This window comes from Citrobacter sp. Cf132, from assembly GCF_030333885.1.
Classification (GTDB): domain Bacteria; phylum Pseudomonadota; class Gammaproteobacteria; order Enterobacterales; family Enterobacteriaceae; genus Citrobacter; species Citrobacter freundii.
In genome coordinates this window covers 575,792-806,477 of the sequence record NZ_JAOWFA010000071.1, presented here as the reverse complement: position 1 = coordinate 806,477, position 230,686 = coordinate 575,792, and the positions used below count along the sequence as shown (strand labels likewise).

211 protein-coding genes, 2 tRNA genes, 1 other RNA gene and 4 pseudogenes (1 of these 218 only partly in view) are annotated in these 230,686 nt (G+C 51.8%); 122 read left to right on the top strand and 96 right to left on the bottom strand.

The window, feature by feature from the left end; all coding sequences use genetic code 11:
• Positions 1–164: the 3' portion of a class I SAM-dependent methyltransferase gene (locus OGV85_RS24355; protein ID WP_061548399.1), read on the top strand. It extends 607 nt beyond the left edge of the window; only the last 164 of its 771 coding nucleotides appear in the window; its start codon lies beyond the left edge, outside the window; it ends in the stop codon at positions 162–164.
• A gap of 49 nt (positions 165–213) precedes the next feature.
• On the opposite strand, the gene mltD is transcribed toward OGV85_RS24355, so the two are convergent.
• Both mltD and gloB read right to left on the bottom strand, forming a co-directional pair.
• A complete protein-coding gene (mltD, locus tag OGV85_RS24350; RefSeq protein WP_003031421.1) occupies positions 214–1,572 on the bottom strand; it encodes a murein transglycosylase D in 1,359 nt (452 codons plus the stop codon).
• 71 nt (positions 1,573–1,643) lie between these two features.
• A complete protein-coding gene (gene gloB / locus OGV85_RS24345) occupies positions 1,644–2,399 on the bottom strand; it encodes a hydroxyacylglutathione hydrolase (protein ID WP_049016140.1) in 756 nt (251 codons plus the stop codon).
• Positions 2,400–2,432: 33 nt separating this feature from the next.
• On the opposite strand from gloB, the gene OGV85_RS24340 reads away from it, so the two are divergent.
• Complete coding sequence (locus OGV85_RS24340; protein WP_060855489.1) at positions 2,433–3,155, top strand: class I SAM-dependent methyltransferase; 723 nt, start codon at positions 2,433–2,435, stop codon at positions 3,153–3,155.
• On the opposite strand, the gene rnhA is transcribed toward OGV85_RS24340, so the two are convergent.
• Complete coding sequence (rnhA, locus tag OGV85_RS24335) at positions 3,152–3,619, bottom strand: ribonuclease HI (RefSeq protein WP_003838896.1); 468 nt, start codon at positions 3,617–3,619, stop codon at positions 3,152–3,154. The two genes, OGV85_RS24340 and rnhA, sit on opposite strands and share 4 nt — an antisense overlap.
• Before the next feature lie 64 nt (positions 3,620–3,683).
• On the opposite strand from rnhA, the gene dnaQ reads away from it, so the two are divergent.
• Both dnaQ and OGV85_RS24325 read left to right on the top strand, forming a co-directional pair.
• Positions 3,684–4,412 (top strand): DNA polymerase III subunit epsilon, encoded by a 729-nt coding sequence (gene dnaQ, locus OGV85_RS24330; RefSeq protein WP_003031410.1) that lies wholly within the window; start codon positions 3,684–3,686, stop codon positions 4,410–4,412.
• A gap of 134 nt (positions 4,413–4,546) precedes the next feature.
• Positions 4,547–4,623, top strand: a tRNA-Asp gene (locus tag OGV85_RS24325).
• 49 nt (positions 4,624–4,672) lie between these two features.
• Here the strand turns inward: OGV85_RS24325 and OGV85_RS24320 are convergent.
• The 9 genes and pseudogenes from OGV85_RS24320 to fadE all read right to left on the bottom strand — a co-directional run bounded on the left by OGV85_RS24320 (position 4,673) and on the right by fadE (position 14,113).
• On the bottom strand, positions 4,673–5,623 hold the full coding sequence (locus tag OGV85_RS24320) for a phosphoglycerate dehydrogenase (RefSeq protein ID WP_057064478.1): 951 nt from the start codon (positions 5,621–5,623) through the stop codon (positions 4,673–4,675).
• 73 nt (positions 5,624–5,696) lie between these two features.
• The gene (locus OGV85_RS24315) at positions 5,697–6,293 is read right to left on the bottom strand and encodes a KpsF/GutQ family sugar-phosphate isomerase (protein ID WP_032937066.1); all 597 of its coding nucleotides are present in this window, start codon (positions 6,291–6,293) and stop codon (positions 5,697–5,699) included.
• On the bottom strand, positions 6,286–7,470 hold the full coding sequence (locus OGV85_RS24310; protein ID WP_181522652.1) for a MalY/PatB family protein: 1,185 nt from the start codon (positions 7,468–7,470) through the stop codon (positions 6,286–6,288). The genes OGV85_RS24315 and OGV85_RS24310 overlap by 8 nt, the downstream gene beginning before the upstream one ends.
• The gene (locus OGV85_RS24620) at positions 7,470–7,784 is read right to left on the bottom strand and encodes a PTS sugar transporter subunit IIB (protein WP_369702075.1); all 315 of its coding nucleotides are present in this window, start codon (positions 7,782–7,784) and stop codon (positions 7,470–7,472) included. Before OGV85_RS24620 ends, OGV85_RS24310 begins: the two co-directional genes overlap by 1 nt.
• Positions 7,784–9,056, bottom strand: a pseudogene (locus OGV85_RS24305) (PTS transporter subunit EIIC); the annotation flags it as partial. The gene OGV85_RS24620 and the pseudogene OGV85_RS24305, both read right to left, overlap by 1 nt.
• A gap of 31 nt (positions 9,057–9,087) precedes the next feature.
• Complete coding sequence (locus OGV85_RS24300) at positions 9,088–9,912, bottom strand: PRD domain-containing protein (RefSeq protein WP_134216162.1); 825 nt, start codon at positions 9,910–9,912, stop codon at positions 9,088–9,090.
• Between the two features lie 288 nt (positions 9,913–10,200).
• Entirely contained in the window at positions 10,201–10,611 is a 411-nt protein-coding gene (locus OGV85_RS24295) for a Spy/CpxP family protein refolding chaperone (protein WP_003838871.1), read from the bottom strand.
• 179 nt (positions 10,612–10,790) lie between these two features.
• Positions 10,791–11,558 (bottom strand): amidohydrolase, encoded by a 768-nt coding sequence (locus OGV85_RS24290; protein WP_032948587.1) that lies wholly within the window; start codon positions 11,556–11,558, stop codon positions 10,791–10,793.
• Positions 11,559–11,668: 110 nt separating this feature from the next.
• Positions 11,669–14,113 (bottom strand): acyl-CoA dehydrogenase FadE, encoded by a 2,445-nt coding sequence (gene fadE / locus OGV85_RS24285; protein WP_003031392.1) that lies wholly within the window; start codon positions 14,111–14,113, stop codon positions 11,669–11,671.
• A 239-nt stretch (positions 14,114–14,352) separates the two neighbouring features.
• Here fadE and lpcA point away from each other — a divergent pair, with 239 nt between their 5' ends.
• Positions 14,353–14,934 carry a D-sedoheptulose 7-phosphate isomerase gene (lpcA, locus tag OGV85_RS24280; RefSeq protein ID WP_003031390.1) on the top strand — a complete coding sequence of 194 codons (582 nt, stop codon included), beginning with the start codon at positions 14,353–14,355 and terminating at the stop codon, positions 14,932–14,934.
• Between the two features lie 111 nt (positions 14,935–15,045).
• Positions 15,046–15,813: a class II glutamine amidotransferase gene (locus tag OGV85_RS24275; RefSeq protein ID WP_003031388.1), complete on the top strand. Its 768-nt coding sequence runs from the start codon at positions 15,046–15,048 to the stop codon at positions 15,811–15,813.
• On the opposite strand, the gene dpaA is transcribed toward OGV85_RS24275, so the two are convergent.
• On the bottom strand, positions 15,784–16,524 hold the full coding sequence (gene dpaA, locus OGV85_RS24270; RefSeq protein ID WP_003843847.1) for a peptidoglycan meso-diaminopimelic acid protein amidase: 741 nt from the start codon (positions 16,522–16,524) through the stop codon (positions 15,784–15,786). The genes OGV85_RS24275 and dpaA overlap by 30 nt on opposite strands.
• Positions 16,525–16,872: 348 nt before the next feature.
• Between dpaA and OGV85_RS24265 the strand changes: the two genes are divergently transcribed.
• Positions 16,873–17,634 carry a C40 family peptidase gene (locus tag OGV85_RS24265; protein WP_048219657.1) on the top strand — a complete coding sequence of 254 codons (762 nt, stop codon included), beginning with the start codon at positions 16,873–16,875 and terminating at the stop codon, positions 17,632–17,634.
• Positions 17,635–17,671: 37 nt separating this feature from the next.
• On the opposite strand, the pseudogene OGV85_RS24260 reads toward OGV85_RS24265, so the two are convergent.
• Positions 17,672–19,390 (bottom strand): annotated as a pseudogene (locus tag OGV85_RS24260) (flagellar biosynthesis protein FlhA); the annotation flags it as partial.
• Here OGV85_RS24260 and lafU point away from each other — a divergent pair.
• The 3 genes from lafU to dinB all read left to right on the top strand — a co-directional run bounded on the left by lafU (position 19,302) and on the right by dinB (position 22,036).
• Complete coding sequence (lafU, locus tag OGV85_RS24255; RefSeq protein WP_197472658.1) at positions 19,302–20,216, top strand: putative lateral flagellar export/assembly protein LafU; 915 nt, start codon at positions 19,302–19,304, stop codon at positions 20,214–20,216. The pseudogene OGV85_RS24260 and the gene lafU overlap by 89 nt on opposite strands.
• A 56-nt stretch (positions 20,217–20,272) precedes the next feature.
• Entirely contained in the window at positions 20,273–20,914 is a 642-nt protein-coding gene (locus OGV85_RS24250; RefSeq protein WP_061548227.1) for a hypothetical protein, read from the top strand.
• Positions 20,915–20,980: 66 nt separating this feature from the next.
• Complete coding sequence (gene dinB, locus OGV85_RS24245) at positions 20,981–22,036, top strand: DNA polymerase IV (RefSeq protein WP_286554133.1); 1,056 nt, start codon at positions 20,981–20,983, stop codon at positions 22,034–22,036.
• Between the two features lie 100 nt (positions 22,037–22,136).
• Here the strand turns inward: dinB and pepD are convergent, their stop codons facing one another.
• On the bottom strand, positions 22,137–23,594 hold the full coding sequence (gene pepD, locus OGV85_RS24240) for a cytosol nonspecific dipeptidase (protein WP_003031381.1): 1,458 nt from the start codon (positions 23,592–23,594) through the stop codon (positions 22,137–22,139).
• 261 nt (positions 23,595–23,855) lie between these two features.
• Here pepD and gpt point away from each other — a divergent pair, with 261 nt between their 5' ends.
• The 3 genes from gpt (at position 23,856) to crl (ending at position 26,118) form a co-directional block, all read left to right on the top strand.
• A complete protein-coding gene (gpt, locus tag OGV85_RS24235; RefSeq protein WP_003031380.1) occupies positions 23,856–24,314 on the top strand; it encodes a xanthine phosphoribosyltransferase in 459 nt (152 codons plus the stop codon).
• A gap of 100 nt (positions 24,315–24,414) precedes the next feature.
• The gene (gene frsA / locus OGV85_RS24230) at positions 24,415–25,659 is read left to right on the top strand and encodes an esterase FrsA (RefSeq protein WP_057064473.1); all 1,245 of its coding nucleotides are present in this window, start codon (positions 24,415–24,417) and stop codon (positions 25,657–25,659) included.
• 57 nt (positions 25,660–25,716) lie between these two features.
• A complete protein-coding gene (gene crl, locus OGV85_RS24225) occupies positions 25,717–26,118 on the top strand; it encodes a sigma factor-binding protein Crl (protein WP_003031376.1) in 402 nt (133 codons plus the stop codon).
• A gap of 55 nt (positions 26,119–26,173) precedes the next feature.
• Here the strand turns inward: crl and phoE are convergent, their stop codons facing one another.
• Positions 26,174–27,229, bottom strand: coding sequence for a phosphoporin PhoE (gene phoE / locus OGV85_RS24220; RefSeq protein ID WP_003031375.1), 1,056 nt, complete (start codon positions 27,227–27,229; stop codon positions 26,174–26,176).
• Positions 27,230–27,519: 290 nt separating this feature from the next.
• Between phoE and proB the strand changes: the two genes are divergently transcribed.
• The 4 genes from proB (at position 27,520) to OGV85_RS24200 (ending at position 31,934) form a co-directional block, all read left to right on the top strand.
• Positions 27,520–28,623 (top strand): glutamate 5-kinase, encoded by a 1,104-nt coding sequence (gene proB / locus OGV85_RS24215; RefSeq protein ID WP_003031373.1) that lies wholly within the window; start codon positions 27,520–27,522, stop codon positions 28,621–28,623.
• Between the two features lie 11 nt (positions 28,624–28,634).
• Positions 28,635–29,888 carry a glutamate-5-semialdehyde dehydrogenase gene (gene proA, locus OGV85_RS24210; RefSeq protein ID WP_061548226.1) on the top strand — a complete coding sequence of 418 codons (1,254 nt, stop codon included), beginning with the start codon at positions 28,635–28,637 and terminating at the stop codon, positions 29,886–29,888.
• 114 nt (positions 29,889–30,002) lie between these two features.
• Positions 30,003–30,078: transfer RNA gene (locus tag OGV85_RS24205), tRNA-Thr, on the top strand.
• Between the two features lie 377 nt (positions 30,079–30,455).
• Positions 30,456–31,934 carry a hypothetical protein gene (locus OGV85_RS24200; protein ID WP_181522627.1) on the top strand — a complete coding sequence of 493 codons (1,479 nt, stop codon included), beginning with the start codon at positions 30,456–30,458 and terminating at the stop codon, positions 31,932–31,934.
• Positions 31,935–32,099: 165 nt separating this feature from the next.
• Here the strand turns inward: OGV85_RS24200 and OGV85_RS24195 are convergent, their stop codons facing one another.
• The 4 genes from OGV85_RS24195 to OGV85_RS24180 form a co-directional block, all read right to left on the bottom strand.
• Positions 32,100–33,281 carry a MalY/PatB family protein gene (locus OGV85_RS24195; protein WP_106901987.1) on the bottom strand — a complete coding sequence of 394 codons (1,182 nt, stop codon included), beginning with the start codon at positions 33,279–33,281 and terminating at the stop codon, positions 32,100–32,102.
• Positions 33,282–33,293: 12 nt separating this feature from the next.
• Positions 33,294–34,745, bottom strand: coding sequence for a Na+/H+ antiporter NhaC (nhaC, locus tag OGV85_RS24190; RefSeq protein ID WP_003838742.1), 1,452 nt, complete (start codon positions 34,743–34,745; stop codon positions 33,294–33,296).
• A 153-nt stretch (positions 34,746–34,898) separates the two neighbouring features.
• Positions 34,899–35,903: a LacI family DNA-binding transcriptional regulator gene (locus OGV85_RS24185; protein ID WP_003838740.1), complete on the bottom strand. Its 1,005-nt coding sequence runs from the start codon at positions 35,901–35,903 to the stop codon at positions 34,899–34,901.
• A 167-nt stretch (positions 35,904–36,070) separates the two neighbouring features.
• Positions 36,071–36,520 (bottom strand): GNAT family N-acetyltransferase, encoded by a 450-nt coding sequence (locus tag OGV85_RS24180; protein ID WP_003838738.1) that lies wholly within the window; start codon positions 36,518–36,520, stop codon positions 36,071–36,073.
• Positions 36,521–36,643: 123 nt separating this feature from the next.
• On the opposite strand from OGV85_RS24180, the gene pdxR reads away from it, so the two are divergent.
• Together pdxR and OGV85_RS24170 are read left to right on the top strand one after the other, a co-directional pair.
• The gene (gene pdxR / locus OGV85_RS24175) at positions 36,644–38,113 is read left to right on the top strand and encodes a MocR-like pyridoxine biosynthesis transcription factor PdxR (RefSeq protein WP_057063216.1); all 1,470 of its coding nucleotides are present in this window, start codon (positions 36,644–36,646) and stop codon (positions 38,111–38,113) included.
• A gap of 192 nt (positions 38,114–38,305) precedes the next feature.
• Entirely contained in the window at positions 38,306–39,019 is a 714-nt protein-coding gene (locus OGV85_RS24170) for a GNAT family N-acetyltransferase (RefSeq protein WP_181522626.1), read from the top strand.
• Between the two features lie 52 nt (positions 39,020–39,071).
• On the opposite strand, the gene cbdX is transcribed toward OGV85_RS24170, so the two are convergent.
• From cbdX to puuD, 13 genes are all read right to left on the bottom strand, one after another.
• A complete protein-coding gene (cbdX, locus tag OGV85_RS24165) occupies positions 39,072–39,161 on the bottom strand; it encodes a cytochrome bd-II oxidase subunit CbdX (protein WP_003838732.1) in 90 nt (29 codons plus the stop codon).
• A 13-nt stretch (positions 39,162–39,174) separates the two neighbouring features.
• Entirely contained in the window at positions 39,175–40,311 is a 1,137-nt protein-coding gene (appB, locus tag OGV85_RS24160) for a cytochrome d ubiquinol oxidase subunit II (protein ID WP_003838730.1), read from the bottom strand.
• An 11-nt stretch (positions 40,312–40,322) separates the two neighbouring features.
• The gene (gene appC, locus OGV85_RS24155) at positions 40,323–41,867 is read right to left on the bottom strand and encodes a cytochrome bd-II oxidase subunit 1 (protein ID WP_008321019.1); all 1,545 of its coding nucleotides are present in this window, start codon (positions 41,865–41,867) and stop codon (positions 40,323–40,325) included.
• A gap of 88 nt (positions 41,868–41,955) precedes the next feature.
• The gene (locus OGV85_RS24150) at positions 41,956–42,813 is read right to left on the bottom strand and encodes a hydrogenase expression/formation protein (protein WP_032948609.1); all 858 of its coding nucleotides are present in this window, start codon (positions 42,811–42,813) and stop codon (positions 41,956–41,958) included.
• The gene (gene hyaE / locus OGV85_RS24145) at positions 42,810–43,214 is read right to left on the bottom strand and encodes a hydrogenase-1 operon protein HyaE (protein WP_016149647.1); all 405 of its coding nucleotides are present in this window, start codon (positions 43,212–43,214) and stop codon (positions 42,810–42,812) included. Before hyaE ends, OGV85_RS24150 begins: the two co-directional genes overlap by 4 nt.
• 5 nt (positions 43,215–43,219) lie before the next feature.
• A complete protein-coding gene (gene hyaD, locus OGV85_RS24140; protein ID WP_048219577.1) occupies positions 43,220–43,801 on the bottom strand; it encodes a hydrogenase 1 maturation protease in 582 nt (193 codons plus the stop codon).
• On the bottom strand, positions 43,798–44,532 hold the full coding sequence (gene hyaC, locus OGV85_RS24135; RefSeq protein ID WP_003838720.1) for a Ni/Fe-hydrogenase b-type cytochrome subunit: 735 nt from the start codon (positions 44,530–44,532) through the stop codon (positions 43,798–43,800). Before hyaC ends, hyaD begins: the two co-directional genes overlap by 4 nt.
• A gap of 18 nt (positions 44,533–44,550) precedes the next feature.
• Entirely contained in the window at positions 44,551–46,344 is a 1,794-nt protein-coding gene (gene hyaB / locus OGV85_RS24130; protein WP_181522623.1) for a Ni/Fe-hydrogenase large subunit, read from the bottom strand.
• Positions 46,341–47,468: a hydrogenase 1 small subunit gene (gene hyaA, locus OGV85_RS24125; RefSeq protein WP_181522622.1), complete on the bottom strand. Its 1,128-nt coding sequence runs from the start codon at positions 47,466–47,468 to the stop codon at positions 46,341–46,343. The genes hyaB and hyaA overlap by 4 nt, the downstream gene beginning before the upstream one ends.
• Before the next feature lie 210 nt (positions 47,469–47,678).
• On the bottom strand, positions 47,679–48,959 hold the full coding sequence (locus OGV85_RS24120) for an NAD(P)/FAD-dependent oxidoreductase (RefSeq protein ID WP_046669776.1): 1,281 nt from the start codon (positions 48,957–48,959) through the stop codon (positions 47,679–47,681).
• Between the two features lie 2 nt (positions 48,960–48,961).
• A complete protein-coding gene (gene puuC, locus OGV85_RS24115; RefSeq protein ID WP_071687697.1) occupies positions 48,962–50,449 on the bottom strand; it encodes an aldehyde dehydrogenase PuuC in 1,488 nt (495 codons plus the stop codon).
• A gap of 138 nt (positions 50,450–50,587) precedes the next feature.
• Positions 50,588–51,145 carry an HTH-type transcriptional regulator PuuR gene (gene puuR, locus OGV85_RS24110; protein ID WP_003830877.1) on the bottom strand — a complete coding sequence of 186 codons (558 nt, stop codon included), beginning with the start codon at positions 51,143–51,145 and terminating at the stop codon, positions 50,588–50,590.
• Between the two features lie 25 nt (positions 51,146–51,170).
• Complete coding sequence (puuD, locus tag OGV85_RS24105) at positions 51,171–51,935, bottom strand: gamma-glutamyl-gamma-aminobutyrate hydrolase (RefSeq protein ID WP_181522621.1); 765 nt, start codon at positions 51,933–51,935, stop codon at positions 51,171–51,173.
• A gap of 212 nt (positions 51,936–52,147) precedes the next feature.
• On the opposite strand from puuD, the gene OGV85_RS24100 reads away from it, so the two are divergent.
• Positions 52,148–53,566, top strand: a complete 1,419-nt coding sequence (locus OGV85_RS24100; protein ID WP_032937032.1) for a glutamine synthetase family protein — start codon at positions 52,148–52,150, stop codon at positions 53,564–53,566.
• Between the two features lie 343 nt (positions 53,567–53,909).
• A complete protein-coding gene (locus OGV85_RS24095) occupies positions 53,910–55,298 on the top strand; it encodes an APC family permease (RefSeq protein WP_003838705.1) in 1,389 nt (462 codons plus the stop codon).
• Between the two features lie 172 nt (positions 55,299–55,470).
• Here OGV85_RS24095 and OGV85_RS24090 read toward each other — a convergent pair whose 3' ends face one another.
• Together OGV85_RS24090 and OGV85_RS24085 are read right to left on the bottom strand one after the other, a co-directional pair.
• Positions 55,471–57,693 (bottom strand): EAL domain-containing protein, encoded by a 2,223-nt coding sequence (locus OGV85_RS24090; RefSeq protein ID WP_286554120.1) that lies wholly within the window; start codon positions 57,691–57,693, stop codon positions 55,471–55,473.
• 504 nt (positions 57,694–58,197) lie between these two features.
• On the bottom strand, positions 58,198–59,310 hold the full coding sequence (locus OGV85_RS24085; protein WP_032948622.1) for an agmatine deiminase family protein: 1,113 nt from the start codon (positions 59,308–59,310) through the stop codon (positions 58,198–58,200).
• 403 nt (positions 59,311–59,713) lie between these two features.
• On the opposite strand from OGV85_RS24085, the gene OGV85_RS24080 reads away from it, so the two are divergent.
• Positions 59,714–60,277 carry a DJ-1/PfpI family protein gene (locus tag OGV85_RS24080; RefSeq protein WP_008320993.1) on the top strand — a complete coding sequence of 188 codons (564 nt, stop codon included), beginning with the start codon at positions 59,714–59,716 and terminating at the stop codon, positions 60,275–60,277.
• Positions 60,278–60,333: 56 nt separating this feature from the next.
• Here the strand turns inward: OGV85_RS24080 and OGV85_RS24075 are convergent, their stop codons facing one another.
• Positions 60,334–61,080 carry an SAM-dependent methyltransferase gene (locus OGV85_RS24075; protein ID WP_181522620.1) on the bottom strand — a complete coding sequence of 249 codons (747 nt, stop codon included), beginning with the start codon at positions 61,078–61,080 and terminating at the stop codon, positions 60,334–60,336.
• A gap of 10 nt (positions 61,081–61,090) precedes the next feature.
• Positions 61,091–61,348 carry a YjhX family toxin gene (locus OGV85_RS24070; protein WP_003021255.1) on the bottom strand — a complete coding sequence of 86 codons (258 nt, stop codon included), beginning with the start codon at positions 61,346–61,348 and terminating at the stop codon, positions 61,091–61,093.
• A gap of 1,317 nt (positions 61,349–62,665) precedes the next feature.
• Between OGV85_RS24070 and pepT the strand changes: the two genes are divergently transcribed.
• From pepT to OGV85_RS24050, 4 genes are all read left to right on the top strand, one after another.
• The gene (gene pepT / locus OGV85_RS24065; RefSeq protein ID WP_003021259.1) at positions 62,666–63,922 is read left to right on the top strand and encodes a peptidase T; all 1,257 of its coding nucleotides are present in this window, start codon (positions 62,666–62,668) and stop codon (positions 63,920–63,922) included.
• Positions 63,919–65,280, top strand: a complete 1,362-nt coding sequence (gene dcuC / locus OGV85_RS24060) for a C4-dicarboxylate transporter DcuC (protein ID WP_003830889.1) — start codon at positions 63,919–63,921, stop codon at positions 65,278–65,280. Before pepT ends, dcuC begins: the two co-directional genes overlap by 4 nt.
• Before the next feature lie 322 nt (positions 65,281–65,602).
• Complete coding sequence (locus OGV85_RS24055) at positions 65,603–66,232, top strand: DUF2913 family protein (RefSeq protein WP_032937024.1); 630 nt, start codon at positions 65,603–65,605, stop codon at positions 66,230–66,232.
• 96 nt (positions 66,233–66,328) lie between these two features.
• Positions 66,329–66,565: a hypothetical protein gene (locus OGV85_RS24050; RefSeq protein WP_086503740.1), complete on the top strand. Its 237-nt coding sequence runs from the start codon at positions 66,329–66,331 to the stop codon at positions 66,563–66,565.
• Between the two features lie 101 nt (positions 66,566–66,666).
• On the opposite strand, the gene OGV85_RS24045 is transcribed toward OGV85_RS24050, so the two are convergent.
• Positions 66,667–67,296 (bottom strand): LysE family translocator, encoded by a 630-nt coding sequence (locus tag OGV85_RS24045; protein ID WP_032948625.1) that lies wholly within the window; start codon positions 67,294–67,296, stop codon positions 66,667–66,669.
• Positions 67,297–67,405: 109 nt separating this feature from the next.
• On the opposite strand from OGV85_RS24045, the gene OGV85_RS24040 reads away from it, so the two are divergent.
• The 3 genes from OGV85_RS24040 (at position 67,406) to foxA (ending at position 71,649) form a co-directional block, all read left to right on the top strand.
• A complete protein-coding gene (locus tag OGV85_RS24040) occupies positions 67,406–68,311 on the top strand; it encodes a LysR substrate-binding domain-containing protein (protein WP_049002688.1) in 906 nt (301 codons plus the stop codon).
• A 124-nt stretch (positions 68,312–68,435) separates the two neighbouring features.
• Positions 68,436–69,419: a helix-turn-helix transcriptional regulator gene (locus OGV85_RS24035; protein ID WP_048219564.1), complete on the top strand. Its 984-nt coding sequence runs from the start codon at positions 68,436–68,438 to the stop codon at positions 69,417–69,419.
• Between the two features lie 121 nt (positions 69,420–69,540).
• A complete protein-coding gene (gene foxA, locus OGV85_RS24030) occupies positions 69,541–71,649 on the top strand; it encodes a ferrioxamine B receptor FoxA (protein WP_085952509.1) in 2,109 nt (702 codons plus the stop codon).
• Between the two features lie 99 nt (positions 71,650–71,748).
• Here foxA and OGV85_RS24025 read toward each other — a convergent pair whose 3' ends face one another.
• Together OGV85_RS24025 and OGV85_RS24020 are read right to left on the bottom strand one after the other, a co-directional pair.
• Positions 71,749–72,258: a hypothetical protein gene (locus tag OGV85_RS24025; RefSeq protein ID WP_003021281.1), complete on the bottom strand. Its 510-nt coding sequence runs from the start codon at positions 72,256–72,258 to the stop codon at positions 71,749–71,751.
• Between the two features lie 177 nt (positions 72,259–72,435).
• The gene (locus OGV85_RS24020) at positions 72,436–74,598 is read right to left on the bottom strand and encodes a TonB-dependent siderophore receptor (RefSeq protein WP_061548310.1); all 2,163 of its coding nucleotides are present in this window, start codon (positions 74,596–74,598) and stop codon (positions 72,436–72,438) included.
• Positions 74,599–75,044: 446 nt separating this feature from the next.
• On the opposite strand from OGV85_RS24020, the gene OGV85_RS24015 reads away from it, so the two are divergent.
• From OGV85_RS24015 to OGV85_RS23995, 5 genes are read left to right on the top strand one after another with little or no spacing between them, the layout of a single operon-like run.
• Positions 75,045–75,872: an ABC transporter ATP-binding protein gene (locus tag OGV85_RS24015; RefSeq protein WP_003021286.1), complete on the top strand. Its 828-nt coding sequence runs from the start codon at positions 75,045–75,047 to the stop codon at positions 75,870–75,872.
• Complete coding sequence (locus OGV85_RS24010; protein ID WP_061548309.1) at positions 75,869–76,882, top strand: FecCD family ABC transporter permease; 1,014 nt, start codon at positions 75,869–75,871, stop codon at positions 76,880–76,882. Before OGV85_RS24015 ends, OGV85_RS24010 begins: the two co-directional genes overlap by 4 nt.
• On the top strand, positions 76,879–77,931 hold the full coding sequence (locus OGV85_RS24005) for a FecCD family ABC transporter permease (RefSeq protein WP_032948629.1): 1,053 nt from the start codon (positions 76,879–76,881) through the stop codon (positions 77,929–77,931). Before OGV85_RS24010 ends, OGV85_RS24005 begins: the two co-directional genes overlap by 4 nt.
• 15 nt (positions 77,932–77,946) lie before the next feature.
• Positions 77,947–78,894 carry an ABC transporter substrate-binding protein gene (locus OGV85_RS24000; RefSeq protein ID WP_003021295.1) on the top strand — a complete coding sequence of 316 codons (948 nt, stop codon included), beginning with the start codon at positions 77,947–77,949 and terminating at the stop codon, positions 78,892–78,894.
• A gap of 2 nt (positions 78,895–78,896) precedes the next feature.
• Positions 78,897–79,790 carry a MurR/RpiR family transcriptional regulator gene (locus tag OGV85_RS23995; protein ID WP_003021298.1) on the top strand — a complete coding sequence of 298 codons (894 nt, stop codon included), beginning with the start codon at positions 78,897–78,899 and terminating at the stop codon, positions 79,788–79,790.
• 73 nt (positions 79,791–79,863) lie between these two features.
• Here the strand turns inward: OGV85_RS23995 and OGV85_RS23990 are convergent, their stop codons facing one another.
• The 3 genes from OGV85_RS23990 to OGV85_RS23980 all read right to left on the bottom strand — a co-directional run bounded on the left by OGV85_RS23990 (position 79,864) and on the right by OGV85_RS23980 (position 83,281).
• Positions 79,864–80,961 carry a 4Fe-4S binding protein gene (locus OGV85_RS23990; protein ID WP_061548308.1) on the bottom strand — a complete coding sequence of 366 codons (1,098 nt, stop codon included), beginning with the start codon at positions 80,959–80,961 and terminating at the stop codon, positions 79,864–79,866.
• Positions 80,962–81,180: 219 nt separating this feature from the next.
• Positions 81,181–82,569 carry a diguanylate cyclase gene (locus OGV85_RS23985; protein WP_003021304.1) on the bottom strand — a complete coding sequence of 463 codons (1,389 nt, stop codon included), beginning with the start codon at positions 82,567–82,569 and terminating at the stop codon, positions 81,181–81,183.
• Positions 82,570–82,648: 79 nt separating this feature from the next.
• On the bottom strand, positions 82,649–83,281 hold the full coding sequence (locus tag OGV85_RS23980) for a LysE family transporter (protein WP_049015752.1): 633 nt from the start codon (positions 83,279–83,281) through the stop codon (positions 82,649–82,651).
• 272 nt (positions 83,282–83,553) lie between these two features.
• Between OGV85_RS23980 and yahO the strand changes: the two genes are divergently transcribed.
• Complete coding sequence (yahO, locus tag OGV85_RS23975; protein WP_003021310.1) at positions 83,554–83,829, top strand: DUF1471 family periplasmic protein YahO; 276 nt, start codon at positions 83,554–83,556, stop codon at positions 83,827–83,829.
• 32 nt (positions 83,830–83,861) lie between these two features.
• Here the strand turns inward: yahO and prpR are convergent, their stop codons facing one another.
• Positions 83,862–85,472 carry a propionate catabolism operon regulatory protein PrpR gene (prpR, locus tag OGV85_RS23970; protein ID WP_057064069.1) on the bottom strand — a complete coding sequence of 537 codons (1,611 nt, stop codon included), beginning with the start codon at positions 85,470–85,472 and terminating at the stop codon, positions 83,862–83,864.
• Between the two features lie 252 nt (positions 85,473–85,724).
• Here prpR and prpB point away from each other — a divergent pair, with 252 nt between their 5' ends.
• From prpB to prpE, 4 genes are all read left to right on the top strand, one after another.
• Positions 85,725–86,606 carry a methylisocitrate lyase gene (prpB, locus tag OGV85_RS23965; RefSeq protein ID WP_003021316.1) on the top strand — a complete coding sequence of 294 codons (882 nt, stop codon included), beginning with the start codon at positions 85,725–85,727 and terminating at the stop codon, positions 86,604–86,606.
• Between the two features lie 80 nt (positions 86,607–86,686).
• Positions 86,687–87,856 carry a bifunctional 2-methylcitrate synthase/citrate synthase gene (prpC, locus tag OGV85_RS23960; RefSeq protein WP_003838667.1) on the top strand — a complete coding sequence of 390 codons (1,170 nt, stop codon included), beginning with the start codon at positions 86,687–86,689 and terminating at the stop codon, positions 87,854–87,856.
• Between the two features lie 40 nt (positions 87,857–87,896).
• Positions 87,897–89,348: a bifunctional 2-methylcitrate dehydratase/aconitate hydratase gene (locus OGV85_RS23955; protein ID WP_060855528.1), complete on the top strand. Its 1,452-nt coding sequence runs from the start codon at positions 87,897–87,899 to the stop codon at positions 89,346–89,348.
• A gap of 40 nt (positions 89,349–89,388) precedes the next feature.
• Complete coding sequence (prpE, locus tag OGV85_RS23950) at positions 89,389–91,275, top strand: propionate--CoA ligase (protein ID WP_061548307.1); 1,887 nt, start codon at positions 89,389–89,391, stop codon at positions 91,273–91,275.
• Between the two features lie 90 nt (positions 91,276–91,365).
• Here the strand turns inward: prpE and lacA are convergent, their stop codons facing one another.
• The 4 genes from lacA to OGV85_RS23930 form a co-directional block, all read right to left on the bottom strand.
• Positions 91,366–91,977, bottom strand: a complete 612-nt coding sequence (gene lacA, locus OGV85_RS23945) for a galactoside O-acetyltransferase (protein ID WP_181522619.1) — start codon at positions 91,975–91,977, stop codon at positions 91,366–91,368.
• Between the two features lie 28 nt (positions 91,978–92,005).
• Complete coding sequence (locus OGV85_RS23940) at positions 92,006–93,259, bottom strand: MFS transporter (RefSeq protein ID WP_003021333.1); 1,254 nt, start codon at positions 93,257–93,259, stop codon at positions 92,006–92,008.
• Between the two features lie 51 nt (positions 93,260–93,310).
• Complete coding sequence (locus OGV85_RS23935) at positions 93,311–96,394, bottom strand: beta-galactosidase (protein WP_181522618.1); 3,084 nt, start codon at positions 96,392–96,394, stop codon at positions 93,311–93,313.
• Positions 96,395–96,515: 121 nt separating this feature from the next.
• Positions 96,516–97,598: a LacI family DNA-binding transcriptional regulator gene (locus OGV85_RS23930; protein WP_181522617.1), complete on the bottom strand. Its 1,083-nt coding sequence runs from the start codon at positions 97,596–97,598 to the stop codon at positions 96,516–96,518.
• A 110-nt stretch (positions 97,599–97,708) separates the two neighbouring features.
• On the opposite strand from OGV85_RS23930, the gene OGV85_RS23925 reads away from it, so the two are divergent.
• Positions 97,709–98,371 carry a class I SAM-dependent DNA methyltransferase gene (locus OGV85_RS23925; RefSeq protein WP_003847664.1) on the top strand — a complete coding sequence of 221 codons (663 nt, stop codon included), beginning with the start codon at positions 97,709–97,711 and terminating at the stop codon, positions 98,369–98,371.
• Here the strand turns inward: OGV85_RS23925 and OGV85_RS23920 are convergent.
• Together OGV85_RS23920 and OGV85_RS23915 are read right to left on the bottom strand one after the other, a co-directional pair.
• The gene (locus OGV85_RS23920) at positions 98,368–99,318 is read right to left on the bottom strand and encodes a GlxA family transcriptional regulator (RefSeq protein WP_003021344.1); all 951 of its coding nucleotides are present in this window, start codon (positions 99,316–99,318) and stop codon (positions 98,368–98,370) included. The two genes, OGV85_RS23925 and OGV85_RS23920, sit on opposite strands and share 4 nt — an antisense overlap.
• Before the next feature lie 18 nt (positions 99,319–99,336).
• Complete coding sequence (locus OGV85_RS23915) at positions 99,337–100,113, bottom strand: MBL fold metallo-hydrolase (RefSeq protein ID WP_181522616.1); 777 nt, start codon at positions 100,111–100,113, stop codon at positions 99,337–99,339.
• Positions 100,114–100,490: 377 nt separating this feature from the next.
• Between OGV85_RS23915 and OGV85_RS23910 the strand changes: the two genes are divergently transcribed.
• Together OGV85_RS23910 and OGV85_RS23905 are read left to right on the top strand one after the other, a co-directional pair.
• Positions 100,491–100,736 carry a YmjA family protein gene (locus OGV85_RS23910; protein ID WP_003021350.1) on the top strand — a complete coding sequence of 82 codons (246 nt, stop codon included), beginning with the start codon at positions 100,491–100,493 and terminating at the stop codon, positions 100,734–100,736.
• Between the two features lie 86 nt (positions 100,737–100,822).
• Positions 100,823–101,299: a cold-shock protein gene (locus OGV85_RS23905; protein ID WP_003021353.1), complete on the top strand. Its 477-nt coding sequence runs from the start codon at positions 100,823–100,825 to the stop codon at positions 101,297–101,299.
• A gap of 136 nt (positions 101,300–101,435) precedes the next feature.
• Here OGV85_RS23905 and OGV85_RS23900 read toward each other — a convergent pair whose 3' ends face one another.
• A complete protein-coding gene (locus OGV85_RS23900; protein WP_054528128.1) occupies positions 101,436–101,777 on the bottom strand; it encodes a hypothetical protein in 342 nt (113 codons plus the stop codon).
• Positions 101,778–102,195: 418 nt separating this feature from the next.
• Between OGV85_RS23900 and OGV85_RS23895 the strand changes: the two genes are divergently transcribed.
• Together OGV85_RS23895 and OGV85_RS23890 are read left to right on the top strand one after the other, a co-directional pair.
• Positions 102,196–102,918: a hypothetical protein gene (locus OGV85_RS23895; RefSeq protein WP_086503752.1), complete on the top strand. Its 723-nt coding sequence runs from the start codon at positions 102,196–102,198 to the stop codon at positions 102,916–102,918.
• Between the two features lie 77 nt (positions 102,919–102,995).
• Positions 102,996–104,012, top strand: a complete 1,017-nt coding sequence (locus OGV85_RS23890; RefSeq protein ID WP_071684509.1) for a hypothetical protein — start codon at positions 102,996–102,998, stop codon at positions 104,010–104,012.
• 165 nt (positions 104,013–104,177) lie between these two features.
• Here the strand turns inward: OGV85_RS23890 and OGV85_RS23885 are convergent, their stop codons facing one another.
• Entirely contained in the window at positions 104,178–104,990 is an 813-nt protein-coding gene (locus OGV85_RS23885) for a DNA-binding transcriptional regulator (protein WP_061548199.1), read from the bottom strand.
• Positions 104,991–105,181: 191 nt separating this feature from the next.
• Between OGV85_RS23885 and OGV85_RS23880 the strand changes: the two genes are divergently transcribed.
• The 9 genes from OGV85_RS23880 (at position 105,182) to mmuM (ending at position 115,343) form a co-directional block, all read left to right on the top strand.
• Positions 105,182–106,846, top strand: a complete 1,665-nt coding sequence (locus tag OGV85_RS23880; RefSeq protein WP_061548196.1) for a bifunctional 3-(3-hydroxy-phenyl)propionate/3-hydroxycinnamic acid hydroxylase — start codon at positions 105,182–105,184, stop codon at positions 106,844–106,846.
• A gap of 1 nt (position 106,847) precedes the next feature.
• Complete coding sequence (gene mhpB, locus OGV85_RS23875; RefSeq protein WP_061548195.1) at positions 106,848–107,792, top strand: 2,3-dihydroxyphenylpropionate/2,3-dihydroxicinnamic acid 1,2-dioxygenase; 945 nt, start codon at positions 106,848–106,850, stop codon at positions 107,790–107,792.
• Between the two features lie 28 nt (positions 107,793–107,820).
• On the top strand, positions 107,821–108,687 hold the full coding sequence (gene mhpC / locus OGV85_RS23870; RefSeq protein ID WP_032948657.1) for a 2-hydroxy-6-oxonona-2,4-dienedioate hydrolase: 867 nt from the start codon (positions 107,821–107,823) through the stop codon (positions 108,685–108,687).
• Between the two features lie 9 nt (positions 108,688–108,696).
• The gene (gene mhpD / locus OGV85_RS23865) at positions 108,697–109,506 is read left to right on the top strand and encodes a 2-keto-4-pentenoate hydratase (protein ID WP_061548194.1); all 810 of its coding nucleotides are present in this window, start codon (positions 108,697–108,699) and stop codon (positions 109,504–109,506) included.
• A complete protein-coding gene (gene mhpF / locus OGV85_RS23860; protein WP_003021377.1) occupies positions 109,503–110,453 on the top strand; it encodes an acetaldehyde dehydrogenase in 951 nt (316 codons plus the stop codon). Before mhpD ends, mhpF begins: the two co-directional genes overlap by 4 nt.
• Entirely contained in the window at positions 110,450–111,463 is a 1,014-nt protein-coding gene (mhpE, locus tag OGV85_RS23855) for a 4-hydroxy-2-oxovalerate aldolase (RefSeq protein WP_003021379.1), read from the top strand. The genes mhpF and mhpE overlap by 4 nt, the downstream gene beginning before the upstream one ends.
• Positions 111,464–111,531: 68 nt before the next feature.
• The gene (mhpT, locus tag OGV85_RS23850) at positions 111,532–112,746 is read left to right on the top strand and encodes a 3-(3-hydroxy-phenyl)propionate transporter MhpT (RefSeq protein WP_008320943.1); all 1,215 of its coding nucleotides are present in this window, start codon (positions 111,532–111,534) and stop codon (positions 112,744–112,746) included.
• Positions 112,747–113,020: 274 nt separating this feature from the next.
• Positions 113,021–114,424 (top strand): S-methylmethionine permease, encoded by a 1,404-nt coding sequence (mmuP, locus tag OGV85_RS23845; RefSeq protein WP_044714461.1) that lies wholly within the window; start codon positions 113,021–113,023, stop codon positions 114,422–114,424.
• Positions 114,411–115,343 (top strand): homocysteine S-methyltransferase, encoded by a 933-nt coding sequence (gene mmuM / locus OGV85_RS23840; RefSeq protein WP_061548193.1) that lies wholly within the window; start codon positions 114,411–114,413, stop codon positions 115,341–115,343. Before mmuP ends, mmuM begins: the two co-directional genes overlap by 14 nt.
• A gap of 108 nt (positions 115,344–115,451) precedes the next feature.
• On the opposite strand, the gene fbpC is transcribed toward mmuM, so the two are convergent.
• From fbpC to OGV85_RS23810, 6 genes are all read right to left on the bottom strand, one after another.
• Positions 115,452–116,498 (bottom strand): ferric ABC transporter ATP-binding protein, encoded by a 1,047-nt coding sequence (fbpC, locus tag OGV85_RS23835; protein WP_003847645.1) that lies wholly within the window; start codon positions 116,496–116,498, stop codon positions 115,452–115,454.
• An 11-nt stretch (positions 116,499–116,509) separates the two neighbouring features.
• On the bottom strand, positions 116,510–118,588 hold the full coding sequence (locus tag OGV85_RS23830) for an ABC transporter permease (RefSeq protein ID WP_061548192.1): 2,079 nt from the start codon (positions 118,586–118,588) through the stop codon (positions 116,510–116,512).
• 69 nt (positions 118,589–118,657) lie between these two features.
• The gene (locus tag OGV85_RS23825) at positions 118,658–119,689 is read right to left on the bottom strand and encodes an ABC transporter substrate-binding protein (protein ID WP_003021397.1); all 1,032 of its coding nucleotides are present in this window, start codon (positions 119,687–119,689) and stop codon (positions 118,658–118,660) included.
• On the bottom strand, positions 119,686–120,990 hold the full coding sequence (uhpC, locus tag OGV85_RS23820; RefSeq protein ID WP_003021400.1) for an MFS transporter family glucose-6-phosphate receptor UhpC: 1,305 nt from the start codon (positions 120,988–120,990) through the stop codon (positions 119,686–119,688). The genes OGV85_RS23825 and uhpC overlap by 4 nt, the downstream gene beginning before the upstream one ends.
• 85 nt (positions 120,991–121,075) lie before the next feature.
• Positions 121,076–122,617, bottom strand: a complete 1,542-nt coding sequence (locus OGV85_RS23815) for an MASE1 domain-containing sensor histidine kinase (protein WP_061548191.1) — start codon at positions 122,615–122,617, stop codon at positions 121,076–121,078.
• Positions 122,617–123,246 carry a response regulator transcription factor gene (locus OGV85_RS23810; protein WP_003021406.1) on the bottom strand — a complete coding sequence of 210 codons (630 nt, stop codon included), beginning with the start codon at positions 123,244–123,246 and terminating at the stop codon, positions 122,617–122,619. Before OGV85_RS23810 ends, OGV85_RS23815 begins: the two co-directional genes overlap by 1 nt.
• A 335-nt stretch (positions 123,247–123,581) precedes the next feature.
• Here OGV85_RS23810 and tauA point away from each other — a divergent pair, with 335 nt between their 5' ends.
• Genes tauA through tauD form a run of 4 tightly spaced genes read left to right on the top strand, consistent with a single transcriptional unit; the run spans position 123,582 to position 126,998 of the window.
• Positions 123,582–124,544 carry a taurine ABC transporter substrate-binding protein gene (gene tauA, locus OGV85_RS23805; RefSeq protein WP_061548190.1) on the top strand — a complete coding sequence of 321 codons (963 nt, stop codon included), beginning with the start codon at positions 123,582–123,584 and terminating at the stop codon, positions 124,542–124,544.
• Between the two features lie 14 nt (positions 124,545–124,558).
• A complete protein-coding gene (gene tauB / locus OGV85_RS23800; RefSeq protein WP_003838608.1) occupies positions 124,559–125,326 on the top strand; it encodes a taurine ABC transporter ATP-binding subunit in 768 nt (255 codons plus the stop codon).
• Complete coding sequence (gene tauC / locus OGV85_RS23795; RefSeq protein ID WP_061548189.1) at positions 125,323–126,153, top strand: taurine ABC transporter permease TauC; 831 nt, start codon at positions 125,323–125,325, stop codon at positions 126,151–126,153. The genes tauB and tauC overlap by 4 nt, the downstream gene beginning before the upstream one ends.
• Entirely contained in the window at positions 126,150–126,998 is an 849-nt protein-coding gene (gene tauD, locus OGV85_RS23790; RefSeq protein WP_003021417.1) for a taurine dioxygenase, read from the top strand. Before tauC ends, tauD begins: the two co-directional genes overlap by 4 nt.
• Positions 126,999–127,057: 59 nt before the next feature.
• Here the strand turns inward: tauD and hemB are convergent, their stop codons facing one another.
• Complete coding sequence (hemB, locus tag OGV85_RS23785; protein ID WP_003021420.1) at positions 127,058–128,032, bottom strand: porphobilinogen synthase; 975 nt, start codon at positions 128,030–128,032, stop codon at positions 127,058–127,060.
• 508 nt (positions 128,033–128,540) lie between these two features.
• Here hemB and ehaB point away from each other — a divergent pair.
• Positions 128,541–131,465, top strand: a complete 2,925-nt coding sequence (ehaB, locus tag OGV85_RS23780) for an autotransporter adhesin EhaB (RefSeq protein WP_061548188.1) — start codon at positions 128,541–128,543, stop codon at positions 131,463–131,465.
• An 89-nt stretch (positions 131,466–131,554) separates the two neighbouring features.
• Positions 131,555–132,178: a hydrogen peroxide resistance inhibitor IprA gene (gene iprA, locus OGV85_RS23775; protein WP_061548187.1), complete on the top strand. Its 624-nt coding sequence runs from the start codon at positions 131,555–131,557 to the stop codon at positions 132,176–132,178.
• A gap of 1 nt (position 132,179) precedes the next feature.
• Here iprA and ampH read toward each other — a convergent pair whose 3' ends face one another.
• Positions 132,180–133,337 (bottom strand): D-alanyl-D-alanine-carboxypeptidase/endopeptidase AmpH, encoded by a 1,158-nt coding sequence (gene ampH, locus OGV85_RS23770; protein ID WP_003021428.1) that lies wholly within the window; start codon positions 133,335–133,337, stop codon positions 132,180–132,182.
• 384 nt (positions 133,338–133,721) lie between these two features.
• Between ampH and sbmA the strand changes: the two genes are divergently transcribed.
• Complete coding sequence (sbmA, locus tag OGV85_RS23765; protein WP_003021430.1) at positions 133,722–134,942, top strand: peptide antibiotic transporter SbmA; 1,221 nt, start codon at positions 133,722–133,724, stop codon at positions 134,940–134,942.
• Between the two features lie 15 nt (positions 134,943–134,957).
• Entirely contained in the window at positions 134,958–136,061 is a 1,104-nt protein-coding gene (locus OGV85_RS23760) for a DUF1615 domain-containing protein (protein ID WP_061548185.1), read from the top strand.
• On the opposite strand, the gene OGV85_RS23755 is transcribed toward OGV85_RS23760, so the two are convergent.
• The gene (locus OGV85_RS23755; protein WP_003021437.1) at positions 136,046–136,369 is read right to left on the bottom strand and encodes a DUF2755 family protein; all 324 of its coding nucleotides are present in this window, start codon (positions 136,367–136,369) and stop codon (positions 136,046–136,048) included. The genes OGV85_RS23760 and OGV85_RS23755 overlap by 16 nt on opposite strands.
• 264 nt (positions 136,370–136,633) lie before the next feature.
• On the opposite strand from OGV85_RS23755, the gene OGV85_RS23750 reads away from it, so the two are divergent.
• Positions 136,634–136,852, top strand: a complete 219-nt coding sequence (locus tag OGV85_RS23750) for a DUF2754 domain-containing protein (RefSeq protein WP_003021440.1) — start codon at positions 136,634–136,636, stop codon at positions 136,850–136,852.
• Positions 136,853–136,875: 23 nt separating this feature from the next.
• Here OGV85_RS23750 and ddlA read toward each other — a convergent pair whose 3' ends face one another.
• Entirely contained in the window at positions 136,876–137,970 is a 1,095-nt protein-coding gene (gene ddlA, locus OGV85_RS23745; RefSeq protein WP_061548198.1) for a D-alanine--D-alanine ligase, read from the bottom strand.
• A gap of 301 nt (positions 137,971–138,271) precedes the next feature.
• On the opposite strand from ddlA, the gene OGV85_RS23740 reads away from it, so the two are divergent.
• From OGV85_RS23740 to adrA, 5 genes are all read left to right on the top strand, one after another.
• Entirely contained in the window at positions 138,272–139,468 is a 1,197-nt protein-coding gene (locus OGV85_RS23740) for a multidrug efflux MFS transporter (protein WP_003021445.1), read from the top strand.
• 248 nt (positions 139,469–139,716) lie between these two features.
• Positions 139,717–139,959 carry a sigma-S stabilization anti-adapter protein IraP gene (locus OGV85_RS23735; protein WP_003021448.1) on the top strand — a complete coding sequence of 81 codons (243 nt, stop codon included), beginning with the start codon at positions 139,717–139,719 and terminating at the stop codon, positions 139,957–139,959.
• Between the two features lie 104 nt (positions 139,960–140,063).
• Entirely contained in the window at positions 140,064–141,479 is a 1,416-nt protein-coding gene (gene phoA, locus OGV85_RS23730; RefSeq protein ID WP_061547917.1) for an alkaline phosphatase, read from the top strand.
• 97 nt (positions 141,480–141,576) lie between these two features.
• Positions 141,577–141,897: a phosphate starvation-inducible protein PsiF gene (gene psiF / locus OGV85_RS23725; RefSeq protein WP_003021454.1), complete on the top strand. Its 321-nt coding sequence runs from the start codon at positions 141,577–141,579 to the stop codon at positions 141,895–141,897.
• A 91-nt stretch (positions 141,898–141,988) separates the two neighbouring features.
• Positions 141,989–143,104, top strand: a complete 1,116-nt coding sequence (gene adrA, locus OGV85_RS23720; RefSeq protein WP_086538773.1) for a diguanylate cyclase AdrA — start codon at positions 141,989–141,991, stop codon at positions 143,102–143,104.
• Positions 143,105–143,121: 17 nt separating this feature from the next.
• Here the strand turns inward: adrA and proC are convergent, their stop codons facing one another.
• Positions 143,122–143,931 (bottom strand): pyrroline-5-carboxylate reductase, encoded by an 810-nt coding sequence (gene proC / locus OGV85_RS23715; protein WP_003021462.1) that lies wholly within the window; start codon positions 143,929–143,931, stop codon positions 143,122–143,124.
• 189 nt (positions 143,932–144,120) lie between these two features.
• On the opposite strand from proC, the gene OGV85_RS23710 reads away from it, so the two are divergent.
• From OGV85_RS23710 to ppnP, 5 genes are all read left to right on the top strand, one after another.
• On the top strand, positions 144,121–144,576 hold the full coding sequence (locus tag OGV85_RS23710) for a YaiI/YqxD family protein (protein ID WP_003021467.1): 456 nt from the start codon (positions 144,121–144,123) through the stop codon (positions 144,574–144,576).
• A gap of 186 nt (positions 144,577–144,762) precedes the next feature.
• A complete protein-coding gene (aroL, locus tag OGV85_RS23705; protein ID WP_003836009.1) occupies positions 144,763–145,308 on the top strand; it encodes a shikimate kinase AroL in 546 nt (181 codons plus the stop codon).
• Positions 145,309–145,334: 26 nt separating this feature from the next.
• Positions 145,335–145,526, top strand: coding sequence for a protein YaiA (gene yaiA, locus OGV85_RS23700; RefSeq protein WP_061547918.1), 192 nt, complete (start codon positions 145,335–145,337; stop codon positions 145,524–145,526).
• Positions 145,527–145,772: 246 nt separating this feature from the next.
• Entirely contained in the window at positions 145,773–146,450 is a 678-nt protein-coding gene (locus OGV85_RS23695; RefSeq protein WP_003021474.1) for an AroM family protein, read from the top strand.
• Positions 146,451–146,521: 71 nt separating this feature from the next.
• On the top strand, positions 146,522–146,806 hold the full coding sequence (gene ppnP / locus OGV85_RS23690) for a pyrimidine/purine nucleoside phosphorylase (protein WP_003021477.1): 285 nt from the start codon (positions 146,522–146,524) through the stop codon (positions 146,804–146,806).
• A gap of 49 nt (positions 146,807–146,855) precedes the next feature.
• Here the strand turns inward: ppnP and rdgC are convergent, their stop codons facing one another.
• Complete coding sequence (gene rdgC, locus OGV85_RS23685) at positions 146,856–147,767, bottom strand: recombination-associated protein RdgC (protein ID WP_003021479.1); 912 nt, start codon at positions 147,765–147,767, stop codon at positions 146,856–146,858.
• A 91-nt stretch (positions 147,768–147,858) separates the two neighbouring features.
• Here rdgC and mak point away from each other — a divergent pair, with 91 nt between their 5' ends.
• The gene (gene mak / locus OGV85_RS23680) at positions 147,859–148,767 is read left to right on the top strand and encodes a fructokinase (protein ID WP_044712870.1); all 909 of its coding nucleotides are present in this window, start codon (positions 147,859–147,861) and stop codon (positions 148,765–148,767) included.
• A 7-nt stretch (positions 148,768–148,774) separates the two neighbouring features.
• Here the strand turns inward: mak and araJ are convergent, their stop codons facing one another.
• The 3 genes from araJ to sbcD all read right to left on the bottom strand — a co-directional run bounded on the left by araJ (position 148,775) and on the right by sbcD (position 154,482).
• Complete coding sequence (araJ, locus tag OGV85_RS23675; protein WP_032950792.1) at positions 148,775–149,947, bottom strand: MFS transporter AraJ; 1,173 nt, start codon at positions 149,945–149,947, stop codon at positions 148,775–148,777.
• 192 nt (positions 149,948–150,139) lie between these two features.
• The gene (gene sbcC, locus OGV85_RS23670; protein WP_061547919.1) at positions 150,140–153,283 is read right to left on the bottom strand and encodes an exonuclease subunit SbcC; all 3,144 of its coding nucleotides are present in this window, start codon (positions 153,281–153,283) and stop codon (positions 150,140–150,142) included.
• A complete protein-coding gene (gene sbcD / locus OGV85_RS23665; protein WP_061547920.1) occupies positions 153,280–154,482 on the bottom strand; it encodes an exonuclease subunit SbcD in 1,203 nt (400 codons plus the stop codon). Before sbcD ends, sbcC begins: the two co-directional genes overlap by 4 nt.
• Positions 154,483–154,672: 190 nt before the next feature.
• On the opposite strand from sbcD, the gene phoB reads away from it, so the two are divergent.
• The 5 genes from phoB (at position 154,673) to malZ (ending at position 161,844) form a co-directional block, all read left to right on the top strand.
• Positions 154,673–155,362 (top strand): phosphate response regulator transcription factor PhoB, encoded by a 690-nt coding sequence (gene phoB, locus OGV85_RS23660; RefSeq protein WP_003021496.1) that lies wholly within the window; start codon positions 154,673–154,675, stop codon positions 155,360–155,362.
• 50 nt (positions 155,363–155,412) lie between these two features.
• Positions 155,413–156,708: a phosphate regulon sensor histidine kinase PhoR gene (gene phoR, locus OGV85_RS23655; RefSeq protein WP_003021498.1), complete on the top strand. Its 1,296-nt coding sequence runs from the start codon at positions 155,413–155,415 to the stop codon at positions 156,706–156,708.
• 405 nt (positions 156,709–157,113) lie between these two features.
• Positions 157,114–158,433 carry a branched-chain amino acid transporter carrier protein BrnQ gene (gene brnQ, locus OGV85_RS23650; RefSeq protein ID WP_003021501.1) on the top strand — a complete coding sequence of 440 codons (1,320 nt, stop codon included), beginning with the start codon at positions 157,114–157,116 and terminating at the stop codon, positions 158,431–158,433.
• Positions 158,434–158,514: 81 nt separating this feature from the next.
• Positions 158,515–159,888, top strand: coding sequence for a proline-specific permease ProY (gene proY, locus OGV85_RS23645; RefSeq protein ID WP_003021504.1), 1,374 nt, complete (start codon positions 158,515–158,517; stop codon positions 159,886–159,888).
• 138 nt (positions 159,889–160,026) lie between these two features.
• Positions 160,027–161,844 (top strand): maltodextrin glucosidase, encoded by a 1,818-nt coding sequence (gene malZ, locus OGV85_RS23640; RefSeq protein WP_061547921.1) that lies wholly within the window; start codon positions 160,027–160,029, stop codon positions 161,842–161,844.
• Here malZ and OGV85_RS23635 read toward each other — a convergent pair.
• Positions 161,838–162,740 carry a LysR family transcriptional regulator gene (locus OGV85_RS23635; RefSeq protein WP_003835993.1) on the bottom strand — a complete coding sequence of 301 codons (903 nt, stop codon included), beginning with the start codon at positions 162,738–162,740 and terminating at the stop codon, positions 161,838–161,840. The two genes, malZ and OGV85_RS23635, sit on opposite strands and share 7 nt — an antisense overlap.
• 273 nt (positions 162,741–163,013) lie before the next feature.
• On the opposite strand from OGV85_RS23635, the gene OGV85_RS23630 reads away from it, so the two are divergent.
• The 3 genes from OGV85_RS23630 to OGV85_RS23620 all read left to right on the top strand — a co-directional run bounded on the left by OGV85_RS23630 (position 163,014) and on the right by OGV85_RS23620 (position 166,264).
• Entirely contained in the window at positions 163,014–163,655 is a 642-nt protein-coding gene (locus OGV85_RS23630; protein ID WP_286554084.1) for a hydrolase, read from the top strand.
• Positions 163,656–163,828: 173 nt separating this feature from the next.
• Positions 163,829–164,374 (top strand): antibiotic biosynthesis monooxygenase, encoded by a 546-nt coding sequence (locus OGV85_RS23625; protein WP_003021516.1) that lies wholly within the window; start codon positions 163,829–163,831, stop codon positions 164,372–164,374.
• 21 nt (positions 164,375–164,395) lie between these two features.
• On the top strand, positions 164,396–166,264 hold the full coding sequence (locus OGV85_RS23620) for an amidohydrolase (protein WP_003021520.1): 1,869 nt from the start codon (positions 164,396–164,398) through the stop codon (positions 166,262–166,264).
• A gap of 121 nt (positions 166,265–166,385) precedes the next feature.
• Here the strand turns inward: OGV85_RS23620 and OGV85_RS23615 are convergent, their stop codons facing one another.
• On the bottom strand, positions 166,386–166,988 hold the full coding sequence (locus OGV85_RS23615) for a peroxiredoxin (RefSeq protein WP_003021524.1): 603 nt from the start codon (positions 166,986–166,988) through the stop codon (positions 166,386–166,388).
• Between the two features lie 168 nt (positions 166,989–167,156).
• Positions 167,157–167,738: an ACP phosphodiesterase gene (gene acpH / locus OGV85_RS23610; RefSeq protein WP_003021527.1), complete on the bottom strand. Its 582-nt coding sequence runs from the start codon at positions 167,736–167,738 to the stop codon at positions 167,157–167,159.
• A gap of 90 nt (positions 167,739–167,828) precedes the next feature.
• On the opposite strand from acpH, the gene queA reads away from it, so the two are divergent.
• The 7 genes from queA (at position 167,829) to OGV85_RS23575 (ending at position 174,545) form a co-directional block, all read left to right on the top strand.
• Positions 167,829–168,899 carry a tRNA preQ1(34) S-adenosylmethionine ribosyltransferase-isomerase QueA gene (gene queA / locus OGV85_RS23605; RefSeq protein WP_003021529.1) on the top strand — a complete coding sequence of 357 codons (1,071 nt, stop codon included), beginning with the start codon at positions 167,829–167,831 and terminating at the stop codon, positions 168,897–168,899.
• 55 nt (positions 168,900–168,954) lie between these two features.
• Entirely contained in the window at positions 168,955–170,082 is a 1,128-nt protein-coding gene (gene tgt, locus OGV85_RS23600; protein WP_003021535.1) for a tRNA guanosine(34) transglycosylase Tgt, read from the top strand.
• 22 nt (positions 170,083–170,104) lie between these two features.
• The gene (yajC, locus tag OGV85_RS23595; protein ID WP_003021544.1) at positions 170,105–170,437 is read left to right on the top strand and encodes a preprotein translocase subunit YajC; all 333 of its coding nucleotides are present in this window, start codon (positions 170,105–170,107) and stop codon (positions 170,435–170,437) included.
• Positions 170,438–170,464: 27 nt separating this feature from the next.
• Positions 170,465–172,312, top strand: a complete 1,848-nt coding sequence (gene secD, locus OGV85_RS23590) for a protein translocase subunit SecD (RefSeq protein ID WP_003021547.1) — start codon at positions 170,465–170,467, stop codon at positions 172,310–172,312.
• Between the two features lie 10 nt (positions 172,313–172,322).
• Entirely contained in the window at positions 172,323–173,294 is a 972-nt protein-coding gene (gene secF, locus OGV85_RS23585; RefSeq protein ID WP_003021550.1) for a protein translocase subunit SecF, read from the top strand.
• 169 nt (positions 173,295–173,463) lie between these two features.
• Entirely contained in the window at positions 173,464–173,829 is a 366-nt protein-coding gene (locus OGV85_RS23580; RefSeq protein ID WP_003021554.1) for a VOC family protein, read from the top strand.
• Between the two features lie 23 nt (positions 173,830–173,852).
• Positions 173,853–174,545, top strand: a complete 693-nt coding sequence (locus OGV85_RS23575) for a helix-turn-helix transcriptional regulator (RefSeq protein WP_003021558.1) — start codon at positions 173,853–173,855, stop codon at positions 174,543–174,545.
• Between the two features lie 45 nt (positions 174,546–174,590).
• On the opposite strand, the gene OGV85_RS23570 is transcribed toward OGV85_RS23575, so the two are convergent.
• Both OGV85_RS23570 and OGV85_RS23565 read right to left on the bottom strand, forming a co-directional pair.
• A complete protein-coding gene (locus OGV85_RS23570; protein ID WP_003021561.1) occupies positions 174,591–175,454 on the bottom strand; it encodes a nucleoside-specific channel-forming protein Tsx in 864 nt (287 codons plus the stop codon).
• Between the two features lie 298 nt (positions 175,455–175,752).
• Positions 175,753–176,292, bottom strand: coding sequence for a SadB/YajI family lipoprotein (locus OGV85_RS23565; RefSeq protein ID WP_061547930.1), 540 nt, complete (start codon positions 176,290–176,292; stop codon positions 175,753–175,755).
• 153 nt (positions 176,293–176,445) lie between these two features.
• Between OGV85_RS23565 and nrdR the strand changes: the two genes are divergently transcribed.
• From nrdR to pgpA, 6 genes are all read left to right on the top strand, one after another.
• Positions 176,446–176,895 carry a transcriptional regulator NrdR gene (gene nrdR, locus OGV85_RS23560; RefSeq protein ID WP_003021571.1) on the top strand — a complete coding sequence of 150 codons (450 nt, stop codon included), beginning with the start codon at positions 176,446–176,448 and terminating at the stop codon, positions 176,893–176,895.
• 3 nt (positions 176,896–176,898) lie between these two features.
• Positions 176,899–178,002, top strand: a complete 1,104-nt coding sequence (gene ribD / locus OGV85_RS23555; protein WP_061547923.1) for a bifunctional diaminohydroxyphosphoribosylaminopyrimidine deaminase/5-amino-6-(5-phosphoribosylamino)uracil reductase RibD — start codon at positions 176,899–176,901, stop codon at positions 178,000–178,002.
• 90 nt (positions 178,003–178,092) lie between these two features.
• Positions 178,093–178,563, top strand: a complete 471-nt coding sequence (ribH, locus tag OGV85_RS23550) for a 6,7-dimethyl-8-ribityllumazine synthase (RefSeq protein WP_003021575.1) — start codon at positions 178,093–178,095, stop codon at positions 178,561–178,563.
• Positions 178,564–178,582: 19 nt separating this feature from the next.
• Complete coding sequence (gene nusB, locus OGV85_RS23545; RefSeq protein ID WP_000801129.1) at positions 178,583–179,002, top strand: transcription antitermination factor NusB; 420 nt, start codon at positions 178,583–178,585, stop codon at positions 179,000–179,002.
• A 77-nt stretch (positions 179,003–179,079) separates the two neighbouring features.
• Positions 179,080–180,057 (top strand): thiamine-phosphate kinase, encoded by a 978-nt coding sequence (thiL, locus tag OGV85_RS23540; RefSeq protein ID WP_061547924.1) that lies wholly within the window; start codon positions 179,080–179,082, stop codon positions 180,055–180,057.
• The gene (gene pgpA, locus OGV85_RS23535) at positions 180,035–180,553 is read left to right on the top strand and encodes a phosphatidylglycerophosphatase A (RefSeq protein ID WP_003021578.1); all 519 of its coding nucleotides are present in this window, start codon (positions 180,035–180,037) and stop codon (positions 180,551–180,553) included. The genes thiL and pgpA overlap by 23 nt, the downstream gene beginning before the upstream one ends.
• 102 nt (positions 180,554–180,655) lie before the next feature.
• On the opposite strand, the gene yajO is transcribed toward pgpA, so the two are convergent.
• The 4 genes from yajO to xseB are packed head-to-tail and all read right to left on the bottom strand — an operon-like array spanning position 180,656 to position 184,716.
• Positions 180,656–181,630 carry a 1-deoxyxylulose-5-phosphate synthase YajO gene (gene yajO, locus OGV85_RS23530; protein ID WP_003835964.1) on the bottom strand — a complete coding sequence of 325 codons (975 nt, stop codon included), beginning with the start codon at positions 181,628–181,630 and terminating at the stop codon, positions 180,656–180,658.
• 56 nt (positions 181,631–181,686) lie between these two features.
• Entirely contained in the window at positions 181,687–183,549 is a 1,863-nt protein-coding gene (dxs, locus tag OGV85_RS23525) for a 1-deoxy-D-xylulose-5-phosphate synthase (protein ID WP_003021581.1), read from the bottom strand.
• 24 nt (positions 183,550–183,573) lie between these two features.
• Positions 183,574–184,473: a (2E,6E)-farnesyl diphosphate synthase gene (gene ispA / locus OGV85_RS23520; RefSeq protein WP_003021584.1), complete on the bottom strand. Its 900-nt coding sequence runs from the start codon at positions 184,471–184,473 to the stop codon at positions 183,574–183,576.
• A complete protein-coding gene (xseB, locus tag OGV85_RS23515) occupies positions 184,474–184,716 on the bottom strand; it encodes an exodeoxyribonuclease VII small subunit (RefSeq protein ID WP_003021586.1) in 243 nt (80 codons plus the stop codon). It abuts the gene before it with no gap.
• 196 nt (positions 184,717–184,912) lie between these two features.
• On the opposite strand from xseB, the gene thiI reads away from it, so the two are divergent.
• Positions 184,913–186,361, top strand: coding sequence for a tRNA uracil 4-sulfurtransferase ThiI (gene thiI, locus OGV85_RS23510; RefSeq protein WP_286554080.1), 1,449 nt, complete (start codon positions 184,913–184,915; stop codon positions 186,359–186,361).
• A gap of 65 nt (positions 186,362–186,426) precedes the next feature.
• Here the strand turns inward: thiI and OGV85_RS23505 are convergent, their stop codons facing one another.
• From OGV85_RS23505 to panE, 3 genes are read right to left on the bottom strand one after another with little or no spacing between them, the layout of a single operon-like run.
• Positions 186,427–187,509, bottom strand: a complete 1,083-nt coding sequence (locus OGV85_RS23505; protein ID WP_061547925.1) for a hypothetical protein — start codon at positions 187,507–187,509, stop codon at positions 186,427–186,429.
• Positions 187,510–187,541: 32 nt separating this feature from the next.
• Positions 187,542–188,132 carry a protein deglycase YajL gene (yajL, locus tag OGV85_RS23500; protein ID WP_057063754.1) on the bottom strand — a complete coding sequence of 197 codons (591 nt, stop codon included), beginning with the start codon at positions 188,130–188,132 and terminating at the stop codon, positions 187,542–187,544.
• Complete coding sequence (gene panE / locus OGV85_RS23495) at positions 188,095–189,006, bottom strand: 2-dehydropantoate 2-reductase (RefSeq protein WP_003021593.1); 912 nt, start codon at positions 189,004–189,006, stop codon at positions 188,095–188,097. Before panE ends, yajL begins: the two co-directional genes overlap by 38 nt.
• A 174-nt stretch (positions 189,007–189,180) precedes the next feature.
• Between panE and OGV85_RS23490 the strand changes: the two genes are divergently transcribed.
• Entirely contained in the window at positions 189,181–189,672 is a 492-nt protein-coding gene (locus OGV85_RS23490) for a YajQ family cyclic di-GMP-binding protein (RefSeq protein ID WP_003831002.1), read from the top strand.
• Between the two features lie 80 nt (positions 189,673–189,752).
• Here OGV85_RS23490 and OGV85_RS23485 read toward each other — a convergent pair whose 3' ends face one another.
• Positions 189,753–191,117: an MFS transporter gene (locus OGV85_RS23485; RefSeq protein ID WP_048219489.1), complete on the bottom strand. Its 1,365-nt coding sequence runs from the start codon at positions 191,115–191,117 to the stop codon at positions 189,753–189,755.
• 182 nt (positions 191,118–191,299) lie between these two features.
• Here OGV85_RS23485 and OGV85_RS23480 point away from each other — a divergent pair, with 182 nt between their 5' ends.
• The 3 genes from OGV85_RS23480 to OGV85_RS23470 are packed head-to-tail and all read left to right on the top strand — an operon-like array spanning position 191,300 to position 192,584.
• Positions 191,300–191,782, top strand: a complete 483-nt coding sequence (locus tag OGV85_RS23480; RefSeq protein WP_003021598.1) for an Hcp family type VI secretion system effector — start codon at positions 191,300–191,302, stop codon at positions 191,780–191,782.
• Between the two features lie 11 nt (positions 191,783–191,793).
• Positions 191,794–192,261, top strand: coding sequence for an STM2901 family protein (locus OGV85_RS23475; RefSeq protein ID WP_286554075.1), 468 nt, complete (start codon positions 191,794–191,796; stop codon positions 192,259–192,261).
• Positions 192,261–192,584 (top strand): DUF1493 family protein, encoded by a 324-nt coding sequence (locus OGV85_RS23470; RefSeq protein ID WP_005125159.1) that lies wholly within the window; start codon positions 192,261–192,263, stop codon positions 192,582–192,584. Before OGV85_RS23475 ends, OGV85_RS23470 begins: the two co-directional genes overlap by 1 nt.
• A 56-nt stretch (positions 192,585–192,640) precedes the next feature.
• On the opposite strand, the gene cyoE is transcribed toward OGV85_RS23470, so the two are convergent.
• The 7 genes from cyoE to OGV85_RS23435 form a co-directional block, all read right to left on the bottom strand.
• Entirely contained in the window at positions 192,641–193,531 is an 891-nt protein-coding gene (gene cyoE / locus OGV85_RS23465) for a heme o synthase (protein ID WP_003835956.1), read from the bottom strand.
• Between the two features lie 11 nt (positions 193,532–193,542).
• On the bottom strand, positions 193,543–193,872 hold the full coding sequence (locus OGV85_RS23460) for a cytochrome o ubiquinol oxidase subunit IV (RefSeq protein WP_003021607.1): 330 nt from the start codon (positions 193,870–193,872) through the stop codon (positions 193,543–193,545).
• Positions 193,872–194,486, bottom strand: a complete 615-nt coding sequence (locus tag OGV85_RS23455; protein ID WP_003021608.1) for a cytochrome o ubiquinol oxidase subunit III — start codon at positions 194,484–194,486, stop codon at positions 193,872–193,874. The genes OGV85_RS23460 and OGV85_RS23455 overlap by 1 nt, the downstream gene beginning before the upstream one ends.
• Positions 194,476–196,467 (bottom strand): cytochrome o ubiquinol oxidase subunit I, encoded by a 1,992-nt coding sequence (gene cyoB, locus OGV85_RS23450; RefSeq protein WP_003021610.1) that lies wholly within the window; start codon positions 196,465–196,467, stop codon positions 194,476–194,478. Before cyoB ends, OGV85_RS23455 begins: the two co-directional genes overlap by 11 nt.
• Positions 196,468–196,486: 19 nt before the next feature.
• Positions 196,487–197,434 (bottom strand): cytochrome o ubiquinol oxidase subunit II, encoded by a 948-nt coding sequence (cyoA, locus tag OGV85_RS23445; protein WP_003847580.1) that lies wholly within the window; start codon positions 197,432–197,434, stop codon positions 196,487–196,489.
• 458 nt (positions 197,435–197,892) lie between these two features.
• Complete coding sequence (gene ampG, locus OGV85_RS23440) at positions 197,893–199,368, bottom strand: muropeptide MFS transporter AmpG (protein ID WP_003847579.1); 1,476 nt, start codon at positions 199,366–199,368, stop codon at positions 197,893–197,895.
• Positions 199,369–199,412: 44 nt separating this feature from the next.
• Positions 199,413–199,991 carry a lipoprotein gene (locus tag OGV85_RS23435; RefSeq protein WP_003021617.1) on the bottom strand — a complete coding sequence of 193 codons (579 nt, stop codon included), beginning with the start codon at positions 199,989–199,991 and terminating at the stop codon, positions 199,413–199,415.
• Positions 199,992–200,296: 305 nt separating this feature from the next.
• Between OGV85_RS23435 and bolA the strand changes: the two genes are divergently transcribed.
• From bolA to fadM, 9 genes are all read left to right on the top strand, one after another.
• Positions 200,297–200,614, top strand: a complete 318-nt coding sequence (gene bolA / locus OGV85_RS23430) for a transcriptional regulator BolA (RefSeq protein WP_003021619.1) — start codon at positions 200,297–200,299, stop codon at positions 200,612–200,614.
• Between the two features lie 343 nt (positions 200,615–200,957).
• Complete coding sequence (tig, locus tag OGV85_RS23425; protein ID WP_003021622.1) at positions 200,958–202,256, top strand: trigger factor; 1,299 nt, start codon at positions 200,958–200,960, stop codon at positions 202,254–202,256.
• A gap of 247 nt (positions 202,257–202,503) precedes the next feature.
• Positions 202,504–203,127: an ATP-dependent Clp endopeptidase proteolytic subunit ClpP gene (gene clpP, locus OGV85_RS23420; protein ID WP_003021624.1), complete on the top strand. Its 624-nt coding sequence runs from the start codon at positions 202,504–202,506 to the stop codon at positions 203,125–203,127.
• Positions 203,128–203,253: 126 nt separating this feature from the next.
• Positions 203,254–204,528: an ATP-dependent protease ATP-binding subunit ClpX gene (gene clpX, locus OGV85_RS23415; RefSeq protein ID WP_003831013.1), complete on the top strand. Its 1,275-nt coding sequence runs from the start codon at positions 203,254–203,256 to the stop codon at positions 204,526–204,528.
• 184 nt (positions 204,529–204,712) lie between these two features.
• On the top strand, positions 204,713–207,067 hold the full coding sequence (gene lon / locus OGV85_RS23410; protein WP_003021627.1) for an endopeptidase La: 2,355 nt from the start codon (positions 204,713–204,715) through the stop codon (positions 207,065–207,067).
• Positions 207,068–207,257: 190 nt separating this feature from the next.
• On the top strand, positions 207,258–207,548 hold the full coding sequence (gene hupB / locus OGV85_RS23405) for a nucleoid-associated protein HU-beta (protein ID WP_219352570.1): 291 nt from the start codon (positions 207,258–207,260) through the stop codon (positions 207,546–207,548).
• Between the two features lie 267 nt (positions 207,549–207,815).
• On the top strand, positions 207,816–209,690 hold the full coding sequence (gene ppiD / locus OGV85_RS23400) for a peptidylprolyl isomerase (protein ID WP_016149702.1): 1,875 nt from the start codon (positions 207,816–207,818) through the stop codon (positions 209,688–209,690).
• A 146-nt stretch (positions 209,691–209,836) separates the two neighbouring features.
• Positions 209,837–210,211 carry a helix-hairpin-helix domain-containing protein gene (locus OGV85_RS23395; protein WP_003021633.1) on the top strand — a complete coding sequence of 125 codons (375 nt, stop codon included), beginning with the start codon at positions 209,837–209,839 and terminating at the stop codon, positions 210,209–210,211.
• 102 nt (positions 210,212–210,313) lie between these two features.
• On the top strand, positions 210,314–210,712 hold the full coding sequence (fadM, locus tag OGV85_RS23390) for a long-chain acyl-CoA thioesterase FadM (RefSeq protein WP_003021636.1): 399 nt from the start codon (positions 210,314–210,316) through the stop codon (positions 210,710–210,712).
• Between the two features lie 117 nt (positions 210,713–210,829).
• Here fadM and queC read toward each other — a convergent pair whose 3' ends face one another.
• Positions 210,830–211,525: a 7-cyano-7-deazaguanine synthase QueC gene (queC, locus tag OGV85_RS23385; RefSeq protein ID WP_061547926.1), complete on the bottom strand. Its 696-nt coding sequence runs from the start codon at positions 211,523–211,525 to the stop codon at positions 210,830–210,832.
• Positions 211,526–211,590: 65 nt separating this feature from the next.
• Positions 211,591–213,291: an SgrR family transcriptional regulator gene (locus OGV85_RS23380; protein ID WP_061547931.1), complete on the bottom strand. Its 1,701-nt coding sequence runs from the start codon at positions 213,289–213,291 to the stop codon at positions 211,591–211,593.
• A gap of 226 nt (positions 213,292–213,517) precedes the next feature.
• On the opposite strand from OGV85_RS23380, the gene cof reads away from it, so the two are divergent.
• Positions 213,518–214,336, top strand: a complete 819-nt coding sequence (gene cof / locus OGV85_RS23375) for an HMP-PP phosphatase (protein WP_054528151.1) — start codon at positions 213,518–213,520, stop codon at positions 214,334–214,336.
• A gap of 50 nt (positions 214,337–214,386) precedes the next feature.
• Here cof and OGV85_RS23370 read toward each other — a convergent pair whose 3' ends face one another.
• Positions 214,387–215,442 (bottom strand): PLP-dependent cysteine synthase family protein, encoded by a 1,056-nt coding sequence (locus OGV85_RS23370; protein ID WP_220132166.1) that lies wholly within the window; start codon positions 215,440–215,442, stop codon positions 214,387–214,389.
• A gap of 116 nt (positions 215,443–215,558) precedes the next feature.
• On the opposite strand from OGV85_RS23370, the gene OGV85_RS23365 reads away from it, so the two are divergent.
• From OGV85_RS23365 to amtB, 5 genes are all read left to right on the top strand, one after another.
• A complete protein-coding gene (locus OGV85_RS23365) occupies positions 215,559–216,017 on the top strand; it encodes an Lrp/AsnC family transcriptional regulator (RefSeq protein WP_003021649.1) in 459 nt (152 codons plus the stop codon).
• 44 nt (positions 216,018–216,061) lie between these two features.
• Positions 216,062–217,834 carry a SmdA family multidrug ABC transporter permease/ATP-binding protein gene (locus OGV85_RS23360; RefSeq protein ID WP_003021651.1) on the top strand — a complete coding sequence of 591 codons (1,773 nt, stop codon included), beginning with the start codon at positions 216,062–216,064 and terminating at the stop codon, positions 217,832–217,834.
• Entirely contained in the window at positions 217,827–219,605 is a 1,779-nt protein-coding gene (locus tag OGV85_RS23355) for a SmdB family multidrug efflux ABC transporter permease/ATP-binding protein (RefSeq protein WP_061547927.1), read from the top strand. Before OGV85_RS23360 ends, OGV85_RS23355 begins: the two co-directional genes overlap by 8 nt.
• Before the next feature lie 256 nt (positions 219,606–219,861).
• A complete protein-coding gene (gene glnK, locus OGV85_RS23350; RefSeq protein WP_003021657.1) occupies positions 219,862–220,200 on the top strand; it encodes a P-II family nitrogen regulator in 339 nt (112 codons plus the stop codon).
• Between the two features lie 31 nt (positions 220,201–220,231).
• Positions 220,232–221,518, top strand: coding sequence for an ammonium transporter AmtB (amtB, locus tag OGV85_RS23345; RefSeq protein WP_061547928.1), 1,287 nt, complete (start codon positions 220,232–220,234; stop codon positions 221,516–221,518).
• Between the two features lie 50 nt (positions 221,519–221,568).
• Here amtB and tesB read toward each other — a convergent pair whose 3' ends face one another.
• Positions 221,569–222,429 (bottom strand): acyl-CoA thioesterase II, encoded by an 861-nt coding sequence (tesB, locus tag OGV85_RS23340; protein WP_003021663.1) that lies wholly within the window; start codon positions 222,427–222,429, stop codon positions 221,569–221,571.
• A 212-nt stretch (positions 222,430–222,641) separates the two neighbouring features.
• Between tesB and OGV85_RS23335 the strand changes: the two genes are divergently transcribed.
• On the top strand, positions 222,642–223,211 hold the full coding sequence (locus OGV85_RS23335; RefSeq protein WP_003021666.1) for a YbaY family lipoprotein: 570 nt from the start codon (positions 222,642–222,644) through the stop codon (positions 223,209–223,211).
• Positions 223,212–223,242: 31 nt separating this feature from the next.
• On the opposite strand, the pseudogene OGV85_RS23330 reads toward OGV85_RS23335, so the two are convergent.
• Positions 223,243–223,632: pseudogene (locus tag OGV85_RS23330) on the bottom strand (MGMT family protein).
• Positions 223,633–223,716: 84 nt separating this feature from the next.
• Between OGV85_RS23330 and ffs the strand changes: the two are divergent.
• The 3 genes from ffs to OGV85_RS23315 all read left to right on the top strand — a co-directional run bounded on the left by ffs (position 223,717) and on the right by OGV85_RS23315 (position 224,478).
• Positions 223,717–223,813, top strand: an RNA gene (ffs, locus tag OGV85_RS23325) — signal recognition particle sRNA small type.
• 198 nt (positions 223,814–224,011) lie between these two features.
• Positions 224,012–224,263: a hypothetical protein gene (locus OGV85_RS23320; protein WP_003021699.1), complete on the top strand. Its 252-nt coding sequence runs from the start codon at positions 224,012–224,014 to the stop codon at positions 224,261–224,263.
• Entirely contained in the window at positions 224,260–224,478 is a 219-nt protein-coding gene (locus OGV85_RS23315; RefSeq protein WP_003021701.1) for a hypothetical protein, read from the top strand. Before OGV85_RS23320 ends, OGV85_RS23315 begins: the two co-directional genes overlap by 4 nt.
• Before the next feature lie 59 nt (positions 224,479–224,537).
• Here the strand turns inward: OGV85_RS23315 and yczR are convergent, their stop codons facing one another.
• Positions 224,538–225,965, bottom strand: a complete 1,428-nt coding sequence (gene yczR, locus OGV85_RS23310) for a MocR-like transcription factor YczR (RefSeq protein WP_032936970.1) — start codon at positions 225,963–225,965, stop codon at positions 224,538–224,540.
• Between the two features lie 87 nt (positions 225,966–226,052).
• Here yczR and yczE point away from each other — a divergent pair, with 87 nt between their 5' ends.
• Complete coding sequence (gene yczE, locus OGV85_RS23305; RefSeq protein WP_003021707.1) at positions 226,053–226,682, top strand: membrane protein YczE; 630 nt, start codon at positions 226,053–226,055, stop codon at positions 226,680–226,682.
• Between the two features lie 64 nt (positions 226,683–226,746).
• Positions 226,747–227,100 carry a DUF1428 domain-containing protein gene (locus tag OGV85_RS23300; protein ID WP_003831033.1) on the top strand — a complete coding sequence of 118 codons (354 nt, stop codon included), beginning with the start codon at positions 226,747–226,749 and terminating at the stop codon, positions 227,098–227,100.
• Positions 227,101–227,151: 51 nt separating this feature from the next.
• On the opposite strand, the pseudogene pdeB reads toward OGV85_RS23300, so the two are convergent.
• Positions 227,152–228,705: pseudogene (gene pdeB / locus OGV85_RS23295) on the bottom strand (cyclic di-3',5'-guanosine monophosphate phosphodiesterase PdeB).
• Positions 228,706–228,893: 188 nt separating this feature from the next.
• Between pdeB and OGV85_RS23290 the strand changes: the two are divergent.
• Positions 228,894–229,154 (top strand): type B 50S ribosomal protein L31, encoded by a 261-nt coding sequence (locus OGV85_RS23290; protein WP_003021719.1) that lies wholly within the window; start codon positions 228,894–228,896, stop codon positions 229,152–229,154.
• A gap of 1 nt (position 229,155) precedes the next feature.
• Complete coding sequence (gene ykgO, locus OGV85_RS23285) at positions 229,156–229,296, top strand: type B 50S ribosomal protein L36 (RefSeq protein ID WP_005125190.1); 141 nt, start codon at positions 229,156–229,158, stop codon at positions 229,294–229,296.
• A gap of 78 nt (positions 229,297–229,374) precedes the next feature.
• On the opposite strand, the gene OGV85_RS23280 is transcribed toward ykgO, so the two are convergent.
• Together OGV85_RS23280 and maa are read right to left on the bottom strand one after the other, a co-directional pair.
• A complete protein-coding gene (locus OGV85_RS23280; RefSeq protein ID WP_003021724.1) occupies positions 229,375–229,845 on the bottom strand; it encodes a YlaC family protein in 471 nt (156 codons plus the stop codon).
• 116 nt (positions 229,846–229,961) lie between these two features.
• Complete coding sequence (maa, locus tag OGV85_RS23275) at positions 229,962–230,513, bottom strand: maltose O-acetyltransferase (protein WP_003021728.1); 552 nt, start codon at positions 230,511–230,513, stop codon at positions 229,962–229,964.
• Positions 230,514–230,686: the final 173 nt, after the last annotated feature.

Here is a 230,686-nt window from a genome sequence, read left to right as displayed (position 1 = left end):
TCAGTTCGTGGGTGGCGCGGATGCGTACGCCTGCAGCGTTGAGCGACGCGATTCGTGCCTACCAACAAAGTGCTTCTGCACAAGTGAAAGACTACTTTGCGTTACAGGGAGATGGCTCGTTTACCAGCGACACGATAATGGTTGAGGCACATAAAGCGGGATAAATGAAAAAGGCACTGGGGGGAAACCAGTGCCTTCATTTCTACAATGCTATCAGGAGTCCGGCATGTCGTTGTTTTTCACAAACAACGTTAGCTGATCGCCTGGCTGTAGATTATTCGTATCGCTGTTCCAGCGCATCACATCCTTGATGTTAACCCCGTGGCGTTTGGCAATACTCGAGAGCGAGTCGCCTTTACGCACACGATAGGTGATGCTATCGCTGTTGTTCGCCAGTCGCTGTGCGCTGCTGCCAGCGCCCACCGTCAGATTCTGGCCTACTTTCAGCGATGACCCGCGCAGATTATTCCACTGCTTAAGGTCATTGATGCTCACGCCAAGACGTGAAGCAACGCCAGAAAGCGTATCGCCAGAGCGAACTTTGTAGCTACGGCTGTTCAGCGGCGTGTTATCCGCGACCAGCGTTGACTGCACGGCTGCAATTTCGCCTGAAGCCAGAGACTCACGCAGCTTCTCTGCATGCTTCTTTGGCACCATCACATATTGCGGGCCGCTGGCACCCAACGTGGAACCTTTCACGCCTGCATTGAAGGTCTTCAGCTTGCTAACGGAAATACCCGCCATATCGGCAACCTGAGCCATCTCAACCGGGCTACTCAGGCGAACACGTGCCAACGCGCGGCTTTCGTCTGTTGTTGGCAGACGTACGCCATAGCGTTTGCTGTTTTTGAGTATATCGCTCAATGCCAGCATTTTGGGCACGTATAGCTTCGTTTCCTGAGGCAATGGCAACGACCAGAAGTCAGTGGGTTTACCACGAGCTTTGTTCGTTTTGATTGCCTTCATGACACGACCTTCACCGCTATTATAAGCAGCAACGGTCAGCAGCCAGTCGCCATCAAACATCTTGTTCAGACGCTGCATCATGTCCAGCGCGGCGGTGGTGGAAGCCACAACGTCGCGACGTGCATCATAACTGCGGGTCTGTTTTAAACCATAATTGCGCCCCGTGCTCGGAATGATCTGCCAAATACCTGCGGCATTGGCGCCAGACGTTGCGTGAGGATCAAAAGCGCTCTCCACTATGGGTAGTAGTACCAGTTCCATAGGCATGTTACGTTTCTTAACCTGCCCGGCTATCCAGTACATATACGGCTCTGCCCGTAAAGTTACATCGTGGAGATAGCTCTTATTGCGTAAATACTTCTGTTTCTGTTCGCGAATCCGGCTGTTTTCCGGAATTCCCATCTTTAGCTCGTCACCAATGAAAGCCCACAAATCTTGATCAGCAGCGATAGATGTTCCGTCGTCCATCCATCGCGCCTGACTTGTAAACTTTCCTGCTTCCCCTTGACCAGCTGCAGAAAGGCTCTGTGCGTGTTGTTGGACGTTACCAGTATTCTGGCACCCAACAAGCAGGACAGAGGCGAGTAATATCGCTTTTGCCTTCATGTGTGTGTCAATAGTTGCTTAAAAGACGACCGATCATAACGGCGAAGTTTTCAAAAGGCAACCCGGAATTGTCAGAACGTATCTTTCTTTGACCTTAACCAGGCAAAACGCTCCTCAGGTTGTTGCAATATTGTTTCTTTGTTAATTTCATTAATTAAATCAATATCTTCCGTTCTTAAAAAAAGATTATTTCGCCGCTCATTTTTCAGAATTACGGGTAGTGTCATTTGTTTTTTTACGCGTAACTCATTAACTTTACGATAATATTCATTTATGAACGAATCGTGCGGGAGAATGCTTAAGGAAAACTTCATGTTTGCTAATGTGTACTCATGTGCGCAACAAATTAATGTATCGTCAGGAAGGGCGTTTATTTTTTTAAGTGATTGATACATTTGGGTCGCTGTGCCTTCGAAAAGTCGACCGCAACCGCCAGAAAAGAGTGTGTCACCACAAAATAAGTAAGGATGGCTAAAGTAACAGATATGTCCTAAAGTGTGACCCGGAGTAGCAATTACCCTAAATTCATGCCCCAAAACGAGTGCAATATCGCCATCTTCGACTATGTGTGTCGTTCCCTTATCTTGCGTTTCAGCCGGTCCGTATACCACTATTTGTGGGAAATGCTGCAGAAGTTCTTTCACTCCGCCCACGTGATCCTGATGATGATGGGTTAGCAGAATGGCTTCAGGCACCCAGTTATGCTCTGCAATGGCTTTCAGAACAGGAGCCGCTTCACCCGGGTCCACAATCAGACAATGCTGGTCATTATTTGACAAGACCCAGATGTAATTGTCCTGAAATGCAGGAATACTGTTAAGATTCATATATTACCTCTCAATGCGTAACGGAAGGTTGTGATGAAACCGGCAAGGATCCCTCAAACTGTCGTAGCGCCCGTTAGCTGGGATGATCTGCCCTGGGGCGAACACTATCGTGAGGCGCTGGAGTATCAGCTTAACCCGTGGTTCGCAAAAATGTACGGTTTTCATCTGCTTAAGGTTGGTAATTTAAGCGCAGAAATCGATTCCGAAGCGTGCGCAGTTTCTCATCAGGTAAATGTTTCTTTGCAGGGTTCTCCCATGCAGGTGACGGCCGATCCTTTGCATCTTCCCTTTGCCGATAAGTCCGTGGATGTCTGTTTATTGGCCCATACGTTACCGTGGTGTTCCGATCCGCATCGCCTACTGCGTGAAGCCGATCGCGTGTTGATTGATGACGGTTGGTTGATTTTGAGCGGCTTTAACCCGGTAAGCCTGATGGGTTTGCGTAAACTGGTGCCCGTATTGCGTAAGATATCGCCCTATAACAGTCGGATGTTTACCCTCATGCGTCAATTGGACTGGCTATCATTACTGAATTTTGAAGTGCTGCACTATAGTCGTTTTCATGTTCTGCCCTGGAATAAGAAGGGCGGGAAAATGTTAAGCACCCATATCCCCGCGCTGGGCTGTTTACAGTTGGTGGTTGCGCGCAAGCGAACCATTCCGCTTACACTCAACCCGATGAAACAAAATAAAAGCAAAACGCCTATCCGTCATGCTGTTGGCGCGACCCGGCAATACCGTAAACCGGACGCTTAAGCCTCAGTCTGATACCCAATATCATCCTGAGTCGGGCTCATGGCCGCGGTGCGCGCAAGCTCATCGCAGCGTTCGTTTTCCGGATGGCCCGCATGGCCTTTAACCCATTCCCATTTGATTTGATGAGGGCCTAAAGCGGCATCGAGACGCTTCCACAGATCGACGTTCTTCACTGGTTTTTTATCTGCTGTTTTCCAGCCACGCTTCTTCCAGTTGTGGATCCACTGCGTAATGCCCTGGCGCACATACTGGCTGTCCGTGCTGAGTATCACTTCACACTGTTCTTTCAGGGCTTCCAGCGCAACGATTGCTGCCATCAGCTCCATGCGATTATTAGTTGTAAGGTTGTAGCCTTCGCTAAAGGTTTTTTCGCGCCCGCGATAGCGTAAAATCGCCCCATAACCACCCGGTCCTGGATTTCCCAGGCAAGAACCATCGGTGAAAATTTCTACCTGTTTAAGCATCTCTGGTAGACTTCCTGTTTTAGCAAATCGAAATCAAACGATAAGTCTGACATAAATGACCGTTATGAGCACTGGAATTACACGACAGATCGTCCTCGATACCGAAACCACCGGTATGAACCAGATTGGCGCCCACTATGAAGGCCATAAGATCATTGAGATCGGTGCGGTTGAAGTGGTGAACCGCCGCCTGACCGGCAATAACTTCCATGTTTATCTGAAGCCGGATCGGCTGGTGGACCCGGAAGCGTTCGGCGTACACGGAATCGCAGACGAATTCCTGCTTGATAAACCCACGTTTGCTGATGTAGCCGACGAATTTCTCGACTACATTCGCGGCGCGGAGCTGGTCATCCATAACGCATCGTTCGATATCGGTTTTATGGATTACGAGTTCGCGAAGCTCAAGCGGGATATTCCGAAGACGAACGAATTCTGCAAAATAACCGATAGCCTGGCGCTGGCGAGGAAAATGTTTCCTGGCAAGCGAAACAGCCTTGATGCGTTGTGCTCGCGCTATGAGATAGACAACAGTAAACGAACCCTGCACGGCGCATTGCTTGATGCCCAGATTCTGGCCGACGTTTATCTGATGATGACCGGCGGGCAGACCACGATGGCGTTCTCAATGGAAGGCGACAGCCAGCAGAGGAATGACACAGGGATCCAGCGTATTGTGCGCCAGTCCAGCAAACTACGTGTTGTTTTCGCCACTGATGAAGAGTTAGCGGCCCATGAGTCACGCCTTGACCTGGTGCAGAAGAAAGGCGGAAGTTGCCTCTGGCGGGCATAGTTTGTACATTTACGGTATGAAAATGGCCATTCGGGTGATTTTTGCAGCAAACGATTAAAAAACGTGAGAAAAAGCGTTGACGAGGTGCGAGGCAATCCGTAATATTCGCTTCGTTCCCAAGCGGAACACAACGCGGAGTGGTAGTTCAGTTGGTTAGAATACCTGCCTGTCACGCAGGGGGTCGCGGGTTCGAGTCCCGTCCATTCCGCCACTATTCAGAAAGCCTGAATCAGAAATGATTCAGGCTTTCGTCGTTTTAATCACTGCAAAATATTATCTATCATTTTACCATCAAAAAAATCAATAACTGACCGCGCGGTATGGATACCTGTCTGGTGGTACGATTCAACCGTCGCAGCGGCGATGTGTGGGGTCGTGATAATATTTCTGGAATGTAGCAGAGGGCTGAATTGTGGCAAAGGTTCATGCTGAAATACGTCGAGGGCGGAAAACACATTCCTTTCATCAATCATCTGCAACAAAGCGCGTTCATCGATTAATTTCCCACGAGCCGCATTGATGAGCAGGGCACCATTTCTCATCATAGAAAGGTATTTGTGACTGATAAAATTCTCTAAGGATGATGTATAAGGGAGAAGCACGACAATGACGTTGGACTGCATGAAGATGTCGTCAACCGACACAAACTTAACAGCCATTTTTTCAGCTACCTCATGATCTGGGTTTTTGTCGTACGCGAGAATTTCAATCTCGAAGCCGGACAACCTCTTAACCAACGTTTTGGCAATATTCCCAAAACCTAATAATCCTACCCGTTTACCATTTAATTCATTTCCCAGCGAGTATCCCCAATAGCCGTTTTGCATGTCCATATGATTACCGGGAATATTTCTCAGACCAGAAAAGATAAGGCCAATGATAAATTCGGCGACAGCGTTGGCATTGATGCCTCGTGCATTATTAACCACAATGCCTGATTTTTTTGCCGCGTCAGTATCTATATTATCAACGCCGGTACCAAATCTTGAGATGATTTTCAGTTTTGGTAGAAGAGAAAACACACTGGCGTCATAGCAATCCGTTCCGGCAATGACAGCATCAATAGATGCCCTCAACTCATCTGATTCTGATGCGATAAGATGATTCACACTGTTCTTGAAAATGAGATTATATTGATTATCGCGCAATAATTTGCAACCGGTTACACAACGAGCCGAAAAACTGGAAACGGTGATTAATACATTTTTCATATCTGTTACCTCGTACCTGAGAACGCCATCAGGTTGTGATGGCGTAGACCGGTTACAATAAAAATGACACAAGTTATGAATTTACTTTAACGCCGAGAGCACCTCCTGGATGAAATAAACCAAAATCGGTTCGGGTAAACTGCTTGAGTTCTGACAGCGTGAGGGCTACCGCATCTCCCACGACAAGAACAGCCGTAGAAGAGCAGGATGGAGCAAGACCTAAGGTGTCGGCTTCACTTTTTACGGGTATTTCAATCGATAAATCACAGCAGATAGCCAGCGACGAATTGTGGCTTCGGGTAAATGAGACCAGAAAATTTTTCATTTTTTTCAGACTTGGTAGCGTAGCTAACAGTTCTGCTGTCTCACCACTATTGGATATCAAAATAACAACATCTTCACTGGTAACCATGCCCAGATCGCCATGAACAGCCTCTGTTCCATGAATAAAAAAAGAGGGGGTACCGGTGCTGGCAAATGTCGCTGCCAATTTTTTTGCAATAATTCCTGATTTTCCTACGCCGATAAAGACAACTTTTCCGCTACAGGATTGCAGTATTTTTACAAGAGTTGCGGTTTCTGAAAGCGGTGCATTAATAATTTCCTCAACTGCTTTTTGCTCATTTCGCATAAATCCTTTAATGAGTGAGATGACCTCAGTATTATTCATGTCTGTTTTCCTGATTAATTTTATCAATAACGTAAGCCACCCGAGATAAGCCCTGGTATAGTTTTTCCCTGCTGCAAGCCAGATTTAACCGTAAATAGTTTTCCCCACCTGGTCCATATACGTTGCCTGCCATGATCCCCACTTTTCCTTCATGAATTAACATGGCGTAGAATTTTTCGAATGAACAACTGATGTGTGAACAGTCTATCCATGCAAAATAGCAACCTTCAGATTCTCTGAGTTTCAGAGGTGAAAGATTTTCTTGAACATAATGAACAGCAAAATCAATGTTTGACTGAAGGTGTGACTTCAACTGTTGTAACCATACATCACACTCATTGTAGGCAACGATAGTGGCAATGATATTCAATACCGAAGGTGAATTCACAAAATCCCGATAACGAGTTATCACCCTGAATTTTTCATTAAAGATAATGTCAGGTGCGATAAGATACGAGCCCGTTAGAGCAGGGACATTAAATGTTTTTGAGATAGAGTTAAAAACAACCGTTTTATCGTAGTGCAATTTAAGTGCAGACGTAAATTTATGGCTAAAAGCGAAATCACTGTGGATCTCATCGGATAACAGCCAACAGTTATTTTTTATACATATCTCTGAAATTTTAATTAACTCATGCTCAGACCATACTTTTCCTGTTGGATTATGTGGATTGCACAATAAAATTACCTTTGCATGTTTTGCTCTGGCATTGAAGTCGTTCCAGTCTATGCCATACCGGCCATCATCATTTTTAATCAATGTTGAAGTGAGTAATTTTCTTCCACTATTTTTGATAACATCAAAGAATGCATTATATGCTGGAGTGAAAGTCAGAACGCTATCTTCAGGTACAGTTAATAATTCTAGCGCTTTGGCGATTGAGTACATCACACTCGGACTATAAGTAATCCAGTTAGCATCAATGACCGTATCATATTTCTGACCATACCAATGGCATATCGCGTTGAGATATTCGCTATGTTGCCAGCGACTATACCCGAGGACAGGATGTTCCAGTCTTTTCTGTAGCGCTTTGGTAATTGCTTGTGGTATGGGTAGATCCATATCAGATATGGAAAAAGGAATAATATCGTGTACACCAAATCTGTCTTCGCAGAAGTCCCACTGCGTGCAGTAAGATCCTTTTCGCGAAATAGGCGTGTTAAAAATATCCATCAACATAACCCCATACATTTATCCATATCTTTACGCAAGGCGATGACTTTTGTACCAATAATGACCTGTAAGGTATTTTTATCGAGTTTGACAATTGCGATCCCTCCCTGCTTTTTAATGGCAGCTTCATCAATTGCTTCTATATCTTTGATTGTTAGCCGTAAACGTGTAACACAGTTATCCAGAGAGGTAATGTTTTCTTTTCCTCCGAGAGCCGCAATCATATTCTCAGCGGTGCTGGCGTCTGTATTTCTATTTGCCACTGGTTGGACAGTCGGTGTTATCACATCAGCTGTTGTTGCAGATGGAACCATGTCACTGTCTTCTCTGCCAACAGTCATTAAGTTGTATTTTAGAATGGCCCATTTAAATACCATGTAATAAATGAAAAAATAGGCGATTTCTACACAAACAGCCACTGGCCATCCAGTTCTTGCACCCCGTAATACGCCAAAGCTTATAAACTGAATCAAATCGCCGGTGAATCCCATTTTCACGCCGAGATACGGTAAAAACATATTTGCAAAGCCATTCATAAAAGCATGGAATACAAATAAGACAGGACTGACAAACAGGAATAAAAATTCAATCGGTTCGCTAACACCGCCAATAATCACAGTCAGCACCGCAGAGATTAATAATGCTTTAATAGCCTTGCGATTTTGTACATGAGCAGTCTGATACATAGCAAGAGCCGCACCTGCTAAACCATACTGGATCATTAGCTTACCTTGTTCCATTTTTCCGGCAAGGTCTAAGGGAATGACGGCGTTTTCTTTGACGTAGACCATAAACATATTGAGAGTGCCGTAGTACTCCTCGCCGTTGATGATTGCTGATCCGCCAATCGGCGTAAATCTGAATACAGATGTGACTAAATGATTTAGTCCGAAGGGAATCGTTACGCGCTCTGCAACGGCATAGAAGAAATAACCTACCGGACCAGAGGTGGATATCCAATGGCCGATTAACATAAACATGTTAAAGAAAGGAGGCCAGACAAAAGGGATTATGATGCCGAAAACACTCATGACAACTAACGTAATGATAGGAACAAGGCGTGGGCCACTATAGAATCCCAACGACTCTGGGATACGCAGATTGACGATCCGTTTGTACATGGCGAATACCATCAACCCTGCAACGATTCCCCCCAATACGCTGGTATTGTATGACTGAATTCCCAGAATAATAGTTTGTCCATGTGTGGACATCTGATCTGTGGGGACGAGCAGACCGTGACTTTTAAGATAAAAATTTGTTCCCAAATGCATTGCCATAAACCCGACCAGGCCGGAAAATGCGCCATATGCTTTATCTTCTTTTTCTTTCAACAGACCCAGTGGGATGGCGATTGCAAATAATACCGGTAAATTAACAAAAGCGAATAAACCCAGGCTAACAATAAAATCTAAAAATGATTTAACAACAGGGTACCCTAATACAGGAATTAATTTAGCCATTTCCTCGCTGGCTAATCCACTTCCCAGGCCTAACATCATGCCGCATACGCTTAGCAGAGCGATTGGATACATAAATGCCTTACCCAGGCTCTGAAAAAAACTCCAGGCTTTTTTCTGTTTCATATTAACTGTCTCGTGATAAGGTGAAATATAATCAGTCCATCAATACCTTAATGCGAATTGAAAGATACAACTTCTCTTCCATCGCCAGTTCATAGTTAAACTCTGATTTTAAATACTCTTCTATTTTTATAATAGAATGTTGCAAGATTAAATCTTTCTCCAGAAAATGTTCATAGATATCACCGATGTCTTTATTCTTTATCTTTTCGTTGCATAGCACCCGACAGGAGAAATATTTTAAATGGGTCATGAAACGTGAGTAGTTGAATGCGTTGCGATCTACTCTTTTCTCGTAAACTTTTTCAATAATATCTGTGATTTTTTGTGAGAACTCTATAGTCCTGAGAGATTCATAGTTGGAGGTGTTTTCATAGTTATTCAAAATATGTAGGGCGATGAAACCAATCTCATCATCTGGAAGTCGGATGTTAAAATGCTCATTGACGATGGATAAAGCATCCCGACTAATAGCATACTCTGACTTGTATAATGCTTTTATCTCATCAAGGAATATATTATTGATTTGGATGCCAGCAGCGCATCGAGAGACTGCATTCGAAATGTGATCGGCAAGAATGAGTAAAAGCGATAGGTTCAACTTTTTGTCAAGATTTATCTCCGCATAACGGACTATTTTTTCAGATACAAAAACATAATCAATATCTACTCTCTCTATCAGTTTGTATAATTTTCCTTTTTCTTCATTTCTGACATAAAAAAATCGATTAGCAGGATGTGGTGGAACAGACATGCCATTTTTTCTGTTGTAACCTACGCCAGGGCCAGAAATGATGACTTCCTGACCATTCATCGATGCCAGCACACAATTATTGTTCATGACTTTTTCGATGATCATTTCATGGCTCCAAAAAAAAAGGCAAGACAAGTAAGAAGTAATAATCACTTCAAACGTTGTCTTGCCTGATTTAACAGTTACAAGATTACTCACTGATGTGTATACCCTACACAGGATTATCTTAAATAAATGAGATGCATGTCCTGTTTTGGGATTAGCATGCCAAATTTAAGATGCCAGCCACACATACAACATACTAATAATTCATATGGTGAATTCATGGATGGAATATATGATATTTTCCTATGTATAGTGTTGTTCATCCTTCCTTCAGCAGTGTGTAGGCAATTACTCGCTTAGCGTCTGTGCGATGTCTTTTTGCACCTGCTGGCGCTGTTCTGGAGTCAGCACTTTGTTCAGGTCAAAATAGTATTTCACGCGATAATAACGCGCCTGCTGTTCGATGTTGCTGAATGCCGAAAGCTGTTTTTTGACGGCTGTTTCATCCCACTTCCCGGACTTGATGACGTCAATCAACGCGCCGTCTTTAACATCCTTCACCGAAATCTGGCTTACGTTGGTTTCAAGCTGCTGGTGCAGTTTTTTAATCTGCGCAATCTGGTCAGTGCTCAACTTAAGATGTTGTACTATCGGATCCTGGGCTGGAGCCGGAACATTAGATGTGGTTGCTGCAAGCGTGCTAAAAGAAGCGCCAGCCACGGTAACTGCCAGCAAAGTCATGCGTAAGAAGTTCTTCATGTCGAGATCCTGATAAGGGAATTATTAACATTGTCAGTCACTCGCTGGTTACGAGTGATTATCTTTTGCAGGATACGATGCCCACCGCATGTCGCCACGCGAATTTGTTTTGCGGTTGGTTACGGAGTGAAACAATCCCGCCACGGAAAAACGTTATGCAGCGGGAGTGAAGGCGATAGTTATAGCGTGAACGGGTCGGCATCCTGCCAGGCGGGAAATTTCTCGCGATATTCACGCAGCGCTGAGAGAGACAGTTCTGCGTCAATGCGTGTGGCCTGATGCGGCTCGGCGGTGGCAATAATCTCACCCTGCGGATTAATCACCCGGCTGTCACCGCGATAATGATGCCCGTTACCGTCAGTGCCCACGCGGTTACATCCTGCTACATAAGCCTGGTTCTCAATCGCCCGTGCGGCGAGCAAAACCTGCCAGTGTAGCGAACGCGGCGCAGGCCAATTGGCAACATACAACGCAAGGTCGTAATCGTTGCGATTGCGCGACCATACCGGAAAACGCAGGTCATAACAGACCAACGGCAGAATGCGCCAGCCGCGCCATTCAACAATAACGCGCGCGTCACCCGCCTGGTAATGCTGGTGCTCATCCGCCATGCGGAATAGATGGCGCTTGTCGTAGAAATGCACATTACCTTCGGGTTCAACCAGCAAAAAACGATTCACCGGCCCCCGTTCAGACTGTATCGCCGCGCTACCTGCTATCAGGGCATTTGTCTGCTGCGCTTTGCTACGCATCCAGCTTACAACTTCTTCTTGCGGCAACGATTTATTTGCCGCTTCCATGGCAAATCCGCTGGTAAACATCTCAGGCAATATAATGACATCACGTCCGGCGACGGTTTCCAGTTGTCGGTCAAAATGGCGCAGGTTGGCCGGGCCATCCATCCAGATCAATGGTTGTTGCAGCAGAGTAATTTTCAAACCAGGCACGATCGAGGCTCCTCGTTGAACAACATTTTGACACTGTAGCATGAGCATTAATGAAAATGTGGCAATAAAAAGCCCCGCATTAAGCGGGGCTAAACGTCGTGCGAGTGTCGTTATGCGGCTTCGACTTTACGCACTTTCTCTGGCAGCTTTACCGGCTGAGTCGCCAGCTCCTCGGGTTCAAAGTCATCCACGTTGATACTGCGCAGGCGGCTCGCTTCGGCTTTCACCAGAATCGCGGCTTCATCTTTATCAATCAGCCCTTTCGCCAGCGCATTGTGCGCCAGTTCGTCGAGACGGGTAAATGGCAGGTTTTTACCCAACTCTTTACAGATCCGCTGGTGGATTGGGTCGGCTGCAATCACGTCCAGCAGCGCCTCTTCCAGCAAACCAACCGGGTTATGCTCGCTTGGCGTCAGATATTGACCGCGACCAATACGAGAACGAGTAGCGCTCGGAACCTGCAAAATCTTCGCGACTTTATGATCCAATTTGTCAGACGGTGCATGGTAGTGGCGACCGGTAGGGAAGATAACCACATTCAGCAAGCCCGCGACCAGACGGTTCGGGAAGTTCTTCAGCAGATCGTCCATCGCCTGTTCCGCTTTGTACAACGCATCCTGAACGCCCCAGTGAACCAACGGCAGGTCCGCTTCATGACGGCCTTCGTCGTCATAACGCTTCAGCACCGCGGAGGCCAGATACAGCTGACTTAACACATCGCCCAGACGTGCGGAGATACGTTCACGACGCTTCAGACTACCGCCCAGTACAGCCATCGACACATCTGAAAGCAGGGCCAGGTTGGCGCTCAGACGGTTCAGGTGCTGGTAGTAACGTTTGGTCGCATCGCCAGTTGGCGTGCTGCTGGTTAAACCACGCGTCAGGCCAAGCCAGAAGCTACGCACTTTGTTACTGCCGACGTGACCGATGTGTTTGAACAGCAGCTTGTCGAACGCATTCACATCGTTACTCTGTGCCGCAGCCATCTCTTCCAGAACATACGGATGGCAGCGAATCGCACCCTGACCGAAGATCATCATGCTACGGGTCAGAATGTTGGCACCTTCAACGGTAATAGCGATTGGCGCACCTTGATAAGCACGGGCGAGGAAGTTGCTTTCGCCAAGCATAATGCCTTTACCGCCAGTGATATCCATCGCATCGATGATTGACTGCTGCCCGCGGTGGGTACAGTGATATTTCACGATGGCCGACAACACCGCCGGTTTTTCACCCAGCATAATGCCGTAGGTAATCAGTGATGCCGCAGCGTCCATCACGTAGGCGTTACCGGCAATACGTGCCAACGGCTCTTCAATACCTTCCATCTTGCCGATAGAGATTTTGAACTGGCGACGAATGTGCGCATACGCGCCGGTGGCCATCGCGACCGATTTCACGCCGCCCGTCGAGTTAGATGGCAGGGTAATACCACGTCCCACAGACAGGCATTCCACCAGCATGCGCCAGCCCTGACCGGCCATTTTCGGACCACCGATGATGTAATCAATTGGTACAAACACATCTTTGCCCAGTGTTGGACCGTTCTGGAACGGCACGTTCAGCGGGAAGTGACGACGCCCAATTTGTACACCTGGCGTTGAGGTTGGGATCAGCGCACAGGTAATGCCAAGATCTTCTTCGCCACCCAGCAGTTTTTCCGGGTCGGAGAGTTTAAATGCCAGACCCAGCACGGTAGCGATAGGCGCCAGCGTGATATAGCGTTTGTTCCAGGTCAGGCGCATACCCAGCACCTGCTGGCCCTGCCAGTCGCCCATACAAACCACGCCGGTATCAGGGATCGCGCCTGCGTCGGAGCCGGCTTCCGGGCTGGTCAGAGCAAAGCATGGGATCTCCTGACCGCGAGCCAGACGCGGCAGATAATGATTTTTCTGCTCTTCGGTGCCGTAATGTTGCAGCAGTTCGCCTGGGCCTAATGAGTTAGGCACGCCAACGGTGATCGCCAGGATCCCAGAAACGCCGGAGAGTTTCTGTAGAACGCGAGCCTGAGCATATGCTGAGAATTCCAGCCCGCCGTACTCTTTCTTAATGATCATCGCGAAGAAGCGGTGTTCTTTCAGATATGCCCACAGTTCCGGAGGCAGATCCGCGAGTTCGTGAGTGATCTGAAAGTCGTTCGCCATGCGGCACGCTTCTTCCACTGGACCATCAATAAACGCTTGCTCTTCAGCAGTCAGATGCGGCTGAGGATAGTTATGCAGTTTTTTCCAGTCAGGTTTGCCCTGGAACAGATCACCTTCCCACCAGGTCGTACCAGCATCAATCGCTTCTTTCTCAGTACGCGACATCGGCGGCATGACTTTACGGAAACCGCGGAACACCGGTGCAGAGATCATAGATTTGCGCATCGGCGTAAAGTTAAACGGTACGAGAATAATGGCCAGAGGAACCAGCAGCCAGACTGACCACAGGCCAGCCACGCCAAGCGCGGCCGTCCAGGCGAGCAAAATTAAGCTGCTGAGGAATAAGCTCACGCGGTGATAAAACAGAACGCTGAGCAGAACAACCGTAGCGATAATACTCAAAATCATCATAACGAAAAGCTCCCTTGCTTGTAGGAGGTCTGACCACTTGTGATGATATGGTTGTAGTGGATGTAAATTCTTTTAGCAATGTGTTTACAAAATAATTACAACAAAGCTCACATTGTTGCTGTTTTAACCGGCACAAAAAATCAAAAGCCGTAGCCATTCCTGTGGCTTGTACTTCTCGCTGGTAGCGCTATCCGGTACACTGCACCTTGTCATTTACATTCATGCTGAAGGATATCCTCATGTACCAGGATCTTATTCGTAACGAACTGAGCGAAGCGGCGGAAACGCTGGCTAATTTTCTTAAAGATGACGCCAATATTCACGCCATTCAGCGCGCGGCGGTCCTGTTGGCAGACAGCTTTAAAGCCGGCGGTAAGGTACTTTCTTGCGGTAACGGCGGTTCCCATTGCGACGCGATGCACTTTGCCGAAGAGCTGACCGGACGCTATCGTGAAAACCGTCCTGGTTACCCTGCTATCGCTATCTCTGACGTCAGCCATATCTCCTGCGTCAGCAACGATTTCGGTTACGATTATGTGTTCTCTCGCTACGTAGAAGCCGTGGGTCGTGAGGGAGATGTCCTGTTAGGCATCTCGACTTCGGGTAATTCCGGTAACGTAATTAAAGCGATTGCCGCAGCGCGTGAGAAAGGGATGAAAGTTATCACCCTGACCGGTAAAGATGGCGGCAAAATGGCGGGCAGCGCGGATATCGAAATTCGCGTGCCGCACTTTGGCTACGCTGATCGTATTCAGGAAATTCATATCAAAGTGATTCATATCCTGATCCAGTTGATCGAAAAAGAGATGGTTAAACCATAAGAAGACGATTGCCGGATGGTGGCTGAAGCCGTATCCGGCCTACATGAGCGCCACGTAGGCCTGATAAGCGCAGCGCCATCAGGCAGTTCACGGTTTTAAGGTAGGTGATGTATGTGCGAACTGCTCGGGATGAGCGCCAATGTGCCAACCGATATCTGCTTTAGCTTCACCGGGCTGGTCCAGCGCGGCGGAGGTACCGGGCCGCACAAAGACGGCTGGGGTATTACGTTTTATGAAGGTAAGGGCTGCCGTACGTTTAAAGATCCGCAACCCAGCTTTAATTCGCCTATCGCCAAACTGGTACAAGACTATCCCATCAAATCCTGTTCCGTGATTGCCCATATTCGTCAGGCGAATCGTGGAGAAGTAGCGCTGGAAAATACCCATCCATTTACCCGTGAACTATGGGGACGTAACTGGACGTATGCCCATAACGGGCAACTCAGCGGTTATAAATCACTGGAGACCGGTAATTTCCGCCCGGTCGGTGAAACCGACAGCGAAAAAGCCTTCTGCTGGCTGCTCCACAAGCTGACGGAGCGTTATCCGCGCACGCCTGGCAATATGACGGCGGTGTTTAAATATATCGCGATGCTGGCAGGAGAACTGCGGGAGAAGGGCGTCTTCAACATGCTGTTGTCTGACGGACGTTATGTGATGGCCTTCTGCTCGACCAATTTGTTTTGGATCACGCGGCGTGCGCCGTTTGGCGTGGCGACATTGCTGGATCAGGATGTGGAGATTGATTTTAGCTCAGAGACCACACCCAATGATGTGGTCACCGTGATTGCCACTCAACCGTTAACAGGCAATGAAACCTGGCAAAAGATTATGCCAGGCGAGTGGGCATTATTTTGTCTCGGGGAGCGCGTAGTTTGATGCCAGTTGCGGCTGAACCACTTCGTGACTCAACGGCTTGCTGATAACGTAACGGCCATCGACGACGGAAACGGTCGGTGGCTTACGCGTTTGTTCGAAGTAATCGTATCCCGGTTTTAGCTGCGACCAGAACTCTTTGTAATACGAGAACTTATGGCGCTGCATGTTGGCATCGGTCATGCGGAACGGGTAAATGCTAACCTGTACGCTGGACTGCCCGAACACCAACGCGCCGGTGACAAACTGGAAAATCTCATCAATGCCGTTGTCGGTCATCGCATAGCAGCCGACGGAAACGCATGCGCCGTGGATCATCAGGTATTTACCTTCATAACCGTGGGCGCGATCGTAGGCATTAGGGAAACCAATGTTAATCGCTTTATAGAAGCGGCTATCCGGTTTCAGCTGTCCACGCTGAACGCTGTAAAATCCTTCCGGACTTTTGAAATCACCCTGACGCTGTTTCGGCCCTAAGCCACCGGAATAATTACAGATCTTATAACTGTCGAGCAATTGATACTGTTCGCCCATCTTGACGTACAGATCCAACGTTCGCTCTTCTTTGAAGATCTGGATATAAACGGGGGAGCCCATTAATTGCTGCTTATATTCTTTGCTGACAGGCGTAGTCGGGCTGCTGCTGCTCAGCAAACCGGCAAATGAAACGCACGGCAATAAAAGCATCGCAAGAAAAAATGCGATTTTACGCATACTGCTTATTCCTTGATAAAACGATCACACACGCCAGGACGGCAAAAGAGTCCCCAAATCGGATAAATCTGGATCTGGAGCGCTCACATTATCACCCAGAGAGTTTTTCGCAAGTCTCTCTTGCTGCGTTTACACTTTAGATTTTCTTTATACGGATAATTGTGCTTAAAGTCTGTCAGACACTGGCGTATTTTGCGGGTGAGCGACCGTCATTGAGCCCTATTAGTGCAAAATTCCTAATGTATTGAATTTAAAAAATTAATACTTTAATAATCAAATATTAAAATGGAATACCCGGTAATAGCGGTAGACTGCGCGGAACGTGTTTGATTAGGTATTTTTGTTTTCATGTCTTTTGTCTCTGCACCCCGACGCTTTTTGCCGGGTCTGCTGTCTTTGTGTGTTGTATTGTCCTCACCGTCTGTCGCCAAAGTTCAGCCCCTCTTATCTGACGCCCATGTAAGCTATGCGGCGCAAATTCGCATGCGTAATCGTGCCCGGCTGCTGAAGCAGTATCACGCACAGGTAAAAAAGCAGGCAAGCTACGTGGTGGAAGGCAACGCAGAAAGTAAAAGCGCGCTGCGCCAGCAGAACCGGGCGCTGATTAAACAGCACCCGGAGTGGTTCCCTGGCCCACTAAAAGCCAGCGACCATCGCTGGCAGGAACTGGCTGAGAATGATCATTTTCTTAGTAGCGATCATCTACACAATATCACTGAAGTGGCCATCCACCGACTTGAGCAACAGCTCGGTAAACCTTATTTGTGGGGCGGTACCGATCCGGATGAAGGGTTTGACTGTAGCGGGCTGATTTTTTATGCCTACAACAAAATCCTGGCGGCAAAATTGCCCCGGACAGCGAATGAAATGTATCACTATCGACGGGCTACTATTGTCGCTAACCGCGATCTTCGCCGTGGTGATTTAGTGTTCTTTCATATTCACAGCCGGGATATTGCCGATCATATGGGCGTCTATTTGGGGCAGGGACAATTTATTGAATCACCACGGACAGGAGAAACAATTCGGGTGAGCAATTTATCCGATGACTTCTGGCAGGATCATTATCTAGGCGCTCGTCGTATTCTTACGGAAAATACGATTCTGTAATCAAAAAGGCGGTGTAATGACACCGCCTCGGCAGGCGTTAACTTAACGCCCCCATGATCTTTAATTCCAGTTCATCCGGAACTTCGTTATAAGACAACACCTGTAGGCCCGGGGCAAACAGGCGCGCATAGCGCGCGAGCAAAGGACGTAACTGCGGCGCGACCAGCAGCACAGGCTCTTTCCCCGCCGCTTTCATCTGTTCTTTTATCTGCGGCATATTGGTCTGAAACTGATTCAGCATATTGGGATCGACCGGCACGCTATCCAGCACCACTTTTCCACTTTGCTGAGCCTGATTCACCACATTCGCCAGCAGATTCTCCAGTTCACTGTTCAGCGTATATACGGCCAGCTCATCTTTGCGCACAAACGGGTGGGTAATGCTGCGACGGAGCGCCAGACGCACATCCGCCGTTAACAAAATATGATCTTTGGTCACGGTGCTACTGGCGACAAGTACGGTGGCTATGGTGACGATATCGCGCAATGACACACCTTCGATAAGCAGCGCCCGGTACACTTTCAAGAGCTGGCTGTAATTCAGCGCTGCGCTCAAATCTTCCGCCAGACGCGGCGCCATAGAAGAGAGGCGGTTATGCAACTGCGTAATGTCATCGTAATTAAACAGCTCTGGAATATAGTTACGAATGATCTTATTCACATGCGTCGCAATGACGCTGGCACTATCAATAACCTGGTACCCCATATTTAACGCTTTAGCTTTTTGCGCCGGAACAATCCAGGTGACCGGCATACCATAGGCTGGATCGTGGCCTAAAACACCGTCGATCTCGCCATAGGTTTCACTGGAGGGCAGCGCCATCAGCTTATCTGCGGGAATATCGGCTTCATCGGCCTTGATCCCATTGATAAAAATGGCGTACTGGGTCGGTTTAAGGCGGAAGTTTTCGCGGATGCGAATTTCCGGCAGCAGTACGCCGTTCGTGTCTGAGATCACCTGTCGCACGCCGCGAATGCGTTGAGTGAGCGGATTCCCTTTGGATTTATCGACCAACGACACCAGCTTATATCCCAGGCTCAGGCTGATAGGTTCTATTAAGGGGATAGTTTCCCAACTGACCTGCTGCTCGGTGGTTTCAGCGATGGTTTTGGTCAGCGTTTCGAGATTTTTCTCTTCGGTCTCAGCCACCTTCGGTCGCTTGCTCATGCGCCAGGCGGTGAATCCCAGCAGGGCGCTGAAAATCAGGAAGGGGAAATGCGGCATCCCCGGCACCACTGCCAGCACAAACATAATGCTGGTGGCGGTATACAGCACGGAGGGGCTGGCCAGCAGTTGGCTACGTACGTCCGTGGCAATATCGCCGCTGTCGCTTACGCGGGTGACGATGATCGCTGCTGCTGTCGACAACAGCAGAGAAGGGATCTGGGCGACCAGGCCGTCACCGATGGTCATCAGTACGTATTGCTGGAAGGCGGCTTCGGCGCTTAAATCGTATTTAAAGATCCCGATACAGACGCCGCCGATCAGGTTGATAGCCAGGATCATCATCCCGGCGATGGCATCGCCGCGCACGAACTTTGACGCACCATCCATCGCGCCATAGAAATCCGCTTCGCCCGCTACGTCTTTACGTCGCGCTTGCGCCTGCGCCTGATTAATCAGTCCTGCGTTCAGATCGGCGTCGATCGCCATCTGCTTACCGGGCATGGCGTCCAGCGTAAAGCGGGCAGAAACTTCGGAGATACGCTCCGCACCTTTGGTCACCACGATAAAGTTAATTGTGAACAGCGTCAGCAAGGCTGACCGAGAAAATATTGTGGCGGCGCTGCACGGCCAGTCAATCTTTAATGGTGGCGGTATGGCACCTTTAAACAAGCTGGGCAAGCAGCCGATAGCGCCGGGTGCGCAGAAGAAAAACGTCACGCGCAACAAGCTGGATAAAACGGTTACCCCGCAAGAGACGGCGAAGATCACAGAAGATAACGCCAAAAAAGCGCTGGATGTAAATGAAAAAGCGGTGTTGCTGAAGCAAAAATCAGCGCGTGAATTGGGCGAGCTGGCGACCGATATTAACGTCATTGCCCGCAACGCACATATGGAAACCAACCTCGAGATGGAGATTGTTCCTCAGGGGTTGCGCGTACTGATTAAAGATGACCAGAACCGGAATATGTTTGAACGCGGCAGCGCCAAAATTATGCCGTTCTTTAAATCGCTGCTGGTTGAGCTGACCCCCGTGTTTGACTCGCTGGACAACAAGCTCATTATTACCGGACATACGGATGCGATGAGCTATAAGAGCAACATTTACAACAACTGGAACCTCTCCGGCGACCGTGCTTTGTCAACACGACGCGTGCTGGAAGATGCCGGCATGCCGCAGGATAAAGTCATGCAGGTTAGCGCCATGGCGGACCAAATGCTGCTGGATGCGAAAAACCCGGAAAGCGCAGGCAACCGCCGTATTGAGATCATGGTGTTAACGCAAAGTGCTTCCGATACGCTGTATCAATATTTTGGTCAGCACGGCGAGAAAGTGGTTCAGCCACTGGTTGATAAGCTGGACAAACAAAAGCAGGTGACTTCTTTACGTCAGCCCTCTGTTCCCGTCACTCATTAATTCTGTTTTCCGCCCCCCACGCAACGTGGGGGCAAATTATCCCTCAGGAAGGTAATGTGATAGATGTAACCCATATTATTCCATTGGATATTCATACTGATAACGTCACTGATGGGGCTTGTCAGGGCGCGCATTTCGACCCGGTTTCAGGTATCTGGTACACCGAGCCTCATGTGTTAAATGAGGGGCTTCGTGACTATGTCTACAACACCAACAGTTTTAACATCGTTGCGCCGTACTATCTGGTGATTACCTCGAAGATGCACTGCTGGAGCTGCCACCAGCTCACCCATATTCACGGGGTAATGTTTACCCGCTTTATCAGAAAAGATCAGGATGGCAAAGGCTGGCAATCTATTCGACGGAATACCTTTCTGTTCCACATTAATTCTCTGCCTGAAGAGATACAAAAGAACATCAAAGCCAGCAATTACTATCTGGATAAAAGTAAAACTACCGGGCTACGTTACTGGATGAATCATTGTGAAATTTGTGGAGAGCGTCTGGGCGACTATGAGCTTTTCTGCGTGGAAAATGATGCATTTCGCCTGATGACGATCGAAAAACTGCTGCGGGCAAAGATTCGCAAAGTGAATAAGCTTTTTGTCAGTACGGCGGGTAATCCCGCAGAACATAAGATCACGGACATCGTGCGTTACCTGTGCGATGCACGCTTCGTCATGAATGGTCCGGCCTAAGGCATAAACAGACTTCTCATAACATAAAAATACTGTATACTTAAACAGTGTTATGGGAGGCGAGCGATGCGCAAAATCATACATGTCGATATGGACTGCTTTTTCGCGGCGGTGGAAATGCGCGACAACCCCGCCTTGCGTGATATTCCCATTGCTATTGGCGGCAGTCGTGAACGTCGGGGAGTCATCAGCACGGCCAATTACCCGGCGCGCAAATTTGGTGTGCGTAGCGCAATGCCGACCGGAATGGCGTTAAAACTGTGCCCGCATCTCACGTTATTACCTGGTCGTTACGAGGCCTATAAAGAAGCCTCCCGCCAGATTCAGGCTATTTTCTCCCGCTATACCTCGCTGATAGAACCGCTTTCGCTGGATGAAGCCTATCTGGATGTGACTGACAGCACTCACTGCCATGGCTCAGCTACGCTGATGGCTCAGGAGATCCGCCAGACAATTTTTGCCGAGCTACAGTTCACCGCCTCTGCCGGAATTGCGCCGGTCAAATTTCTGGCAAAAATAGCCTCCGATCTCAACAAACCCAATGGGCAATATGTGATTACCCCTGCCGATGTTCCTGAATTTCTCAGAACATTACCGTTAGGCAAAATTCCCGGCGTTGGCAAAGTCTCTGCCGCTAAGCTGGAAGCGATGGGGTTGCGAACCTGCGAGGATGTTCAAAAATACGACCTGGCCATGTTGCTCAAACGTTTTGGTAAGTTTGGTCGCGTGTTGTGGGAACGTAGCCAGGGCATTGATGAGCGCGACGTCAACAATGACAGACTGCGCAAATCAGTCGGCGTCGAGCGTACTTTGGCAGAAGATATTCATGAGTGGGCTGAATGTGAGGAGATTATTGAGCGGCTATATCCCGAACTGGAACGACGTCTGGCCAAGGTAAAACCGGATCTGTTGATCGCCCGGCAGGGAGTAAAACTCAAGTTTAATGATTTTCAGCAAACCACGCAGGAGCACGTCTGGCCGCGCTTAAGTAAAGATGACTTAATTGCGACGGCGCGCAAAACCTGGAATGAACGTCGGGGAGGGCGGGGCGTAAGGCTGGTGGGATTACACGTCACGCTGTTGGATCCACAGCTGGAAAGGCAACTACTGTTGGGGCTGTGATGTTGATGTATTGCCGGATGGCTGCGTAAAAACTATATCCGGCCTACAAATCAGCATGTAGGCCGGATAAGCACCGCGCCATCCGGCGTTTAGCGCAGACTTACTTCGCCGGAATAGACTTCAGCAGTTCAGTCAGCAGCGTCCAGTAATGGCCGACGCTTTCGATATGAACCTGTTCATCCGGTGAGTGTGGACCGGTGATGGTTGGCCCGATGGAAACCATGTCCATATCTGGATACGGTTTCTTGAACAGACCACATTCCAGACCGGCGTGGATGATTTGGATGTTAGGCGTTTTGTTGAACAGACGCTGATAGGTTTCACGAACCAGGTGCATAACCGGAGAGTTGGCATCCGGCTGCCAGCCTGGGTATCCGCCTTTTGCCTGGGTTTTCGCGCCAGCCAGTTTACCCAGTGAATCCAGCATGCTCACCACGTAGTCTTTACCGCTGTCGATCAGAGAACGGATGAGGCAGTGAATTTCAACGTTGTCGTCAGTCATGGTTACAACGCCGACGTTCAGGGAAGTTTCTACCACGCCTTTGGCGACGTCGGAGTTGCGGATTACACCGTTCGGGGTGGCGTTCAGCAGACGCACAAAGCTGTCGCGAGACTCAGCGGTCAGCGCGGCTTTGTCTTGAGTAACGGCATCCAGCAGCAGAGCCAGGTTCTTCTCTTTGGCTTCCAGTTCGTTTTTCAGGATTTCCTGATAGGTGTTGACCAGCGCTTTTAACGCATCAACTTTATCTGCAGCCACGGCCAGGGTGGCAAAGGCTTCACGCGGAATTGCGTTACGCAGCGTACCGCCGTTGAAATCAACCAGACGCAGATCCAGCTCTTCAGCGTGGCCCGCCAGGAAGCGTACCAGCAGCTTGTTCGCGTTACCGAGACCAACGTGGATTTCGCCGCCGGAGTGGCCGCCTTTCAGGCCTTTTAACGTCAGCTTAAAGCTCTGGAAGCCGGCAGGGATTGCTTCACGGGACAGCGGCAGGTTAGAGGTAAAGTCGATACCGCCTGCGCAACCCATGTAGATCTCACCTTCTTCTTCTGAGTCGGTGTTGATCAGGATATCTGCCTGCAACCAGTTAGCCTGCAGACCAAACGCGCCATCCATACCTGCTTCTTCGGTCATGGTCAGCAGCACTTCCAGAGGACCATGTACCACGCTGTCATCAGCCAGAACGGCCAGCGCGGACGCCATACCGATACCGTTATCCGCACCCAGCGTGGTGCCACGGGCTTTTACCCATTCGCCATCAATATAAGGTTGGATAGGATCTTTGGTGAAGTCGTGCACGGTGTCGTTGTTTTTCTGCGGGACCATATCCAGGTGCGCCTGCAGAACGACCGGTTTACGGTTTTCCATGCCTGCGGTAGCGGGTTTGCGAATCAGGATATTACCGACTTGATCGCGCTCGACGTGGAAACCTTTTTCCTGGGCCCAGCTCAGAATGTGTTCAGCGAGCTGCTCTTCATGATAGGACGGATGAGGAATAGAACAGATTTTGGCAAAAATATCCCATAGCGGTTGCGGGGATAATTGAGACAGTTCAGACACGTTGAGTCTCCTTGGCGATGTCCTACAAAACTTGCTTGCAGGCCACGGGGTTAGCAGAATTAAAAACATCACAAGTCAGGCTTGCGCGATGCGATTGAGAATACCACTTTCTCCGCTGACGGCTAGCATAAAGCATGCAAAAAGAGGCGCGGATTCCGCGAAACACTGGTTTTTAGTGCGTCAGATCTCTATAATCTCGCGCAACCTATTTCCCCCTCGAACACTTTTTAAGCCGTAGATAAACAGGCTGGGACACTTCACATGAGCGAAAAATACGTCGTCACCTGGGACATGTTGCAGATCCATGCACGTAAACTGGCAAGCCGCCTGATGCCTTCTGAACAATGGAAAGGCATTATTGCCGTTAGCCGTGGTGGTCTGGTACCGGGCGCATTGCTGGCGCGTGAATTGGGTATTCGTCATGTCGATACCGTATGCATCTCCAGCTACGATCACGACAACCAGCGCGAACTGAAAGTGCTGAAACGTGCCGAAGGCGACGGTGAAGGTTTCATCGTAATCGATGACCTGGTTGACACCGGTGGTACCGCCGTTGCGATCCGCGAAATGTATCCTAAAGCGCATTTCGTTACTATCTTCGCTAAGCCGGCAGGTCGCCCGCTGGTGAATGATTATGTTGTTGATATCCCTCAGGATACCTGGATTGAGCAGCCGTGGGATATGGGCGTGGTGTTCGTCCCGCCGATCTCTGGTCGCTAATCTAAAAAGTTTTCAACGCCTGGCAACTGCCGGGCGTTGTTCTTTTTGTGCAGTGTCAGGTTACACTATGCCTTAGTGAGTACTCATGGAGGCTGCAATCATGTCACAGGCTAACCTCAGCGAAGTCCTGTTTAAACCCCGCTTCAAACACCCTGAAACGTCAACGCTGGTTCGTCGTTTTAATCACGGCGCGCAGCCGTCCGTACAATCTGCCCTGGATGGTAAAACCATTCCCCACTGGTATCGCATGGTGAATCGTCTGATGTGGATCTGGCGTGGCGTCGACCCGCGTGAAATCCTTGAGGTGCAGGCACGTATCGTGATGAGCGAAGCCGAGCGTACGGATAAAGAACTCTATGATACGGTTATCGGCTATCGCGGTGGGAACTGGATCTATGAGTGGGCGAAGCAGGCGATGGTCTGGCAACAGAAAGCGTCTATGGAAGAGGATCCGCAGGTGAGCGGACGCCACTGGCTGCATGCGTCTACGTTGTACAACATTGCCGCTTACCCACACCTGAAAGGCGATGAGCTGGCAGAACAGGCACAGGCTTTGGCCAATCGCGCCTATGAAGAGGCCGCGCAGCGACTGCCGGGGACATTGCGCGAGATGGAATTTGCCGTTACCGGCGGCGCGCCAATCACTGGATTCCTGCATATGCCAAAAGGCGACGGTCCGTTCCCGACGGTGCTGATGTGCGGTGGCCTCGATTCCATGCAAACGGATTATTACAGTCTGTATGAGCGCTACTTTGCTCCACGTGGCATTGCCATGCTGACGCTGGATATGCCGTCGGTTGGGTTCTCATCAAAATGGAAACTGACTCAGGATTCCAGCCTGCTGCATCAGCACGTATTAAAAGCGCTGCCTAATGTTCCCTGGGTGGATCACACTCGCGTGGCGGCCTTTGGTTTCCGCTTTGGCGCTAACGTAGCGGTACGTCTGGCATATCTGGAATCATCACGCCTGAAGGCGGTGGCCTGTCTGGGACCAGTGGTTCATGCGCTGCTCAGTGACCCGCAACGTCAGGCGAGCGTCCCGGAAATGTATCTTGATGTACTTGCTAGCCGCCTGGGGATGCATGACGCCTCCGATGAAGCGCTGCGCGTTGAGCTTAATCGCTATTCATTAAAAGTGCAGGGCCTGCTGGGGCGACGCTGCCCGACGCCAATGCTTTCGGGGTTCTGGAAGAACGACCCGTTTAGCCCGGAAGAAGAGTCACGTTTAATCACATCTTCATCCTCAGACGGTAAGCTACTGGAGATTCCCTTCAATCCGGTGTATCGCAATTTTGACAAAGGGTTGCAGGAAATAACCAGTTGGATCAATCAGAGATTGTGTTAAAAGTTTGCTAAATTTTATCGATTTGGTAAAACAGGTGCTTCACCTAAGGAGATCGTAATGACGTTACCGAGTGGGCATCCGAAAAGTAGATTGATCAAGAAATTCACCGCGCTTGGCCCGTACATCCGGGAAGGGCAGTGCGAAGATAATCGATTTTTTTTCGATTGTCTGGCTGTTTGCGTCAACGTGAAACCCGCCCCTGAGAAACGCGAGTTCTGGGGCTGGTGGATGGAACTGGAGGCGCAGGAAAAACGCTTCACGTATAGTTATCAGTTTGGTTTGTTTGATAAAGACGGTAACTGGACTGCGGTGCCGGTGAAAGAGACTGAAGTGGTAGAGCGACTGGAATACACCTTACGTGAATTCCATGAAAAATTACTTGGCTTGTTAACGACGCTGAATCTGGCGCTGGAACCTGCTGACGACTTTAAGGATGAACCGGTTAAGTTAACGGCATAATGAACAGTGAAAAGCCGGATGGCGGCGCAACCCCATCCGGCTTTTTTATGCTATATCAAAACTGGTAGACCATACCGACTGCAACGATATTATCATCGTTGATGCCCAGCTTATTATCGCTATCGAGCTGGTTGATTTTATAATCGACAAACGCGGACATATTTTTGTTGAAATAGTACGTTGCGCCGAGATCAATATAATTCACCAGATCCTCATTGCCGACGCCTTCAATATCTTTCCCTTTAGACAGCACATAACCCAGTGACGGACGCAGACCAAAGTCAAACTGGTACTGAACGACCGCTTCGAAGTTCTGTGTTTTATTAGCAAAGCCACCGGAAATTGGCGTCATATTGCGCGTTTCAGAATAGAACGTTGCAATATAAATATCGTTAGCATCATATTTTAAGCCAGTAGCCCAGGCTTCTGCTTTATCGCCTGTACCGCGAGTTTGCAGATTCTGCTGGTTAGTACGATCGGAGTTGGTATAAGCGCCGCTCACCGCAAAATCGCTGCCGCCAAAGTCATAGGTAACGGAAGTACCAAAACCGTCGCCATTCTGTTTTTTCACATCGCGGTCCTGGTTTTTACCCTGATATTGCAGGGTCAGATCCAGGCCATCCACGACGCCGAAGAAGTCGGTGTTACGGTAAGTTGCCAGGCCGCTGGCACGTTTGGTCATAAAGTTATCGGTCTGTGCGGAGGAGTCGCCGCCGAATTCCGGGAACATATCGGTCCATGCTTCCACGTCATACAGCGCACCCAGGTTACGACCATAATCAAACGAGCCAAAATCTTTTAATTTCACACCGGCGAAGGCCAGACGTGTTTTTTGTTGGTTAGAATCGCTTTCAGCTTTATTGCCGGCGAATTCAGCCTCCCAACGACCATAACCGGTCAGTTGATCGTTAATTTGCGTTTCGCCTTTAAAACCTAAACGGATATAGCTTTGGTCACCATCTTTGCTGTCATAATCCGTCATGTAATGCATGGCTTTTACTTTGCCGTATAAGTCCAGTTTATTACCGTTCTTGTTATACACTTCCGCTGCCTGTACGGATGCCGACGCAACAATTCCCATCACCACTAATGCCAGAGTGCTCTTTTTCATTTTCATTCCTGATTAAAAGTACGCGCTAATATTCACTGGGTGTGATCCCCCGTTAAAAGACAGGAGGGTTTTTAACGTCTGGCAATGAACGTTTTATGACAAAGTAAGAATATTTTTAAAAAAGGATGTTTTTTTGTTTCTGTAATAAATTCGTCAAAATCTGCCGCTACGCTTGCTGATCCTGCGCAATAAAATTTCATGCTTTGTGCGCTGGTTGTTGGCAACCGGGGCCAGTCCTGCTAAAACGTTCGTTTGATATCATTTTCCCCAATTTTGAATGGCAGAGAATCATGAGTGACAGCCAGACGCTGGTGGTAAAACTTGGCACCAGTGTGTTAACGGGCGGATCCCGCCGCCTGAACCGCGCCCACATCGTAGAACTGGTTCGCCAGTGCGCGCAGCTCCATGCCGCAGGGCATCGTATTGTTATTGTTACCTCAGGCGCGATTGCCGCCGGACGTGAGCATCTTGGTTACCCTGAACTCCCGGCAACGATAGCCTCGAAACAGCTGTTGGCAGCGGTAGGGCAGAGCCGACTGATTCAACTATGGGAACAGCTTTTCTCGATTTACGGTATTCACATCGGGCAGATGCTGCTGACGCGTGCGGATATGGAAGACAGAGAGCGCTTCCTCAATGCCCGTGATACCCTGCGCGCGCTGCTGGATAACAACATCGTTCCTGTCATTAATGAGAATGACGCCGTAGCGACCGCCGAGATTAAAGTCGGTGATAACGACAACCTCTCAGCGCTGGCGGCAATTCTGGCTGGAGCCGATAAGCTGTTGCTGTTGACCGATCAGCAGGGGCTGTTCACCGCCGATCCGCGCACCAATCCGCAGGCGGAACTGATTAAAGACGTGCACGGTATTGATGATGCGCTGCGCGCCATTGCCGGAGACAGCGTCTCGGGTCTGGGAACCGGCGGGATGGGAACAAAACTGCAGGCCGCCGATGTCGCGTGCCGCGCCGGGATCGACACCATAATTGCCGCAGGCAGCAAACCGGGCGTCATTGGCGACGTGATGGAAGGCGTTTCCGTTGGGACGCGTTTTCATGCTCAGGCATCTCCACTGGAGAACCGTAAACGCTGGATCTTCGGCGCGCCGCCTGCCGGAGAAATTACTGTTGATGAGGGCGCTACCGCAGCGATTCTGGAACGCGGCAGCTCATTACTGCCAAAAGGCATTAAAAGCGTGACAGGCAACTTCTCTCGTGGTGAAGTGATCCGCATCTGCAATCTCGAAGGGCGCGATATTGCCCACGGCGTCACCCGCTATAACAGCGATGCGCTGCGCCGTATTGCCGGACATCACTCACAACAGATCGACACCATCCTGGGCTACGAATACGGCCCGGTTGCTGTCCATCGTGACGACATGATCACCCGTTAAGGAACAGGCATATGCTGGAAAAAATGGGCATTGCTGCCAAAGCCGCGTCATATAAGCTGGCGCTGCTCTCCAGTCGCGAAAAAAATCGCGTACTGGAAACCATTGCTGATGAGCTGGAAGCGCAAACCGAAAGCATCCTCAGCGCGAACGTACAAGATGTTGAGCAGGCGCGAGCCAACGGCCTGAGCGATGCGATGCTCGACCGCCTGGCTCTGACGCCAGAGCGTCTGAAAGCGATTGCTGATGATGTACGCCAGGTGTGTAATCTCGCCGACCCGGTCGGGCAGGTGATTGACGGTGGGCTGCTGGACAGCGGTCTGCGTCTGGAGCGTCGTCGCGTCCCGCTGGGCGTGATTGGCGTAATTTATGAAGCGCGCCCAAACGTCACCGTTGACGTTGCCTCCCTGTGCCTGAAAACCGGCAATGCCGCGATCCTGCGTGGTGGGAAAGAGACCTACCGGACGAACGCCGCCACCGTGGCGGTTATCCAAAAGGCGCTGGAAGCCTGCGGTTTACCCGCGGCTGCCGTACAGTCGATTGATAACCCGGACCGAGCACTGGTCGCTGAGATGCTACGGATGGATAAGTACATCGATATGCTGATCCCTCGCGGTGGCGCGGGCCTGCACAAGCTGTGTCGTGAGCAGTCGACTATCCCGGTCATCACCGGCGGCATTGGCGTATGTCATATCTATGTTGATGATACCGCGGAGATCGTCCCGGCCCTGAAGATTATCGTCAACGCCAAAACCCAGCGTCCGAGCACCTGCAACACCGTAGAAACTCTGCTGGTGCATCAGGATATCGCCGCGCGTTTTCTGCCAGCATTGAGCCAGCAGATGGCACAAAGCGGCGTAACTCTGCACGGAGACGAAATGGCGCTGGCTACATTGAAGGCTGGACCTGCTAATGTGGTTGCGGTGAAAGCTGAAGAGTATGACGACGAGTTTCTGTCGCTGGATTTGAACGTGAAAATCGTCACCAGTCTGGATGATGCCATCGCCCACATCCGCGAGCATGGTACCCAGCATTCCGATGCGATCCTGACGCGTACGCTACGCAACGCCGATCGTTTTGTGAATGAAGTCGATTCTTCCGCTGTGTACGTTAACGCTTCTACGCGTTTTACCGATGGCGGCCAGTTTGGACTGGGTGCGGAAGTGGCGGTAAGTACGCAAAAACTGCACGCGCGTGGTCCAATGGGGCTGGAAGCACTGACTACATACAAATGGGTTGGCTTCGGCGACGACACGATTCGTGCGTAATTGAAACCGGGTGATGCAAAAATAGGCGTTTGATTCACAAGGCCATTGACGCGTCGCCCGGTTAGTTTTAACCTTCTACCCCGTGTTCACATTCGTGGACATATCCTTTTCAGGGCCGATATAGCTCAGTTGGTAGAGCAGCGCATTCGTAATGCGAAGGTCGTAGGTTCGACTCCTATTATCGGCACCATCTTTTTTCGTAAAATCATTAAGTTACTATTGCAGTGTTTTGCTTTGTTCAACACTAATGTGCATTTTGCGCGTTGCGGATGTGAAAAATTTGAGGCAACTGATGATCAATATATTTGTTTCAATGAGTTGAACAATGCAAAGTGAGAGTTTTGTAAGATGTGAAATTGCTGGTCATCGCCATTCTGCTAGCGGAGGTTTTAGTTCCGAATTACATGAAAACCACAATTTTACTTAGGGATGGGGTGATTTTACATGAATAAGAACATTTACCTAGAAAAAACAAGCGACTAACATAAACTTATTGGCAGAAATCCTTGTCATCTTGCGCTGTATTTTTTAATCTATCTTCAATATCTACCAGAAGATAGGCCCCTCATGAAATTCCAGGACATTGCTACTTTTTCCGGAAATATTCTCACCTTTTTGGGATTGCCAGCACTGATTTTTTTTAAATTTTCCTCTTTTTTGTTTTTTCTGAATGAATGGAAGATTCCTTTCATATGTGGTTCTGTTGTCATTCTAATAACTACATTAATTTATCTTCGAAAAAAAAGACGTTATCCCAACAAGTCGAGTTGTTTCTCATTGCTTGTGTTGTTTTTTGCAATGGGTTGTGCGGTTTTCTACCAACCATATCCTGAATTTGCACAGATAAGCATTTCTGGCTTCTATAATGAAAAAGATGGGGGGTGGAACAGTAGTAATACAGATGAAAATGCTTATGACATCACTCACCAGATGGAGGAGACGTGGAAAAGGGCCACATCTAAAGAGAATCCTTCATTCCAATTTGTACCCCCGTTTGCGGTTGAGAACTGGCAATTTCCGACATTGTTTTTGACTCATCGCTCTAAACAGCAAATAATTAATTTGGCTGAAGCGAATTCTCGCTCAGTCGTAACGTTGGTAGGGTTTACACGTGATAATAAAATAGAGAAAATCCACTATGGTTTGAACGGGAAGTTGTTATCACCCAATGCGCATAGCATTAATTTAGAGAGTAGATGGTTTAATCAGATTTTTGATAAAATTATTTCTCAATCACAGTTAACTGATGCTCAAAAGCGAGAGATAATAGCTAAGATCCTCTTCATTGATATAAATTCCCGTACACTAAGTGCCCGAAAAGATGAAATGGACGCTATTGGTATGGCTAACCTGGTCGTTAAGATAAGAAGTGAGGTCATTGATTTAAAAGGGAGATATCCTTTTATAGACGATGAGCTCAACTTTTTGATGGCTGGTCTGACAGCTTCTTTCGTAGATGTTTATAGTGCAGAACTATCTGATGACGTCGCTGCTGGGTTTTTAGTGCAGGCACTCAGCTTTCATCCGTATTATCCTTATCCAGATAAGGAGAGTTTTCAACGCGCTTATGTCAAAAATAGTTATGATAAATGGAAACTAACTAACGACGCTGAAAATGATGTGACTTTATTGAGCCACCTGGCGCAGTTGACATATTTTATCGAAGATACTAAGGAAAAAGAAAAGATCATTGATGACTTTAAAAATCAGATTTTTCTTCAAAACCAATCGCCTACGATTTTTTATTCAATGTTAGAAATGATCAAAACCAGTAATTCACTGCTTGATATACCAGCTAAACAAATTCATGAAATTAAAGAAATAGAAGATTATACGGATATTTTTCTTTACCAACATCCAGGCATGGATGATGAATTCATTGAGTTAAAAAGCGCATTGTTATACGGTGTATGCCATACCTGGTATGTTAATCATAATCGAAAAAAAGATGCTTCAAGGTTATTGAGGAAATTCACAAATATTGTGGATAATAATCCTAATGTGTTGCATTTTTTAATGAAAATGAAACAAGAAGATAGTGAATGAAAATAATAGTGCCTGAATCCTTGTTTTAGCTTGTAATAGCAAAAACGCGCTTAGACGCCCCTGTCTGTTGGTGGCTAACTGGTACTATATCACTTGGTTTTTCATTAAAATGGCTGATAATATCGAGCGGCCCTGCGCCAGGGCCGATTCGTTTACTGAGCAGATTTAGCAAGATGTAAATGCAATACGCTTCAACCCCTCTACCGCTTTTTCGAGGTAGGCGCGTGGACATCCCATGTTCAGGCGGATAAAACCTTTTCCAGCAGGACCAAAACTATTTCCCATTGAAGGCGCAATACCGGCAACATCAAGCATTACCCATTTGAGCTGCTCATCATCCAGTCCAAGCGCTTTGCAATCTATCCACAGTAGATAAGTTGCCTGGGAAGGAACAACCCGAGCCCACGGGAGATGTTCATCAATTTGTTGAATAAACCAGCGTCGATTTTCAGCCAGATAGCCAAGTAACTCGTCTAACCATGGTGCACCATGTTGCCATGCTGCCGTACTCGCTTCGACGGATAGCGCATTGAATACATCCAGCCCATGAGCATCCAGACGGCGTAAAAAGTGTTCACGCAATGCCGGTGCCGGTATCAGAAAATTAGCAATACGCAATGTCGACAAACCAAACGTTTTACTGGCTGAAGTGGCTGAAATTACACGCGAATGCCAGCGTTCTCCCAGATGCAGAACTGAAGTAAATTGTTCTCCAGGAAGCAATAAATCTGCCCATATTTCATCAGCCAGCAACGTCACATCATAGGTTTCGCACAGCGTAAGTAGCTGTTCCAGCTCCTGAACAGACCAACAACGGCCGGTTGGGTTATGCGGATTACATAAAATCATCAACGGTGGACGTTCAGTCCGGAATAACATTTCCAGGTGAGCAAAATCCATTTGATAACCGGTAGCCGGGTCCTCATACAACGGATTTTCCAGCAACTGTCTGCCGTTCAAAGAGATAATTTTAGCGAATGAGCCATAATAAGGCCCCTGAACGACTACGCCTTCACCGGGTTGGCTCAGCATTTGTACGAGTAGCGATAATCCCGGAACAACACCTTCAATACTGCAGATCCACTCTTGCTTGATTTCCAGCTGATGCCGGGTTGAGAGCCATGAGATTAATGAATCAAAGTAGCTTTGTGGCCGTTCGCTGTAACCAAAAATACCGTGCCCGACGCGGTGAGTTAAAGCCTCCTGAACAGCGGGTGGGCAAGTAAAGTCAAAATCAGACACCCACATTGGCAACAGTTGATGTGTATCCTCGCCGAAATATCGCGCCATAAAGTCCCATTTCAGCGAGGCGGTATCGTGGCGATCGATAATCTTATTAAAATCCATTACATGCTCTCCCTATTCTGTTGCCGTAATATTTTTTTCTGTTTCTGTCACTGATGGCGCCTTCGCAATACCGATTCCCGTGAAGCCGTAAATCAAGGCGAAGAAGATTGCGGCATAGCACTGAATCGCCCATGGCAATAAATCCAGTGTGCTCACTCCTAATGTTGTGGCCATATAAACTCCGGCGGCGGTCCATGGCAACAACGGCTCAATGACGGTGCCAGCGTCTTCAATTGTGCGGGACAGATTTTTGGTATCCAGTCCCATGCGGCGGTATGCGTCTTTAAATAATTCAGCTGGAACCAGAAGAGCCAGCTTGCCGTCGCTTGTCGCTCCGGTAACAAGAAGGGTGGTACCAATGGTTGCCGCAATTAACTGACCGACGCTGTGAATGACCGTCAGTAAGCGGTTAATGATAATGTTGAGTGCGCCCGTTAACGTTAAGGCACCGGCAAAAGAAAATGCGCAAAATACCAGAAGAATAGTGCTCATCATTGAGAACATTCCGCCACGGTTCAGCAGGCGCGGAACATCAGCAATAATGCCCTCACTCCCTTGCGGGAACATAGTAATGTTGAACCCATCTATAAAGGCATCCAGCCCCTGCTTGATGCTGAGCCCTTGCATGACAACGCCCAGAATCAGGGCTAATACGCATGCGCTCAGCATTAAAGGAATGACCGGCTTTTTACGAATCGCGCCCCACAACACAATAACCGGCGGCAAAATCAGAATGATATTGAAGTGGTATAGCGACTCCAGAGCGTTGACAATATCGGTAACCCGTTGCGGCGTGGCGACCTCGCCGAGCATATTGCTGTGGCCCGCAATAAGATAAACCACAGCGGCAAGCAGAAAGCTGGGAATAGTGGTCCACAATAAGTGCTGGATATGCTCGAAAAGGGTGGTATCTGCGACAATGGCCGCAAAGTTGGTGGAGTCTGACAGCGGCGATATCTTGTCACCGAAGTAAGCGCCAGAAACAACGGCACCTGCCGCTGCTGCCAATGAGACATCCAGTCCGGCGGCAACCCCCATCAGCGCTACGCCAACCGTTCCGGCGGAACCCCAGGAGGTTCCGGTACACACCGATACGACGCTGGTCAAAAAGAACGCGGCGATGAGAATGTATTCGGGGCTGATGAGTTTAAGTCCCCAGTACACCATGTAAGGGATGGTGCCGCTGAACATCCATGTACCAATCAGGCCGCCAACACAGATAAGAATCATGATAACCGGCATTGCTTTGGCGAGTTTATCCACCACCGAATTAATGATGTCTTCCCAGCAATACCCTTGCCACCAGGCCATGCCCGCGGCGACTGCAGCAGAACAAAGCAATAAAGGCTCAATACGTAGCCCCATGATGCCGTAGCCAATAATTAACAGCAGTAGCATGGCTAAAATAGGGATCACTGCCAGTCCAAATGAGAGTGCTTTTTTCTGATTTTGAGAGGCATTCATTCATGAATCTCCAGTCTGTAAGGTCGCTCAAGAGTAGAGAACACTCTTTTGTCTGACTGTGATCGTTCATTGGCCCTCATGTAAGCGATTACATGAGGGCGCTAAATTTGAAGTTGATCACAACTCAGGGGCTTGACGATTTACGCATTGATTTCAGAGAGAGGGGGGAAGAACAGAATCGCGGATCACCAGCTCTGCAGTGAAACTATTCACGCTGGGACGCTGAGTTGCGCCCTTAAAAAGCTGTATCGCCAGTTGCGAAGCGCAGCGAGCCATGCGCTCAACGGGATAATGCATTGTTGTGAGTGCAGGGTAGAGATAGCGGGCCATCACCACATCATCAAATCCAACGATCGAAAGCTGTTGCGGAAGTGTAATTCCCTGCTGATGGAGGATGCGCATAATCCCGGCGGCCATCACATCATTAAACGTCACCGCTGCGGTGAAAGGAATGCCGCAATTAAGCAGCTGATGTGCAGCGCGTTCGCCACCTTCTTCATTAAAGGGCACACTAATCACCCAATTTTTATCTGGCGTAATACCATATTCAGCCAGCGCCTGGCGATAACCTTCCAGCCGCTCACGGCGATCGATAATCGGTAAGTCACTTGTCACGCAGGCAATACAACGGTGTCCTTGCTCCAGGAGGTGTAGCGTGGCTGTTTTAGCTGCTTGACTATTTTCCAGCCACACGCAGCGATTGGCCATCCCGGCAATATAGCGATTTACGACCACCATGGCAGGAAAATGAGCGGCATATCGCAACAGTTCCTTTTCAGACAGTCTACTGGCATGGACCACAATAGCTTCACAGCCCTGGTTTATCAGGAAATCGAGTCCTGATTTTTCCATTCCTTCATCGTGGCCACCGCTGCATACCATCAGCCGAAATTGCTGCTGGCGTGATACTTCTTCTACGCCTCGTGCAAGCCTGGCAAAAAAGGGATCGGCAAGATTGCCGGTCAATAACCCGAGCATGTCACCGCTACGTTTCGCTAATGCAATAGCGGCGGCATTGCGATGATAGTTCAGTTCGCGCATGGCTTTTTCAACACGCTCACGCGTCACGGGTTCAACCCATGCGGTTTGATTAATAACACGTGAAACTGTTGCGGTGGACACTCCCGCTAACTCTGCAACATCCTTTATCGTTGCCATGCTGGCTCTTTACCTTTTTAATTCTTAAGAATTTGCTTATCGCTGGTTTTATTCCTTATCTTATTCAGGTTGGGGGGATTTGTCACCGATACATCCTCTGAGTAGATATACTCAGAGGCTTATTTTTAGTGTTTAATTATTCAATACTATCCTGAGTATTATTATACTTACATGCGATATTCGATCATTCCGCTCTTTTTGGCCACCCAGTCATACAGACGTTGCCCACGGAGGTTGGTTTCATGCGTATGCCAGTATAATCTTGACGCGTGATGTTTTTTGGCTTGTTGTTGGACATATTCGATAAGTTGTTTACCGATGTGTTGGCCGCGTACATCTTCGCTAACAAATAAATCTTCGAGATAGCAATAGTTTGATTCTGCCCAGGTTGAGCGGTGAAAGAGATAATGAACCAGTCCCACTATTTTCCCATCATATTTTGCAACAGCACAATAAACAGGTTCGCTCGGGGTAAAGAATCGCTCCCACGTTAATTTTGTTACTTCATCTGAAATTATAGTGCGGTAAAATGTTTGATAGTTTATCCATAAAGGAAGCCAGCTGGCGTAGTCTTTTTGTTCTGCACTTTCAATAGTAACGGCATTCATGTTAATCATATATATCCTGATATTTTATACGAGTAATGTGTTAGTATGATAATACTAAGAATTTTATAAACTCTCGTAAAGAGACACTTTCAATATATTGATAGGATCCACTTTAGTATAAAGGTTAATACAATGAAGAAAAACAATGCGCCTTTATTTCAAGGATTTGTTTTAGGAAAAGGTGCGGTTAAGGAGCAGGTTTACCAAATCCTCCGCGATCACATCCTCGAAGGGCGATTGCCGCCAGGAACAAAAATGCCGTCAACCAGGGCGTTGTCCGAAATGATGTCAATTTCACGAAATTCAGCGATCGCCGGTTATGACCGGCTATTAGATGAAGGGTATATCCTGACTCGTAAAGGGTCTGGAACATATGTCTCACATAATATTCCGGATCGGAGTATCAGCAATAGCTATCCAGAGATGGCGTTGGGGGACGTCGTATCACCTGATGATCAGGTTCACAGCCGAAATAATCCTGCTCGCGATTTATGGTCAAATGAGTATGAAGGGCGCTGCATGAACCGTCTATTTGCGGTTGGTGTCGGGTGTACGGATCTCTTCCCGCATGCGTTATGGGGAAAGCTACTGCAACGTGTCTGGAGACAATCCCGGCATCAACTGGGAGCTCACACTCATCCTTGCGGGTACCTTCCTTTGAGAAAAGCGGTTTGCCGCTACATTAAAACAACGCGTGGAGTGAACTGTAACGAAGATCAAATAATCATCGTAAATGGTATTCAGCAGGCATTGAACATTACTGCACGAGCATTGCTGTCGGCAGGAAATGACGTTTGGCTGGACGACCCGGGTTACAAAGGCGCCCGCGGAACCTTCATGTCTGTTGGTGCTATGGTGAGGCCGGTACCGGTAGATAGCGAAGGAATGAACGTCCGCTATGGTATTGATCATTTTCCTGACGCCAGGCTGGCCTATGTCGTCCCGTCGGATCAATATCCATTAAGTGGAACGTTGAGTTTATCCCGGCGTTTTGAGTTGCTGGAATGGGCGAAGTCGAATCAGGCATGGATATTTGAAGATGATTATAATAGTGAGTTCCGTTATGCCGACCGTTCTTTACAAGCTCTGCAAGGATTAGATCAGAATCAACGCGTAATCTATGCCGGAACATTTTCTAAAATGATGTACCCGGAATTCCGTTTAGGTTTTTTAGTTGTTCCGCCGGGTTTACAAGAACAGATTATGGTGACCAAATATTATTCCGATCTCGGTACCAGTTATCTTGAACAAGCAGTGATGGCAAATTTTATTGAGGAGGGGCACTATGCCAGTCATGTGCGTCGAATTCGCAAAGCATGCTATGAAAGAAGAACAGCGTTGGTCAATGCTATTCAATACTATCTTGCTGATAAAATGATTATTCAACCTTCAGACTCAGGCGTTCATATCGTATGTTGGTTGCAAAATGGGATGACTGGAAGTGAAGTTGAAGAGAAAGCCAGATTACTAGGGATGGGAATACTATCACTAAGTCGTTATTACCAGAGCGATGTTTCACGACAGGGAATTTTGATTGGTTTTGCAAATCATCCGGTAGAGGCAATTGTTGATGGGATTCGCCGTCTGGCTCAGGTTATTTAACTTATAATTTATTCAGCTCTAAGCATTAATGCAGTAAATACGTTTCTTTTGCTACGTGTAAAAATATTGCGCCTGTTTTTTGTACAGATAAATAGTGTGGATCTGTTAAAAACACGCATTGTGGTTCTTTTGGACTGCCCAGTTTGATCATACTCTGCGCTGGTTTAGCCCTGTTTTGTAAGAGGTATGGATATGTCGGGCATCTTTAATCAATTTCATCAACCCGTTGGTATGACTTTGTCTGACTGGAAAGGCGCACCCTTTCCACAGGCCCAGCAAATTACAGGTCGCTATTGTAAGCTTGAACGTATTAACGCCGAACGCCATGCAAAAGAGTTGTATGAAGCGTACTGCGAAGCAAGCGATTGTCGTGACTGGACATATCTGGCGGTCGGGCCTTTTGAGACCTTCGATACCTTCCTGGATTATGTAAAAAAGATGGAAGAACAGACCGATCCGATGCATTTTGCTGTGATCGATTTAACCAGTATGAAAACTGTTGGTACGTTTGCACTGATGCGGATTGATCCCTCAAATGGCGTGATCGAGGTTGGCCATGTTTCCTACTCCGTACGCATGAAACGTTCGCGAATCTCAACAGAAGTCATCTCATTGCTTTTAAAGTACGTTTTTGAGGATCTGGGCTATCGCCGTTTTGAATGGAAATGCGATGCTCTCAATGCTCCTTCCCGTGGGGCGGCGGAGCGATTTGGCTTCAGTTTTGAAGGCATATTTCGTCAGGCTGTCGTCACGCGGGGGCGTAATCGAGATACCGCATGGTACTCAATCATTGACGGTGAGTATCCGTCACTTCGATCGGCCTACGATATGTGGCTCGATGAGCGTAATTTCGATAACCAGGGACGGCAAATTAGGCGTCTTGGCGAGCTGATGGAAAGGGGATAAAAAAGCTCCCCGAATAAACCGGGGAGCCAGAAAGCGTAGCGCCCGTGTAGAATTATCTCTGCCGCGACTCAAGCCAGACCAGCGCCAGCGTGGAGAGTCCGCACATCAGCAGAATGCCGACAAACCAAAACAGATACCACATCGTACAGTCCTCCTTAATAAAGTTCGTGGTTGTGGCGGCGGATCGTTTCTACATTGATGCGCCCGAGCATTTTGTAATAACTCCACACGGTATAAAGCAGAACGATCGGTAGAAAAATCAGCACAATAACCAGCATGATACTGAGTGTCATCTGGCTGGAGGTGCTGTCCCACACCGTCAGGCTGGAGAGCGGATACGCGCTTGAAGGCATCACAAACGGAAACAGGGTGATTCCAGCGGTGAAGATCACGCAGGCCTGGCCCAGTGAAGCAAACAAAAATCCCCATACGGCCCGACGTTGTCCGCAGGCATAGATCGCGAGCATCGGGAAAATCATGCCAAGCAGCGGAATAATTAACAGCAGTGGTGACTGATAAAAGTGCGCCATCCACGCGCCCGGCGAGGTAGTTACTGCTTTTAATAGCGGGTTGGAAGGACCATTAGGATCCTGGCTTAGCAACACATAGCCATCGATCCCCGTCCATAGCCAGTAACCGGCTAACAGAAAGCAGAGCACGACCAGCATCGCGCTGCGGCGGGTAGCAGACAGCGCACGTTGGTGAAGAATGCCGTCGGTCTTCAACTGGAGCCACACGCCTCCTTGCAGAATAACCAGCATCAGGCTTAATGCGCCGCACAACAGGGCAAAGGGTGAGAGTAACTGCCAGAAGGTGCCCAGGTATTGCACATGAAGCTGTGGTGTGAAGATAAAAGGCACGCCCAAAAACAAGTTACCGAATGCAACGCCGAAGATAACTGGAGGGACCAGACTGCCAATCACCAACCCGGTATCCCACATGGCGCGCCAGCGTGCATTGGCTATTTTTCCACGATAATCAAAGGCCAACGGGCGAAAGAAAAGGGCGCACAACACCAGAATCATCGCCACATAAAACCCTGAAAATGCCGCGGCATAGACCCGCGGCCAGGCCGCGAATAATGCACCGCCCGCCAGAATGAGCCACACCTGGTTACCTTCCCAGTGCGCTCCGACGCTATTGATTAGTACCCGACGCTCATCATCGTTACGCGCGATCAGCGGCAACAGGCAGCCAACCCCCATATCAAACCCGTCGGTGACCATAAATGCCACCAGGATGATGCCAATCAGCAGCCACCAGATGAGCCGTAACGTTTCATAATCCAACATGATTATCTCCTTTATCCCTGTTGTTGCGCTGGTTGTTGGTTATGCATTGCATCCGGGCCAAGGCGCGCGTATTTCTGCATCAGGTAGACTTCGGCAATTAAAAACAAGGTGTAAAGCGTGAGAATTAGCCCCATGGAGAAGGCCAGTTGGCCTGCGCTTAACGCGGAGTGGGCGTACCAGGTCGGCAAAATATCCTGAATCGCCCACGGCTGGCGGCCAAACTCCGTCATAAACCAGCCGGCTTCAATGGCAATCCACGGTAGCGGCAGGCTCCACAGCGTCATGTGCAGTACCCAGCGATGCTGGTCGATACGCCAGCGTAAGGTCTGTATCAGGGCAATCGCCATCACCAGCAGCAGAAGTGAACCGCATGCAATCATGATGCGAAAACTCCAGAATACCGGTGCTACTTGCGGGATCGCACCGCGTTGTGCGGCCTGATATTGCTCCGGAGTGACATGGTTCATATCAGGCGCGTAGTTCGCCAGCAGGATGCCGTAACCCAGATCTTTCTCCACAGCGTGAAAAGCGTTCAGCACCTGAGGCGTGCGGTTACCTTTGGCGATTTCCTGCATCAGCAGCCACGCTTCCCGACCTCGTTGCAGGCGGGGAAGAGCATCCTCCATCAGATTTTTCAGCCCCGGAACCGGCGTGTCTAAAGAGTGCGTGGCCAGGATGCCCAGCAGAGCCGGTATCTTCACAGCAAAGGCGTTACGTTCTTGCTCCTGCTGCGGCCAGGCGATGACATGAAAGGGCGCGGGTGCCGGTTCGGTTTGCCATTCGCCTTCCATTGCCGCCAGTTTTACCGGCTGGCGTTGGGCAACCTCATAGGCTGAGCTGTCACCCAGTTGTAGAGTGCCGAGGATAGCCAGCGTGCCAAAAACGGAACCCACCGCGAAGGAACGCCGGGCGAACTCGCGATTGCGACCGCGCAGCAAATACCAGGCGCTGATGGACATAACAAACATGGCGCCGGTGACATAACCGGACATCACGGTATGCACAAATTTCACCTGGCTGATGGGGTTAAAGACCAGCTCGCTAAAGCTGCTCATCTCCATACGTAGGGTATCAATATTAAAGTGAGCGCCGGTTGGATATTGCATCCAGCCGTTGGCGTTGAGGATCCACAGGGCCGAGATATTGGAACCAAACGCGACCAGCCAGGTGACCATCAGGTGTTGGTATTTGGTTAAGCGTTGCCAGCCGAAGAAGAACAGACCAACGAACGTGGATTCGAGGAAGAAGGCCAGCAGGGCTTCCATTGCCAGAGGCGCGCCAAAAATATCTCCCACATAGTTAGAATAGAGCGACCAGTTAGTACCGAACTGAAACTCCATGGTCAGGCCGGTTGCCACGCCGAGCGCAAAGTTAATCCCGAATAACTTGCCCCAGAAACGCGTCATGTCGCGGTAGACTGTTTTGCCGGTCACCACATAAATGGTTTCCATGATGGCCAGCATAAAAATTAGCCCCAGCGTCAGGGGAACAAACAGAAAATGGTACAGCGCGGTCAGCGCAAACTGCCAACGCGATAAGTCAATGACGTCCCACATGCGAACTCCATCAGGCATTAGAGAGTGAATAGATAAGGAAGAAAACGCCAGACCCGCAGCATAAAAGCATGCGGGCCGGGAGAGAGGGTCAGGCCGGTGGACCAGATGTCAGCCAGCCGCAGACTTCATCCAGACGCTGGAGCGAGTCGCGAAGATCTTCCGGCGCAGCCTGCACCAGTTCCGGTAATGGACAGATCTCATAACTTTCGAGCAGAAGCCCTTTCAGGGTATCCAGACAGCGCACATGCCAGACATGGCGCAGCGCCGTGGCGTCGATTTGGCTCTCGCCGTAGCCGATAGTGCGGATCTGGATGTGTCCTTCGCCACATAACCGAGCAAGAAACAGGCGATCCGCATCGCTAATTGGCAGTTGTGTGAGGTTAATGCTATGGGGTTGCAAGGCCGGATCGCGCACGTGCGCCAGCAGTTCCTGAGCTAGTGTCAGGCCATTCATTAGCCCGTCCACCGGCGGGGGCAACAGGCTGTCGTCCGGCAGTGTATTGAACGTTGCCGCCAGCCACAGTGCCCGCGGCGCGCTGCCTGCTTCCAGATGCTCCTCCCACTGCCCGTTGTCATTCTGACAACGCACCCGCCAGATACCGCAGAAAATCGACTCCTGGATCTCGCATGCTCTGCCGTCAGCATGCTGGATGCGCACTGAAACTTCGCCTTCGCCGAGTAGCGTATTCAAAAACGTGAGATCGTCTGCGTTGAGCGCGGATAAATCCCATCCCAGCACGTCCTGTTTGGCGGGAATGCGCCTCCTGAGCTGCTGGCGCACATCGGCTAACAATGCCATCACCGCCGGACTGTGCGGGCAGTTTTCCAGTGATGCCATGCTGGGGTCGCTGTTGACCTGGCAGGTGAGGGGTAAGGGATTCATGCTGAAGCTGTCATCGTCCGGCTGCGTTCCCGGCCCCAGCAGATGAAAAAAAGTGTCGCTCATCGTTCAGACTCCGGCGGCGTGCGTGGTTCAACTAAGGGGCGCATCAGGTTGAGCAGATCGGCCCACGGGTGGATGCCGCTGAGAATGCCGCTCAGTTCGCCGTGGATAAACACCAGTGTGGCCGGGAAGCGGAATACGCCAAAACGATCGCCAATCGCCTCGCTATGCTCGAGATCCGCCATGGCGATGTGCCAGTCAAACTGGGGAAACTCGCGGAGCAACTCGGCAATCATCACCGGATTATCGCTGACTTCCGGTGTACGGCGGGGATCGCTACTGAGTAACACCACACCGTCGCGAACGTGGGTTATCCAGTCATCCAGTTCGGGCGCGGTTAGCGGCTGCCAGCCTCGTGCCAGCATACGTTGCCATAGAGCAGGAAAAGGGTTGTCATTCAACATGTTGCTTATCTCTCCAGCGTTACGCGATACTGGCGAATATGCACGCCTTCATAGTTTTCCATCGACAGGCATTCATAGTTCAGGCAACGCGTTTCATCGTTGGTCTGTGGCACAATCCCCCACGCAGCCAGTTGCGTAAGTGCAGCCTGCTCCGCCGCCGGAAGCTGAGCACGCGCGATGTCGGTCAGGCTGCCGCCATAGTCGTCCAGCTGTACCGGTTGAAGTCCTACAAGGGCGATGTGCGAGGGCAGATGGCCGCGAATGTCCGCCAGCGCCAGCACTTCGGAGAAGCTGTTCTGATGCAGACTCATTTTTTTGGCGCTGAGGTAACTGGGGACTTTTTCACCGGCGTAGGTTTGCAGGGTGCCCGGCGCGAGACCGTAGTCGATGGCGTCCAGCAACAGCAGATGACTGGCCTGCTCAACGTAGCCCAGCAGATTCAGCCCCTGCGTGCCGCCGTCGACGATCTCAACGTATTCCGGCCAGTGATAATGGGCGTACAGGCGTTCGGCGACGCGAATGCCAAAGCCTTCGTCTGCCCACAGCAGGTTGCCTAGACCCATCACGATGACGTGTGGTTCGCTCATGACGCCTCCTTGTCGTGCTGACCTTTGGGAAATTTGTGGCTACGGTAGCCATTGACCATGGTGGAGATGACGGTATCGTCAGACATGATGTCCTCACGAATCGCCATATACACATGGCCTACGATGAAGGCGGCGATGAACCACATCCCCAACCGATGCCAGCTGTGGATATCGAGAGAGTTCCCACCGGTCCAGTAGAAAAACTCCGTCACATAGCGGAAAGGGGTAAAAATGGCGTACTGGCTATGTTCGCTGTATAAGGCAAAACCGGTGAGGATCATAAAAACGGAGAGCAGGAAATAACCGCACATTGCCGCCTGCGCGATGGGGTTATGGCCGATATCATCTCCCGGTTTTTTTTCCAGAAACAGATACCAGCGCACGACCGAAAACGCGCCTCGCCACCAGCTGCGCCGCCAGACCGGCACGATAAAAAGTTCTCGTGAATAGCGATTACCGACGAAGGCCCAGTAAATGCGCATCAGCAGGATCACCGTGAACACCATGGCGGCGGAGAAATGTATCAGCCGGATGTCGCCCATATAGAACAGATAAGTGGCCTCACCGCTGACCGACGGCAGCGGTCGGCCAATGAAGTATCCGGTCACCATCAACACCAACATGCAGCCGACCGTCAGCCAGTGCCACAAGCGCACAGGCGCTTCAAACACATAGTGGCTGATAGCGGTATCACGCGCCTCACCGACGCGTGGGGATGTTTTTCCAGTCATCGTTCCGTTCCTTAACGCTTAGCGAACCTGGACGGCGATAAGTTCGCTGCCGTCGTCGCCGAGTACGTGGGTTGAACATGCCAGGCAGGGATCGAAGCTGTGCAAGGTGCGCAGAATCTCCAGCGGTTGATCCGGTATCGCCATTTGGGTGCCCATCAGCGCCGCCTCGTAAGCACCAATTTGTCCCTTCGGATCGCGCGGGCTGGCATTCCAGGTGGTCGGCACCACACACTGATAGAGATTGATTTTCCCGTCGCGAATCGATGCCCAGTGACCTAACGCGCCGCGCGGTGCTTCGGTAAAACCGATCCCGCGGCACTGCTGCGGCCAGCTTTCAGGCTCCCATTTTTCGGTGTTTGCGGTCGCCAGATTGCCGTTTTTCAGGTTGGTCATTAGCTTGTCGAAGAAATATTGCAGTTTGCTCACGGCCCACTGGGCTTCGTGCGCGCGGCACAGAATACGCCCCAGCGTCGACTGCATACCCGAAAGCGACAGCTTGAGGGAAGACATCATGCGATCGACGGATTCAATCGTGGCGGCATCCCCTTTGTGATAGGCAATCAGCGTGCGCGCCAGTGGTCCAACTTCCATGGCGTGTCCGCGCCAGCGCGGGGCTTTAATCCACGAATAGCGTTCCTGTTCGTTGAGCTGTTTGATATCAATATCGCTGCCTTTGACATCGCCCGGGTTATACCAGGGTTCAGTAATCCCTTCGAACGGGTGACGACCTAATTGATCGTCCGGATAACGGTACCAGGCATGATCGACAAACTCCTGAATTTGTTGCTGATCGGCCAGATCCACTGGCAGCACGTTTTTAAAATCACCGTTAATCACCGCGCCGCCTGGCATCAACAGGCTCTTCGCGCTGAAGTCATTGGCGATATCCGGGAACGCGCCGTAGCTCAAGACGCACTTATCAGAAAGCCCGGTGCCAATCTGGCTCCAGGACTTATTGAACTGACCGATAGCCAGCGCGTCAGGCACCATGACGTTGTTGATGAAATCAGCGGTGCGGGTGATGATCGACTGCACCAGGTTCAGGCGTTCCATATCGACTGCCCCAACCGCGCCGCGCTGATCGATATTAATCGCGCACGGCATACCGCCGACAATCCAGTTAGGATGCGGGTTCTTACCGCCAAACACTGTATGGATTTTGATGATCTCGCGCTGAAAATCGAGAGCTTCCAGATAATGGGCAAAGCCCATCAGGTTAGCCTCAGGCGACAGTTTGTACTGCGGGTGACCCCAATAACCGTTGCGGAAAATCCCCAGTTGACCGCCGTCGACAAATTTCTTCAGGCGATTTTGGACGTCAAAAAAGTAACCAGGGGAGGACTTCGGCCAGGCAGAAAGGCTTTGCGCCAGCTGTGATGTGGCGCGCGGATCTGCTTTCAGGGCATTCAGCACGTCAATCCAATCCATTCCGGCTAACTGGTAAAAGTGCACCAGATGGTCGTGGCACCACAGCGTCGCCAGCATAATATTGCGAATGATGTTGGCGTTGTCGGGCACCTTGATGCCAATGGCATCTTCAATGGCATACACCGATGCCAGGGCATGTACGCCGGTGCATACTCCGCAAATACGTTCGACAAAGGCCCAGGCATCGCGAGGGTCGCGCCCCTGCAGAATGATCTCCAGTCCGCGGAACATGGTGCCGCAGGAAACCGCGTTGGTGATGATATTCTGCTCATCAATGTTCACTTCACAACGCATATGGCCTTCAATGCGGGTTATGGGGTCCACAACCAGGCGGCGACCCGCATTGTTTAACGTATATCCCTGGGTTTGATACGAGTTGCTCATGCCTGGTTATCCTCTTTGTCCGGCTGCGGTTGTTCGGCTTTAGTTAACTGCTGTTTGTGGCGGTTATGTTGATTGACGGCGCTGGCGACTGCGTGGACGCCGACACCAGCCGCCACTACGCCAAGCGCGGTGAGGCCCACGGTGTCAGCGGTAGAATGCGTTCCCATCTGTGGAATATCGACCACGCGGCTGTAGAACGAACCGCGATCCCAGAAGCCGTTCTCCGAACATCCCAGACAACCGTGGCCGGACTGGATGGGGAAGGAAACTCCGCCATTCCAGCGGGTGGTGGAACAGGCGTTATAGGTGGTTGGCCCCTTGCAGCCCATTTTGTACAGGCAATAGCCTTTGCGGGCAGCGTCATCGTCCCAACTTTCAACGAACTCCCCGGCGTCAAAGTGGGCGCGGCGGTAGCATTTGTCATGAATACGCTGACCATAAAACATCAGCGGACGCCCCAGATGATCGAGTTCCGGCAGCCTTCCAAAGGTCACCATGTAGGTAATGATGGCGCTCATGACGTCTGGAATCGGCGGGCAACCGGGCACTTTCACGATAGGCTTATCGGTAATCACTTTATCGATCGGTGTTGCCTGAGTTGGGTTAGGCCGGGCAGCCTGCACGCAGCCCCAGGAGGCGCAGGTGCCCCAGGCGATAATCGCGCTGGCACCGGCGGCGGCTCTTTTAAGCTTTTCAATAAACGGTCGCCCGCCACTAATGCAGAACATCCCTTGTTCTCCCAGCGGAGGATTACCTTCGACGGCCAGAATGTATCGGCCGTGGTAGCGGCTTAGAATGTCTTCAAAGACCTCTTCGGCCTGTGTTCCGGCGGCGGCCATCAGTGTGTCGTCGTAATCAAGGGAAATCAGAGAGAGGATGACGTCTTTGGCGAGTGGGTGAGAGGAGCGGATAAATGATTCGGTACAGCAGGTGCATTCCAGACCGTGGATCCAGACGACCGGGATCCGGGGTTTGTTTTCCAGCGCCCAGGCGATTCTGGGCGTCATTCCGGCTCCCAACCCTAGCGATGTTGCCGCGAGGCTACAATATTTAAGAAAACTGCGCCTGCTCACGCCCTTGCGGCGCATCGCCTGATAAAAGGTCTCCTCGTTATTCGTATTCATAACACGCGTTTCTTCCCCCGTTGAGTTCTGGCGCACGCCGCCAGCGATAATCTAAAAAAGCCTATCCGATTAGCGGGGAGAAACAATGCAAAGTGTGTGGTTATGTCCTATTGCGATATTTTCGTGCCTGTTATCTGTTTTTCGCTTATTCGGCAATAAAAAAACGCACAGGGGGGACCGCCCTGTGCGTCGGGTTTATCGCGGAAGAACTTAAACCCCAAGGCGATCACGTAAGCTGTAATAGGCCGCGCCCATGGCGGTAAACGGAATGCGCAGGCTGCGGCCTCCCGGGAACGGGTAATGCGGCAGTTTGGCGAAAGCGTCAAAACGCTCGGCATCCCCGCGCAGCAGTTCCGAAATCAGCCGTCCTGCCAGGTGGGTACAAGTCACGCCGTGGCCGCTGTAGCCCTGCATATAGTAAATGTTGGTATCAAGACGGCCGAACTGCGGCATGCGCGACAGCGTTAACAGGAAATTACCGGTCCAGCGGTAATCAATTTTTACCCCCTGCAATTGCGGGAAGGTCTTCAGCAGTTTCGGCATCACCAGACGCTCAATATCGTCCGGATCGCGAGCGCCGTAGACTACACCGCCGCCGTACAGCAGGCGGTTATCGCCGGTCAGACGGTAGTAATCCAGCAGGTAGTTACAATCTTCAACGCAGTAGTTTTTCGGGATCAGCGAGCGCGCCATCTCCGCCGACAGCGGTTCGGTGGTTAACACCTGCGTGCCACACGGCATGCTGCTTTTTGCCAGCGCAGGTTCCAGTTTGTCGCCGAGGTAGGCGTTGCCCGCGACAATCACAAAACGTGCCGTAACCTGACCTTTTTCGGTGCTGACCACTGCCGGGCTGGTGTGCTGAATACGGGTGACTGGCGACTGTTCGAAGACGCGCCCGCCGTTCAGACGAATGGCGTTAGCCTCGCCAATCGCCAGGTTTAGCGGATGAATATGACCACCGCTGTGGTCGAGTAGCGCGCCGACATAACGATCGCTGCTGACTTCGCGGCGAATTTCGCTGCTATCCAACAGTTCAAGTTGCGTATTGCCGTAGCGTTCCCAGTTCGATTTCTGCTCCTCCAGCGTTTCCATCTGTTTGTGGTTCAGGGCCACAAACAGCCCGCCAGGACGATAGTCGCAGTCGATCTGATAACGTTTGATACGTTCGCGAATGATATTGCCGCCTTCAAACATCATACTGCCAAGCATTTTAGCGGCGTCCGGGCCGTAGGTGCGTTCAATGACGTCGATATCGCGACTGTAGGAGTTCACCAACTGACCACCGTTGCGCCCGCTGGCTCCGAAGCCAATTCGTGCGGATTCCAGTAGCACCACGTCGTAACCCATCTCTGATAAATGCAGGGCGGAGGAGAGTCCGGTATAACCACCGCCCACGACGCAAACATCACAGCTTACCGATTCGCTAAGGGTCGGGAACGGTTCGTATTGATTGGCGCTTGCGGCGTAATAACTGCTGGTATGTTCAGTCATGATTAAGACTCCAGGGAGATCCAGATGGTTTTTAATTCGCTAAATTTTTCCAGCGCATGCAGGGATTTATCGCGTCCGTTACCGCTTTGCTTATAGCCGCCGAATGGCACGGTCATATCACCGTCGTTGTAGTTATTCACGAAGACCGAACCGGCCTTCAGGCGGCGACTCATGCGGTGCGCGCGCGACAAATCGCGGGTCCAGACCGCGGCGCCCAGACCGTAGTCGCTGTCGTTGGCCAGCGCCAGAGCTTCGGCTTCACTGCTAAAACGGGTGATGACCAGTACTGGCCCGAAAATCTCATCGCGGCTGACGTGGGCTTGCGGCGCGGTGTCGACAAAAATAGTCGGGCCGATGGCCGCCGGGTGTACGTGGCTGCGGCCATCCAGCGCCAGCGTGCCTTGCGCTTCACCGTCGCGAATAAAACTGTGTACGGTGTCGGCATGCGTGTTGTCGATAAGCGTGCCCATCGTGGTTTCCGGATCCAGCGGGTTGCCCGGCTGCCAGTTTTTCGCCTGCTCTTTTAAAAGCGCGATAAACTCGTCGGCAATACTTTCTTCCAGCAGCAGACGCGTACCGGCGATACAAACCTGGCCCTGATTATAGAAAATACCTGCCGCTGCATTAGCGGCGGCTTTCGGCAGATCCGGGCAGTCGGCAAATACGATGTTGGCACTTTTACCGCCGGCCTCCAGCCAGACGCGTTTCATGTTGCTGTCGCCAGCATCTTTGAGCAGTTGCTTGCCGGTGCGGGTCGAGCCGGTAAACGTGATCACATCAACATCCGGATGCAGCGACAGTGCCTGGCCCGCCTCGTGACCGTACCCGCTCACAACGCTGAGCACGCCATCGGGCAAACCTGCTTTTTTAGCCAGTGCGGCCAGGCGAATCGCGGTCAGCGGTGATTTTTCGGAAGGCTTGAGGATCACGCTGTTACCCGCAGCCAGAGCCGGGCCGAGTTTCCAGCAGGCCAGCAGCAGGGGAAAATTCCACGGCACGATGGCCGCAATCACGCCCACCGGTTCGCGGACAATCAGCGCTAAATCGTTCACCGAGGTAGTGGCAACTTCACCATAGACTTTATCTATCGCCTCGGCGTACCAACGGATGGCGCGTGCCGCGCCGGGAATATCATCACGCAGGCTATGGCGAATCGGTTTACCGGTGTCGAGCGTTTCCAGTAGCGCCAGCTCCTCGTGATGCTGCTCCATTAAATCGGCGAGTTTGTGCAGCACCGCTTTGCGCTCTGCGGGTGATGCCTGCGACCAGTCCCCGCGTTCAAACACGGTGCGGGCTGCGGTGACTGCGCGGTCAACATCCGCTTTTTTGCCGCGGGCGACTTTGGCGAGCGGGCGTTGTCCTGCCGGATCCTGGGTAATAAAGGTTTCGTTATCGGTGGCGGCACAATATTCGCCGTTAATAAATAAACGGGTTTCCGGTGAATAATGGCTGGCTTTTTCACGCCAATATTTAAGATTCTGAAAGTTCATAGCTACTCCTTTTATATCAATAAGATAAAGTTCGTTGCTGATCTTTTTCAGGCAAAATCAGGCTGCACGATGCCCCAGGGATGTACCCTGTTAATGCGCGTTATTTAAGAAGGCCTGAGAAACTCAGGCCGCTACTGATTAGAACGTGGTGGGTGTGTGGGCACTGATGATGCGGCAGATCCCCGCCGAAGTGTTGCTGAAGCTGTGTGGTATGCCGGTGTTAATGGCATAGCTTTGCCCTGCAACAAGAGGATACGTTTGACCGTTGATGGTCAGTATCACTTCACCTTCCAGTATTGTGCCAATCTCTTCACCCTGATGTTTAATTCTCTCCCCGGTTGTCGTGCCTGGCTGATAGGTTTCAAACATCATTGCCAGTGTACGATTCGGATTTCCGTTGTGTACCAGCTTCATGGATACTCCCTGACTCCCGATCTCAATCAAATCATCCTGATTGATAACCACCTGCGGTTCGTCAGGCTTTTCCGGTTCCGCGAAGAACTCGGAGAGCGACAGCCCATATACTTTCAATAGCTTTTGCAGCGTACTGATGGCAGGACTGACTTTATCCTGCTCTATGGTGCTGATGGCGCTATGCGTTAACCCAGACAGTTCGGCGGCACGACGCTGCGAAAGACCCAATTGCTGGCGGATCTCTGACAAACGTTTACCCGGCGCCAGGCCGTCATCGCTCATAATTGCATTTCCTTAACTGTAGTGGTCAGAGTCGCTGTTTTTCAGCGAGGTGGTTCTGACAAGCGGTGATAAAACCTTCAAGTAACAAACGCGACAGGGCGTATTCGCTACTGTTCCATTCCGGGTGCCACTGCACGCCGAGCGCGAAAGGATGGTCATGGACGCTGGCCGCTTCCACTAATCCATCCTGCGAGCGTGCTTCCACGCGCAGCTGCGGGCCAAGGGTTTTTGCGCCCTGACCATGCAAGGAGTTAACCCAAAACGTGCTGCAACCTGGTATTAACTGAGATAGCAATCCTCCCTGTTGAACCTGGACTTCATGAGATGGCGCATATTGCTGCTCCACCGGGAGTTCCGCATCTTCACGATGTTCCAGGAACTGTGAGTGATCGCACAGGCGACGATACAGAGTCCCGCCAGTGGCGACAACTAATTCCTGTAAGCCCCGGCAGATGGCGAAAATGGGAATGCGCCTTTCGAGCCCGGCGGTAATTAGCGCCATGCTCAGAAGATCACGCCCGGGATCGGCGTCAGACTCATCGCCATTTTCACCATAGAGGTGCGGCTGCACATTGCTTGGGCTTCCTGGCAGGAAGATACCATCCAGTTTCGGTAACAGCGCGTTCAGCAATTCGGGTTCCGCGAGCGCATGGGACAGCGCTATCGGTAATCCACCGGCATTTAATACCGCATTCAGGTACTTTTCTTGCAGAGTCTGGGTCTCATGACCCTTAAGCCTGTTCCTACACATCACTACACCAATAACTGGCTTGTCAAATATATTGCCCATGATCGACCTCACGTTTTGGAATAAATTATTGCCAAACGGTTCCTTGTTGTGCAATTCCGTTCATTATTTTCTCAATCTAGCAGCGGAATAACCTTCTAGCAAACTTAATTTAACATTTGACAAACAATTTGTTTGCATCCAGAGTCGAATGGTGGACATTATATTTAACAGTCAAATCACAGAGCAGCTTACCAGGCCAACGGCGGTGAATCATGGAAACCAATATCGTAGAAGTTGAGAATTTTGTTCAGCATTCTGAAGAGAGACGAAGTAGCGCGTTTGCGCGCGAAGTTAAGCAGTATCTGGAACGCTATCCTAATACGCAGTATGTGGATGTGCTGTTAACCGACCTTAATGGTTGTTTTCGCGGTAAGCGCCTTCCGGTTGCTGGATTGCATAAGTTAGAGAAAGGCTGCTATTTCCCGGCATCTGTTTTCGCGATGGATATTCTTGGCAATGTGGTCGAAGAGGCGGGATTAGGCCAGGAGCTTGGCGAACCGGATCGGACTTGTGTACCGGTGGCAGGCACGTTAACCCCTTCGGCCGCCGATCCTGAATTTATTGCACAGATGATGCTGACGATGCTGGATGAAGATGGCGCTCCCTTTGACGTTGAGCCGCGGAACGTACTGAACCGACTCTGGCAGAAACTTCGCCAGCGCGGTCTGTTCCCCGTCGTAGCGGTAGAGCTGGAGTTCTATTTACTCGATCGTAAGCGCGATCCCGAAGGTTATCTGCAGCCGCCGTGCGCGCCGGGTACGGACGATCGCAATACCCAAAGTCAGGTTTACTCGGTTGATAACCTGAACCATTTTGCTGATGTGTTAAACGATATCGATGAACTGGCCCGTTTACAGCTGATCCCGGCTGACGGCGCAGTGGCTGAAGCCTCCCCTGGGCAGTTTGAAATCAACCTCTACCATACCGATAACGTGCTCGACGCCTGCGATGACGCGCTGGCGTTGAAACGTCTGGTACGGCTGGTGGCGGAGAAACATAAGATGCATGCCACGTTTATGGCAAAGCCTTATGAGGAGCATGCCGGTAGCGGGATGCATATCCACATCAGCGTCATGAATAACAAAGGCGAGAACGTGCTGGCCGATGCGAATGGCGATGATTCCATGTTACTTAAGCGTGCGCTTGCCGGGATGATTGATCTGATGCCCGCATCAATGGCGCTGCTGGCGCCGAATGTGAACTCCTATCGCCGCTTCCAGCCGGGTATGTATGTGCCGACTCAGGCTTCCTGGGGGCATAACAACCGTACGGTGGCGCTGCGTATTCCCTGCGGCGATCGTGATAACCATCGGGTTGAATATCGCGTGGCAGGGGCGGATGCCAACCCGTATCTGGTGATGTCGACCATCCTGGCGGGGATCCTTCACGGTCTGGATAACGATCTGCCGCTGCAGGAAGAGGTGGAAGGCAACGGACTGGAGCAGGAAGGGCTACCGTTTCCTATCCGCCAGAGCGATGCGCTGTGGGAGTTTATGCAAAACGACAGTCTGCGTGAATTATTGGGTGAGCGTTTTAGCCACGTGTATCACGCCTGTAAAAACGATGAATTAATCCAGTTTGAACGTCTTATCACCGACACTGAAATTGAGTGGATGTTGAAAAACGCCTGACAGTCGTACAGGTCATTTAAAAAGAAGTCGCATCATGCGGGCTGAGCGGAGCCAGCCCGTCAAAATTGCAGGAATACCTGCCATTTCCCGGATGTCGCGTAATGGAGCGCGGGCGACAACGGGTCTTCAGATAACCGACAGAGTTTGTGACGAGGAAATGTGATGATGCCAATGTTTAAAAACCAGCCCCGCGTGAGCATCCATGGCTCCCGCAGTAAGTACGGACCGCATCTGTGCCGTGCAACATTGACGCCTTTCTTATGGCTTTCTACCCCGATACGACCCAGGTCTGCTGTTCCCACATTTCGAACGCAGATCTGGGCTCGTCGCGGGGAGGAAAGCTATGTCGACTAATTCTTCTGTGGATCTTGCAGCCCAGCCGGGCAAAGCACAGCTGCGTAAATCTCTCAAGCTGTGGCAGGTAGTGGTGATGGGGCTGGCCTATCTCACGCCGATGACGGTGTTTGACACCTTTGGCATTGTTTCGGGTATCAGCAATGGCCATGTTCCAGCCTCCTACCTGCTGGCCCTGGCGGGCGTACTGTTTACCGCCATCAGTTACGGAAAGCTGGTGCGCCAGTTTCCGCAGGCCGGTTCGGCCTATACCTATGCGCAAAAAGCGATTAATCCGCATGTGGGGTTTATGGTCGGCTGGTCTTCACTGCTTGACTACCTTTTCCTGCCGATGATTAACGTACTATTGGCGAAAATTTACCTTTCCGCGCTATTCCCGGGGGTTGCGCCATGGATTTGGGTGGTGCTGTTCGTGGCGATCCTTACCGCGGCCAATTTGAAAAGCGTTAACCTGGTGGCGAACTTCAATGCCCTGTTTGTCCTGGTGCAGGTGGCGATCATCGTGGTGTTTATTTTCCTCGTGGTGCAGGGGCTGCACAAAGGCGAAGGGGTCGGGACCGTCTGGTCGTTGCAACCGTTTATCAGTCAGAATGCGCATTTGATTCCGATTATCACCGGGGCGACCATTGTCTGCTTCTCGTTTCTCGGCTTTGATGCGGTAACGACCCTCTCTGAAGAGACGCCAGATGCTGCGCGCACCATTCCAAAAGCCATTTTTCTTACCGCGCTGTACGGTGGACTGATCTTCATTGCCGCCTCGTTCTTTATGCAACTGTTCTTCCCGGACATTAGCCGATTCAAAGACCCGGATGCGGCGCTGCCGGAGATTGCGCTGTACGTCGGCGGCAAGTTGTTCCAGTCTATTTTTCTGTGCACCACCTTTGTGAATACGCTGGCGTCAGGTCTGGCGTCGCATGCCAGCGTTTCTCGCCTGCTGTATGTGATGGGCCGCGATAACGTCTTCCCGGAGAAGTACTTTGGTTATGTCCATCCCAAATGGCGTACTCCCGCGTTGAACGTCATCATGGTCGGGATTGTGGCGCTGTCGGCCCTGTTTTTTGATCTGGTGACCGCTACGGCGCTGATTAACTTTGGCGCGCTGGTGGCCTTTACCTTCGTTAATCTGTCCGTGTTTAACCACTTCTGGCGTCGTGAAGGACGTAAGCATACCTGGCAGGAAAAGTTGCACTATCTGGTATTGCCAATGGTCGGTGCCGCCACGGTAGCCGTACTGTGGGTGAATCTGGAAGTGACATCGCTGACGCTGGGACTGGTATGGGCCGGCGTCGGGCTGGTGTATCTCGCGTACCTGACCGGACGCTTTCGTAAACCGCCTCCGCAGTTTGACGCCGCGAAATCTGAGCGCGCCTGGGAGTGATGGAAACGGAATCGATCGACGTGTTTGGTTGAGTTGGGTTAAAAATGAAATACGGTATGTCGCGGCAAACGGTCGCGGCATACCTGATTTAAATGATGTACCACTTGCTTTAGGGAATAAAAAAACCGGCACGGGAGCCGGTAAGTGGAACAATGTAGAAATATAATTATTATTATAATTCAGCCAACTCAATAGGAACGGGTTTCCCTATATGGTATCCCTGTAACCAACCAATACCCATCGTAATTAGCATCTTTTCAATTTCCTCATTTTCAACAAACTCAGCTACTACTTCCATGTTTTTGAGTTTTGCTACTTCGCAGAAGGATCTGACGGCGCATCGACTAAATTCATCGGTCAGTATATTACGGATGAAGGAGCCATCAATTTTCAGAATATCTGCGTCTAATGTTCTGAGTCGTGAATAGCTTGACGCCCCTGTGCCAAAATCATCAATAGCAATTTTAGAACCGGCTTTACGTAATGCTCTCAGAACATCAGTGACATTAGCGTTGTCAATGATATCTGATTCAATGACTTCAAAAATTATACGTTTAGGTGCGATGGAATATTTTCTAAACAATGTGAAAACATTATCAAGAAAATCAATTTTATTAAGCGAGTCAGGTGTCAGATTAATGGAGAAATGACTGTTCGGGTCAGATTTCTGCCGTGACTGTATAAAACGAAATGTTTGCTCAATAACAGTGATATCCAGTGCAGGAAGTAATCCTGCCTCGCGAGCAACCGGTAGGATGGTGTCTGGAAAGATTAACTTACCATCAACCATTTTTATCCGAATAAGTATCTCGTGATAACGTGTCAGTCCCGTAGTTGAAACGATAGGCTGAACAACCAGCATCGTTGATACGATGGGTTGAGCCATAAGCTCAAACGATTTTCTGTCAATTGCTTTTTGCAACATATGACGAATGACAGCCTGACTGACAATTTTATCACCTGGCACCTGCGGGCTGAGTAACAACGGTTGCCCCTGCATTAACGAGATGTAGCTTTGGGTATTAAGATGTTTAATTGCTTGTGATAAATTTTTAATCAGGTTTTTCTCGGTGGTATATGCCACACCACAAGATAGTCCCAATTGGTAATCCTTCCAGATAAAACGAAAAGAGTTTAGGTCTTTGTAAAGAGCAGGAATGTCAGGGACAGTATTAAGGCGAAGAATTATTCCATGACCTGGTGCGTAATAAATGTTACCTGTATCCTTAATCAATTTACGTACATATGCGCTTAGTGCTTTTACAAATTCAAAACGGAATTCTATTCCATGAGTTTGCTCCAGCGTATTCAACTCTGTACAACGGATGTAACACAAGCACTCTGTTGCGTGTTTACGGATGTCCATTTGCAGGGCCTGAAAGTTAGGCAGTCCGGTATTAGGCTCTGATCTAAAAAGTTGTTTGAGGCGGCGGAGATATTTTCGGTTACGGACCACAAGTACACCGGTAACAACAATCGTAAGAGAAAAGACAAACACTATCGTGGAGGAAATCACGAGACTATGTAAATAATTATTATAGTTATCCGGCGAAATATAACTGTTTATATAATATCCCAACAGGATGAGCATTGTTACCCATACAGGGGATATAAAAGCATGGCCAATGCAGATCACTCCCCACAGCATTACTGGAAGTAACCACAGTAATGAATAGTCTGTAAATATAAGAATATCTTCTCTGATGACGATCAAAGCGGACATAATGCAGAGTAACAGCACCAGCCATAATACTTGATACAGAATAGGAGGGCCGGATTTTATCAGCGTCTTCACTTGTCTGATGTATAAAATGCACCATGCAGGGTTTTGAACGCTTCTAAGCAACAGATAACAAAAAGGGATGCCAGTCAGGCAAGAGTTCATCAACCACTGTAAGTTAATTAGTGTTTGTAGTGTAAAAAGGTTTGTGATCGGTACAGAGGCAGTGTTCGACTGGAGCCAGTGATCAATCGAGATGAATAGTAAGGCGTTGCAACACACGAGCCAGACAATACGCAGGGTTGTAAGCTGGCTACGACCAAAGCTAACCGCGCCTTGTTTACCTGTCGAGAAAAAGTAGAGTGTCTGGCTAATGAGAGCAGCCAGTAGCTGAGCCGTTAGCGTGAATACCGAAGATAAAGAGTAAGAGTAAAGGGCATACAAGAAAAAGGCACCCAAAATTGGCAGCGCCTTTTGCCGGTATAAAACCAGCAGTGCAGAAATAAGAGGTAAAGTGAGATCGTAAAAATGCAGGGTTATACCCGCAACATCCTCTTGCTTACTGAGATGACCAGCGATCAGCTGTAATGCAAAAAACGCGATGCCTACACAAAAATAGTCTCTAAATGTATTAATAAAATTTATATTTTCAGTTTTTCTTAGCAATATCATCATTCGCAATTCTCAGTGAGTTATCACCGTTCTCGATTTAAGTCATCTACTTAAAACAGGTTAGACTGGAGGTTTGAAATGTGTATTTTTGGATTTTTTCGCTAATTGAAAACCATTCTAAAATATGTTATGTAAATTTTTTAAAGGTAACCCTCGATAATTTCCGTGTGTTTCACAACGCAGGGAAGAACAATCTTTATGGCTGTGCTGATAATAAAAATTCCGTCAGTAGCCATTATTTAAGACAGAATAGACGATCGATAAAAACGATCAATATAAATCTTTTGATAGATTTTATCGATAGGTTTGGCAGATCATAAATACCACGAAAGATCGATAAAAGCTATTAAAATGTTATTTTTTAATGGTGTTTATTTCATAAATGTTAATTGAGCACTTTGTTTATTAAAAATTAACCTATGCAGGCATCCTTCTAAAGGAATTATTATGATATTGGCAGGAAAGTGAGTTTCCCCACCTTCCCACAATACACTCAATTGTTAATCATTAACGAGGTTGCTGCTGTGTCGCGCAGTGAATGCCGCCGCCGCCAGCCGCAATGCCATCAATATTCAGTTGTATAATTTCACGATCGATAAACAGCTCCTGCAAAATAGCATGGGTATTACGATCGGTGCGCTTATCGCCAAATTGTGGTGCAATGACGGCATCATTACACAGATAAAAATTGATATACCCTGCGGCAAAATCATCACTCGCATAAGTCTGGCGGATGGTAGAAGGTCCTTCCAGCGTGACGACCTTCAACCGTCGGCCTTTGGCATCCGTGGCGGCTCGTAATATGTCCAGATGACGTCGGGTGATCGCGTAATCAAAGGACGACGGATCCTGCTCAAGACCTGTCACCACCGTACCCGGATGCGTGAACCTGGCATAAAAATCTGTATGGCCGTCGGTAATATCCTTGCCGGCAATACCCGGCAACCAGATGATTTTCTCCAGACCTAGCAGTCGCTTAAGTTCTTCTTCGCATTCGGCTTTGCTGACGCCGGGATTACGGTTGGAGTTAAGCACGCAGCTCTCGGTAATAATCGCCGTGCCTTCGCCGTCTACCTCAATACCGCCACCTTCCAGAGTCAGCGCCGAGCGGATGAACTCGGTATGAACGTAATCAGTAACGAATTCAGCCACATCGGCATCACGTTCGTGCTCTTGCTTATTGCCCCAGCCGTTAAAATTAAATCCCACACCGCCGAGCGCACCGCTGGCGCTTTTCACAAACACCGGCCCGGTGTCGCGGATCCACAGATCGTCTATCGGGTGAACCAGAAGATTGACCGACGGTCCGCACAGACGCGCGGCGAGTTCGCCGTCTTCTTCGCGTACCAACATATTTACGGGTTCAAATGCGGCGATGGTTTTAGCAACTAGCGCCAGGTTTTCCTGCACCACTGGTAGCAGATGAGGCTCCCAGATCTCCGCACTGGCACCAAACGCCATCCAGGTTGCCGCATGCGGTGCGCCTTCATCCGGCATTTGCCAGCGGCGGTCCTCTGTTGCGCGGGCAAATTGGCTAAAACTGATGCCTGTCATACCGGCGAGTAGCATACTCGTTGAAGTCACCAGACCTTGCCAGACGAACGAACGTCTTGTCATCATAGGATTAACCTTTGCGTATATTTATCTGATATTGGATGAATAAAATAATAATAGATAATTAATGTTCTGCGTATTTTAAATATTGAATAACAAATGAATTGATTGCGGATAAGTTTCATGCGGAATATATCACAGGAGATATTCGTTGCAATCTCTTCGTTTTATATTATGAGTGAAATTGACTACTATTAAAATTTCTCAACTCTATATTTATATATAATTTATATTTATCAGCATGAACATGTGTCACACCGTTGGCTCTGAAGCCCCGTCTGACGGGCCTTGCCGCGGATTGTGATCTGGCCGATTGTTCTGTTGTATTTATTAATGCCATGAACCGTGTGGACTATAGTAAAGATGGCCGTTATTTCTCATCATTAATAACCGTGAGTGGGGGATGTGAATGAAGAAGATACTGATGCTGGTCGGAGATTATGTCGAAGATTATGAAACAATGGTGCCTTTTCAGGCTTTGCAAATGCTTGGGCATCGTGTGGATGCCGTCTGTCCGGAGAAAAGTCAGGGTGACTACGTTCAAACCGCCATTCACGATTTTGATGGGGCGCAGACATACAGTGAAAAGCCGGGGCATCGTTTTACGTTGAATGCGAATTTTGCCGAGGCGCGGGCCGCCGATTACGACGCTCTGTTGATCCCCGGCGGGCGTGCTCCGGAATATCTTCGACTGAATCCAGATGTCATTAAGCTGGTGCAAGATTTCAACACTGCCGATAAGCCTATCGCTGCGGTTTGTCATGGGCCCCAACTATTAGCGGCGGCGGGAGTGTTAGAAAACCGGACCTGTAGCGCTTATCCGGCCTGTGCGCCTGAGGTCCGTCTGAGCGGTGGACATTATGCCGATATTGGCATTGATCAGGCCCACGTTGATGGCAATCTGGTGACGGCACCAGCATGGCCCGCGCATCCGCAATGGTTAGCTAAATTTGTTGAAGTATTAATGAAGTAAGCGACGATGAGATGAAAAAGTCGGTATAACCAGCCTGGCTATACCGACAGGATATATTACCTCTGCATGAGTGCGAACACGCCCCACCCGATATATTCCCGGGTGAAGGTAACGTGGCGTGCTGGTGAACTTCTCAGTTGCTCTCTGACTTCGACGGCAAACTCATCGTCCGGATTTGCCTTCAGCCACCGGCGCATCGTCAACCATTTTGCCGCCTCGTATCTGTCCCAACCCTCCTGGTCCGCCAGTACCATTTCAACCACGTCATAACCGAGCTGGTCGAAAGACGAAATGCGTTCTGGCAGAGAGAGAAAATCAGTCACTGAAGTCGCGCCGCAAGACTTAGCGATCTCCTCCGTTGCGGGTATCTGGCGCCAGTACGGTTCGCCGATGAGCAGCATCCCGCCTGATTTGAGACTTTGTTCCAGCTGTTTGACCGTTCCGGCAACGCCGCCGGCAATCCAGGTTGCACCAATGCAGGCGGCAATATCGAATTTTTCTTCGGCGATATAACCTGTTGCATCGGCATGAATAAAACGCACGTGCTCAGCGACGCCCAATTCACTTGCCCGCAGGGTGGCTTGCTCGCTGAATAACTGGCTCATATCGATACCAACGCCGGAAATTCCATGATCGCGTGCCCAGGTGCACAACATCTCGCCAGAGCCGCTGCCGAGATCCAGGATGCGGGTTCCTGGGGCCATCCGTAAAACCTGACCTAACGTTGCATATTTCTGCGCGGTGAATGGATTATGAATGCGATGTGCGCTTTCGCTGATTGTAAAAATCTTCGGGATATCCATCTCTCTCTCCTTAGCGATTATCCAGTTGGGCGCGAACGTTGTTCAGCCCAGTGGTATTGATGCGGTAGGGCTGACCATTGACGGATTTGATCAGTTTTTTCGTTCTGAGCTTTTTGAATACATCGAGCGTGCAGTCGCAGAGCAGTAACCCTTCGCGGCTATAGCATTCGACGGAAGTGACACGACCTGATGCATCACGGACGTGAGCAATACGGCCACCTTTGGCGAGTACGTGTAAGGTACGTTGTTCCTGACGGGATAAATTCATACTGGAAAACCTGTTTAATCATCATGTGCAAAACGTGCAAACACACAGTGGTGTCCGCATTCGATTTCGGCGCATTGATAACCAGTCCGGCCTGAAAAGGTCGGTAAGCTGATTATCTGATGATTACATTCTCCAGCATCAAAGCCTCGGGTTGAGTTGATAGATATTTACCTGCTGAATCATACCAGCCTGGACGAGTAGGGGAATCGTCCTGTCGGGAAAATGTGATCTATGACGAAAAATTGCGTTTAGCTTATTTTATAATTTTTTAACTCTCAGCTAGCTGAGCGGTGTATGAATGTATTAAATTTATTGAATTTTCAGACATCGTCAGTAGCGGTATTGGTCGTAATGATGTGTAGTTGGTCTCACTTGCGTCACACTATAGATTAGTGATATTTAATCTTTTCTTATCTTAATTTTGTTTTATTTGATAAACAGGTCTTTATTATAAAAAGAATTTTTAATGGTGTTTGTGTTTAATTCTATTTAGGAATTTTCTTAACGTCATGAAGTGTGTATACTCAATCCTGCAAGAAGCTCTTCTGTTATCATCAAAACTATAAAAATGTCCTTAACACCCGTATTACCTCTGCCCTGTATCTCTTCTCAGGGGAGAGGTTTTTTTTCTGTATATTATTTTGATAGCCATCATAAATAGATAATTTAATATTATTGTTCTTGTTGCTTTACATTAGTGATGACGACAGATTTTTTTCTCTGAATCATACGTTACTATTGAAATAGTATCGCTATGAATCTATTTTATAGTGAATAGTGTAATTTTATATTTATTTATAGCGGTATTATATAATTTTTCTTATAACTGCCTGTTTTTCAGCGTTATGTTAATTCTCGCTTTTGAAATAATTGTGATTTTGTTCACGGATTTTAGTGCGTTAAGTGGCTATTTGTAGAGAGGTGCAAACGGTTGCATTTTGCTGTTACAGCATTCGTTCATTAAAAAATATAGCGATGGTATATCTTGTGTTGGTATCGGGTGCAAGAATCTAAATGATTTTTATTATCTCTTAGATATACGAATACCGTTTATGACTTCTGTTAGCTTAACACCATGGAAAATGCAGTAAAAACAGACAGGGAATATGATTTTATCAATCAGAACGGAGCTTTTAACCACTGGCATAATTACTGGCTTTTTATCTTCCTTTTTATAAATCGTTGTCGTAATGCCCATAAAGTCAGCATTCTGGGATGAGTGCTGATTTTATTTTGTTCTCAGATTATTCAACCCACGCTGTATGCAGGTCTTCTCTTGCAGTACCTCGTAAATGATACATTAAAGGATCTCCTGGAATGGATATTGTTGAACGCTTTATTAACTACACGAAAATCAATACCACGACCTCAAGGGAAAATGGTGCTAATGGGATAATGCCTTCTTCACCTGGTCAAATGGAACTGGCAAAACTGCTGGCAGTAGAACTTGAAGCATTAGGAATGGAAAACATTGAGGTCAGGGATACCGCTATTGTGACAGCGACATTACCTGCAAATACGGACGACGCGATCCCTGTCGTTTCCTTTTTTGGTCATCTCGATACCAGTGCGGAACAGACTGCGGACACAAAAGCACAACGTCTTCACTACAGCGGTGGGGATTTGTGTCTGAACCAGGAGCTAAAAATTTATCTGCGCGAAAGTGAATTTCCAGAACTGAAAAATTATATCGGTGATGACCTGCTGGTGACGGATGGTACCAGTCTGTTGGGGGCAGATGATAAAGCCGCCATCGCCGCGATTATGAATGCCCTGGAGTACCTTGTCGCACATCCGGAGATTAAGCATGGGCCGGTGAAGGTCGGTTTTGTTCCTGATGAAGAGCAGGGATTACGAGGTGCAAAAGCATTTGATGTTGCGGCGTTTGGGGCTGATTTTGGCTATACCCTGGACTGCTGCGGCATTGGAGAATTTGTCTATGAGAACTGGAACGCGGGTGATGCGGAAATCATCTTTACCGGCCAGTCCGCACACCCTATGTCGGCCAAAGGTAAGCTGAAGAACTCTCTGCTGATGGCGCATAAGTTTATTGCGATGCTGCCCGGAGGAGAGGCGCCTGAGTATACGGAAGGACGCGAAGGGTATTACTGGGTAAAACAACTTCAGGGTAACAGTGCCCGTACGGTACTTAAGCTGGATATCCGGGATTTTACCGAAGAGGGGTATAAGGCGCGTATGGCATATATCCGCCAGCTGGCCGTCAGCACCTGCGCGCTGTGGGGAGAAAACAGCGTGGTCTGCCATTTAACCGATCGCTATGCCAATGTGTTCAATAGCTTGCAGGGCGATGCTCACTACCCGATTGATATTGCGTTACGCGCGTATCAGAAGTGTGGCATTACCCCGCAACCTGTCGCCATGCGTGGTGGATATGATGGCGCAGTGTTATCGCAGAAAGGACTACCTTGCCCGAATATTTTTACCGGTGCCCATAACTTTCATTCGATTTATGAATACCTGCCGGTGCGTTCACTGCGGGCCGCCAGCGATGTCGTGGTAGCGGTCATTGAGGAAACCTTTGCTGAGTTCGCGCAGGGGAGAGCTCAGTCATGATTCAGGTGTTAATTGCCCTACTGGTGATCGTGGTGGTCGCGCGTCTGATCCTGAAAGGTTATCGCGCTGAACCCGTGTTGTTCATTGCTGGCCTGGTGTTGATGATTTGTACGGCGTTAACCGGATGGGGTTCTGTATTACCGAAGGGGGTTGCCAGTACGGGGATTTCATTTCTCGATCCTTTCGAGGTGATGCGCGATCTCTTTAGTACGCGTGCCGCCGATCTCGGCCTGATGATCATGGCGCTCATGGGATTTGCGCATTACATGGATCATATCGGGGCAAATGAAGCGGTTGTGCGGGTTGTGACGAAACCTTTGCGCGCGCTGCGTTCGCCCTATGTGCTTCTATTTTTCTCCTATCTGCTCGCCAGCCTCCTGCAGTTGGCCATTCCATCCGCCACCGGGCTAGCCGTGTTGCTGATGGGGACGATGTTCCCCATTATGCTGGGGTTAGGGCTTTCTGCGGCCTCAGCCGCTGGGGTTATTGCCACCTCGCTTGGTGTGGCATATACCCCGACGGCCATCGATGCTATCAGGGGATCTAAAGCGGTCAATATGGATGTGGTGGAATACGTTGTTTACCACCAGGGACCCGCAGCGCTGGCAACCGTGCTGGTCGTCGGCGTCTGCCATTTCTTCTGGCAGCGGCATTGCGACCGTAAAGCGGGGACGCTTCCAAGAGAAATCGGTAGCGCTGAGGTGACTGACTCAGGAAAAGCCCCGGCTTTTTATGCGCTGCTCCCGATGCTTCCGATACTGATGGCGGTGGGATCATCGGAAATGTTTGTCAGTGGTATTAACCTGAATATTATCACCATTGTGCTCATTTCGATGGCTGTCTGTATGTTGATTGAATGGCTGCGGGTGCGTGATTTAAAGTCAGTATGCGAAGGATTCAGCCATTTCCTTAAAGGCATGGGCACCGCCTTTACCGGGGTAGTTGGGCTGCTGGTTGCGGCAGGTGTTTTTGCCCACGGGATTAAAGTTATTGGTGCCATTGATCAATTAATCCTGATGGCGGAGCACGTGGGATTACCCCCATTTGCTATGGCGGTGGTGTTTGCGCTGGTGACGCTGGCGGCAGCAATTATTATGGGATCGGGTAATGCGCCATTCCTTGCTTTCGTTGAGCTGATCCCGCAAATCGCGGCAAGTATGGGCGCTAACGCTGTTGCCATGATCCTGCCGATGCAGCAGGCATCACATATGGGGCGGGCAATTTCACCGGTTTCCGGCGTGGTGATTGCCGTTTCCAGTGGGGCGAAAATAACGCCATTTGATGTGGTTAAACGTACCGCCGTACCGCTGATTGTGGGCTTTGTAACTCATACCCTGATCATCGGTATTTTCTATTAACTTCGTTTGTAACAAGCAAACTTCCGGCCTGCTAAATGTCCGGTAGTTTGCTTTTTCTGATTACAGCTCTCATCACCGCAGATGATATTGATTACTGGTGATTATTATTAACTTTTATCTTTATCGCATTATTCTTATTGGACATTGTTGAGCTATTCTGGATTAATGATTAATAAGTATGATGTATTGTATTTGCACGTTTATTACATAGGAATAAGTTAACCTGGATCATATTTTGGCGATTTTAGTTGTAGTAATTTTTTAATAGAGTAATACAAGAATAACGTGGAATAACAATGACGATTTATTTGGGCAGGTTTAAGTGGTAAGGGATTCTGGAAGAGTTAGTACGTTACGACATCATTATCAGGATGATCTGGAAACATTTACCTGGAGTGCGTTAGTTGCAATTGGTATCGCAATAAAGGATCATAAGATCTACTCTAAAATGTCAGAGCATCTATTCATTATGCATTGGCTGGCTATTGCCAAAAAAAGAAAAATATTTTCGAAGAGTATTGTCAGTGAGCTTCAGTGGCTAATTGATGAGGGGAAGAAAAAAAGCATCAATGCACAACTTAAATTTAAAATAGAATATTTGTACGCCACGTCGAGTGGTGACGTGACAATGCAAAACGACTATTTTAAATTTACTCATACGATTGAAGTATTGAGAAATAATGGATGGGAGAGCTTTCTGCTCACTCCAGAGAAGTGGCAAGGACTTCATGAAAGTATTAAGGTCAGAAAAGGTGACTTTATCTTTATGGATGATGCCCGGCTTCAGGAGTGCTTTGGCGTGCAGGGCGAGATTGTCAAACCTTTCTGTATTCGAGTGTACGGCGATGTTGAGTTTGCAAAGTTAACGTTCATCAAACATAACCTGCCGGTTGAATTTGTGAAACACATTTCGAATGAGTTTCATTATTTCAATTTCCTTTCTGTTAAGTAATGCTTAACTGATATAGAGGAAAAATTTCTGTTTGTTCAAAGAGCAGTGATCTACTTGTGAAAGTATCGGATATATACCACGCGCAAAGGATAGCGAATGTTTACTCGAAAGTTAGTGATTACAACCGAATGGATAAGGTTGTCGGATACGTCAGACAATATGTCCATTTCTTTTCGGGGCGTTCTTGAGATCGGTGAAAGCACAGTTGTGCCAGATGACAATACACCTCTACTTCGTTTAGAAAATGACATGGCACCTATCGTCGTTGATGCGTTATCATGGGTGAGGGTGCCAGTTGAACGCCATGAAAATGTTATCGTCTATATTTTCTGAATCCGGGCTTATTAATCCATTAATAATATTAATGTCGATTTGTTCTTATTTTATCCTTCCCGGTGCAAGATGAGATGTCTGGCTGAACAATTTGTTGAGGATCACATCACGGGTGAGAGCATTTGTAGTGCGTGTACATTATAAATAATGCCAAACACCGCCACCGCGAGCAGAAAAAGAGAGGAGATAAAACCGCTGCATCTGGCAAAGCGCTCTGGTATCCAGCGTTTGAAAACCACGATGTAAAAAGACAACACCGTCACATCAAAAATAACCCACACCAGCGTTAGCGTCAGAATGCTGGTGGTGAAATCTTGCGTAATGGCAATGAACTGGGGGAAAAACGCTACGAAAAACAAAATGTCTTTTGGGTTGGCGACCCCGGTCAGAAATCCGTGGATAAGCCCGCTGTTATCGCGTTTTCGCGCACCCAGTCCGGGGTTTGAGGCCCTGGCCCGCAGGCCGTTAATCGCCATCACTCCGATGTACAACGATCCCACAAGACCCAGTACGCCAAGCCATATCGCAGAGATTGAAACCACGCCAGCTAGCATCAGTGCAGCCAGAGCAATCAGTACTAAAGAAGCGCCGTTAGTGCCAATCAGCGTGAGAAAAGCCCGGCGATAGCCGTGCTGCGCCGCGGTGGTGGTAATCAGCGCCACGACAGGACCCGGTGTTAACAGCAGGGTTACTACGCTGAGGCTATAGGCAGCCAGTAAAGTGAAATTCATACCTGATTATCCTGATGATATTTTCCACCAGTATTCCGTTTACGTAGCGCATTGAAAAACGAATAAAACTGCGCTCTACTGTGAGTAAAACTCAACATAGAAACTCACGATGACGCTACCTCCGTTGTATGCCCTGAGGGCTTTTGAAGCCGCAGCCCGTCTGGGATCGTTCAGCAAAGCCGCTATTCAACTTAACGTGACGCCGGGCGCGGTAAGCCGTCATATTCGCACGCTGGAGGCATGGTTTGGCTGTGAGCTATTTATCCGCAGCGGCCCGCGTATCGAGATAACACCTTCTGGCCAAGGGTTAGCGCAGCAGTTGACGGCTGGGTTTCAGAGTCTGGAACACGCGTGTCATGCCTTTCGCAGCAGTAGTCATGAGCTACGGCTGAAAGCGCCGTCTACGTTGACAATGCGCTGGCTTCTGGATGTGCTGCGTCTTTTCCGTGAAGCGCATCCGACTCCGGTGATCGAAATTTCCAGCGTCTGGATGGATACCGATTCGGTATCCTTCAGTCGTGAACCGTATGACTGTGCGATCCTGTTAGGGAATGGCCATTTTGGTGACGATACCGACAGCCGGTTGCTGTTTCAGGAGTGGCTTATCCCAGTGTGTTCACCCGCACTGCTGGTGCAGGCGCAGCGCGATCTTTCTGCCTGTGAACTGATTCATCCCTCAGCGGATCGCCGAGACTGGCGTCGGTGGCTGCAACGCACTGGGAAGTTTCCGGCGTTGAATCTTGCGCGAGGCAAAGTGTTCGACACCCTGGAGCAGGGTAGTCTTGCCGCGATGAGTGGTCATGGCGTGTCTGTTGCCGACCTGCTGCTAAGCCTGGCGGCCATTCAGGCAGGGATGTTGGCGTTACCGTTTAAAGATGCTGTGGCGACTGGCGAGGGGTATTACCTTGTCTGGCCAAAGGCTTCAACACGGCTCAGAAATATTGAGCTGCTGTATCGCTGGTTAAAAGAGGCTGCGCCGTGTGCCTCCTCGGCAGATCTAAACTGGCTGGATTAAGCGGTTTATTTTGCTGATTACCTATATTGATAATGGTTCTCATTATTATTGTCGTATTGTGCAGGTAATGGTAATGTTGCTTCAGTTATAAACCGTTAATCCCATTTCCTGTGCAGAAGACAGCATGAACAACACCACCGCCCTGAATGCCTCCGGACGCGTCGCTCGCACTTTCTCCGTAAGCGAGTTTATGGATTTTGGTGAGCGCTACGGGATCGATTACCGCTTTCCCCTGTTGGCACAAAGACCGGATTTGCCGTCTGGCAGCCCTGTTCTGCAAGGTGAAATTGAGGAGATGACTCTCCCCTGCGGGATGTGCGTGACGCACTCCGACGTACAGGTATTGCAACCCTACGAAACCACCTCTCGCCACGACAGTCCTCTGTATATGCTGGTGGTTCTGGAAGGCTGCGTGATCCTGACGCTTAACGGACAGGAGCATGTGGTGCGCTCCGGCATGGCGTTTAGCTCACGCCTGAGTGAGCACCAGACGATGCGTGCCCGTCATCATGCTGATTGTAAACTCCGGACATTATCGCTCGGTTTATATCCCGACGGCGCGTATCGCAAGGGGTTGCTTGAATCGTTGATGCGCGAGTGGGAAAGGTGCCAGACGCCGACGCTTATCTGGCAGGTACCGGGGTTTTTACTCAGCGGACTGCAGTACGCGCAGCAGAGTACGATTAGCCATGTTTCTCGTCAGCTGATGCTGGAAGGGCTGATATTACAACTGTTCGGTCATGGTCTCAGCATGTGTCAGGTCGAGAGCGGTAAACGTCTTGCGACGAGCGGTGAGCAGCAGCGGCTGGAGGTCGTTCGCCGACTGCTGGAGGAGAGTCCCGAAAATGACTACACCCTTAATGAACTGGCCCAACGCGCGGCGATGAGCCCCAGCAGCCTGCGCAGTAAGTTCCGTGCAGCCTATGGCTGTTCGGTATTCGACTACCTGCGCGATTGCCGTCTGGAACATGCGCGCGGCTATCTACTGGAAGGATATAGCGTACAGCAGGCGGCCTGGATGTCGGGTTATCAGCACGCTACCAACTTTTCTACCGCTTTTCGTCGCCGTTACGGCTTTTCGCCCGGCGATTTACTCAAACCTTGCTAATCCATATTTGCGTTTTACGCACGTGATTTCCTGACAATTTGGCACTGCGCATAGGCAACCTGGCATCCGGCATAGCTATCTCCGTCAGCAAAAAGGTAATAATTCTCACTTACAATTAGACATGCCTTTGGAGATATTCATGTTCGCGAAGACTCGCTTGGCGCTGCTGGTGGGATGGGTGACCGGCAGCGTGGCTTTTCCTCTGCTGGCGCAGGAAACAACAAAAAACGATACGGTGGTTGTCACCTCGCAGATGCAGAGCGGGGCCACGAAGCTTGCCACGCCGGATATTGAAACGCCGCAGTCGGTATCGATCGTTACCCGTGAACAGTTTGAAGAGCAAGGCGCAACCAGCGTGCGCCAGGCTGTCAGCTATACGCCGGGGGTGTACAGCAATCAGATTGGCGCCTCCAACCGCTTCGACTACATCGTGCTGCGTGGCTTTTCTGACGGGAGCCTGGATAACGTCTATCTCGATGGTCTGAAGATGATGGGCGACACCAACTCACACAGCTCGCTGGTGGTTGATCCGTGGTTCCTCGAAGATATCGAAGTCGTACGTGGCCCGGCTTCCGTACTGTATGGCCGTTCCTCCCCGGGCGGTATTGTGGCGCTGACCTCACGCAAGCCGTCGTTTGATGCGGGCGGTGAAGTGAAGCTGTTTGCCGGCAACAATAACCAGCGCGGCGCGGCGTTTGACGTCACCGGGGCGCTGGATGATAACGATCGAGTGGCGGCGCGATTGAGCGGGATGACGCGTTACGCAGACTCGCAGTTTGGCCCATTGAAGGAAGAACGTTACGCGCTGATGCCCAGCCTGACCTGGCGTATCACCGACCAGACGCGTCTGGATCTGATGGCCTATCTGCACCGTGACCCGGAAGGCGGAAGCCACTCCGGTCTGCCGTATGACGGCACCGTGGTTCCGCATTACGGGCAAAAGATCTCCAATACCTTTTACGAAGGCGAGGATGATTATGACAAATACGATCGCCGTGAAAACATGGTGGGCTACAACATTGAGCATATGTTTGATAGCGGTTGGTCGGTGCGGCAAAAGCTGCGCTATCTGCATACCGACGTTGAGCTGAACCAGGTGTATGCGGCGGGCTGGTTGAATGAAACCGAGCTTAATCGCGGCTACTCCGGCTCCGATGAAAAAATGTCGGCGATTACGCTGGATAACCAGCTCGACGGCAGCTTTGATACCTGGCAGGTAAACCACCGTTTGCTGGTGGGGATCGACTATCAGGATCGCAGCAACAATACTACCGGTTACTACGGCGCTTTCCCCCCGATTGACGCCTTTAATCCGGTGTACGGCGCGAAGCCTGATTACATCGACATGTATGCGCGTGAGAAACACAAGCTGCGACAGACGGGTTACTATTTGCAGGATCAGATGTCATGGGATCGCTGGCGTATTACGCTCGGTGGTCGCTACGATCAGGTCAGCGTTTCTAACATTGATAAGATCAAGGATACTCGCAGCGATCTGGATAAAAACAACTTCAGCACCCGCGCCGCGTTGCTCTATTTGTTCGATAACGGCTTTGCGCCGTACGTGAGTTACTCCACTGCCTTTACGCCCACCAGTTTTGCCGATGAGAACGGTAATCTGCTGGACCCGATGAAAGGCAAGCAGTGGGAAGCCGGGCTGAAATATGAGCCGGAAGGACTTAACAGTCAGTTCAGCGCGTCGGTGTTCCGTATCAATCAGACGAATATAGCCACTAAAGAAGAGCCGACCGATCCATACCGCTCGATTGGGGAAATTGAATCTGAAGGGGTGGAGCTGGAGGCAATTAGCCAACTGACGGATAGCTTCCGTTTGCAGGCGGCGTATACCTATACCGACATTCGCTATAAGAAAAGCAGCCCGGAAGAGCAGGGCAAGCGCGCAGTGTACGCCCCGCGTAACCAGGCCAGTGCCTGGCTGAGCTACGATGTAAAAAGTGGTCCGCTGGACGGTCTGACGTTGGGTTCAGGCGTGCGCTACGTTAACGGTATTACCAGCGATCGCTTGAATACTCACACCCTGCCGTCATACACACTGGTGGATATGGTGATTGGTTACGACTTAACGAATATCGGTATTAATGGGTTGAGCGCGCAGCTGAACGTTAACAACCTGACCGACAAGCGCTACGTTGCGGCCTGTAACTCGCTCTCATACTGCTACTTCGGCGCCGAGCGCAGCATTGTCGGCAGTGTGTCCTGGAAATTCTGATGTTTTAGCCGGATGCAGCGCTGGCGCCTTATCCGGCCTGGTGCAGCGTGCAAATTGTATGCCTGATGAGCGTAGCGCATCAGGCATAGTGGATTGCGGTTATTGTGTAAAACCGTTTTGCATACAAATCTGCGCGCTGGTTCTCAGAGTAAAGGCGACTTTGTCTGGGTACTGACTGTAATAGTTATGCTCTTCTTCCAGCCCTTTTGCCTGCGCCAGACGTACCGTTTCCAGCGAGCAGGTACGGTAGATCAGGTCTTTATTCATATTGGTCTGCTTCTCGCGCTGTTTATCTGCGGAAAGCGCCAGCCAGTTTTCGGACAGTGAGTAATCGTAGACCACCCGATTTCCTTTCGCCTGTACGTTCTCAATGGTAATAAATTCGTCGATTTTCAGTCTTGGCTGCCCACGCATTTTTTTCTTATCTTCTGCGGCGGCGTATTGGGCCAGCGCATGAATATCCATACTGGCTATTTTCTGTTTATAAGCATCTACATAGGCGGTAGGTTGCTGATAATGCTGAGCGTAAGCGTTTCTTAATTCCCCGTCACTCATCGTACAACCTGCCAGAAACAGAGGTAATAGCAGTGCCAGTTTTATTTTAGTCATGATGTTATCCCGTTCATTATTTTGATCCCAGTCGCCCATAACAAAATAGAAAAATTATTACGGATGATATTTAAGGTTGTATAAACGAGAGCACGATGGCACAAGTTCAATTGTCTTAAAATGGCAGGACAGACGGGAAACCCTGCCAGAATTGGCAGGGTTAATGGATGAAGAGGATCAGAATTCCATTTTCACCGTGAACTGCACTTCTCGTGGGTCGCCAATCTGATTACCCAGATTATTGGTGGCAATGGATGAAGTGTAATAGGTCTTATCAAACAGGTTTTTCACATTGAGCTGCAATGTGACCGGATACTGCAGCTTCATTTTATAAGCGGCAAAGGCATCGGCGACAAAATAGCCCGGCAGATAATAGTCTGCGCCATTGGTTGCGGAACGGCGGCTCATCCCATGACCCCCACCGCCAATCGTCAGGATATTGCCCATAAAGGCATTCTGAATATCGTAGGTGAGGAATAATGAGCCGGTATGCTTCGGTACATTAGGCAGCGACTTACCTTTGTAATCAGGATCTTCCGTCACTTTCGCGGCGGTATAACCGTAACTGGCGATGATATTGGTGTTGGTGGTCAACGAACCGGCGACATCCACTTCCACACCTTGTGAACGCACGCGACCCGCAGTTTTCGCCACAGTTTCGCCATTGATCATTTCGTTGTACAGCACATTGCGTTTATCAATATCAAACAGGGCAATATTGGCGGTGATACCGTCAAAGATATCGAATTTTGCCCCCACTTCATAAGCCGTTGAGGTTTCAGGTGGCAATTCGCCAATATAACTGGCGATAGAATATTGCGGCATGAAGGATCGCGACACGTTACCGAACAGCGATACCGACGGCGTCAGTTTGTACACCATACCGAATTTGGGCACCCACTGTTGGTCGGTACTGTCGGTGTTGACGTTGAACGGACGGCCTTTGCCAGCGTATTCGGTGTAGTACTGATAACGCATCCCGGCGACGGCGATCCATTTATCGGTCAGGTACAGCGCGTCCTGCACATACGCAGAATAGCTCTCTTGTTGAATAGTCTGATCGCTATCAGCGGCAGAAACGTTAGTACATTTACCCAACGTACCGTAGACAGGATTATAAATATTGAACCCTTTTACGTTCTTGCAGCGGATCATGTCGGTGCGTAGCAGATCGTAGTTCTCATAAGAGATGCCGGTGAGGATCTCGTTATAAAAGCCAGCGATATCGACGTTGCCCTGTAAATCGGCACGTGTGGCGTGCATGCGCTGGGTGGAACCTTGAGTGGCATCAACACGGCGGGTCAGATTTCCGCTTGCAGAATCATAAGCCATCACGCGAGCCTGATTATCGCTGTATTTATCCTGACTAAAGCTGTAGTCGAATTTCGCTGTCCATTCGCTGTTGAAACGGTATTCGGCATTCAGCTGCGCCAGATCCGATTCGCCATCGGTGATATTAAACGGCTCATCAAAACGGGTTTTGCGATCCACATTCACCGCGTGTTTGGTGTTGAGATCGAAAATGGTGCCGCGATCGAACGGGGCTTTATAGTCGCGATGTGAATAGAGCACGTTGACGGTGGCCTTGTCGCCAAACCAGGTAAGGGACGGGGAGATGAAGCTGCTCTGATAGGTGCCGAAGTTACGCCAGTAATCCTCATGCTGATATTCGCCAATCAGGCGATAGGCTAACTGAGTGCCTTCAATCGGCCCGGTCACGTCAAACTGCCCTGTGCCGCCGCCAAAGCTGCTGGAGGTTACTGAAATCGACCCGCCAAACTGCGTTTCCGGACGTTTGGTGACGACATTAATCAGGCCGCCGGGATCGAGAATCCCATACAGGGTTGAGGCCGGGCCTTTCAGCACCTCCACGCGTGAGGTGGCGGCGTTAAAGCTGCGCGGCAACACGGTTTTCAGACCATTGGTCATCACCGAGCCGTCACGGTTTGCGCCGAAGCCACGGCGGACAAACGCATCCTGTGTGCCACCTAATGTGTTGGTTTGCACGACGTTACTAACGTTATACAGCGCTTCGTCCAGCGTCGTGACATGCTGATCTTCCAGAACTTTATCGCTGACAGTGTTCACCACTTGTGGGATATCCAACAATGGCATGGATGTCAGCGTCGCGGTGGACGAACTCAGCGGTTGATAACCCGATGTTACGGCCTGATCGGCAGACGATGCATCTGCCCGAACGGTGATGGTATCTTCTCCTTTAGGCGGAGTCGTCTCTTTCTCCGCTGCAAATACCGCAGGTGTTGTTGTCATGCCCAGAAAGAGAGCAGAGCACAATGCCCGCCCTTTCATCCCCGAAAAGTAAGTCGTTAACTCAGCCATTATTTTATTTATTCCGCAAAAGACCCTGCCAAAAATGGGCAGGGAAACAAGTTGATTCAATTCATTGCCCGGCTTGCCAGCCCTGCATTTATCCATCTGTAAGCCAGCGTTACTGGCGTCAGACGTGTAATTGAGAATCATTCAATCATGGGTGTTTGTAGTAGTAAACGTAAAAATGAAAAAGAAACTACAAGCGATTTGACGCAATTTAACCGTCGTTTTTTTAAGGGTATTTAATTTTCAATGTATTGAAAAAGAATGGTTTTTATTGATTTTTTAGCGTTTTTTATTTGTGCTTTAGTTGTTGGCGACAGGTGATGTAACTACAGGGTGTAATTGCTTGACTACTACAGTGCAAGCCAGCAAGATCACAAAGAGAATGAGTTTTATTTTTATTTAGAGAGTTACGCATGCAGGCTTTGCCATGCGGCGGCGCAGGAGTGAACATGCCACAGCATGTGGAAAATACCGCCCACAGAACGGGCATTGAACTACAACAGCTTTCTGCGGGTTATCGCCATAACACCATTGTCCACGATATCTGTCTCACTATTCCGCAAGGCAAAATGACGGTACTGGTGGGGGCGAACGGCTCGGGTAAATCAACGTTGTTAAGCACTATCGCCCGTATGTTGAAACCGCACGGTGGCAGCGTATTGCTGGATGGCAAAGCCATTTATCAACAGCCTACCAAAGCGGTTTCACGCCAGCTCGGCATCCTGCCGCAATCCCCATTGGTGCCCGAAGGACTTACCGTTTTCGAACTGGTATCGCGTGGGCGTTTTCCCTGGCAGAACATGCTTTCGCAATGGACGGACGATGACGAACGCGCCGTGGAGCAGGCACTCCAGTTAACCGGAACTGCTGATTTTGCGCATTTGCCGGTAGAGAGCCTTTCCGGTGGGCAACGTCAGCGCTGCTGGATTGCGATGGCGCTGGCACAGCAAACGCCGGTCATCTTGTTGGATGAGCCGACTACGTTTCTCGATCTGCGCTATCAGGTGGAGATCCTCGAACTGTTGCATTCACTGACTCGCCATCATGGCCGTACTGTGGTTGTGGTCCTGCATGACCTGAATTTTGCCGTGAATTACGGGGACATGCTGGTGTTCCTCAAACAGGGGACGTTGCAGGGCGTCGTGCATGATGGCGAAAACTGCACGCCCGAGTTGATTAAGCACGTGTTTGACGTCGACGTGCAGATGTCGGTGAATCCTCTCACCGGCAAACCGTTCTTTATGCCGTTCCGCGCGCCGGGCGGGCAAGAGCAATGACGGTCATGGCAAGCACACTGGCTCGTCGCCGTGGCCGGATTATGCTGGCGTTCCCCGTGTTAACGCTGCTGTTGTGTGTTCTGGCAGTGGTGCATCTGGGTGTGGGCGCACGCACTATCAGCCCGCAGACCGTCGTGCAGGCGCTGTTCCACTTTGACGCGAAAAATTTCGACCACCGGATTATTGTCTCCTTACGTCTGCTGCGCATGACGGCGGCGATGCTGGTCGGCGCGGCGTTAGGTGTTGCGGGGGTTCTGTTGCAGGTGTTGATTCGTAATCCGCTGGGAGAACCGCATATTCTGGGGCTGAATGCCGGTGCGGCGTTTGTCGTTGTGTTGTGCACCGCGCTTGGCGTGACGGGGGTAAGCCAGCCATTGCTGGCGGCAGGCGGTGCTGCGGCACTCTTTTCGTTGGTGATGGCGCTTGCATCTGCCGGGCGCGGTGGCTTAACGCCGCTGAAGGTCACGCTGTGCGGCGTGGCGCTGTCGGCCATGGTGTCATCGCTTACTGCGGCCATCCTGATTCTGGATGAACAAACCCTGTTGGCAATGCGCACCTGGCTGGTGGGTGATCTCGCGGGTCTGCGTTGGGAAAGTGTCAAAAGTGCCGTTCCCCCGTCGCTTGCCGGTATGGTGCTGGCGATCGCTATCGCGCCGGGCCTGAATATTCTGGCTCTCGGCGACCGTATGGCCTGTGGGTTAGGGGTGAACATTCTGCGCATACGCTTGCTGGCGATGATCGCCATTGCGCTGTTGTGCGGTGCGGCAGTTTCTGTCGTGGGGCCGCTGGGATTTATCGGCCTGTTAGTGCCTAACGTTACCCGCCGTCTGGTAACAAAAGATATTCGTCAGATGCTACCGACGTCGACATTGCTGGGCGCGGCGCTGCTGCTGCTGGCGGATATTGCCGCCCGCACGGTGCTGGCTCCGCAGGAGCTGGCTACAGGGATCATGACCGCCCTGGTGGGCGCACCGGCGTTTATTTTCATTGCGTCGAGGTTTTTGAAATGAACGATATGCTGCAACGTGCAGGGCTTCGTGCATGGCGGGTGGGTGGATTTTCTCGTGTCATTCGTCCCAAAACCGTGCTGTACAGCCTCAGCCTGACGGTGCTGGCAATCGCATTACTGCTGTTTGGCGTGATGCAGGGGTCGCTCCCGGTTCCGGCTTCCGCTATCGGACGGGCGGTGTTTGACCCTCAGGCGTTGACGGCTCAGCAACAGTATGTCGTTTGGGATGTACGACTGCCTCGACTGCTGATGGCGCTTCTGTGCGGGGCGATGCTCGGATTGGCAGGGGCGGCGATGCAATCTATCACCCGCAACGGGTTGGCCGATCCCGGGCTCATCGGTGTCAAAGAAGGGAGTTGCGTGGTGGTACTGGCCCTGGTGCTGCTTTTCCCGTCAGCAAGTCTGGTTTGGCGGCCCCTGGCGGGAATGGCCGGCGGCGCACTGGTCGCCACACTGGTGATGCTGCTGGCCCGTGATTTCTCCCGGCCTCGCTTTGTGTTGATAGGCATTGGCGTGTCGTGGTTCTTTGCCGCGGGAATGGGCGTATTTATGACCACCGCCGATGTCCGTGACGTACAGACTGCACTGGTCTGGCTGGCGGGGAGCCTTCATGCCGCCACCTGGCCACTGCTGCTGGTGGCACTGGTCTGGACGTTGCCTGCGGCCATCATCTTATTTGCCACGGCGCGCGCTTCGGATGTGGCGCTACTTGGCAATGCGACGGCAACGGGGCTAGGAGTCCATTTACCCCGACTGGCGTTGTTGCGTTTTCTCGCGCCGGTTGTACTCACCGCCGCCAGTGTTGCCTGCGTGGGCAGCCTCGGTTTTGTCGGGTTGATGGCGCCACACATGGCACGATTCTGGCTGCGTGGCGGACAAACAGCGCTGCTGTGGGGAAGTGCGTTGATCGGTGCGTTGCTGGTGCTGGTCACCGATACCGTGGGTCGTCTGGCGTTTGCACCACTGCAAATCCCCGCCGGGATCGTCATTGCCCTGGTCGGTGGACCGTTCTTTTTGCTGTTGCTCTGGCGTCGCCGGGATCGTTTGTAATTGTTAAGAGGGTATATGCGTTTAATCTTTTCATTGCTGCTGCTGGTCGGCTGCACCGTCCAGGCGGCGGAGCCTGTTCAGTCATTTACTGACGATCTCGGGCGAGTGGTGAACGTGCCGCTGCATCCGCAGCGTATTGTGTCATTGCACGATCTCGACATCACTATTCCGCTGATCGAACTTGGCGTGCCTCCGGTGGCCAGTCATGGCCGAACGCGCCCGGATGGCAGCCATTTTTTACGCTCCGGCGTGCTGCTGACCGGCGTGGATTTTGATAATTCGAACATGACGTATATCGGTACGGCAGACATTGATATTGAAGCCATTGTGGCGGCAAAACCGGATTTAATTATCACCGAACCCAGCCGTAACACGCCGATTGAGCAACTGGAAAAAATAGCGCCGACGGTCAGCATCGATCATCTTGATGGCGGTGCGCCGGAAATCTACCGCAAGCTGGCGCAGCTTACCGGTACGCAGAACCGGCTGGCATTGCTGGAACGGCGCTACCGTGAAGAAATAGCCCAGCTCAAGCGGACGGTCGATACGCAGCACATCTCTGTGGCGGTAATACAGGCCAATCAGGGCAAAATCAATGCGTTGCACACCTATCATTCCCTGGGGCGAGTTTTACGCGATGCTGGTTTCACTTTCCCGAAGATTATCGACAGTATTCCGCCGGGTGGGCGCATTGATGTCAGTGCGGAACGTCTGCCTGAACTGGATGCCGATTTTGTCTTCGCGACCTGGCGTGGCGATACCGGCGGTAAACCGCAGGATGAAATCGCGGCGATGGATGCGGTGATGCCTGGCTGGTGTGAGTTCCTGACCGCCTGCCAGCGCGGACATTACGTTTTACTCTCCCGTGAAGAGGCGATATCTAATTCCTATGCCTCGCTCAGTCTGATGGTGGCGCAGGTGCAAACGCACATCGCCGGACGATGGCTACCGGAGGCTAAATAACCATGCTGACGGCGAAAAAAGCCAAAAACCGTATTGATGTCTATGGTGACCGTTTTCGCGCCCGGGCGCATTTACTCTCGCCACGTATGCAGGCCGTGGCGCGTTATATCAACGAAAACCGCGAAGTGGTGCTGGAGTTTACAGCGATAGAAATCGCTGCCGCCACGCAAACATCTGACGCGACGGTGGTCAGGGCAATTCAGGCGCTGGGGTTTGCCGGGTTGCGCGATTTAAAGCAGACCATTGAACACTGGTTTGGCCCTGGCGTGACCTCAGAAGAGAAGATGACCACCACGGTGAATACGCTCTCTTGCGATGTTAATTCCAGTATTGATTTTGTCTTGCAGGGGCATCAGCGTACCTGTGAAGCGCTTTCTACACCGCAAAACCGCTATGCAATTGCCCAGGCGGTGGCATTACTGGTAGAAGCCCGTCAGGTGGGAATTTTTGGTATTGGCGCATCCGGCGTATTGGCGGATTATACCGTTCGTCTGCTCAGCCGTATTGGCCTGCCTGCGGTAGCATTTAATCGCACCGGGATTAACCTCGCGGAGCAACTGATCGCATTGCAGCGTGGAGATGTGCTGATCATGATGGCGCAGAAATCTCCGCACCGGGAAGGGCTGACGACCATTCGCGAGGCCAGGCGGTTGGGTGTCCCGGTTATTTTACTGACGAACGCGCTGGACTCCCGTTTTAGTAAAGAAGCGGATGTGGTGATTAACGTGCCGCGCGGCGGCGAGAATGGGAAAATGCCGCTCCACGGTACGGTGCTGGTGTGTCTGGAAATGATTGTGCTGTCTGTCGCTTCCACTGCGCCGCAGCGATCAATTAAATCCGTGAAGCGGATTAACGAACTGTATCGGGGCATTGGTAAATCCGGGGCGAAGAAATAAACCGGTGATATCCGCTGTGTAGGCCGGGTAGGGTGTTGTCGCCACCCGGCATAAATGCAGACAGTTCAAACCATTAATGGCCGATCATTCTGGCCTTCGGGATCAACTGGAAATACATATGATCCGGCACCGGCGTCTGCCAGACGTTGGCGTACACCGCATAACCTACGGCGGCAAACAGAATACCAAGCACCAGTAGCGCCATGGCAACACCTGACATCGTCCTCTGACGCCATAACGATTTACCACCGTTGCCTTGTGCGCCAGGCGGAGTCTGCAGTGAAAAGCTCAGCGTTGAGGCTACCGGGCAGGATTCAACGCAGGTCATGCAGCCAGTGCATTCCACGGTACGCACCTTAATCAGTCTGTCGACCGGGATATTCGACGGGCAGTTTTTCGCGCATTTTCCGCAGTCGATGCAACTGTCTGCGTTACGGCGGATTTTAAACGGCGAGAATAGCGAGAACAGGCCGAGCAGCGCGCCATAAGGGCACAGATAGCGGCACCAGGCATTGCGAATAAACAGGCTCAGGACGCTGATAACGACAACAAAGATGAGCGTAGCGGGGCCAATATGGCGAAAGAAATCGAGCATCTTCACGTCGATAATCATGCCATAGGCCGACATTAGAAAATACTGAATCCCCTGTGCAGGCATCGACAGGGCGATATACAAAAAGAAACTCAGCAACAGATACTTCAGACTGAGCAGCGGGATATCCAGCCAGCGGGGCAGCGTGAAGTTGCGACCAAAGACTTTTTTCCCCAGATTGCCGAGCAGTTCGGACAGTGTGCCCACCGGACATAACCACGAACAGAAGGCTTTTTTTAACAACAGACTAATAAGGATAAACGCAACTAACAGTAGCATGGAGGCGGCATGGATGGGAGGAAGAAAACCAGTTTCCAGCGTATAGCGGATATTCATCAAACCCGCGATCGGTAGCCATCCCTCAATACCACCAGGCCTTGGAATATAGACGCTGGTGCCGGCGGTTTCGAAATAGCGGACCCAGTAATAGAACGTTACGCCAATATAAATATTAATAGTCAGCAGGAGAAACTGGGTGGCTTTTCGCCAGCTGCTGGCATTGCGCCAGTTATTCCACGGCAGTTTGCCTCCGATCGTGCCAGGACGGCGCTGCCAGCGCGTTCTCTTCTTCCCATTCATGATTTTATACTATCCCTCATATTTCCCCTTCTGTATTCAGAAGGCGTTATCACCGGGATATGCTAGCGCCATTTAGATTTGGTGTATTTGATTTGCATCTTATTACGTGGCTGTTATTTTCATCATGCAAATATACTTGAATAAAAATAACAGCTCGATATTTATCGCAAGCCAGATAAATACCCTGAACGGGGTATTTATTTCTCTGCAAGGCAATGGTTATTCCTGATAAATCTCAACGCGGTCGCGACCATTACTTTTTGCCAGATAAAGTGCGCGATCGGCTTTATCAACCAGCTGTTTGTAGTCGGGATGATAATCATATTCGGCAATACCGATACTGACGGTAATAGAAAACGTTTCTGTCGCAGAGGCTGCCATGCGCATCCCTGCAATTTTCATGCGCAGTGTTTCCAGAATAATACTGGCCTGCGATTCATCTGACTCGACGAGCAGAATCATAAATTCTTCACCACCGTAGCGGAACACGTAATCGCTGCTACGGATATGATCATGAATGACCGCTGCGACATTTTTGAGCGTCAGATCGCCGGTATTATGTCCGAAGTTATCGTTAATTTGCTTGAAGTAGTCGATATCCAGCATCGCCAGGCTAAAAGGCTTACGCGCATGTAACGCCAGCGAGATTTCACGTCGCATGATGGTCGGAATAAAGCGGCGATTAAGCAACTGGGTCAACGAATCTTTACCATTTTCCTGCTTAACCAGCGCCTCAAACATTGAAGCGAGCAGGAAATGGATTTTTGCCGACAGCTGGCGAACATCCTGTAATAAGCTCATCCGCTCGGGTTCTGTCGGCTGATGCTGAGGTGACAGGGTTGTCGTCAGACGGGTGTCGATCTCTGCAATCAGTGATTCCATTTCTTTGAGCAAATTGCTGTTGCCAAGAATATGTTTTCCCTTATGTGAGAACCACATACCAAAATCAGAGTTCGCCAGAAACACCATTTCACCGAAAGGCATTCCGGTGGCAATGTTATAGATAAACTGGTTTTCCCAGTCGGTAAACGAACGGATTTGCCGTTCGCGCTCGACGTTAACGTCATCGTAAATAGTCTGCAGACGATACTGTTCCTGTGTATGTAGGGAGTTTTGGTAGCTTGGGGAATAGGAGACGGTCATGGCCTCCAGCGCAGTATCCATTGCCAGACTGCTAAAACAGATAGCCCTGCTCAGCAGGGAAGACGAGTCGTCAGCTTTGGTTTTCAACACCCGATACAGCTCATCTTTGAGCTTACGCGCACCGCGGTTCACCAGATCGATGGGCAGACCGATACGGGCATGCACTACGCCAATTTTGCGTTGTTTGGCCAGCAACTGTGAGAGATCTTCGTGCGCGCTGCCGAGCACGCTGCGTAACCAGTCAAACATACTGCCGCTGAGGCGGGTACTGACCTGTTCCGTATTGAGGAACAATGCACTTTGGGCATGGGAGAGCATATAGTCATAAAAAACGGTCACTAAATGGTGGATCTCTTCATCGCTTAACGATGTGAGGAGCGTGTGAACGTCAGGCGATGTTTGTCGTATCAGTGCCTGCCATTCTGTAAGGAGTAATGTGTCGTTTTCCGGTTCAATCTGTTCCATCTCGCTGCCACTCAACGTGCGATTAAAAATTCAGGCAGTATTACGGACAATTACCTCACGATGGTCAAGTTAAACTCTCTTATCGATGGCTAATACCCTCATAAATAAGCCTGAGCGCGAAGACACCTATTATTGCGCCAATGACTCGGCTGGCAACGCGTTGGATGCGGCCATATGCACGGCGTACAGCGGGTAACGAAAATGCCTGGCTGAGAAAAATACGCCAGATAACGGAAGACAATACAATACCTGCCCAGGCCATCAGCCTGGCCCACGTAGGTGTGTCTGCGCTTAAGGTGACCGAGAAGATACTAATAAAAAACAGTACGGTTTGTGGGTTCGATAAATCCGTTAGTAATCCTCGGCGGAAAAATACATACCAGGGGGCGGAAATCGGCTGCTGTAGCGTGGGCATTTGTGGCGTGGCCTGATGGCGGATGCTGTTCCAGGCAAACCACAGCAGATAGACGCCGCCGACAATCTTAATCAATGAAAATATCTCTTCACACTGGGTGATTAGCGTTGCCATACCAAAAAGCCCAAGGCCGGAGTAAAACGCATCACCTAAGGCGACCCCCAGACCGGTCATCACACCTGCGCGTCGTCCGGATGCCAGGCTAGTTTGTACCACTACGAACAGATTTGCGCCGGGGTTAAAAAAGGTTAAAACAAACAGGCTAACAGTGAGCATGACGGCGTGTAGCGGTTCCATAGGCAACCATTCCTCAAATATTCATAAAGTTAACACTATAATTTCAGCGAGCTGGCTGTTCTGAGGATCAACTCACACTGGCTATTGAAACTTTGATCTGGTTGATGTGCTGATACTCGACGGCCGGTTTTTCTGCGCTGCAAAATTTCTATATATTTCTGCTGAGTGTGGATTTTTTATCCAGGCTGGACTAGTTATTAATCATCCTTGAATCGCGTTATCTCATGTTCAGGGATCGATGATGGCGTCATAACAAAACCTGGAGCTGGTCTATGAAAACTGGAATTAAAGTACTTATTGGTGCGTTAGCTTTTGTCGTGACCAACGCATATGCCGCGGAGTTTATGACAAAGCTTGAGTTTGAAAAGGTTGAGTCGCAGTACACAAAAATCGGTGATATCTCAACGAGTAATGAAGTTTCTGTCGCAGATGCCAAAGAAGAACTGCTGAAGAAAGCCGAAGAGAAAGGTGCCGATGTTGTGGTATTAACTTCCGGTCAAACGGATAATAAAATCCATGGCACAGCCAATATCTACAAGAAAAAATAATACGCTGCTGTAAAAATCACGATTCCCGTCGGTCATTGTACCGGCGGGTTTTCTTTTAATCGGCGCCAGAACGTGGTTCTGCTAATTCCGAGATAGCGTGCCGCCGCGGTTTTATCACCATTGAATTGTGCCAACACCTGCTGCGGCGTCAGCAATGACGATGATTGTGGTGAGTCTGCAACAATGGCCAGTTCTGGTAATAGCTGTTGTAAAAAATCCACATTCAGCTCCGGCTGCGGCTCGACGCTTAAAAATAGCGCCAGGCGCTCCATCATATTACGCAGTTCGCGGATATTCCCCGGCCAGCCATAATTCAGTAACGTCGACTGACTTAAACCCAGCCCCTTGCGTACTGGCTCAGAAAACGGCACATCCAGTTCCGCCAGCGACTGTTTTAAAAAACCTTCCGCCAGCGGCAGGATATCGGGCAACCGCTCGCGTAGCGGCGGCAGCTTGAGGCGTAAAATGCTCAGGCGATAAAACAGATCGGTACGAAACTCCCCCTGTTTCATCTCCTGCTCCAGATTACAGTGTGTGGCGCTAATCACCCGGACATCGACCGGAATAGGCTGATGCCCACCGACTCGGGTGACCTCTTTTTCTTCCAGTACGCGCAGCAGCCGGGTTTGTAACGGCAGCGGCATCTCGCCTATCTCATCAAGAAAAAGGGTTCCGCCATGAGCAATTTCAAACAGGCCCGCGCGTCCTCCCCGACGAGAGCCGGTAAAGGCACCATCTTCATAGCCGAACAGCTCCGCTTCCAGCAATGATTCGGTGATTGCTCCGCAGTTGACGGCAACAAACGGCGGCGAGGGTTTACCGCGCCGATTCTCCTGACGAGTGAAAAACTCACGGTGAATGGCCTGTGCCGCCAGCTCTTTGCCCGTACCGGTTTCACCCTGAATTAGCACCGGCGCACGCGAGCGGGCGTAGAGCATAATGGTGTGTCGCACCTGTTCCATCTGCGCAGAATGACCGCGCATATCACCGAGCGCGTAGCGGGTGCGTAACGTATCGCCAGAAGCGTACTGACCGTTTCTACGCAGCGTCAGGCGGGTCATATCAAGCGCATCGACAAAGGCCTGGCGCACGGTGGCCGCCGAATAGATAAAGATGCCGGTCATACCTGCTTCTTCTGCCAGATCGGTAATCAATCCCGCACCAACTACCGCCTGCGTGCCGCCGGCCTTCAGTTCGTTGATTTGCCCGCGGGCATCTTCCTCGGTGATATAGCTGCGCTGTTCAAGCTGCAAATTAAAGGTTTTTTGAAAGGCGAGAAGCGCAGGAATGGTTTCCTGATAGGTAATGACGCCAATCGACGAGGTGAGCTTTCCTGCTTTTGCCAGCGCCTGTAGCACGTCAAATCCGCTGGGTTTAATCAGGATCACCGGGATCGATAAACGGCTTTTCAGATACGCCCCGTTGGAGCCCGCCGCAATAATGGCATCACAACGCTCGGTAGCCAGTTTTTTGCGGATATACGCCACCGCTTTTTCGAAACCAAGCTGAATGGGGGTGATGGTCGCCAGGTGGTCGAACTCCAGGCTGATGTCGCGAAACAGTTCGAACAGGCGCGTGACAGAAACCGTCCAGATAACCGGTTTGTCGTCGTTCACCCGCGGTGGAAGATGCGTATCAGCCATAACTAACCCAAAAAGTAAGGAACCGAGTATTAGGGTTTAGTTGTGTTTCATAAATGTTGCAATGAAACATGAAGGAACGTTTCATGAAACGATAGCTGACACGCTTTTGTGCAATAAAGATACAGTAACTTATATTAATGTATTGTTTTTTAAGGGAAATATATAAAATAATTAAAAATTAAGGTCTTTGGCATACCCCTTGCTTTAAGTAAATCAACGAATGCTAACAAGTTGATAACAAGAGGACGGGATATGTCTCTACACTCCCCAGGGCTGGCGTTTCGCGCCGCGCTCAGCAAAGAAAATCCATTACAAATCGTGGGCACCATCAACGCCAATCACGCTCTGCTGGCCCAACGTGCCGGGTATCAGGCGATTTATCTCTCCGGCGGCGGCGTCGCGGCAGGGTCTCTGGGTCTGCCGGATCTTGGTATTTCTACCCTTGATGATGTGCTGACCGATATTCGTCGCATTACGGATGTTTGCCCGCTGCCCTTGCTGGTGGATGCGGATATCGGGTTTGGATCGTCAGCGTTCAACGTGGCGCGTACCGTGAAGTCGATTTCCAAAGCGGGTGCTGCAGCGCTGCATATTGAAGATCAGATCGGCGCTAAGCGCTGCGGCCATCGCCCGAACAAAGCGATCGTCTCTAAAGAAGAGATGGTCGACAGGATCCGCGCCGCGGTGGATGCACGTACCGATCCCAACTTTGTCATCATGGCGCGGACCGATGCGCTGGCGGTGGAAGGGTTAGAGGCAGCCATCGATCGTGCCCAGGCGTACGTCGAAGCAGGCGCGGACATGCTGTTTCCGGAAGCCATCACCGAGCTTGCGATGTACCGCCAGTTTGCCGACGCGGTGCAGGTGCCGATCCTCGCCAACATTACCGAATTTGGCGCTACGCCGCTGTTCACCACCGATGAACTGCGAAGCGCAAACGTCGCGATGGCGCTGTATCCGCTGTCGGCTTTCCGCGCTATGAACCGCGCTGCGGAAAAGGTTTACAACGTGCTGCGTCAGGAAGGAACGCAAAAGAGCGTGATCGACATTATGCAGACGCGCAACGAACTGTACGAAAGCATCAATTATTACCAGTTCGAAGAGAAACTCGACGCGCTGTATAGCAAAAAGTAACCGTCGTAGGCCGGATAAGGCACAGCCGCCATCCGGCAATAAATTTGTACCCTACATATTATAAAAATGACGAGGACAACATGAGCGACACAACGATCCTGCAAAATAGTACCCATGTCATTAAACCTAAAAAATCGGTTGCGCTGTCAGGCGTTGCCGCCGGAAATACCGCGCTGTGTACCGTAGGCAAAAGCGGTAACGACCTGCACTATCGCGGCTACGATATTCTCGACCTGGCGCAGCAGTGCGAATTTGAAGAAGTCGCGCATCTGCTGATCCACGGGAAATTACCCACCCGCGATGAACTCACCGCCTATAAAAGCAAACTCAAAGCGCTGCGCGGACTGCCCGCTAACGTACGCACCGTGCTGGAAGCTTTGCCTGCTGCCTCGCATCCGATGGATGTGATGCGCACCGGCGTCTCCGCGCTGGGCTGTACGCTGCCGGAAAAAGAAGGTCATACCGTCTCCGGCGCGCGCGATATTGCCGACAAGCTACTGGCATCGCTCAGTTCAATCCTTTTGTACTGGTATCACTACAGCCATAACGGCGAGCGTATTCAGCCGGAAACTGACGATGATTCCATTGGCGGTCACTTCCTGCACCTGCTGCATGGCGAAAAGCCTTCGCGAAGCTGGGAAAAAGCGATGCATATTTCGCTGGTGCTGTACGCCGAGCACGAATTTAACGCCTCCACCTTTACCAGCCGCGTGATTGCCGGGACCGGCTCCGATATGTATTCCGCGATTATCGGCGCGATTGGCGCACTGCGTGGACCGAAACACGGCGGGGCGAATGAAGTGTCGCTGGAGATCCAACAGCGCTACGAAACGCCGGACGAAGCCGAAGCGGATATCCGTAAACGCGTGGAAAACAAAGAAGTGGTGATTGGCTTTGGTCATCCGGTTTACACCATCGCCGACCCGCGCCATCAGGTGATCAAGCGCGTGGCGAAACAGCTTTCTCAGGAAGGTGGTTCGCTGAAAATGTACAACATCGCTGACCGTCTGGAAGACGTAATGTGGGAAACAAAAAAGATGTTCCCCAACCTCGACTGGTTCTCGGCGGTCTCTTACAACATGATGGGCGTTCCCACCGAAATGTTCACCCCGCTGTTTGTCATCGCCCGCGTCACCGGCTGGGCGGCGCACATTATCGAACAGCGTCAGGACAACAAAATTATCCGTCCTTCCGCCAACTATACCGGCCCGGAAGATCGCGAATTTGTCCCGATTGAAAAACGTTGCTAATTCAAAAACCTCTAAAGATAAAAAACAGGAAATGTACCCTATGTCCGCACATATTTCGAACGTCCGCCCCGAATTTGACCGTGAAATCGTTGATATCGTTGATTACGTCATGAACTACGAGATCACCTCGAAGGTGGCGTATGACACTGCGCATTATTGCCTGCTTGATACCTTAGGCTGCGGCCTCGAAGCGCTGGAATATCCGGCCTGTAAAAAACTGCTGGGGCCGGTCGTCCCAGGTACAGTGGTACCGAACGGCGTGCGCGTACCTGGCACCCAGTTCCAGCTCGACCCGGTGCAGGCGGCGTTTAACATCGGTGCGATGATCCGCTGGCTGGACTTCAACGATACCTGGCTTGCCGCTGAGTGGGGTCATCCTTCTGATAACCTCGGCGGTATTCTGGCCACGGCTGACTGGCTGTCGCGTAATGCGGTGGCGGTGGGGAAAGCGCCATTGACCATGAAAACGGTGCTGACCGGCATGATCAAAGCTCATGAGATTCAGGGCTGTATCGCGCTGGAAAACTCGTTTAACCGTGTTGGTCTCGATCACGTCCTGCTGGTAAAAGTGGCCTCCACGGCAGTGGTCGCTGAGATGCTTGGCCTGAACCGGGATGAAATTCTCAACGCCGTGTCGCTGGCGTGGGTCGACGGCCAGTCGCTGCGTACTTATCGCCATGCACCAAATACCGGCACGCGTAAATCCTGGGCCGCAGGCGATGCGACCTCGCGCGCGGTACGTCTGGCATTGATGGCGAAAACCGGTGAGATGGGATATCCGTCTGCGCTGACGGCGAAAACCTGGGGCTTTTACGACGTCTCTTTCAAAGGCGAATCTTTCCGCTTCCAGCGCCCGTACGGCTCTTATGTGATGGAAAACGTGCTGTTTAAAATCTCCTTCCCGGCCGAGTTCCACTCGCAGACCGCGGTAGAAGCGGCCATGACGCTGTACGAGCGGTTACAGGCCGCAGGTAAGACCGCTGCCGATATCGAAAAAGTGACCATTCGTACGCACGAAGCCTGTATCCGCATCATCGATAAAAAAGGCCCGCTGAATAACCCGGCGGACAGGGATCACTGTATCCAGTATATGGTGGCCATTCCGCTGCTGTTCGGGCGCTTAACGGCGGCAGATTACGAAGACGGCGTGGCGCAGGACAAACGCATTGATGCGCTGCGCGAGAAGATCAACTGCTTCGAAGATCCGGCCTTTACCGCCGATTACCACGACCCTGAAAAACGCGCCATCGCCAACGCCATCACTCTGGAATTCACCGACGGCTCACGCTTTGAAGAAGTGGTAGTGGAATACCCAATCGGCCATGCGCGTCGTCGTACTGACGGCATGCCGAAGCTGGTCGAGAAGTTCAAAATCAACCTGGCGCGTCAGTTCCCGACCCGTCAGCAGCAGCGCATCCTGGATGTCTCCCTGGACAGAACTCGCCTGGAGCAGATGCCGGTCAATGAGTATATGGATCTCTTCATTATTTAAACCAGCGTGCAGCAAGGCGTAAGTTCAACAGGAGAGCATTATGTCTTATAGCGAGTTTTATCAACGTTCTATAACGCAACCGGAGTCGTTCTGGGCCGAGCAGGCCCAGCGTATTGACTGGCAGCAGCCGTATACGCAGGTACTGGACCACAGCAACCCGCCGTTTGCCCGCTGGTTTTGCGGCGGCACGACCAATCTGTGCCATAACGCCATCGACCGCTGGCTGGAGAAACAGCCTGACGCGCTGGCGCTGATTGCTGTGTCATCAGAAACTGAAGAAGAACGCACGTTTACCTTTCGTCAGCTGTATGACGAAGTGAACGTCGCGGCGGCGATGCTATTGTCGCTGGGCGTACAGCGTGGCGATCGGGTGCTGGTGTATATGCCGATGATCGCCGAGGCGCACATTACGCTGCTGGCCTGCGCACGCATTGGGGCAATTCATTCGGTGGTGTTCGGTGGTTTCGCCTCGCACAGCGTGGCGGCGCGCATCGACGACGCCAGACCGGTGGTTATCGTCTCGGCGGATGCCGGGGCGCGCGGGGGCAAGATCCTGCCGTATAAAAAGCTGCTCGATGATGCGATCGAACAGGCGCAGCACCGACCGCGTCATGTGGTGCTGGTCGACCGCGGTCTGGCGAAAATGGCGCGGGTCGAGGGGCGAGACCTCGACTTTGCCGCCCTGCGCCAACAGCATCTCGGCGCGAGGGTACCAGTTGTCTGGCTGGAATCGAACGAAACCTCCTGCATTCTCTACACCTCCGGGACAACCGGTAAACCGAAAGGCGTCCAGCGCGACGTTGGCGGCTATGCGGTCGCGCTGGCGACCTCGATGGACACCATTTTCGGCGGTAAAGCGGGCGGCGTGTTCTTCTGCGCGTCGGATATCGGCTGGGTAGTTGGGCATTCGTATATCGGGTATGCCCCGCTGCTGGCGGGGATGGCGACGGTGGTTTACGAAGGTCTGCCAACGTATCCGGACTGTGGTGTATGGTGGAAAATTGTTGAGAAGTATCAGGTCTGCCGGATGTTCTCCGCTCCGACCGCCATCCGCGTGCTGAAGAAATTCCCGACCGCGCAAATCCGTAATCACGATCTCTCCTCGCTGGAGGTGCTGTATCTGGCGGGGGAACCGCTGGACGAACCAACCGCCAGTTGGGTAACGGAAACGCTGGATGTCCCGGTTATCGATAACTACTGGCAGACCGAATCCGGTTGGCCGATTATGGCAATTGCCCGCGGGCTGGACGACAGGCCGTCGCGTCTGGGCAGTCCCGGCGTGCCGATGTACGGCTACAACGTACAACTGCTCAATGAGGTGACCGGTGAACCTTGTGCGGCGAATGAAAAGGGCATGCTGGTGATTGAAGGGCCGCTGCCACCGGGCTGTATCCAGACTATCTGGGGGGATGACGCGCGGTTTGTGAATACCTACTGGTCGCTGTTTTCTCGCCAGGTGTACGCCACCTTTGACTGGGGCATTCGTGACGCTGACGGCTATTACTTTATCCTTGGCCGTACGGATGATGTGATAAACGTGGCAGGGCACCGGTTGGGGACGCGCGAGATCGAGGAGAGTATTTCCAGCTATCCGAACGTTGCGGAAGTGGCGGTAGTCGGCGTGAAGGACGCGCTGAAGGGGCAGGTAGCGGTCGCGTTTGTTATTCCGAAACAGAGCGATAGCCTTGAAGATCGCGACATCGCACATTCGGAAGAGAAGGCGATTATGGCGCTGGTGGACAGCCAGATTGGCAACTTTGGCCGTCCGGCACACGTCTGGTTTGTGTCGCAGTTGCCGAAAACACGTTCCGGTAAAATGCTCAGACGGACGATCCAGGCGATCTGCGAAGGCCGCGATCCCGGCGATCTGACGACCATTGACGATCCCGCGTCGCTGCAGCAAATCCGTCAGGCGATCGAGGAATAGCGGTTATAACCAGGCCCGGTGGCGCGATGCTCACCGGGCCTGGTCGCCGGATAAGCCGCAATGCGGCACCATCCGGCGTTATGCCCAGTATCAAAGAGCATCTTCTAATTTATAGTTTTTATAATAATATTGCTTATCTCTGTCATTTATCTCGCGGATAACCCGACAGGGAACTCCCACAGCCACGACATTTGCCGGAATGCCTTTTGTGACGACGCTCCCCGCGCCAATCACGGAATTATCGCCAATCGTTATGCCTGGATTGATGACGACGTTACTGCCAATCCATACGTTATTACCGATGGTGACCGGAAAGGAAAACATCTCTCCGAATTTCCTTAATTCATGATGAACAGGGTGACCTGTTACCGAGATAGTGACGTTTGGCGCAATTAATACGTTATCGCCAATGGTGACCGTGTAATCATCCACAATGGTAAAGTTAAAATTGGCGTAGAAGTTTTTGCCAATGTGAATATTGCTGCCGTAAGAGAAATAAATGGGGGGCTCGATCCACGCATTCTCTCCCACGGTGGCAAACATTTCACGAATCAGTCTTTCCCTCTTTTTAATCTCCGATGGACGCGTGTGGTTAAATTCATACATTAATTCCTTTCCGCGCAGTCTCTCTTCCGGCAGCCCCTCGCACATATCAGTAAACAGCTTGCCTGCTTTCATTCTGTCTCTCATAGACATGCTCATCGAAGATATTCCTTCTTGTTATTTGTCTTCAGACTTGTTTACTTGCCGGGGTGAAAACGCGGGAAAACGGCCCCGGCCCGCTAAGGGTAAATACGGAAATCAGCGTGAAGCTCAGCGCAATAATCCCCAGCACCAGATACGCCCCCTGGAAACCAATACTCTCATACATTTTCCCGGCCAGAACTGACATGAAAATCATTGCTAACTGTTTGAAGAAGCAGAAACACACCAGATAAATCGTCGCCGAGAAACGCACTTCAAACTGACTGGTGATGTATTTGAAGCAACCGACGATCAGGAACGGTATCTCAAACATATGCAACGTTTTGAGAATAACGACTTCCAGCGCAGTAGTGGCGAATGAGGAGCCAATAATCCTTACCGACATAATCGTACCTGCCAGCAGCAGGGCGTTCTTCCCGCCGATGCGATTCACAATCAGCGGCGCAAAGAACATGATTGAGGCGTTGAGTAATTCTCCCATTGTCGTGACGTAGCCAAACACGCGGGTGCCCTGTTCGCCGGTGGCAAAGAACGAGGTAAAGAAGTTGGCGAACTGCTGGTCAAACACATCGTAAGTACAGGAAACGCCAACTACGTACAGGGAAAGGAACCAAAGTTTTGGTTGTTTAAATAACTCCAGCGCCAGCTTCAGGCTGAATGCCGAGTTATTGGCGCCTACCGCATCCGCGACTTTTGCAGAAGAGGGGGCATCTGTTTTTGAAAATAACAGCAGCAATGCCAAAATGACCGCGCAGCCGGAGCCTAACCAAAAGACAAATTGGTTATTGATGGTGAACATAATGCCGGCAATCGAGGCGCACAGCGCCCAGCCCACGCACCCAAACATGCGCGCGCGACCAAATTCAAAGTTGCTTCGGCGGCTGGCTTTTTCAATATAGGCTTCAATCGCCGGAGCGCCGGCATTGTAAATAAAGCCAAGGTAAATCCCACCGACAATTGAACCCAGTAAAATATTAACTTGTAATAACGGACCAAAAACGTAAATAAAGAACGGGGCAAACATTACCAGCATGCCGGTAATTACCCACAGCAGATGTTTACGCAGGCCAAGCTTGTCGGAGAGCAGTCCGAAAATTGGCTGGAATAACAAAGAAAACAGTGAGATACAGGCGAAGATGATGCCGGTATCGCCTTTGCTGATATGGTTTACCTCGTGTAACCAGATGGGGAAGAAGGGGAAATACGCACCCATAATAAAAAAGTAAAAGAAGAAGAAAAAGCCGAACATCCAAAAGTTAGTGTTTTTTAAATAATACATAACAGACTTCCTATAAATGCGGGCAGGTTTGGGCCTGCCCAACTTATATTATTATTTTTGGCCCCAGACGAACTGGAAGTGGTAGCGTCCGGCGCTCAGCAGAAATTCCGGCGACACGGAAGGGCTCCACGAATCATCGCCGCCAACGCCCATATGGAAGCCATCAATATTGAGCCAGGTGCCCGCCTCAGGCTGCAGCAAATGGCGGTGGCTGGTTGCCATCAGTTGCTGCTGGCTAAAGCGGCTGATGTTGAACAGGAAGTCCCCACGCCACTGGTGCGCGCCGTAATGCAGTTCGCGCGTGCCGCAGCGCAGACCGTTTTCACTTGGGAAAACATACGGGGTGTACATCTCATCAAGCGACAGATCCCAGCGATCAAAACAGGCGGCGCCCAGACGGTCCGGGTAGTTCTCATGTGGACCGAGACCTAACCAGTTCACTCGCTCTGCGACCTGCACTAACTGGCAGCTCAGGCCGATGCGGGCCGGATGCGGTGTACCGCTGGCAACGTCGACATCCACCGTTATCTGCATTTCACCCTTGCCGTCAATGCGGTAGCTTTTTCGGCTGATGAACAGCGTTTCGCCCTGATACTGCCACGCATGTTCAGTGGTGATCAGTACCGCATCGCTCAGCGTATTGGCAGCACAGTGCAGTAACGTTGCTTCAGCCTGATAGTGACCGGCGGCCTTCCAGCGTTCGACCCAGGCGTTCGGGTCGATGCGGGTTGACTCGCTCACGCCGATGTCGTTGTCCAGCGGGGCGCGGGTGAACTGGTCAGTAAGCGGAGTTAACAGTTGGGCTGAATCGCCAATCCAGTACTGTGTCAGCAGGCCAGACTGACGGTCGAATTGCCAGCGCTTGTTGTCGTTCTCAACAGTAAAGACGTTTTCGCTCACATTGAGCTGTGGCGCGGTGCGGGCAGACGGCAGTTGCGTCAGGCTGAGCTTCTCTTGAAGCTTCCATTGCTGCCAGGCGCTGATGTGCCCGGCGTCTGACCACGCGGTTGCCTGAGGTTGTTCTACGCGTACCGTCAGCCACAGCTGACCTGCGGTTTCCGGCATCGGGACATCTGGCAGGGTAATCACCTGGCGACCCTGTGGAGCGATATCCAGAACGATTTCTCCGGCGGCCAGTGGGTTGCCGTCCTGGGCAATAGACCAGTGCAGAACTTCGTTATCGCTGCGGCGGAACAGATATTCGCTGGTCACTTCAATCTGGCGTTCAGCGCCCGGCAGTAACGTGAACTGGAAAAACTGCTGTTCATGTTTGGCCTCGTATAACGCCGGGTGTGGGGTGCGATCGGCGAACACCAGCCCGTTCATGCAAAACTGACGATCGTTAGGTGTGTCGCCAAAATCGCCACCGTAGGCTGACCATGCTTTACCGTTCTCATCATATTTGGTCAGCGACTGATCCACCCAGTCCCAGACAAATCCGCCCTGCAGGCGCGGATACTGACGGAACGCTTGCCAGTATTTGGCAAAGCCACCGAAACTGTTGCCCATGGCGTGGGCATATTCACAAAGGATCAGCGGACGCTGCTCGCCGGGCATCGACAGCCACTTTTTAATCGACCATTTGGGGACGGCGGGGAAGGGTTGATCCTGATCGACGCGGGCGTACATCGGGCAAATAATATCGGTCGCTGCGGTATTTGCACCGCCGCCTTCATATTGTACCGGGCGTGACGGGTCTTCTGATTTTATCCAGCGGTAGAGCGCGTCGTGATTGACGCCATGGCCGGATTCATTGCCCAGAGACCAGATGATAATGCTCGGATGGTTGCGATCGCGCTGCACCATGCGCGTGACGCGCTGGCTCATGGCAGGCAACCATGCGGGATCGTCGGTGAGGCGATTCATCGGCACCATGCCGTGGGTTTCAATGTTGGCTTCGTCGACGACATACAAGCCGTAGCGATCGCACAGGGTGTACCACAGCGGGTGATTTGGGTAATGGGAGCAGCGCACGGCGTTGAAGTTATTCTGCTTCATCAGGATGATGTCTTGTACCATCGTCGCCTCATCCATCACCTGGCCGTTAATCGGATGGTGCTCATGGCGGTTGGTACCGCGAATCAACAGCGGCTTACCATTGAGTAACAGCAGTCCGTTTTCAATGCAAACCTGACGAAAGCCGACGTCACAGGCCTCCGCTTCTATCAGCGCTCCGTCCGCGGTGCGCAACTGCACAACGGCGCGGTACAGATTGGGCGTTTCGGCACTCCACAGAGCCGGTTTTTCGACGTTCAGACACAGAGTCACCCGGTCATGATAAGCACCGCGTTCATCAATAATCTCACTGCCGAGTGGGGAATTCGTTTCGGCTGTGAGCGTTTCTCCCTCCCACAATTGCAGGGCTACGCGTAAATCTTCGCTCGCGTTGCCCGCTACTCTGACTTCCGCTGCCAGCGTGGCGCGGCTGAAGTCGTCGTTAAACCGGGTATTAATGCGCAGGTCGCGAATTTGCGTTGTGGGCTTATGCAGCAAAGATACGTCGCGAAAAATACCGCTCATGCGCCACATATCCTGGTCTTCCAGATAGCTGCCATCGCTCCAGCGCAGCACCATCACCGCCAGACGGTTTTCGCCGTGCTGTAGATAATCGCTAAGATCGAATTCAGATGGCAGGCGGCTGTCCTGTCCGTAGCCGACCCAGCGGCCGTTGCACCACAAATGAAATGCGGAGTTCACGCCGTCAAAAATAATGCGCGTCTGACCCCCATCTAACCAGATATCGTCAATATTAAATGTGAGCGAGTAACATCCTGTCGGGTTCTGTGCCGGAACGTACGGAGGGTTAACCGGGATTGGGTAGGTGACGTTGGTATAAATTGGCGCATCGTAACCGTCCATCTGCCAGTTAGAGGGGACGTTGATAGTATCAGCTTGTGGCAGATCGCTCGTCAGCCAGCTTTCCGGCACAGCCTCCGGCGCGGCAAACCAGGCAAATTGCCACTGGCCATTCAGCGAGCGTAACTGACTCGAACGCTGATTAGTACGTGCGTCATCTGCTGAACGCCAGCTACAGAACGGTGGATGCGCCTCCAGGCGGTTGAGCTGCGTGACGCCGGGATTTTCCCAGTCACGGCGGGCCAGAACAGCGGAGAGTGAATCTGTGTTCAGGTTCATAACGGTATCCTGTTTGAATTTGTTATTCGCTCACAATTTCAATCAAAATACGGATAAGCGATCCCAACTGTAAAGGCTGGGGCGTTCAATGAGTGAACTGACTCACACAATTGTTGTGCGTTCACAATTTGGGTGCGAGCTGAGAAACTTGCCGCGCGAGCTGGATCAATGAATCGGCCAGCGCCTGGGGTGAGGTGGTTTGGGTGTTGGGTGGCAGAACCGTTTTGCGCTTAACCAGGGTGACGGGCAGCAGTTGGTTGCCCACGGTTGATTCGCCACGGGGAAGTTGCAGCAGCCTGTCGACGCTGGTTTCACCCAATAACGGAAAATCTTGCCTGATGGTGGTCAGCGGTGGAATGTAGCAGGCGCTGTCTTCGGTATCATCGTAGCCAATCACCGAGATATCTACCGCCACCCGCAGACCGAACTCGCTGATTGCGCGCATCGCGCCCAGCGCCATTTGATCGTTAGCGACCAGCATGGCGGTAGGGAGGTTACCGTTATTCAGCATATGCATCGTTTGCTGAAAACCAGACATCGCACTCCAGTCGCCTTCCAGCTCCACAACGGGTTGTAGCTGGTAATGTTCCAGATACTTGTGCCAGCCCGCACGGCGAAGCCTTGCCGAAACGGAAGTGTGCGGCCCGCTCAGCAGGGCGATACGCTGATGTCCGTACTGCACCAGATGTTCAACGCCGAGGCGCGCGCCGTCGTCATGCGAGAAAATCACGCTGTTAATTGGCGTCAGGTCAGAGACATCGAGAAACAGCACCGGCACCGTACCGCAGGCGGTGGCCACGGCAATGGCGTCTTCTTCATCCAGTGGATAGTTGATGATAAGCCCGGTTACACGCTGAGAAAGCAGGTTGTGGACCGCGGCTTTACATGCCTCAACGCCGCTGCGCTCGACCATGGCGATCACCACGCTGGCACCGGACTGGTCGGCACGGGATTTTATGGCGGCAACGATTTGCGACGGGGCATGCAGGGCAAGGTTCGCCGTCACAACGCCAATCAGCGGCGTCTGTTTGCCAGCCAACTGCTGTGCGACGCGGTTAGGGATGTAATTGAGTTCCGCCATCGCGGCCTCAACTTTTTGTCGGGTTTTTGCGGAAACGTGGCTGGCCTGATTAACGACGCGCGAGACGGTCTGGTAAGAGACACCTGCATGGTCTGCCACATCGTATAGCGTTACCGGTTTCACGTTTATCACCCCTGTCATGACGTTATCTGCGCGCTATGATGCCACAGCGGGACGGTTTTGGGGGATTTACGCATAGGTTCTGCGAGGCGCATTCCAGGGTTGCGGATCGTGTGCTGGAGGATTTATCGTCGTTCTTCTTAACAGAAGAAAAAAGTGAGGACATTGTGAGCGACTCTGCGGCAAATAATATTCTGTCCATCTACCGACGTCATGCGGATGCCTTTGCCAGCCAGCGCTCGCGCACCTTGTTCGAGAAAAGCTGGCTCGATAAATTCATTTCCGTGATGGGCGGGCAGGGCAGCATTGTGGATATTGGCTGCGGCAACGGTCAGCCGATTGCCGGTTATTTTATCCAGCAAGGTTTTCAGCTTACCGGCGTTGATGGTTCCCCGGCGATGCTGGCGCGGGCCCGAAACACTTTTCCCGTACAGCGCTGGCTGGAGCAGGATATGCGCGAACTGGCACTCAATGAGACTTTCGATGGTCTGATCGCCTGGGACAGTTTTTTCCATTTAACTCAGCAGGACCAGCAAAAGATGTTCCCGATTTTTGACCGCCTCAGCCATCCCGGCAGCGCGCTGATGTTTACCAGCGGTACGGACAATGGCATCGCGATGGGGCAATTTGAGGGTGAGCCGCTGTTTCACGCCAGCCTCGCGCCGGACGAATACCGCGCATTGCTGTCAGCGCATGGTTTTGCGGTAGTCGAGATGGTGATGGAAGACCCGCACTGCGCCGGGCACACCGTCTGGCTGGCGCAAAAAAGAGGCTAATCGCCGCGAAAGGTTTTACGCCATTCAGACGGGCTAACACCAAAGTGGGATTTAAAATGCTGGCGCCAGGTGACGGGCGACTGAAAACCAACCTGTTCTGCAATGCGTTCAACGGGTAACTGGCTGGACTCCAGCAACGTCTGGCTACGGCGCAGGCGCTCGGCAATCAACCATTCGGCTACGCTTGACCCGGTGGCCTTCATAAAATGACGAGTGAGGGTACGACGGCTCATCATCACTCGCTGCGCCAGCTCGTCGAGATTATGCGGTTCGTGGAGATGCTGGCGCAAATAGTCGAGCAGGGCGTTGATGCGCTGATCCTGGGTATTTTTCGCTACCGGTTGTTCGATAAACTGTGCCTGGCCGCCCTCGCGATGTGGCGGCACAATCATCCGTCGGGCAATCTGATTCGCCACCGTGCTGCCAAAACGCTGGCGGATGACGTACAGGCAGCAATCCAGCGCGGCGGCGGTCCCTGCCGAGGTAATAATACCGTCGTCATCCACGTACAGCGCGTTGATATCCAGATGGGCTGCCGGAAAGCGCGCCTGAAAATCTTGTTCGAATTCCCAGTGCGTAGCCGCCCGTTTGCCATCCAGCAGACCAGCATAGCCGAGAACAAACGCGCCCAGACATAACCCAACAATTTGCGCGCCGTTTTGTCGTGCGCGGTTGAGCGCATCAAGCAGGCTTTGTGGTGGTCGATGTGCCGTGGTGCCCCACCAGGGGATCACTACGATGTCGGCGGCCTCCACCGCTTCATAGCCGTAGGCTGCGGTAATGGCGAAGCCATCCTGCGAGGAAACGATGCCCGGCTGTTCGGCGCACAGTTGCACCTCAAAGCGCTTTTTCGCCGCCACTTTGTCACTGAAAATAATGCACGGCACTGAGAAGTGAAACGGGCTGAAATCTTCCACGGCAACAATGGCGACGTTAAGCGGTTGCATACGATTCCTCTGTGGAGTTTAAAACGTCAGGGTTTCGCCATCTTCCGGCACGTTAACGAATTGCGCAATCTGGTTGTCGCGGGCGTACTCTTTCAAGGCCGCGCGGGTCAGCAGACAGTGGTTAATCGCCTCCATGTGGGTCGCCAAAATTTGTGCCTCGGGTAGTACGAAGTGGGTTTTTAGCACATCTTCCGCGCCCATGATAATTGGGCCAAACTCGATAACGTGGGCAAAGCCTGCGTTCAGAATGACCACGCCTGGCTGAAAAGTCCGCATGTTGGTTTCCACCTCGTCGCGCCAGATGGTGTCCCCGACCAGATACAGTGTTTTTTCCGCCGGATGCTGGAAGATAACCCCGCAGGCATCACCCAGACGCTCAGCCATTTGCGGGATGGCGTAAGCGCGATCCGAACCGTGCTGGCCGCCGGTTTTACGCAGGGTGATATCACCAAGCGCGGTGTTTTGCGTCAGTACGGTCAGTTGCGTGAAACCTTGTCCCCGCAGTACCTGCGCATCGCGATCGTTTTGCACATAAATCGGTTTGTCTTTCGGCACGACACGAGCCGCTGCTTCATCCCAGTGGTCTTCATGCAGATGGGTCACGATCAGCGCATCAACGTTGAGCAGCGTGTCGATATCGACAGGCAGATCAACGGTCGGGTTGCGGATCTCGGCGCGAGCCGTTCCGGCAAAGCCCGGATAAGTACCTTTATCCGCTAGCATCGGATCAAACAGAAAAGTTTTACCGCCAAAGGTGATTTGCTGCGTGGCGTTACGGATTTGCGTGATGTTCATGATGTTTGCTCCACGTGTTGGATCAGTGGTGTCATCGTAGAGTGTTGTCCAGAAGATGAATGTGGGCAAATGGGCGACTAGCGATGGGATTGGGCCAATAGCAGATTACATATATCAATTATGTAATTAAAGTAATTTAATATTTCCTTTGTAGCTCGTTATTTAATTCGCAGCCATTATCTCGAAATGAATAAGAGTGCTGTTACTTAAATACGGAAAAATTTATTAAATACGAAGTGGTGCCAGAAAACATTATTGATATATGTAATGCATAGTGACCAATAAAACAGATCGCGAACCATGAAATAAGAATGCTATCATTCACATCAGACGCGGCAGGCAACTGCTGGCACACGCATATCCCCCCGGAGCAACTGATGAACAACGACATTCCGCTTAAATATTATGATATCGCCGACGAGTACGCGACCGAGGCCGCAAAGCCGGTGAGCGACACAGAACGTGACGCGCTGGCGCACTACTTCCAGCAGTTGATTACCCGTTTGATGAACAACGAAGAGATCAGCGAAGAAGCGCAGCAGGAGATGGCAACCGTGGCCGGTGTCGACGCTCAGCGTATCGATGATATCGCGGAGTTCCTCAATCGTTGGGGTAACGAGTAGCCAAAGGTATGGCCTGTGTTTTACACTGCGCGCAAATTGAGTAGGTATACTCTACGAGTAATAGGTTTAATCAGGCGGAAACAGCAATGAACGGAACAATCACAACGTGGTTTAAAGATAAAGGCTTTGGATTTATCAAAGATGAAAACGGCGACAATCGCTATTTTCATGTGATTAAGGTTGCTAATCCTGAGCTGATCAAGAAAGACGCGGCGGTGACTTTTGAGCCCACCACCAATAACAAAGGCTTGTCTGCCTACGCGGTAAAAGTCATACCAGACAGCAAGTACATCTATATCGCAGGCGAGCGTCTGAAGCTCACCTCGATCAAGTCATTCCTGGTCTACAGTGAAGAAGTCCCTGTAGAGACCCGTATCGACAAAGAAAATGCAGTGCTGTCTGTCGGCGTGCTGATGAACAGCATCCGACCAAAATCAGACGTGAAGCCTGGTGAAATGCGCACGCTGAAAAAGCTGGCTATCACCACCTTCCAGGGCACGACGCTGATTTTCTCTGAAGATGAAATCGACATTGACGAGACGGTGAAACTGCTTAAGGTCTGAAGCCCTTCAGACTGAATAAAAACCGGAACGCTGCTCTTTTCAGGAGCGGGGTTTCGGTTTTTTTATATTCAGTATGTGATTGCTGTGAGTCTGGAGTAGATATGCGGCTGGTCTGGGCTTCTTTGTTAAACTGTCATTAGCCCGAGGATAAAGGATCGTATTCCCACTGTGATTCGTCATTGTAAATTGTACCATCATCATCCATTACCTGGGCGTTGAGACTTTTTGCAATCCCCAACATCTTTCTGTAAAGATATGTGTCTGGCCATTTTGTATAAATATTACCTGCGCTCCAGTCAAGCCATGGCTCTGCGTATAACGAGGGGCCTGACCACAAGGCGTGATAATCGCCATTTATAATATATCTGCTTAATTCATTATCGCTATTAATGTAGTGAAGCCATTCATCAGATGTTATCTGCGCATCATCATTATCTGCCCAAAATTCAGCTCTTGTTATATGAAACTCAACACCCATAACATCTCCTTTAATGATAAAATAATCTGTATAAACTAACATAGCGCCTTATGATAACCCACTGCTAAACATCAGCGCTCCTGAAAGAGGCATTGAAATCCGGCTACTTTAACTTCCCTCTTAACCCTCTATAGACATCCAGCACCTAAGGATTTAGATAGTCTGGCAAGTGTGAAAGAATGCATTGCGACATATGTAAGAAAATTTCTTCAGCATCTTAAAAATTCTTAATAATTCCAAATATCAACTAAATTTGGTAGTTACTTATAGCCGCTTTGACCCTACAAGCTATTGTAAAAAAATACTAGTAAAGTAACATAGGAAGCAATCTACGTGGATGGTTATATTTAGCTTGAAACAGAATTCACATTACAACTATTCATCTATCAAGTTCAGAATATTAGGGTGATAATTACAAATGGCAAGGAATAACAAACAAAGACCTCCTCGTTCCAACACATCCAAAAAGAATTCTAAGGATAAGACTGTTTGTATACCATTTCACAAAAAAATTAATGGTTTTATTTTATGGCTTGCAGCTACTGGTTTGCTTGCATTCCTTGGCAACTATATTTTCGATTTTTTGACAGGGGATGTACAAGTTAAATATGTTAAATCCTCGGGTAGGAATTATGAATTTAACTTAACGAATAAAAGTTCGACCGATCAGGTTATAGAACAGTTCAGAATAGTCCCTGATCTGACACAAAAAGTAATATATCGGATTACTAAAGACGTCACGGGAGTGTTCACCAAAAATGGTGTTTCAATACCCGGCGGAAATACATCCTCTATGCCTGCATATGAGTATAAGGAAATGAATGGCTACATATTGGATGCCAGGTCTGAAGTGAATTTTCTTGTTCCTCCATTGGTAGCGAGAGATTATGCAGAACCTGAATATGCTGTGGTATTTGCAGAATATAAAACCAAATCAAATAATAAATATATGGAAAAGCTTGAATCTGTATTAATAAAGTTAAATGTTAGAGATGGGGTTAAACGTCAAAAATATCTAATTGTCAATAATTTCTGGACTCCCATCAGTAATGATAATCTTGTCGATGCTATTAGAATAGCTTGTCGAGATGATGATTTGTTTGCAAGATCTGATGAATGCAGAAATTATATAAATAATTAAATTTATTGTAAAAACTTGACATGAATATAGGCTTGATTGTCTATATAACCAGAGCTGATTATATACTTAGGGATATTATGGGAAACTTAATATTTATTGTGGATGAAGATCTTCAGGATGAACCTTCGACTGAGGAAATAATAACGACGTTAATTTCCGAAGGGGAAGAAATACCGCTTGAAAATACAGTGAAGAAGGGTAAGTCATTTTCGTCTTCTAAGAGTGGAGGTGAACCAGAAAATAGTGACCGTAAAATGATAAATCCCCTGGTGGCAAATATTGCTCTTGAGATGGCTGCAAGATTACTGCCTTTGCCTGTGGCAGTTCTTGTTAATGCAGCCCCTGCCGCCTATTCTTTATATCAATTATTTTCGAAAAAAGATGAAGAAGATGTTTCCGTTGCCAGCTTGAGACAGTCTGCGAGTTCATTTGATAAATATTTAAAACGTATAAGTATGTCCATAGAAACGGCCATCGGGGCAAATTATCGTTTTCAACCTGGCCATCCGCAGATAAACCAGGCTTACATCAGACACCCTCTGTCAGAGGATAATGAGTCTAAAAAGGATCTCTATATTCTCAGTGATAGCTTAGATGATATCCTACTTCAGGAACGAGAAGCTGAGATGATCAGGGTCTTTGTAAATCTGGGGGCGACGAAAATAGAGTTTCGCAAGGAAAATAAGTCGAATTTATTAAGTGCTGCGAAAGCAGAAATAGACGCGGAACTTCCTGTTAGTTCAGTTGAGGCTAACATAAGTTTAAAATCAGCTACGACGAATATCGGTAGTGATAAACGAGTAATTACTTTAGCGGGGCGCGAATGGGTAAAAGGTATGACTCTGGAACGAAAAGAATTCAGTTGGTTACCGTATGAACCATCATGGGAAAGCATTGTATTTGCCAGAGAAATAGGTGGCTGCTTAAGTGCGGAACTGGAACTGAAAAAGAAGAGTGTATTTTCCTCAAACAAAGAGAGTCGTTTAGGATTTGGCATGAATGGGTTTAAAGGCTCAGCTGGCGCGAGTGTGGATCTCAATCGAGAGCAAGATGAAAACTATACGGTTTATGTCGAATTTAATCAGCCTGTGTAATGTATCGTTGTGATTTTAATCCCAATGGCAATCCTCGAATGTTTCAACGATGATTGCCGTTTATGTACCAATTGCAGCGTAAACGAACCAGAAATGACCTCAAGCTGATCTTCGTACCAACCCATATCCTGCGCGGATTCTCACCGCCAACAACTGTGATCCATCTCACCTCCCGGCCACCAAAATCTCCTGCGACTCGACGCCGTCCTCTATCTGTTTCGCCACCTTTTGTAAGGCCGGAAGATGCTTTTCCGCAGCCTGTTCGATGGTCATGGCGCTGGCCATATACACCAGATTCAGGCAGCCGATCACCCGCTGTTCGCTACGGATGGGGACGGCGATGGAGGCGATTTTTTCCTCCTGGTCCCAGCCGCGATAGTTCTGACCAAAACCGTCTTTTCGCGCCCGGGTTAAAATGGCATTGAGCTTCAGCGGTTCGCGCGCAAGCTGGAACGCTTCTCCTGGTCGGGAGGCCAGCATTTCAATCAGTTCCTGACGTTCATTCTCCGGACAGAATGCCAGCCAGGTCAGGCCGGATGCGGTTTTCAGCAATGGCAAACGACGCCCGACCATCGCCCGGTGAAACGACAGGCGGCTAAAGCGGTGGGTTGTTTCACGTACCACCATCGCGTCCACATCCAGCGTGGAAACGTCGGTCGGCCAGATGACCTCGCGCAGCAAATCCCCCAGCAGCGGGGCGGCGAGTGCGGAAATCCACTGCTCGTCACGAAATCCCTCGCTGAGCTGGCGGACTTTAATGGTTAAGCGAAAGCTGTCATCGGACAGGCTGCGCCGAACGTAACCCTCATCTTGCAGGGTTTCCAGCAGCCGTCTGACCGTGGTGCGATGCAGGCCGCTTAACTCAGCAAGTAAGCCAACACTGGCCCCACCATCGAGCCGGTTTAACATATTTAATAACATTAACCCGCGCGTTAATCCGCGTACGGTTTTGTACTCAGTGCTCTCGTCATTTTTCATATTCATTGACAAATCTACAGGTAAAACAACGTTGTGCACTTAGTGCACATCCAGGCATGTTTTGATTGTAGCGCAAAAACTCACTCCTATACTGACCGCACAACAAAAAATTATTCACATATTTTTAACAAAACAGATTGCGCCTCACCAGGGTCCGCAATTGCGTTTTGTCCGAGTCGTGAGGTTCTGAAATGACAACAAAAAACCCGGATATCCAACCAGCTGTGCAGCACACCGTGCAGGTGGCGATTGCCGGTGCCGGCCCGGTGGGGCTAATGATGGCCAACTATCTTGGCCAGATGGGCATTGACGTGCTGGTGGTGGAGAAGCTCGACACGCTGATCGACTATCCCCGAGCCATCGGCATTGACGATGAAGCGTTGCGCACCATGCAGTCTGTGGGGCTGGTCGAGCGCGTTTTGCCGCACACCACGCCGTGGCACGCGATGCGCTTTCTCACGCCGAAAGGCCGCTGCTTTGCTGATATCCAGCCGATGACCGACGAATTTGGCTGGTCGCGCCGCAATGCGTTTATTCAACCACAGGTGGATGCGGTGATGCTGGAAGGGCTGTCGCGTTTTCCCAACGTGCGCTGCCTGTTCTCCCGCGAACTGGAGGCCTTCAGCCAGCAAAACGGCGAAGTGACGCTGAATCTGAAAACGCCGGACGGTCAACGTGAAACGGTGAAGGCCCAGTGGCTGGTGGCCTGCGACGGCGGCGGCAGTAACGTCAGACGCTCGCTGAATGTGCCGTTTGAAGGCAAAACCGCGCCGAATCAGTGGATTGTGGTGGATATCGCCAACGATCCGCTCAGCACACCGCATGTGTATCTGTGCTGCGATCCGGTGCGCCCGTATGTCTCCGCTGCGCTGCCGCACGCGGTGCGTCGCTTTGAATTTATGGTGATGCCGGGGGAAACCGAAGCGCAGCTCAGTGAACCGCAGAATATGCGTCAGCTTTTGAGCAAAGTGCTGCCGAACCCGGACAACGTCGAACTGATCCGCCAGCGCGTGTATACCCATAACGCCCGTCTGGCCGAACGTTTTCGCATTGACCGCGTGCTGCTGGCGGGCGATGCGGCGCACATTATGCCGGTCTGGCAGGGGCAGGGGTACAACAGCGGCATGCGCGATGCTTTCAATCTGGCGTGGAAACTGGCGCTGGTCATTAAGGGCAAAGCCGGTGATGAGCTGCTGGATACCTACCAGCAGGAACGCCGCGACCACGCCAAAGCGATGATCGATCTCTCCGTGACCGCTGGCAACGTGCTGGCGCCGCCAAAACGCTGGCACGGCGCGGTGCGCGACGGGGTTTCCTGGCTGCTGAATTATATTCCGCCGGTCAAACGCTACTTCCTCGAAATGCGCTTTAAGCCGATGCCGCAATACCATGTTGGAGCACTGGTGCGTGAGGGTGACGCGAGAACGTCTCCGGTCGGCAAGATGTTTATCCAGCCGAAGGTGACGCTGGAATCGGGCGAAGTGACGCTGCTCGACAACGTTATTGGACCGAATTTCGCGGTGATTGGCTGGGGCTGTAACCCGCTATGGGGCATGAGCGAGTCGCAGATCCAACAGTGGCAGGCGCTGGGGACGCGTTTTATCCAGGTCGTGCCGGATACGCAGATACATACCGATCAGGATAACCACGACGGCGTTACCCGCATTGGTGATACGCAAAACCGCCTGCGCGCGTGGTTTGCCCAGCACAACGCCGCGCTGGTGGTAATGCGCCCGGACCGCTTCGTGGCCGCCATCGCCATTCCGCAAACCCTGGGCAGCACCCTGAATAAACTGGCGTCGGTGATGACACTTACCCGCGCTACTGCCGATATTCCTGTTGAAAAGGTTGCCTGATATGCACGCTTATCTTCACTGTCTTTCCCACTCGCCGCTGGTGGGCTATGTCGACCCGGCTCAGGCTGTGCTTGACGAGGTTAACGGCGTGATCGCCAGCGCCCGGGCGCGTATTGCGGCGTTCGACCCGGAACTGGTAGTGCTGTTTGCCCCCGATCACTACAACGGTTTTTTTTACGATGTGATGCCGCCGTTCTGTTTAGGCGTGGGAGCCACGGCGATCGGCGATTTCGGCAGCGCAGCGGGAGAACTGCCAGTGCCGACAGATCTCGCTGAAGCCTGCGCCCACGCGGTGATGAAAAGCGGCATCGATCTTGCCGTGTCCTACAACATGCAGGTCGATCACGGCTTCGCGCAGCCGCTGGAGTTTTTGCTCGGCGGTCTGGATAAGGTGCCGGTGCTGCCGGTGTTTATTAACGGCGTCGCCACGCCGCTGCCGGGCTTTCAGCGTACCCGCTTGCTCGGGGAAGCGATTGGCCGTTTCGCCAGCTCGCTGAATAAGCGCGTGCTGTTTTTAGGCTCCGGCGGGCTGTCGCATCAACCACCGGTCCCGGAACTGGCGAAGGCTGATGCCCATATGCGTGACCGCCTGCTCGGCAGCGGCAAACAGTTACCTGAAAACGAGCGCGAGCTGCGCCAGCAGCGGGTGATCAGCGCCGCCGAGAAGTTCGTGGTCGATCAAAACACGCTGCACCCGCTTAACCCCGTCTGGGATAACCGTTTTATGACCCTGCTTGAGCAGGGGCGTTTGCAGGAAATGGACGCGGTCAGTAACGAAGAGCTGTCCGCGATGGCGGGCAAATCAACGCACGAAGTTAAAACCTGGGTTGCCGCCTTTGCCGCCATTTCTGCCTTTGGCAGTTGGCGCAGCGAAGGTCGTTATTACCGCCCGATCCCGGAGTGGATCGCCGGATTCGGCTCTCTGAGTGCCACTACGCAGAACTAAAACAGAACTGAATATGCAGGAGAACATCATGACTTATCAACCGCAAACCGAAGCCGCTACCAGTCGTTTTCTGGAGGTGCAGGAAGCAGGCGAAACACTACGCGTGCATTTCAATGACTGTGGACAGGGTGAAGAGACCGTCGTGCTGCTGCACGGCTCCGGTCCTGGCGCGACGGGCTGGGCAAACTTCAGCCGCAATATTGATCCGCTGGTACAGGCCGGATACCGGGTGATCCTGCTGGATTGTCCTGGCTGGGGCAAAAGCGATGGGATCGTTAACCGCGGTTCGCGATCTGATCTCAACGCTCGCATCCTGAAAAGCGTTGTCGATCAATTGGATATTCAAACAGTCCACCTGCTGGGTAACTCGATGGGCGGTCACAGTGCTGTGGCGTTTACCCTGAGCTGGCCGGAGCGCGTGGGCAAACTGGTGTTAATGGGCGGCGGAACGGGCGGCATGAGTCTGTTTACCCCGATGCCGACCGAAGGTATCAAACGCCTGAATCAGCTGTACCGCGAGCCGACCATCGAGAACCTGAAGCTGATGATGGAGATCTTTGTCTTCGACACCAGCGACCTGACCGAGGCATTGTTTGAGGCACGCCTGAATAACATGCTGTCGCGTCGCGATCACCTGGAAAACTTTGTCCAGAGTCTGGAGGCCAACCCGAAACAGTTCCCGGATTTCAGCCCGCGTCTGGGTGAAATCAAAGCCCAGACCCTGATTGTCTGGGGACGCAATGACCGCTTTGTGCCGATGGATGTCGGTTTGCGCCTGCTCTCCGGAATTGCCGGTTCTGAGCTGCATATCTACCGCGACTGCGGACACTGGGCGCAGTGGGAGCATGCGGATGCCTTTAACCAGCTGGTGCTGAACTTCCTCGCACGCCCTTAAGGAACGGACATGACGAATCATAATCTTGAGCAGCTGGCCGCCGATTTACGTCAGGCTGAAGAAAAAGGGGAAGCCATCGCCCCAGTGCGTGAATTGATTGGTGTGGATAACGCCGAAGCGGCCTACGCCATTCAACGCATCAACGTGCAGTATGAAGTGGCGCGCGGGCGTCGCGTGGTCGGGCGCAAAGTAGGGCTGACACACCCGAAAGTGCAGCAGCAGCTTGGCGTCGATCAGCCGGACTTCGGTACGCTGTTTGCCGACATGTGCTACGGCGATAACGACACCATTGCGTTTGAGCGCGTGCTGCAACCGCGTATTGAAGCGGAAATCGCGCTGGTGCTGAACCGCGATCTGCCCAATGCCGACACTACCTTTGACGAGCTGTATAACGCCATCGAGTGGGTGCTGCCCGCGCTGGAAGTGGTCGGCAGCCGTATCCGTGACTGGTCAATCAAGTTTGTTGATACCGTGGCGGATAACGCCTCCTGCGGGGTGTATGTGGTCGGCGGCCCGGCACAGCGTCCGGCAGGAATAGATCTGAAAAACTGCGCGATGAAAATGACGCGCAACAACGAAGAGGTTTCCAGCGGACGCGGCAGCGAATGCCTGGGACATCCGATCAACGCCGCCGTCTGGCTGGCGCGCAAAATGGCCAGCCTCGGCGAGCCGCTACGTGCCGGAGATATCATTCTCACCGGAGCGTTAGGCCCGATGGTGGCGGTGAATGCGGGCGATCGTTTCGAGGCCCATATCGACGGTATTGGTTCAGTTGCCGCCACCTTTTCAGCGGCGGTTACAAAAGGAAGTCAGTCATGAGTAAGCGTAAAGTCGCCATTATCGGCTCCGGCAACATCGGTACCGATTTGATGATAAAAATTCTGCGTCACGGCGTACATCTGGAAATGGCGGTGATGGTCGGTATCGATCCTGATTCTGATGGTCTGGCGCGTGCCCGACGCATGGGCGTTGCCACCACCCATGAAGGGGTGACAGGGCTTATCGCCATGCCGGAATTCGCCGACATCGACATTGTTTTTGATGCCACCAGCGCAGGCGCGCATGTGAAGAACGACGCCGCGCTGCGCGCCGTTAAACCAGCGATCCGCCTGATCGACCTGACCCCCGCGGCAATCGGCCCGTACTGCGTGCCTGTGGTGAATCTGGAGGCCAACGTTGATCAGCAGAACGTTAATATGGTGACCTGCGGCGGGCAGGCGACTATCCCGATGGTGGCGGCAGTTTCTCGCGTGGCAAAAGTCCATTACGCCGAAATTATCGCCTCGATCGCCAGTAAATCTGCGGGTCCTGGCACGCGCGCTAATATCGATGAGTTTACCGAAACCACCTCGAAGGCGATTGAAGTGGTTGGCGGGGCGGCAAAAGGTAAAGCGATTATCGTCCTTAACCCGGCCGAGCCGCCGCTGATGATGCGCGACACGGTGTATGTGCTGAGCGAAGCGGCCTCTGAGGTTGAAGTTGAAGCATCGATTAATGAGATGGCGGCGGCGGTGCAGGCGTACGTGCCGGGCTATCGTCTGAAACAGCGTGTCCAGTTTGAAGTCATCCCGCAGGATAAACCGGTCAATCTGCCGGGCATCGGTCAGTTCTTCGGGCTGAAAACCGCGGTGTATCTGGAAGTGGAAGGCGCGGCGCACTATTTACCTGCCTATGCGGGCAACCTCGACATTATGACCTCCAGCGCGCTGGCGACCGCTGAGAAAATGGCGCAGTCCCTCACTCGTCAGGCAGGAGAAGCAGCATGAACGGTAAAAAACTCTATATCTCTGACGTGACCCTGCGCGACGGCATGCACGCCATTCGTCATCAATATTCGCTGGAAAACGTGCGCCAGATTGCCAAAGCGCTGGACGACGCGAGGGTGGATTCCATTGAGGTGGCGCACGGCGACGGTCTGCAGGGTTCCAGTTTTAACTATGGCTTTGGTGCGCACAGCGACCTGGAGTGGATTGAAGCGGCGGCGGACGTGGTCAAGCACGCCAAGATCGCCACGCTGCTGTTGCCGGGCATTGGCACGATTCATGACCTGAAAAATGCGTATCAGGCTGGGGCGCGCGTTGTGCGTGTGGCGACCCACTGCACCGAAGCGGACGTGTCGGCCCAGCATATTCAGTATGCGCGTGAACTGGGCATGGACACCGTCGGTTTTCTGATGATGAGTCATATGACCACGCCGGAAAACCTCGCACAGCAAGCGAAACTGATGGAAAACTACGGTGCGACCTGTATCTATGTGGTCGATTCAGGCGGGGCGATGAACATGTCTGATATCCGTGACCGCTTCCGCGCCCTGAAAGCGGTGCTGAAGCCGGAAACAGAAACCGGGATGCACGCCCACCACAACCTGAGCCTTGGCGTGGCGAACTCGATTGCTGCGGTAGAAGAGGGTTGTGATCGTATCGATGCTAGTCTGGCCGGTATGGGCGCAGGCGCAGGCAACGCGCCGCTGGAGGTATTTATCGCCGCGGCGGATAAGCTTGGCTGGCAGCACGGCACCGATCTGTATGCGCTGATGGACGCCGCCGACGATCTGGTGCGTCCGCTGCAGGACCGCCCGGTGCGGGTGGACCGCGAAACGCTGGCGCTGGGCTATGCTGGGGTGTACTCCAGCTTCCTGCGCCACTGCGAAGTGGCGGCGGCGCGTTATGGCCTGAGCGCGGTAGATATTCTGGTTGAACTGGGCAAACGCCGGATGGTGGGCGGCCAGGAAGATATGATCGTCGACGTGGCGTTGGATCTGCGCAACAGAAAATAAAAATGATTACGCGGCTGGCAACGTATCAGCCGCGATTCACCTGCATCGTGACCTCAGAGGTACATCTTATGACTACCCGTACCCCCGCATCCTCATCCCGCCTGACGTTGACCGTCGGGCTGTGTTTTTTAGTCGCCCTGATGGAAGGGCTGGATTTACAGGCCGCCGGGATCGCTGCCGTCGGTATCGCCCATGCGTTTGCATTGGATAAAATGCAGATGGGCTGGATCTTCAGCGCGGGCATTCTTGGGCTGCTGCCCGGCGCGCTGGTGGGTGGCATGCTGGCCGATCGCTATGGCCGCAAACGCATTCTTATTGCCTCCGTGGCGCTGTTCGGCCTGTTCTCACTGGCGACGGCGATATCCTGGGATTTCTCATCGCTGGTGTTTGCTCGCCTGATGACCGGTGTTGGGTTGGGTGCGGCGTTGCCGAATCTGATCGCGCTGACTTCTGAGGCGGCGGGCCCGCGTTTTCGTGGGACGGCGGTGAGCCTGATGTACTGCGGTGTGCCGATTGGCGCGGCGCTGGCGGCAGCGCTCGGGTTTAGCGGTCTGGCCTCTGCCTGGCAAACCGTGTTCTGGGTCGGCGGGGTGATCCCGCTGCTGCTGGTTCCGCTGTTAATGCGCTGGCTGCCGGAATCACAGGTTTATACCCAACAAACGCAGGTGGCTGCCGCGCCGCTGCGCGCTCTGTTTGCGCCAACCACCGCGACAGCCACGCTGCTGCTGTGGCTGTGCTATTTCTTCACCCTGCTGGTGGTGTATATGCTGATCAACTGGCTGCCGATGCTGCTGGTCGAGCAGGGCTTTCAGCCCTCGCAGGCAGCAGGAGTGATGTTTGCTCTGCAAATCGGCGCGGCCAGCGGGACGTTAATTCTCGGGGCGTTGATGGACAAACTGCGTCCGGTGGTGATGTCACTTTTGATCTACACCGGGATGTTGGCTTCACTGCTGGCGCTGGGCACGGTATCGTCATTGAGCGGCATGCTGATGGCGGGATTTGTGGCGGGGATGTTTGCCACCGGTGGGCAAAGCGTGTTGTATGCGCTGGCACCGTTGTTTTACAGCACGCAGATCCGCGCCACCGGCGTGGGTACCGCTGTCGCCGTCGGTCGTCTGGGCGCGATGAGCGGTCCGCTGCTGGCGGGGAAAATGTTAGCGCTCGGCACCGGAACGGTAGGGGTGATGGCGGCTTCTGCGCCGGGGATATTGCTGGCAGGGCTGGCGGTATTTATTCTGATGAGCCGCAAATCGCAGATGCCGATCCCTGCCAGCGGTGCTTAAGCGCTCATTCGGTAGTATGAGCAGGGAGATACGGTTCCCACTTCCGGGTGAACACCAGTCGGTGAGGACGTTGCCAGAGTTTACATAAAGCCTGGCAACGGAGGCGTTATGAGCTGGCGGCCCTTTTTGTATTTGATTATTAATCCCCACCCGATATTAAGCGCCCGGCGCGGGCATCTGCGCCTGGTGCAGGGTTGACTTTGCATTCTGTTAACAAACACGGTATAACAAACCTTCTTTGGATGTTTAGATGTCCATACGTTTAGAAGGTTATATGCAAACAACACAACAAAATGCGCCACTGAAGCGCACAATGAAAACGCGTCACCTGATAATGCTCTCCTTAGGCGGCGTGATTGGCACAGGGTTATTCTTCAATACCGGGTACATCATCTCCACCACAGGGGCGGCGGGAACGCTGCTGGCTTATCTGATTGGCGCGCTGGTGGTCTGGTTGGTTATGCAGTGTCTGGGCGAGCTTTCGGTCGCGATGCCGGAGACTGGGGCGTTTCACGTCTATGCTGCGCGTTATCTCGGCCCCGCAACGGGATATACCGTAGCCTGGCTCTACTGGCTGACCTGGACTGTAGCGCTGGGTTCGAGTTTTACCGCCGCCGGATTCTGTATGCAGTACTGGTTTCCACAGGTGCCGGTTTGGGTCTGGTGTGTGGTGTTCTGCGCGATTATTTTTGGCCTGAACGTCATCTCCACGCGCTTTTTTGCCGAAGGGGAGTTCTGGTTCTCGCTGGTAAAAGTGGTCACTATCATCGCCTTTATCATCCTCGGCGGGGCGGCGATTTTTGGTTTTATCCCGATGCAGGATGGCTCGCCCGCGCCTGGACTGAGTAATATCACGGCGGAAGGCTGGTTCCCACACGGTGGCTTACCGATCCTGATGACGATGGTGGCGGTGAATTTTGCTTTTTCGGGAACCGAGCTTATCGGTATTGCCGCCGGAGAAACAGAAAACCCGCGCAAGGTCATTCCGGTAGCGATTCGTACCACTATCGCGCGACTGATTATTTTCTTTATCGGCACCGTGTTTGTGCTGGCGGCGCTGATCCCGATGCAGCAGGCGGGCGTGGAGAAAAGCCCGTTTGTGCTGGTGTTTGAGAAGGTGGGGATTCCTTACGCCGCCGATATTTTTAACTTCGTGATCCTGACGGCTATTCTATCCGCGGCGAACTCCGGGCTGTATGCCTCCGGGCGCATGCTGTGGTCGCTGTCAAATGAACGTACGCTACCGGCCTGTTTTGCGCGAGTAACGAAAAATGGCGTGCCGCTGACGGCGCTGTCGGTCAGTATGCTCGGTGGTGTGCTGGCGCTGTTTTCCAGCGTGGTGGCCCCGGATACGGTATTTGTCGCGCTGTCGGCAATCTCCGGATTTGCGGTGGTGGCGGTGTGGCTGAGCATTTGTGCTTCACACTTCGTCTTTCGCCGCCGTCATCTGCAGCAGGGTAAGGCATTGAGTGAATTGCATTATCGCGCGCCGTGGTATCCGCTGGTGCCGGTACTGGGATTTGTGCTGTGTCTGGTGGCTTGTGTCGGGCTGGCATTCGATCCAGCGCAGAGAATTGCGCTGTGGTGCGGGTTACCGTTTGTGGCAGTGTGTTATGGTGCTTATTTCCTTACTCAACCGCGTAAAGCCAAACAGGAGCCCGAACATGTCGCAGAATAATCCGTTAAGCGCCATCCTCGATAAACAGGATTTCCTGCTGCTCGATGGTGCGATGGCGACGGAGCTGGAAGCGCGTGGCTGTAATTTAGCCGATAGCCTGTGGTCAGCCAAAGTGCTGGTCGAAAATCCGGAGCTTATCCGCGAAGTCCATCTCGATTACTACCGGGCGGGGGCGCAGTGCGCGATCACCGCCAGCTATCAGGCTACGCCGGCGGGCTTTGCCGCGCGAGATCTGGATGAAGCGCAGTCGAAAGCGCTGATTGGCAAAAGCGTGGAGCTGGCGCGTAAAGCCCGTGAAGCGTATCTGGCAGAGAACCCGCAGGCGGGCACGCTGCTGGTAGCAGGATCGGTCGGGCCTTACGGCGCGTATCTGGCGGATGGTTCTGAATACCGTGGTGATTACCAACGTAGCGCTGAAGAGTTTCAGGCGTTTCACCGCCCGCGCGTGGAAGCCTTGCTGGATGCCGGGGCCGATCTGTTAGCCTGTGAAACCTTGCCAAATTTTGCCGAAATTAGCGCGCTGGCTGAGCTATTGACCGCATATCCGCGTGCGCGGGCGTGGTTCTCATTTACCCTGCGTGACAGCGAGCACCTGAGCGACGGCACGCCGCTGCGTGACGTGGTTGCGTTGCTGGCGGATTATCCGCAGGTGGTGGCGCTAGGTATTAACTGCATTGCGCTGGAAAACACCACCGCTGCGTTGCAGCATTTACACAGTTTAACGGCGCTGCCGCTGGTAGTGTATCCGAACTCGGGCGAGCAGTATGATGCCGTGAGCAAAACCTGGCATCATCACGGTGAGCATTGTGCGCATCTGGCGGATTATCTGCCGCAGTGGCAGGCCACTGGCGCACGGTTGATTGGCGGGTGCTGTCGCACCACGCCTGCGGATATTGCCGCGCTAAAAGCGCGAAGCTGAGAGTTTATCGGGCTTACATCGTTCAATGTAGGCCTGATAAGCGCAGCGCATCAGGCATTGCCGGATGGTGGCACAAGTGCCTTATCCGGCCTACAAAGCCACAAAACGTTATGCCGCGTCCGCCAGAACAAACATGCCGTATGGATGGATTTCGAGATAATACTGCTCGCCGACGTCCGGCTGTAAACGCGTAGCGTTGACCTGCAATAAGATCTCCTGCCCGTGCCATTCCACCGTGACTTCATACTGGGGGCCCATATAGGCCACGTGGCGGATCACGCAGCGCTGACTCTCTTCGCCGCGATCGCTAAGCGTGATCGCTTCCGGGCGCACGCCGACCATGCCTTCGCCTTGCGTATCAAAGTGCAGCGGGCGCGGCAGGTGGTAGCCGTAGATATCAACGTATTGGTCACCGAAGGTGGCCGGGAACAGGTTGGCGTCACCCATAAAACTTGCCATAAAGCGCGAGGCGGGCTGGCGGTATAGATCCTGCGGTGAACCGATCTGCATGATGTGCCCCTTGTTCATCACCAGCACGGTATCGGAAACCGCAAAGGCTTCGCTCTGATCGTGGGTGACGTACAGCGAGGTGATATCAAACTGCTTTTGCAGTTCGCGGATCTTGTCGCGCATGCTGCGACGCAGGTTGGCGTCGAGGTTACTCAACGGCTCATCAAACAGCAGCACTTTCGGCTTGAGGATCAACGCGCGGGCCAGCGCTACGCGCTGCTGCTGACCGCCGGAGATCTGATCAACATAGCGCTCTTCGAATCCTTCCAGATCGACCATCGCCAGTGCCTCTTTGACACGGGCTTTCACCTCAGCGCGGGATACGCCGAGCATCTTCAGGCCGTAACCAACGTTCTCTCCCAGCGACATATGCGGGAACAGGGCATAGGACTGAAACACCATACAGATATCACGCTGCTGAATTGAGCGATGGGTGACGTCTTCGCCATCAATGAAAATCTGCCCTTCGCTCGGTTTTTCCAGCCCGGCGACCAGGCGCAAAATGGTGGTTTTGCCACAACCGGACGGGCCGAGCAGCGTCACCATTTGCCCCTGCGGGATGGTGAGGTTGATATTGTCGATTACCGTATTACTGCCAAATCGTTTGGTGACGTTGCGCAGTTCAACGAAATTTTTCTGAGTCATAGTGCGCTCCATTACGCCTGGTTTTTGGCTTTTGAACGGGAGGTACGTGATTCACCGATCAGCCAGTCAAAGATGAAAATAATCGCCAGCATCACCACGATCAGAATGGAACCGTAGGCAATCGCCACACCGTATTCGCCGTCTTCCACTCGGTTAAGGATGTAGGCCGTCGCTACGCGGGTATCCGGCGTGACGAGGAACACAATGGCGCTGACGGTGGTAATGGCGCGCACAAAGCTGTAAATCAGCGCCGAAAGGATCGCCGGGCGTAGCAGCGGCAGCAGGATATGCGTAATGGTACGCAGCGAACCGGCGCGCAGGCTGAGCGAGGCTTCATCCAGTGATTTATCGATCTGGCCTAAGCCCGCGATACCCGCCCGAATACCGACCGGGACGTTACGCATTACCATCGAGATAATGACAATCGCCGCCGTACCAGTGAGGTAAACCGGGGCGCTGTTAAAGGCCAGAATGTACGATACGCCCGCGACGGTGCCTGGAACGGCAAAGCACAGCATGGTGGTGAACTCGATGGTCTTCTTGCCCTTAAACTGTTGGCGCACGACTACCCAGGCGATCAGCAGACCGAAGATGGCGGTGATCGGCGCGGCAATACCGGCGTAGAGCAGGGTGTCGAGCAGTGAAGGCCATGCGCCGTCGCTCATCCCCTGACCGAACAGTTTGGTAAAGTTCGCTAACGTCAGGGTGTAGTCCACGCCCCAGTTAACGGTGAAACTGCCGTAGAAAATGCTGCCGTACAACAGGGCGTTAAAGGCAATCCACACCGCCAGCAGCGCGACCACGCTCCATACCAACGTCACAGGTAACGGTTGCACGTCGCCCCGGTAGGATTTACCGGAAACGGTGACGTATGAGCGTTTACCAATCCACATATATTGCACGCAGAACACCAGCAGCGAGAACAGCAGCAGGAATGCGCCCAGCGTACTGGCGGCCAGGTAGTCGAGCTGCGAACCGGTGATGTAGAAGTAGATTTGCGTTGCCAGCACGTCGAAGTTACCGCCGAGCACCAGCGGGTTACTAAAGTCAGCCAGCGACTGCACAACCACAATCAAAAAGGCGTTCGCCAGCGCTGGTTTCAGCAGCGGGACAAACACGCCGTTAAAGGTCTGCCAGCGGCTGGCACGCAGGGTGTATGACGCTTCTTCCAGCGACGGATGAATGGTTTTAATTGCTCCGTCGAGGATCATAAACGCCATCGGAGTGAAGGCCAGCACCTGCGCCAGCCAGATGCCGGTAAAACCGTACAGCCAGTTGGTGTTGGTTAAGCCAAACCATTCGACCATAAATTCGGTGATGTAGCCGGAGCGTCCCATCATCAGCGTGACGCCTAAACCCACGACAAACGGCGGGGTGACGATCGGCAAAATCGAGAAGATACGTCCGATTATGGCGCTGCGTCTGGCGATCCGGGTGGTATAGATAGCCAGTACCAGACCAAAGAAGGTACAGCCGACGCCGACGGCAATCGACAGCATAATCGAGTTGAGGATCACCTGAATGATATGTGCCTGCGACAGCACATTCATAAACGCCAGCGGGGCAAATTCCCCGGCGTCGTTGGTGAACATCGGAATAAAAATAGCGATACTCGGCCAGACGATAAAAATACCGATTAGCGCGACAATCGCGGTGAGCGAACCGATGACGAAACGGTCGCCGCCCAGCCATTCCAGACGGGTGAGCGCCAGGGTCATGATCGCGCCAAGTGCCACAAACAACACAATGGTGGCATAGCCTAAGCCGCGCCCCTCAAGAGTCGCGCTGGCGACGATAAACGCCATACAGAAAAAAGCCCAGCCCGCATCAAGATAATGGCGGCCGCGCTGTTCGCGCCTGGCCTCATGGAACGGACGCACCAGTAGCAGGCTCGGCAGCAGATACCATAACCAACTGATATTGAACTGTGACCAGCCGTAGGCGGCGAGTATTTCCTCGCCTGTCGACTCCAGCAGACCGTAGTCCAGGCTCCAGCTTGGCAACAGGGCAAACGCCAGCCAGCCAAGCAAAACCCAAAGAAATATCGCATCCCGTTTTTTCACGGGATGGAGTGCAAGTGTGTGTGACATAGCGGTTCCGGTATTCCAGGCCGGATGCGGTATTAACGCCGCACCCGGCAAATGATCGCCGATGTAGGCTTATTTACCCATCTTCACTTCGCTGACCCACTTATTGATCAACGCTTTACGCACGTCGGTCGAGCCGTACTTATCCATGTCGTAATTGATAAGTTTCAGGTCGTCGAGCTTCAGCGAGTTAGGAGACGTCTCGGCGGTGGTGTTGGTCAGGATCTGATAGGACTTACCTTTCTTCCACGCCAGTTCCTGGGCATCTTTTGACAGTACCCAGTCAACGAACAGTTTGGCGTTATCGAGGTTGCGCGCGCCTTTCAGAATGCTAACGCCGCCGATCTCATAGCCAGTACCTTCGCACGGTGAAATTAGCTCCAGCGGTGCGCCCTGTTCTTTTTCCAGCGAGTAGTCGTGCAGGAAGCCAATGCCAATCGCCGTTTCGCCACGAGCGGCGTTACGCGCTGGGGCAATGCCTGATTTAGTGTATTGAGAGACGTTGGCGTTGAGCTGTTTTAGGTAGTCAAAGGCCTGATCTTCACCCCACAACTGGGCAAAAGTCGCCAGCGCGGTATAGGCGGTACCGGAGCTTTGCGGGTCAGCAATCTGGATTTCACCTTTGTATTCCGGTTTGGTCAGATCCTTCCAGCATTTTGGCACCGGCAGGTTTTTCTCTTTCAGGCGCTGGGTATTGACGCCAAAGCCCAGAATACCGACGTAAACCGCCGAGGACAGGTTGCCTTTCACCTTCGCGGGATCGCGGAATTTCTCCATGATCTGTTCGAGATTGGGTGATTTATACGGCTGCAGCAGGCCCATTTCCCCGGCCTGGGACTGCGGATCCAGCGTACCGCCGTACCAGACATCCGCCTGCGGATTTTTCTTCTCGGCATCCACTTTCGCCAGCGTACTGCCCGAGCCGTTGCGAATGAATGAGGTTTTCACATCATATTTTTCACCGAAGGCTTTGGTTTCGGTTTCGCACATCTCGTTAGTGGCGCTGCAATACACCACCAGACGGCCCTGCGCCTGAGCTGCATTGCTGAAGGCTGCCAGCGTCAGAGCGGAGGCAATTAGTGTAGAGGTAAGCGTCAGTTTCATTGTTTTATCCTTTGACTGAGAGAAGGGGTAATGCCTGCAATGAGCAGTGGCATCAGCAATAAACCCATAAAGACAGCGGCGACCGAGAGCAAACTGAACATTCCCGACCAGCCGTAGTGTTCTATGACCAGCGACAGCGGCCAACCCGCCAGCGCGGCCCCCAGATAGGCGAACAGCCCGAGAAAACCGGTAATTGAACCTGCTGCCGCTTTGTGTCCGCACTCCACTGCCGCGAGGCCAATCAGCATCTGTGGGCCAAACACAAAAAAGCCCACCGTAAAGAAACACATTGCCAGTAGCGCGTAGTGGTGCACCGGCGCCAGCCACAGCGCGGCGACGGAGACCATCAGCCCCAGCGTGAACAGCAAAATCATCGGCGCACGCTGACCGCTGAACAGCAGATCCGATCCCCATCCGGCAAACAGCGCCCCCAGCAAACCGCCAACTTCAAACAGCATCACCGTGGCATTGGCGCTGAGCAGATTCACGCCGTGGCTTTCCGTCAGCCAGATGTTGCCCCAGTCGTTGAGCGCAATGCGGATCAAATAGACCAATACATACGACACGCCGAGCAGCCAGATCATCGGGTTTTTCAGCATGGTGGTACGTAACATTTGCCACAGCCCCATCGGCGGACTTTGCTGTTCCTGACGCAGCTCCAGCGGGTCATGCCGCCATTCCCCAACCGTCGGTAATCCCTCTTCCCGGGGCGTGCCTTTCAGTTGCAGAGTGAGCCAAATGCCTAACGCCATGCTGATAATCCCCGGTGCCAGCATCGCTGCCTGCCAGCCCCACCAGTGGGCGGCAAAGGCGCTAATCAGCGGGATAACTGCCCCACCAATGTTGATCGACATATTCCAGCAGCCCCACCAGAATCCGCGTTCGTTGCGCGAGTACCAGTGGGTCAGTAGTCGGGCGCAGGGCGGCCAGCCCCAACCCTGGAAAAACCCGTTCAGCGTCCAGACCACCAGCAGCAGCGTCAGCGATTCACCAAAGGCGAACAGCACATTCAAAACACCGGTGGCGAAAAGGCCAATGCCCATAAATGCGCGTTGTCCGTGGCTGTCGTGCCACAGTCCGGCGGTAAATTTCGACAGGCCATAGGTCAGGTAAAACAGCGACCCCAGCAGGCCGATATCGCCTTTATCCAGACCCAGGTCCGTTTGTAGCGCCGGGAGGACGTAGTTAACGCTTTTGCGCGTCAGATAAAACGCGGCATAGCCAATGACCATACACATCAGCAGTCGGGGGCGTAGCGCCCGGTATTGTTGATCTGTTTCGCTGGCTGAGCGTGTATGCATGGCAGTCTCCGTTTGTGCTGACTATAGGAAAATGAAAGCAAAAGAGGATGAGAGAAAGTCCAGAGTGGCTAAGACTTTTTCCTGGTTAGCGGCTGATTTGTTGCAAATTTGTGGGCAGGTTAACAATTACCCGTGTGCCGTTGTTTGATTCGAGCGTCAGTTCACCGCCAAGGGCGCTCACCCGCTCACGCATTCCCTGGATACCGAAACCGGGAATTTTTTCTGGCAGAATACCCACGCCATTGTCAGCGACGTCCAGAAACAAGCTATGTTCCTGCTGGCGCAGCGTAATCGACACATCGCTGGCATCGGCATGTTTACAGACGTTATTGAGTAACTCCTGCAACAGGCGATACAGCGTGAAGCGCACCGTTTCGTTTTCTGGCGTATTCTCTAGCTGATAATCAAAGCGACAGCGAATGCCCCGTTCAGCAAAAGCAAATTCATTCACCAGATGATGTAGTGCATCTTTAAAAGACAGTTCATCGAGCGCGGGTGGACGCAGCTGGCGCAGCAGCTGGCGGGTGGAGTGGTGAATACGCCGGGCCAGGTCGTTGATCTGATTTGCCGCTTCAAGCGTTTGCTCGCGACCCGGTGCGCGTTTGACCAGTTGTGATTGAATTTGAATGGCGGTGATGTTCTGACCAATTTCGTCGTGCAGTTCCCGCGCCAGGCTTTTGCGCGTGTTTTCTTCGGTGCGGATCAGCTGTTCGGTCAGCGCGCGACGCGCCGCCAGTTCAGTTTCCAGACGCTGGCGATAATGGTGCAGGTTTTGCGCCAGATGCTGCTGGCGGCTGATGGCGATCCCCAGCCATATGCCGAGCAGCGCCTGGGTGGCGAGGAAAATCTCCAGCTCCAGTAAATTACTGAACCCGACGCCGATTTGCCGGGCGATGGTGATCATCATACTGCCGAGCAATCCGGACAACACGCCGCCCTGCCAGCCAAATTTCCACGCCATCACCACGTTCGGTAAAAACACCACGATCAGCAACAGGCGCTCGATCTCCGGCGACAACACCATCTGGGTGCCGATGCCAATAATAAAAAACAGGCTGCACCAGATGATAAGCGAGGTGCGCAGCGGGGGATTGGTGGTATCCAGCCCGAGCAAATGATAGCGGTGCTGCTGGCGCAAAAATTCATAGATCAGATAGACAAACGGCGTCAGCAGCACGCCGCCGGTAAACGACGCCAGGCCAATTAACGTTGCCGGACTTTGGATAAACGGTGAAAGCAGGGCGGTATTGAGCAATGAGGTGATCGTCACCCCGGCCAGCAGCAGCGTTAAGCGCTGCCAGTAAAGGGGGAAGCGGTGCCAGTATGACTGGCCGATGCTCGCCGGAATCAGGCTAATTAACGGCGCGGCCAGCAGGATATAGCCATTCAATAATTGCTCACTGTGCAGCCAGAACAACATCAGCACCGGCGGCAGTACCAGCGCGGGCCAGTAACGGCGAGAAAGCAGGATGAGCAGCGCGAGATAGACGCCGTGCGGCAGGAACAGCGCCGCCTGCTGGCCGTTGTGGGTCAGGTAAAACCCCAGCGTCCACAGCATCAACCAGCCCGATCCCCAGGCCAGCAGAATAAACAGAGAAATAACCCAATGCCGAAGGCTACGCGACATTAATGCCCCGTTAATAGCTGGTGGTCGAGGGCAAAATGCACCAGATCGATGGTGCTGTGGCATTGCAGTTTGCCCAGCACGTTCGCCCGATGAACGTGTACCGTCTTGTGGCTGAGGTCGAGCTTGAAGGCGATCTCTTTTACGCTGTCGCCTTTGACCAACAGCTCAAACACTTCGCGCTCGCGTGGGGTCAGTACTTCCAGTACCTGCGCGGGCTGTTCGCCGCCGCGTAGCGCCCGCAGCGCATCGGCGCACAGGTAATGCCCGCCCATACCGACCGATCGTACCGCCTGCACCAGCTCCTCTGGTCCGCAGCGTTTGGTCAGGTAGCCACTGGCGCCGGCATCCAGCGCACTTTGCACAAACGTGGGTGAGTCATAGATGCTGAGAATGATGGCGCGAAAACCGGGCTTCTGTGCCCGCAGTCGTTTTAACAGGCTCAGACCATTTTCATCCGGCATGGCGATATCCATCACCGCAACGTTGACGTCATCATGCAGAAGTGCAGGCCAGGCCTCCGCTGCGCTGCTGTACTGACCGGTAACGTTGAGATCGTCTTCGAGACTGAGTAATTGCGCAAAGCCGGAACGCACCACCACATGGTCATCCACCAGCACAACATGAATCATGATTTTACTCTCTTGCCTGATAATGGCGTCTATGATGCCGGTCAGCGCCGCGCTGGCAATCATCCAGGTGTAGTTATGTAACGAATGTAACAAAATCGCAATAATTTGCCGGGTGTTGTAGGCCGGATAAGGCGCTTGCGCCGCCATCCGGCAACAGTGCCTGATGGCGCTGCGCTTATCAGGCCTACGAATTCCATCTGTAATGAGCAAAATCGCTAACTATTGCCGCTTTTTTTCTAAAAACGCTTTGTTCTTAGCCAGAATTTTTAATTCCTTTATCAAATTGTGCCGCAACGAAATACTGCCTCCATAACAAGACAGGGGAGCAGACAATCATGGCTATTTCATCGCGTAACGCACTTCTCGGTGCACTGGCATTCATCGCATTTCAGGCGCAGGCGGTGAACGTCACCGTCGCTTATCAGACCTCCGCCGAACCCGCCAAAGTGGCGCAGGCGGATAATACTTTTGCCAAAGAGAGCGGCGCTACCGTTGACTGGCGCAAATTCGACAGCGGCGCGAGCATCGTCCGGGCGCTAGCCTCCGGCGACGTGCAGATCGGTAATCTTGGCTCCAGCCCGCTGGCGGTCGCCGCCAGTCAGCAAGTACCCATTGAAGTTTTTCTGCTGGCGTCAAAGCTTGGTAACTCCGAGGCACTAGTGGTGAAGAAAAACATCATTAAACCGGAAGATTTGATTGGCAAACGCATTGCGGTGCCGTTTATCTCCACCACCCATTACAGCCTGCTGGCGGCGTTGAAACACTGGGGGATTAAACCCGGTCAGGTGGAGATTGTGAACCTGCAACCACCTGCGATTATTGCCGCATGGCAGCGCGGGGATATTGACGGCGCGTACGTCTGGGCTCCTGCGGTCAATGCGCTGGAAAAAGACGGCAAGGTGTTAACCGACTCATCGCAGGTTAGTGAGTGGGGCGCACCGACGCTGGACGTGTGGGTGGTACGCAAAGATTTTGCCGAGAAGCATCCTGAGGTGGTGAAAGCCTTTGCCAAAAGCGCTATCGATGCGCAGCAACCTTATATCGCTAATCCCGATGAGTGGCTGAAGCAGCCTGAGAATATCAGCAAATTGTCGCGTTTAAGCGGCGTGCCGGAAGCGGATGTGCCGGGACTGGTGAAAGGTAACACTTACCTGACGCCGCAACAGCAGACTGCCGAACTGACCGGACCGGTGAACAAAGCCATTATCGACACCGCGCAGTTCCTCAAAGAGCAGGGCAAAGTCCCCGCTGTCGCGACGGATTACAGCCAGTACGTGACCGATCGCTTCGTGCAATAAATAAGGAGGCGCTGATGCTGCAAATCTCTCATCTTGCCGCCAGCTACGGTGGAAAACCGGCGCTGGAGGATATCAACCTGACGCTCGATAGCGGTGAGCTGCTGGTGGTACTCGGACCTTCCGGTTGCGGGAAAACCACATTGTTAAATCTGATTGCCGGATTTGTGCCGTATCAGCATGGCAGCATCACGCTGGCGGGTAACAGGGTTGACGGTCCGGGGGCAGATCGCGGGGTCGTATTCCAGAATGAAGGTCTGCTGCCCTGGCGTAACGTGCAGGACAACGTGGCTTTTGGTCTGCAGCTGGCGGGGGTGGATAAACCACAGCGTCAGCGTATTGCCCTGGAGATGTTGCAGAAAGTCGGGCTGGAGGACGCGGGCAAACGCTTTATCTGGCAGCTTTCCGGCGGACAGCGGCAGCGCGTCGGCATTGCGCGGGCGCTGGCGGCCAATCCTCAGTTGTTGTTGCTGGATGAACCTTTTGGCGCGCTCGACGCCTTTACTCGTGAGCAGATGCAAACCCTGCTGCTGAAGCTGTGGCATGAGACTGGCAAACAGGTGCTGTTGATTACGCACGATATTGAAGAAGCAGTGTTTATGGCGACAGAGCTGGTATTGCTGTCGCCAGGCCCAGGCCGGGTACTGGAGCGTCTGCCGCTGAATTTCGCCCGTCGCTTTGTGGCTGGAGAGTCGAGTCGCAGCATTAAGTCCGATCCGCAGTTTATCGCCATGCGCGAGTACGTGTTAGGTCGAGTCTTTGAACAACGGGAGGCATTTTCATGAGCGTGGTGATTAATGATAAACCCCGTCGCCAGCGCGCACTGAACTGGCGCTGGCCGTTCTCGCGGCAGATTACCTTAAGCCTTGGCACGTTGGCCGTCATTTTGGCGTTGTGGTGGACGGTGGCGGCGCTGCAGTTAATCAGTCCGCTGTTTTTACCGCCACCGGGACAGGTTTTACAAAAGCTGATCGTTATTGCCGGTCCGCAGGGATTTATGGATGCCACGCTGTGGCAGCATCTGGCGGCGAGTCTGACACGTATTGTTATCGCGCTGCTGGCGGCGGTGCTGCTGGGCGTTCCGGTTGGAATCGCTATGGGGCTGAGTCCGACGATGCGCGGCATTCTCGATCCGATCATTGAGCTGTATCGTCCGGTTCCACCCCTGGCCTATCTGCCGCTGATGGTCATTTGGTTTGGCATTGGCGAAACCTCCAAGATCTTGCTTATCTATCTGGCGATTTTCGCCCCTGTAGCGATGTCGGCGCTGGCGGGAGTGAAAAGTGCGCAGCAGGTGAGAGTGCGCGCCGCGCAATCGCTGGGAGCCAGCCGTGCGCAGGTGCTGTGGTTTGTTATTTTGCCGGGGGCATTACCTGAGATCCTCACCGGATTACGTATCGGACTTGGGGTGGGCTGGTCGACGCTGGTGGCGGCAGAGCTGATTGCCGCCACGCGAGGCTTAGGATTTATGCTCCAGTCTGCCGGTGAGTTTCTGGCAACGGATGTGGTGCTGGCGGGGATCGCGGTGATTGCCGTTATCGCGTTTATTTTAGAACTGGGTCTGCGCGCGCTTCAGCGCCGCCTGACGCCCTGGCATGGAGAAGTACAATGAGTGAACGTCTGAGCATAACCCCGCTGGGGCCGTATATTGGCGCACAAATTTCCGGCGCGGATTTGGCGCGTCCGCTGAGCGATAATCAGTTTGAACAGCTTTATCACGCGGTATTGCGCCACCAGGTGGTGTTTCTGCGCGAGCAGGTGATTACGCCGCAACAACAGCGGGCGCTGGCGCTGCGTTTTGGCGATCTGCATATTCACCCGGTCTATCCGCATGCCGAAGGAGTAGAAGAAATTATCGTGCTGGATACCCATAACGATAATCCGCCGGATAACGACAACTGGCACACCGATGTCACCTTTATCGACACGCCGCCTGCCGGGGCGATTTTAGCGGCGAAAGAGCTGCCATCAACCGGGGGCGACACCTTGTGGACTAGTGGGATTGCCGCTTATGAAGCATTGTCTGAGCCGTTCCGTCAGTTGCTGAGTGGCCTGCGGGCAGAGCATGATTTCCGTAAATCATTTCAGGAATATAAATATCGCAAGACCCCAGAGGAGCACCTGCGCTGGCTGGAGGCCGTCGCTAAACATCCGCCGTTGCTGCATCCAGTGGTACGCACGCATCCGGTGAGCGGGAAGCAGGCGCTGTTCGTGAATGAAGGATTTACCACACGAATTGTCGATGTCACGGAAAAAGAGAGCGAGGCGTTACTGAGCTTTTTGTTCGCGCATATCACCAAACCGGAGTTTCAGGTGCGCTGGCGCTGGCAGCCCAACGATGTGGCGATTTGGGATAATCGCGTGACGCAGCATTATGCGAATGCGGATTATCTGCCGCAGCGGCGCATTATGCATCGGGCAACGATTCTGGGAGATAAGCCATTTTATCGGGCGTGATGATTACCGGAGACGCTTCACTTGCCGGGCCTACGACCTGTAGGCCCGGTTAGGCGTTATTAACGCAGAATTTTTTTCTCAGCCAGATCCAGTGCGAAGTAGCTGAAGATCAGATCCGCGCCAGCGCGTTTGATCGACCCTAAGCTTTCCAGCACCACTTTCTCTTCATCTATAGCCCCCGCCAGCGCCGCGAATTTGATCATCGCGTATTCACCGCTGACCTGATAAGCGCCAATCGGCAGCTCGGTGCGTTCGCGGATATCGCGCAGAATATCGAGGTACGCGCCAGCCGGTTTGACCATCAGGCAGTCTGCGCCCTGGGCTTCATCCAGCAGCGATTCGCGAATCGCTTCCCGACGGTTCATCGGGTTCATCTGATAGGTTTTACGATCGCCTTTCAGCGCGGTGCCCGCGGCTTCACGGAATGGGCCGTAAAAAGATGAGGCAAACTTAGTGGAGTAGGACATGATAGCGGTATCGGTGAAGCCCGCGGCGTCCAGCGCCTGGCGAATCGCCTGTACCTGACCATCCATTGCGGCGGAAGGCGCGATGAAGTCCGCACCCGCTGCGGCGGCAACCACCGCTTGCTTGCCGAGGTTGGTAAGGGTTAAATCGTTATCCACGCCGTGATCGCATAACACGCCGCAGTGGCCGTGTGAGGTGTATTCGCAGAAGCAGGTGTCGGACATGACGATCATTTCCGGCACGGTCTGTTTGCAGATACGCGACATGCGCGCCACCAGGCCGTCTTCTTTCCAGGCATCGCTACCGGTGTCATCCGTATGGTGGGAAATGCCGAAAGTCATCACCGAGCGGATGCCAGCATTAGCAATGCGTTCAATTTCGCGCGCCAGGTGCTTCTCTGGAATACGCATCACGCCTGGCATGGCGTCGATAGCTTTGTAATCGTCGAGTTCTTCTTCAACAAAGATCGGCAACACCAGGTCATTTAAGCTGAGTGTTGTCTCTTCAAACATAGCGCGCAGCGCGGGAGATTTGCGCAGGCGGCGAGGGCGTTGGATTAGGTCTGTCATGGTATGCCTGATGTTTGTGGAATCGAAGGCCGTAGTATACCCGAACCTGAGGGCGTGTGGTTTACGAAAGTTGGCGTTATATCTGGATTTCCTGTAACGAAGGGATGAATCATTAGCGCAATTTATTCACAAGCATAGCAATTTATTCATATTCATTATTTTGTTTATTGTTTTTTTATTATTTTAAATATCTATGCGTTTGCTTTTATAGCGTGGTGTATAGATTGTGTTTATTTATTGTCTATTTATTTGTTTGCGTTCTGATTCATTAGTGAATTATATGCTTTGAATGTTGGCTCTCTTTTAATTGATTGAAACTATTGGTTTTTATATTTCTTAAATGGCGTGGCTTGAATTTATTACGTTGTCCGGTTTCGGACAACGGGCAAAGAATAATTGAACCTTTCCTTAATGAAACCGCATAATCGTCCCTGCGAAACATAAAATGTTTTCTTTGCATTGATAATTGATGGATCAACTATATTACGTCCCTGAGGAGGGATGACAAATGCACATTTGGAAAAAGAAACTTGTAGTATCACAATTAGCATTAGCCTGCACTTTGGCAATCACTTCTCAGGCGAATGCTTCTACTGATATCTCTGGGACCGCCTACACAACGTTTACCCATTATAATGATGCATCTTATGCTGATGGCGTCTATTACGATGGATATGTCGGGTGGAACAATTACGACACCGATAGTATTTATAACGGTGATATTTATCCGGTAATCAATAACGCTACTGTCAACGGCGTTATTTCTACTTATTATCTGGATGATGGGCTGTCTACTAACACCAATAACAACAGCCTGACGATTAAAAACAGTACCATTCATGGTATGGTGACATCCGAATGTATGACCACGGATTGTTCTAACCGTACAGGTACCGACTACTACTACGATCGCCTGGCGATGAACGTTATCAACTCAACGATTGATGACAACTACGAACATTATACCTACAACGGTACGTATAATGACGTGGCTGACACGCACGTTGTCGACGTTTATAACCTGGGGACGGCTATCACGCTGGATCAAGAAGTTGATCTGTCTATCTCCAACAACTCTCACGTTGCGGGTATTACGCTGACTCAGGGTTATGAGTGGGAAGATATTGACGATAATACCGTTAGTACCGGCGTAAATAGCGGCGAAGTGTTTAACAACACCATTGTTGTTACCGATTCTACCTTGACCTCTGGCTCATGGTCTGATGAAGGTACCTCCGGTTGGTTTGGCAACACCAGCAATGCGAGCGACTACAACGGTAACGGCTGGAACGCTAATGATATCGCATTAGCGGTTATTGCTCATCCGAATGCTGATAACGCGATGCAGACCACTGCCACGTTTGATAACGCTACGCTGATGGGCGATGTGCTGTTCTCCAGCAACTTTGACGAGAACTTCTTCCCGAACGGCGCAGATACTTACCGTGATACCGATGCCGATCTGGATACCAACGGATGGGATGGTACTGACCGTCTGGATCTGACTCTGAACAACGGCAGTAAGTGGGTTGGCGCGGCCATGTCCGTACATCAGGTTGATGTTGATGGTGACGGCGTTTACGATAACTATGCTGCAGGTACTGAAGCCACTGCAACGCTGATCGACATCGCTGCCAACAGCCTGTGGCCCTCTTCAACCTACGGTATCGATAGCGACACAACCTCTTATGACGAAAATGGTCATGTGGTTGGCAACGCTGTTTACCAGAGCGGTCTGTTCAACGTCACGCTGAACGGCGCTTCACAGTGGGATACCACCAAAACGTCTCTGATCGACACCCTGAGCATCAACAGTGGTTCCGTCGTCAACGTGGGTGATTCTTCCCTGATTTCTGACTCTATCTCTCTGACCGGTGCTTCTGCACTGAACATCAACGAGGATGGTCATGTTGCGACGGATACGCTGTCTATTGACAACAGTATCGTCACGATTGCTGATGATGTTGCTGCTGGCTGGGGTGTAGGTAGTGCTGCGCTGTATGCCAACACCATCAACGTTACCAACAACGGTGTTCTGGATGTGGGCAACAGCACAGGCGATGCACTGCAGGTTGATACGCTGAATCTGACCAGCTACACCGACGCTTACAACCATGTTAATGCGGGTGTTTTCGACATCAACAGCACTAACTATGTACTGAATGCTGACCTGACCAACGATCGTACCAACGATACCACCCAGGCTAACTACGGTTATGGCGTGATCGCGATGAACTCTGATGGTCATCTGACTATCAACGGTAACGGCGATTCCGATACCTCAGGCGATCAGTCTGAAGTTGATAACTACGGTGACCATGTCGCGGCAGCAACCGGTAACTATAAAGTGCGTATCGACAACGCGACTGGCGCTGGTTCTGTTGCGGATTACAAAGGTAACGAGCTGATCTACGTTAACGACACGAACAGCAACGCGACCTTCTCTGCAGCCAACAAAGCTGACCTCGGTGCTTACACCTATCAGGCTCAGCAGCAGGGTAACACCGTTGTTCTGCAACAGATGGAACTGACAGACTACGCGAACATGGCGCTGAGCATCCCGTCTGCTAACACCAATATCTGGAACCTGGAACAAGACACCGTTGGTACTCGTCTGACTAACGCACGTCATGGTCTGGTTGATAACGGTGGTGCATGGGTAAGCTACTTCGGTGGTAGCTTCGATGCAGATAACGGCACCATTAACTACGATCAGGATGTTAACGGCATCATGGTTGGTGTTGATTCCAAAATTGATGGTAACAACGCTAAGTGGATTGTCGGTGCTGCAGCAGGCTTCGCGAAAGGTGATATGAGCGACCGTACCGGTCAGGTGGATCAGGATAGCCAGACTGCCTACATCTACTCTTCTGCTCGCTTTGACAACAACATCTTTGTTGACGGTAACTTAAGCTACTCCCACTTCAACAACGATCTGTCTGCTAACATGAGCAACGGTCAGTATGTTGATGGCAGCACCTCTTCTGATGCCTGGGGCTTTGGCTTGAAACTGGGTTATGACCTGAAGCTGGGTGACGCAGGCTACGTAACGCCATACGGCAGCGTATCCGGTCTGTTCCAGTCTGGTGATGATTATAAGCTGAGCAACGACATGAAAGTTGACGGTCAGTCTTATGACAGCATGCGCTATGAACTCGGTGTAGATGCAGGTTATACCTTCGCCTACAGCGAAGATCAGGCGCTGACCCCGTACTTCAAACTGGCCTACGTTTACGACGACTCTAACAACGATTCTGACGTAAACGGCGATTCTATCGACAACGGTGTAGAAGGTTCTGCGGTACGTGTTGGATTGGGTACTCAGTTCAGCTTTACCAAAAACTTCAGCGCCTACACCGATGCTAACTACCTCGGTGGTGGTGATGTAGATCAAGACTGGTCTGCAAATGTTGGCGTTAAATATACCTGGTAAGACATCTCTCGTTGTTAAAGAAAAGATAATCTAACTCAGAAAAATGCCCGTCACGGATTTGACGGGCATTTATTGCAAGGAATGCCCAGATGTTGTCTGCAAATAAACCGCTTGTGGAATTTGGTAAGCTTGATAAATGTTTGTCGAAATATGGCAAACACTTTGAGTGTGATAACGATAAAAAAATAATTTATTCCAGTGATATAAACAGTGACGATACCTTTATCATTTTAAATGGTGTAATTTCCCTGAGGCGAGGGGAGAATGTGCTGGTCGGTATTGCACAGGCGCCATTTATTATGGGGCTTTCAGATGGCGTGATGAAAACAGATATACAATACAGATTAATCACGGAAAGCGATTGTACGGGATACCATCTACCTGCCTCACAAACAATTAATATAATTGAAGAGTGCCAGCTTTGGCGTGAAGCTTTTTGTTGGTTGGCATGGCAAAATTCCATGCTTGAATTGCGAGATCTGCAGTTGATCGGCAATAACTCCTACGATCAGATTCGCGCGACGCTGATATCCATGATGAAATGGGACGACGTACTGCGTTCGCGTATCGGCGTCATGAACTATATTCACCAACGCACGCGAATTTCCCGCTCGGTTGTCGCTGAAGTTCTCGCGGCTTTGCGTAAAGGTGGTTACATTGAAATGAATAAAGGCAAACTGGTGAGCATTAACCGTTTGCCTTTTGAGTATTAACTCAGGATGCGGGAATAACCTGCGGTTTGTTCCCGCTCAACTCTGCAACCAGATCGTTGATACCGTCACTCATATTGGTAAAACGGGTTAGCGGAGAACGGGTCACCACGATAAACGCCCCGACGTTTTGTTGTGGGATCATCGCCATATAGGTGATGAAACCACCACCGCCGCCGGTTTTTTGAATAATTCCCGGTCGGCCATTCTTCGGCGCCATGTAGACCCAGCCCAAACCAAGCGCATCGGCTCTGCCTGGAACATCCATTCCCACCACTTTAGTTAACTGCGTACGCTGATAAATCAGCGTCTGCATCCGGTCGGCCTGCTGGCTACGATGATAAAAGTCAGAAGAGAGATACTGCTGCATCCAGCGCATCATATCGCCGGGCGTAGAATAGACACCGCCGCTGCCCATTGCCGCCAGCGTATTGTTACAGGGGCTGGCGCCTTTTTCCGCGACCATCAGGCGTCGGCATTGATCGGGGGACGGGGTAAAGGTGGTGTCTTTCATCCCCAGCGGACGAGTGATTTTTTCTTCAAACAGCTGCGGATAAGGCTTACCAGAGGCCGCTCCCAGCGCATCGGCCAGCAGGTCAAACGCCAGGTTGGAATAAGATGCCTGTGAACCCGGTGCGGCTTTCAACGTGGCAGTAGAGAGATAGCTCCAGCGCTGCTCGCGGGTTGGCCAGACAAACACCGGGCGCTTTGCCGCGCCGCCAGGCTGTTCGCGCGGCAGCGCGCTGGTATGCGTCGCCAGATTCACCAGCGTAATCGGCGTGCCCTGATAAGTCGGCACGCGTGCACCTGGAGGTGCATATTTACTCAATGGATCGTTGAGTTTGACCGTGCCCTGATCGAGCAATTTCACCAGCATTTCGCTGGTCATTAATTTAGTGATTGAGGCAATTCGAATCACGGAATCAAGCTGTGGATGGACGTTGTTACCGGGACGCGTTTCGCCAAAGCTGCGAAATACGCGCTGATTACCATCAATCACCACGAGCGCCATCCCCGTAGCACCACTGCCGTAAAATATATGGTCGGCATAACGATCGACGATATCGGAGGCGAAAACCGGATCGGTTATAGGCTGTGCCGCCTGGACTGATGTCAATGACGCCGCACACAGCGCGGCAGAAAAAAGCAGACTACGTTTCAACGGTGGTGTCCATGAGTTAGAGAAAGTGAAAAAGGATGTCGTGCGTATGCGTATTTATACTACTCATCGGCGTATTGCAAAGCGCTTATCAACCAATGATAGTGGGAAAAACGTAACGATGAGTAAACGTAGGAGTTTCCTGGATTGCGGATGTTCGCTTTTGTGATCTCACGCTGTGATAATCTGCACATACTGGAACGTTGTCGAGTGTGAAAACCACAGAAACAATTCTTCATAACCGAGGTGCGAACTAAGTGCCTCGGTTTTGGTCACAATTGTCGGTTTCAGCTTGTGTTTTTGGGCGTAAGCCGTCTGGCCTCCGCACTCCACGGTGGCAAATGCACAGCAGTCGTCATAACGATAAGAAGTTAGCAGGAGAGCACTATGTTTAAGTCTTTTTTCCCAAAGCCGGGGCCGTTCTTTATTTCGGCATTTATTTGGGCACTAGTCGCCGTTGTATTCTGGCAAGCAGGTGGGGGAGCCTGGGTTGCACATATTACCGGCGCGTCGGGAGACGTACCTATTAGCGCAGCGCGTTTCTGGTCGTTGGATTATCTGATTTTTTATGCGTACTACATTCTTTGTGTCGGGGTGTTCGCGCTGTTCTGGTTTCTCTACAGCCCACACCGCTGGCAGTACTGGTCTATTCTGGGCACATCGCTGATTATTTTTGTGACCTGGTTTCTGGTTGAAGTCGGCGTCGCTGTCAACGCCTGGTACGCGCCATTTTATGACCTAATTCAAACTGCGCTCAGCGCACCACACAAGGTGAAGATTGAGCAGTTCTATCATGAAGTTGGCATTTTTCTCGGCATTGCTCTGATAGCCGTGGTCATTGGCGTGATGAACAACTTCTTCGTCAGCCACTACGTGTTCCGCTGGCGTACCGCGATGAACGAACACTATATGGCGCACTGGCAGCATTTGCGTCATATCGAAGGCGCAGCACAGCGTGTGCAGGAAGACACCATGCGTTTTGCTTCTACGCTGGAAGATATGGGCGTCAGCTTTATCAACGCGATTATGACGCTGATTGCCTTCCTGCCTGTACTGGTTACGCTCTCTGCCCATGTTCCTGACCTGCCGATTGTTGGACATGTGCCTTATGGCCTGGTGATTGCCGCGATTGTCTGGTCGCTGATGGGAACCGGTTTGCTGGCCGTGGTCGGGATAAAACTTCCTGGGCTGGAGTTTAAAAACCAGCGCGTGGAAGCGGCCTATCGTAAAGAACTGGTCTATGGCGAAGATGATGGCAACCGTGCGACGCCACCGACGGTGCGTGAACTGTTTCATGCGGTACGCCAAAATTACTTCCGTCTCTATTTTCACTATATGTACTTCAATATCGCCCGTATTCTTTACCTGCAGGTTGATAACGTTTTCGGCTTGTTCCTGCTGTTTCCGTCGATTGTTGCCGGTACGATTACGCTCGGCCTGATGACGCAAATCACCAACGTGTTTGGCCAGGTGCGCGGCTCGTTCCAGTATCTGATTAACTCCTGGACAACGTTAGTGGAACTGATGTCTATTTATAAGCGTCTGCGCAGCTTTGAACGAGAGCTTGATGGTCAGGATATTCAGGAAGTTACCCATACGCTGAGTTAATAATAAGGAGATGTTATGTCGACGGTTTCCCGTCTTTACCCCTTGTCTGGTCTGGCAGCACTGGTGCTGGTAGGATGTAGTAGCCAACCCGCGCAGCCGCTAAAAAAGGGGGAGAAAGCCGTCGATGTGGCGAGCGTGGTGCGCCAGAAAATGCCCGCCAGCGTGAAAGACCGGGACGCATGGGCGCAGGATTTGGCAAAGACTTTTGAAAGCCAGAAGCTGGCACCGACGGTTGAAAACATCTGTTCGGTGCTGGCGGTCGCGCAACAGGAGTCAAACTTCCAGGCCGATCCGGCTGTTCCTGGCTTAAGCAAAATCGCCTGGAAAGAGATTGACCGCCGTTCAGAACGCATGCATATCCCGCTATTTGTGGTGCATACCGCGCTGAAGATTAACTCGCCAACGGGGAAAAGCTACAGCGAGCGCCTGGATACGGTGAAAACCGAAAAACAGCTTAGCGCGATCTTTGATGATTTTATCAACATAGTACCGATGGGGCAGACGTTATTTGGTTCGCTTAATCCGGTGCATACCGGTGGGCCGATGCAGGTTAGCATCGCCTTTGCTGAGCAGCATGCCAGCGGCTACCCGTGGAAAATGGCGGGAACCGTGCGCCAGGAAGTATTTAGCCGCCGCGGTGGGCTGTGGTTCGGTACGTATCATCTGCTTAACTACCCGGCGAATTACAGTGCGCCAATTTTCCGCTTCGCCGATTTCAATGCCGGGTGGTATGCCAGCCGCAATGCAGCTTTCCAGAATGCGGTCAGTAAAGCCAGCGGCGTGAAGCTGGCGATGGACGGTGATTTAATTCTCTATGGCAGCAGCGAGCCGGGCAAAACGGAGCTGGCGGTACGTAAACTGGCCGGGAAGCTGGACATGAGCGAGAGTGAGATCCGCCGTCAGCTGCAAAAAGGCGACAGCCTGGCCTTTGAAGAGACCGCGCTGTACGAGAAGGTTTATAAGCTGGCGGAAGCGAAGGCCGGGAAAACGCTTCCCCGTGAAATGCTCCCTGGCATTCAACTGGAAAGCCCGAAGATCACACGTAATCTGACTACCGCGTGGTTTGCTAAACGCGTGGACGATCGTCGGGCGAAATGTATGGGTCAGTCATCGTTATGATGACGGCGGCGCCAGCGCGCGAATGCCGCGATGGCGCCAAGAATCAGGCTTCCGGCGAGAAAAGGGACCAGTCCAAAAAGGGTTCCGACGCCCAGGCCGATTTCAACTCGTGGGCGCCCTGTCTCTTGCATTTGTAACTGCATCAACTGCTCATAGATGCCGGGAGCGTGGGCCAACAGATTTAAAATCTGCGCGCCTGCCCAGAAGCAAAACAGCACAAATACGGCATACGCAATGTTGCCGGGCAGGGAGGAGGGATCCCGATGCTTGCCCTTAAAAAGGGATTTTGAGAGCGTAAAATCAGCCATAAAGACCTCCGGAAATAACCTGCTTTTTTTGACGTAATGCCTGTAACTGAAAGTGAGTCTGACAGGTGATCGGCAATGTCAATATCAGAATGATGGTAATTTCAGGTAGAGATTATTCCTGGATTTCGGTTTTTTGCTTAGCATCACAATTACGCAACCTTAAGTGAAATTAATTTACATTTCAGAAATTCCGCACAGGCCACAGACGTGTATGAGGAAATGTGCGAGGATGCGTTTTCATGTTGTATATCCACCGGAGCCGTTATGAACCTGCCTGTTAAAATCCGCCGAGACTGGCACTATTATGCCTTCGCTATTGGGCTTATCTTTATTCTCAACGGCGTGGTGGGCTTACTCGGTTTTGAAGCGCAGGGGTGGCAAACCTATGCGGTGGGGCTGGTGACCTGGGTGATTAGCTTTTGGCTGGCCGGATTAATCATCCGTCGCCGCGTTGAAGATGATGAAGTAAAGGATGCCCAATAGCTATATCAGGCATCCTGGCGGGTTTACATACTGGTTTTCAGCGCGCTATCCGCAGCATGGCGTTCCAGCGCCAGTTCGATCAGGCGAGTGATCAAATCGGTATAGCCTAAACCGCTCGCCTGCCACAGCTTCGGATACATACTGATGTTGGTAAAGCCTGGCAGCGTGTTGATCTCATTGATCACAACGTCGTTTTCAGCAGTTAAGAAAACGTCCACGCGCGCCATGCCGGCACAGCCCAGTGTCTGGTAGGCCTGAATGGCGATTTCGCGGATCTTGTCGTTAATCTCTGGTGCAATTGCTGCCGGAACGACAACTGTGGCACCGTTATCGTCAATGTATTTAGTGTCGTAAGCGTAAAAATCGCTGTTCAGCACAATCTCTCCACAAGTACTGGCCTGCGGATGATCGTTGCCCAGTACAGCACATTCGATCTCGCGGCCTTTGATCCCTTGCTCCACCACGACTTTATGATCGAATTCAAATGCCAGCGCGACGGCCTGATCGTATTGGGCTTCGCTGGTTACTTTGCTGACGCCAACGGACGATCCCTGGTTGGCCGGTTTTACAAACAACGGCAGACCCAGGCGGGATTCCACTTCGCTAAAGCTGATGTTGTTGCGATTGGCGCGAGTGAGCGTAATAAATGGCGCGATGTTTAATCCGGCATCACGCAGCAGACGTTTGGTCACGTCTTTATCCATACAGGCCGCAGAACCCAGCACATCAGAACCTACGAACGGTAGGTTTGCCACGCGCAGCATGCCCTGCAGAGAGCCATCTTCACCCAGAGTGCCATGTACGATCGGGAAAATAACATCGACCGTCGGCAGCGGTTGACCGTTTTGTGCATCGATCAACTGGTGCGCTTGTTTACCCGGTACCTGCGCCAGGCTGGTGTCAGAAGGTCGCAATGCAATATGCGCCGGGTCGTCTGAATTGAGCAGATAATTACTGGCATCGCTGACGTGCCATTGCCCTTGTTTATCAATACCTAACAGCACAACGTCAAAGCGAGTCTTGTCGATGGCATCGACAATATTTTTTGCCGATTGCAATGACACTTCATGTTCCGCTGATTTACCACCAAATACGATTCCTACCCGCAACTTTGCCATCTTAAAAACCCATTCCATGAATGCAAAGCACATACATTACCACGACAAAACGCAGGTTTCCTCGGCTTCTGGCAGATTGTTTTGGCTGACGACAGGGGAATAGAACACAACAAACAAGCGGCCCGCACGCGAAGCATAATCCCCTGCTTATATTATGGGTTTGATGTGAGCTGTATCACAAATATGATGAGCGGGAAGATAAAATACTAAACTGTGATTTATCGCACCAGTGGACCCTTATTCAGCTAAGTAATTTGTTAAGCTGCTCGCAGTTTTCAGCTACTTATCGTTATGAGTCCTTATGGAATCCTGGAGAGTTAACCTTATTTCCGTTTGGTTCGGGTGCTTTTTTACCGGACTGGCGATTAGCCAAATCTTGCCTTTTTTACCACTCTATATCTCCCAACTGGGCGTGACCTCGCATGAAGCGCTCTCAATGTGGTCCGGATTAACGTTCAGCGTCACCTTCCTGATTTCAGCTATTGTCTCTCCAATGTGGGGCAGTTTAGCCGACCGCAAAGGACGCAAGCTAATGCTGCTGCGGGCCTCACTGGGTATGGCCATTGCGATTTTGCTACAGGCATTTGCTACTAACGTCTGGCAGCTTTTTCTGCTGCGCGGGGTGATGGGGTTAACCTCCGGTTATATTCCTAATGCGATGGCGCTGGTCGCGTCACAGGTTCCGCGTGAACGCAGCGGCTGGGCGCTGAGTACGCTGTCGACGGCGCAAATCAGCGGTGTCATTGGTGGACCGTTAATGGGGGGCTTTATTGCCGATCACGTTGGCTTACGGGCGGTATTCTGTATTACCGCCGCTTTGCTGGTGGTGAGTTTTCTGGTCACACTGTTTTTGATCAAAGAGGGCGTTCGTCCGACGATTAAAAAAAGTGAACGTCTGAGTGGGAAGGCCGTATTTGCCTCGCTTTCACATCCGGCGCTGGTGATCAGCCTGTTTTTTACCACCATGGTGATTCAACTGTGTAACGGTTCAATTGGGCCAATTCTGGCGCTGTTTATTAAATCAATGGTCCCAGATAGTTCGAATATTGCCTTTCTCAGCGGGCTGATAGCCTCTGTACCGGGCATTTCTGCTCTGATTTCCGCGCCTCGACTTGGTAAATTAGGCGACCGTATTGGTACTGAGCGGATTTTAATGGCGACGTTAATCTTCGCGGTGGTGCTGTTTTTCGCTATGTCGTGGGTCACCACGCCGTTGCAGTTGGGAGTTCTCCGTTTTCTGCTTGGCTTTGCCGACGGTGCGATGTTGCCGGCGGTGCAGACGCTGTTAGTGAAATACTCCAGCGACCAGATAACCGGGCGCATCTTTGGTTATAACCAGTCATTTATGTATCTCGGCAACGTCGCCGGGCCATTAATGGGGGCGACGGTTTCGGCAATGGCGGGGTTCCGTTGGGTGTTCATTGCTACAGCAAGCATTGTGCTTATCAATATCTGGCAATTGGCTATTGCGTTGCGACGTCGGCGCGGGGGGCGTTGAGTTCCTGATTAACAACGCTGCCTGTCAGCGTTGTTAATCCATAATTGTGTATTATATATTTGTGTGATTATTAATTTTCTTACCTTTTTATATTGAATCATTCTGCGTCAAGACGCATTTAGCCTTATTTTGTGTTGTGATTGTTTTCGCAAATCGTTTTATTACTTATAAAAATACAACTTTCATCCTCTAGGCAGTCGTGAGCCTTAATGATAACGTGACCCATATTTTGTTAAGGGAATAGGCAAATGAAAAACCTCGTCACTGAGTTGTTACTTAAACTCGCGCAAAAAGAAGAAGAGTCGCAAGATCTGGCGGTACAGGTCGAAACGTTAGAGCGGGTAATCATCGAAATGCTGCGCAATATGGCGTGGAACGATCGGCAAATATTTATTCGTCAAATTGAGGGGGCGCTGGCTGATGTAAACCGCATGCCCGCGTTTCTGACGAACATACATAACGCTTGCGAGATCGTACCAAAAGCGTTTTGAACCATCTGTGGCGTGGCACCCACAAATTATCATAAAAGTGTCACATCAAATACTTATAGTCGCTTTGTTTTAATTTTACCGTATTTATACATGGAGAATATAAAGTGAAACAAAGCGCACTCGCTATTGCCCTGTTACCTTTGCTGTTTACCCCGGTTATTAATGCAGAAACATCTACTGTAGCGGTTTTGGATAATCGTGCCGCTCAAGGTGATATCTCCACGCCGGGTGGCGCTCGCCGATTGTCTGCCGACCAAACTGTGGCTCTGCGCGAATCCCTGAACGACAAACCGGCCAAAAATATTATTTTACTGATTGGCGATGGGATGGGTGATTCCGAAATAACGGCAGCGCGAAATTATGCTGAAGGCGCGGGCGGCTTTTTTAAAGGTATTGATGCTTTACCGTTGACCGGACAATACACCCATTATGCGTTGGATAAGAAAACCGGCAAGCCCGATTATGTGACAGATTCTGCAGCATCGGCGACGGCGTGGACGACTGGTGTTAAAACTTACAATGGTGCTCTGGGCGTTGATATTCATGAGAAAGATCACGCTACTATTCTGGAAATGGCCAAAGCGGCGGGTCTGGCGACAGGCAACGTTTCCACGGCTGAATTGCAGGATGCCACGCCGGCCGCGCTGGTTGCCCATGTCACTTCGCGTAAATGCTATGGCCCGAGCGTGACGGCTGAAAAATGCCCGACGAACGCGCTGGAAAAAGGCGGTAAAGGGTCGATTACCGAACAATTATTGAATGCCCGTGCGGATGTTACGTTAGGTGGCGGGGCAAAGACTTTTACTGAAACCGCTACGGCAGGTGAGTGGCAGGGTAAAACGCTGCGTGAACAAGCACAGGCCCGTGGTTACCAGATGGTGAGTGATACCGCGACGCTGGCGGCGATTACCGAAGCGAATCAGGATAAACCGCTGTTGGGTCTGTTCTCTGACGGTAATATGCCAGTGCGTTGGGAAGGCCCGAAAGCGTCTTATCACGGAAATCTGGATAAGCCGGTAGTGACCTGCACGCCAAATCCAAAACGTAACGACAGCGTGCCGACTCTGGCACAGATGACGGATAAAGCGATTGAGCTGTTAAGCAAAAATGAGAAAGGCTTCTTCCTGCAAGTGGAAGGCGCGTCAATCGACAAACAAGATCACGCCGCTAACCCGTGTGGACAAATTGGTGAAACTGTCGATCTGGATGAAGCGGTGCAGCGTGCGCTTGCTTTTGCGAAGAAAGATGGCAACACCCTGGTCGTGGTAACCGCTGATCACGCGCATGCCAGCCAGATAGTCGCACCGGATACTAAAGCACCCGGTTTAACGCAAGCGCTGAACACCAAAGATGGCGCGGTGATGGTCATTAGCTATGGCAACTCTGAAGAAGAGTCCCAGGAGCACACCGGCAGCCAACTGCGTATTGCAGCCTATGGCCCTCATGCGGCGAATGTGGTTGGCCTGACCGATCAAACCGACCTGTTCTACACCATGAAAGCGGCGTTAGGACTGAAATAACCCGACGCCCGGCGGCAATACTTTTGCCGTCGGGTGGTATTTTTATCGTTAGCAGCCAAACTTACCTGTGTGTCGTCGTTCAGAAAAGGATGGAGCTATGAAAATTACATTATTAATGACGTTGCTTTTTGGTCTTATTTTTTTAACTACCGTCGGTGCTGCCGAGAAGACATTAACCCCGCAACAACAACGTATGACCACCTGCAATCAGCAGGCAACGGCGCAGACCTTAAAAGGAGATGCGCGTAAGACGTATATGAGTGATTGCCTGAAAAACAGTAAATCTGGGCCTGAGGAAAAGAGTCTGACGCCGCAGCAGCAGAAAATGCGTGAATGCAACGTCAAGGCGACGGAGCAGTCTCTGAAAGGCGATGATCGTAATAAGTTTATGAGTGCTTGCCTGAAAAAATCTGCTTAGCACTTCCGGGTGAGCAGATAAAATCGCTCACCCGAAATATCATACTTCCGCCGCCAGACCCCTTCCTATAATTTGGGAAATTTGTTTCAGAATATTCCCAAATACGATGAATGATGAAAATTTTTATCAAAAGAAGGTCGTCTCAAATGAAGCATTTATATTGCTTCATCAAAATGACCACCAACGTTCCGGTCTGCGATTTGCCCGACGAATCAGGCTGCCGCGAGCAGTGGGATTGGGGGGAATGTTTTTCCCTATCGCGTCGGTATTAGTTTCTCAGCCAATAACCGGAGGCTGGTGGCTTTTGCTGGTGGGATGGGCATTTGTCTGGCCACATCTGGCATGGCAATTGGCAAGTAAAGCTGTCGATCCACTGCATAGCGAATATACCAACTTAAAAGCCGATGCCATCCTCGCCGGGATGTGGATGGGGATTATGGGGATAAACTTGCTGCCATCCACGGCGCTGTTGATGATTATCTGTATCAACCTGATGGGCGCAGGAGGTATGCGAGTCTTCATCGCAGGCGCCGTGTTGATGGTGGTTTCCTGCCTGGTGACGTTACAGTTAACGGATATCCCCGTGGCTTTTAGCAGTACGCAGCTGAGCGTGCTGCTGTCACTGCCAGTGTTAGTGGTTTACCCGTTGCTGTTTGCCTGGGTGAGTTATAAGACGCTCATCCGGCTGGCAGAACATAAACGTCGCTTACAGGTTATGAGTACGCGAGATGGGATGACCGGTGTGTATAACCGACGTCATTGGGAACTGTTGCTGCGTAATGAGTTTGATAATTGCCGCCGCCATCAGCGTGATGCCACGCTCCTTATCATCGATATCGACCATTTTAAGAGTATCAATGATACCTGGGGCCATGATGTAGGGGATCAGGCCATTGTTGCACTGACCCGCCAGTTACAGATGACCTTACGCGGTAGCGATGTGATTGGGCGTTTTGGCGGTGATGAGTTTGCGGTAATCATGTGTGGCACGTCGGCGAGCAGCGCGATTGCAGCGATGTCTCGTGTTCACGAACGGCTTACCCAACTGCGTTTATCTTGCGCGCCGCAGGTTGACCTGCGCATTAGCGTGGGCGTTGCGCCGCTGACATCTGAAACTGAACACTATAGAGAATGGTTAAAATCAGCAGATATGGCGCTCTATAAAGCAAAGAATTCCGGACGTAACCGCACTGAAGCGGCGGCATGACGTCCGGCGGTGTTAACTCAGGAGCGGCTGAGTTTTTCCGATTGCTCCATGCACTTAATCATCGCTTCAATTACTGATGAACGGAAACCGCGTTCTTCCAGGACGCGTACCGCCTCAATGGTGGTTCCACCTGGCGAGCACACCATATCCTTTAATTCGCCAGGATGTTTTCCCGTTTCCAGTACCATCTTCGCCGAACCCATTACCGCTTGTGCCGCAAATTTATAAGCCTGCGCGCGGGGCATTCCCCCCTGAACGGCGGCATCTGCCATTGCTTCGATAAACATAAATACATAGGCCGGTGCTGAACCGCTGACACCAACGACCGGATGAATCATTGCCTCCGCAATGACTTCAGCTTCGCCAAAGCAGCGGAAGATATTCAGCACGTCAGCCGTATCTTCCGGCGTGACTAAGGCGTTTGGCGTGACGGAGGTCATTCCGGCGTTCACCAGCGACGGCGTGTTTGGCATTGCGCGAATGATTTTACGGTCGTGACCCAGCGCGCGGGCAAGCTGATCGAGGGTGACGCCTGCGGCAATTGAGACGACCAGGGAGTCTTTGTTCAGGCTGGAGGTAATTTCGCTCAGCACCTTAATCATAATGCCTGGCTTTACGGCCCCAAAAACAATATCAGCGATCTGCGCGACTTCTTGTGCAGACTGCGCCGCATTAATGCCGTACTGGTCGTGTAGCGCGGCGACCTTATCGGGGGAAGGGGTATAGACCCAGATTTGTCCGGGGAGAACCTGACCGCTGGCGATCATGCCGCCAAGAATGGCTTTGCCCATATTACCGCAGCCGATAAAACCAATTTTCTTGTCCATCTTGTCACTCCCTATGGATGATATTCATTGTTTTATACCCTAATTAGTTTAAGTAACTTGAATTATTTAGGGTAAATCTGGGAAAGCTAAGCTTAGCGCGGAATGAATATGTTCAGAAGGAGAAACAGCACTTTGCCTGAAAGTAAAAGCACGCGACAATGTGCGGCAGCACACCAGTGAGGAGAAGTTATGACAATTTGGGTAGATGCCGATGCGTGTCCGAATGTGATTAAAGACATTTTGTACCGCGCTTCTGAGCGCATGCAAATGCCGCTTGTTTTGGTGGCCAACCAAAGCCTGCGCGTCCCGCCTTCGCGTTTCATCAGCACATTACGTGTGCCTGCGGGCTTTGACGTGGCTGATAACGAGATTGTGCGTCAGTGTAGCGCCGGCGATTTAGTGATAACGGCAGATATTCCGCTGGCGGCTGAAGTGATTGAAAAAGGTGCGGCGGCGCTTAACCCGCGTGGCGAACGTTATACCGAAGCCACGATCCGCGAGCGTCTGATGATGCGTGATTTTATGGATACGCTACGCGCCAGCGGTATTCAGACCGGGGGGCCGGACAGCCTTTCGTCCCGCGACAGACAGCATTTTGCGGCTGAACTGGATAAGTGGTGGCTGGAAGTTCAGCGTAGAAAATAGTATGTGTAATTTATTGTTTACACTTTATTCATTGTGAATTCTTGTTATAGTAGGGGTTAACTCATCTCGCCATTCTTTCTGTAATTTTTTCTTTACGATTTTGGCGATGTACTAGTTTGATGATATGATTATATTTTTAACCGCATCAGATCCCGCTTGTTGGCGGCTCTCTGGGGAAATTCTGTGATGACGCAACCTCTTTTTCTTGTTGGCCCCCGGGGGTGTGGTAAGACGACAACCGGTATGGCGCTGGCAAAGGCTATTGATTTCCAGTTCGTTGATACCGATCGCTGGTTGCAATCGCACGTGCAAATGACCGTGGCGGAAATCGTCGAAAGAGAAGGGTGGGAAGGGTTTCGTGCCCAGGAAACGACCGCTCTGCAGGCTGTCACAGCACCAGCAACGGTTGTTGCGACTGGCGGCGGTATCATTCTTACCGAATTTAACCGCCACTACATGCGCAGCCACGGCGTGGTTATCTATTTAAGCGCACCGGTATCGGTACTGGTTGATCGTCTGGAGGCGACGCCTGAAGAAGGATTACGACCGACCTTAACCGGCAAGCCGTTGACTGAAGAAGTGCAGGAAGTGCTCGCCCAGCGAGATGTTTTGTATCGCGAAGCCGCGCACTATATCGTTGATGCCACTAATGCGCCTGCGCAGGTGGTGGAAGACATTCTTGGGATACTGGCGCAGGCAGCGCCACGGTTGCAGGGCGGTGTCTATACTTAATGTTCATCCAGTGAAAAGGAAGAACTATGCCGACACAACCACCTTACCCACGTCAAGCGACCATTGTTACGGTTGAAAAAGGGACGCCAGGCCAGACGGTAACCTGGTATCAACTTCGTGCCGATCACCCTAAACCGAATTCGTTGATCAGTGAGCATCCTTCGGCTCAGGAAGCGATGGATGCTAAAAAACGCTACGAAGACTCCGATAAAACCTGATATGAAGACCGCCCTGGCACGAGTCTTAAAAGTGCCAGTCCGGGCGTGCATCACATTTTTTTAAATTTCGCTGTATACAGTAAAAATTGAAAATTAAACAATAACAATCCAGTACTGGAATGATCTGGAATCTTTACACAATACACCGCCGATCTACTGCTACGCTTTTGAGCATTTGTAGCACAGGTTAGCGTCCGGCACGTGTCCGGGATTTCACGGCAAAGTAAGAAAACGGTGGAGCAACAAATGAGTACGTCGTTGGCTATCCTCACGATTGGCGTTGTGCCGATGTGTGAGGTGTTACCGCTCCTGACGGAATATATTGATGAACAGCACATTACTCACCACAGTCTGCTGGGGCAGATGCAGCGAGAAGATGTGATGGCTGAGTACGGAGCTTCACCCGGTGATGAGCTGTTATTAACGCTGCTTAGCGACCATCAGCTTGCACATGTCTCGCGCCTGAAGGTAGAACGCTCGCTACAAAGTATCGTGGAGGTGCTGGATAATCAGGGCTTTGACGTGATCCTGCTGATGAGTACCGCTTCAATCACCCGTCTGACCGCCCGCAATAGCATCTTGTTGGAACCCATACGCATTATTCCCCCGTTAGTGGCTTCGATTGTCGAAGGGCATCAGGTTGGGGTCATAGTACCTGTTGCTGAATTGCTCAAAGCCCAGACACAAAAGTGGCAGGTGTTACAAACGCCGCCAGTGTATGCCGTAGCGAATCCAGTAGAAGGTTCTGAACAACAGCTGATTGATGCCGGGAAATATCTCCTTGAGCAAGGCGCTGATGTTCTCATGCTGGACTGCCTGGGTTTTCATCAACGCCATCGTGATTTACTGCAAAAGTCGCTGGATGTCCCGGTTTTGCTGTCCAATGTGTTGATTGCCCGACTAGCTTCGGAATTGCTGGCGTAATTTTGCGTGACAGGTGGAACGTCAGCCCCCTATATTGGTTCCTAACTTAATCACGAGATAGGGCCAGTTGTATGCTTCAAAGTAATGAATACTTTTCCGGCAAAGTAAAATCGATCGGTTTTACCAGCAGCAGTACTGGCCGCGCCAGTGTAGGCGTGATGGCTGAAGGTGAATATACCTTTGGTACTGCGGCGCCTGAAGAGATGACGGTGGTTAGTGGCGCACTGAACGTGCTGCTGCCGGGGGAAACCGAGTGGAAAGTATATGCCGCAGGAGACGTGTTTAACGTACCGGGCAACAGTGAGTTTCATCTGCAGGTAGCAGAGCCAACATCCTATCTTTGCCGCTATTTGTAAGCGTAAAAATGACGAATGGCGATATTGTGTCGCCATTCGCTAAACAGGGCTAACGTTGCGCTTCGCCGCCTAATCCTTCCACCAGACTTTTAATCAGCGCCGCCAGTTCACCTGTCATCAGAATGAAATCGGCATCAAAACGCTGAGCATAATCTTCACGGTCGATATCTTCGTTCTGATCGCGCAGCTCGTCGCTGAACTTCAGACGCTTAATGGAGCCGTCGTCACACATAACGAACTGAATACGCTGCTGCCAGTCGAGGGCCAACTTGGTGACCAGTTTGCCCGCCTCGATATGCACGGCGATTTCGTCGCAGACCAGATCCTGCTTTTTCGCGCGGATCACACCGCCGTCTTCAAGGATCGCTTTCAGTTCAGCTTCATCCAGTAACTGGAATCCTTGTGCTGTTGTGCCGGAGCGAACCCATTCGGTCAGCGTCAGCTCAATAGGGTTTTCCATCGTCAGCGGAACGACCGGCAGCGAGCCGAGGCTTTTACGCAGCAGCGCCAGCGTATCTTCCGCTTTTTTCGCGCTTGCACAGTCGACCATGATCAGATCGTTGACGGTGTCGATCCACATCATTGTCTGGCTGAAGCGGCTAAAGGCGCGCGGCAGCAATGAGTGCAGAACTTCATCTTTCAGTGAGTCTTTTTCGGTCTTCTTGAGTTTGCGACCTTGCTCAGCTTCCAGTTTGAATATTTTGGCTTCCAGCGCCTGTTTGATAACCGGCGACGGCAGAATTTTTTCTTCTTTGCGGGCGCAGATAATAATTTGGCCATTGGCGGTATGCGTTAATGCATCGCTGTGCGATCCCATCGGCGGAACCCAGCCCATTTTTGCCATATCCTGGCTACCGCAAGGGGTGAACGTCATTGATGCCAGCTGTTTTTCCATCTCTTCGGCACGCAAAGAAACATCGCGGCTAAGACGGTAAACCATTAAATTTTTGAACCACAGCATGATAATTTCCACGGCCTTGTCGTTAAATCCAGCGGGCATGATAGCGAATTGTCGCTATGCTTGCATTGTTAATCGGGAAGAGGAGCAAACAGTGCGTATAGGTATCGATTTGGGCGGTACGAAAACGGAAGTTATTGCGCTTGGCGATGCGGGCGAACAGCTTTTTCGCCATCGCCTGCCCACGCCGCGTGATGATTATCGGCAAACGATAGAAACCATCGCCATGCTGGTGGAGATGGCGGAAAACGCCACCGGGCAGACGGGAACCGTTGGAATGGGCATTCCCGGTTCAATCTCGCCCTACACCGGGGTGGTAAAGAATGCCAACTCGACCTGGCTTAACGGGCAACCTTTTGACAAAGACCTGAGTGCGCGTCTGAATCGCGAAGTGCGGTTGGCAAATGATGCCAACTGTCTGGCGGTTTCTGAAGCGGTGGATGGTGCGGCGGCGGGGGCGCAAACCGTGTTTGCGGTGATTATAGGCACCGGATGTGGCGCAGGCGTGGCGCTGAATGGTCGGGCACACACCGGCGGTAACGGTACCGCAGGGGAGTGGGGGCATAATCCGCTGCCGTGGATGGACGAAGATGAGCTGCGTTATCGGCAGGAAGTCCCTTGTTATTGCGGCAAGCAAGGCTGCATTGAAACCTTCATTTCCGGGACCGGTTTTGCCACCGACTACCAGCGCCTGAGCGGTAAGCCGCTCAAAGGCAGTGAAATTATCAGCCTTGTTAATGCGCAGGATACTCTTGCGGAGCAAGCGTTGAGCCGCTATGAGCTTCGTCTGGCGAAATCACTGGCACATGTGGTGAATATTCTCGATCCGGACGTCATTGTGCTGGGTGGCGGAATGAGCAATGTCGATCGACTGTATCAAAACGTTCCGACGTTGATGCAGCAATTTGTTTTTGGTGGCGAGTGTGAAACGCCTCTACGCCAGGCGTTGCACGGTGACTCCAGCGGCGTGCGCGGCGCGGCCTGGCTGTGGCCGCACGTATAAACGGTTGTTATGTCGCGGGTGCAACCTGTTGTTGCACGCCGCGCTTCAGGCGACCATAGAGCAGCAGCGAGGACATCGCAGAAAACGACAGCAGTGCAGCCGGCAGCGTCACGTAGTTGTAGGTAAATCCCAGCGTCAACATCATGCCACCGCAGTACGCGCCAATCGCGCTGCCGAGATTGAAGGCAATTTGCCCGCCAGCCGCGCCCAGTAGTTCTCCCCCTTTAGCATTTTGCAGCAGCAAAATTTGCAACGGCGCCGACAGAGCAAACAGACCCGCGCAGCAAATGAAAGCGAAGGTCAGCGACGCGGCTTTGATGCCGCCAAAGGCAAAGAGCAGCAGCAGAGCCAGCACAATGACGAAGTCGGTTATTACCGCAATTCGCAGCGGCGTATAACGGCCTGACAGCCTACCGCTTAGCAGATTTCCCAACACCATTCCCAATCCCACCAGCATCATGATGAAGGTCATTAGCGCCTCGGAGAAGCCGGAGATATACATCATGTACGGTTTGACGTAGCTGAACCAGGCGAAAACCCCGGCGTTCCCAAACATGGTGGCGGAAAAAATGAACCACGGGGCGGGGCTTTTCAAAAAGTGAAATTGTTCGCGCAGTTTCCCTTTTGCCTCATCGCTAATGTTGGGGACCCAAAAAGCGACCGAGACTATTACGGCGATATTAAAGACGGCTATCAGCAGAAACGTGTAGCGCCAGCTAAATTCCTGGCTTAGCCAGGTGCCGACGGGAATGCCAACCAGATTGGCAACGGTCATCCCCGAAATCATGCCCGCGACGGCGGCAGTGACTTTTCCCGGACGGGCCAGCTTCGACAGGATAATCGCGCCCACGCCGAAAAATGCGCCATGAGGGAAGCCGGAAACCAGCCTGCCCACCGCCAGCATAAAATACGAGGAAGAGAGGGTGAAGATGGCGTTGCCAATCACGCACAGGGTGACCAGAAACAGCAAAATATGTTTGAGCGAAAAGCGATTGGAAAAGAGCGCAATAATGGGCGCGCCCAGCACTACGCCAAAGGCGTAAAACGAAATCATATGGCCAGCGGCAGGAATGGAAATTCCCACGTCTCGCGCCAGCTCAGTGAGGACACCCATGATGCCAAACTCGGCCATGCCCAGCCCAAATGTTCCGAGCGCTAAAGAGAAAATGACTTTTTTCATACCACCTGCCAACAAGAAAGACGCAGGATATGCGTCATAGCGACGAATGTTCGCCGCCAATAGCGATAGCTTGCGGATAAGTGAAGTGGAATGCCATTTCATATCCGTCCCTGAGTATGCAATATTGTGCTACCTAGCGTGCCGGATAGCGTTAGCGCTTATCCGGCCTGTGACACCACATCCGCTGGCCGATTACTCCACCGCAAACATTTTGTCGAGTTTGCTGTAGCCCAGACCGTTGATTTTTTTCACTTTGATCTGTACCGGAATGCGCTCTTTCATCGCTTCAACGTGGCTGATGACGCCAATGGTTTTACCGGTAGCGTTGAGCGCATCCAGCGCGTCCAGGGCGGTATCCAGCGTTTCGCTGTCCAGCGTGCCGAAACCTTCGTCGAGGAACAGGGAGTCAATCCGCGTTTTGTGGCTGACCAGATCAGATAATGCCAGCGCCAGCGCCAGACTCACGAGGAAGCTCTCGCCGCCGGAAAGCGTACGCGTATCACGTACGGCATCGGCCTGCCAGGTATCAACCACTTCCAGCTCTAACGCTTCGCTGGCCTTGCGCTGCAACAAATAGCGACCGTGCAGACGGGTTAACTGGTTGTTGGCAAGCCAGACGAGGTTATCCAGCGTCAGCCCCTGGGCAAATTTGCGGAACTTATCTCCCTCTTTCGAGCCGATCAGCGCATTCAAATACCCCCAGTCTTCGACCTGCTGCGCGACTTTTTCAATCTCCTGCATCAGCGCCTGCTGCTGCTGGCGGTTTTCAGCATCTTGTTTGAGCTGCTGGCGAATTTCGCCCTGACGAGTAGTATTATCGCGTAGCAGTTGGGTGAGCTGCGCCAGCGCGTCGTGCAGATGCTGCGCCGTCAGCGTGAGATCCACTTCTGTTGGTTGCTGCTGTTGATGAGCCGCCAGTGCCTGCTGGGCCTGATTAACCAGCGTTTGCGCCTGCTGTCGCTGGCCTTCCAGTGATTGCTTCAACTGCTCCAGGCGATTAAAGGTCTCTTCGTCCAGCAGGGCGGCAATAAAGGCGTCGCGATCGGCAAAGATGCTGGCCTTTAATACGGCATCAAACTGCGCCTGGATTTCCGCGGCGCGCTGAACGTCCTGCGCCTCCTGCTGTTGCAAGGTTTGCCACTGTCCCTGTAAAGAGAGGCAATCGTCGTGCACCTGACGCCAGTTTTCCAGCGACAAATCCTCAATGTTTTCAGAAAGCGCCTCGGTTTCAGGCAGCGTTTCCAGCAGCGGCGCAAGCTGGGCAATCCGGGCCTGTAACTCGGTCAGTTCATTCTGACGCTGTTGCCACATTCGTGCTTCGTTCGCCCGTTCGCTTAGCCATGAGGCGACGTCATCCTCAGGCGGAAGGGCCAGACCATAACGGGAAAGCTCGGCGGTTAGCGTCGCCTGGCGCTGGTCAATATGCAACTGGAGCTGGGTAATCTGCTCGGTATGCGCGGTGATTTGCGCCTGCAAGGTATGACGCAGGCTCAACTGGTGAAGCTGTTGTTCGTACTCTTCCTGAGCGGCCAGCCACGGGGCAATGTCATCCTGCGGTTGCAGCGTGACGTTGAGGCTGGCGGTGACGGTCAGCCATTCTTGAGTAAGTGCTTGCTCCTCCTGAGAAAGCGTCTGTGCTTCGCGTTCATCCCGCTGAAGTTGCTGGGTTATCGCCTCAAGCTGGCCGCGTAACGTTGAACCCTCATCGGCCAGTGTTTTGACCTCTTTTTCCAGTGACTCACGCCGCGTCTGATTCACGCTCAGTTCGAGCGTTTGATAGCGTTCAATCGCCGGATGTGCGGTGGAGCCGCATAGCGGGCAAGGCATGCCGGATTGCAACAATGCCCGTTGGCTTTCCAGATCTTTGATGCGGGCTTCTTGCTCGCAAATGACTCTCACATCAGTAAGTTGCTGATTTTTATCTTTATAGCGCTGACGTTTTTCGGCAAGCACCGCGTTGCGCTGGGTCAACTCTTGTTGACGCTGTACAAGCGTGGCGCGTAACTGTGCCAGTTGTTTTTGCTTTGGGGTGATTTGCCCGTGTAAATTGCTCAGCCGCTGGCGTAACGGACGAAGCTGCACATGTTGCGCTAGCGCATCCGTTACCTCCTGCGGCGAAAGGGTCAGCGCGGGAAGCGTTAGTGCATTGAGCTTACGCGTGTCGTTCTCTCGCAGCTGCTGCCATTGGCGTAGCTGGGTGCTGGCGTCGGACTGTTGAGCCAGCAGCGCTTTCCATCCTGCCAGTTCGCTACTCCATAAGCGGAAGCGATCATGCTCATTAAGCCAGTCGGTTAACGTCTGTTGTTCGGCTAGCATCAAGGTCGACTGCATTTGCGCCTGCTGACGAATACGCCCGCGCAGCGTTAAGCTGCTTTGTAAGCGAGCATTCACTTCCTGAATCTTCTGGCGCGTACGCTCGATAGTAGCCGTTTGTTCCTGAATTCGCTCCCAGTGCGGGCGTAACGCCCTGGCCGGCAGTGCCAGACTCAGTGCCGCCAACTGCGGCTGCGCGTCTTCTTGCGCCTGAAGCGCTGCCTGTAATGCCTGCTGGTGGCGGTTTATATCCGTTTGTAGCTCATTTTGCCGAATGAGCCAGTTGAGGTGCTGTTGCTGGGTTTGTAGGCTGGTAAGGTATTGTTTTTCTTCGTCAGTAAGTACCTGCAAACTTTCTGTCAGAGATTGCACCTGCTCTGGCGCTAACAGCGCCACGCCGCTGGCCTGGGCCTGCAGTTTTTCCAGCTCCGTACGCGCTGATTTGTGCTTTTCAAACACCATGGCGGAGATTTGACCGTAGATCTCAGTACCGGTTAACTCTTCGAGCAGCTCGGCGCGCTCTTTTGGTTTGGCATTGAGAAATGCGGCAAACTGGCCCTGAGAGAGCAGCATGGAACGGGTAAAACGACCGTAATCCAGCCCGGTAAGCTCGGCGGTCATCTCCAGCTTGTCTTTGACTTTATCGGCGAGGATTTTACCGTCGGCGCAGCGGGCCAGCTCTACGCGCGGGACTTGCAGGTTGCCCTCAGGCTGGTTGCGTGCCCGGTTCTGGCTCCAGAATGCGCGGTAGGCTTCGCCCCGCACCTCAAATTCCACCTCGGCCAGACACTCCGCTGTGTCGCGGGTCATCAGGTCGTTTTGCGACTGTGACACAGTATTCAGGCGCGGCGTTTCGTGGTACAGCGCAAGGCAAATTGCGTCCAGCAGGGTGGTTTTCCCCGCGCCTGTGGGCCCGGTGATAGCGAACAGCCCGTTGCTGGCAAAAGGTTCTGCCGTGAAATCGACTTTCCATTCTCCCTTCAGGGAGTTGAGATTTTTCAGGCGCAGGCTGAGAATTTTCATGCTTCAGCCTCCCCGGCAAGCGTCTGTACGGTTGCGCTAAACAGCTGATTAAGCCGCTCGCGCTGCGGTTCTTCGAGTTCTTCCAGCGCCAGGCGGCGGTCAAAAACCTCCGCCACGCTCAGCTCGCTTAATGTTTCACGATGTTCATTGGCCATAATGCGTTCGCGCTGTTCGCGACTGCGGCGCACCAATAACACCTCTACCGGTAAATCTTCGGTCAAGGCCTGGATTTTACGCTGCATATCATGCAGATAGTCATCGGTGGTAATTTCAATATCCAGCCACACAGGCGGCTCTTGCTGTACGTTGCGCCACTGCTCAAGCTGGGCGGTAATGGCGGCGAGATCGCCTTTCAGTACCGCAAGCGGCTGGGTGACCGGTACGGTGAGATTCTCGACGGCGTTGAGTTTCCCTGCTTCAAAGCTCACCAGATGCACGCATTTGTTTTTGCCGCACTCGTCAAAACTGAGAGCGATCGGCGAGCCGCAGTAGCGAATATGCTCCGTGCCACCGATAACCTGCGCCCGGTGAATATGGCCCAGCGCGATGTAGTCCGCCGGAGGGAAGTTTTGTGCTGGGAAGGCGTCCAGCGTACCGATATAAATGTCACGGACGGCGTCACTTTTACTGGCGCCGACGGTGGTCAAATGCCCGGTCGCGATGATGGGCAGATTCTGATCACCACGCAGCGTGCAGGCATCCTGATACTGCTGCTGGTAATAGTCGGTGATGGCTGACAGCAAATGTTGCTGTTTTTCTTGCCCGGTTAGCCCGGCCTGGCTGGTAATAATGTCGCGTGGACGTAAAAAAGGAACCGGGCACAGAATTGCCCCCGGTGTGCCGTCACGTTGCGACAGTACCTGCGGCGCATGGCCGGCGCTGGCAACGACCGTGGTGTTGAGAAACGCCAGTATATCGCGGGATTCGTTGAGTGTGGCGACGGAGTCGTGGTTGCCTGCCAGCACCACCAGATGACACCCGGTTTGCTGTAAATTAACGACAAAACGGTTATACAGCTCACGGGCGTAGCTTGGCGGTGAGCCGGTATCGAAAATATCACCCGCCACAATAATGGCATCCACCTGATGGGATTGTGCCGTTTCCAGCAGCCAGTCGAGAAAGGCCTGATGTTCAGCGGCGCGGCTCTTGCTGTAGAAATTTTGGCCCAGATGCCAGTCAGACGTGTGAAGGATGCGCATAAGAGTTCCATGACGATAAAACAGTGGTGGGGATTATAACCTTTCAAGGACGGTAATATCTTGTCTCCGGACTGTCATAATTCGCCGGGCTGCGTTAAACCTGGGCTATCTTTTCATAAATCTGTCATAAAACTGACGCATAATGGCACCGTATTGATGGCAAACGATTTAATTATAAACAGGGCAAATCATGGCGAGACGTATTCTGGTCGTAGAAGATGAAGCTCCAATTCGTGAAATGGTCTGCTTCGTGCTCGAGCAAAACGGTTTTCAACCCGTAGAAGCCGAAGACTATGACAGTGCTGTGAACCAACTCAATGAACCCTGGCCGGATCTCGTCCTGCTTGACTGGATGCTTCCCGGCGGCTCGGGTCTGCAATTTATTAAACATCTCAAGCGCGAAGCCATGACGCGGGATATCCCCGTGATGATGCTGACGGCGAGAGGTGAAGAGGAAGACCGCGTCCGGGGTCTGGAAACCGGTGCGGATGATTATATTACCAAGCCGTTTTCTCCCAAGGAGCTGGTGGCGCGTATTAAAGCGGTTCTGCGTCGTATTTCACCGATGGCGGTGGAAGAGGTTATTGAGATGCAGGGGCTAAGCCTTGATCCGACCTCGCATCGCGTGATGACCGGCGAGGATCCGCTGGATATGGGGCCGACTGAATTCAAACTGTTGCACTTCTTTATGACCCACCCTGAGCGCGTCTACAGCCGGGAACAACTCCTCAATCATGTCTGGGGAACCAATGTCTACGTGGAAGACCGGACAGTGGATGTGCATATCCGCCGCTTACGTAAAGCACTGGAGCACAGCGGACACGATCGAATGGTGCAGACAGTTCGCGGGACGGGATATCGTTTTTCGACCCGCTTCTGACTGACAAGAATCAGGGCCTGATGGATTAGGCCGTTTATGGAGTAAGACGTTTGCTAGAACGATTGTCATGGAAAAGGTTGGTACTGGAGCTGATCCTGTGCTGCATACCGGCATTTATCCTTAGCGCTTTTTTCGGTTACCTGCCCTGGTTTTTACTGGCGTCGGTAACGGGCCTGCTTATCTGGCATTTCTGGAATCTATTACGTTTGTCCTGGTGGCTATGGGTCGACAGAAGCATGACGCCGCCGCCGGGGCGAGGCAGTTGGGAACCGTTGTTATATGGGCTGCATCAAATGCAGCTGCGCAACAAAAAGCGCCGTCGAGAACTGGGTAACCTGATCAAACGTTTTCGCAGCGGGGCGGAATCACTACCCGACGCGGTGGTGTTGACCACCGAAGAAGGCGGTATCTTCTGGTGTAACGGACTGGCTCAGCAGGTTCTGGGACTGCGCTGGCCGGATGATAGCGGGCAAAATATTCTTAACCTGCTGCGATACCCGGAATTCACACAATATCTGAAAACGCGCGACTTTAGCCGGCCTATCAATCTGGTGCTCAATACCGGACGGCATCTGGAAATTCGCGTGATGCCCTACACGGATAAGCAACTGCTGATGGTGGCGCGCGACGTTACCCAGATGCACCAACTGGAAGGTTCACGGCGAAACTTTTTCGCCAACGCCAGCCATGAGCTGCGCACACCGCTGACGGTGCTGCAAGGTTATCTGGAAATGATGCAGGAGCATCCGCTGGAAGGGACAACGCGCGAAAAAGCGCTGCATACCATGCGCGAACAAACGTACCGTATGGAAGGCCTGGTGAAGCAGCTGCTGACGCTGTCAAAAATTGAAGCTGCTCCGACGTTGCAACTGAATGAGAAAGTCGATGTGCCCATGATGCTGCGCGTGATCGAGCACGAAGCGCAAACCCTGAGCCAGCATAAACATACGTTTACCTTTGATGTCGATAACAGCCTGAACGTGCGGGGCAACGAGGAGCAGTTGCGTAGCGCTATCTCGAATCTCGTGTACAACGCGGTGAACCACACACCAGCGGGAACGCACATTACCGTACGCTGGCAGCATGTGGTCTCGGGGGCGGAATTTTGTGTGGAAGACAACGGTCCAGGCATTGCCGCCGAGCATATTCCACGTTTGACCGAGCGTTTTTATCGGGTAGATAAGGCGCGATCGCGGCAAACGGGCGGTAGCGGGTTGGGCCTTGCCATCGTGAAACATGCGCTGCATCATCACGACAGCCGTTTGAATATCGAAAGCGAACCAGGCAAAGGGACGCGATTTAGTTTCGTGATCCCGGAACGTTTGATTGCCAAAAGTAACGGTTAAAGCACATTCGTAAGATTATCTTTCCAAAAGCCAGCACAAGCTGGCTTTTTCTATGCGGTCAATATATGACTCCTGAATTTTACGACGTTTGATTGTTTTTTGTTCGAACTATTACCCATACCTTTTTCCATGAAATGGTGTTTTGTGCTAACCCCATTTTTCATATCGCTATATTGTTCTGGTTTTTGGATCCCACCTTGCTTTAAAACGTTATAAGCGTTTAAATTGCGCTCCAGGTGCTGTCATACCGACTGCATTTACGCGGTAAATCGAAAAACTATTCTTCGCCGCGCCAGGTCGGGAGTGTTTCCCGCTGGAATTGAGCAAAAATGCCGCTGTATTGTCCCCCAGGGAAAGGCAAAAATTTACTATTTTCAACACCACATCCACAGGCAGTAAGACTTTATGACCCATCAGTTAAAATCGCGCGATATTATCGCTTTGGGATTTATGACATTTGCACTGTTCGTTGGTGCAGGAAACATCATCTTCCCCCCAATGGTTGGTTTGCAGGCAGGTGAACACGTCTGGACTGCGGCTTTTGGCTTTTTGATTACCGCCGTTGGCCTGCCGGTACTTACCGTTGTCGCGCTGGCGAAAGTCGGTGGTGGTGTGGACCGACTGAGCACACCTATCGGTAAAGTTGCTGGTCTGCTACTGGCGACTGTTTGCTATCTGGCCGTTGGGCCGTTATTTGCTACCCCGCGTACCGCGACGGTCTCTTTCGAAGTCGGGATTGCACCGCTGACCGGTGACTCTGCGCTGCCGCTGTTTATCTATAGCGTTATCTATTTCGCGATTGTGATTCTGGTTTCGCTGTATCCGGGCAAACTGCTGGATACGGTGGGTAATTTCCTGGCGCCGCTGAAAATCCTGGCGCTGGTTGTTCTGTCTGTCGCCGCAATCGTCTGGCCAGCAGGCCCGATCAGTAATGCGATGGAAGCCTACCAAACTGCGGCATTTTCTAATGGTTTCGTGAACGGGTATCTGACCATGGATACGCTGGGCGCGATGGTGTTTGGTATTGTTATCGTTAACGCCGCTCGCTCGCGTGGTGTTACTGAAGCACGTCTGCTGACCCGTTACACCGTTTGGGCGGGTTTAATGGCGGGTGTGGGCTTAACGCTGCTGTATCTCGCGCTGTTCCGTCTGGGTTCAGATAGCGCGATTCTGGTCGATCAGTCTGCTAACGGCGCGGCGATTCTGCATGCGTATGTTCAGCACACCTTTGGCGGTGCAGGAAGCTTCCTGCTGGCGGCGCTGATTTTCATCGCCTGTCTGGTCACCGCGGTTGGCTTGACCTGTGCGTGCGCAGAGTTCTTTGCCCAGTACGTTCCACTGTCTTATCGTACGCTGGTATTTATCCTCGGCGGCTTCTCGATGGTGGTTTCTAACCTGGGTCTGAGCCATCTGATTCAGATCTCTATTCCGGTGCTGACGGCTATCTATCCGCCATGTATCGCACTGGTTGTATTAAGCTTTACCCGCTCATGGTGGCATAATTCTTCCCGCGTCATTGCACCTGCGATGTTTATCAGCCTGATTTTTGGTATCCTTGATGGCATTAAAGCTTCTGCAATTGGCGACGTGTTACCGGCCTGGACCCAGCGTTTACCGCTGGCGGAGCAGGGGCTGGCGTGGTTGATGCCAACAGTCGTGATGGTGGTCCTGGCAGTTATCTGGGATCGCGCCGCGGGTCGACAAGTGACCTCCAGCGCACACTAATATCACTGACAATAAGTTTTAACCACGGGGCTATTAACATGGCCCCGTGGTTTTTTTATTGTGTTAACAGGTTAGGAATCGATGGAAAGTAATAACAAGCTAAAGCGTGGGCTGAGCACCCGGCACATCCGCTTTATGGCATTAGGTTCAGCAATTGGTACCGGGCTGTTCTATGGCTCTGCCGATGCCATCAAAATGGCGGGGCCAAGCGTGTTGCTGGCCTATATTATCGGCGGCGTAGCGGCGTATATTATTATGCGCGCGCTGGGCGAAATGTCTGTTCATAACCCTGCAGCCAGCTCCTTCTCGCGCTATGCGCAGGAAAACCTCGGACCGCTGGCAGGCTATATCACCGGCTGGACCTATTGTTTTGAAATCCTGATTGTCGCCATTGCCGATGTGACTGCCTTTGGTATTTACATGGGCGTCTGGTTCCCGGCCGTACCGCACTGGATTTGGGTACTCAGCGTAGTGCTGATTATCTGCGCCATCAACCTGATGAGCGTGAAGGTGTTTGGCGAGCTGGAGTTCTGGTTCTCGTTCTTTAAAGTCGCCACCATTATCATCATGATTGTCGCCGGTTTCGGTATCATCATTTGGGGGATTGGCAACGGCGGGCAACCGACCGGTATCCATAACTTATGGAGCAACGGTGGCTTCTTCAGCAACGGCTGGCTCGGCATGGTGATGTCGTTGCAAATGGTGATGTTCGCTTACGGCGGGATTGAGATTATCGGGATTACCGCAGGCGAAGCCAAAGACCCGGAAAAATCTATTCCGCGCGCTATCAATTCCGTACCAATGCGTATCCTGGTGTTTTATGTGGGGACGTTGTTCGTCATTATGTCTATCTACCCGTGGAACCAGGTGGGTACCGACGGTAGCCCGTTCGTTATGACGTTCCAGCATATGGGCATTACCTTTGCTGCCGGGATCCTCAACTTTGTGGTTCTGACTGCGTCGCTGTCGGCAATTAACTCTGACGTCTTCGGTGTGGGACGTATGCTACACGGCATGGCGGAACAGGGCAGTGCCCCAAAAATGTTTGCCAAGACGTCGCGTCGTGGCGTGCCGTGGGTTACGGTGATGGTGATGACCATCGCGCTGTTGTTTGCGGTTTATCTTAACTACATCATGCCGGAAAACGTCTTCCTGGTGATCGCCTCTTTGGCAACGTTCGCCACGGTTTGGGTGTGGATTATGATCCTGCTGTCGCAGATTGCTTTCCGTCGTCGTCTGCCGCCAGAAGAGGTCAAAGCGCTGAAATTTAAAGTACCGGGTGGGGTAACGACGACCGTTGTTGGCCTGATTTTCCTGGTCTTTATCATCGCGCTTATCGGCTATCATCCGGATACCCGCATTTCGCTGTACGTCGGCTTTGCGTGGATTGTCCTGCTGCTGGTCGGCTGGGGATTCAAGCGCCGTCGCGAGCGCCAACTGGCTGAAGCACAGTAATATTTTTGCCGGGTAGCTTTGCGTTACCCGGCAATTTTCTCCTCCCCCGAACTCCTCCCCCAATAAACGTTAAGATGATGAGTGATCCTGCACTTCGCTATGGCAAGGTGACGTCATTATCATCAAAGGGGATACGTGATGTTGAACGCCTGGCACCTTCCGGTTGCCCCATTTGTTAAGCAAAACAAAGATCAACTGACGATTACATTATGGCTGGCGGGGGAAAATCCACCCCAGCGGGTGACGCTGCGCGCAGAAAACGATAACGAAGAGATTTCGCTAGCTATGCACAAGCAGCGCAGCCAGCCGCAGCCGGGTGTGACCGCGTGGCGAGCGGCGATCGATCTCTCCAGCGGGCAGCCTCGTCGACGCTATAGCTTTAAATTACTTTGGCTCGATCGTCAGTTGTGGTTCACCCCACAGGGATTCAGCCGTTTTCCGCCTGCGCGTCTGGAGCAGTTTGCCGTCGATGTGCCGGATAACGGTCCGCAGTGGGTCGCTGACCAGGTCTTTTACCAAATTTTCCCGGACCGTTTTGCCCGCAGCCAGTCGCGTGAAGCGGGCCAGGATAACGTCTATTACCATCACGCGGCCGGGCACGACATCGTGCGGCGCGAATGGGACGAACCGCTTACGGCTCAGGCCGGTGGCTCCACGTTCTATGGCGGTGATTTAGACGGCATCAGCGAAAAGCTACCGTACCTGAAAACGTTAGGTGTCACGGCGCTGTACCTGAATCCTGTGTTTACCGCGCCGAGCGTGCATAAATACGATACCGAAGATTATCGTCATGTTGATCCGCAATTTGGCGGCGACACTGCGCTGCTGCGCCTGCGGCACAACACCGAACAGCAGGGCATGCGCTTGATTCTGGACGGTGTTTTTAACCATAGCGGCGATTCGCACGCCTGGTTTGACCGGCATAGTAGGGGAACGGATGGGGCGTGCCATAACCCAGAATCCCCCTGGCGTGACTGGTATCATTTCTCAGTTGACGGCGTTGCGCTCGACTGGCTGGGATATTCCAGCCTGCCCAAGCTGGACTTCTCTTCGGAAAGCCTGGTAAATGAAATTTATCGCGGCGAAGACAGTATCGTCCGTCACTGGCTGAAAGCGCCGTGGAGTATGGACGGCTGGCGTCTTGATGTGGTGCACATGCTGGGAGAGGCAGGAGGCGCGCGTAACAACCTACAACACGTGGCCGGCATTACGCAGGCGGCTAAAGAAACCCAGCCAGAGGCGTATGTGGTGGGTGAACATTTTGGCGATGCGCGCCAGTGGTTGCAGGCCGACGCAGAAGATGCCGCCATGAACTATCGCGGCTTTACTTTCCCTCTCTGGGGATTCCTCGCCAATACCGATATCTCATATGATCCGCAATTCATTGACGCCCAGACCTGTATGGCGTGGATGGATAACTACCGCGCGGGGTTGTCGCATCAGCAGCAATTGCGCATGTTTAACCAGCTCGACAGCCACGATACCGCTCGCTTTAAGTCTCTGCTCGGTAAAGACGTCGCACGTTTACCGCTGGCGGTGGTGTGGCTATTTACCTGGCCTGGCGTGCCCTGTATTTACTACGGCGATGAAGTGGGGCTGGATGGCAACAACGATCCGTTTTGTCGCAAACCTTTCCCATGGCAGCCTGAAAAACAGGACGCTAACCTGCTGGCGTTGTACCAGCGGCTGGCAAAATTACGCCACCAGAGCCAGGCGCTACGCCACGGTGGTTGTCAGGTGATTTACGCCGAGGATAACATGGTGGTGTTTGTACGGGTGCTAAACCGCCAGCGCGTGTTAGTGGCGATTAACCGTGGCCAGGCTTGTGAAGTGGTCCTGCCAGACTCGCCATTACTGAGCGTGAGTCATTGGCAGCAAAAAGAGGGCAAAGGTGTGCTTGCCGACGATATCCTGACGTTGCCGGCGATTTCCGCCTCGGTATGGTCAGGTCATTGATATAAGTGCGCAATCGCCGGGCTTGCCAGCAGCGCGTCTCGCCACCAGCGCTGCGCCAGCCCATCACGGTTATTGCGCCATGCCATATAGGCCACGTCTTTTTGGCGAAATGAGATAACCGTTTTTTCCACCAGCTCGCCCGTAGCAAGCCACGGGCTGGCAATATGGCGGGGGAGAAATCCGCAGCCCATGCCGGCTCGCAGTAGCATCACTTTACTGTGGAAGTCATCGACACGGATCTGCGCCTGCTCCTCCATCAGATTGGTTTGTAACGGATGGCAGAAGCGGGCGCTGTCGCTGATAACAATCGCCCGATGCAGGCACAACTGCTCGTTGGTCAGGCCATCAGGTGCTGCGGCCAGCGGATGCTCAGGTGCCACGACAAATACATTGTCCAATGTACCGAGCATTTTGTAGGACCAGGCCGCTGACGTTGGTGGTTCATTAATCGCCCCCAGAATAATATCTGCTCCATTATGGGTCAGCTCCTCCCAGGAACCCGCCAGCGTATGATGGGTAAAACTGAGGCGGGTTTGCTTATTCAGCGCGTGAAATTCATCGATAATGGGTAACAGCGAGGCGAAAGGAAAGGAGTCGTCCAGCGCAATCGCCAGCTCTTTTTCCCAGCCTGAACTCAGCTGTACCGCCTGTTTTTCGAGATCTTTTGCCGCACTTAGCAATAAACGTCCCTTTTCCAGCATCATCTGTCCGGTGTCGGTAAATTTAGCCCGGTGTCCGGAACGGTCAAGCAACTCGATATTCAGATCGCTTTCCAGCTTTTGAATCATATAGCTGAGTGCCGCAGGCGTTTTAAACAGCGATTCGGCCGCCGCGGCAAATGAACCCTGTTTGTCGAGTGCGTCGAGAATAAGCAAAACATCCAGATTAATGCGCATAAGCAGAAAAGATCCTGAAAATTAAACCCTTCTGTTGTACCGAATGAAGAAAAACAATGCCAGTGAATAAATTAGATGAATCATGCGCATTTTTTTGATGTTGTTTAGGATATATCTCAACACAGAATTAATAGTTTCATAGGATGGTAAGTTTTCTTTAATAACTCGTTAGAAATTTCCCGCTATACTCAACAAGCTTTCTGATTCAGGATCCTGCTGCTGACGGCAGATACAGACCGTTGCCTTTTAACTTATTGATTAAGAAGGTGTGATATGTCTATTCGGGAACTGATTGACCCTCAAAACTCTACGCTTATTTTTATTGATCATCAGCCGCAAATGTCATTTGGTGTAGCGAATATCGATCGCCAGACTTTAAAAAATAATACCGTGGCATTAGCGAAAGCCGGGAAAATATTCAATGTTCCGGTGATTTATACTTCTGTTGAAACGAAAAGTTTTAGCGGATATATCTGGCCAGAATTGTTAGCGGTTCATCCTGATGTAAAACCCATTGAATGCACCTCGATGAACTCCTGGGAAGATGCGGCGTTTGTGAAGGCCGTGGAAGCGACTGGGCGTAAAAAACTGATTATCTCCGCGCTGTGGACCGAAGTCTGCCTGACTTTCCCGGCACTGATGGCGCTGGAAGCGGGTTATGAAGTATATGTGGTGACCGACACTTCCGGCGGCACGTCCGTGGATGCCCATGAGCGTTCTATCGACCGCATGGTACAGGCTGGTGCCGTACCCGTAACCTGGCAACAGGTTCTTCTTGAGTACCAGCGCGACTGGTCTCGCAAAGAAACCTACGACGCCGTCATGGATCTGGTACGCGAGCACAGCGGCGCCTACGGTATGGGCGTGGATTATGCCTATACCATGGTGCATGGCGCGCCAGAACGTAAAGCCTAAATACACGTCATCCTTCATGTTGCATCTTTGTTGGCTTCGCTTGCGTACCCCAGTCACTTACTTATGAAAGCTCCCGGGGATCCACAACCTTGCCGCCTCGATGCACCATGAATGATTTTGTGTATTGCTTTCCTGGCCTAAGCGGCCTGTTTCCTCTCAACAAGGAACCCTTCATGGCGCAGAACAAACATGTGACGTTGGTGATTACCCACACCCTGCTGCCTGAGCAGGCGCAGCGGTATGAGCAATGGCTGGGGAAAATTATGCCGGTGGCGGCCGAGTTTCCCGGTCATCTCGGGGCGAACGTGATTCGCCCTGCGGATGGCGACAACCTGTGGAATATCATTATTCGCTTCGACACGCTTGAGCATCTGTATAACTGGACCCAGTCTGATACGCGCCGCGTGCTAGTGGAAGAGATCGTCCCACTGCTGGCGGAAGGTGATAAAACCGAAATTCGTACCGAAGCGGCATTCTGGTTTACGCCGCCAGCGCCCCATGTACGCCAGCCCAAACGCTGGAAACAGTTTCTGATAACCCTGCTGGTGATATTTCCTAGCACCAATCTGGTGCCGTGGTTGACCGGCATTGTGCTGCCTGCAATGAAGGGCTCGTTACTCCTGCATCTCATCAATGATGCCTGTGTGGTTGCGCTGGTGGTCTGGTTCTGGATGCCCATCGTAACCCGTCTGTTTGCCGGATGGCTGAAAAAAGCCTGACCGGTATCTCAGGAGATTGTTATGTCTCAAACTGCCACACTGATTCTGACTCACGGAAAAATTCATACTCTCGATAGGCAACGCCCGCAGGTCGAGGCGGTGGCGATTGCCAACGGAAAGATCCTGGCGACCGGTAGCCACGAGCGGGTAATGAGCTTTGCTGCCGAAGGGACGCAGGTTGTCGATCTGCAAGGACATACGGTGATCCCGGGTCTGAACGATTCTCACCTGCACCTTATTCGTGGTGGACTGAATTACAACCTGGAATTACGTTGGGAAGGCGTGCCGTCGCTGGCGGACGCCCTACGTATGCTCAAAGACCAGGCGGACAGAACGCCGTCGCCGCAATGGGTACGCGTGGTGGGCGGCTGGAGCGAATTCCAGTTTGCCGAACGTCGCATGCCAACCCTGGAAGAACTGAATGAAGCTGCTCCGGATACCCCGGTTTTTGTTCTGCATCTCTACGACCGGGCTTTGCTGAACCGCGCTGCGCTGAAAGCCGTCGGCTACACCAAAGCGACACCGGATCCGGCGGGCGGTGAGATTGTGCGTGATAGCAACGGCAACCCGACCGGGATGTTGATCGCTAAACCAAACGCCATGATCCTTTATTCGACGCTGGCAAAAGGACCCAAACTGCCGCTGGAAATGCAGGTTAACTCGACCCGCCAGTTTATGCGTGAACTGAACCGTCTGGGACTTACCAGTGCCATCGATGCGGGCGGCGGCTTCCAGAACTATCCGGAAGATTACGAGATCATTGAGCAGTTACACGCCAACAAGCAGATGACTGTGCGTATTGCCTACAACCTGTTTACCCAGCGTCCAAAACAGGAACTGGAAGACTTTGAACGTTGGACCGATATGCTCAAACCGGGGCAGGGAACCGACTTCTACCGCGCCAATGGGGCCGGGGAAATGCTGGTCTTTTCGGCAGCGGATTTTGAAGATTTTCTCCAGCCGCGCCCGGACCTGCCGGAGGGTATGGAAGATGAGCTGGAGCGCGTGGTGCGACACCTGGTGGAGCACCGCTGGCCGTTCCGCCTGCACGCCACCTACGATGAATCTATCAGCCGCATGTTGGACGTGTTTGAGAAGGTGAATCGTGATATCCCGTTCAATGGCCTGCACTGGTTCTTCGATCATGCCGAAACCATTACTGAACGGAATATCGAGCGCGTTAAAGCGCTGGGCGGCGGGATTGCTGTTCAGCACCGAATGGCGTTCCAGGGCGAATATTTTGTCGATCGTTATGGCAAAGATGCGGTCAAACACACGCCGCCGGTGGCGAAAATGCTGGCGGCTGAAGTTCCGGTAGGGCTGGGGACTGACGCCACCCGTGTGGCTAGCTACAACCCGTGGACCGCGCTCTATTGGCTGGTTTCGGGCCGCACCGTTGGCGGTATGGCGATGTACGATGATAACAACCGCTTGCCGCGCGACGTGGCGCTGGAACTGTGGACCGCTGGCAGCGCCTGGTTCTCCAGCGAGCAGGGTAAGAAAGGGCGAATCGAGAAAGATCAACTGGCCGACCTGGTGGTGCTGTCTAAAGATTACTTCAACGTGGCGGAAGAAGAGATCAAAGGCATTGAGTCAGTGATGACCATTGTCGATGGCAAAGTCGTGTATGCGGCAGGGCATTTCACCCCGCTGGCACCACCAGCCATCCCGGTTGTGCCGGACTGGTCGCCGGTGGTGAAGGTGCCGGGGCACTATCGCTCAGCGCCGCCTGCTGCGGCAAAAATTGGCGCAATGGTGCAGATGCATCAGTGCTGTGGTAGCTGTGGCGTACACGGTCATCAGCATGATATTGCGCGTCAATCAGGCATTCCGGTGTCAGATGACCGGGCTTTCTGGGGGGCGCTTGGCTGTTCCTGCTTCGCGTTTTAATTGTGGTTTGGATAAGCGTATTGTCGTGGGTGATACTTACAGAGAGTGACGCAATCGCCTACCTGACCTACGAACAATAAAAAAGGCCCGCACTAGCGGGCCTTTTGTCGATTCATGCCAATTACAGGCTGGAAACGTTCTCGGTCAGGTATTTTGCTACGCCGTCCGGAGACGCGTTCATACCTTCTTTACCCTTTTCCCACTGTGCCGGGCATACGTCGCCGTGCTCTTCGTGGAACTGCAGCGCGTCAACCATGCGCAGCATTTCGTCGATGTTACGACCCAGCGGCAGATCGTTAACCACCTGGTGGCGAACAACGCCGTTAGCGTCGATCAGGAAAGAACCGCGCAGAGCAACGCCAGCTTCCGGGTGCTCGATGCCGTAGGCTTTCTGGATTTCGCGTTTAATGTCAGCAACCATTGCGTATTTCACTGCACCGATGCCGCCTTTGTCGACAGGGGTGTTACGCCATGCGTTGTGGACAAATTCAGAGTCGAAGGAAACGCCAACAACTTCAACGCCGCGCTTCTGGAATTCTTCGTAACGTTTGTCGAATGCGATCAGTTCAGACGGGCAAACGAAGGTGAAGTCCATCGGCCAGAAGAACAGAACGGTAGTTTTACCGTTGGTATGCTGTTTGAAGTTGAAGTTTTCAACGATCTCACCGCTACCCAGTACCGCAGCTGCTGTGAAATCCGGAGCCTGACGAGTTACCAGTACCATATAATTCTCCTGCAATGTTAAGGGGTTTTTGGAACGCAACGCGGGCCAGTATAGAGAGTGTTCGTGAATAAGACAAAGAGGCGCTGGCAATCAATGAGACAGGTTTTGTCTATCAATCTTTTGCCGGATGACGGCTACGGCTTATCCGGCGGGGAATGCGGGTTGCAATCAAAGGGTTTTACGCCGCGCCTGGTCCATCATTTGCGGATAAAACTGCCAGAATCGTTCTTCTAACGCATCGTAATGCGTATTGAGGTCATACCATGAGTCGCGTAGGGCATCGAGCCGTGGACGGCGGCTGGCCATGCCGTTCAGGACGTTCTGGATAAAATCCATGTCCCGGTAGCGCTCAAGCCATTTCTCTGACCATATATAGTTATTCAGATTGATAAAGCGTGGCGGCGATTCCGGCAAAATAGTGGTTACCTGGGTACGGGCATAGCGCACAAAGTCCGTCAGCGGTAAGTCAGGGGAGATCTCCGACCAGTGGCGCGACAGAAAATGATCCCACATGACATCCAGCGTAATCGGCGCGACGCGGCGCGTTTCGCTACGAAACCATTCTTTGGCTTCACGCACCTGCGGCAGGTTATCTGTCATCACGTCGATACGACGATGCATGAAGATGCCTTCTACCACATCAGGCGAGTAGTGCGTTTCCGGATTACCCCGGACAAAATCGGCCAGCAGATTGCCGGAAAGCGAACTGTCGGCAAGGTGAGCGAGATGCAAATGTGCAAGAAAATTCATAGTTAAATGTTTATCCAGAGGGGTAAAGGTTGCAGGGAGAACGCCCCGGCACTAGACTACCCGCCTCTTATTTTAGTCTGAGTCAGTGTCATGCGCGTTACCGATTTCACCTTTGAACTACCCGAATCCCTGATTGCCCACTATCCGCAAGCTGAGCGCAGTAGCTGTCGCTTGCTGTCTTTGGACGGGCCGACGGGCGCGCTGACGCACGGTACTTTCACCGATTTGCTCGATAAGCTCAACCCTGGCGATTTGCTGGTCTTTAACAACACCCGCGTCATTCCTGCGCGTCTGTTTGGTCGTAAAGCCAGCGGCGGTAAAATTGAAGTGCTGGTCGAGCGTATGCTGGATGACAAACGTATTCTGGCGCATATTCGTGCCTCGAAAGCGCCGAAACCGGGCGCCGAGCTGCTGCTGGGCGATGACGAAAGCATTAAAGCAACGATGGTGGCGCGCCATGACGCGCTGTTTGAAGTTGAGTTTAACGACGAACGCAGCGTGCTGGATATCCTCAACGCGATTGGCCATATGCCGTTGCCGCCGTATATCGACCGTCCGGATGAAGACGCCGACCGCGAGCTGTACCAGACCGTGTACAGCGAAAAACCGGGTGCCGTCGCTGCGCCGACCGCGGGTCTGCATTTTGACGATCCGCTGCTGGCTAAACTGCGCGATAAAGGCATTGAAATGGCGTTTGTCACCCTGCACGTTGGAGCGGGCACTTTCCAGCCGGTGCGCGTAGACACTATTGAAGACCACATTATGCACTCCGAATATGCGGAAGTGCCGCAGGATGTGGTGGACGCGGTGCTGGCGGCGAAAGCGCGCGGTAACCGCGTGATTGCGGTGGGCACCACCTCCGTACGTTCACTGGAAAGTGCGGCGCAGGCGGCCAAAAACGATCTAATCGAGCCGTTCTTCGGCGATACACAAATCTTTATTTATCCAGGCTATAAATATCAGGTGATTGATGCTCTGGTCACCAACTTCCACCTGCCGGAATCGACATTGATTATGCTGGTTTCCGCATTTGCTGGTTATAAAAACACCATGCACGCCTATCATGAAGCGGTAAAAGCGGAATATCGCTTTTTTAGTTACGGGGATGCGATGTTTATCACGTACAATCCGCAGGCTATTTCTGAGCGTGTCGGGGAATAAGTTTCCGGCATGAGTGTTTAAAACGTCGGACTGTTTTTCTGACGCAGGAGTGAAGATGAAATTTGAACTGGATACCACAGACGGTCGCGCTCGCCGCGGCCGCCTGGTTTTTGATCGTGGCGTAGTAGAAACGCCTGCTTTTATGCCGGTCGGTACTTACGGCACAGTAAAAGGCATGACGCCGGAAGAAGTTGAAGCGACCGGCGCACAGATCATCCTCGGCAACACTTTCCACCTGTGGCTGCGCCCGGGGCAGGAAATCATGAAACTGCACGGCGATCTGCACGATTTTATGCAGTGGAAAGGGCCGATCCTCACCGATTCCGGCGGCTTCCAGGTGTTCAGCCTGGGCGATATCCGGAAGATAACCGAACAAGGCGTGCATTTCCGTAACCCGATCAACGGCGATCCGATTTTCCTCGATCCCGAGAAGTCGATGGAGATTCAATACGATCTCGGTTCCGATATCGTGATGATCTTCGACGAATGTACACCGTATCCGGCCGACTGGGACTATGCTAAACGCTCGATGGAGATGTCTCTGCGTTGGGCGAAGCGCAGCCGTGACCGTTTTGATAGCCTCGGCAACAAAAATGCGCTTTTTGGCATCATTCAGGGCAGTGTTTACGAAGATTTACGTGATATCTCCGTCAAAGGTCTGGTAGATATCGGCTTTGATGGCTACGCTGTCGGCGGTTTGGCTGTCGGTGAGCCGAAGGAAGATATGCACCGCATTCTGGAACATGTTTGCCCGCAGATTCCGGCAGATAAACCGCGTTACCTGATGGGCGTCGGTAAACCAGAAGATCTGGTTGAAGGCGTGCGTCGCGGTATCGATATGTTTGACTGTGTGATGCCAACGCGAAATGCCCGTAATGGTCATTTGTTTGTGACTGACGGCGTGGTAAAAATTCGTAACGCGAAACATAAAAGCGACACCAGTCCGCTCGATGCTGAGTGTGATTGCTACACCTGTCGCAATTATTCGCGCGCTTACTTGCATCATCTCGACCGTTGCAACGAAATATTGGGCGCGCGTCTCAACACGATTCATAACCTTCGCTACTACCAGCGTTTGATGGCGGGTTTACGCAAGGCTATTGAAGAGGGTAAATTAGAGAGCTTCGTGACCGATTTTTACCAACGTCAGGGTAGACCAGTTCCACCTGTGAACGTTGATTAATTTTAATAATGAGGGAATTTGAATGAGCTTTTTTATTTCTGATGCGGTAGCGGCAACAGGTGCTCCGGCGCAGGGCAGCCCGATGTCTCTGATTCTGATGCTGGTGGTGTTTGGTCTGATTTTCTACTTCATGATCCTGCGCCCGCAGCAAAAGCGTACCAAAGAACACAAAAATCTGATGAACTCCATTGCTAAAGGCGATGAAGTGCTGACTAACGGTGGTCTGGTGGGTCGCGTGACCAAAGTAGCAGAATCTGGCTACATCGCTATCGCGCTGAACGACACCACCGAAGTGGTTATTAAACGTGATTTCGTAGCTGCCGTTCTGCCGAAAGGCACCATGAAGGCGCTGTAATTTATTGTTTTCCCAAAGGGAACTGCCGTGTTAAACCGTTATCCTTTGTGGAAGTATGTCATGCTGATCGTCGTGATTGTCGTCGGTCTGCTCTATGCGCTTCCCAACCTGTATGGTGAGGATCCGGCTGTTCAAATCACTGGCGTGCGCGGTGCCGCCGCCAGTGAGCAAACGCTGATCCAGGTCCAGAAAACGTTACAAGAAGATAAAATCACACCTAAGTCTGTGGCTCTGGAAGAGGGTGCTATTCTCGCGCGCTTCGACTCCACTGATACCCAACTGCGCGCACGTGAAGTATTAATGGGCGTACTGGGCGATCAGTACGTCGTGGCGCTTAACCTTGCTCCGGCAACCCCGCGCTGGCTGGCTGCCATTCATGCAGAACCGATGAAACTCGGCCTTGACCTGCGTGGCGGTGTTCACTTCCTGATGGAAGTGGATATGGATACCGCGCTGAGTAAGTTGCAGGAACAAAATATTGATAGCCTGCGCAGCGATCTGCGTGAAAAAGGCATTCCTTATACTACCGTTCGCAAAGAAGATAACTACGGTCTGAGCATCACTTTCCGTGATAGCAGCGCCCGTGATGAAGCTATCTCTTACTTGAGCAAACGTCACCAGGATCTGGTTATTTCCAGCCAGGGCAGCAATGCACTGCGTGCTGTAATGACCGATGCGCGCCTGAGCGAAGCCCGTGAGTACGCGGTACAGCAGAACATCAACATTCTGCGTAATCGTGTTAACCAACTGGGTGTTGCTGAGCCGGTGGTACAACGTCAAGGTGCTGACCGCATCGTGGTCGAACTGCCGGGTATTCAGGATACCGCGCGTGCGAAAGAAATTCTGGGCGCAACCGCGACGCTGGAGTTCCGTCTGGTAAACACCAACGTTGACCAGTCCGCTGCAGCATCGGGTCGTGTTCCGGGTGATTCGGAAGTGAAACAGTCTCGTGAAGGTCAGCCTGTTGTGCTGTACAAGCGCGTGATCCTGACCGGTGACCATATCACCGATTCCACTTCCAGCCAGGACGAATATAATCAGCCGCAGGTTAACATCTCGCTGGATAGCGCGGGTGGTAACATCATGTCCAACTTCACCAAGGACAACATCGGTAAGCCGATGGCGACCCTGTTCGTGGAGTACAAAGACAGCGGTAAGAAAGATGCTAACGGTCGTGCAGTACTGGTGAAACAGGAAGAGGTGATTAACATTGCCAATATCCAGTCTCGCCTGGGTAACAGCTTCCGTATCACCGGTATCAACAACCCGAACGAAGCGCGTCAGCTTTCTCTGCTGTTACGTGCCGGTGCGTTGATTGCGCCGATTCAGATTGTGGAAGAACGTACCATCGGCCCAACCCTGGGTATGCAGAACATTAAACAGGGTCTGGAAGCGTGTCTGGCCGGTCTGGTGGTGTCTATCCTGTTCATGATCTTCTTCTATAAGAAGTTCGGTCTGATTGCGACCAGTGCGCTGATTGCTAACTTGGTATTGATTGTCGGTATTATGTCGTTGCTGCCGGGCGCTACGCTAAGTATGCCGGGGATTGCGGGGATTGTCTTAACCCTTGCCGTCGCGGTCGATGCGAACGTACTGATCAACGAACGTATCAAAGAAGAGTTGAGTAACGGGCGTTCGGTGCAGCAGGCCATCAACGAAGGTTATGCGGGCGCATTTAGCTCCATCTTTGATGCGAACATTACGACGCTGATCAAGGTCATCATCCTGTACGCAGTTGGCACCGGGGCAATTAAAGGGTTCGCGATTACTACCGGTATTGGTGTGGCGACGTCGATGTTTACCGCGATTGTCGGTACACGTGCCATCGTAAACCTGTTGTATGGCGGCAAGCGCGTCAAAAAGCTGTCAATCTGAGGAGTGCGAAGTGGCACAGGAATATACTGTTGAACAATTAAACCACGGCCGTAAAGTCTGGGACTTTATGCGCTGGGACTACTGGGCTTTCGGCATTTCAGGTTTCCTGCTGATTGCGGCCATCGTGGTGATGGGCGTACGCGGGTTTAACTGGGGTCTCGATTTCACCGGTGGTACGGTTATTGAAATCACGCTGGAAAAACCGGCCGATATGGACGTGATGCGCGATGCACTGGAGAAAGCGGGCTTCGTTGATCCGCTTCTGCAGAACTTCGGCAGCAGCCACGACATTATGGTACGTATGCCGCCAACTGAAGGTGCAGACGGCGGTCAGGTGCTGGGCAGCAAAGTGTTGAGTGTGATTAACGAATCCACCAACCAAAACGCCGCGGTGAAGCGAATTGAATTCGTGGGTCCGAGCGTGGGGGCTGATCTGGCGCAAACCGGTGCGATGGCGCTAATGGCGGCGCTGATCTCCATCCTGGTGTACGTCGGTTTCCGCTTTGAGTGGCGACTGGCGGCGGGGGTGGTTATCGCTCTGGCGCACGACGTGATTATCACACTTGGGATCCTGTCGTTGTTCCATATCGAGATTGACCTGACTATCGTCGCATCACTGATGTCGGTAATCGGTTACTCGCTGAACGATAGTATCGTTGTATCTGACCGTATTCGTGAAAACTTCCGCAAAATTCGTCGCGGTACGCCTTACGAAATCTTTAACGTGTCACTGACTCAAACGCTGCACCGTACGTTGATTACGTCCGGTACAACGTTGATGGTTATTCTGATGCTGTTCCTGTTCGGTGGTCCGGTACTGGAAGGCTTCTCGCTGACGATGCTGATCGGTGTTTCCATCGGTACCGCATCTTCTATCTACGTGGCATCGGCGCTGGCGCTGAAGCTGGGTATGAAGCGTGAGCACATGCTGCAGCAGAAGGTCGAGAAAGAAGGGGCGGATCAACCGTCGATTCTTCCTTAACCATTAAGAGTGAAGATACTGGAATCCCGATCGTAAGGTCGGGATTTTTTTTTGCCTGTGAATTAGCGACAGGCAATTATCTTTTCCTGTCGCCACACTACTGACAGTATGCTGTCAGTAGCCCTGTCTTATAGTCCTTCTGAGATTACCCACACAGGCAGGAGGAAGTATGAGCAACGTAATTAATTGGTTTGAAATCCCTGTAGCACAAATGGATCGCGCCATCGCTTTTTATGAACCAGTGATGCAGGTTTCTTTGCGTCGGGAAAATATGGACTGCGCTGAGCTGGCCGTATTTCCGCATCAGGATCCCGCTCCCGGCGGGGCGCTGGCTAAATTTGACGGTATTACTCCTTCAGCGCAGGGCGCTATTATTTATCTGCATACGGACGATTTGGCGGCAACGCTTGAACGCGTCGCCACTGCTGGCGGTCAGTGTGTGTTTGGCCCACTCGAACTGGGGCAGGACATTGGTACGATTGCTCTATTTACTGACAGCGAAGGCAATCGTGTTGGTTTACATCAACCCGCGTAATATTTTCAGCACTGAGGATTAAAATGAGCAGACGCGCCGACCGCTTGTTTCAGATTGTACAAATCCTGCGTGGCAGGCGAGTGACAACGGCGGCGCTGCTGGCAGAACGTCTTGAAGTTTCTGAACGGACGATTTATCGCGATATCCGCGATCTCTCTTTATCCGGCGTGCCCATTGAAGGCGAAGTGGGCAGTGGATACCGCTTAATGGCGGGGTTTGATTTGCCGCCGTTGATGTTAACCCAGCACGAATCAGAAGCGTTGATGGTAGCGATTCGGTTGCTGAAAACATGGGGCGGGGATTCACTCTCACAGGCGCTGGAATCAGCACAGGAAAAAGTGTTGGCGATATTGCCGCCAGAGAGTCGGCGCAGAGCTGAGCAAACGCGGATTTTCGCGCCAGATTTTGGTAATCAGCCGCATTCACGCAGTGCGTTCGATCTCATACATCGCGCGGTTTCAGCTCAGCAGGTGTTGGCGCTGCATTATCGCGATGAGTCCGGGAACCTCTCGTGGCGCGACGTTCAGCCGCTGGGATTATTTTTCTGGGGCGAGCACTGGCTGCTGGTTGGCTGGTGCGAGAAGCGTGATGATTATCGTTGTTTTCGCGTTGATCGATGTCTGAAGATCACGCCACTCGACAGGCACTTTCGCGAATCTGCGGATCGTTCGCTAAGTGACTTTTTACGTAAAGTACGCTGTGAAGACCAGCCATAAAAAAGCCAGCGGTTAAGCTGGCTTGTTTGCGATAAATTGTCTGGATTAGAAGTTGTAACCTACGACCAGGTAACCACCCCAACCGGTAGATTTCGCGCTGAAGTCGCCTTCGCCCCAGTTCAGAGTATCCCCACCTTTCCACTGACCGCCGTTATGGAAGTAACGCGCTACGACAGAGTAGTGCCAGTGATCGTAGTTCAGCGCCAGGACGTGGCTGGAAGCGATAGAGTTGCTGGTGCGGTTCGGGTCATCACCCAAATCTGAGCCCCAGTCGAAGTTGGTGAAGCCGATGTAGGTCAGCTGGCCGCCCCAAACCTGGGTGATCGGCACAAAGTATTTCACTTTGAAACGGTAGCCATCCCACTCGTTTTCGTTGGATGCGCCATAGTTCTGCCACTGGTATTTAGCATAGACGTTCAGGGACAAACCCATCGGCAGACCGGTATCGATATCGGTACCCAGACCCATATACCAGGTGCTCTGGCGGCTGGCTTTGTTATCACCCATGTCGTAGATGTAGTTGTTGGCGAAATACCATTCTTTGAACGGACCAAAGCTCAGGTCAGCACCGGTCAGTTTATCGATGGAGAAACGCGGTTCGATTTCCATAAACAACGGGGAACCGTCAGACCAGATACCTTTATCGTTGCCGTTACCCCAGTCGAAGGTTTTCGGAATATCGATGTAGCCATAGAAATCAAACCAGTCTTTTTTGGCAAATGCTTCGTATTCCAGATACACGTCGTTGTTCAGTTTCGGAGAGAAACGGGTGTGATAGCTACCCACCACGTTAACGCTCTGGTGCCACCAGTCGGACAGATATTGCGGTTTGTCATTTTCTGCTGCGTTGGCAGTAAAAGACGAGGAGAGCGCCAGCACTGCACCGGCTGCAAGTAATGTTTTTTTCATATGTATGCCACTGTTTGAAATCCCTTTCGGGAGTGAAAAATGCGCAATTTGCGTTTCTAAATATTTCGTAATTCTTCGGAGCCTATTATAAAAATCATTGTTCACAAAAATATGTCTTGTTTCACAGTTCTATCATTTACGTAATCGATTGCGTTCACGTTTGCGTACTTTAGGCGGCGAATTGTACTGGCTCTCATGAATGTTGCCAAGTTTTACCAGAAATATCGGTTATGTCAGGGGAGTAACAAAATGGAGCGGAGTGATGTTGCGGAACGCACAAAACGTTCCGCAAAAAAGTTTATTGGCTAACAGGCTGGATGTCGTGGATGCGAATAAATCCTAACCTCTCTGGAGTGAGGCCATTTATCTGCAACGGAATGTCTACGTCGCTGGGAGCAAGAATACTCGCCGGAGCGTTGACCAACTGGTTGTGAACGTTCACTTCCTGATAATTGTCCGTGGTGCCCTGAATTTGCCCGTACTCGACGGTGGCGCTAAAGGCGGGTAAAGGCGTGTTGGATTCACCCTGAATCCGTAGCGTCAGGCGCGTACCATCCGCGTTCGGCGCAATGTTTACCAGCGACATGCGTAAAGTGCCAATCTGGCTCTCTAGTCGTGCCGGGGTTTTGGAACCCGGTAGCAGATAGACGCCGCTGGTTGATTTTGCATTCAACATATTTTGTTGCGTAATTTTTACTGTTTCCTGATTAAGCTGCGTCATCTCTTTATTCAATGTGCTAACGCTTTGATGCATCTGGCGTACTTCGCTTTGCTGTGCGCAGGCACTAAGACTAAAGAGACTTCCCACCAGGAGAATTCTTAGGTAACGTCTTGTCATTGTGATTACTTCCTTCATTGTCGCGATAGCATAATGGTAGTGTGGACTGAGCACGAAGGCATCGATCCTTTGTCTCAAAAGCGCAGTGCCTTTGTTGTCACGGCAGTTCAGGGTAAAATAGATTCTGTTAACCACTGAGGTACAGGACGCCGTATGCATTGCCCATTCTGTTTCGCCGTAGACACTAAGGTAATTGACTCTCGTCTTGTAGGCGAGGGCTCCTCGGTACGCCGCCGTCGGCAGTGTCTGGTCTGTAACGAACGTTTCACCACTTTTGAAGTGGCTGAACTTGTCATGCCGCGCGTTGTGAAAAGCAACGACGTGCGTGAACCCTTTAATGAAGAAAAGCTGCGTAGCGGCATGCTCAGAGCGCTTGAGAAACGGCCTGTTAGCGCGGATGACGTCGAAATGGCGTTAAACCATATCAAATCACAGCTGCGTGCGACTGGTGAGCGTGAGGTGCCGAGCAAGATGATTGGCAACCTGGTGATGGAGCAGTTGAAAAAGCTCGATAAAGTCGCCTACATCCGCTTTGCCTCTGTCTACCGGAGTTTCGAAGACATCAAAGAATTTGGCGAAGAGATTGCTCGCCTACAGGACTAAGCCATGCAGGATGAATTGTACATGGCGCGTGCGCTGAAGCTTGCTGCGCGCGGACGTTTTACCACTCACCCCAACCCCAACGTGGGCTGCGTGATTGTGAAGGATGGGGAGATCGTCGGTGAAGGATATCACCACCGTGCGGGCGAACCGCATGCCGAAGTTCATGCTCTGCGGATGGCTGGAGAAAAAGCGCAAGGGGCAACGGCCTATGTGACGCTTGAACCCTGTAGTCATCATGGTCGCACGCCGCCGTGTTGCGATGCGCTGATTGCGGCGGGTGTATCGCGTGTGGTTGCGGCGATGCAGGATCCCAATCCGCAGGTCGCAGGACGTGGGCTCTACCGTTTGCAGCAGGCGGGCATCGACGTCAGCCACGGGCTGATGATGAGCGAAGTTGAGCAACTGAATAAAGGCTTTCTCAAGCGTATGCGTACGGGATTCCCGTATCTGCAGCTTAAGCTTGGCGCGTCGCTTGATGGCCGTACGGCGATGGCCAGCGGTGAAAGCCAGTGGATTACCTCACCACAGGCGCGCCGCGATGTGCAACGTTTGCGCGCGCAAAGCCATGCCATTTTAACCAGCAGTGCTACGGTGCTGGCAGACGACCCTCAGCTTACCGTGCGTTGGTCGGAGCTTGGGGAGTCAACTCAGGCGAGTTACCCGCAGGAAGAGCTGCGCCAACCAATCCGCATTGTTCTGGATAGCCAGAATCAGGTCACGCCGGAGCACCGTATTGTGCAACAGCCTGGAGAAACCTGGATTGTCCGGACTGAAGACGACCCCGGTAGCTGGCCGGAGACGGTTCGTAGCCTGAAGGTGCCGGAACATAACGGGTATCTGGATCTGGTGGTGCTGATGATGCAACTGGGCAAACAGCAAATTAACAGTATTTGGGTTGAAGCAGGCCCAACGCTCGCGGGGGCATTATTACAGGCCGGTTTGGTCGATGAGCTAATCGTGTATGTTGCGCCTAAACTGTTAGGCAGCGATGCGCGAGGATTATGTGTGCTTCCAGGCCTTGAGAAACTGGCTGACGCACCCCATTTTAAATTCAATGAGATACGCCAGGTGGGCCCGGACGTTTGCCTGCATTTAACGACTGCGTGAGGCTTTCTGATTTAGAGGAAGCAGCGCACAGAATATTATGATAAAATCCGCCCCCCTTACGGGGCCATAAATCGAACCCGAAGGAAGAATATGAACATTATTGAAGCTAACGTTGCTACCCCGGACGCTCGCGTCGCCATCACCATTGCGCGTTTCAACAACTTTATCAATGACAGCCTGCTGGAAGGTGCTATCGACGCCCTGAAACGTATTGGCCAGGTTAAAGATGAAAACATTACCGTTGTTTGGGTTCCAGGTGCATATGAGCTGCCGCTGGCCGCTGACGCACTGGCAAAAACCGGTAAATACGACGCGGTAATTGCGCTTGGTACGGTGATCCGTGGCGGTACCGCGCACTTCGAATATGTGGCTGGCGGTGCAAGCAATGGCCTGGCGCATGTCGCTCAGGACAGTGGCATTCCGGTAGCCTTCGGTGTTCTGACCACCGAAAGCATTGAACAAGCCATCGAACGTGCTGGCACCAAAGCCGGCAACAAAGGCGCAGAAGCTGCACTGACTGCGCTTGAAATGATTAATGTATTGAAAGCCATTAAGGCCTGATTTTTGTAAGGGGAAATCCGTGAAACCTGCTGCTCGTCGCCGCGCCCGTGAGTGTGCCGTCCAGGCGCTCTACTCCTGGCAGTTGTCCCAGAACGACATCGCTGATGTTGAATACCAGTTCCTGGCGGAACAGGACGTTAAAGATGTCGACGTTCTGTATTTCCGCGAACTGCTGTCCGGGGTGGCGACTAACAGCGCGTACCTGGATGGATTAATGAAGCCTTACCTGTCTCGTCTGTTAGAAGAGCTGGGTCAGGTAGAAAAAGCCGTACTGCGTATTGCGCTGTTTGAACTGTCTAAACGTAGTGATGTGCCGTACAAAGTGGCCATCAACGAAGCGATTGAACTGGCGAAAACCTTCGGCGCTGAAGATAGCCATAAATTCGTGAACGGCGTACTGGATAAAGCAGCACCTGTGATTCGCCCCAACAAAAAGTAATCCCGAGGCCGGCTGGATGGTGGAACCTGTTTCTGCTGTCCCCGGCTTTTTCTTTTTTTTCTGCTGAGGCATAACGTATGGCATGCGGCGAGTTTTCCCTGATTGCCCGTTATTTTGACCGCGTAAGAACGTCTCGTCTTGATGTCGAAACCGGTATTGGTGACGACTGCGCACTTCTGAATATCCCTGAAAAACAGACGCTGGCGATCAGTACAGATACGCTTGTGGCTGGCAACCACTTCCTCCCCGACATTGATCCCACCGATCTCGCCTGGAAAGCACTGGCGGTGAATTTGAGCGATCTGGCGGCGATGGGGGCCGATCCTGCGTGGTTGACACTGGCACTCACGTTACCTGACGTTGATGAAGCCTGGCTTGAAGCCTTCAGCGATGGCCTGTTTGAACTGCTTAATTACTATGATATGCAGCTGATTGGCGGTGACACCACGCGTGGGCCACTGTCGATGACGTTGGGTATCCATGGCTACGTCCCCATTGGGCGGGCCTTAAAACGCTCTGGTGCGAAGCCGGGGGACTGGATTTATGTTACCGGTACGCCGGGAGACAGCGCGGCGGGGCTGGCGATTTTACAGAATCGGTTGCAGGTTGGAGATGCAAAAGACGCAGACTATCTGCTTAAACGCCATCTGCGTCCCACGCCGCGTATTTTACAGGGACAAGCCCTGCGCGATCTGGCCAGTGCGGCTATCGATATCTCCGATGGCCTGATTTCCGATCTGGGGCATATCGTTAATGCCAGCGGCTGTGGCGCGCGGGTTAACGTCGATGCGCTGCCTTACTCCACGGCATTCGCCCGGCACGTTGAGCCGGAACAGGCCCTACGCTGGGCGCTCTCGGGCGGTGAAGATTATGAGTTATGCTTTACCGTACCGGAAATTAACCGTGGTGCGCTGGATGTGGCGCTGGGAAATCTCGGCGCAGCGTTTACCTGCATTGGGCAGATGAGCGCAGACGTGGAAGGCATTCACTTTACGCGCGATGGAAAATTCGTCACGTTTGACTGGAAAGGATATGACCATTTTGCCGCGCCTTAAAAAAGATGTCGCCAAAAGCCGCCTGAGTATGCGCAATCCGTGGCATCTGTTAGCCACCGGTTTTGGCAGCGGGCTGAGCCCAATTGTTCCTGGCACGATGGGATCGCTGGCGGCGATCCCTTTTTGGTATTTAATGACCTTTCTACCGTGGCAGCTGTATTCACTGGTGGTGATGTTATCTATCTGTATCGGCGTTTATCTGTGCCATCAAACGGCGAAAGATATGGGTGTGCACGATCACGGTAGTATTGTCTGGGACGAGTTTGTCGGGATGTGGATTACCCTGATGGCGCTGCCGACCAATGACTGGCAGTGGGTTGCCGCCGGATTTGTGATTTTCCGTATTCTGGATATGTGGAAGCCGTGGCCGATTCGTTGGTTCGATCGCAACGTGCATGGCGGGACGGGGATCATGATCGACGATATTGTGGCCGGAATACTCTCTGCCGGAATTTTGTATTTTATCGGTCATCACTGGCCGGTAGGTATCATTTAACCCTTTGGGGGGCTGTTGTAGGCCCGATAAGCGTCGCGCCATCGGGCAATCAGTGCCGGATGCGCTATGCTTATCCGGCCTACAATTAGCCATCGCCAATACTTATTTAAATCCCACCACCGGATGCTGTTTGTACGGCGTTTCCAGCTCGGCAATCTGCTCTGGCTTCAGCGTTAAATCCACCGCATTGAGCAACTCATCCAGCTGTTCCTCGCGTGATGTACCAATAATTGGTGCTGCCACACCCGGTTTGCTCAGCAGCCAGGCCAGCGCAACCTGCGCGCGCGTTACGCCCAGTTCCTCACTGACGCCGGTCAGCCGTGCGGCGATTTGCGCATCGTTTTCATCGCTCTCGTTGTACAAATTTTTACCGACTTCATCGGAAACCAGACGTGCTGTCGTTTCTCCCCATGGGCGCGTCAGGCGTCCACGTGCCAGTGGACTCCAGGGGATCACTGCCACGCCTTCCTCGTAGCACAGTGGCAGCATTTCGCGTTCTTCTTCGCGGTAGATCAGATTGTAGTGATCCTGCATGCTAACGAACTGCGCCCAGCCGTGTTGCTTCTGTAAGGCCAGCGCCTGAGCAAATTGCGAAGCGTGCATGGAGGAGGCGCCGATATAGCGCGCTTTACCGGCTTTCACGACGTCGTTTAGAGCCTCAAGGGTTTCTTCAATAGGTGTGTTGTAATCCCAGCGGTGAATTTGCAGGATGTCGACATAGTCCATACCCAGACGTCTGAGGCTGTCGTCGATTGATCGCAGGATTTGTGCGCGGGATAATCCTTCTGCTAAATCATCAACCTGGTGAAAAACCTTGGTAGCGACCACGACATCTTCGCGGCGGGCGAAATCACGCAGCGCGCGACCGACAATCTCTTCGCTACTGCCAGCGGAGTAGCTGTTGGCGGTATCGAAAAAGTTAATGCCGCCCTCAAGGGCGTGTTTGATTATCGGGCGGCTGCTTTCTTCAGGTAGCGTCCAGGCGTGATTGCCGCGATTAGGCTCGCCAAACGTCATGCAGCCCAGGCAAAGGCGGGAGACCCGTAGGTCGGTTTTTCCTAAGATGTTGTATTTCATCAATCCACTCCTGCTTAGCTCGTGATGAATTAAGCATAGCAGGAGCGGGGAGGGGATTATGCCAGCCAGGCCTTGATTTTGGCCTCAATTCCGACGGCATTCAGACCCAGATCGGCGCGAGCTTCATCCTGAGTTCCCTGCGGGATGAAGAAGTCTGGTAGGCCAATGTTCAGCACCGGGACGGGCTTACGATGGGCCATCAGCACTTCGTTTACACCGCTGCCAGCACCACCCATAATGGCGTTCTCTTCAATGGTAACCAGCACCTCGTGTTGGGCAGCCATTTCAAGGATCAACGTTTCATCCAGGGGTTTCACAAAACGCATATCGACCAGCGTGGCGTTCATCGACTCTGCGACCTGAGCGGCTTCCGGCATCAGGGTACCGAAGTTGAGAATTGCCACTTTCTCCCCGTGACGTCTCACTATACCTTTCCCGATAGGCAGTTGTTCCAGCGGGGTCAACTCTACGCCCACCGCGTTACCTCGCGGATAACGCACGACCGTTGGACCGTCGTTGTAGTGATAGCCGGTGAACAGCATCTGGCGGCATTCGTTTTCATCACTCGGGGTCATAATGACCATTTCCGGGATGCAGCGCAGGAAGGAAAGATCGAACGCCCCTTGATGGGTTTGTCCATCTGCGCCAACAATTCCTGCCCGGTCAACGGCGAACAGAACTGGCAGTTTCTGGATGGCGACATCATGCAGCACCTGATCGTAGGCGCGCTGCAGGAAGGTCGAGTAAATAGCCACGACCGGCTTATAGCCGCCAATCGCCAGACCGGCAGCAAACGTCACCGCGTGCTGTTCGGCGATCGCCACATCGAAGTAGCGGTCCGGGAACTTACGTGAAAACTCCACCATACCGGAGCCTTCGCGCATCGCCGGGGTGATTGCCATCAGCTTATTGTCTTTCGCTGCGGTTTCGCACAGCCAGTCACCGAAGATTTTTGAATAGCTCGGCAGGCCGCCGCTGCTTTTCGGCAGGCATCCGCTGGATGGATCGAATTTTGGTACCGCGTGGAAGGTGATTGGATCTTTTTCTGCCGGCTCGTAACCACGACCTTTTTTGGTCATGATGTGCAGGAACTGCGGGCCTTTCAGATCGCGCATGTTCTTCAGTGTGGTGATAAGCCCCAGTACGTCGTGACCGTCCACCGGACCTATATAGTTAAAGCCCAGTTCTTCAAACAGCGTACCCGGCACAACCATGCCTTTAATGTGTTCTTCGGTACGTTTGAGCAGCTCTTTAATCGGCGGCACGCCGGAGAAGACTTTTTTCCCGCCTTCGCGCAGCGAGGAGTAGAGTTTGCCAGAGAGTAGTTGCGCCAGATGATTGTTCAGCGCGCCAACGTTCTCTGAAATCGACATTTCATTGTCGTTGAGGATAACCAGCATGTCGGGCTTAATATCGCCTGCGTGGTTCATCGCTTCAAACGCCATCCCGGCGGTGATAGCGCCGTCGCCAATCACACATACGGTACGACGTTCTTTGCCTTCTTTCTCAGCGGCAACCGCAATACCGATACCTGCGCTAATGGAGGTTGAAGAGTGCCCAACGCTCAGTACGTCATACTCGCTCTCACCGCGCCACGGGAACGGATGCAAACCGCCTTTCTGACGAATGGTGCCGATTTTATCACGGCGTCCGGTCAGTATTTTGTGCGGGTAAGCCTGATGTCCTACATCCCAGATTAACTGGTCAAACGGGGTATTGTAGACATAGTGCAGCGCGACGGTGAGTTCCACCGTGCCCAGACCAGAGGCGAAGTGCCCGCTGGAACGGCTTACGCTGTCGAGCAAATAGCGGCGCAGTTCGTCGCAAAGCTTTGGCAGGCTCTCTTTTGGCAGTAGACGTAACTCCTGGGTGGAGTCGACCAGCGCCAGGGTCGGGTATTTGGCTATATCAAAACTCATCGCAAGCTCATGGGATATGTTGGTTTATTTATCACGCTGGATTATGTAGTCCGCTAGCGCTTCCAGTGCCGAGGTATCGAGTGACTGTGCGGCCAGCAAACTTAGCGACTGGCGGGCATCCTCGATTAAATCCCGGGCTTTATTCTGGGCTTGCTCAAGACCCAGAAGTGCAGGATAGGTACTTTTGCCAAGCTGCTGGTCAGCACCCTGACGTTTACCCAATGTTGCAGTATCGCCTACCACATCCAGGATGTCATCCTGAACCTGGAAGGCCAGACCGATGCTTTCTGCGTATTTGTCGAGTATTGCCAGGCATTCTCGCCCTTTATCGCCTGCGCTTAATGCTCCCAGACGTACGGCGGCGCGAATCAATGCCCCGGTTTTATGGCGGTGAATACGCTCCAGCGCATCCAGCTCAACCTGATGACCTTCAGCTTCCAGATCCAGCGCCTGACCGCCGCACATACCGGCGATACCGCTGGCCTGAGCCAGTTCAGAGATCATCGCGATGCGGTCACGGTCAGATACTTCCGGCATTGGAGCGTCGCTGATAATGGAGAATGCCAGCGTTTGCAGCGCATCTCCGGCCAGGATCGCGTTTGCCTCACCAAATTTTACGTGGCAAGTCGGCAGACCGCGGCGCAGGTCATCGTCGTCCATCGCGGGTAAATCATCGTGCATCAGCGAATAGGCGTGAATGCATTCGACGGCGGCAGCGGGAGCATCAAGCGTACTCAGGCTGACACCAAACATCTGACCGGTCGCATACACCAGGAACGGGCGCAGGCGTTTACCGCCTAATAATGCGCCATATTGCATGGTTTCGACCACGGGAGTGTTCTGAAAGGGCAGTGGCGCGATAAAACGGCTCAGTGCCTGGTTGGCCTGCTCAACGCAAGCCTGTAGCTGCTGCGTAAAATCCATTTACTCATTATCCGGTGTAAAAGGCGTAAGGGCCGCGTCTTCAGTATCTGACAGCAGGATTTGTACGCGCTGTTCAGCCTGTTGCAATTTGACCTGTCCTTGACGCGCCAACTGTACGCCGCGTTCGAATTCGTTCAACGCTTCTTCTAACGGCAGGTCGCCGCCTTCCAGACGGGTAACAATTTGTTCCAGCTCGCTCAGCGCGGTTTCAAAACTGGCGGGCGCTTCATTTTTCTTCGGCATAATGAATGTCTGACTCTCTGTATTGGCAGCACAAGACTATGGTAACGGACTCGCACTGATAAGCAAATAACGCGCAATGTGCACAGTAGCCGCGTGATGGTGATATACTTGCGCGCCTGGATGCAGTCGCGGGTATGGGCTGCTGTATTTTTTTCCATTACAAGTCATTCAGACTTGCCTAAGAACCATTGCCGCCATGAAGTTTATCATTAAATTGTTCCCAGAAATCACCATCAAAAGCCAATCTGTGCGTTTGCGCTTTATAAAAATTCTGACAGGGAACATTCGTAACGTTTTAAAGCACTATGATGAAGACCTTGCTGTTGTCCGTCACTGGGATCACGTTGAGGTTCGCGCTAAAGATGAAAGCCAGCGCCTGGACATTCGCGACGCGCTGACCCGTATTCCGGGGATCCACCACATTCTCGAAGTAGAAGACGTGCCGTTTACCGATATGCACGATATTTTCGAGAAAGCACTGGTGCAGTATCGCGATCAACTGGAAGGTAAAACCTTCTGCGTACGCGTTAAGCGTCGTGGTAAGCATGAGTTTAGCTCCATTGAGGTGGAACGTTATGTTGGCGGTGGACTGAACCAGCATATTGAATCCGCGCGCGTGAAGCTGACGAAGCCGGACGTGACGGTTAATCTTGAAATCGAAAACTACCGTCTGTTGCTGGTTAAAGGCCGCTATGAAGGTATTGGCGGTTTCCCAATTGGTACGCAGGAAGACGTACTGTCGCTGATCTCCGGTGGTTTCGACTCCGGCGTGTCAAGCTACATGCTGATGCGTCGCGGCTGCCGCGTGCACTACTGCTTCTTCAACCTTGGCGGGGCAGCGCATGAAATCGGTGTTCGCCAGGTGGCGCATTACCTGTGGAATCGCTTCGGTAGTTCGCATCGCGTGCGTTTTGTTGCTATCAACTTTGAACCGGTGGTCGGTGAGATCCTGGAGAAAGTTGATGACGGCCAGATGGGCGTGGTTCTCAAGCGTATGATGGTTCGCGCGGCGTCGAAAGTCGCTGAGCGCTACGGCGTACAGGCGCTGGTAACCGGTGAAGCACTGGGTCAGGTGTCCAGTCAGACGCTGACCAACCTGCGTTTGATCGATAACGTATCAGACACCCTGATCCTGCGCCCACTTATCTCTCATGATAAAGAGCACATCATCAATCTGGCGCGTGAAATTGGCACCGAGGATTTTGCTCGTACCATGCCGGAATACTGCGGTGTAATTTCAAAAAGCCCGACGGTGAAAGCGATCAAAGCAAAGATTGAGGCCGAAGAAGAAAACTTCGATTTCTCTATCCTCGATAAAGTGGTTGAAGAAGCGAACAATATTGATATTCGCGATATCGCCCAGCAGACGCAGCAAACCGTGGTAGAAGTGGAAACCGTGAGCGGTTTCGGCCCGAACGATATGATCCTGGATATCCGTTCTGTGGATGAACAGGATGATAAACCGCTGAAGGTTGACGGCGTGGACGTCGTTTCTCTGCCGTTCTACAAGCTGAGCACCAAATTCGGCGATCTGGACCAGAGCAAAACCTGGCTGCTGTGGTGTGAACGCGGGGTGATGAGCCGCCTGCAGGCGCTTTATCTGCGCGAGCAGGGCTTTGAGAACGTGAAGGTGTATCGCCCGTAATTGAGTAAACACCGTGTTGTAGGCCGGATAAGGCGGTTACGCCGCCATCCGGCAATGCAACGATATTATTCAAAACGCACAGGAAGCGTCTTCCCGTTCGACTCCCAGACGCCCTGATAAACCCCGTCTTTTAAATCCAGTGTTATTTTCTCTTGCGATTGTTCAGCTGCAGACGTCTTCAGTTCATAATGTTGATTATCGGCTGTATCGCACTTACCGGTTAATTCAATCGGTGCGCCAAATTTCTGGTAAAAGTAAGCCCCGTCAAAAAAATCACCGTATTTGCACTCCACCTTCAACACAATACGCATGCTTTTCCCCAGCGTGCCGTACATGACTTTGCCGTCAATGCCGGGCGCTGGCGAAACCGGTGTTGTACTCTTTGCGCCAGTCAGATACTGGCCGTACGGCGTGAGCCGATTTTGCAGTTCCGCGGTTGGGATTTTCGTGGTGAAATCACCCAACTCGTCGAGTGCGCGGCTGGCGTGGTTGCTACAGCGCCCGTTCAGGAAAGCCAGATGGTCTTTTTGCAGGGAGAATTTGTCGATGTAGTACAAACCATCGGTGTAGGTTGCGCACGATGCGTAGAATTCGATGTAGTTGAAAACTTCACCTTTCTCTTCTTTTATTTGTTCTGGTGTTTGCGAATTATGCGCCGTAACAAAGGTATCAATCTGGCCACGGATATCTTTTCTGATACGGGTGTTTAATTCACCCATCGTGGAGCGGGAGAAAAGATCGTTAAGGGTAATGGCTGCGCCGCTGGCTAAATCAAAGCTGATCGGCACATTGAACGACTCGCAATATGCCCCGCAGCCTTCGACAAACATGTTCAGAGTTAGAACTTTGGCGTCGCGATACTCAACCGTGTAGTCAAGGTTTGCGGTGGGGTTTCTCTCTGATTTCGCAAACTGGTTCACTGTTGTTTGTGGATTATTACCCGGTAGCTGATTGATAAAGCTTGCGAAAATATAATCGTTAATACGTTTCGCAACCTTGGGGTTATCCGTCGAGGAAAACCATGGCACGCGATATTGCATTTCAGTGCTTCCGGGATAGCGATACTCAATACTCTTTATGTCGAGTTGCGTCGCAGTGGCATAACCGGAAAGGAGCAGTAAAGCCACTCCACTTAGATATCCTTTCATTATGATTCCTTATAAGGGAGTGGCCTGAAGATTTATTCGTAGTAGTTATAGATTCCCGCTGCCATCACCAGTTGTGACGCAACTTCGTAAGCCTTTTCACGACTGACCAGAAGATCAATGATTTTCAAACCGAAATCGATTGAGGTACCCGGTCCCTGGCTGGTTAACAAGTTGACGCGTGGATCCCACACGACACGCTTGTCCTGCCATTGATCCGCGGGGATCTTGTCTTTCAGCGCCGGGTAGCCGGTCATGTTACCGATGGGAAAAATGTCGTGTGGGACGAGGACGGTCGCGGCAGCGGCGCAGATTGCCGCGACAATGCGTCCGGAGCGATGAAACTGCTTCACGGTTTCGACCAGCAGAGGGCTGTCGCGAAAGCACTCGGCGCCTTTGACACCACCGGGCAGTACGATAATGTCGAAATCGCCGTCAGCTACTTCGACTAATGGCGCATCCGCCAGCAGTTTCACACCGCGCGAGCACACGATCGTCAGGTTGCCATCGCTGGCGACGCTGGCGGTTGTGACCTTAATTCCGCCGCGAACCAGTAGATCGATAGTAGTAACCGCTTCGGTTTCTTCACTACCAGGGGCGAGACATACCAGTGCTTGAGCGCTCATACTCACTTTCCTTTCTTTTAACCATTTCAAACAGGCGGGCATTTTCCGGAACGGCGATGCCGTGCGCGCGTGCACGTTTTAACAAATAACCGGTAATGTAGTCGATCTCGGTATGACGCATGGCGCGAATGTCCTGCAGCATAGATGAGATATTTTCCGCCGTACTGTCAATCACTTGCTCGACATAATAGCGTAAATCATCCGCTGATGTGTGGTGGCCTTCGCGTTCGATCACCGCTGCCACTTCCTCACAGATGAGCGCTATTTTTTCGGGATGATGGCGTAGCTCACCGTTTGGGCAATCCCATAATGCGGTCAGCGGGTTAATGACGCAGTTGACGGCCAGCTTGCGCCACAGCTCGGCGCGAATGGTGTTGTGCCAGGCGACGTCCGGCAGCACCTCTTGCAGGGTTTCAGCCAGATAGCTGAAATCGCCGTCTTGCTCACGCGCCGGCCCAATACGCGTTGTTCCCTGAGCGACATGAATGATGACGTTCCCGTCACGGCGTGCTGCGTGGGTGGTGGTTCCCATCAGCAAGGGTTGCTTAATGTTATGTAACTCTTCAATCGTCCCCATGCCGTTGTGAATAAGCAGAATGGGCGTGGTTTCAGGCAGAATTGCAGACAGGCCTTTTACCGCATCAGAAACTTGCCAGGCCTTCAGAGTGACCAGCAGCAGGTCGCTTTTTGCCAAAAAGTCGGGGTCGTTTGCCGTCAGGGATTCATTAAAAACTGAGCCATCCGTGTCGATCAGGTTTACGCTGCAGTAGGGTTGCGGTACGCGCAGCCACCCTTGCACCTCATGTCCATGTTTGCACAGCGCTGTAAGCCATAGCTGTCCTAACGCTCCACATCCCAGTACGGTAATTTTCATTCTTCCTCCTCACCTGCAACAGCACCAGGTGTTAATCCATATCGACCGCACCCTATTATTGTTCGCAGATGTCGCTACCACGTACAATGAAAGGATACAGCCTAGTATAGCGCTGTCTGTTGAGTAACTTTGCAGGTATTATGCTTCGCATCAAAAATGAAGGGAGAGGAAAAGATGCCATCTTTCGATATTGTCTCTGAAGTTGATCTTCAGGAAGCCCGTAACGCGGTGGATAACGCCAGCCGTGAAGTCGAGTCACGCTTTGATTTTCGTGGCGTTGAAGCCACTTTTGAGCTGAATGAGTCAAATAAGACGATTAAGGTGCTGAGCGAGTCTGATTTTCAGGTTAATCAGCTGCTGGATATTTTGCGTGCCAAGCTGCTGAAACGCGGTATTGAAGGCACCTCGCTGGACGTACCAGAAACTTTCGTGCACAGCGGTAAAACCTGGTTTGTTGAAGCTAAGCTGAAGCAGGGCATTGAAAGCGCGGTGCAAAAGAAAATCGTTAAGCTGATCAAAGACAGCAAGCTGAAGGTGCAGGCGCAGATTCAGGGTGAAGAAATTCGTGTGACCGGTAAGGCGCGCGACGATCTGCAATCCGTCATGGCGCTGGTTCGCGGCGGCGATCTCGGTCAACCGTTCCAGTTCAAGAACTTCCGCGATTAAGTCGTAATGTCTGATCCGGCCTACAGGTAGCACACGCTATTGGTAGGCCGGATAAGACGATAGTCGCCATCCGGCAATCATCACGCCTGGCTGATGGTCTGCTCAACCTCAAATCGATTGGTGACTTTGCTGTCGATTTTCACGTAGGCCGAATGCTCTTTCGCCACAATTAACACTTCGCTTATTCCTTCTTTTGCCAGCAGGCGCTGCTTTAACGTGTCATCTGCGGCAATTTCTGGTGGAATTTCCACACGCAGGCTGCTGACGTACGGTGGCTCTTTCATTGTGCTTGCCACAATCAACCAAACTGCCGCCAGCAGCGCACCGGCCAGAAATACGGCCTGACCATCAAACATTTCAACCACCCAACCGCCGAGCGAACCGCCAATCGCCACGCCAAGAAACTGGCTGGTGGAGTAAACACCCATTGCCGTGCCTTTGTAACCCGCAGGCGATTCTTTGCTGATAAGCGAGGGGAGGAGGGCTTCCATCAGGTTAAAGGCGAGGAAGAAGATCTGCACGCCCGCAATCAGCCCCCAGAAACGAATGTTAGCGCTCCACAATACAATCTCTGCAATAAGGATCAGGAACACGCAGGCGAGGAATACGCGTTTCATCCGGCGCTTTACTTCGGCGTAAATGATGAACGGCACCACGGAAACAAAGGACAGCAGCATCGTCACCAGATAAATTTTCCAGTGTTCTGCGGCGGGGAAACCGGCTTTCGCCAGTTGTCCTGGTAACGCGACGAAAGTGGACATCAGCAAAATATGCAGGCACATGATGCCAAAGTTAAGCTTCAGCAGTTTGGGCTCCGCCAGCACTTTGCTGAAGCTGCCTTTTACCATGCCCGACTCGCGGTTTAGTACGTGGCTGGTGCTATTGGGAACGACCCAAATGGTCAGCACGATACCCGTGGTGGCAAGGGCGGCAATCATCCAGAACAGCGCGTGTAGCCCCAGCGCATGGGTAACGATTGGCCCTAGCACCATCGCAATGGCAAAGGTGATACCAAAGCTGACGCCGATAAACGCCATCGCTTTGGTGCGGTTTTGCTCGCGGGTTAAGTCGGAAAGCAGCGCCATCACGGCGGCAGCAATCGCGCCAGAGCCTTGTAGGGCGCGGCCTAGAATAATTCCCCAGATTGAATCGGAAAGGGCGGCAATTACGCTGCCGAGAACAAATACCGCCAGCCCACCGACAATAAGCGGCTTACGGCCGATGCGGTCAGAGAGCAAACCAAAGGGGATCTGGAAGACGGCCTGCGCCAGGCCATAAATGCCGATGGCAAGGCCTATCAGCGCTTCACTGGCGCCCTGTAGCGCCATGCCGTATGTGGTCAGAACCGGTAGAACCATAAACATGCCAAGCATGCGCAACGAGAATACGGTCCCTAAACCCCAGGTGGCGCGCAACTCACCGGGCGTCATTTTGTAATCGTTCATTCCCACCTCTGTATTAATTTCGCGCCTAGTGTAAAGCGGGGAAGGAATGGGGTAAACCTCTACGATATGTGGAATTGTGTAGCGCGGAAACTTAAATAGTTACAGTTGCAACTAATTTACTTGCGATAATTACAGGTGTAGTCTTTTTGTGGTTATTTCTAATGGAAAGAGGGAAAAGGAAAATGGCGATTCCAGGCAATATGTGGATTTATGACGATGGTGGCGCGCTGATTAAGGGCGGGTGTGACGTAAAGGGAAGAGAATACAGTATTGAATTTAAAGGTTTTCATCACAATCTCTCTATTCCAACTGATAATGCAACGGGTAAACCAACAGGCACACGCCAACATTCACCGATGATGATCGTCAAAGAGTTTGACTACTCGAGTCCCTATTTATACAAAGCGGTCGCTTCTGGTCAGAATCTTAAGTCTGCAGAGATTCGTTGGTACAAAATCAATGATGCCGGTCAGGAAGTGGAGTATTTCAACATGCTGCTCGAGGGCGTGCGGATTGTCTCGGTCTCTCCGACGATGGCTGGGCCAGAAGACAAAAACAACAATCACCTTGAAACCATAGAGTTACGCTACGAAAAAATCACATGGAAGCATTGCGACGGGAACATTATCTATACCGACGCATGGAATGACCGGCAGACGGCATAATGGGTGATTGAATGGACATAACTGAAGAAGCGAATGGAACCTATTGGTATCATGGTCACGCTAACGTAACGTCGGGTGAACTGTTTGATTTGATATTCATCGAGCAGTTGGCCGATTCCTTAGGTATCACCACGGAAGCTGTTACGCTGGTTTTGATCGGCCAACCATTTATTCCTGTCAAAGGAAAACTATCAGCAGCCACAAACACCCCAGGCACTAGTATTGCATCAATTCTATGTAGAAAACTTCTGAAAGGGGCTCGGTTCCCGTTTGGTTTAAGACTACACGCTCCTATGGGGAAGTTTTCCAAATTAAAGATGGTTCCAACAAACCAAATAGCAACTTACTTAGGCCGTTGGGTTCCTTTTATCGGGCATGCTCAGTTAATCGTGCTTTTGTTCGCGGTGACAAAACATACCCGCGATAAATACAACCTCATCGCGCGACCCAAAGATCGCATACAGTGGACATCTTTCTGATGAGAAATTATGAAGCTGAAGTTATTGAGTACATCATGAAGAATTACCCAATCAGGGAACGCTGGTTTAGACCTGGTCTTAGGCAGGTTACTAAAGAATGGACTCTGGAGGATGATTTTCAGTTTGTTCCGGAAGATGCATATGATTTTTTAGCTGATTTATTTGAACATTTTGATATTGAATATTCGAATTTTGATGGGAGGAATTATATTGAACAAGAATACCCTTTCTGGAAAAAAGAGCCTCCCGATATTGAGTTAAAACCTCTGACAGTTGGGATGATTATTGAGTCAGCAAAGGCCGGGAAATGGCTATATGATTGAATAGCTTTCTTGCCAATAAAAAGGGTGCCGAAGCACCCTTTTCGTATCAGCAGATTTTACCAGACGTAAGTCAGCAGGTTCTGCGAGTTTGGCACCATAAAGTCGACGGACATCATCACGGAAAGCGCGGTAATGGCGATGATGGAGAAGCCGAACAGCTTGCGCGCCCAGACTTTGTCATCTTCCACTTTATAACCGCGCAGCGCCATGCCCAACCACCAGACGCTCACCGCCGCAGCAACAATCAGGTATTTATAACCTGCATAGCCGCCCAGGGTTAGCATCAGCGTGGCGATAGCAAATGCGATGATATACAGCGTGATATGGTTTTTCGCGACTGAAATGCCTTTCACCACCGGCAGTACTGGGATGTTGGCAGCCTGATAATCCTTAAAGCGGAAAATCGCAATCGCGTAAGAGTGCGGCATCTGCCACAGGCTGAAAATAGCCAGCAGAATCAGCGCACCGCTATCGAACTCACCGGTTACGGCGCAGTAGCCAATCACCGGCGGCGCAGCGCCGGAGAGTGAGCCAATCAGCGTGCCATAAACGGAATGGCGCTTCATGTACAGGCTATAGACGCCCACATAGACCACGAAGCCCATTACCCCCAGCCAGCAGGCCAGAGGGTTCGCGCCAAACCACAGCAGCATAAAGCCAGCAATACCCAGCAGGGTGGCGTATACCAGTGAGACCGCAGGGGAAATCAGACCTTTAACCAGCACGCGGTTTTTGGTCCTCTCCATCTTCCTGTCGATATCCCTGTCGATGTAGTTGTTAAATACACAACCCGACGCCACAACCAGTGACACCCCAACCAGCGTGTAGATAAACAGGGGATAATCAATGCTGCCTTTCGAGGCCAGCAGGAACCCCCCAATCACCGAGATCAGGTTGCCAAAGATGATGCCTGGTTTCGTTACTTGCAGGTATTGCTTAAACATCATAATCGCCGCTCTTAGTGCATCATCATGTTGTAGTTAAGGTTCCACATAATCCAGATGGAGCCCACAACCAGGATGGCGATGATTAGCACAGTAAAGACAAAGGCCGTCATGTTCCAACCTTCATCAGATTTGCTATTCATGTGCAGGAAGCACACCAGGTGCACCAGAATCTGTACCACTGCCATTGCCAGAATAGTTCCCAGAATGACGGCCGGAGAGGCAGAACCTGTCATCACCATCCAGAACGGAATAACCGTCAGGATGATCGACAGGATAAAACCTGTCATGTAGGTTTTTACGCTGCCATGGGATGCGCCGCCGCTCTCGTTAGCATGACTCATTACATCGCCCCCATCAGATAAACAACAGTGAACACACAGATCCATACCACATCCAGGAAGTGCCAGAACAGGCTCAGGCACATGATGCGGGTACGGTTAGTACTGGTCAGGCCGCGACGAGCGACTTGCACCATCAGAACTGCCATCCAGATAAGACCGGAGGTGACGTGCAGACCGTGCGTGCCGACCAGCGCGAAGAACGCAGACAGGAAACCGCTACGATCCGGGCCCATGCCGTTAACAATCAGGTGATGGAATTCATAGAGTTCCATCCCGATGAATCCGGCACCGAACAAGAAGGTCAACGCCAGCCATGAGATAACCTGGCTCTTGTTGTTCTTGTACATGGCAATCGCTGCCATGCCGTAAGTAATGGAGCTGAATAACAGCAGGAATGTTTCAACCAGAACGAACGGCAGTTCAAAAATGTCCTTACCTGTCGGGCCACCTGCGGTGCCGTTCACCAGAACGGCATAGGTTGCAAACAGAATAGAGAACAGAATGCAGTCGCTCATCAGGTAGATCCAGAATCCGAAGATCTTGGTCTGGCCTGCATCGTGGTGCCCGTGTTCGTGCGCGTGGGCAGTCGCGTGCGTTAAAGTATCAGTTGCCATTTTTCAGCCCTGCCTTAGTAATCTCATCGAAATGCTGGTTTTCCAGTTTTTCGACTTCCGGGACCGGCACGTAGTAATCCACGTCTTCATCAAAGCTTTTCACAATCCAGCTGATGATCATGCCTGCGAAGCTTGCAATCGCCAGCCACCAGATATGCCAGATCATGGCGAAACCAAACAGTGTTGCGAAGGCGGTAATGACGATACCGGCACCGCTGTTCTTCGGCATATGAATTTCTTCATAGTGCGCAGGCTGCTTGTACGCTTCACCTTTTTCTTTCATTTCCCAGAAGGCATCACGCTCGTGAACGTGCGGCACAACGGCAAAGTTATAGAACGGAGGCGGGGAAGAGGTTGCCCACTCCAGCGTACGACCACCCCATGGGTCACCGGTCAGGTCACGGTTCTGCTCGCGGTCGCGAATAGAGACGTAAATCTGAATCAGCTGGCACAGGATACCCAGTGCAATCAGCGCGGCACCGCAGGCGGCAACGACCAGCATCGGATGGAACTGTGGGTCAATCTGCTGGCTGAGACGACGGGTCATACCCATGAAGCCCAGCACGTACAGCGGCATAAATGCCACGAAGAAGCCGATGATCCAGAACCAGAATGCGCGTTTACCCCAGGTTTCGTTCAGCGTGAAGCCAAACGCTTTTGGCCACCAGTAGGTCATACCTGCGAAGCAGCCAAATACGACGCCGCCGATGATAACGTTATGGAAGTGCGCAATCAGGAACAGACTGTTGTGCAGTACGAAGTCCGCACCCGGCACCGCCAGCAGTACGCCGGTCATGCCGCCGACTGAGAAGGTGACGATAAAGCCAATCGTCCACAGCATCGCTGAGTGGAATACGATACGGCCCTGATACATGGTGAACAGCCAGTTGAAGATCTTCACCCCGGTCGGGATGGCGATAATCATGGTGGTAATACCGAAGAAGGCGTTTACGTTAGCGCCTGCACCCATGGTGAAGAAGTGGTGCAGCCAAACAACGAACGACAGAACGGTGATACACACGGTTGCCCACACCAGCGAGGTGTAACCAAACAGACGTTTACGTGAGAAGGTTGCCGCGATTTCGGAGAACACCCCGAAGACCGGCAGAACCAGGATGTACACTTCCGGATGGCCCCAGGCCCAAATCAGGTTGATGTACATCATCATGTTGCCGCCCATATCGTTGGTAAAGAAATGGGTACCCAGATAGCGATCCAGGGTCAGCAACGCGACGGTAACCGTCAGGATTGGGAAAGAAGCGATAATCAGGATGTTCGCGCACAGAGACGCCCAGCTGAATACCGGCATCTTGAACATGGTCATTCCTGGCGCACGCATCTTAATGATGGTCACAAAGAAGTTGATACCGGTCAGGGTTGTACCAATACCGGACAACTGGACTGCCCATATCCAATAATCGACCCCGACGCTTGGACTGTACTCTATTCCCGAAAGTGGTGGATACGCTAGCCAACCGGTCTGCGCGAATTCACCCACGCCCAGAGACAGGTTAACCAGGATTACGCCGACAACGGTGAACCAGAAGCTCAGGTTGTTCAGGAACGGGAATGCAACGTCACGTGCGCCGATCTGCAACGGAACCACCAGGTTCATCAGACCGATAACAAATGGCATTGCCACGAAGAAGATCATAATCACGCCGTGAGCCGTGAAGATCTGATCGTAGTGGTGAGGAGGCAGGAAGCCCGCTTCACCTGCAGAAGCCAGCGCTTGCTGACTACGCATCATGATGGCGTCGGCAAAGCCACGAATCAACATGACGATTGCGACGATGACATACATGATGCCAAGGCGTTTGTGGTCAACCGAAGTCAGCCACTCTTTCCACAGGTAGGTCCACTTACCGAAGTAAGTGATTAGGCCCAGTAAGGCCGCACCACCGATGATAATGGCAGCGATCGTAACCATGACAATGGGTTCATGGAACGGCACTGCATCCAGCGTCAATTTTCCGAACATCGTATTCTTCCTCGGCCCCTTAGTGAGCGGATTCCGCGTGGCTCATGTCCATGCCTTCCATGCCTTCGTGTGCGCTGTGCTCACCTTCGGGTTGGGTCATGTCCATGCTCTTACCGTGAGCCATAAATTTGTTAATAACATCTTTAAACAAATCGGGTTTCACGTTGGAGAAGTATTCCACCTGGTTGTATTCGCTTGGCACAGCCACTTTCTCGAACGCAGCCATGTCGCTCATGGTGTTCGTGGACTGTTTAGCTTTAGCAACCCATTGGTCGAATTCGGCGCGGTCCTTTGTTGCGATAGCCTTGAACTTCATACCGGAGAAGCCTGGTCCGCTATAGCTTGCGGAGATACCATCATAAGTACCGACTTCGTTGGCGATCAGATGCAGTCGAGTCTGCATACCGGCCATGGCATAAATCTGGCTACCCAGACGCGGGATAAAGAAGGAGTTCATCACGGAGTTGGATGTCACTTTGAACTCAACCGGAGTATTCGCCGGGAAGGCGATTTCATTCACGGTAGCGATACCCTGTTCCGGATAGATGAAGAACCATTTCCAGTCCATGGAAACCACTTCGATGGTAATGGGCTTCTCGTCATGCGCCAGCGGTTTGCTTGGCTCAAGAGCGTGAGTGGTTTTCCAGGTCAGAACGGCAAGGAAAATGATGATTAAGATCGGCACCGTCCAGACCACAGCTTCCACTTTATTGGAGTGTGACCAGTTCGGGCTGTACTTCGCATCTTTATTGCTTGCACGATACTTCCAGGCAAAACCAACAGCCATCAAGATGGCAGGAATAACGACAATCAACATCAGGCCAAATGCCGTCAGTATCAGTGAACGTTGTTCCAGTCCAATCTGTCCTTTAGGGTCAAGCAGCGCAGAATTACAGCCACTGAGTAACGCAGTGCCTGCAATTAATGACAACCATCCCAAACTTTTATTGTATTTCCTGAGTCTCATTTAACGACCTCAATTCCACGGGACCGGGTGGCGTTTAAAGTGTGAGGGCATTTTACGGGAAGGTTACATTACTGTAAACATCCTTGGATCTGTGTTACTGGGTTCTGCCGTGCATGTCACATATGTTGCAATATATGTCGCTTTGACTTTAAGAACCTGTTGCAACATCACGTTATAACGAAAGCAGGTAGGTGGGGGACAGGCTGAGGGCAATTGGTATAACCAATACGAAAATAAAACAATTGTTTAACAATTGATTATCAATAAAAAGACAAATTGGGAACAAAAAATAAATCTGTAGTGGCTGAATCGAGTAAGGAAAATAAAATATATAAAAGGCGTCAATAATTTCCAAATTCTTTGGCGCACAAAATAACAAATATTATTTTTATCAATTGTTGTTTATTTAGCCGTTATAATTACGCAGGGTGATTACAACGGCTTATTAATACGGTTTTTTACGCCAGACGGTTTTTGCGCAGAGCCAGATAATCCAGCAATCCACCAAAAATCACCCCGCAGACCGCGACCGCCACCGAGACTTCAAGCAGTTCCGGCAGGAAGGAGAAGTTGGTGTAATCCAGCGCGTTCATGGTTAACAGTAGCAGCCAAACCAGCAGCAAGCAGCAACCCACTACCAACGTCATTAATGCCAGACTGTACGCTCCACGAAATTCCGTACGCGGAATAAAGCTTTCATTTTGCCAGCTATGTTCCAGGGTCTGGCGACATACCAGCAGCAGTATGAGGCCGGGGATCGCGGCAAACACGGAGAACAGATAAAACGTCGGCCAGCCGTGTGCTTCGACAAACCAACCCGCTACCGGGCCAACATAAACGCGACCAACGGCTGAAAGCGCGGAGAGCAGGGCGAACTGGGTCGCTGAGAAGGACTTATTGCACAGCGTCATTAATAAAGCGACAAACGCCGCTGTGCCCATTCCGCCACACAGGTTTTCAAAGAAGACGGCGGCCGCCATACTGAACATGTGTTTGTCAGTGATGGACAATAGCCAGTAGCCTGCATTTGACGCCCCTTGCAGGATGCCAAATATCAGCAATGCGCGGAACAGCGAAAGGCGCTGCATCAGGATCCCACCGTACAATGCACCAACGATGGTTGCCAGAAGCCCGAGCGTTTTATTCACCACACCAACCTCACCCGCATCAAATCCAACGCCGCGGATCAAAAAGGTGGTGGTCAGGCTCATGGCGAAGGCATCCCCGAGCTTATACAGCACAATAAGCAGCAGGATAAGCCAGGCGTTGTTACGACCAAAGAAGTCTCGCAGCGGAGCCGCAACCGCCTGTTCCAGCGTTTTAGGTACCGGAATGGTGTCAGTCGGTTCAGGTGCTAACAGGGTGGCGATGATACAAGGAATTAACAGCGCTGCCATCAGCCAGTACATCCCTTGCCAGCCCAGCCAGCGATCGGCCATCCACAGGGCCAGTCCGCCTGAAACCAGCATCCCTAATCGATAGCCCAGCACGCTGATTGCCGCGCCGGTGCCGCGTTCTTCTGCGGGCAACACGTCGGTTTTCCAGGCATCAAAGACGATATCCTGCGAGGCCGAGCAAAAAGCGATCACTACTGCGAGTGCGGCCATCCAGCGTAACTGTGTGCCAGGCTCCAGAAAGCCCATCGCGGCGATAGAAATTAACAACAGCGCCTGGGTCGCCAGCAGCCAGCCGCGACGTCGACCTAAAAACGGTGGCGTGTAACGGTCCATCAACGGGGACCAGAGAAACTTAAATACGTAGGCCTGACCTACCAGGGAAAAGAAACCGATGGTTTTAAGATCGATATTCTCGACCGTCATCCACGCCTGAAGCGTACCGGAGGTGAGTGCGAGCGGTAAACCGGAGGCGAACCCCAGAATAAGCAGGATAGCTGAACGTGGTTGCTGAAAAATACGTAAGTAATGACTGGACATGGGCTTCTATAGGCCCGACGAACGCCGGGCCATATGGGCAGAAATTAACGAGCGTTCTGCTTGATGAAATCGTGAACGCTGGTGTCCTGAGACATATCAGCGATGGTGTCGGTCAGCACGCTGTTAACGGCGTCAGCGATATTTTTGTTAGAGGCCTGCAGTGCGCCTTCAACAGAATAGCTTGCGCGGTAGTTTTTGGTCATCTTGTTGCCGTTAGCAGCGGTCGCAATGATGGCGATATCTGCTTTGGTGGCAATGTTATAGCGCACGCTACCCTGAGACACGTCAGCGTACAGCTGGCTAACAATGATTTGCAGGTTTACAGCGCCGTTTGGTCCAATCATATAACCGCGTGCGGTCATCTGTTTTTCCAGTACTTCTTGCAGCAGGAAGCGCAGATCGCGGGACGCAGTCAGCGTAACCAGCTGGTTGTCGCGGGTGACTTTTGCCAGCGCTTGATCCTGACGCTGGTCGGCACCGTTGATGCTAACGGTCACGCCCATCAGGCTTGGGTCCTGCTGTGGCAGGGTAATTTTCGGGGAGACTTCAATAGTGGTCGGCGGCGTTGCGCATCCAGCTAACATGAACATCGCGACTAACGGGAAGAGGATTTTTTTAAACATGCCAGGGCTCTCAGCGAATCTAAATTGTATGGTTAGAGAAAATTCCCGCCATCATAACATCGCCAACGATGAGGGGAAGTGGGTAACGCATGTAAATTCATTGTGTTGTCCGTTTTATGACTTTGTGGAGACCATAAACGGACTTTTTGCAATAAAACGAAGTGAGGATTCAGTGAACTTCATCCGTTTGGCTGAGAAAATCAGACAAGCGCTAATTTTTTGTTGCTAAGGTGTAATGAAAACGGTAAAAGCGGCTAGTATTTAAAGGGATGGGTGACATCTCAGCGTTGTCGGAGGAAAATTTCATGATGATTCGTGAGCAAATAGAAGAAAAATTAAGGGCAGCGTTCGAACCCGTGTTCCTCGAAGTTGTGGATGAAAGCTATCGTCACAATGTCCCGGCTGGTTCTGAAAGCCACTTTAAGGTTGTGCTGGTTAGCGATCGCTTTACAGGTGAACGTTTTCTTAATCGTCATCGGATGATTTACAGCACGTTAACGGCGGAGCTTTCCACAACCGTTCATGCACTTGCCCTGCATACCTACACCATTAAGGAGTGGGAAGCGTTGCAGGATACGATTTTTGCATCGCCTCCGTGTCGTGGGGCGGGAAGCATCGCGTAAAACGGATTTGCAACAACCGACGCTTTTCCAGTATGTTGCTACAGATTATGTGAAAACGGCCTGCGGGCCGTTTTGTTTTGTCTGAATTCTGGGGCAGTCGTACAGTATTCAGACAAAAATTAGCCGGGAATTGTGAAAAAAGCCGCAGCAACGCGCGATAACCGTTCTCGACTCATAAAAGTGATGCCGCTATAATGCGCGTCTTATTTTTCGGAATGTCTTCGGGATGATTCTGACGACAGGGAATGTGATTGCTTATGAGAACATCCCAGTTCCGCGAAGCCAACAACCTGTGCTTGCGGAGAAGAGTTGACCGAGCACTGTGATTTTTTGAGGTAACAAGATGCAAGTTTCAGTTGAAACCACTCAAGGCCTTGGCCGCCGTGTAACGATTACTATCGCTGCTGACAGCATCGAGACCGCTGTGAAAAGCGAGCTGGTCAACGTAGCGAAGAAAGTGCGTATTGACGGTTTCCGCAAAGGAAAAGTACCGATGAATGTTGTTGCTCAGCGTTATGGCGCATCTGTTCGCCAGGACGTTCTGGGCGACCTGATGAGCCGCAACTTCGTTGACGCGATCATCAAAGAAAAAATCAATCCGGCTGGCGCACCGAACTACGTTCCGGGCGAATACAAACTGGGTGAAGATTTTACTTACGCGGTAGAGTTCGAAGTTTACCCGGAAGTTGAGCTGACTGGTCTGGAAGCAATCGAAGTTGAAAAACCGGTTGTTGAAGTCACCGACGCTGACGTTGACGTGATGCTGGATACCCTGCGTAAGCAGCAGGCTACCTGGAAAGACAAAGACGGCGCTGCTGATGCAGAAGACCGTGTAACCATCGACTTCACCGGTTCTGTAGACGGCGAAGAGTTCGAAGGCGGCAAAGCGTCTGACTTCGTACTGGCGATGGGCCAGGGTCGTATGATCCCAGGCTTTGAAGAAGGCGTTAAAGGCCACAAAGCTGGCGAAGAGTTCACTATCGACGTGACTTTCCCGGAAGAGTACCACGCTGAAAACCTGAAAGGTAAAGCCGCTAAGTTCGTTATCAACCTGAAGAAAGTTGAAGAACGCGAACTGCCGGAACTGACTGAAGAATTCATCAAACGTTTCGGCGTTGAAGATGGTTCCGTAGCAGGTCTGCGCGCTGAAGTACGCAAAAACATGGAACGCGAGCTGAAAGGCGCAGTGCGTAACCGCGTTAAGTCTCAGGCGATCGAAGGTCTGGTAAAAGCTAACGACATCGACGTTCCGGCTGCGCTGATCGACAGCGAAATCGACGTTCTGCGTCGTCAGGCTGCACAGCGTTTCGGCGGCAACGAGAAACAAGCTCTGGAACTGCCGCGTGAACTGTTCGAAGAACAGGCTAAGCGTCGCGTAGTTGTTGGTCTGCTGCTGGGCGAAGTGATTCGCACCAACGAACTGAAAGCTGACGAAGATCGCGTTAAAGGCCTGATCGAAGAGATGGCTTCTGCTTACGAAGATCCGAAAGAAGTGGTTGAGTTCTACAGCAAAAATAAAGAGCTGATGGACAACATGCGTAACGTCGCTCTGGAAGAGCAGGCTGTTGAAGCCGTTCTGGCGAAAGCGAAAGTGACTGAAAAAGCCACTTCCTTCAACGAGCTGATGAACCAGCAGGCGTAATTCGTCGCTTTTTTAGCTCGAATTTCGTACGCAAGCCCGTCACCTTTTGGTGGCGGGTTTTTTTTTGTCACGCATTTTGCATGGGAAGAGTGCGAAAACAGCGTTTCAGTGTTAGCGTTACAACAAAAGATTGTTATGCTTGAATTATGGCGATGTCGTACCCATTACTGAGGGACTAGCTGATAATCCGTCCATAAGGTTACAATCAGCACAGCAGGTTTTTTCAAATTTTATCCAGGAGACGGAAATGTCATACAGCGGCGAACGAGATAACTTTGCACCCCATATGGCGCTGGTGCCGATGGTCATTGAACAGACCTCACGTGGTGAGCGCTCTTTTGATATCTATTCTCGTCTACTTAAGGAACGCGTCATTTTTCTGACCGGCCAGGTCGAAGACCATATGGCTAACCTGATCGTGGCGCAGATGCTGTTCCTGGAAGCAGAAAACCCAGAAAAAGATATCTACCTGTACATCAACTCCCCTGGTGGAGTGATCACTGCCGGGATGTCTATCTATGACACCATGCAGTTTATTAAGCCGGACGTCAGCACCATTTGTATGGGCCAGGCGGCCTCAATGGGGGCGTTCCTGCTGACCGCCGGGGCGAAAGGCAAACGTTTTTGCCTGCCTAACTCTCGCGTCATGATCCACCAGCCTCTGGGCGGTTACCAGGGCCAGGCAACGGATATTGAAATTCATGCCCGTGAAATCCTGAAGGTAAAAGGGCGCATGAACGAACTTATGGCGCATCATACGGGTCAATCTCTTGAGCAGATTGAACGTGATACCGAGCGCGATCGCTTCCTCTCCGCTTCTGAAGCGGTAGAGTACGGTCTGGTCGACTCGATTTTGACCCATCGTAATTAATGCCCAGTGCGCAGGTGTGCCGCTATAATTACCTGGAGCGGCACAACGCTGACTAGCGTCTTGCGCCTGAGAATGGCATTTGCGTCGTCGTGTGCGGCACAAAGAACAAAGAAGAGGTTTTGACCCATGACAGATAAACGCAAAGATGGCTCGGGCAAATTGTTGTACTGCTCTTTTTGCGGCAAAAGCCAGCATGAAGTGCGTAAGCTGATTGCCGGTCCATCCGTGTATATCTGCGACGAATGTGTTGATTTATGCAACGACATCATTCGCGAAGAGATTAAGGAAGTAGCACCGCACCGTGAACGCAGTGCGCTGCCGACGCCACATGAAATTCGCAACCACCTGGACGATTACGTTATCGGTCAGGAGCAGGCGAAGAAAGTGCTGGCGGTCGCGGTATACAACCATTACAAACGTCTGCGCAACGGCGACACCAGCAATGGGGTTGAGTTGGGCAAAAGTAACATCCTGCTGATTGGCCCGACGGGTTCCGGTAAAACGCTGCTGGCTGAAACGCTGGCGCGCCTGCTGGATGTGCCGTTCACTATGGCCGACGCCACCACGCTGACCGAAGCCGGTTATGTGGGTGAAGATGTTGAAAATATTATTCAGAAACTGTTGCAGAAGTGCGATTACGACGTGCAGAAAGCACAGCGTGGGATCGTCTATATCGATGAAATCGACAAGATTTCTCGTAAGTCTGATAACCCGTCCATTACCCGTGACGTTTCTGGCGAAGGCGTACAGCAGGCGCTGTTGAAACTGATCGAAGGTACGGTTGCTGCCGTTCCGCCGCAGGGTGGTCGTAAACATCCTCAGCAGGAATTCCTGCAGGTTGATACCTCCAAGATCCTGTTTATCTGCGGTGGTGCCTTTGCCGGTCTGGATAAAGTGATTGCTAACCGTGTTGAAACTGGCTCCGGCATTGGTTTTGGCGCAACGGTAAAAGCACAGTCTGATAAAGCCAGCGAAGGTGAACTGCTGTCGCAGGTCGAACCGGAAGATCTGATCAAATTTGGTCTGATCCCTGAGTTCATCGGTCGTCTGCCGGTTGTGGCAACCCTGAGCGAACTGAGTGAAGAAGCGCTGATTCAGATCCTCAAAGAGCCGAAAAATGCCCTGACCAAGCAGTATCAGGCGTTGTTCAATCTTGAAGGTGTTGATCTGGAGTTCCGTGAGGAAGCGCTGGATGCGATCGCCAAGAAAGCGATGGCGCGTAAAACCGGTGCCCGTGGTCTGCGTTCTATCGTCGAAGCCGCGCTGCTCGACACCATGTACGATCTGCCTTCGATGGAAGACGTCGAAAAAGTGGTGATCGACGAGTCGGTGATTGGCGGCCAGAGCAAGCCATTGCTGATTTACGGTAAGCCGGAAGCACAACAGGCATCTGGCGAATAATTCATCAATTCATACAGACATTTAATTAAAAAGGGGGGATTTTATCTCCCCTTTTATTTTTCCGTAAACATGGCGTTGAATGTGTGGGAAACATCCCCATATACTGACATACATGTTAAAGGTGGTGTGAAGCACAGTCGTACCACCTGATTACCTGGCGGAAACTAAACTAAGAGAGAGCTCTATGAATCCTGAGCGTTCTGAACGCATTGAAATCCCCGTATTGCCGTTGCGCGATGTGGTGGTTTATCCGCACATGGTCATACCCTTATTTGTAGGGCGGGAAAAATCTATCCGTTGTCTGGAAGCGGCTATGGACCATGATAAAAAAATCATGCTGGTCGCACAGAAAGAAGCGTCAACGGATGAGCCGGGTGTAAACGATCTTTTCACCGTCGGGACCGTGGCCTCTATTTTGCAGATGCTGAAACTGCCTGACGGCACCGTAAAAGTGCTGGTCGAGGGGTTACAGCGCGCGCGTATTTCAGCGCTGTCTGACAACGGCGAGCACTTCTCTGCGAAAGCAGAGTACCTTGACTCGCCTGCTATTGATGAGCGCGAACAGGAAGTGCTGGTGCGTACTGCTATCAGCCAGTTTGAAGGCTACATCAAGCTGAACAAGAAAATCCCACCAGAAGTGCTGACGTCGCTGAACAGCATCGACGATCCTGCACGTCTGGCGGACACCATCGCAGCGCACATGCCGCTGAAGCTGGCTGACAAACAGTCCGTGCTGGAGATGTCCGACGTTAACGAACGTCTGGAATATCTGATGGCGATGATGGAGTCTGAAATCGATCTGCTGCAGGTTGAGAAACGCATTCGCAACCGCGTGAAAAAGCAGATGGAAAAATCCCAGCGTGAGTACTATCTGAACGAGCAGATGAAAGCTATTCAGAAAGAGCTCGGCGAGATGGACGATGCGCCGGACGAAAACGAAGCGCTGAAGCGTAAGATCGACGCGGCGAAAATGCCGAAAGAGGCAAAAGAGAAAGCGGAAGCGGAACTGCAGAAGCTGAAAATGATGTCTCCGATGTCGGCGGAAGCGACCGTAGTGCGTGGCTACATCGACTGGATGGTTCAGGTACCGTGGAATGCGCGTAGCAAGGTCAAAAAAGACCTGCGTCAGGCGCAGGAAATCCTCGATACCGACCATTACGGTCTGGAACGCGTCAAAGATCGTATCCTTGAGTATCTCGCGGTCCAAAGCCGTGTGAATAAAATCAAGGGGCCGATCCTGTGTCTGGTTGGGCCGCCGGGGGTAGGTAAAACTTCTCTGGGGCAGTCCATCGCTAAGGCGACCGGGCGTAAATACATCCGTATGGCGCTGGGCGGCGTGCGTGATGAGGCTGAAATTCGCGGTCACCGCCGGACCTATATCGGTTCTATGCCGGGTAAACTGATCCAGAAAATGGCTAAAGTGGGCGTTAAAAACCCGCTGTTCCTGCTTGATGAGATCGACAAAATGTCTTCCGACATGCGTGGCGATCCGGCTTCCGCACTGCTTGAGGTGCTGGATCCAGAGCAGAACGTGGCGTTCAGCGATCACTACCTGGAAGTGGACTACGATCTCAGCGACGTGATGTTCGTTGCGACCTCTAACTCCATGAATATTCCGGCGCCGTTGCTGGATCGTATGGAAGTGATCCGTCTGTCCGGTTATACCGAAGACGAGAAGCTGAATATTGCAAAACGTCACCTGTTGCCGAAACAGATTGAGCGTAACGCGCTGAAAAAAGGTGAGCTGACGGTCGACGATAGCGCCATTGTAGGCATTATTCGTTACTACACCCGTGAAGCGGGTGTGCGTAGTCTGGAGCGCGAAATCTCCAAACTGTGCCGTAAAGCGGTGAAACAGCTGCTGCTCGACAAGTCGCTGAAACATATCGAGATTAATGGCGATAATCTGCACGACTATCTGGGCGTACAGCGCTTTGATTATGGCCGCGCGGACAACGAAAACCGCGTTGGTCAGGTAACCGGCCTGGCGTGGACGGAAGTGGGCGGCGATCTGCTGACCATCGAAACCGCCTGTGTACCGGGTAAAGGTAAGCTGACCTACACCGGTTCTCTGGGTGAAGTAATGCAGGAATCCATTCAGGCTGCACTGACCGTTGTGCGTGCGCGTGCGGAAAAACTGGGTATTAATCCGGATTTTTACGAAAAACGTGACATTCACGTTCACGTACCTGAAGGAGCGACGCCGAAAGATGGCCCAAGTGCGGGTATTGCGATGTGTACCGCGCTGGTTTCTTGTCTTACCGGTAACCCGGTTCGCGCCGACGTGGCGATGACCGGCGAGATCACCCTGCGTGGTCAGGTTCTGCCAATCGGTGGTTTGAAAGAAAAACTGCTGGCGGCACACCGTGGCGGTATTAAAACGGTCTTAATTCCTGATGAGAACAAACGTGACCTGGAAGAGATTCCGGATAACGTAATTGCCGATCTGGACATCCATCCGGTGAAACGCATTGAGGAAGTTCTGGCTCTTGCGTTGCAAAATGAACCCTCTGGAATGCAGGTTGTGACGGCAAAATAGTGACCTCGCGCAAAGAGCATTAATAAAAACAGGGCTGGCAGGCCATTTCGGGCTTGCCAGCCTTTTTTTGTATAGCTAATTTAGATGACGGATTAGGCTTGCCATCATTAACGGGTGTTGTAAGGGCATGGCAGGCCTGATATAACTGCTGCGCGGTCGCACTTTGAAGGATTCAGGTGCGATATAAATTATAAAGAGGAAGAGAAGAGTGAATAAATCTCAACTGATCGACAAAATTGCTGCAGGGGCTGATATCTCTAAAGCTGCGGCTGGACGTGCGTTAGATGCAATTATTGCTTCTGTTACCGAATCTCTGAAAGAAGGTGATGACGTAGCGCTGGTAGGTTTTGGTACTTTTGCCGTTAAAGAGCGTGCTGCCCGTACTGGTCGCAACCCGCAAACAGGTAAAGAGATCACCATTGCCGCGGCTAAAGTACCGGGCTTCCGTGCAGGTAAAGCACTGAAAGACGCGGTAAACTAAGTGATTTCCCCTTTGGGGATGTGACGAAGTACAAGGGCGCATCGACTGATGTGCCTTTTTTATTTGTAATTCCGGTACTTTCTACGTGTTGTGGGCTGACAATTACCCCTGTTTCTTGTCACAATAGGCCTTTGTGCGCAGCGTTCAGGAAACGCTATGCTGCGTGAAGCATATATACTCATAATCCTTGCCGCCGTTGTTGTGTCAACGCGCAGGCGGCTTTAGAGATAACGCGTATAGTCATCTACAGCGGAGTGTGGTTACACCATGATGGACAGCTTACGCACGGCTGCTAACAGTCTCGTGCTCAAGATTATTTTCGGTATCATTATCGTGTCGTTCATTTTGACCGGCGTGAGTGGTTACCTGATTGGCGGGGGCAATAACTTCGCCGCCAAAGTGAATGGCCAGGAGATCAGCCGCGGGCAGTTCGAGAATGCGTTCAACAGCGAACGTAACCGCATGCAGCAACAGCTGGGCGATCAATACTCCGAGCTGGCCGCGAACGAAGGTTACATGAAAACGCTGCGTCAGCAGGTGCTGAATCGTCTTGTTGACGAAGCGCTGCTGGATCAGTATTCCCGCGAGCTTAAGCTCAACATCAGCGACGATCAGATTAAACAGGCTATTTTTGCCACGCCTGCTTTCCAGGTCGACGGTAAATTTGATAACAACCGCTATAACGCAATTGTTAATCAGATGGGCATGACCGCAGATCAGTACGCTCAGGCATTACGTAATCAGCTTACTACCCAGCAGCTGATTAATGGCGTTGCCGGTACAGACTTTATGCTGAAAGGCGAAACGGACGAACTGGCGGCGCTGGTCGCACAGCAGCGGATCGTGCGCGAGGCGACGATTGACGTTAACGCACTGGCCGCGAAGCAGTCTGTTACCGAGCAGGAAGTTGCCAGCTACTACGAGCAGAATAAAAACAACTTTATGACGCCGGAACAGTTCCGCGTGAGCTACATCAAGCTGGATGCTGCTGCTATGCAGGAGACGGCCAGCGATGCTGATATTCAGTCTTACTATGACCAGCATCAGGATCAGTTCACTCAGCCGCAGCGTAACCGCTATAGCATCATTCAGACCAAAACTGAAGATGAAGCCAAAGCGGTACTGGACGAGCTGAATAAAGGCGGTGATTTTGCTGCGCTGGCGAAAGAAAAATCTGCCGATATCATCTCTGCCCGTAAAGGCGGCGATATGGGATGGCTGGAAGATTCCACCACCCCGGATGAGCTGAAAAATGCCGGTCTGAAAGAAAAAGGCCAACTGTCTGGCGTAATTAAGTCTTCCGTTGGTTTCCTCGTTGCGCGTCTTGACGACGTACAGCCTGCACAGGTTAAACCGCTGAGCGAAGCCCGTGACGACATTGCGGCAAAAGTGAAGCAGGAAAAAGCGCTGGATGCCTACTATGCGCTGCAACAGAAAGTCAGCGATGCGGCCAGCAACGATAACGAATCTCTGGCGGGTGCAGAGCAGGCAGCAGGTATGAAAGCGGTTGAAACGGGCTGGTTCAGCCGTGACAGCCTGCCGGAAGAACTGAATTTCAAACCAGTCGCTGACATCATTTTCAATGGTGGTCTGGTAGGCGAGAACGGTACACCTGGCAGTAACTCCGATATCATCACCGTAGATGGCGATCGCGCGTTCGTGCTGCGTATTGCAGAGCACAAAGCCGAAGCCGTGAAGCCACTGGCTGAAGTGAAAGAGCAGGTAACTGCGCTCGTTAAGCACAATAAAGCAGAGCAGCAGGCGAAGCTTGATGCCGATAAACTGCTGGCGGATCTGAAAGCCGGTAAAGGCGATGAAGCGATGAAAGCTGCGGGTCTGAGCTTTGGCGAGGCAAAAACGCTGAGCCGTACGGGTCAGGATCCGTTGAGCCAGGCTGCCTTTGGTCTGAGCCTGCCGGCGAAAGACAAGCCGAGCTACGGCGTAGCGAACGACATGCAGGGTAACGTTGTTCTGTTGGCGCTGGACGAGGTGAAAGCCGGTTCTATGCCTGAAGCGCAGAAGAAAGCGATGGTTCAGGGGATCACTCAGAACAACGCGCAGATTGTCTTCGAAGCGCTGATGAGCAACCTGCGTAAAGCCGCAAAAATTAAAATCGGTGATGCGCTGGAACAGCAGCAATAACCGAGGCAGTTCGCAAAAAATTGCAAAAAGTTGTATCTACCAAAGGCCGCTTTCGCGGCCTTTTCCATTTCTGATATTTGCCGTTTGTCTGCCGTTCTGCACCTCGCTATCGTGATTCCACTGTTAACAAACAAGGAGAAAACAGTATGAAACATGGAATCAAAGCCCTGCTTATCACTCTTTCATTGACCTGCGCTGGTATGGCCCAAACTGCATTGGCGGCTGAGCCTGTCGCCAAAAGCCAGGCGACACAAACCAAAGCGGAAAACTCAGGGGCGGCACAAAGCAAAGCCACACTGCCCGCTAAAGCAAGCGACGATGAAGGCACCAGGGTAAGCATCAACAGCGCTTCTGCGGAGGATTTAGCGCGAGTCATGAATGGCGTAGGTCTGAAGAAAGCGCAGGCGATTGTGAGCTATCGTGAGGAGTACGGACCGTTTAAAACGGTGGAGGACTTAAAGCAGGTACCGGGTATGGGCAGTTCGCTGGTGGAGCGTAATTTGGCAGTTTTAACACTTTAATAACTTGCACAGCGCTGAAAATTTGCCAGACTAGAGAGGTCATACCAGTTATGGCCTCACTACCCTGAATATATTCCTATAAAAACGTAAGGTTCCTGCGCTATGCAAACACAAATCAAAGTCCGTGGTTTTCATCTTGATGTCTATCAGCACGTCAACAACGCCCGCTATCTCGAGTTTTTGGAAGAAGCTCGCTGGGATGGTCTGGAAAACAGCGACAGCTTTCAATGGATGACTGCACATAACATCGCTTTTGTGGTCGTGAATATAAATATTAACTACCGTCGTCCAGCGGTGCTAAGCGACCTGCTGACCATCACTAGTCAGGTGCAACAGCTAAATGGCAAAAGCGGGGTGTTAAACCAGACAATTACCCTGGAACCGGAAGGGCAGGTAGTAGCTGACGCGTTGATTACCTTCGTCTGTATTGATTTGAAAACGCAAAAAGCGCTGCCGCTGGAAGGGGAGTTACGCGAAAAACTGGAGCAGATGGTGCAGTAGCTCAACGTTGCCTGATGGCGCTTCGCTTATCAGGCCTACGGGCGATATTGTGTACGATGAATGCTGTCGGTAGGCCGGATAAGGCGTTTACGCCGCCATCCGGCACTATTCACTCAATTATTTCAGGCCGGTTTTCTGCTTCATTGCCGCCATCACTGCCGGTTTATCCGCCAGATAATGGTTCAGGCCGTTGGCACGCAGATTACACGCCGCACAGTGACCGCAACCGTCACCTTTGATGCCGTTATAGCAGGTTAGTGTTTCTTCGCGTACCAGGTCCAGCTTGCCCCAGTAATCAGCCAGCGCCCAGGTTTCGGCTTTATCGATCCACATCAGTGGGGTTTCAAAGCGAATATCTTTCGCCATCCCCAGGCTTATGGCATGGTTCAGGGCTTTGACGAACTCATCGCGACAGTCCGGGTATCCAGAGAAATCCGTTTCACAAACGCCGGTAATGACTGCCTCTGCCTGCACCTGGTACGCGTAAATTGCTGCCAGCGTTAAGAACAGAATATTGCGTCCTGGCACAAAGGTATTGGGAATGCCGTTCGCATCCGGTTCGTAATCGGGTACCGGAATATTATCGCGGGTCAGGCTGCTGACAGCCAGTTCACTGAGCAGCGTGACATCAAGCACTTTGTGCGCGCGTGCGCCAAGTTTTAAGGCCAGGTCACGTGCGACATCAATCTCAGCGCGATGGCGCTGACCATAATCAAAGGTCACGCAGTGCACTTCATCATACTGATGCAGCGCTTGCGCCAGACAAGTCGTGGAGTCCTGACCTCCACTGAATACAACAACGGCACGTTTCATGGCTTTTCCTGACAAAATAACGAAGCCCTTATGGTAGCGCCTGGGCGTGTCGCCGACCAGCTTCTTCACGCTGAAGGAGGTGGCAGCCAGGCTTCGGTAAACTCAAACCAGCCACGAGGATTCAGGCGTACGCCGTTCACCCCTGGTGGCGCGCTGATGCGATAGTGATAATTGAACAGAGGCGTCAGGGTAGCATCATGCATTAGCGTGGCGAAAACTTGTTGTAAAGCCGCGTGGCGATCGTCCTCATCGGCCTGGATTTGTAGGGCATCCAGGGTCGTTTGCAGATGTGTGTATGCTGGTGCATTCAATACATGTGACCAGAGCTGATCGCAGCGCAACCACTGTTCGAGAGTATATTCAGGTGCTTCACCAATCAGCCTGTCGCCCATCATCAGGTCGGCCTGGGCTAGGGGATGATTGCCATCCCAGTTTTTAGCATTATGAAAAATAAGCGTTAATTCACAGCCGAGCAGAGCCAACGCATGGCAAAGCTGTTCAGCCATAGCGTGAAGTTCTACCGGTAGATGATAAGCCAGCGTCAGCTTTTCCGGTAATGCCACCTCGTCGAGTTCATCCCATTGCGGGATACTCCATCCGGGCAGCAGTGCATTGCTTGGCGTGATCAGATTTTCATCCACTTCAAGCGTTTGTAGTAGGGAAGAACGGTGGATAATATCGACCAGTCGACGAGCCTGCTGCGTATTCAGGCGCGCGCTTTTTCTTAGCGTGAGATAGCAAAAACCAAGGCTGATCCCGCTGCTTACCTGGCTTAGCATAGGTAACTCTTCGGGTTTACCAATCGCAATTTGCACCGGATGGCGGCAGCTGGTGCCCAAATCCTGGGAGAAGAGCTGCGGGGTTATCCAGTATTCAATGGCTTTTAGCAGCGGATGACTGAGGTGGTAGTGATCGTGACTCTCGATACGCACCAGCTCAGGAGTAAACAGTGTCAACCGGAACGGGCCGGTACCCACAAACGGGTGCTCAGGATGCGCCAGGTGACTGCTGTAGCTCGCCAGACGGTGCGCCAGCCAGAAGTCGGGACGATGCAGAATAAAGGTCAGACACTGGGGATGCGTCACTTCAATGCGCTTTACGCTGATAAACAGCTTATTCAGCGCAGGTAACTCTAACAGCTTCAGCAACTGTTGATGTAGCTGCGTGCTGCTTACCGTATCGCCGTTATGCCAATGCAGGGTGGAACGAATATAGAAATCCCAGCGCAGGCCGTCAGCGGAGATATTCCAGTGGTGGGCTAAGTCTCCACAGGGACGTTGCGTAGTGCTGTCAAATCGGGTCAGGCCAGAGAAAACTTGTCCAGCAAGGTGTTGCTCCGCGCGACCGGGGAGAAATCCAGGGTGCAAAGGGTCAAGCGGGCGGTAATAGGGGATACGCAGGGTTGGCGTGTCGTTTTGCCATTGGCCGCCCATAAACGGCTGTAGCAACGTTCTTAATTCTCCCGGTGCTAACTGAGCCAGTTCCAGCACGCTAAGCTGTTCTCCCTTTTGCAGCGCCTGTTCCATCATGGTGTTGCGCAGGGAATCCGGCGTCACCAAAAAGCGTAATTGCCCGCGTTTCCCACGCCCAGACTGGGCGTGCCACTCCAGCCAGCCAGCATCCTGCGCTTGCTTCAGCAGGGTTCGCACGTGGCGCTCACTGCAAAAACAGCGTTCGGCCAGTTCCCCAACGGTCATCGACTGCGGTTCGCCGTTCGAAGGCTGCCACAGGCGTTGGTATTGGTTCAGGCGATTCAACAATCTCATATACACTTCATCCTTCAAGCTGCCTCTTTGTTGGCTGCGTTTATTCACCCCAGTCACATACTGAAATGTATGCTCCTGGGCGTTCATTCACTTGCCGCCTTGATGCAACTTGAATGATTTTCTGTAATAAACCCGGAACAATTCATTTTATCTATTCACTATTACTTCCGTATATCTCAGGTGATACTGAATCACAAGTTAACCGCGTCACAGTGTGGAGAAAGAAATGGCTCGTCTGGCTGCATTTGATATGGATGGCACCCTTTTGATGCCGAATCACCATTTAGGTGACGAAACGCTTTCAACGCTGGCGCGCTTGCGTGAACGCGATATCACTCTGACATTTGCCACTGGCCGCCATGTGCTGGAAATGCGCCACATTTTGGGTTCTATCTCACTGGACGCCTTTTTGATCACCGGTAACGGCACGCGCATTCACTCTCTTGAGGGCGATGTGTTGCACCGTCAGGATCTGGATCCGAATGTTGCGGATATCGTGTTACATCAGAAATGGGATACCACCGCCAGCATGCATGTCTTTAATGACAACGGTTGGTTTACCGGACAAGAGATCCCCTCGCTGCTACAGGCGCATGTGTATAGCGGATTTCGCTATCAGATCGTCGATGTGAAACGTATTCCGGCTCATCAGGTAACGAAGGTCTGTTTCTGCGGCGATCATGAATCTCTGATCCAGTTGCGCATTCAACTGAATGAAGCGCTGGGAGAACAGGCGAATCTCTGTTTCTCCGCGGTTGATTGCCTTGAGGTACTACCACTGGGCTGTAACAAAGGATCCGCGCTGGCGGTGTTGAGTGACTACTTAGGATATTCAATGTCCGAGTGTATGGCGTTTGGCGATGCTATGAACGATCGCGAAATGTTAGGCAGCGTTGGGCGCGGCCTGATTATGGGTAACGCAATGCCGCAACTGATGGCTGAACTGCCTCATTTATCGGTGATTGGACATTGCCGTAATCAGGCGGTGTCACACTTTTTGACGCATTGGCTGGACAATCCGCATCTACCTTATTCCCCCGAATGAGAGATCCCTTCCAGCAAGCCAGACTTCGCGTCTGGCTTTTTTTTGTCTGCTTAATGTGTATTCAGCAACTGGGCAAGTTCCGCTTTCCACGGCGTTAAATCACCGATGTACGCGTCAACCCATTGCGGGTTGTAGTAGGTTTCCAGATAGCGTTCACCGCTGTCGCAGAGCAGCGTCACCAGTGAACCGGTTTCTCTGGCGTTGCGCATGCGCGCGGCAAGTTGCAGCGTTCCCCACATGTTGGTACCGGTTGAGGCACCGACTTTACGACCCAACTGCGTTTCCAGCCAGTGCGCGGTAGCCACGCTGGCGGCATCCGGCACGCGCAGCATTTCATCGACCACATCAGGAATGAAAGAGGGTTCTACGCGTGGACGCCCGATACCTTCAATTTTGCTTCCTACCGGGCTGCGCAATGTCGCATCGCGATCCTGCCAGAAGGGCAGAAATACCGAATTCTCCGGATCCACTACCATCAGGCGAGTATCGTAGCCCTGACAGCGGATATAGCGGCCAATGGTTGCTGAGGTGCCGCCGGTGCCGGCGCTCATCACGATATGGCGGGGAACGGGATTGGGCTCGCACTGCATCTGACGAAAAATGCTGTCGGCAATATTATTATTGCCACGCCAGTCGGTGGCGCGCTCAGCATAAGTGAACTGGTCCATGTAATGACCGTTCAGTTCACGCGCCAATTGTTCAGAGGCCGCGTAGATTTCGCAGGCGCTTTGCACGAAATGACAGCGACCGCCGTAAAATTCAATCTGTTCAACTTTACGTTTCGCCGTACAGGAAGGCATGACGGCAATAAACGGCAGCCCTAACAGTCGAGCGAAATAAGCCTCAGATACCGCCGTTGAACCGGACGATGATTCAATGATGGTGGTGCCTTCTTTGATCCAGCCATTGCACAATCCGTACAGAAACAGTGAGCGCGCCAGACGATGCTTCAGGCTCCCGGTCGGATGCGTGCTCTCATCTTTTAAATAGATCTGAATGCCCGGAAACGCCGGTAGCGACAGACGAATGAGATGCGTATCTGCAGAACGCTGATAATCCGCGTTGATTTCATTGATGGCGTTTTTAACCCAGGAGCTATTCATCATTAATAGATATCCGTTTGTCATTTTGTGCCCAGAATAGCGAAAAGCACGGAAAAAATTGTTGCCATTTAGCCTTTAAAATAGAATGTAAGTAGAAAATTCTTCTCTGTGGAGTGGATATGCTAGACAAAATTGACCGTAAGCTGCTTGGCTTACTGCAACAGGACTGCACCCTTTCTTTGCAGGCGTTAGCAGATGCCGTTAATCTGACTACCACTCCCTGTTGGAAACGCCTCAAACGGCTCGAGGATGACGGTGTTCTGCTGGGCAGAGTCGCCTTGCTGGATCCGGAAAAACTGGGGCTGGGCTTAACTGCGTTTGTGCTGATCAAAACTCAGCATCACAGCAGCGAATGGTATTGCCGCTTTGTCACTGAAGTGACCGGAATGCCCGAGGTTCTGGGGTTCTGGCGTATGGCAGGGGAGTATGATTACCTGATGCGAGTGCAGGTCGCTGATATGAAAAGCTACGATGAATTTTATAAGCGCCTGGTGAACAGCGTACCGGGCCTGTCTGACGTCACCTCCAGCTTTGCCATGGAACAGATTAAATACACAACTGCTCTCCCTATTGAATAATTCTCCCGGCGCTTATTGCCGGAAATTTTATCAGGACATAACGCGTGCGATTATTTGCTCAATTAAGCTGGTACTTCCGCCGGGAGTGGCGTCGCTACCTCGGAGCGGTGGCCCTGCTTATCATCATCGCTATCCTTCAGCTTATTCCGCCGAAAGTGGTGGGGATCATTGTGGATGGCGTAACGACACAACGCTTCACCACCGAGCGGCTGCTGATGTGGGTGGGAACCATTGCTCTGATCGCCGTGGTGGTTTATTTACTGCGCTATGTCTGGCGCGTGCTGCTGTTTGGCGCATCCTACCAACTGGCGGTTGAGCTGCGGGAAGATTATTACCGTCAGTTGAGTCGTCAGCATCCAGAGTTTTATCTGCGTCACCGCACGGGCGATCTGATGGCGCGTGCAACTAACGATGTTGACCGCGTGGTATTCGCCGCCGGGGAAGGCGTACTGACGCTGGTAGATTCGCTGGTCATGGGATGTGCGGTGCTGATCGTGATGTCAACGCAGATAAGCTGGCAACTAACGTTGATTGCGCTGCTGCCGATGCCGGTGATGGCGATAATGATCAAACGTTACGGTGATCGACTCCATAACCGCTTTAAGCTGGCGCAGGCGGCGTTTTCCAGCCTCAACGATCGTACTCAGGAAAGCCTGACCAGTATTCGTATGATCAAGGCCTTTGGTCTGGAGGATCGGCAGTCGGCATTATTTGCCGCTGATGCTGAAGATACAGGTAAGAAAAACCTGCGCGTGGCGCGCATTGACGCCCGCTTTGATCCCACGATTTATATCGCCATTGGGATGGCTAACCTGCTGGCGATTGCCGGGGGAAGCTGGATGGTGGTTCACGGTTCGCTGACGCTCGGCCAGCTCACCAGCTTTATGATGTATCTCGGTCTGATGATTTGGCCGATGCTGGCGCTGGCATGGATGTTTAACATCGTCGAGCGCGGCAGCGCCGCGTATAGCCGAATTCGCGCCATGCTGGCAGAAGCGCCGGTAGTGGATGACGGTACTGAACTGGTGCCGGAAGGACGCGGCGAGCTGGCGGTAGCGATTCGCGAATTTTGTTACCCGCAAACCACCCACCCGGCGCTGGAAAATGTGAATTTTCAGCTTAAACCAGGGGAGATGCTGGGCATCTGTGGTCCGACCGGCGCGGGGAAAAGTACGGTGCTGTCGCTGATCCAACGTCATTTTGATATCACCCAAGGCGATGTACGCTTTCATGATATCCCACTAACGCGCTTACAGCTGGATAGCTGGCGCAGCCGGCTGGCGGTTGTCAGCCAGACGCCATTCCTGTTTTCCGATACCGTCGGCAATAACATCGCCTTAGGACGCCCGCAGGCCACCCAGGCAGAGATCGAGCATGTGGCGCGCCTTGCCAGCGTTCATGAAGATATTTTACGTCTTCCTCAGGGCTATGACACCGAAGTGGGCGAACGCGGGGTGATGCTGTCTGGTGGACAAAAACAGCGTATTTCTATCGCCCGGGCGCTACTGCTGAACGCTGAAATCCTGATTCTGGATGATGCGTTGTCGGCGGTAGATGGTCGTACCGAGCATCAGATCCTGCATAACCTGCGTCAGTGGGGCGAAGGCAGAACCGTGATTATCAGCGCCCACCGTTTATCGGCTCTGACGGAAGCCAACGAGATTATCGTGATGCAGCATGGGCATATTGCCCAGCGCGGTGAGCATGAATCTTTAGTGCAACAGCCCGGCTGGTATCGCGATATGTACCGCTATCAGCAACTGGAAGCGGCGCTGTCTGATGCGCCAGAAATAAACGAGGAGGCGGCTAATGCGTAGTTTTGGGCAACTATGGCCGACCCTGAAAAGATTGCTGGCGTATGGTTCACCATGGCGAAAACAGCTGGCGATTGCGGTAGTTATGCTGTGGGTGGCGGCTGCGGCGGAAGTCAGCGGTCCGCTGTTGATTAGCTATTTTATTGATAACATGGTGGCGAAGAACAATCTGCCGTTGGCGATGGTTGTCGGGCTGGTTGCGGCCTATGTCGGTCTGCAACTGCTGGCGGCAGGCCTGCATTACGCGCAGTCGTTGTTGTTTAACCAGGCGGCGGTTGGCGTAGTACAACAGTTACGCACTGACGTAATGGACGCTGCGTTGCGCCAGCCGCTCAGCGCCTTTGATACTCAGCCCGTCGGGCAGCTTATCTCACGTGTGACCAATGACACCGAAGTTATTCGCGACCTGTACGTGACGGTGGTCGCAACGGTCCTGCGCAGCGCGGCCTTAATCGGCGCCATGCTGGTGGCGATGTTCAGCCTCGAGTGGCGTATGGCGCTGGTGGCGATGGCTATTTTCCCGGCGGTGATGGTGGTGATGGTGATTTATCAACGCTACAGCACCCCGATTGTGCGTCGGGTGCGCGCTTATCTGGCGGATATTAACGATGGCTTTAACGAAGTCATCAACGGCATGAGCGTTATCCAGCAGTTCCGCCAGCAGGCGCGATTTGGCGAGAGAATGGGGGAGGCCAGCCGCTCGCACTATATGGCGCGTATGCAAACCCTGCGACTGGATGGCTTTTTGCTGCGCCCGCTGCTGAGCCTTTTCTCGGCGCTGATCCTCTGCGGTTTGCTGATGCTGTTCAGCTTTACCTCTGGCAGCTCCATTGAGGTTGGCGTGCTGTACGCGTTTATCAGCTACCTCGGCCGTTTGAACGAGCCGCTGATCGAGCTGACCACCCAGCAATCAATGCTGCAGCAGGCGGTTGTCGCCGGCGAGCGAGTGTTCGAACTGATGGACGGGCCTCGTCAGCGCTATGGTGACGATGATCGACTGCTGAAGAGCGGGGACATTGAGGTGGATAACGTTTCATTTGCCTATCGTGACGACAATCTGGTGCTGCAAAACATCAGTCTGTCCGTGCCTTCGCGCAGCTTCGTAGCCTTGGTCGGACACACCGGTAGCGGCAAAAGTACGCTGGCCAGTCTGCTGATGGGTTACTACCCGTTGACGCAGGGCGAAATCCGCCTTGACGGACGTCCGCTGTCTTCTCTGAGCCACAGTGCGTTACGTCAGGGCATCGCGATGGTGCAGCAGGATCCGGTGGTGATGGCGGATACCTTCCTGGCAAACGTCACGCTGGGTCGTGATATCTCAGAAGAGCGGGTATGGCAGGCTCTGGAGACTGTGCAACTGGCAGCACTGGCGCGGGGGCTGAGCGAGGGGATCCATACCCGGCTGGGCGAGCAGGGCAATAATCTCTCCGTTGGGCAGAAACAGCTGCTGGCGCTGGCGCGGGTATTGGTGGAAACGCCGCAGGTACTGATCCTCGATGAAGCCACGGCCAGTATTGATTCCGGTACTGAACAGGCCATTCAGCACGCGCTGGCGGCGGTGCGTGAACACACCACGCTGGTGGTGATTGCACATCGGTTATCGACAATTGTCGATGCGGATACCATTCTGGTGCTGCATCGCGGGCAGGCGGTTGAGCGTGGTACGCACCAGCAACTACTGGCGGCGCAGGGCCGTTACTGGCAGATGTATCAGCTGCAACTGGCGGGTGAAGAGCTGGCGGCCAGCGCACATGAGGATTCGGTTATCGCCTGATGGCGCTGCGCTTATCAGGCCTACGGTCAACGCGGTTTTGTAGACCGGATAAGGCGTTTACGCCGCCATCCGGCAATCAACAATCTGGTGCAAAAATGTAACGCACTATGCACCGTCATAGTGCGTTTTTTCTTTTTCTCCCCCGGCAATACCCTGCAAGCCTGAATTATTCCGCGTTTTTCATTCCTGGCACACCCCTTGCAATATTCCTCTCGTGTATCTGCAGCCACTACTGAATTCTGACTGGAGGGGATCTATGAAGCTGGTTACCGTGGTAATCAAACCGTTCAAACTGGAAGACGTCCGTGAAGCACTGTCGTCTATTGGTATTCAGGGGCTGACCGTCACCGAAGTGAAGGGCTTTGGCCGACAGAAAGGTCATGCTGAGCTGTACCGTGGGGCTGAATATAGCGTCAATTTTCTGCCAAAGGTGAAGATTGATGTGGCGATTGCCGACGACCAACTGGATGGCGTGATTGATGTCATCAGTAAAGCGGCATACACCGGAAAAATTGGCGACGGCAAAATCTTCGTCGCCGAGCTGCAACGTGTGATTCGTATTCGTACCGGCGAAGCCGACGAAGCTGCACTGTAACTTCTGGCACACAGTGATAGGAAACCAAAAAATGAAGATAGCAACGATGAAAACAGGTATTGCTTCACTGGCGCTACTGCCGGGACTGGCAATGGCGGCACCGGCGGTTGCGGATAAAGCAGATAACGCTTTTATGATGATCTGTACCGCGCTGGTGCTGTTTATGACTATCCCTGGCATTGCGTTGTTCTACGGCGGTTTGATTCGCGGTAAGAACGTGCTGTCGATGCTGACTCAGGTGACGGTGACATTCGCTCTGGTTTGTATTCTATGGGTGGTTTATGGCTACTCACTGGCCTTTGGCGAAGGGAATAATTTCTTCGGCAACTTCAACTGGGTATTGCTGAAGAACATCGCGCTGACGGCGGTCACGGGGAGCTTCTACCAGTACATTCACGTTGCTTTTCAGGGTTCTTTCGCCTGCATCACCGTTGGGCTGATTGTTGGGGCGCTGGCTGAACGTATTCGCTTCTCTGCGGTGCTGATTTTTGTAGTGGTATGGTTAACGTTGTCGTACATCCCCATTTCCCATATGGTCTGGGGCGGCGGCTTGCTGGCTTCCCACGGTGCGTTGGATTTTGCCGGCGGAACAGTCGTGCATATCAACGCGGCGATTGCCGGTCTGGTTGGGGCGTATCTGATTGGCAAACGCGTCGGTTTTGGCAAAGAAGCCTTTAAACCGCATAACCTGCCGATGGTCTTCACCGGTACCGCTATTCTCTATATTGGTTGGTTTGGCTTTAACGCCGGTTCAGCGGGAACGGCGAATGAGATTGCCGCACTGGCCTTCGTCAATACCGTGGTCGCCACCGCCGCAGCCATCCTCGGATGGATCTTCGGTGAATGGGCGCTGCGTGGCAAACCGTCCCTGCTGGGCGCGTGTTCTGGTGCTATTGCGGGTCTGGTGGGGGTAACACCGGCATGTGGCTATATTGGTGTCGGCGGCGCGCTGATTATTGGTGTCGTTGCGGGACTGGCTGGCCTGTGGGGTGTGACCATCCTGAAGCGTATTCTGCGCGTGGACGATCCGTGTGATGTGTTTGGCGTGCACGGCGTGTGCGGCATTGTCGGCTGCATCCTGACCGGGGTGTTCGCTGCCAGCTCTCTGGGCGGCGTGGGCTTTGCCGAGGGCGTGACCATGGGGCATCAGCTGCTGGTGCAACTGGAAAGCGTGGCGATTACCATCGTCTGGTCCGGTGTGGTGGCTTTCATTGGCTATAAGCTGGCGGATATGACGGTGGGTCTGCGTGTACCGGAAGAGCAGGAACGCGAAGGTCTGGATGTGAACAGCCACGGCGAGAACGCTTACAACGCTTGATGTTTCAATCTGCCGGATGGCAACGCTTTTGCGCCGCCATCCGGTAATTCTCAATTACGATTACGCATTACCCCTTCCTGCACGGTAGAGGCGACCAGCACGCCGTCCTGCGTATAAAACTCCCCGCGTACAAAACCCCGGGCACCGGAGGCCGAAGTACTCTCGACGTTATACAACAACCACTCATTGATATTGAACGGACGGTGGAACCACATGGAGTGGTCAATGGTGGCGATCTGAATCCCTTTTTCCAGAAAACCAATTCCGTACGGCTGCAGCGCAACAGGCAGGAAGTTCAGGTCTGAAGCATAACCCAGCAGATATTGATGGACGCGCAGATCGTCCTGTAGCTCGCCGTTTGCGCGGATCCAAACCTGGCGCGTCGGAGGTGCGACGTGACCTTTTAAGGGGTTATGAAATTCAACCGGGCGCACTTCCAATGGACGATCGTTGATAAATTTTTCTTTCAACAGCGGCGGCAGCAAATGCGCCACTGAGCGGGCAATTTCTGTTTCTGATTTAAGCTCATCGGGACTCGGCGCATCCGGCATGGTTTTCTGATGTTCAAATCCATCTTCCGGCGCCTGGAAAGAGGCTGTCATGTAAAAAATAGGTTTACCATTCTGGATTGCGGCAACGCGGCGCGCGCTGAAGCTGTTACCATCACGCAGGACTTCTACATCATAGATGATGGGCTTTTGGCTATCGCCGGGGCGCAAAAAGTAGCTGTGAAAGGAGTGGACCAGACGCTCTTCTGGTACGGTTTCCTTTGCGGCATACAGCGCCTGACCGACAACCTGTCCCCCAAAAACCTGACGTAACCCTAAGTCTTCACTTTGGCCCCGAAAGAGTCCTTCTTCAATTTTTTCCAGATTTAACAATGTCAGCAAATTTTTCAGCGCCAGACTCATACGTGCTCTCCAGGTTATATCGATCTCGCAGCGAGGTAGGCAGAGTATAACGCAATTTTGAAAGTGGTCCGATGGGTGCAATTGTCTGAATTAAAGGCCTATTACAGGCAAAAACAGCTGTCTTGTGCCACACTTAGTCACGTTATGTTTTTGTTAACCACTCTTCTGGCGAGGAAAGTTCTCGCTGGTGCATAGATGAAAAGGAGAATTTAATGAAACTCGTGCACATGGTAAGTGGTTTAGCGGTTGCGGTCGCTCTGGCAGCCTGCGCCGATAAAAGTGCGGATATTCAGACACCTGCGCCAAGCCCTAATACGTCAATTGCTGACACACAGTCTAAAATTCAGCAGCCTAATGTCTCCGGTACAGTATGGATCCGCCAGAAAGTGGCCTTGCCACCTGATGCGGTGCTGACCGTAACGCTGTCAGATGCTTCACTGGCCGATGCACCGTCAAAAGTGCTGTCGCAAAAAGCGGTCCGTACTGAGGGTAAACAGGCGCCATTCAGCTTCGTATTACCGTTTAACCCGGCTGATATTCAACCTAACGCCCGTATTCTGCTAAGTGCGGCAATTACGGTTAATGACAAACTGGTCTTCATTACTGATACCGTGCAGACGGTCATTAATCAGGGGGGGACAAAAGCTGACCTGACGCTGGTCCCTGTACAGCAAACGGCAGTACCGGTTCAGGCGAGCGGTGGGGCTGCCACCACGGTGCCGTCAACGTCACCAACCCAAGTGAATCCGTCTTCTGCCGTCCCTGCTCCCACACAGTACTAAGGCAGTCGTAACCCTCTCCGCCCAGAGAGGGTTAGTACACCCAGCGATAGCGCTGTAAATCGATCTGTCCGCTTCCTGAAACCACTATTCCTTCAGCCAGCAACGCCTGACGCTGCCGTTGCAGGTCGGGGCCTGTCAGCGAAATGGCACCATGACGATTAACCACCCGATGCCAGGGCAGAGTGCTGCCTTCGGGGAGACGCTTAAGCACGCCGCCTACCTGGCGCGCAGCACGCGGCGAACCGGCAAGCCTTGCAACATCGCCATAGGTGGTGACGAAACCTTCGGGGATTGACGCGACGATTTGCCAGACGCGTTGGGGGAAAGTGTCTTGTATATCCATCATTTATTCCTGCGCTAATCCTCCAGCATAATGCTGAACGGCGAAGGAGTGAAGCCGCATTGCACAAGAAAACAGCATCCGATGCTGGATGGGTTGCAATTACAGGGTGCAGCAGTGATAATGCGCCTGCGCGTTGGTTAACAACGCTCTCAATGGGGGCTCTGTTGGTTCTCCCGCAACACTACTCTGTTTACCAGGTCAGGTCCGGAAGGAAGCAGCCAAGGCAGATGACGTGTGTGCCGGGATGTAGCTGGCAGGGCCCCCACCCAATTCTGCCGTCCGGCAATTTTCCTTCTGTTTATCTTCTTTTCTTTGTCATCGTATTGTCATTTTAATGTCATCAAATGCTGTCAATGTGTTTCGGGGATGTTATTTGATGCTTTTGCCGCCGCCATCGCACTGTAACGACAGGGTCTTACATTCGGTGTGTTTTGGCTGACCACAAGGATTTTCTACGATGTCGACCGCTGTATTGAATGTCAAAATTGATGAGGCGCTAAAAGAAAAGCTTCGCCATTACGCTGAAGTGCATAGTGAAAATTTAAGTATCGCGACGGAAAAACTACTGCTGATCGCGTTTTCCGCCGTTGAAGAGGCGGGAGTCTCCGCTGAGGATATCGATAGCCAGCATACGGAAGAATCCGTGGTTGAAGCACTGACTCCTAAAGAAATCAAAGCATTGCGAAGACTACTGAAGAAGAAAAAATGAAACAACAACCGCTCTCAACCGCCTGTAATTATGGCGAAGCCTGTGAAATGCTGCGTTCCGGTTATGTGAAACATGTTCGTCTGAGCTGGAACGTCGGCAGCGATGAGTTCTTCCGTATTGCCTCCGACTGGTGTGATGCCGGGGCAAAAATTAAGAAAGACGGTGAGAATTTCGTGATTTCTCTGAAGGGGTTTCCGGTTCCTCCTCAGCGGTAATATTGCCGGGACATCCTCGTCCATCACGGCATTCAAGGACGAGTCCTTTGACTCGTCGCTTAGATTATTTTACGTATTTTCCCGCTGCTGGCCTGCAAACGCAGATTATCCCAAATGGGTTGCAACACCCGGAAGGCGGCACGCGTTGTGTCATCCGGTAATGTGAAGGGCATACGCAAAAAGCGGTCAAATGCACCATCAAGACCGAAACGCGTACCGGTTCCCAACTGAATGCCTGCGATTTCGGCGCGCGTAGCGAATAGCGTTGCCAGCGTATCGGGCAGTTCAACCCAAAAAGAGAGTCCTCCCTGTGGCTGGGTAAACTGCCACTCCGGGAAATGTGCGTTCATCAGATCCGAGCACAGATCTCGCTGCGATGTGAGTAGCCGTCTTCTGTCAGGAAGAAAGTCGGCGGCATTATCCAGCAGCCAGCTGGTGGCGAGTTGTTCAAGCACCGGGGAGCCTAAATCGAAGGTGTCGCGAGTTTGTACCAGCGCCGCAATGGTTCGCGCCGACGCCCGAATCCAGCCCAGGCGTAATCCTCCCCAAAAGCTTTTCCCGGCAGATCCCAGCAGGATGATCGGCGCATCGCGGTTGAATGCGGCAAGCGGCGGTGGTGGCGGGGCGTCATACCACAGGTTCACCATGGTCTCATCAATCACCAGCGTGGTGCGGGTCCTTTCAGCAATATCTGCCACGACCTGGCGAGTTGCAGCGTCCATGCAACGCCCGGTCGGATTGTGAAAGTCCGGCATCAGATAGGCCATTCTCGGTGCGGTTTGCGCGATGGTGGCGACCAGACCTGCCGTATCCCAACCGTGTTCGGGCAGCGACACACCGACGGGACGACATGATGCGCCTTGAATCGCGGCAATCGCCAGCGGATACGTGGGATGATCGACCACCACGCGATCGCCTGGGCCGGTGAGTAAACGCAGGATCAGCGCCAGGCCACTGACCGCGCCGTTCACGACCATAATCTCATCGGGCTGCGTCGGGAGTCCGCGTTCGCAATAATGTCGGGCGATGGATTCACGCAAAACCGCCAGTCCCTGCGGTAGATACCCGGAGCTCAGCAAATGCTGCGGCATCGCAAACAGCGCTTGTTGGTAAGCATGGTGAATTTCGGGACCGGCACTCAGCGCCGCCGTGGACAAATCCAGCGCTGTACCGGTACTGGTTCGTGTAGGCACATGACGAATGTGTTCCGGCAGGATCACCCGTGAGCCGCTCCCATGACGGCTTTCCAGATATCCCTCTTCACGCAGTTGCGCCATGGCGCTGGCGACGGTGGTTCGGCTCACTTGCAGAACGGCAGCGAGCTCGCGTTCGCCGGGTAAGCGACTATCCAGCGCCAGTCGACCATCAAGGATCAGCAAACGTAACGCTTCTGCCAGCTGTCGCCAGATGGGCGTTCGTGAGGGGTTTTCCTGCCAGTGTCCGAGCAGGCGCTGCAAAGACTGGCTTCCGTAACGGCGTGATGACATAGCAGTCCACTTTTTGAAAACTGGACATTAATCATAGTGCCAATTGCGGTGATGATGAAAGTTATCTGAGAGTGAGAGGGGAAAAGCATGCTGCGTCGTTTACTTCAGCTGTTTATCGGGCTGACGCTGTACGGTGTGTCGACGGCGATGTTTGTCCGTGCCGATTTAGGGGCCGATCCGTGGAACGTGTTTCACCTGGGCGTGGCCAATTTATTGTCGATGAATATCGGCGTGGTGATTATTGCCGTGGGTGTGTTGGTACTGCTGGCGTGGATACCGCTGCGCCAGCGTCCAGGGTTTGGCACGTTGAGCAACGTGATTATGATCGGGCTGGCGGCAGATGCCGCGCTGCTGGTGATTCCGGGATTTGAATCCCTGCTGGCGCGCAGCGGGCTGTTGGTGTCAGCGGTGATCCTGAATGCGTTAGCAACCAGCCTGTACATTGGTGCCGGTTTTGGCGCCGGTCCGCGTGATGGTCTGATGACCGGTATCCACGCACGTACCGGCTGGCCAGTACGACGAATTCGAACCGCAATTGAAGTGTCGGTGCTGCTTATCGGTTGGTTGCTGGGAGGAACCGTGGGGGTTGGCACGGTGCTGTATGCCTTGGCTATCGGACCACTCATTCAGCTTTGCCTGCCGTGGTTTCGGCATCAGCCGCAGGCACGTATTCGCATCAGGAATACGCCTGGGGCGCGATCGCCTGCTGGCGACTAAACTTAACCTCGACTGACGCGGCTGGAATCGGCTTGCCGCGCAGTACACTTCGGAGGTTTTTCTCATGAAGTATGTTGATGGCTTTGTGGTTGCCGTACCTGCTGAAAACAAGGAGGCGTACATTGCGATGGCGGCAAAAGCAGCTCCGCTTTTCAAGGAGTTCGGTGCATTGCGCGTGGTGGAGTGCTGGGCAGATGATGTCCCTGACGGCAAATTGACCGATTTTCGCATGGCTGTGAAAGCGCAGGATCATGAAGAAGTGGTATTCAGCTGGATTGAATACCCTTCCAAAGAGGTCCGCGACGCGGCGAATCAGAAGATGATGTCCGATCCCCGTATGAAGGAATTCGGTGAATCTATGCCATTTGATGGCAAGCGAATGATCTACGGTGGATTTGCGCCCATTATGGAAGAGTGATGTGACTGGCTGTGCGGCGTGCCGCCAGCCATCTCAACATCAACAGCCATGTTAAAGCCGTTTTTCTGCCCACAGTATAAATTCCGTTTTCGGCAGCGCTTTGCTGTAAAGCCAGCCTTGACCGTACTGCACTCCGTGCTTGCGTAGCCAGGTTTCCTGATTCTCGGTTTCGATACCTTCCGCCACCATCTCAAGTTTCAACGCTTTTGCTATCTCGATGATATGTGGTGTGACGTTGTTGTACTCCAGTGCATCGACGAACGATTTGTCTATCTTCAGAATGTCTACATCCAGATCCTGCAAATAACTCAGGCTGGAATAGCCGGTACCAAAGTCATCAATATAGATTGAATGACCCGCCTGACGGTATTTGGCAATAAACGGCGCGCTGTTTTTTGGGTCAGCAAATTCGCGTTCAGTTAGCTCCAGCGCGATTTGCGCAGGCTTAAGTTGCCAGTGGTTCACCTTCTGGCTTAACAGGGCCGGAAGCGTTTCGGAGGACAGATCGGCTGACTCAAGGTTGATGGATATATGCTGCTAAGGATGCTGACGCAGCCATTTGCCTAAATCTTCAAATACGCTTTCAATAATCAACCGGGTGAGGGACTCTGTCAGCCCGGTTTCATGCGCCAGCGCGACGAAAATTTCAGGTGACAGATAACTCCCATCGGCCTGCTGCCAGCGAGCCAGCGCCTCTGCCCCAACCACTTTCCCCGTTTTGAGCGAGATAATTGGTTGATAGTGGACTTTGATGTCCCGATGCTGGATAGCGTCCTGCAACTGGTGATGGGGCGACTGTAAGCGGCGCAAAATACGCAAAACAAAGGCGGCGGTGAGCAAACCGATAAGAATACCTGCCGGGAGCCAGATCAGTGCCTGCCGGTGCCAGGTTTTTTGCAATGGTAGGGTAGACGCCCAGGTTACGATCGTGATGCCCAACTCAGGAAAGGGGCGGGCGTTATAAATGCTGCCATCTTTGTTAAAATGAGTAATCGATCGTTCTTGCCGTATATGCTGCAAAACGTCCGATGGCAGATCGGCGCTACTGGCAACCACGACGTTGCGCATGGTGCCAATGATAGCCACTTCAATCGGCCATGAGCCAAACGGGATGACGTCAATGAAAGAACCCGGATCGACCATCACAATATAATGTTCGCTCCCTAATGCTGCCATAAAGCGCTTGATGCCCAAATCATTTTGCGTGGTAAGCCATGCGCGATATCCATCAGGAGTGACTTTCATTGCGGGTGGAAATGCGTCTGCCTGGCTTCTTTTTTCCAGGGATGAGCATTGCGGAACGTTATCTTTGAGGTACAGCACTTCCTGAATATAGCGATAGCTATATGACAAACGACGCATTTCCAGCAGATGCTCATCACTACAAGGCACCCCCTGAAATGCTTCAATATGGCGTAATGCTTTTTTCGCCTGCTCGCCTACGCGTTCCGTACGTAATGCGACTCGTGTTGAGAACATGTCGAGTTCATCGATAAATTTCGTTTCGACCTGACGATGTGCCAGCCACAGGCTTAAACCTACAGGCGCGAGGATGGAAAGGAACAGTACCCCAGTCACCAGGCTTATCAGATGTCGTGTTGTCACAGTGATATCCTTATTTACACAGCGTAGGGAAAGTATATCTGAAACCCCGAAAAGCTATTCGATTGACATCATATATTTACGGCCACTTATCATCCCGTTTAACTCCCTGTAGCGTAAATCAGGTTGTGGTTTGTACAAGAGTGGTGTATTTTGTTGGCTATGTTATAACGTAACAAATCGAGGTTGCCATGAAACCGGATATTCATCCTTTTTACCGTACCGTGGTGTTTCACGATACCAGTGCCAATGAATTCTTTAAGGTCGGTTCGACCATTAAGACTGAGCGTGAAATTGAGTTTGAGGGGGAAATGTACCCGTACGTGACCCTCGATATCTCTTCTAAATCGCATCCGTATTATACCGGGAAGCAAAAAACCTTTGATAATGAAGGTAGTGCAGCACGTTTCCAAAAACGTTTTGGTCATTTTATTGGCGTTAAGCGGGGTTAAAATGCAGGTACTCAATTCACTTCGCAGCGCAAAACAGCGCCATCCTGACTGCCAGATAGTAAAACGCAAAGGGCGTTTGTACGTTATCTGCAAAACGAATCCGCGCTTTAAAGCAGTACAGGGGCGTAAAAAGAGACGTTAGTTTCTTTGCCAGCATTTCAGGGATTAAAGTGCGTTGCCTGGGCTGGAACGCACTTTTTTTATCTGCGCTGAGATGCCGTTACTGGGTGGTCTGGGCGCGGGTAAGCGTAAAGACATCGTAAAACGAGAGTTCGCCTTTACGCGATATCATCTTTTGCAGCTGTGCTTTATGTTCGCTATCCACGGACGGTGAGTGCAGGATAGTATCGATGAGCGAGGAGGGGACAAAGCGCGTGTTGTACCATTCTCCGTTATAGCAAACTCTAAAATCCAGAACGTCGATATCTTCAAAGCGGTACCGTGGCGCAACGTCGAAAAAGAAAAAGCCGTTGAGTACAACGAACAGTACCACCAGCAGCCATACTGAATCGACTAACGTTTCTGACTGTAGCATCACCGCCAGCGTGGCAAACCAGGCAACATACATGCCGATAAACAGCCCTGGGTGTTTGCGAATAAAGCTGATGCTAAAGCGCGGTTTGTTGTCGCGCTTCTCGCGAATATTTAAGTCGTCGATTGTTTCAGTAAGCAGGCGCTGTATTTCTGTCATCTCTTGCCTTCGTGATATCTGCAAAATTCAGGAGGGATCGCCCTATTTTAAAAGGGGATACCCTTTGAAGAAAGTAACAGATTAACCGCAATTTAGCATAACAGTTACATTTAAGATCACAGCGTTTTGATGATCCTTGCGGGATTGCCCCCAACTACGGTGTTCGCTGGAACGCTTTTAGTGACTACTGCACCTGATGCCACAACCACGTTATCGCCCAGCGTGACGCCAGGATTGATCACTGCACGACCACCTATCCAGACATTATTGCCGATAGTCACGGGCTTTCCGAACTCCAGGCCACTGTTGCGCTCGGTAGCATCCAGCGGATGGGTCGCGGTATAGATATGAACGCCAGGTGCCAGCATGCAGTTGTCGCCAATATGAATTGGACAGACGTCGAGCATAACGCAGTCGAAATTAGCGTAAAAGTCTTTACCAAGATAGATGTTATAACCGTAATCACACCGGAAAGAGGGTTCAATATAGGCACCCTCACTCTGACCTAACAGATCATGCAGGATTGCCTGACGCTCATTTTTTTCATCGGGAGCGGTGAGATTGTAACGATAGATCAATTGACGAGCACGTAGTCGGTCACTGCGCAGTGTTTCATCTGCCGGGCGATAGTATTCGCCGGCGATCATTTTTTGCTTTTCATTACGCATTACGATTTCCCTGTGTACTGAAGGTTATTTCAGCACAGTAAAACGTAATGCAAGCAAGGGGAACGTTCCCGCTTCTTTGCTGTGATCATTGTCACGTGATTTGAATTAAATAACCATTGTATACCTTAAATAATTCGAGTTGCAGGAAGGCGGCGACGCAGCGAATCCCTGGG

Bases quoted from the DNA above. Each gene is read 5' to 3' on its own strand.
- mltD (WP_003031421.1), bottom strand. From the start codon at position 1,572: ATGAAGGCAAAAGCGATATTACTCGCCTCTGTCCTGCTTGTTGGGTGC.
- gloB (WP_049016140.1), bottom strand. From the start codon at position 2,399: ATGAATCTTAACAGTATTCCTGCATTTCAGGACAATTACATCTGGGTC.
- OGV85_RS24340 (WP_060855489.1), top strand. From the start codon at position 2,433: ATGAAACCGGCAAGGATCCCTCAAACTGTCGTAGCGCCCGTTAGCTGG.
- rnhA (WP_003838896.1), bottom strand. From the start codon at position 3,619: ATGCTTAAACAGGTAGAAATTTTCACCGATGGTTCTTGCCTGGGAAAT.
- dnaQ (WP_003031410.1), top strand. From the start codon at position 3,684: ATGAGCACTGGAATTACACGACAGATCGTCCTCGATACCGAAACCACC.
- OGV85_RS24320 (WP_057064478.1), bottom strand. From the start codon at position 5,623: ATGAAAAATGTATTAATCACCGTTTCCAGTTTTTCGGCTCGTTGTGTA.
- OGV85_RS24315 (WP_032937066.1), bottom strand. From the start codon at position 6,293: ATGAATAATACTGAGGTCATCTCACTCATTAAAGGATTTATGCGAAAT.
- OGV85_RS24310 (WP_181522652.1), bottom strand. From the start codon at position 7,470: ATGGATATTTTTAACACGCCTATTTCGCGAAAAGGATCTTACTGCACG.
- OGV85_RS24620 (WP_369702075.1), bottom strand. From the start codon at position 7,784: ATGGTTCCATCTGCAACAACAGCTGATGTGATAACACCGACTGTCCAA.
- OGV85_RS24300 (WP_134216162.1), bottom strand. From the start codon at position 9,912: ATGATCATCGAAAAAGTCATGAACAATAATTGTGTGCTGGCATCGATG.
- OGV85_RS24295 (WP_003838871.1), bottom strand. From the start codon at position 10,611: ATGAAGAACTTCTTACGCATGACTTTGCTGGCAGTTACCGTGGCTGGC.
- fadE (WP_003031392.1), bottom strand. From the start codon at position 14,113: ATGATGATTTTGAGTATTATCGCTACGGTTGTTCTGCTCAGCGTTCTG.
- lpcA (WP_003031390.1), top strand. From the start codon at position 14,353: ATGTACCAGGATCTTATTCGTAACGAACTGAGCGAAGCGGCGGAAACG.
- OGV85_RS24275 (WP_003031388.1), top strand. From the start codon at position 15,046: ATGTGCGAACTGCTCGGGATGAGCGCCAATGTGCCAACCGATATCTGC.
- dpaA (WP_003843847.1), bottom strand. From the start codon at position 16,524: ATGCGTAAAATCGCATTTTTTCTTGCGATGCTTTTATTGCCGTGCGTT.
- OGV85_RS24265 (WP_048219657.1), top strand. From the start codon at position 16,873: ATGTCTTTTGTCTCTGCACCCCGACGCTTTTTGCCGGGTCTGCTGTCT.
- lafU (WP_197472658.1), top strand. From the start codon at position 19,302: ATGGCGTCCAGCGTAAAGCGGGCAGAAACTTCGGAGATACGCTCCGCA.
- dinB (WP_286554133.1), top strand. From the start codon at position 20,981: ATGCGCAAAATCATACATGTCGATATGGACTGCTTTTTCGCGGCGGTG.
- gpt (WP_003031380.1), top strand. From the start codon at position 23,856: ATGAGCGAAAAATACGTCGTCACCTGGGACATGTTGCAGATCCATGCA.
- frsA (WP_057064473.1), top strand. From the start codon at position 24,415: ATGTCACAGGCTAACCTCAGCGAAGTCCTGTTTAAACCCCGCTTCAAA.
- crl (WP_003031376.1), top strand. From the start codon at position 25,717: ATGACGTTACCGAGTGGGCATCCGAAAAGTAGATTGATCAAGAAATTC.
- phoE (WP_003031375.1), bottom strand. From the start codon at position 27,229: ATGAAAAAGAGCACTCTGGCATTAGTGGTGATGGGAATTGTTGCGTCG.
- proB (WP_003031373.1), top strand. From the start codon at position 27,520: ATGAGTGACAGCCAGACGCTGGTGGTAAAACTTGGCACCAGTGTGTTA.
- proA (WP_061548226.1), top strand. From the start codon at position 28,635: ATGCTGGAAAAAATGGGCATTGCTGCCAAAGCCGCGTCATATAAGCTG.
- OGV85_RS24200 (WP_181522627.1), top strand. From the start codon at position 30,456: ATGAAATTCCAGGACATTGCTACTTTTTCCGGAAATATTCTCACCTTT.
- OGV85_RS24195 (WP_106901987.1), bottom strand. From the start codon at position 33,281: ATGGATTTTAATAAGATTATCGATCGCCACGATACCGCCTCGCTGAAA.
- nhaC (WP_003838742.1), bottom strand. From the start codon at position 34,745: ATGAATGCCTCTCAAAATCAGAAAAAAGCACTCTCATTTGGACTGGCA.
- OGV85_RS24185 (WP_003838740.1), bottom strand. From the start codon at position 35,903: ATGGCAACGATAAAGGATGTTGCAGAGTTAGCGGGAGTGTCCACCGCA.
- OGV85_RS24180 (WP_003838738.1), bottom strand. From the start codon at position 36,520: ATGATTAACATGAATGCCGTTACTATTGAAAGTGCAGAACAAAAAGAC.
- pdxR (WP_057063216.1), top strand. From the start codon at position 36,644: ATGAAGAAAAACAATGCGCCTTTATTTCAAGGATTTGTTTTAGGAAAA.
- OGV85_RS24170 (WP_181522626.1), top strand. From the start codon at position 38,306: ATGTCGGGCATCTTTAATCAATTTCATCAACCCGTTGGTATGACTTTG.
- cbdX (WP_003838732.1), bottom strand. From the start codon at position 39,161: ATGTGGTATCTGTTTTGGTTTGTCGGCATTCTGCTGATGTGCGGACTC.
- appB (WP_003838730.1), bottom strand. From the start codon at position 40,311: ATGTTGGATTATGAAACGTTACGGCTCATCTGGTGGCTGCTGATTGGC.
- appC (WP_008321019.1), bottom strand. From the start codon at position 41,867: ATGTGGGACGTCATTGACTTATCGCGTTGGCAGTTTGCGCTGACCGCG.
- OGV85_RS24150 (WP_032948609.1), bottom strand. From the start codon at position 42,813: ATGAGCGACACTTTTTTTCATCTGCTGGGGCCGGGAACGCAGCCGGAC.
- hyaE (WP_016149647.1), bottom strand. From the start codon at position 43,214: ATGTTGAATGACAACCCTTTTCCTGCTCTATGGCAACGTATGCTGGCA.
- hyaD (WP_048219577.1), bottom strand. From the start codon at position 43,801: ATGAGCGAACCACACGTCATCGTGATGGGTCTAGGCAACCTGCTGTGG.
- hyaC (WP_003838720.1), bottom strand. From the start codon at position 44,532: ATGACTGGAAAAACATCCCCACGCGTCGGTGAGGCGCGTGATACCGCT.
- hyaB (WP_181522623.1), bottom strand. From the start codon at position 46,344: ATGAGCAACTCGTATCAAACCCAGGGATATACGTTAAACAATGCGGGT.
- hyaA (WP_181522622.1), bottom strand. From the start codon at position 47,468: ATGAATACGAATAACGAGGAGACCTTTTATCAGGCGATGCGCCGCAAG.
- OGV85_RS24120 (WP_046669776.1), bottom strand. From the start codon at position 48,959: ATGACTGAACATACCAGCAGTTATTACGCCGCAAGCGCCAATCAATAC.
- puuC (WP_071687697.1), bottom strand. From the start codon at position 50,449: ATGAACTTTCAGAATCTTAAATATTGGCGTGAAAAAGCCAGCCATTAT.
- puuR (WP_003830877.1), bottom strand. From the start codon at position 51,145: ATGAGCGATGACGGCCTGGCGCCGGGTAAACGTTTGTCAGAGATCCGC.
- puuD (WP_181522621.1), bottom strand. From the start codon at position 51,935: ATGGGCAATATATTTGACAAGCCAGTTATTGGTGTAGTGATGTGTAGG.
- OGV85_RS24100 (WP_032937032.1), top strand. From the start codon at position 52,148: ATGGAAACCAATATCGTAGAAGTTGAGAATTTTGTTCAGCATTCTGAA.
- OGV85_RS24095 (WP_003838705.1), top strand. From the start codon at position 53,910: ATGTCGACTAATTCTTCTGTGGATCTTGCAGCCCAGCCGGGCAAAGCA.
- OGV85_RS24090 (WP_286554120.1), bottom strand. From the start codon at position 57,693: ATGATGATATTGCTAAGAAAAACTGAAAATATAAATTTTATTAATACA.
- OGV85_RS24085 (WP_032948622.1), bottom strand. From the start codon at position 59,310: ATGATGACAAGACGTTCGTTCGTCTGGCAAGGTCTGGTGACTTCAACG.
- OGV85_RS24080 (WP_008320993.1), top strand. From the start codon at position 59,714: ATGAAGAAGATACTGATGCTGGTCGGAGATTATGTCGAAGATTATGAA.
- OGV85_RS24075 (WP_181522620.1), bottom strand. From the start codon at position 61,080: ATGGATATCCCGAAGATTTTTACAATCAGCGAAAGCGCACATCGCATT.
- OGV85_RS24070 (WP_003021255.1), bottom strand. From the start codon at position 61,348: ATGAATTTATCCCGTCAGGAACAACGTACCTTACACGTACTCGCCAAA.
- pepT (WP_003021259.1), top strand. From the start codon at position 62,666: ATGGATATTGTTGAACGCTTTATTAACTACACGAAAATCAATACCACG.
- dcuC (WP_003830889.1), top strand. From the start codon at position 63,919: ATGATTCAGGTGTTAATTGCCCTACTGGTGATCGTGGTGGTCGCGCGT.
- OGV85_RS24050 (WP_086503740.1), top strand. From the start codon at position 66,329: ATGTTTACTCGAAAGTTAGTGATTACAACCGAATGGATAAGGTTGTCG.
- OGV85_RS24045 (WP_032948625.1), bottom strand. From the start codon at position 67,296: ATGAATTTCACTTTACTGGCTGCCTATAGCCTCAGCGTAGTAACCCTG.
- OGV85_RS24040 (WP_049002688.1), top strand. From the start codon at position 67,406: ATGACGCTACCTCCGTTGTATGCCCTGAGGGCTTTTGAAGCCGCAGCC.
- OGV85_RS24035 (WP_048219564.1), top strand. From the start codon at position 68,436: ATGAACAACACCACCGCCCTGAATGCCTCCGGACGCGTCGCTCGCACT.
- foxA (WP_085952509.1), top strand. From the start codon at position 69,541: ATGCCTTTGGAGATATTCATGTTCGCGAAGACTCGCTTGGCGCTGCTG.
- OGV85_RS24025 (WP_003021281.1), bottom strand. From the start codon at position 72,258: ATGACTAAAATAAAACTGGCACTGCTATTACCTCTGTTTCTGGCAGGT.
- OGV85_RS24020 (WP_061548310.1), bottom strand. From the start codon at position 74,598: ATGGCTGAGTTAACGACTTACTTTTCGGGGATGAAAGGGCGGGCATTG.
- OGV85_RS24015 (WP_003021286.1), top strand. From the start codon at position 75,045: ATGCCACAGCATGTGGAAAATACCGCCCACAGAACGGGCATTGAACTA.
- OGV85_RS24010 (WP_061548309.1), top strand. From the start codon at position 75,869: ATGACGGTCATGGCAAGCACACTGGCTCGTCGCCGTGGCCGGATTATG.
- OGV85_RS24005 (WP_032948629.1), top strand. From the start codon at position 76,879: ATGAACGATATGCTGCAACGTGCAGGGCTTCGTGCATGGCGGGTGGGT.
- OGV85_RS24000 (WP_003021295.1), top strand. From the start codon at position 77,947: ATGCGTTTAATCTTTTCATTGCTGCTGCTGGTCGGCTGCACCGTCCAG.
- OGV85_RS23995 (WP_003021298.1), top strand. From the start codon at position 78,897: ATGCTGACGGCGAAAAAAGCCAAAAACCGTATTGATGTCTATGGTGAC.
- OGV85_RS23990 (WP_061548308.1), bottom strand. From the start codon at position 80,961: ATGAATGGGAAGAAGAGAACGCGCTGGCAGCGCCGTCCTGGCACGATC.
- OGV85_RS23985 (WP_003021304.1), bottom strand. From the start codon at position 82,569: ATGGAACAGATTGAACCGGAAAACGACACATTACTCCTTACAGAATGG.
- OGV85_RS23980 (WP_049015752.1), bottom strand. From the start codon at position 83,281: ATGGAACCGCTACACGCCGTCATGCTCACTGTTAGCCTGTTTGTTTTA.
- yahO (WP_003021310.1), top strand. From the start codon at position 83,554: ATGAAAACTGGAATTAAAGTACTTATTGGTGCGTTAGCTTTTGTCGTG.
- prpR (WP_057064069.1), bottom strand. From the start codon at position 85,472: ATGGCTGATACGCATCTTCCACCGCGGGTGAACGACGACAAACCGGTT.
- prpB (WP_003021316.1), top strand. From the start codon at position 85,725: ATGTCTCTACACTCCCCAGGGCTGGCGTTTCGCGCCGCGCTCAGCAAA.
- prpC (WP_003838667.1), top strand. From the start codon at position 86,687: ATGAGCGACACAACGATCCTGCAAAATAGTACCCATGTCATTAAACCT.
- OGV85_RS23955 (WP_060855528.1), top strand. From the start codon at position 87,897: ATGTCCGCACATATTTCGAACGTCCGCCCCGAATTTGACCGTGAAATC.
- prpE (WP_061548307.1), top strand. From the start codon at position 89,389: ATGTCTTATAGCGAGTTTTATCAACGTTCTATAACGCAACCGGAGTCG.
- lacA (WP_181522619.1), bottom strand. From the start codon at position 91,977: ATGAGCATGTCTATGAGAGACAGAATGAAAGCAGGCAAGCTGTTTACT.
- OGV85_RS23940 (WP_003021333.1), bottom strand. From the start codon at position 93,259: ATGTATTATTTAAAAAACACTAACTTTTGGATGTTCGGCTTTTTCTTC.
- OGV85_RS23935 (WP_181522618.1), bottom strand. From the start codon at position 96,394: ATGAACCTGAACACAGATTCACTCTCCGCTGTTCTGGCCCGCCGTGAC.
- OGV85_RS23920 (WP_003021344.1), bottom strand. From the start codon at position 99,318: ATGCAACCGCTTAACGTCGCCATTGTTGCCGTGGAAGATTTCAGCCCG.
- OGV85_RS23915 (WP_181522616.1), bottom strand. From the start codon at position 100,113: ATGAACATCACGCAAATCCGTAACGCCACGCAGCAAATCACCTTTGGC.
- OGV85_RS23910 (WP_003021350.1), top strand. From the start codon at position 100,491: ATGAACAACGACATTCCGCTTAAATATTATGATATCGCCGACGAGTAC.
- OGV85_RS23905 (WP_003021353.1), top strand. From the start codon at position 100,823: ATGAACGGAACAATCACAACGTGGTTTAAAGATAAAGGCTTTGGATTT.
- OGV85_RS23900 (WP_054528128.1), bottom strand. From the start codon at position 101,777: ATGGGTGTTGAGTTTCATATAACAAGAGCTGAATTTTGGGCAGATAAT.
- OGV85_RS23895 (WP_086503752.1), top strand. From the start codon at position 102,196: ATGGCAAGGAATAACAAACAAAGACCTCCTCGTTCCAACACATCCAAA.
- OGV85_RS23890 (WP_071684509.1), top strand. From the start codon at position 102,996: ATGGGAAACTTAATATTTATTGTGGATGAAGATCTTCAGGATGAACCT.
- OGV85_RS23885 (WP_061548199.1), bottom strand. From the start codon at position 104,990: ATGAAAAATGACGAGAGCACTGAGTACAAAACCGTACGCGGATTAACG.
- OGV85_RS23880 (WP_061548196.1), top strand. From the start codon at position 105,182: ATGACAACAAAAAACCCGGATATCCAACCAGCTGTGCAGCACACCGTG.
- mhpB (WP_061548195.1), top strand. From the start codon at position 106,848: ATGCACGCTTATCTTCACTGTCTTTCCCACTCGCCGCTGGTGGGCTAT.
- mhpC (WP_032948657.1), top strand. From the start codon at position 107,821: ATGACTTATCAACCGCAAACCGAAGCCGCTACCAGTCGTTTTCTGGAG.
- mhpD (WP_061548194.1), top strand. From the start codon at position 108,697: ATGACGAATCATAATCTTGAGCAGCTGGCCGCCGATTTACGTCAGGCT.
- mhpF (WP_003021377.1), top strand. From the start codon at position 109,503: ATGAGTAAGCGTAAAGTCGCCATTATCGGCTCCGGCAACATCGGTACC.
- mhpE (WP_003021379.1), top strand. From the start codon at position 110,450: ATGAACGGTAAAAAACTCTATATCTCTGACGTGACCCTGCGCGACGGC.
- mhpT (WP_008320943.1), top strand. From the start codon at position 111,532: ATGACTACCCGTACCCCCGCATCCTCATCCCGCCTGACGTTGACCGTC.
- mmuP (WP_044714461.1), top strand. From the start codon at position 113,021: ATGCAAACAACACAACAAAATGCGCCACTGAAGCGCACAATGAAAACG.
- mmuM (WP_061548193.1), top strand. From the start codon at position 114,411: ATGTCGCAGAATAATCCGTTAAGCGCCATCCTCGATAAACAGGATTTC.
- fbpC (WP_003847645.1), bottom strand. From the start codon at position 116,498: ATGACTCAGAAAAATTTCGTTGAACTGCGCAACGTCACCAAACGATTT.
- OGV85_RS23830 (WP_061548192.1), bottom strand. From the start codon at position 118,588: ATGTCACACACACTTGCACTCCATCCCGTGAAAAAACGGGATGCGATA.
- OGV85_RS23825 (WP_003021397.1), bottom strand. From the start codon at position 119,689: ATGAAACTGACGCTTACCTCTACACTAATTGCCTCCGCTCTGACGCTG.
- uhpC (WP_003021400.1), bottom strand. From the start codon at position 120,990: ATGCATACACGCTCAGCCAGCGAAACAGATCAACAATACCGGGCGCTA.
- OGV85_RS23815 (WP_061548191.1), bottom strand. From the start codon at position 122,617: ATGTCGCGTAGCCTTCGGCATTGGGTTATTTCTCTGTTTATTCTGCTG.
- OGV85_RS23810 (WP_003021406.1), bottom strand. From the start codon at position 123,246: ATGATTCATGTTGTGCTGGTGGATGACCATGTGGTGGTGCGTTCCGGC.
- tauA (WP_061548190.1), top strand. From the start codon at position 123,582: ATGGCTATTTCATCGCGTAACGCACTTCTCGGTGCACTGGCATTCATC.
- tauB (WP_003838608.1), top strand. From the start codon at position 124,559: ATGCTGCAAATCTCTCATCTTGCCGCCAGCTACGGTGGAAAACCGGCG.
- tauC (WP_061548189.1), top strand. From the start codon at position 125,323: ATGAGCGTGGTGATTAATGATAAACCCCGTCGCCAGCGCGCACTGAAC.
- tauD (WP_003021417.1), top strand. From the start codon at position 126,150: ATGAGTGAACGTCTGAGCATAACCCCGCTGGGGCCGTATATTGGCGCA.
- hemB (WP_003021420.1), bottom strand. From the start codon at position 128,032: ATGACAGACCTAATCCAACGCCCTCGCCGCCTGCGCAAATCTCCCGCG.
- ehaB (WP_061548188.1), top strand. From the start codon at position 128,541: ATGCACATTTGGAAAAAGAAACTTGTAGTATCACAATTAGCATTAGCC.
- iprA (WP_061548187.1), top strand. From the start codon at position 131,555: ATGTTGTCTGCAAATAAACCGCTTGTGGAATTTGGTAAGCTTGATAAA.
- sbmA (WP_003021430.1), top strand. From the start codon at position 133,722: ATGTTTAAGTCTTTTTTCCCAAAGCCGGGGCCGTTCTTTATTTCGGCA.
- OGV85_RS23760 (WP_061548185.1), top strand. From the start codon at position 134,958: ATGTCGACGGTTTCCCGTCTTTACCCCTTGTCTGGTCTGGCAGCACTG.
- OGV85_RS23755 (WP_003021437.1), bottom strand. From the start codon at position 136,369: ATGGCTGATTTTACGCTCTCAAAATCCCTTTTTAAGGGCAAGCATCGG.
- OGV85_RS23750 (WP_003021440.1), top strand. From the start codon at position 136,634: ATGAACCTGCCTGTTAAAATCCGCCGAGACTGGCACTATTATGCCTTC.
- ddlA (WP_061548198.1), bottom strand. From the start codon at position 137,970: ATGGCAAAGTTGCGGGTAGGAATCGTATTTGGTGGTAAATCAGCGGAA.
- OGV85_RS23740 (WP_003021445.1), top strand. From the start codon at position 138,272: ATGGAATCCTGGAGAGTTAACCTTATTTCCGTTTGGTTCGGGTGCTTT.
- OGV85_RS23735 (WP_003021448.1), top strand. From the start codon at position 139,717: ATGAAAAACCTCGTCACTGAGTTGTTACTTAAACTCGCGCAAAAAGAA.
- psiF (WP_003021454.1), top strand. From the start codon at position 141,577: ATGAAAATTACATTATTAATGACGTTGCTTTTTGGTCTTATTTTTTTA.
- proC (WP_003021462.1), bottom strand. From the start codon at position 143,931: ATGGACAAGAAAATTGGTTTTATCGGCTGCGGTAATATGGGCAAAGCC.
- OGV85_RS23710 (WP_003021467.1), top strand. From the start codon at position 144,121: ATGACAATTTGGGTAGATGCCGATGCGTGTCCGAATGTGATTAAAGAC.
- aroL (WP_003836009.1), top strand. From the start codon at position 144,763: ATGACGCAACCTCTTTTTCTTGTTGGCCCCCGGGGGTGTGGTAAGACG.
- yaiA (WP_061547918.1), top strand. From the start codon at position 145,335: ATGCCGACACAACCACCTTACCCACGTCAAGCGACCATTGTTACGGTT.
- OGV85_RS23695 (WP_003021474.1), top strand. From the start codon at position 145,773: ATGAGTACGTCGTTGGCTATCCTCACGATTGGCGTTGTGCCGATGTGT.
- ppnP (WP_003021477.1), top strand. From the start codon at position 146,522: ATGCTTCAAAGTAATGAATACTTTTCCGGCAAAGTAAAATCGATCGGT.
- rdgC (WP_003021479.1), bottom strand. From the start codon at position 147,767: ATGCTGTGGTTCAAAAATTTAATGGTTTACCGTCTTAGCCGCGATGTT.
- araJ (WP_032950792.1), bottom strand. From the start codon at position 149,947: ATGAAAAAAGTCATTTTCTCTTTAGCGCTCGGAACATTTGGGCTGGGC.
- sbcC (WP_061547919.1), bottom strand. From the start codon at position 153,283: ATGAAAATTCTCAGCCTGCGCCTGAAAAATCTCAACTCCCTGAAGGGA.
- sbcD (WP_061547920.1), bottom strand. From the start codon at position 154,482: ATGCGCATCCTTCACACGTCTGACTGGCATCTGGGCCAAAATTTCTAC.
- phoB (WP_003021496.1), top strand. From the start codon at position 154,673: ATGGCGAGACGTATTCTGGTCGTAGAAGATGAAGCTCCAATTCGTGAA.
- brnQ (WP_003021501.1), top strand. From the start codon at position 157,114: ATGACCCATCAGTTAAAATCGCGCGATATTATCGCTTTGGGATTTATG.
- proY (WP_003021504.1), top strand. From the start codon at position 158,515: ATGGAAAGTAATAACAAGCTAAAGCGTGGGCTGAGCACCCGGCACATC.
- malZ (WP_061547921.1), top strand. From the start codon at position 160,027: ATGTTGAACGCCTGGCACCTTCCGGTTGCCCCATTTGTTAAGCAAAAC.
- OGV85_RS23635 (WP_003835993.1), bottom strand. From the start codon at position 162,740: ATGCGCATTAATCTGGATGTTTTGCTTATTCTCGACGCACTCGACAAA.
- OGV85_RS23630 (WP_286554084.1), top strand. From the start codon at position 163,014: ATGTCTATTCGGGAACTGATTGACCCTCAAAACTCTACGCTTATTTTT.
- OGV85_RS23625 (WP_003021516.1), top strand. From the start codon at position 163,829: ATGGCGCAGAACAAACATGTGACGTTGGTGATTACCCACACCCTGCTG.
- OGV85_RS23620 (WP_003021520.1), top strand. From the start codon at position 164,396: ATGTCTCAAACTGCCACACTGATTCTGACTCACGGAAAAATTCATACT.
- OGV85_RS23615 (WP_003021524.1), bottom strand. From the start codon at position 166,988: ATGGTACTGGTAACTCGTCAGGCTCCGGATTTCACAGCAGCTGCGGTA.
- acpH (WP_003021527.1), bottom strand. From the start codon at position 167,738: ATGAATTTTCTTGCACATTTGCATCTCGCTCACCTTGCCGACAGTTCG.
- queA (WP_003021529.1), top strand. From the start codon at position 167,829: ATGCGCGTTACCGATTTCACCTTTGAACTACCCGAATCCCTGATTGCC.
- tgt (WP_003021535.1), top strand. From the start codon at position 168,955: ATGAAATTTGAACTGGATACCACAGACGGTCGCGCTCGCCGCGGCCGC.
- yajC (WP_003021544.1), top strand. From the start codon at position 170,105: ATGAGCTTTTTTATTTCTGATGCGGTAGCGGCAACAGGTGCTCCGGCG.
- OGV85_RS23580 (WP_003021554.1), top strand. From the start codon at position 173,464: ATGAGCAACGTAATTAATTGGTTTGAAATCCCTGTAGCACAAATGGAT.
- OGV85_RS23575 (WP_003021558.1), top strand. From the start codon at position 173,853: ATGAGCAGACGCGCCGACCGCTTGTTTCAGATTGTACAAATCCTGCGT.
- OGV85_RS23570 (WP_003021561.1), bottom strand. From the start codon at position 175,454: ATGAAAAAAACATTACTTGCAGCCGGTGCAGTGCTGGCGCTCTCCTCG.
- OGV85_RS23565 (WP_061547930.1), bottom strand. From the start codon at position 176,292: ATGACAAGACGTTACCTAAGAATTCTCCTGGTGGGAAGTCTCTTTAGT.
- nrdR (WP_003021571.1), top strand. From the start codon at position 176,446: ATGCATTGCCCATTCTGTTTCGCCGTAGACACTAAGGTAATTGACTCT.
- ribD (WP_061547923.1), top strand. From the start codon at position 176,899: ATGCAGGATGAATTGTACATGGCGCGTGCGCTGAAGCTTGCTGCGCGC.
- ribH (WP_003021575.1), top strand. From the start codon at position 178,093: ATGAACATTATTGAAGCTAACGTTGCTACCCCGGACGCTCGCGTCGCC.
- thiL (WP_061547924.1), top strand. From the start codon at position 179,080: ATGGCATGCGGCGAGTTTTCCCTGATTGCCCGTTATTTTGACCGCGTA.
- pgpA (WP_003021578.1), top strand. From the start codon at position 180,035: ATGACCATTTTGCCGCGCCTTAAAAAAGATGTCGCCAAAAGCCGCCTG.
- yajO (WP_003835964.1), bottom strand. From the start codon at position 181,630: ATGAAATACAACATCTTAGGAAAAACCGACCTACGGGTCTCCCGCCTT.
- dxs (WP_003021581.1), bottom strand. From the start codon at position 183,549: ATGAGTTTTGATATAGCCAAATACCCGACCCTGGCGCTGGTCGACTCC.
- ispA (WP_003021584.1), bottom strand. From the start codon at position 184,473: ATGGATTTTACGCAGCAGCTACAGGCTTGCGTTGAGCAGGCCAACCAG.
- xseB (WP_003021586.1), bottom strand. From the start codon at position 184,716: ATGCCGAAGAAAAATGAAGCGCCCGCCAGTTTTGAAACCGCGCTGAGC.
- thiI (WP_286554080.1), top strand. From the start codon at position 184,913: ATGAAGTTTATCATTAAATTGTTCCCAGAAATCACCATCAAAAGCCAA.
- OGV85_RS23505 (WP_061547925.1), bottom strand. From the start codon at position 187,509: ATGAAAGGATATCTAAGTGGAGTGGCTTTACTGCTCCTTTCCGGTTAT.
- yajL (WP_057063754.1), bottom strand. From the start codon at position 188,132: ATGAGCGCTCAAGCACTGGTATGTCTCGCCCCTGGTAGTGAAGAAACC.
- panE (WP_003021593.1), bottom strand. From the start codon at position 189,006: ATGAAAATTACCGTACTGGGATGTGGAGCGTTAGGACAGCTATGGCTT.
- OGV85_RS23490 (WP_003831002.1), top strand. From the start codon at position 189,181: ATGCCATCTTTCGATATTGTCTCTGAAGTTGATCTTCAGGAAGCCCGT.
- OGV85_RS23485 (WP_048219489.1), bottom strand. From the start codon at position 191,117: ATGAACGATTACAAAATGACGCCCGGTGAGTTGCGCGCCACCTGGGGT.
- OGV85_RS23480 (WP_003021598.1), top strand. From the start codon at position 191,300: ATGGCGATTCCAGGCAATATGTGGATTTATGACGATGGTGGCGCGCTG.
- OGV85_RS23475 (WP_286554075.1), top strand. From the start codon at position 191,794: ATGGACATAACTGAAGAAGCGAATGGAACCTATTGGTATCATGGTCAC.
- OGV85_RS23470 (WP_005125159.1), top strand. From the start codon at position 192,261: ATGAGAAATTATGAAGCTGAAGTTATTGAGTACATCATGAAGAATTAC.
- cyoE (WP_003835956.1), bottom strand. From the start codon at position 193,531: ATGATGTTTAAGCAATACCTGCAAGTAACGAAACCAGGCATCATCTTT.
- OGV85_RS23460 (WP_003021607.1), bottom strand. From the start codon at position 193,872: ATGAGTCATGCTAACGAGAGCGGCGGCGCATCCCATGGCAGCGTAAAA.
- OGV85_RS23455 (WP_003021608.1), bottom strand. From the start codon at position 194,486: ATGGCAACTGATACTTTAACGCACGCGACTGCCCACGCGCACGAACAC.
- cyoB (WP_003021610.1), bottom strand. From the start codon at position 196,467: ATGTTCGGAAAATTGACGCTGGATGCAGTGCCGTTCCATGAACCCATT.
- cyoA (WP_003847580.1), bottom strand. From the start codon at position 197,434: ATGAGACTCAGGAAATACAATAAAAGTTTGGGATGGTTGTCATTAATT.
- ampG (WP_003847579.1), bottom strand. From the start codon at position 199,368: ATGTCCAGTCATTACTTACGTATTTTTCAGCAACCACGTTCAGCTATC.
- OGV85_RS23435 (WP_003021617.1), bottom strand. From the start codon at position 199,991: ATGTTTAAAAAAATCCTCTTCCCGTTAGTCGCGATGTTCATGTTAGCT.
- bolA (WP_003021619.1), top strand. From the start codon at position 200,297: ATGATGATTCGTGAGCAAATAGAAGAAAAATTAAGGGCAGCGTTCGAA.
- tig (WP_003021622.1), top strand. From the start codon at position 200,958: ATGCAAGTTTCAGTTGAAACCACTCAAGGCCTTGGCCGCCGTGTAACG.
- clpP (WP_003021624.1), top strand. From the start codon at position 202,504: ATGTCATACAGCGGCGAACGAGATAACTTTGCACCCCATATGGCGCTG.
- clpX (WP_003831013.1), top strand. From the start codon at position 203,254: ATGACAGATAAACGCAAAGATGGCTCGGGCAAATTGTTGTACTGCTCT.
- lon (WP_003021627.1), top strand. From the start codon at position 204,713: ATGAATCCTGAGCGTTCTGAACGCATTGAAATCCCCGTATTGCCGTTG.
- ppiD (WP_016149702.1), top strand. From the start codon at position 207,816: ATGATGGACAGCTTACGCACGGCTGCTAACAGTCTCGTGCTCAAGATT.
- OGV85_RS23395 (WP_003021633.1), top strand. From the start codon at position 209,837: ATGAAACATGGAATCAAAGCCCTGCTTATCACTCTTTCATTGACCTGC.
- fadM (WP_003021636.1), top strand. From the start codon at position 210,314: ATGCAAACACAAATCAAAGTCCGTGGTTTTCATCTTGATGTCTATCAG.
- queC (WP_061547926.1), bottom strand. From the start codon at position 211,525: ATGAAACGTGCCGTTGTTGTATTCAGTGGAGGTCAGGACTCCACGACT.
- OGV85_RS23380 (WP_061547931.1), bottom strand. From the start codon at position 213,291: ATGAGATTGTTGAATCGCCTGAACCAATACCAACGCCTGTGGCAGCCT.
- cof (WP_054528151.1), top strand. From the start codon at position 213,518: ATGGCTCGTCTGGCTGCATTTGATATGGATGGCACCCTTTTGATGCCG.
- OGV85_RS23370 (WP_220132166.1), bottom strand. From the start codon at position 215,442: ATGATGAATAGCTCCTGGGTTAAAAACGCCATCAATGAAATCAACGCG.
- OGV85_RS23365 (WP_003021649.1), top strand. From the start codon at position 215,559: ATGCTAGACAAAATTGACCGTAAGCTGCTTGGCTTACTGCAACAGGAC.
- OGV85_RS23355 (WP_061547927.1), top strand. From the start codon at position 217,827: ATGCGTAGTTTTGGGCAACTATGGCCGACCCTGAAAAGATTGCTGGCG.
- glnK (WP_003021657.1), top strand. From the start codon at position 219,862: ATGAAGCTGGTTACCGTGGTAATCAAACCGTTCAAACTGGAAGACGTC.
- amtB (WP_061547928.1), top strand. From the start codon at position 220,232: ATGAAGATAGCAACGATGAAAACAGGTATTGCTTCACTGGCGCTACTG.
- tesB (WP_003021663.1), bottom strand. From the start codon at position 222,429: ATGAGTCTGGCGCTGAAAAATTTGCTGACATTGTTAAATCTGGAAAAA.
- OGV85_RS23335 (WP_003021666.1), top strand. From the start codon at position 222,642: ATGAAACTCGTGCACATGGTAAGTGGTTTAGCGGTTGCGGTCGCTCTG.
- OGV85_RS23320 (WP_003021699.1), top strand. From the start codon at position 224,012: ATGTCGACCGCTGTATTGAATGTCAAAATTGATGAGGCGCTAAAAGAA.
- OGV85_RS23315 (WP_003021701.1), top strand. From the start codon at position 224,260: ATGAAACAACAACCGCTCTCAACCGCCTGTAATTATGGCGAAGCCTGT.
- yczR (WP_032936970.1), bottom strand. From the start codon at position 225,965: ATGTCATCACGCCGTTACGGAAGCCAGTCTTTGCAGCGCCTGCTCGGA.
- yczE (WP_003021707.1), top strand. From the start codon at position 226,053: ATGCTGCGTCGTTTACTTCAGCTGTTTATCGGGCTGACGCTGTACGGT.
- OGV85_RS23300 (WP_003831033.1), top strand. From the start codon at position 226,747: ATGAAGTATGTTGATGGCTTTGTGGTTGCCGTACCTGCTGAAAACAAG.
- OGV85_RS23290 (WP_003021719.1), top strand. From the start codon at position 228,894: ATGAAACCGGATATTCATCCTTTTTACCGTACCGTGGTGTTTCACGAT.
- ykgO (WP_005125190.1), top strand. From the start codon at position 229,156: ATGCAGGTACTCAATTCACTTCGCAGCGCAAAACAGCGCCATCCTGAC.
- OGV85_RS23280 (WP_003021724.1), bottom strand. From the start codon at position 229,845: ATGACAGAAATACAGCGCCTGCTTACTGAAACAATCGACGACTTAAAT.
- maa (WP_003021728.1), bottom strand. From the start codon at position 230,513: ATGCGTAATGAAAAGCAAAAAATGATCGCCGGCGAATACTATCGCCCG.